This is a genomic window from Pedobacter cryoconitis, from assembly GCF_014200605.1.
Taxonomy (GTDB): Bacteria; Bacteroidota; Bacteroidia; order Sphingobacteriales; family Sphingobacteriaceae; genus Pedobacter; species Pedobacter cryoconitis_B.
This window is the reverse complement of record NZ_JACHCE010000001.1, coordinates 749,729-980,414: the sequence shown is the minus strand read 5'-3', so window position 1 is coordinate 980,414 and position 230,686 is coordinate 749,729. Positions and strand designations below refer to the sequence as shown.

197 protein-coding genes, 1 other RNA gene, 3 pseudogenes and 1 riboswitch (2 of these 202 cut by a window edge) are annotated in these 230,686 nt (G+C 38.0%); of the genes and pseudogenes, 85 read left to right on the top strand and 116 right to left on the bottom strand.

Features of this window, described 5'->3' with window-relative positions; genetic code table 11:
* Both HDE68_RS04460 and HDE68_RS04455 read left to right on the top strand, forming a co-directional pair.
* A protein-coding gene (locus HDE68_RS04460; RefSeq protein ID WP_183879314.1) for a tetratricopeptide repeat protein crosses the window boundary here: on the top strand, positions 1-1,892 show its 3' portion. The gene continues 55 nt to the left of window position 1, outside the view; 1,892 of the gene's 1,947 nt are visible here — the last part of the coding sequence; its start codon lies off the left edge, out of view; its stop codon occupies positions 1,890-1,892.
* 347 nt (positions 1,893-2,239) lie between these two features.
* Positions 2,240-4,180: an oleate hydratase gene (locus tag HDE68_RS04455; protein WP_183879312.1), complete on the top strand. Its 1,941-nt coding sequence runs from the start codon at positions 2,240-2,242 to the stop codon at positions 4,178-4,180.
* A 115-nt stretch (positions 4,181-4,295) separates the two neighbouring features.
* On the opposite strand, the gene HDE68_RS04450 is transcribed toward HDE68_RS04455, so the two are convergent.
* Positions 4,296-5,078: a tryptophan-rich sensory protein gene (locus tag HDE68_RS04450; RefSeq protein WP_183879310.1), complete on the bottom strand. Its 783-nt coding sequence runs from the start codon at positions 5,076-5,078 to the stop codon at positions 4,296-4,298.
* Between the two features lie 279 nt (positions 5,079-5,357).
* Between HDE68_RS04450 and HDE68_RS04445 the strand changes: the two genes are divergently transcribed.
* The 9 genes from HDE68_RS04445 (at position 5,358) to eptA (ending at position 17,807) form a co-directional block, all read left to right on the top strand.
* The gene (locus tag HDE68_RS04445) at positions 5,358-6,857 is read left to right on the top strand and encodes a phytoene desaturase family protein (protein ID WP_183879308.1); all 1,500 of its coding nucleotides are present in this window, start codon (positions 5,358-5,360) and stop codon (positions 6,855-6,857) included.
* A 3-nt stretch (positions 6,858-6,860) separates the two neighbouring features.
* Entirely contained in the window at positions 6,861-7,697 is an 837-nt protein-coding gene (locus HDE68_RS04440) for a phytoene/squalene synthase family protein (RefSeq protein ID WP_183879307.1), read from the top strand.
* A 42-nt stretch (positions 7,698-7,739) separates the two neighbouring features.
* The gene (locus HDE68_RS04435; RefSeq protein ID WP_183879305.1) at positions 7,740-8,201 is read left to right on the top strand and encodes a sterol desaturase family protein; all 462 of its coding nucleotides are present in this window, start codon (positions 7,740-7,742) and stop codon (positions 8,199-8,201) included.
* Between the two features lie 2 nt (positions 8,202-8,203).
* Positions 8,204-9,355: a lycopene cyclase family protein gene (locus tag HDE68_RS04430; RefSeq protein ID WP_183879302.1), complete on the top strand. Its 1,152-nt coding sequence runs from the start codon at positions 8,204-8,206 to the stop codon at positions 9,353-9,355.
* 58 nt (positions 9,356-9,413) lie between these two features.
* Positions 9,414-10,022 (top strand): MarR family winged helix-turn-helix transcriptional regulator, encoded by a 609-nt coding sequence (locus HDE68_RS04425; RefSeq protein ID WP_183879300.1) that lies wholly within the window; start codon positions 9,414-9,416, stop codon positions 10,020-10,022.
* Positions 10,023-10,697: 675 nt separating this feature from the next.
* Entirely contained in the window at positions 10,698-13,772 is a 3,075-nt protein-coding gene (locus HDE68_RS04420; RefSeq protein ID WP_183879298.1) for a SusC/RagA family TonB-linked outer membrane protein, read from the top strand.
* A 38-nt stretch (positions 13,773-13,810) separates the two neighbouring features.
* Positions 13,811-15,175 (top strand): RagB/SusD family nutrient uptake outer membrane protein, encoded by a 1,365-nt coding sequence (locus HDE68_RS04415; protein ID WP_183879296.1) that lies wholly within the window; start codon positions 13,811-13,813, stop codon positions 15,173-15,175.
* A 234-nt stretch (positions 15,176-15,409) separates the two neighbouring features.
* The gene (locus tag HDE68_RS04410) at positions 15,410-16,282 is read left to right on the top strand and encodes a phosphatase PAP2 family protein (RefSeq protein WP_183879294.1); all 873 of its coding nucleotides are present in this window, start codon (positions 15,410-15,412) and stop codon (positions 16,280-16,282) included.
* Positions 16,263-17,807, top strand: a complete 1,545-nt coding sequence (gene eptA, locus HDE68_RS04405; RefSeq protein ID WP_183879292.1) for a phosphoethanolamine--lipid A transferase EptA — start codon at positions 16,263-16,265, stop codon at positions 17,805-17,807. The genes HDE68_RS04410 and eptA overlap by 20 nt, the downstream gene beginning before the upstream one ends.
* A 125-nt stretch (positions 17,808-17,932) precedes the next feature.
* On the opposite strand, the gene HDE68_RS04400 is transcribed toward eptA, so the two are convergent.
* Entirely contained in the window at positions 17,933-18,976 is a 1,044-nt protein-coding gene (locus HDE68_RS04400; RefSeq protein WP_183879290.1) for an AI-2E family transporter, read from the bottom strand.
* 388 nt (positions 18,977-19,364) lie between these two features.
* Here HDE68_RS04400 and HDE68_RS04395 point away from each other — a divergent pair, with 388 nt between their 5' ends.
* Positions 19,365-20,294, top strand: coding sequence for a rhodanese-like domain-containing protein (locus HDE68_RS04395; protein WP_183879288.1), 930 nt, complete (start codon positions 19,365-19,367; stop codon positions 20,292-20,294).
* A gap of 2 nt (positions 20,295-20,296) precedes the next feature.
* On the opposite strand, the gene HDE68_RS04390 is transcribed toward HDE68_RS04395, so the two are convergent.
* The 12 genes and pseudogenes from HDE68_RS04390 to HDE68_RS04335 form a co-directional block, all read right to left on the bottom strand.
* The gene (locus HDE68_RS04390) at positions 20,297-21,523 is read right to left on the bottom strand and encodes a family 16 glycosylhydrolase (protein WP_183879286.1); all 1,227 of its coding nucleotides are present in this window, start codon (positions 21,521-21,523) and stop codon (positions 20,297-20,299) included.
* A gap of 65 nt (positions 21,524-21,588) precedes the next feature.
* On the bottom strand, positions 21,589-21,738 hold the full coding sequence (locus tag HDE68_RS04385) for a DUF2256 domain-containing protein (protein ID WP_183879284.1): 150 nt from the start codon (positions 21,736-21,738) through the stop codon (positions 21,589-21,591).
* A complete protein-coding gene (locus HDE68_RS04380; protein ID WP_183879282.1) occupies positions 21,735-23,231 on the bottom strand; it encodes a cryptochrome/photolyase family protein in 1,497 nt (498 codons plus the stop codon). Before HDE68_RS04380 ends, HDE68_RS04385 begins: the two co-directional genes overlap by 4 nt.
* 12 nt (positions 23,232-23,243) lie before the next feature.
* Positions 23,244-23,402, bottom strand: coding sequence for a deoxyribodipyrimidine photo-lyase (locus HDE68_RS26685; RefSeq protein WP_411267914.1), 159 nt, complete (start codon positions 23,400-23,402; stop codon positions 23,244-23,246).
* 52 nt (positions 23,403-23,454) lie between these two features.
* Positions 23,455-24,699, bottom strand: coding sequence for an NAD(P)/FAD-dependent oxidoreductase (locus tag HDE68_RS04370; RefSeq protein WP_183879278.1), 1,245 nt, complete (start codon positions 24,697-24,699; stop codon positions 23,455-23,457).
* Between the two features lie 15 nt (positions 24,700-24,714).
* Positions 24,715-25,359: a flavin reductase family protein gene (locus tag HDE68_RS04365; protein WP_183879276.1), complete on the bottom strand. Its 645-nt coding sequence runs from the start codon at positions 25,357-25,359 to the stop codon at positions 24,715-24,717.
* A 1-nt stretch (position 25,360) separates the two neighbouring features.
* On the bottom strand, positions 25,361-26,077 hold the full coding sequence (locus HDE68_RS04360) for an SDR family NAD(P)-dependent oxidoreductase (protein WP_183879274.1): 717 nt from the start codon (positions 26,075-26,077) through the stop codon (positions 25,361-25,363).
* A 58-nt stretch (positions 26,078-26,135) separates the two neighbouring features.
* Positions 26,136-26,753: a MarR family winged helix-turn-helix transcriptional regulator gene (locus tag HDE68_RS04355; protein WP_183879272.1), complete on the bottom strand. Its 618-nt coding sequence runs from the start codon at positions 26,751-26,753 to the stop codon at positions 26,136-26,138.
* Between the two features lie 262 nt (positions 26,754-27,015).
* Positions 27,016-27,534 carry a cupin domain-containing protein gene (locus HDE68_RS04350; protein ID WP_183879270.1) on the bottom strand — a complete coding sequence of 173 codons (519 nt, stop codon included), beginning with the start codon at positions 27,532-27,534 and terminating at the stop codon, positions 27,016-27,018.
* A complete protein-coding gene (locus HDE68_RS04345) occupies positions 27,531-27,923 on the bottom strand; it encodes a DUF4267 domain-containing protein (protein WP_183879268.1) in 393 nt (130 codons plus the stop codon). Before HDE68_RS04345 ends, HDE68_RS04350 begins: the two co-directional genes overlap by 4 nt.
* A 73-nt stretch (positions 27,924-27,996) precedes the next feature.
* Positions 27,997-28,422 (bottom strand): annotated as a pseudogene (locus HDE68_RS04340) (Crp/Fnr family transcriptional regulator); the annotation flags it as partial.
* A 464-nt stretch (positions 28,423-28,886) separates the two neighbouring features.
* Positions 28,887-29,798, bottom strand: coding sequence for an AraC family transcriptional regulator (locus HDE68_RS04335; protein WP_183879266.1), 912 nt, complete (start codon positions 29,796-29,798; stop codon positions 28,887-28,889).
* Between the two features lie 100 nt (positions 29,799-29,898).
* On the opposite strand from HDE68_RS04335, the gene HDE68_RS04330 reads away from it, so the two are divergent.
* From HDE68_RS04330 to HDE68_RS04305, 5 genes and pseudogenes are all read left to right on the top strand, one after another.
* On the top strand, positions 29,899-30,264 hold the full coding sequence (locus HDE68_RS04330) for a nuclear transport factor 2 family protein (RefSeq protein WP_183879264.1): 366 nt from the start codon (positions 29,899-29,901) through the stop codon (positions 30,262-30,264).
* Positions 30,265-31,108: 844 nt separating this feature from the next.
* The gene (locus HDE68_RS04325; RefSeq protein WP_183879262.1) at positions 31,109-32,071 is read left to right on the top strand and encodes a helix-turn-helix domain-containing protein; all 963 of its coding nucleotides are present in this window, start codon (positions 31,109-31,111) and stop codon (positions 32,069-32,071) included.
* 78 nt (positions 32,072-32,149) lie between these two features.
* Entirely contained in the window at positions 32,150-33,361 is a 1,212-nt protein-coding gene (locus tag HDE68_RS04320; RefSeq protein WP_183879260.1) for an MFS transporter, read from the top strand.
* 19 nt (positions 33,362-33,380) lie between these two features.
* Positions 33,381-34,392 (top strand): annotated as a pseudogene (locus HDE68_RS26490) (IS3 family transposase); the annotation flags it as partial.
* A 298-nt stretch (positions 34,393-34,690) separates the two neighbouring features.
* The gene (locus HDE68_RS04305) at positions 34,691-35,254 is read left to right on the top strand and encodes a hypothetical protein (RefSeq protein ID WP_183879254.1); all 564 of its coding nucleotides are present in this window, start codon (positions 34,691-34,693) and stop codon (positions 35,252-35,254) included.
* Between the two features lie 117 nt (positions 35,255-35,371).
* On the opposite strand, the gene HDE68_RS04300 is transcribed toward HDE68_RS04305, so the two are convergent.
* Both HDE68_RS04300 and HDE68_RS04295 read right to left on the bottom strand, forming a co-directional pair.
* On the bottom strand, positions 35,372-36,259 hold the full coding sequence (locus HDE68_RS04300) for a hypothetical protein (RefSeq protein ID WP_183879252.1): 888 nt from the start codon (positions 36,257-36,259) through the stop codon (positions 35,372-35,374).
* Between the two features lie 50 nt (positions 36,260-36,309).
* Entirely contained in the window at positions 36,310-36,651 is a 342-nt protein-coding gene (locus HDE68_RS04295) for a helix-turn-helix domain-containing protein (protein WP_183879250.1), read from the bottom strand.
* Positions 36,652-37,559: 908 nt separating this feature from the next.
* Here HDE68_RS04295 and HDE68_RS04290 point away from each other — a divergent pair.
* Together HDE68_RS04290 and HDE68_RS04285 are read left to right on the top strand one after the other, a co-directional pair.
* Positions 37,560-38,021 carry a MaoC family dehydratase gene (locus tag HDE68_RS04290; RefSeq protein ID WP_183879249.1) on the top strand — a complete coding sequence of 154 codons (462 nt, stop codon included), beginning with the start codon at positions 37,560-37,562 and terminating at the stop codon, positions 38,019-38,021.
* A gap of 361 nt (positions 38,022-38,382) precedes the next feature.
* Positions 38,383-38,574, top strand: coding sequence for a cold-shock protein (locus tag HDE68_RS04285; RefSeq protein ID WP_048905418.1), 192 nt, complete (start codon positions 38,383-38,385; stop codon positions 38,572-38,574).
* 172 nt (positions 38,575-38,746) lie between these two features.
* Here the strand turns inward: HDE68_RS04285 and HDE68_RS04280 are convergent, their stop codons facing one another.
* Together HDE68_RS04280 and HDE68_RS04275 are read right to left on the bottom strand one after the other, a co-directional pair.
* Positions 38,747-39,037 carry a hypothetical protein gene (locus tag HDE68_RS04280; RefSeq protein ID WP_183879248.1) on the bottom strand — a complete coding sequence of 97 codons (291 nt, stop codon included), beginning with the start codon at positions 39,035-39,037 and terminating at the stop codon, positions 38,747-38,749.
* Between the two features lie 58 nt (positions 39,038-39,095).
* Positions 39,096-39,536, bottom strand: coding sequence for an Hsp20/alpha crystallin family protein (locus tag HDE68_RS04275; protein WP_183879246.1), 441 nt, complete (start codon positions 39,534-39,536; stop codon positions 39,096-39,098).
* A 589-nt stretch (positions 39,537-40,125) separates the two neighbouring features.
* Here HDE68_RS04275 and HDE68_RS04270 point away from each other — a divergent pair.
* A complete protein-coding gene (locus HDE68_RS04270; RefSeq protein ID WP_183879244.1) occupies positions 40,126-40,362 on the top strand; it encodes a helix-turn-helix domain-containing protein in 237 nt (78 codons plus the stop codon).
* A 473-nt stretch (positions 40,363-40,835) separates the two neighbouring features.
* Here the strand turns inward: HDE68_RS04270 and HDE68_RS04265 are convergent, their stop codons facing one another.
* The 3 genes from HDE68_RS04265 to HDE68_RS04255 form a co-directional block, all read right to left on the bottom strand.
* Complete coding sequence (locus HDE68_RS04265) at positions 40,836-45,173, bottom strand: PAS domain S-box protein (protein ID WP_183879242.1); 4,338 nt, start codon at positions 45,171-45,173, stop codon at positions 40,836-40,838.
* A gap of 300 nt (positions 45,174-45,473) precedes the next feature.
* Positions 45,474-47,729, bottom strand: coding sequence for a response regulator (locus HDE68_RS04260; protein WP_183879240.1), 2,256 nt, complete (start codon positions 47,727-47,729; stop codon positions 45,474-45,476).
* Positions 47,716-48,858 carry an FIST signal transduction protein gene (locus tag HDE68_RS04255; RefSeq protein WP_183879238.1) on the bottom strand — a complete coding sequence of 381 codons (1,143 nt, stop codon included), beginning with the start codon at positions 48,856-48,858 and terminating at the stop codon, positions 47,716-47,718. Before HDE68_RS04255 ends, HDE68_RS04260 begins: the two co-directional genes overlap by 14 nt.
* 259 nt (positions 48,859-49,117) lie before the next feature.
* Here HDE68_RS04255 and HDE68_RS04250 point away from each other — a divergent pair, with 259 nt between their 5' ends.
* From HDE68_RS04250 to HDE68_RS04225, 6 genes are all read left to right on the top strand, one after another.
* On the top strand, positions 49,118-49,873 hold the full coding sequence (locus HDE68_RS04250; RefSeq protein WP_183879236.1) for a glycosyltransferase: 756 nt from the start codon (positions 49,118-49,120) through the stop codon (positions 49,871-49,873).
* Between the two features lie 52 nt (positions 49,874-49,925).
* Positions 49,926-52,949: a hypothetical protein gene (locus tag HDE68_RS04245; RefSeq protein ID WP_183879234.1), complete on the top strand. Its 3,024-nt coding sequence runs from the start codon at positions 49,926-49,928 to the stop codon at positions 52,947-52,949.
* A gap of 125 nt (positions 52,950-53,074) precedes the next feature.
* On the top strand, positions 53,075-53,761 hold the full coding sequence (locus tag HDE68_RS04240; protein ID WP_183879232.1) for a hypothetical protein: 687 nt from the start codon (positions 53,075-53,077) through the stop codon (positions 53,759-53,761).
* A 1-nt stretch (position 53,762) separates the two neighbouring features.
* Complete coding sequence (locus HDE68_RS04235; RefSeq protein ID WP_183879230.1) at positions 53,763-54,299, top strand: hypothetical protein; 537 nt, start codon at positions 53,763-53,765, stop codon at positions 54,297-54,299.
* Between the two features lie 18 nt (positions 54,300-54,317).
* A complete protein-coding gene (locus HDE68_RS04230) occupies positions 54,318-55,499 on the top strand; it encodes a glycosyltransferase (protein ID WP_183879228.1) in 1,182 nt (393 codons plus the stop codon).
* Position 55,500: 1 nt separating this feature from the next.
* Positions 55,501-55,989 (top strand): GtrA family protein, encoded by a 489-nt coding sequence (locus HDE68_RS04225; RefSeq protein WP_183879226.1) that lies wholly within the window; start codon positions 55,501-55,503, stop codon positions 55,987-55,989.
* 1 nt (position 55,990) lies between these two features.
* Here HDE68_RS04225 and HDE68_RS04220 read toward each other — a convergent pair whose 3' ends face one another.
* On the bottom strand, positions 55,991-57,610 hold the full coding sequence (locus HDE68_RS04220) for a cellulose synthase subunit BcsC-related outer membrane protein (protein WP_183879224.1): 1,620 nt from the start codon (positions 57,608-57,610) through the stop codon (positions 55,991-55,993).
* 27 nt (positions 57,611-57,637) lie between these two features.
* Between HDE68_RS04220 and HDE68_RS04215 the strand changes: the two genes are divergently transcribed.
* The gene (locus tag HDE68_RS04215) at positions 57,638-57,973 is read left to right on the top strand and encodes an STAS domain-containing protein (protein WP_183879222.1); all 336 of its coding nucleotides are present in this window, start codon (positions 57,638-57,640) and stop codon (positions 57,971-57,973) included.
* On the opposite strand, the gene HDE68_RS04210 is transcribed toward HDE68_RS04215, so the two are convergent.
* Positions 57,954-58,709, bottom strand: coding sequence for a DUF4184 family protein (locus tag HDE68_RS04210; protein WP_183879220.1), 756 nt, complete (start codon positions 58,707-58,709; stop codon positions 57,954-57,956). The genes HDE68_RS04215 and HDE68_RS04210 overlap by 20 nt on opposite strands.
* Positions 58,710-58,740: 31 nt before the next feature.
* Complete coding sequence (locus HDE68_RS04205; protein WP_183879218.1) at positions 58,741-59,115, bottom strand: response regulator transcription factor; 375 nt, start codon at positions 59,113-59,115, stop codon at positions 58,741-58,743.
* Positions 59,116-59,370: 255 nt separating this feature from the next.
* Between HDE68_RS04205 and HDE68_RS04200 the strand changes: the two genes are divergently transcribed.
* A complete protein-coding gene (locus tag HDE68_RS04200; protein ID WP_183879217.1) occupies positions 59,371-60,909 on the top strand; it encodes a glycoside hydrolase family 130 protein in 1,539 nt (512 codons plus the stop codon).
* A gap of 217 nt (positions 60,910-61,126) precedes the next feature.
* Here HDE68_RS04200 and HDE68_RS04195 read toward each other — a convergent pair whose 3' ends face one another.
* Positions 61,127-61,306: a hypothetical protein gene (locus HDE68_RS04195; RefSeq protein ID WP_183879215.1), complete on the bottom strand. Its 180-nt coding sequence runs from the start codon at positions 61,304-61,306 to the stop codon at positions 61,127-61,129.
* A gap of 290 nt (positions 61,307-61,596) precedes the next feature.
* On the opposite strand from HDE68_RS04195, the gene HDE68_RS04190 reads away from it, so the two are divergent.
* Entirely contained in the window at positions 61,597-61,899 is a 303-nt protein-coding gene (locus tag HDE68_RS04190; protein ID WP_183879213.1) for a helix-turn-helix domain-containing protein, read from the top strand.
* Positions 61,900-62,004: 105 nt separating this feature from the next.
* Here HDE68_RS04190 and HDE68_RS04185 read toward each other — a convergent pair whose 3' ends face one another.
* The 3 genes from HDE68_RS04185 to mnmE form a co-directional block, all read right to left on the bottom strand.
* Positions 62,005-63,201, bottom strand: a complete 1,197-nt coding sequence (locus HDE68_RS04185) for a site-specific integrase (protein WP_183879211.1) — start codon at positions 63,199-63,201, stop codon at positions 62,005-62,007.
* 2 nt (positions 63,202-63,203) lie between these two features.
* Positions 63,204-63,770: a helix-turn-helix domain-containing protein gene (locus tag HDE68_RS04180; RefSeq protein ID WP_183879209.1), complete on the bottom strand. Its 567-nt coding sequence runs from the start codon at positions 63,768-63,770 to the stop codon at positions 63,204-63,206.
* Between the two features lie 319 nt (positions 63,771-64,089).
* Positions 64,090-65,460 (bottom strand): tRNA uridine-5-carboxymethylaminomethyl(34) synthesis GTPase MnmE, encoded by a 1,371-nt coding sequence (mnmE, locus tag HDE68_RS04175; RefSeq protein WP_183879207.1) that lies wholly within the window; start codon positions 65,458-65,460, stop codon positions 64,090-64,092.
* Between the two features lie 96 nt (positions 65,461-65,556).
* Between mnmE and HDE68_RS04170 the strand changes: the two genes are divergently transcribed.
* On the top strand, positions 65,557-66,678 hold the full coding sequence (locus HDE68_RS04170; protein ID WP_183879205.1) for an AI-2E family transporter: 1,122 nt from the start codon (positions 65,557-65,559) through the stop codon (positions 66,676-66,678).
* A 120-nt stretch (positions 66,679-66,798) separates the two neighbouring features.
* Here the strand turns inward: HDE68_RS04170 and HDE68_RS04165 are convergent, their stop codons facing one another.
* The 5 genes from HDE68_RS04165 to rocF all read right to left on the bottom strand — a co-directional run bounded on the left by HDE68_RS04165 (position 66,799) and on the right by rocF (position 76,990).
* On the bottom strand, positions 66,799-68,142 hold the full coding sequence (locus tag HDE68_RS04165) for a deoxyguanosinetriphosphate triphosphohydrolase (RefSeq protein WP_183879203.1): 1,344 nt from the start codon (positions 68,140-68,142) through the stop codon (positions 66,799-66,801).
* 41 nt (positions 68,143-68,183) lie between these two features.
* Positions 68,184-69,065, bottom strand: coding sequence for a PorP/SprF family type IX secretion system membrane protein (locus tag HDE68_RS04160; RefSeq protein WP_183879201.1), 882 nt, complete (start codon positions 69,063-69,065; stop codon positions 68,184-68,186).
* A gap of 14 nt (positions 69,066-69,079) precedes the next feature.
* Positions 69,080-73,336, bottom strand: coding sequence for a carbohydrate-binding protein (locus HDE68_RS04155; RefSeq protein WP_183879199.1), 4,257 nt, complete (start codon positions 73,334-73,336; stop codon positions 69,080-69,082).
* A 917-nt stretch (positions 73,337-74,253) separates the two neighbouring features.
* On the bottom strand, positions 74,254-76,035 hold the full coding sequence (gene argS / locus HDE68_RS04150) for an arginine--tRNA ligase (protein ID WP_183879197.1): 1,782 nt from the start codon (positions 76,033-76,035) through the stop codon (positions 74,254-74,256).
* 4 nt (positions 76,036-76,039) lie between these two features.
* Positions 76,040-76,990, bottom strand: a complete 951-nt coding sequence (rocF, locus tag HDE68_RS04145; RefSeq protein ID WP_183879195.1) for an arginase — start codon at positions 76,988-76,990, stop codon at positions 76,040-76,042.
* 102 nt (positions 76,991-77,092) lie between these two features.
* On the opposite strand from rocF, the gene HDE68_RS04140 reads away from it, so the two are divergent.
* The gene (locus HDE68_RS04140) at positions 77,093-78,484 is read left to right on the top strand and encodes an arginine decarboxylase (protein ID WP_183865460.1); all 1,392 of its coding nucleotides are present in this window, start codon (positions 77,093-77,095) and stop codon (positions 78,482-78,484) included.
* Positions 78,485-78,560: 76 nt separating this feature from the next.
* Here the strand turns inward: HDE68_RS04140 and HDE68_RS04135 are convergent, their stop codons facing one another.
* Positions 78,561-79,184, bottom strand: a complete 624-nt coding sequence (locus HDE68_RS04135) for a WG repeat-containing protein (RefSeq protein ID WP_183879193.1) — start codon at positions 79,182-79,184, stop codon at positions 78,561-78,563.
* 85 nt (positions 79,185-79,269) lie between these two features.
* Between HDE68_RS04135 and HDE68_RS04130 the strand changes: the two genes are divergently transcribed.
* A complete protein-coding gene (locus tag HDE68_RS04130; RefSeq protein ID WP_183879191.1) occupies positions 79,270-80,436 on the top strand; it encodes an alpha/beta fold hydrolase in 1,167 nt (388 codons plus the stop codon).
* A 392-nt stretch (positions 80,437-80,828) separates the two neighbouring features.
* Here HDE68_RS04130 and HDE68_RS04125 read toward each other — a convergent pair whose 3' ends face one another.
* The gene (locus tag HDE68_RS04125; RefSeq protein WP_183879189.1) at positions 80,829-81,263 is read right to left on the bottom strand and encodes an Hsp20/alpha crystallin family protein; all 435 of its coding nucleotides are present in this window, start codon (positions 81,261-81,263) and stop codon (positions 80,829-80,831) included.
* Positions 81,264-81,340: 77 nt separating this feature from the next.
* Between HDE68_RS04125 and HDE68_RS04120 the strand changes: the two genes are divergently transcribed.
* Entirely contained in the window at positions 81,341-81,823 is a 483-nt protein-coding gene (locus tag HDE68_RS04120; RefSeq protein ID WP_183879186.1) for an acyl-CoA thioesterase, read from the top strand.
* Positions 81,824-81,854: 31 nt separating this feature from the next.
* Here the strand turns inward: HDE68_RS04120 and HDE68_RS04115 are convergent, their stop codons facing one another.
* Positions 81,855-83,264, bottom strand: coding sequence for an FAD-binding oxidoreductase (locus tag HDE68_RS04115; RefSeq protein ID WP_183879184.1), 1,410 nt, complete (start codon positions 83,262-83,264; stop codon positions 81,855-81,857).
* A gap of 6 nt (positions 83,265-83,270) precedes the next feature.
* Positions 83,271-83,639 carry a dihydroneopterin aldolase gene (locus HDE68_RS04110; RefSeq protein ID WP_183879182.1) on the bottom strand — a complete coding sequence of 123 codons (369 nt, stop codon included), beginning with the start codon at positions 83,637-83,639 and terminating at the stop codon, positions 83,271-83,273.
* 170 nt (positions 83,640-83,809) lie between these two features.
* On the opposite strand from HDE68_RS04110, the gene HDE68_RS04105 reads away from it, so the two are divergent.
* From HDE68_RS04105 to HDE68_RS04090, 4 genes are all read left to right on the top strand, one after another.
* On the top strand, positions 83,810-85,000 hold the full coding sequence (locus HDE68_RS04105; RefSeq protein WP_183879180.1) for an acyl-CoA dehydrogenase family protein: 1,191 nt from the start codon (positions 83,810-83,812) through the stop codon (positions 84,998-85,000).
* A gap of 53 nt (positions 85,001-85,053) precedes the next feature.
* Positions 85,054-85,437, top strand: a complete 384-nt coding sequence (locus HDE68_RS04100; protein WP_041884573.1) for an SRPBCC domain-containing protein — start codon at positions 85,054-85,056, stop codon at positions 85,435-85,437.
* A gap of 348 nt (positions 85,438-85,785) precedes the next feature.
* Positions 85,786-88,512, top strand: coding sequence for an outer membrane beta-barrel family protein (locus tag HDE68_RS04095; RefSeq protein ID WP_183879178.1), 2,727 nt, complete (start codon positions 85,786-85,788; stop codon positions 88,510-88,512).
* Between the two features lie 127 nt (positions 88,513-88,639).
* Positions 88,640-89,467, top strand: coding sequence for an ion transporter (locus HDE68_RS04090; RefSeq protein ID WP_183879176.1), 828 nt, complete (start codon positions 88,640-88,642; stop codon positions 89,465-89,467).
* A gap of 234 nt (positions 89,468-89,701) precedes the next feature.
* On the opposite strand, the gene HDE68_RS04085 is transcribed toward HDE68_RS04090, so the two are convergent.
* From HDE68_RS04085 to HDE68_RS04075, 3 genes are all read right to left on the bottom strand, one after another.
* Complete coding sequence (locus HDE68_RS04085) at positions 89,702-90,607, bottom strand: TolB family protein (protein WP_183879174.1); 906 nt, start codon at positions 90,605-90,607, stop codon at positions 89,702-89,704.
* A gap of 395 nt (positions 90,608-91,002) precedes the next feature.
* On the bottom strand, positions 91,003-92,160 hold the full coding sequence (gene lysA, locus HDE68_RS04080) for a diaminopimelate decarboxylase (protein WP_183879172.1): 1,158 nt from the start codon (positions 92,158-92,160) through the stop codon (positions 91,003-91,005).
* Between the two features lie 186 nt (positions 92,161-92,346).
* A complete protein-coding gene (locus HDE68_RS04075; protein ID WP_183879171.1) occupies positions 92,347-93,660 on the bottom strand; it encodes an aspartate kinase in 1,314 nt (437 codons plus the stop codon).
* Between the two features lie 268 nt (positions 93,661-93,928).
* Between HDE68_RS04075 and HDE68_RS04070 the strand changes: the two genes are divergently transcribed.
* Positions 93,929-95,662, top strand: a complete 1,734-nt coding sequence (locus tag HDE68_RS04070; RefSeq protein WP_183879169.1) for a phospho-sugar mutase — start codon at positions 93,929-93,931, stop codon at positions 95,660-95,662.
* Positions 95,663-95,749: 87 nt separating this feature from the next.
* Here HDE68_RS04070 and HDE68_RS04065 read toward each other — a convergent pair whose 3' ends face one another.
* Positions 95,750-96,763: a LacI family DNA-binding transcriptional regulator gene (locus tag HDE68_RS04065; protein ID WP_183879167.1), complete on the bottom strand. Its 1,014-nt coding sequence runs from the start codon at positions 96,761-96,763 to the stop codon at positions 95,750-95,752.
* 97 nt (positions 96,764-96,860) lie between these two features.
* The gene (locus HDE68_RS04060; protein ID WP_183879165.1) at positions 96,861-97,691 is read right to left on the bottom strand and encodes a hypothetical protein; all 831 of its coding nucleotides are present in this window, start codon (positions 97,689-97,691) and stop codon (positions 96,861-96,863) included.
* Between the two features lie 152 nt (positions 97,692-97,843).
* Here HDE68_RS04060 and HDE68_RS04055 point away from each other — a divergent pair, with 152 nt between their 5' ends.
* On the top strand, positions 97,844-98,758 hold the full coding sequence (locus HDE68_RS04055; protein WP_183879164.1) for a DnaJ C-terminal domain-containing protein: 915 nt from the start codon (positions 97,844-97,846) through the stop codon (positions 98,756-98,758).
* 19 nt (positions 98,759-98,777) lie between these two features.
* Entirely contained in the window at positions 98,778-99,071 is a 294-nt protein-coding gene (locus HDE68_RS04050; RefSeq protein ID WP_183879162.1) for a chaperone modulator CbpM, read from the top strand.
* Here the strand turns inward: HDE68_RS04050 and HDE68_RS04045 are convergent.
* The 8 genes from HDE68_RS04045 to HDE68_RS04010 all read right to left on the bottom strand — a co-directional run bounded on the left by HDE68_RS04045 (position 99,068) and on the right by HDE68_RS04010 (position 106,748).
* On the bottom strand, positions 99,068-100,045 hold the full coding sequence (locus HDE68_RS04045) for a 2-hydroxyacid dehydrogenase (protein WP_183879160.1): 978 nt from the start codon (positions 100,043-100,045) through the stop codon (positions 99,068-99,070). The two genes, HDE68_RS04050 and HDE68_RS04045, sit on opposite strands and share 4 nt — an antisense overlap.
* A 5-nt stretch (positions 100,046-100,050) precedes the next feature.
* A complete protein-coding gene (gene poxB, locus HDE68_RS04040) occupies positions 100,051-101,775 on the bottom strand; it encodes a ubiquinone-dependent pyruvate dehydrogenase (RefSeq protein ID WP_183879158.1) in 1,725 nt (574 codons plus the stop codon).
* A 54-nt stretch (positions 101,776-101,829) separates the two neighbouring features.
* A complete protein-coding gene (locus HDE68_RS04035; RefSeq protein WP_183879157.1) occupies positions 101,830-102,501 on the bottom strand; it encodes a superoxide dismutase in 672 nt (223 codons plus the stop codon).
* A 93-nt stretch (positions 102,502-102,594) separates the two neighbouring features.
* The gene (locus HDE68_RS04030) at positions 102,595-104,172 is read right to left on the bottom strand and encodes a PepSY-associated TM helix domain-containing protein (protein WP_183879155.1); all 1,578 of its coding nucleotides are present in this window, start codon (positions 104,170-104,172) and stop codon (positions 102,595-102,597) included.
* Between the two features lies 1 nt (position 104,173).
* Positions 104,174-104,788, bottom strand: a complete 615-nt coding sequence (locus HDE68_RS04025; protein WP_183879153.1) for an SCO family protein — start codon at positions 104,786-104,788, stop codon at positions 104,174-104,176.
* On the bottom strand, positions 104,788-105,222 hold the full coding sequence (locus HDE68_RS04020) for a hypothetical protein (RefSeq protein WP_183879151.1): 435 nt from the start codon (positions 105,220-105,222) through the stop codon (positions 104,788-104,790). The genes HDE68_RS04025 and HDE68_RS04020 overlap by 1 nt, the downstream gene beginning before the upstream one ends.
* A gap of 142 nt (positions 105,223-105,364) precedes the next feature.
* Entirely contained in the window at positions 105,365-105,739 is a 375-nt protein-coding gene (locus HDE68_RS04015) for a hypothetical protein (protein ID WP_183879149.1), read from the bottom strand.
* Between the two features lie 7 nt (positions 105,740-105,746).
* Positions 105,747-106,748, bottom strand: coding sequence for a beta-ketoacyl-ACP synthase III (locus HDE68_RS04010; RefSeq protein WP_183879147.1), 1,002 nt, complete (start codon positions 106,746-106,748; stop codon positions 105,747-105,749).
* Between the two features lie 100 nt (positions 106,749-106,848).
* Here HDE68_RS04010 and HDE68_RS04005 point away from each other — a divergent pair, with 100 nt between their 5' ends.
* From HDE68_RS04005 to HDE68_RS03990, 4 genes are all read left to right on the top strand, one after another.
* Positions 106,849-107,502, top strand: coding sequence for an SCO family protein (locus HDE68_RS04005; RefSeq protein ID WP_183879145.1), 654 nt, complete (start codon positions 106,849-106,851; stop codon positions 107,500-107,502).
* Positions 107,503-107,504: 2 nt separating this feature from the next.
* Positions 107,505-107,924, top strand: coding sequence for a c-type cytochrome (locus tag HDE68_RS04000; protein ID WP_183879143.1), 420 nt, complete (start codon positions 107,505-107,507; stop codon positions 107,922-107,924).
* Positions 107,925-107,947: 23 nt separating this feature from the next.
* Positions 107,948-108,339: RNase P RNA component class A (gene rnpB / locus HDE68_RS03995), an RNA gene on the top strand.
* A gap of 65 nt (positions 108,340-108,404) precedes the next feature.
* On the top strand, positions 108,405-109,814 hold the full coding sequence (locus HDE68_RS03990; protein WP_183879141.1) for a sigma-54-dependent transcriptional regulator: 1,410 nt from the start codon (positions 108,405-108,407) through the stop codon (positions 109,812-109,814).
* A gap of 86 nt (positions 109,815-109,900) precedes the next feature.
* On the opposite strand, the gene HDE68_RS03985 is transcribed toward HDE68_RS03990, so the two are convergent.
* Positions 109,901-110,383 (bottom strand): copper resistance protein NlpE, encoded by a 483-nt coding sequence (locus tag HDE68_RS03985; RefSeq protein ID WP_183879139.1) that lies wholly within the window; start codon positions 110,381-110,383, stop codon positions 109,901-109,903.
* A 112-nt stretch (positions 110,384-110,495) separates the two neighbouring features.
* On the opposite strand from HDE68_RS03985, the gene HDE68_RS03980 reads away from it, so the two are divergent.
* Positions 110,496-110,723 carry a hypothetical protein gene (locus tag HDE68_RS03980; protein ID WP_183879136.1) on the top strand — a complete coding sequence of 76 codons (228 nt, stop codon included), beginning with the start codon at positions 110,496-110,498 and terminating at the stop codon, positions 110,721-110,723.
* 146 nt (positions 110,724-110,869) lie between these two features.
* Entirely contained in the window at positions 110,870-111,550 is a 681-nt protein-coding gene (locus tag HDE68_RS03975) for a hypothetical protein (RefSeq protein WP_183879134.1), read from the top strand.
* Positions 111,551-111,639: 89 nt separating this feature from the next.
* Here the strand turns inward: HDE68_RS03975 and HDE68_RS03970 are convergent, their stop codons facing one another.
* Together HDE68_RS03970 and HDE68_RS03965 are read right to left on the bottom strand one after the other, a co-directional pair.
* Entirely contained in the window at positions 111,640-113,136 is a 1,497-nt protein-coding gene (locus HDE68_RS03970) for a gluconokinase (protein ID WP_183879132.1), read from the bottom strand.
* A gap of 91 nt (positions 113,137-113,227) precedes the next feature.
* Positions 113,228-114,460 carry an MFS transporter gene (locus HDE68_RS03965; RefSeq protein WP_183879130.1) on the bottom strand — a complete coding sequence of 411 codons (1,233 nt, stop codon included), beginning with the start codon at positions 114,458-114,460 and terminating at the stop codon, positions 113,228-113,230.
* Between the two features lie 182 nt (positions 114,461-114,642).
* Between HDE68_RS03965 and HDE68_RS26630 the strand changes: the two genes are divergently transcribed.
* The 4 genes from HDE68_RS26630 (at position 114,643) to HDE68_RS03945 (ending at position 119,657) form a co-directional block, all read left to right on the top strand.
* Complete coding sequence (locus tag HDE68_RS26630) at positions 114,643-116,376, top strand: diadenylate cyclase (protein WP_221300658.1); 1,734 nt, start codon at positions 114,643-114,645, stop codon at positions 116,374-116,376.
* A 51-nt stretch (positions 116,377-116,427) separates the two neighbouring features.
* Positions 116,428-117,219 (top strand): carbon-nitrogen hydrolase family protein, encoded by a 792-nt coding sequence (locus HDE68_RS03955; protein ID WP_221300657.1) that lies wholly within the window; start codon positions 116,428-116,430, stop codon positions 117,217-117,219.
* 132 nt (positions 117,220-117,351) lie between these two features.
* On the top strand, positions 117,352-117,744 hold the full coding sequence (locus HDE68_RS03950) for a MerC domain-containing protein (RefSeq protein WP_183879128.1): 393 nt from the start codon (positions 117,352-117,354) through the stop codon (positions 117,742-117,744).
* 23 nt (positions 117,745-117,767) lie between these two features.
* Positions 117,768-119,657 carry a CocE/NonD family hydrolase gene (locus HDE68_RS03945; RefSeq protein WP_183879126.1) on the top strand — a complete coding sequence of 630 codons (1,890 nt, stop codon included), beginning with the start codon at positions 117,768-117,770 and terminating at the stop codon, positions 119,655-119,657.
* Here the strand turns inward: HDE68_RS03945 and HDE68_RS03940 are convergent.
* From HDE68_RS03940 to HDE68_RS03925, 4 genes are all read right to left on the bottom strand, one after another.
* Entirely contained in the window at positions 119,652-120,521 is an 870-nt protein-coding gene (locus HDE68_RS03940) for an aldose 1-epimerase family protein (RefSeq protein WP_260171605.1), read from the bottom strand. The genes HDE68_RS03945 and HDE68_RS03940 overlap by 6 nt on opposite strands.
* Before the next feature lie 43 nt (positions 120,522-120,564).
* A complete protein-coding gene (locus tag HDE68_RS03935) occupies positions 120,565-120,942 on the bottom strand; it encodes a response regulator transcription factor (RefSeq protein ID WP_183879123.1) in 378 nt (125 codons plus the stop codon).
* Between the two features lie 81 nt (positions 120,943-121,023).
* Positions 121,024-123,639 (bottom strand): ABC transporter permease, encoded by a 2,616-nt coding sequence (locus HDE68_RS03930; RefSeq protein WP_260171604.1) that lies wholly within the window; start codon positions 123,637-123,639, stop codon positions 121,024-121,026.
* A complete protein-coding gene (locus HDE68_RS03925; RefSeq protein WP_183879121.1) occupies positions 123,617-124,306 on the bottom strand; it encodes an ABC transporter ATP-binding protein in 690 nt (229 codons plus the stop codon). The genes HDE68_RS03930 and HDE68_RS03925 overlap by 23 nt, the downstream gene beginning before the upstream one ends.
* 150 nt (positions 124,307-124,456) lie before the next feature.
* Here HDE68_RS03925 and HDE68_RS03920 point away from each other — a divergent pair, with 150 nt between their 5' ends.
* Entirely contained in the window at positions 124,457-125,098 is a 642-nt protein-coding gene (locus HDE68_RS03920; protein WP_260171603.1) for an arylesterase, read from the top strand.
* Positions 125,099-125,129: 31 nt separating this feature from the next.
* Positions 125,130-126,497 carry a serine hydrolase domain-containing protein gene (locus HDE68_RS03915; protein ID WP_183879119.1) on the top strand — a complete coding sequence of 456 codons (1,368 nt, stop codon included), beginning with the start codon at positions 125,130-125,132 and terminating at the stop codon, positions 126,495-126,497.
* 35 nt (positions 126,498-126,532) lie between these two features.
* On the opposite strand, the gene HDE68_RS03910 is transcribed toward HDE68_RS03915, so the two are convergent.
* Positions 126,533-127,537: a type IX secretion system membrane protein PorP/SprF gene (locus tag HDE68_RS03910; RefSeq protein WP_183879117.1), complete on the bottom strand. Its 1,005-nt coding sequence runs from the start codon at positions 127,535-127,537 to the stop codon at positions 126,533-126,535.
* A gap of 7 nt (positions 127,538-127,544) precedes the next feature.
* Positions 127,545-138,416: a gliding motility-associated C-terminal domain-containing protein gene (locus HDE68_RS03905; RefSeq protein ID WP_183879115.1), complete on the bottom strand. Its 10,872-nt coding sequence runs from the start codon at positions 138,414-138,416 to the stop codon at positions 127,545-127,547.
* A gap of 948 nt (positions 138,417-139,364) precedes the next feature.
* On the opposite strand from HDE68_RS03905, the gene HDE68_RS03900 reads away from it, so the two are divergent.
* Complete coding sequence (locus tag HDE68_RS03900) at positions 139,365-139,550, top strand: hypothetical protein (protein ID WP_183879113.1); 186 nt, start codon at positions 139,365-139,367, stop codon at positions 139,548-139,550.
* A gap of 100 nt (positions 139,551-139,650) precedes the next feature.
* On the opposite strand, the gene HDE68_RS03895 is transcribed toward HDE68_RS03900, so the two are convergent.
* Entirely contained in the window at positions 139,651-140,136 is a 486-nt protein-coding gene (locus HDE68_RS03895) for a YMGG-like glycine zipper-containing protein (protein ID WP_183879111.1), read from the bottom strand.
* Between the two features lie 120 nt (positions 140,137-140,256).
* On the bottom strand, positions 140,257-140,505 hold the full coding sequence (locus tag HDE68_RS03890; RefSeq protein WP_183879109.1) for a hypothetical protein: 249 nt from the start codon (positions 140,503-140,505) through the stop codon (positions 140,257-140,259).
* Positions 140,506-140,657: 152 nt separating this feature from the next.
* On the opposite strand from HDE68_RS03890, the gene HDE68_RS03885 reads away from it, so the two are divergent.
* The 4 genes from HDE68_RS03885 to HDE68_RS03870 all read left to right on the top strand — a co-directional run bounded on the left by HDE68_RS03885 (position 140,658) and on the right by HDE68_RS03870 (position 144,902).
* Positions 140,658-140,864, top strand: a complete 207-nt coding sequence (locus tag HDE68_RS03885) for a cold-shock protein (RefSeq protein ID WP_037438206.1) — start codon at positions 140,658-140,660, stop codon at positions 140,862-140,864.
* Positions 140,865-140,969: 105 nt separating this feature from the next.
* The gene (locus HDE68_RS03880; protein WP_183879107.1) at positions 140,970-141,803 is read left to right on the top strand and encodes an SDR family NAD(P)-dependent oxidoreductase; all 834 of its coding nucleotides are present in this window, start codon (positions 140,970-140,972) and stop codon (positions 141,801-141,803) included.
* Between the two features lie 160 nt (positions 141,804-141,963).
* Positions 141,964-143,349 carry an MBL fold metallo-hydrolase gene (locus HDE68_RS03875; protein WP_183879105.1) on the top strand — a complete coding sequence of 462 codons (1,386 nt, stop codon included), beginning with the start codon at positions 141,964-141,966 and terminating at the stop codon, positions 143,347-143,349.
* A 221-nt stretch (positions 143,350-143,570) separates the two neighbouring features.
* On the top strand, positions 143,571-144,902 hold the full coding sequence (locus HDE68_RS03870) for an OmpA family protein (protein WP_183879103.1): 1,332 nt from the start codon (positions 143,571-143,573) through the stop codon (positions 144,900-144,902).
* Between the two features lie 99 nt (positions 144,903-145,001).
* Here HDE68_RS03870 and HDE68_RS03865 read toward each other — a convergent pair whose 3' ends face one another.
* The 9 genes from HDE68_RS03865 to HDE68_RS03825 form a co-directional block, all read right to left on the bottom strand.
* Positions 145,002-145,373, bottom strand: coding sequence for a hypothetical protein (locus tag HDE68_RS03865; protein ID WP_183879101.1), 372 nt, complete (start codon positions 145,371-145,373; stop codon positions 145,002-145,004).
* A gap of 116 nt (positions 145,374-145,489) precedes the next feature.
* The gene (locus tag HDE68_RS03860) at positions 145,490-146,590 is read right to left on the bottom strand and encodes an NADH:flavin oxidoreductase (protein WP_183879099.1); all 1,101 of its coding nucleotides are present in this window, start codon (positions 146,588-146,590) and stop codon (positions 145,490-145,492) included.
* 12 nt (positions 146,591-146,602) lie between these two features.
* Positions 146,603-146,902: an ArsR/SmtB family transcription factor gene (locus HDE68_RS03855; protein ID WP_183879097.1), complete on the bottom strand. Its 300-nt coding sequence runs from the start codon at positions 146,900-146,902 to the stop codon at positions 146,603-146,605.
* A 161-nt stretch (positions 146,903-147,063) separates the two neighbouring features.
* Positions 147,064-148,002, bottom strand: coding sequence for an L-histidine N(alpha)-methyltransferase (locus tag HDE68_RS03850; protein WP_183879095.1), 939 nt, complete (start codon positions 148,000-148,002; stop codon positions 147,064-147,066).
* A gap of 4 nt (positions 148,003-148,006) precedes the next feature.
* Positions 148,007-149,155, bottom strand: a complete 1,149-nt coding sequence (gene egtB / locus HDE68_RS03845; RefSeq protein WP_183879093.1) for an ergothioneine biosynthesis protein EgtB — start codon at positions 149,153-149,155, stop codon at positions 148,007-148,009.
* Position 149,156: 1 nt separating this feature from the next.
* Positions 149,157-150,725 (bottom strand): ABC transporter permease/substrate-binding protein, encoded by a 1,569-nt coding sequence (locus tag HDE68_RS03840; protein WP_183879091.1) that lies wholly within the window; start codon positions 150,723-150,725, stop codon positions 149,157-149,159.
* Between the two features lies 1 nt (position 150,726).
* A complete protein-coding gene (locus tag HDE68_RS03835; RefSeq protein WP_183879089.1) occupies positions 150,727-151,611 on the bottom strand; it encodes an ABC transporter ATP-binding protein in 885 nt (294 codons plus the stop codon).
* Complete coding sequence (locus HDE68_RS03830) at positions 151,612-152,994, bottom strand: mercuric reductase (protein WP_183879080.1); 1,383 nt, start codon at positions 152,992-152,994, stop codon at positions 151,612-151,614. It abuts the gene before it with no gap.
* 14 nt (positions 152,995-153,008) lie between these two features.
* Entirely contained in the window at positions 153,009-154,178 is a 1,170-nt protein-coding gene (locus tag HDE68_RS03825) for an aminotransferase class V-fold PLP-dependent enzyme (protein ID WP_183879078.1), read from the bottom strand.
* 178 nt (positions 154,179-154,356) lie between these two features.
* Here HDE68_RS03825 and HDE68_RS03820 point away from each other — a divergent pair, with 178 nt between their 5' ends.
* On the top strand, positions 154,357-155,646 hold the full coding sequence (locus tag HDE68_RS03820) for an acetyl-CoA hydrolase/transferase family protein (protein ID WP_183879076.1): 1,290 nt from the start codon (positions 154,357-154,359) through the stop codon (positions 155,644-155,646).
* Positions 155,647-155,736: 90 nt separating this feature from the next.
* Here the strand turns inward: HDE68_RS03820 and HDE68_RS03815 are convergent, their stop codons facing one another.
* The 5 genes from HDE68_RS03815 to HDE68_RS03795 form a co-directional block, all read right to left on the bottom strand.
* Positions 155,737-156,282, bottom strand: coding sequence for a helix-turn-helix domain-containing protein (locus tag HDE68_RS03815; protein WP_260171602.1), 546 nt, complete (start codon positions 156,280-156,282; stop codon positions 155,737-155,739).
* Between the two features lie 22 nt (positions 156,283-156,304).
* Positions 156,305-156,517: a heavy-metal-associated domain-containing protein gene (locus HDE68_RS03810; protein WP_183879072.1), complete on the bottom strand. Its 213-nt coding sequence runs from the start codon at positions 156,515-156,517 to the stop codon at positions 156,305-156,307.
* 33 nt (positions 156,518-156,550) lie between these two features.
* Entirely contained in the window at positions 156,551-158,785 is a 2,235-nt protein-coding gene (locus HDE68_RS03805) for a heavy metal translocating P-type ATPase (protein ID WP_221300656.1), read from the bottom strand.
* Positions 158,786-158,953: 168 nt separating this feature from the next.
* Positions 158,954-159,283 (bottom strand): hypothetical protein, encoded by a 330-nt coding sequence (locus HDE68_RS03800; protein WP_183879070.1) that lies wholly within the window; start codon positions 159,281-159,283, stop codon positions 158,954-158,956.
* Positions 159,284-159,347: 64 nt separating this feature from the next.
* Positions 159,348-159,524 carry a hypothetical protein gene (locus HDE68_RS03795; protein ID WP_183879068.1) on the bottom strand — a complete coding sequence of 59 codons (177 nt, stop codon included), beginning with the start codon at positions 159,522-159,524 and terminating at the stop codon, positions 159,348-159,350.
* A gap of 850 nt (positions 159,525-160,374) precedes the next feature.
* On the opposite strand from HDE68_RS03795, the gene HDE68_RS03790 reads away from it, so the two are divergent.
* Genes HDE68_RS03790 through HDE68_RS03770 form a run of 5 tightly spaced genes read left to right on the top strand, consistent with a single transcriptional unit; the run spans position 160,375 to position 165,458 of the window.
* Entirely contained in the window at positions 160,375-161,508 is a 1,134-nt protein-coding gene (locus HDE68_RS03790) for a hypothetical protein (RefSeq protein ID WP_183879066.1), read from the top strand.
* A 43-nt stretch (positions 161,509-161,551) separates the two neighbouring features.
* A complete protein-coding gene (locus HDE68_RS03785; RefSeq protein WP_183879064.1) occupies positions 161,552-162,112 on the top strand; it encodes a DUF4833 domain-containing protein in 561 nt (186 codons plus the stop codon).
* A gap of 28 nt (positions 162,113-162,140) precedes the next feature.
* Complete coding sequence (locus HDE68_RS03780; protein ID WP_221300655.1) at positions 162,141-162,743, top strand: RNA polymerase sigma-70 factor; 603 nt, start codon at positions 162,141-162,143, stop codon at positions 162,741-162,743.
* A 1-nt stretch (position 162,744) separates the two neighbouring features.
* Positions 162,745-163,713, top strand: coding sequence for a FecR family protein (locus HDE68_RS03775; RefSeq protein WP_183879062.1), 969 nt, complete (start codon positions 162,745-162,747; stop codon positions 163,711-163,713).
* Positions 163,713-165,458 carry an STN and carboxypeptidase regulatory-like domain-containing protein gene (locus HDE68_RS03770; RefSeq protein WP_183879060.1) on the top strand — a complete coding sequence of 582 codons (1,746 nt, stop codon included), beginning with the start codon at positions 163,713-163,715 and terminating at the stop codon, positions 165,456-165,458. Before HDE68_RS03775 ends, HDE68_RS03770 begins: the two co-directional genes overlap by 1 nt.
* Positions 165,459-165,519: 61 nt before the next feature.
* Here the strand turns inward: HDE68_RS03770 and HDE68_RS03765 are convergent, their stop codons facing one another.
* From HDE68_RS03765 to HDE68_RS03745, 5 genes are all read right to left on the bottom strand, one after another.
* A complete protein-coding gene (locus HDE68_RS03765; RefSeq protein WP_183879058.1) occupies positions 165,520-166,854 on the bottom strand; it encodes a DUF5074 domain-containing protein in 1,335 nt (444 codons plus the stop codon).
* Between the two features lie 8 nt (positions 166,855-166,862).
* Positions 166,863-167,783, bottom strand: a complete 921-nt coding sequence (locus tag HDE68_RS03760; RefSeq protein ID WP_183879056.1) for a PKD domain-containing protein — start codon at positions 167,781-167,783, stop codon at positions 166,863-166,865.
* A 20-nt stretch (positions 167,784-167,803) separates the two neighbouring features.
* Entirely contained in the window at positions 167,804-168,940 is a 1,137-nt protein-coding gene (locus tag HDE68_RS03755; RefSeq protein WP_183879054.1) for a YncE family protein, read from the bottom strand.
* Positions 168,941-168,963: 23 nt separating this feature from the next.
* Complete coding sequence (locus HDE68_RS03750; RefSeq protein WP_183879052.1) at positions 168,964-171,003, bottom strand: TonB-dependent receptor plug domain-containing protein; 2,040 nt, start codon at positions 171,001-171,003, stop codon at positions 168,964-168,966.
* Between the two features lie 94 nt (positions 171,004-171,097).
* Positions 171,098-171,288, bottom strand: a riboswitch (cobalamin riboswitch).
* A gap of 61 nt (positions 171,289-171,349) precedes the next feature.
* Positions 171,350-172,231 (bottom strand): polyphosphate kinase 2 family protein, encoded by an 882-nt coding sequence (locus HDE68_RS03745; protein WP_183879050.1) that lies wholly within the window; start codon positions 172,229-172,231, stop codon positions 171,350-171,352.
* A 264-nt stretch (positions 172,232-172,495) separates the two neighbouring features.
* Here HDE68_RS03745 and HDE68_RS03740 point away from each other — a divergent pair, with 264 nt between their 5' ends.
* Both HDE68_RS03740 and HDE68_RS03735 read left to right on the top strand, forming a co-directional pair.
* Positions 172,496-173,689 carry a hypothetical protein gene (locus tag HDE68_RS03740; protein WP_183879048.1) on the top strand — a complete coding sequence of 398 codons (1,194 nt, stop codon included), beginning with the start codon at positions 172,496-172,498 and terminating at the stop codon, positions 173,687-173,689.
* A 317-nt stretch (positions 173,690-174,006) separates the two neighbouring features.
* Positions 174,007-176,478 carry a transglycosylase domain-containing protein gene (locus HDE68_RS03735; RefSeq protein ID WP_183879046.1) on the top strand — a complete coding sequence of 824 codons (2,472 nt, stop codon included), beginning with the start codon at positions 174,007-174,009 and terminating at the stop codon, positions 176,476-176,478.
* Between the two features lie 55 nt (positions 176,479-176,533).
* On the opposite strand, the gene HDE68_RS03730 is transcribed toward HDE68_RS03735, so the two are convergent.
* Both HDE68_RS03730 and HDE68_RS03725 read right to left on the bottom strand, forming a co-directional pair.
* Positions 176,534-177,010, bottom strand: a complete 477-nt coding sequence (locus HDE68_RS03730) for an ORF6N domain-containing protein (RefSeq protein WP_183879044.1) — start codon at positions 177,008-177,010, stop codon at positions 176,534-176,536.
* 38 nt (positions 177,011-177,048) lie between these two features.
* On the bottom strand, positions 177,049-177,399 hold the full coding sequence (locus HDE68_RS03725) for a GIY-YIG nuclease family protein (protein ID WP_183879042.1): 351 nt from the start codon (positions 177,397-177,399) through the stop codon (positions 177,049-177,051).
* A gap of 134 nt (positions 177,400-177,533) precedes the next feature.
* On the opposite strand from HDE68_RS03725, the gene HDE68_RS03720 reads away from it, so the two are divergent.
* The gene (locus HDE68_RS03720) at positions 177,534-178,310 is read left to right on the top strand and encodes an XRE family transcriptional regulator (RefSeq protein WP_183879040.1); all 777 of its coding nucleotides are present in this window, start codon (positions 177,534-177,536) and stop codon (positions 178,308-178,310) included.
* Between the two features lie 77 nt (positions 178,311-178,387).
* Positions 178,388-178,798, top strand: coding sequence for a hypothetical protein (locus HDE68_RS03715; protein WP_183879038.1), 411 nt, complete (start codon positions 178,388-178,390; stop codon positions 178,796-178,798).
* 82 nt (positions 178,799-178,880) lie between these two features.
* On the opposite strand, the gene rplT is transcribed toward HDE68_RS03715, so the two are convergent.
* The 14 genes from rplT to HDE68_RS03645 form a co-directional block, all read right to left on the bottom strand.
* A complete protein-coding gene (rplT, locus tag HDE68_RS03710; RefSeq protein WP_041887187.1) occupies positions 178,881-179,225 on the bottom strand; it encodes a 50S ribosomal protein L20 in 345 nt (114 codons plus the stop codon).
* Positions 179,226-179,301: 76 nt separating this feature from the next.
* Positions 179,302-179,502 (bottom strand): 50S ribosomal protein L35, encoded by a 201-nt coding sequence (rpmI, locus tag HDE68_RS03705; protein WP_041887185.1) that lies wholly within the window; start codon positions 179,500-179,502, stop codon positions 179,302-179,304.
* Between the two features lie 26 nt (positions 179,503-179,528).
* A complete protein-coding gene (gene infC / locus HDE68_RS03700) occupies positions 179,529-180,098 on the bottom strand; it encodes a translation initiation factor IF-3 (RefSeq protein WP_051759761.1) in 570 nt (189 codons plus the stop codon).
* 13 nt (positions 180,099-180,111) lie between these two features.
* Positions 180,112-182,037 carry a threonine--tRNA ligase gene (gene thrS, locus HDE68_RS03695; RefSeq protein WP_183879036.1) on the bottom strand — a complete coding sequence of 642 codons (1,926 nt, stop codon included), beginning with the start codon at positions 182,035-182,037 and terminating at the stop codon, positions 180,112-180,114.
* A 168-nt stretch (positions 182,038-182,205) separates the two neighbouring features.
* Positions 182,206-183,138: a LysR family transcriptional regulator gene (locus tag HDE68_RS03690; RefSeq protein WP_183879034.1), complete on the bottom strand. Its 933-nt coding sequence runs from the start codon at positions 183,136-183,138 to the stop codon at positions 182,206-182,208.
* Between the two features lie 102 nt (positions 183,139-183,240).
* Positions 183,241-183,789: a GNAT family N-acetyltransferase gene (locus HDE68_RS03685; RefSeq protein ID WP_183879032.1), complete on the bottom strand. Its 549-nt coding sequence runs from the start codon at positions 183,787-183,789 to the stop codon at positions 183,241-183,243.
* On the bottom strand, positions 183,776-184,471 hold the full coding sequence (gene rpiA, locus HDE68_RS03680) for a ribose-5-phosphate isomerase RpiA (protein ID WP_221300654.1): 696 nt from the start codon (positions 184,469-184,471) through the stop codon (positions 183,776-183,778). The genes HDE68_RS03685 and rpiA overlap by 14 nt, the downstream gene beginning before the upstream one ends.
* Before the next feature lie 143 nt (positions 184,472-184,614).
* A complete protein-coding gene (locus HDE68_RS03675) occupies positions 184,615-185,646 on the bottom strand; it encodes a hemin-degrading factor (protein WP_183879030.1) in 1,032 nt (343 codons plus the stop codon).
* An 11-nt stretch (positions 185,647-185,657) separates the two neighbouring features.
* Entirely contained in the window at positions 185,658-186,440 is a 783-nt protein-coding gene (locus HDE68_RS03670; protein WP_183879028.1) for a heme ABC transporter ATP-binding protein, read from the bottom strand.
* A gap of 3 nt (positions 186,441-186,443) precedes the next feature.
* Positions 186,444-187,490 carry a FecCD family ABC transporter permease gene (locus HDE68_RS03665; protein ID WP_260171601.1) on the bottom strand — a complete coding sequence of 349 codons (1,047 nt, stop codon included), beginning with the start codon at positions 187,488-187,490 and terminating at the stop codon, positions 186,444-186,446.
* Positions 187,487-188,335, bottom strand: coding sequence for a hemin ABC transporter substrate-binding protein (locus HDE68_RS03660; protein WP_183879026.1), 849 nt, complete (start codon positions 188,333-188,335; stop codon positions 187,487-187,489). The genes HDE68_RS03665 and HDE68_RS03660 overlap by 4 nt, the downstream gene beginning before the upstream one ends.
* Before the next feature lie 86 nt (positions 188,336-188,421).
* Complete coding sequence (locus HDE68_RS03655) at positions 188,422-189,474, bottom strand: HmuY family protein (protein ID WP_183879024.1); 1,053 nt, start codon at positions 189,472-189,474, stop codon at positions 188,422-188,424.
* A gap of 30 nt (positions 189,475-189,504) precedes the next feature.
* The gene (locus HDE68_RS03650; protein WP_183879022.1) at positions 189,505-191,601 is read right to left on the bottom strand and encodes a TonB-dependent receptor plug domain-containing protein; all 2,097 of its coding nucleotides are present in this window, start codon (positions 191,599-191,601) and stop codon (positions 189,505-189,507) included.
* A 144-nt stretch (positions 191,602-191,745) separates the two neighbouring features.
* Positions 191,746-192,480, bottom strand: a complete 735-nt coding sequence (locus HDE68_RS03645) for a LytR/AlgR family response regulator transcription factor (RefSeq protein WP_183879020.1) — start codon at positions 192,478-192,480, stop codon at positions 191,746-191,748.
* A gap of 271 nt (positions 192,481-192,751) precedes the next feature.
* Between HDE68_RS03645 and HDE68_RS03640 the strand changes: the two genes are divergently transcribed.
* Entirely contained in the window at positions 192,752-193,474 is a 723-nt protein-coding gene (locus tag HDE68_RS03640; protein WP_183879018.1) for an HlyD family secretion protein, read from the top strand.
* A 2-nt stretch (positions 193,475-193,476) separates the two neighbouring features.
* Here the strand turns inward: HDE68_RS03640 and HDE68_RS03635 are convergent, their stop codons facing one another.
* The 5 genes from HDE68_RS03635 to HDE68_RS03615 form a co-directional block, all read right to left on the bottom strand.
* Positions 193,477-194,121, bottom strand: coding sequence for a response regulator transcription factor (locus HDE68_RS03635; RefSeq protein ID WP_183879015.1), 645 nt, complete (start codon positions 194,119-194,121; stop codon positions 193,477-193,479).
* Positions 194,122-194,171: 50 nt separating this feature from the next.
* Positions 194,172-194,387 carry a hypothetical protein gene (locus HDE68_RS03630; protein ID WP_183879013.1) on the bottom strand — a complete coding sequence of 72 codons (216 nt, stop codon included), beginning with the start codon at positions 194,385-194,387 and terminating at the stop codon, positions 194,172-194,174.
* A 14-nt stretch (positions 194,388-194,401) separates the two neighbouring features.
* Positions 194,402-196,012 carry an ATP-binding protein gene (locus HDE68_RS03625; protein WP_183879011.1) on the bottom strand — a complete coding sequence of 537 codons (1,611 nt, stop codon included), beginning with the start codon at positions 196,010-196,012 and terminating at the stop codon, positions 194,402-194,404.
* The gene (locus HDE68_RS03620; protein ID WP_183879009.1) at positions 196,005-198,917 is read right to left on the bottom strand and encodes a CheR family methyltransferase; all 2,913 of its coding nucleotides are present in this window, start codon (positions 198,915-198,917) and stop codon (positions 196,005-196,007) included. The genes HDE68_RS03625 and HDE68_RS03620 overlap by 8 nt, the downstream gene beginning before the upstream one ends.
* A 204-nt stretch (positions 198,918-199,121) precedes the next feature.
* Positions 199,122-199,799 carry a hypothetical protein gene (locus HDE68_RS03615; RefSeq protein WP_183879007.1) on the bottom strand — a complete coding sequence of 226 codons (678 nt, stop codon included), beginning with the start codon at positions 199,797-199,799 and terminating at the stop codon, positions 199,122-199,124.
* A gap of 236 nt (positions 199,800-200,035) precedes the next feature.
* Here HDE68_RS03615 and HDE68_RS03610 point away from each other — a divergent pair, with 236 nt between their 5' ends.
* Positions 200,036-200,617 carry a YceI family protein gene (locus HDE68_RS03610; protein ID WP_183879005.1) on the top strand — a complete coding sequence of 194 codons (582 nt, stop codon included), beginning with the start codon at positions 200,036-200,038 and terminating at the stop codon, positions 200,615-200,617.
* Positions 200,618-200,708: 91 nt separating this feature from the next.
* Here HDE68_RS03610 and HDE68_RS03605 read toward each other — a convergent pair whose 3' ends face one another.
* The gene (locus tag HDE68_RS03605; protein WP_183879003.1) at positions 200,709-202,751 is read right to left on the bottom strand and encodes a M13 family metallopeptidase; all 2,043 of its coding nucleotides are present in this window, start codon (positions 202,749-202,751) and stop codon (positions 200,709-200,711) included.
* Positions 202,752-202,869: 118 nt separating this feature from the next.
* Between HDE68_RS03605 and HDE68_RS03600 the strand changes: the two are divergent.
* Positions 202,870-203,505, top strand: a pseudogene (locus HDE68_RS03600) (nucleotide sugar dehydrogenase); the annotation flags it as partial.
* Between the two features lie 15 nt (positions 203,506-203,520).
* The gene (locus HDE68_RS26625; RefSeq protein ID WP_317617687.1) at positions 203,521-203,745 is read left to right on the top strand and encodes a UDP binding domain-containing protein; all 225 of its coding nucleotides are present in this window, start codon (positions 203,521-203,523) and stop codon (positions 203,743-203,745) included.
* Positions 203,746-203,999: 254 nt separating this feature from the next.
* Here the strand turns inward: HDE68_RS26625 and HDE68_RS03595 are convergent, their stop codons facing one another.
* Positions 204,000-204,725, bottom strand: coding sequence for a hypothetical protein (locus HDE68_RS03595; RefSeq protein ID WP_183879001.1), 726 nt, complete (start codon positions 204,723-204,725; stop codon positions 204,000-204,002).
* Between the two features lie 569 nt (positions 204,726-205,294).
* Here HDE68_RS03595 and HDE68_RS03590 point away from each other — a divergent pair.
* A complete protein-coding gene (locus HDE68_RS03590; protein WP_183878999.1) occupies positions 205,295-205,642 on the top strand; it encodes a hypothetical protein in 348 nt (115 codons plus the stop codon).
* A gap of 18 nt (positions 205,643-205,660) precedes the next feature.
* On the opposite strand, the gene HDE68_RS03585 is transcribed toward HDE68_RS03590, so the two are convergent.
* Positions 205,661-206,176, bottom strand: coding sequence for a DUF892 family protein (locus HDE68_RS03585; protein ID WP_183878997.1), 516 nt, complete (start codon positions 206,174-206,176; stop codon positions 205,661-205,663).
* 119 nt (positions 206,177-206,295) lie between these two features.
* On the opposite strand from HDE68_RS03585, the gene HDE68_RS03580 reads away from it, so the two are divergent.
* Positions 206,296-206,541 (top strand): hypothetical protein, encoded by a 246-nt coding sequence (locus tag HDE68_RS03580; RefSeq protein WP_183878995.1) that lies wholly within the window; start codon positions 206,296-206,298, stop codon positions 206,539-206,541.
* A 45-nt stretch (positions 206,542-206,586) separates the two neighbouring features.
* Here HDE68_RS03580 and HDE68_RS03575 read toward each other — a convergent pair whose 3' ends face one another.
* Complete coding sequence (locus HDE68_RS03575) at positions 206,587-207,276, bottom strand: SOS response-associated peptidase (protein WP_183878993.1); 690 nt, start codon at positions 207,274-207,276, stop codon at positions 206,587-206,589.
* 24 nt (positions 207,277-207,300) lie between these two features.
* Here HDE68_RS03575 and HDE68_RS03570 point away from each other — a divergent pair, with 24 nt between their 5' ends.
* Positions 207,301-207,528, top strand: coding sequence for a hypothetical protein (locus HDE68_RS03570; protein WP_183878991.1), 228 nt, complete (start codon positions 207,301-207,303; stop codon positions 207,526-207,528).
* A gap of 6 nt (positions 207,529-207,534) precedes the next feature.
* On the opposite strand, the gene HDE68_RS03565 is transcribed toward HDE68_RS03570, so the two are convergent.
* A complete protein-coding gene (locus tag HDE68_RS03565) occupies positions 207,535-208,200 on the bottom strand; it encodes an HAD family hydrolase (RefSeq protein ID WP_183878989.1) in 666 nt (221 codons plus the stop codon).
* Positions 208,200-209,519 (bottom strand): alpha/beta fold hydrolase, encoded by a 1,320-nt coding sequence (locus tag HDE68_RS03560; protein WP_183878987.1) that lies wholly within the window; start codon positions 209,517-209,519, stop codon positions 208,200-208,202. The genes HDE68_RS03565 and HDE68_RS03560 overlap by 1 nt, the downstream gene beginning before the upstream one ends.
* A 144-nt stretch (positions 209,520-209,663) precedes the next feature.
* Here HDE68_RS03560 and dapB point away from each other — a divergent pair, with 144 nt between their 5' ends.
* From dapB to HDE68_RS03520, 8 genes are all read left to right on the top strand, one after another.
* The gene (gene dapB, locus HDE68_RS03555; RefSeq protein WP_183878985.1) at positions 209,664-210,485 is read left to right on the top strand and encodes a 4-hydroxy-tetrahydrodipicolinate reductase; all 822 of its coding nucleotides are present in this window, start codon (positions 209,664-209,666) and stop codon (positions 210,483-210,485) included.
* Between the two features lie 4 nt (positions 210,486-210,489).
* On the top strand, positions 210,490-211,311 hold the full coding sequence (blaOXA, locus tag HDE68_RS03550) for a class D beta-lactamase (protein WP_183878983.1): 822 nt from the start codon (positions 210,490-210,492) through the stop codon (positions 211,309-211,311).
* 104 nt (positions 211,312-211,415) lie between these two features.
* A complete protein-coding gene (locus tag HDE68_RS03545; protein ID WP_183878981.1) occupies positions 211,416-212,270 on the top strand; it encodes an SPFH domain-containing protein in 855 nt (284 codons plus the stop codon).
* 2 nt (positions 212,271-212,272) lie between these two features.
* Positions 212,273-212,458 carry an Arc family DNA binding domain-containing protein gene (locus HDE68_RS03540; protein WP_183878979.1) on the top strand — a complete coding sequence of 62 codons (186 nt, stop codon included), beginning with the start codon at positions 212,273-212,275 and terminating at the stop codon, positions 212,456-212,458.
* 51 nt (positions 212,459-212,509) lie between these two features.
* A complete protein-coding gene (locus HDE68_RS03535) occupies positions 212,510-212,953 on the top strand; it encodes a DinB family protein (protein ID WP_183878977.1) in 444 nt (147 codons plus the stop codon).
* 551 nt (positions 212,954-213,504) lie between these two features.
* The gene (locus HDE68_RS03530; protein WP_183878975.1) at positions 213,505-213,714 is read left to right on the top strand and encodes a hypothetical protein; all 210 of its coding nucleotides are present in this window, start codon (positions 213,505-213,507) and stop codon (positions 213,712-213,714) included.
* Between the two features lie 104 nt (positions 213,715-213,818).
* Entirely contained in the window at positions 213,819-214,226 is a 408-nt protein-coding gene (locus tag HDE68_RS03525; protein ID WP_183878973.1) for a hypothetical protein, read from the top strand.
* Positions 214,208-214,810 carry a hypothetical protein gene (locus tag HDE68_RS03520; protein WP_183878971.1) on the top strand — a complete coding sequence of 201 codons (603 nt, stop codon included), beginning with the start codon at positions 214,208-214,210 and terminating at the stop codon, positions 214,808-214,810. The genes HDE68_RS03525 and HDE68_RS03520 overlap by 19 nt, the downstream gene beginning before the upstream one ends.
* Before the next feature lie 1,529 nt (positions 214,811-216,339).
* On the opposite strand, the gene HDE68_RS03515 is transcribed toward HDE68_RS03520, so the two are convergent.
* The 3 genes from HDE68_RS03515 to HDE68_RS03505 all read right to left on the bottom strand — a co-directional run bounded on the left by HDE68_RS03515 (position 216,340) and on the right by HDE68_RS03505 (position 218,879).
* A complete protein-coding gene (locus HDE68_RS03515) occupies positions 216,340-217,215 on the bottom strand; it encodes a PfkB family carbohydrate kinase (protein ID WP_183878969.1) in 876 nt (291 codons plus the stop codon).
* An 86-nt stretch (positions 217,216-217,301) separates the two neighbouring features.
* Entirely contained in the window at positions 217,302-217,763 is a 462-nt protein-coding gene (locus HDE68_RS03510; RefSeq protein WP_183878967.1) for a DUF4268 domain-containing protein, read from the bottom strand.
* A 27-nt stretch (positions 217,764-217,790) separates the two neighbouring features.
* The gene (locus HDE68_RS03505; RefSeq protein ID WP_183878965.1) at positions 217,791-218,879 is read right to left on the bottom strand and encodes a fatty acid desaturase; all 1,089 of its coding nucleotides are present in this window, start codon (positions 218,877-218,879) and stop codon (positions 217,791-217,793) included.
* Between the two features lie 212 nt (positions 218,880-219,091).
* Here HDE68_RS03505 and HDE68_RS03500 point away from each other — a divergent pair, with 212 nt between their 5' ends.
* The gene (locus HDE68_RS03500; RefSeq protein ID WP_183878963.1) at positions 219,092-221,353 is read left to right on the top strand and encodes an NADP-dependent malic enzyme; all 2,262 of its coding nucleotides are present in this window, start codon (positions 219,092-219,094) and stop codon (positions 221,351-221,353) included.
* 69 nt (positions 221,354-221,422) lie between these two features.
* Here HDE68_RS03500 and cysM read toward each other — a convergent pair whose 3' ends face one another.
* The 5 genes from cysM to HDE68_RS03475 all read right to left on the bottom strand — a co-directional run bounded on the left by cysM (position 221,423) and on the right by HDE68_RS03475 (position 227,468).
* Positions 221,423-222,295: a cysteine synthase CysM gene (gene cysM, locus HDE68_RS03495; protein ID WP_183878961.1), complete on the bottom strand. Its 873-nt coding sequence runs from the start codon at positions 222,293-222,295 to the stop codon at positions 221,423-221,425.
* Positions 222,296-222,297: 2 nt separating this feature from the next.
* A complete protein-coding gene (gene epsC, locus HDE68_RS03490; protein WP_183878947.1) occupies positions 222,298-223,110 on the bottom strand; it encodes a serine O-acetyltransferase EpsC in 813 nt (270 codons plus the stop codon).
* 19 nt (positions 223,111-223,129) lie between these two features.
* Positions 223,130-223,954: a mechanosensitive ion channel family protein gene (locus HDE68_RS03485; RefSeq protein WP_183878944.1), complete on the bottom strand. Its 825-nt coding sequence runs from the start codon at positions 223,952-223,954 to the stop codon at positions 223,130-223,132.
* 428 nt (positions 223,955-224,382) lie between these two features.
* A complete protein-coding gene (locus tag HDE68_RS03480) occupies positions 224,383-225,084 on the bottom strand; it encodes an enhanced serine sensitivity protein SseB C-terminal domain-containing protein (protein ID WP_183878942.1) in 702 nt (233 codons plus the stop codon).
* A 473-nt stretch (positions 225,085-225,557) separates the two neighbouring features.
* Positions 225,558-227,468 (bottom strand): AAA domain-containing protein, encoded by a 1,911-nt coding sequence (locus tag HDE68_RS03475; protein ID WP_183878940.1) that lies wholly within the window; start codon positions 227,466-227,468, stop codon positions 225,558-225,560.
* A gap of 132 nt (positions 227,469-227,600) precedes the next feature.
* Between HDE68_RS03475 and HDE68_RS03470 the strand changes: the two genes are divergently transcribed.
* Entirely contained in the window at positions 227,601-228,464 is an 864-nt protein-coding gene (locus tag HDE68_RS03470) for an alpha/beta fold hydrolase (RefSeq protein WP_183878938.1), read from the top strand.
* Here HDE68_RS03470 and HDE68_RS03465 read toward each other — a convergent pair.
* Positions 228,443-229,168 (bottom strand): DUF6515 family protein, encoded by a 726-nt coding sequence (locus HDE68_RS03465; RefSeq protein WP_183878936.1) that lies wholly within the window; start codon positions 229,166-229,168, stop codon positions 228,443-228,445. The two genes, HDE68_RS03470 and HDE68_RS03465, sit on opposite strands and share 22 nt — an antisense overlap.
* A gap of 203 nt (positions 229,169-229,371) precedes the next feature.
* Between HDE68_RS03465 and HDE68_RS03460 the strand changes: the two genes are divergently transcribed.
* Positions 229,372-230,686: the 5' portion of an alpha-L-fucosidase gene (locus tag HDE68_RS03460; RefSeq protein ID WP_183878934.1), read on the top strand. 626 nt of this gene lie beyond the right edge of the window; the window shows 1,315 of its 1,941 coding nt (coding positions 1-1,315); its start codon is at positions 229,372-229,374; the stop codon falls past the right edge of the window.

Here is a 230,686-nt window from a genome sequence, read left to right as displayed (position 1 = left end):
TCCAAAAGCCTGTAAAATCAAATCCTTCTTTACCAGATATTGACGCCTACGAAAAGTTAGTCGTTCATTACCGCTATGACAAACCGGATTCTGCCCTTTTTTTTGTGAATCTTGGAATGGATCTGGCAAAAAGAACTAAGGATGAGGAAGGTGTGGCCAGAATGCTCAACCAGATGGGCATGATTGATGACAACTCAGGAGATGCAGAATCTTCGAGACAACACTATCTGGAAGCACTTGAGATCTACAAACGACTGAATAATTATAAAGGAATTATTAAAGAGAATATCCGGCTGGGGGTTGTCGAAAACAGGAAAGGTAATTCGGCAATGGCCATCCCATATTTTCTTCAGGCATTAAAAATAAGCGAACAAAATAAGGATAAAAGTGGAATTATGGAGTCATACATTACTCTTGGGGAAGTATATGCTTTCCGCCATAATTATCAACGCGCAATTTCCTATTATAAGCGAGCTGAAGCAATTGGTAATACACTTCCATTTTCCAGTCTAAAGTTAAACACCTGTCTGAATTTTGGAATTGCCTACCGAGAAACCGGTGAGCTGTCCAAAGCCATTTACTATTTTGAAAAGGGCATTAGTCAAAGTGATTATCCTGAGATGATGGGGTTAAATATTTCCCTTACCAATGGCCTAGCCCAGGCATATGCAAAATCAGGGGCAATAGCAAAAGCTATTGAACTTCAGAAGGGAGCCCTGCTAAAATCAAGAAAGATCAGTAATAGCATCAGAGAGTTTCAGAGCCTGATAGCACTTGCAGAAAGCTACAGCAATTCTAACCGGGAAATAGCACTAAACTACCTTCAGCAAGCACTGACAGTAGGGCAAACTAAAAAAGCCAATAAACAGATTCTTGAAGCCTTATCTCATATTGCTGCCCTTTATGAAAAATCAGGAGATTTTAAAGCCGCCTATCAGGCAAGAAGCAGGCAATATAGTATCGCTGATAGTTTTTACTTCAAGGATATATCTGTTAAAATATCTAATCTGCAGGCACAATACGAACTCACCAAATCTGAGGCTAAAGTTGCACAGCTGAAATTTGTGAATAGTCAACAACTGCTCGAACAAAAAATTATGTTCTGGATAATATCAGGTAGTACAGCCTTACTGCTTATCCTGGGTGCTTACTTTTTTAAGATCAGGAATTTGAACCGGCTCATGAACAAAGCCAATACAGATCTTACACAGTCAAATAATGTAAAAGACAAGCTTTTTTCAATTCTTGGACATGACCTGAAAGCTCCGCTGGCTTCAATTCTCAACCTTCTCGTATTGATAAACAGAGGCTGGTTATCTGACGAGGAAAAATCGCTCATGCTCAGTAAACTGGAATTACAATGTAATGCTACACTGGATACGCTGAATCTTATTCTGCGCTGGGGACAAATGCAATTAAAAGGGATTATGATCAATCAGAGCGATGTTAGTCCTGAAAAGAAAATTAAGCGCAATGTTTCACTGTTAAAGGAAATGGCCGCCCAGAAATCAATCTCTATTGAACAGGATATCGAACCAGATATGCGTGTTTTTTGTGATGCAGATCATCTTGATTTTCTAGTTCGAAACATTTTGTCTAATGCAATAAAATTCACCCCTGTTGGAGGGACTATTCGTATATCGGTACGGGCTTATCAGGAGAATCTGGTCATTTGCCAGTTCAGAGATAGCGGAATTGGAATAGAGCCTTCACGTTTAAAGTCTATATTCAGTGTAAATAATGTAAGTACGATGGGTACAAATAATGAAAAAGGCACCAGTCTTGGCCTGGTTATCTGTAAAGAATTTATTAGTGCTAATGATGGAAATATATGGGTAGAAAGTGTAGTTGGTGAGGGTTCTGAGTTCTTTTTCACGCTCAAGAGAAGATAACGCCAAAAGATTATAAAAATCCATTTTGAGTGGCGAAATCATTCCCATTTACTAAAGTGATATACATCATCATTTTGATTGATTCTTTACATTTAAATCCCCTGTATCCCGCTATATCTTTGATTCAAATAGTTAACCATATTAAATCAGGAAGATATACAAACGACCAATTTGGAATAAAACATATAATGAGTTAAACTGTTAACTACTATATGCAGTAAGAAAATGTGTTAGCCCTCTTCTTAAAGACATTATAAATCTATAAGAAATGAATTCCAGAACCTGCATATGAATACGTGCAGACCGGTACTATAGTCTTCTTTATTTCAATATTAAAACAAGAAACAATGAAAGCAATTACCTCTAAATTCGACAAAATTTTAAACGCTTCACCAAATAATGGAAATGTGGATCATGAACCTGATTCCAGTAAAGAGCAGCAACGTAATACACCACAAAAATCCATGCCCTTTTCAGATCAGATTGGAAATTATCAACGCAATAGAGGGATTCCTTCTAAATCATATAAGGATAGTAAAATCTTCATTATAGGAAGTGGTATTGCCGGTATGGCTACCGCCTATTATTTTATTCGTGATGGCCGGGTACCTGCGAAAAATATCCATTTTTTAGAACAATTGCATATCGACGGTGGGTCATTGGATGGCGCAGGTAATGCAAAAGAAGGTTATATTATCCGGGGCGGCCGGGAAATGGACATGACATACGAAAACCTATGGGATATATTCCAGGATATTCCAGCACTTGAAATGCCTGCTCCATATACTGTTTTAGATGAATATCGGTTAATCAATGATAATGACTCGAATTATTCAAAGGCCCGGCTTATTCATCAGAAAGGAGAAATAAAAGATTTCAGCAAATTCGGTCTGAATAAAAAAGACCAGTTGGCTATTATTAAACTTCTGCTTAAGAAAAAGGAAGAACTGGACGATCTGACAATTGAAGATTATTTCAGTGAAACTTTCTTAATCAGCGATTTCTGGACGTATTGGAGAACCATGTTTGCTTTTGAAAACTGGCACAGCTTACTGGAATTAAAACTTTATATGCATCGTTTTCTGCATGCTATTGATGGATTAAACGACTTTTCATCTTTAGTATTCCCTAAATATAATCAATATGACACCTTTGTAACGCCTCTACGCAATTACCTGAAGGATCAGGGCGTGAACATTCAGTTCAATACACTGATCAATGACCTGGATATCCATATCAATACCGAAGGAAAAGTAGTAGAAGGCATTATTACAGAACAAAATGGAAAAGAAGTTAAAATACCGGTTGGAAAAGAGGATTATGTGATTGTAACCACCGGTTCAATGACCGAAGATACTTTTTACGGTGATAATAATAAAGCTCCCGTCATAGCTATTGACAATACTACAAGCGGAAAAAGTGGCGGATGGAAATTATGGAAAAATCTCGCTGCTAAATCAGATATCTTTGGTAAACCAGAAAAATTCTGCAGCAATATTGAAAAATCAGCATGGGAATCTGTGACCTTAACCTGCAGGCCTTCTGCACTGGTCGAAAAGCTAAAGCAATATTGTGTAAATGACCCCTACTCTGGAAAAACAGCTACCGGAGGAATTATTACCATTACAGACTCTAACTGGTTAATGAGCTTTACTTGTAACAGACAGCCTCATTTCCCAGAACAACCAGATGATATCCTGGTACTTTGGGTCTATGCTTTATTCATGGACAAAACTGGAAATTACATCAAAAAAACAATGCCTGAATGTACAGGAAATGAGATCCTTGCCGAATTATGTTACCATACCGGTATTATTGACCAGCTGGATAATGTGGTAGAAAATACAATTGTACGGACTGCTTTCATGCCTTATATTACTTCGATGTTTATGCCACGGGCTAAAGGTGACCGCCCAGGGGTTGTTCCGCAAGGCTGTAAAAACCTGGGATTGATCGGACAGTTTGTAGAAACAAACAATGATGTGGTATTTACTATGGAGAGTTCTGTGAGAACAGCGAGAATAGCTGTTTATAAATTATTAAACCTGAACAAACAGGTACCTGATATTAATCCCCTGCAATATGATATCCGACATTTACTCAAAGCGGCAAAAACATTAAATGATAATAAGCCATTTTTGGGTGAAGGGATATTACGCAGTGTATTGAAAGGAACTTATTTTGAACATATTTTACCGGCAGGCCCCGAAGGAGAAGAAGAACATGAACCTTTTATATTAGAACAAGTCCACAAATTCAAAGATTGGATAAAGGGATTTAAAGACTAGTAAATATTTAGAAAAGAGAGTCCGGATGTTCATTTACATTACACATAAGCCCTTATTTACAAATAAATAAGGGCTTTTTTATGATTAAAGAATGTTGAAGCCACCTTTTTAATTCCTACATCTTTTCAAATGAACTATCTCTATTTTTCAAACCACTTATTCCAATAAAAACCAGTAAGATCACGGCAACAATATAACAGGTATATGCTACGGCAGTACTGCCATTCGTATGAGTATTGGATACAGAAATAGCTAATAATGCCCATATCCCTACTACGCCATATTCGCGAAGATTGCGTACGCTGATCATGAATATATTGATTAAACCTGCAACACAAATCATAATAATTGTCCAGGTAACATTCGAAATGCCCCATCCACTCCAATTAACTTTGGTCAGGAAAGCAGCAATATTGGCAATTAAAGCGACGGAGATCCATCCGGAATATAATGCAAAGGGCCAAAACACGAAGAGATACTTTTTAAAGGGTTGGGCATCCAATTCCATACGTGTATTAATAATAATTTTTAGTAGTGAAATCAATAGAAAAGCCATAATAAGAACTGATAGACCAGTGTAGTCATATAACCAGGCAATAACCCAAAGGGAATTGGCACAACAAGAAAGCACAAACCACCAACCAATTTTCAAAAGTATCGAATCTTCTTCTTTCTCTTTCAAAAGATTACGCCATGAATAAAATGCAAAACCCAATAAACCAAGATAAATAAGTCCCCAGATTGAAAAAGCATAACCTGCAGGTGTAAAATAATTAAAGTATTTATCAGATACAGTTTTCATGGTATTACCATTCAATATTCCTGCATTAGAGAGATAATTGATCAAAATCGTGACAATCAGAGCAATTCCATTAGCTATTGAGAGTATCTTTTTCATAGTTCTATTTGTTAAAATATATTTAAAATTTTCCTGGTCTGTTTAATAAAGCAATATAACCGGTTGAACCGGTGAGCAGTTTTTCATTTCCTTATAATTACAACTCAACAGTGGATTTAGTTTCTATAGAAATTCTGATCAATTTTTATGAGTATAAAATTAAACCACATAAGTACAAAATTAAACCACATTAGTGCAATAATAAACTTTATTAGTATATATTTGAACTAATAAATATAAATAAATGAGATTCACTATTTAAAGCAATGAACTGACTGAATGCCAAAAGAGTTGAAACAAGAAGTATTAGAAATAGCTGTTATAGGTTCTGGATTTGCAGGCATAAGTTCTGCTGCTTACCTGGCAAAACAAGGTTATAAGGTAGATGTTTATGAAAAAAATCCGGAAATTGGAGGAAGGGCACGTCAACTCATCACAGAGAATGGTTATGTATTTGATATGGGTCCAAGCTGGTACTGGATGCCTGAAGTATTTGAAAAGTTTTTCAATGACTTTGGTCACAAAGCAGAAGATTTCTATGAGTTGCAATTGCTTGACCCCGGCTTTAGTGTAGTTTTCGGTGCCAATGATGTGTTGAACATTCCAGCTAACTTCGAAGAACTATGTCAGTTATTTGAATCTATAGAAAGCGGAAGTGCAGAGAGTCTAAAGCGTTTCCTCGCCGGGGCAGAATATAAATATAAAATAGGAATGGAAAAGCTCGTTTATAAACCTGGTCTTTCCTTATTTGAATTTGCAGACAAGGATCTGATCAAAGGCTTGTTCAAATTGCAGGTATTTACCTCTTTTAGTGCCCATGTAAAAAAGCACTTCAAAGATCCCCGGCTCGTAGCTTTAATGGAGTTTCCTGTTCTTTTTCTTGGTGCTATGCCTGATGACACACCCGCATTATATAGTCTGATGAATTATGCAGGTTTAAAACTAGGCACCTGGTATCCAAAAGGTGGTTTTGGAAAAGTGATTCAGGCAATGAAAATTGTTGCAGAAAAACAAGGTGTAAAATTTCATACCAATTCAGCTGTAACTGCACTTGAGGTACAAGGAAAAAGCGTTGTAAATTTAACATCAGCGCAAGGAACTAAACCTTACGATGGCGTTATTGCTGCTGCTGACTATCATCATATTGAAGAAAAACTGCTGAATCAAACCCATAGAAATTATTCAGAAAGATATTGGGACAACAGAGTTCTTGCCCCCTCCTGCCTAATCTTTTATTTAGGGGTTAGCACTAAAGTAGCCCGTTTGAATCATCATACACTTTTCTTTGACGAAGATTTAAAACAACATGCACACGAAATTTATAAAGAAGCTCAATGGCCTTCCAAACCTTTGTTTTATGTATGTTGCCCAAGTATCACCGACTCTACGGTTGCACCAAATGAGCATGAGAATTTATTTATTTTAATGCCTCTTGCTCCGGATGTAAAAGATCCCGAAACGATTAGAGAACAATATTTCAACATCATCATGGATAGGCTTGAAACTTATACCGGAACCCCTATCCGTCAGTATCTTGATTATAAAAAAAGCTATTGCGTAAGTGATTTCATAACAGATTATAACTCATATAAGGGAAATGCTTACGGTTTGGCTAATACACTGATGCAAACAGCAAACCTGAAACCATCATTAAAGAATAAAAAAATAAACAATTTGTTTTATGCCGGGCAGCTCACTGTACCTGGCCCCGGAGTTCCCCCATCTATCATTTCAGGGAATGTTGCAGCTCACCAACTTATAAAGTACTTAAAGAAATAAATCATGAAAGAAATATTTGACAAGTTCTCTGCACAATGCAGCAAAATGGTAACTAAACGTTACAGTACAAGTTTTTCATTGGGTATTTATTTTTTGGAAGAAAGACTACGTCACCCCATTTATTCGATATACGGATTTGTAAGGCTGGCAGACGAAATCGTCGATAGCTTTCATGACTATGACAAAGTAATTTTACTTTCAAAATTTAAAAGAGATTGCTTTGAGGCCATAGATGACGGAATAAGCCTAAACCCTGTGCTCAACTCATTTCAGCAAATTGTCAACAAATACGATATCGATAAAGAGTTGATAGAATTATTTCTTCAAAGCATGGAAATGGATCTCAAACAAGAATATTATACACCTGAAAAGTATAATCAGTATATTCTTGGTTCTGCTCAGGTAGTAGGCCTCATGTGTTTATATATCTTTACCGAAGGAGACAAAATACAGTATGAAAAACTAAAAGATTCAGCGATGAAATTAGGCTCTGCATTCCAAAAGGTCAATTTCCTCAGAGATGTAAATGCAGACTATTACAACTTAAGCCGTACTTATTTTCCAAACGTAAACTTATCTGCCTTTTCTAACATTGAAAAAAAGATCATTGAGCAAGAAATAGAAGCTGACTTTGAACTGGCCTTAGCCGGAATCAGGCAATTACCTTCATCATCCAGAAATGGTGTTCATCTCGCATATATTTATTATAAGAATTTATTTAATAAAATCAAAAGCAGTACCGCTGAGAAAGTAATGTCCGGGCGGATCAGAATCTCTAATGCACATAAATTCGGATTGATGTTCGACTCCATTATCAGGTATAAAACGAACACGATATGATAATATATACTAACTTTTTATCCAATTCTAAATTGCATTAAAATGAATAGCTGGATTATTTATTTATTCATTACAACAGGCACTTTCATTTTTATGGAAGGAGTTGCCTGGTTTACACATAAATTTGTAATGCATGGTTTACTATGGGTACTGCATAAAGATCATCATCAAAAAAAACCTCATTTCTTTGAAAAGAATGACGCCTTTTTTCTAATCTTTGCAACTCCAAGCATTCTTCTTTTTTTCTTTGGGGCTAAATCAGGGTTCAATTGGATGTTTTACATAGGACTAGGTATCTTTATTTATGGCATCGCTTATTTTATTATACATGATGTGGTTATCCATCAACGCTTCAAATGGTTTTCACGAAGTAATAACAGGTACATTAAAACCATTAAACGCGCACATAAAATTCATCATAAGTATCTGGACAGGCACGACGGGGAATCATTTGGTATGTTATACGCTTCCAGAAAATACTGGCAGCAGTCTCAAAAAAAATAATTATGAAGCACTTTGACTATATTATTGCAGGTGGAGGATGTTCTGGCCGTAGCCTGGCTGTACGTATGCTGCCTTATCTCAAAGCTTCTAATAAACAACTTTTGCTTGTAGACAAGTTACCTAAAAAAGGTAATGATAAAACGTGGTGTTTCTGGGAAGAGCATGCAGATGTATTTGAACCAGTAGTATACAAAAAATGGAATCGTTTGTTGTTCTCCAGCCATTTCATCCAGCAGGAATTAAATATCTATCCTTATACATATAAAATGATCCGGGCAGCTGACTTCTATACCTATACTGACGAAAAACTATCAGGGAATCCACACATTATTACAATACAGGGAAATGTTGAAAGGCTTTATACAGAAAACCAACAGGCCTATGCAATTATAGACGGAGAAGTCTATAGTTCGGATTATACTTTCTCCAGCATTCCACGTATCCAGAATAAAAGACCGGAACGTTACCAATATTTGCTACAGCATTTCATGGGATGGGTTATAGAAACAGAAACTGCCATTTTTGACACTGAATGTGCAACCCTAATGGACTTTAAAACTCCTCAGCAAACAGGAACTTCATTCGTCTATGTGCTGCCCTTAAGTCCAAAGCTCGCTTTAGTAGAATATACAGTCTTTTCTGAACAGGAATTGGCAACTGAAGATTATACGACCGCCTTAAAACAGTATATTGAGGAACAACTGCATTGTAAAAAATACACTATTAAAGAGCAGGAATACGGTGTAATTCCAATGTCTGACCACCCTGCCCAAAGACAACAAGGCCGTATTATTTATCTCGGCACTGCCGGTGGATTTACTAAGGGATCTACAGGTTATACTTTTCGTTTTATACAGAAACATACCAGCGCCATTGCAGAGGGGTTAACAAAATCCGGAAATCCAATTATTTCATCTGTTTTTCCAAATAGATTTAAGACTTATGATGCTATCCTTTTACATTTACTCGGTAGCCGACGCCTTTCTGGTGAAGAAATTTTTTCAGAGTTGTTCGAAAAAAATAAGGCAAAACAAATTTTGAAATTTCTGGATAATGAGACCTCACTTATGGAAGAAATACAAATCTTTAGCACTTTAAATAAAAAGGAGTTTACACTTGCCTTGTTAAATCGAACGCTAAAAACAATAGCTTAATTCGATTCTTTTCAGAAACTAACCTAAATTACTAAACTTACATTAAATCCACTGAATCATGTTATACGACTTAATTAACGAACTGGTTACTCTTGTGAAAACATATGAAGAAGAGTCGGTTCACACTACACATGATCTAAATACATTCAGGCACTGGCTCGATCAGCATTCTAACCTCAATAATGATTTACCAGAACCCGAATGGGAAGGAAAAGCTAAAGGACGCTCTGCAGATAGTGTAATCAATACTTCGCTGGTACATCTTTACAGGTATGCAAAAATACATGCAAAAACCGCTATAGCAAATACTCCTTTTTCAACTCCCGATGAGTTTATTTATTTAATCAGCTTAGTTTCATTTGGAAGTATGAGTAAAACGTCCCTCATCAGACTAAATATTCACGAAAAATCTGCCGGGATACAAATTATTAACAGGCTGATTAAAAATGAGTGGGCAGAACAGCACGCTTTAGATAGTGATAAACGAAATAAAATGATTCATATCACTCCAAAAGGGGAAAAACTCCTGAATGAAAGCATGGAAAATATTAGAAAAGCATCTGCCAGGGTGACCGGACCACTTTCACACAACGAGAAAATGAACCTTATAAACATACTTTTAAAGCTTGAAAAAGTTCATCAAACCGAATCAAACGGAATGTTTTAACGTTCTCCAATTGATATTTTAATTTATAAAAACAACAATTCAACTCAGGCCCTTAAACCATACTGTGCCATTATAGGCGGTTAGTTGAGTGTCAAATTTTGCTTACCTTTCCCTACGCTCAGGTTAGGCTACTCTAACTATAACAGACATTTCTTAATCAATGCTGTTGAACCTTTAGGGGCTTGGTTTTCTGACCAGGCTTAAAATTGATCATGTCCCATTCGTATTCAATCTGGTCACTTCTTTTTATTCATATACTGATATGAAATCCCACTATTCTAATTCCAATGAATTTATAATTTTTTTTTAATTACGCTCTAACCATCCATATAAAAGAGCCATTCTATCTTCGTGCCGGATTCCAAAAATAAAATCAATTACTCACTTAAAAACAAATAGAATGGAGACAGAGCGGCCAGGTTATATCCAATTACGGTAAAACATTTATCGTGTAGTCTACCTATTACACAAAATTATTTTATTAGTAAATCAATGATAATGAGAAATACAATTCAAAGCCAGCTATTAGAAGAAAACAGTAGTACAAAGTAAATACTGATACATCTTCTATCTGATAAAATGGGTACAGATCCTCCGGGATTTATGCCAGTAAATTAAGAAATATGATACATCAAGTCAAAAGAAATACTTCATTAAAAAAATTAATCAGTGAATATGAAAACACTTCTAATTCCAACTATTATAAAATCAGTGTTCAGAAAAATCTATAAAGGAATTTTTTCTGCTCATCAATCCATAATTGCAATCGCCTGCATGATAATGTTTTTAAATCCGGCGAATGTTTTTGCCCAAACTGTACTCACAGGAACGGTAACTTCTTCAAAAGGCGAAATCCTGACAGGTGTCAACATCCATGTTATAGGAACAAAAACCGGGACAACATCAGATTCAACCGGTAATTATAAGCTTATGCTTCCTGCAAAAGAAAACATGATCAATTTCAGCTTAATAGGCTATAAAACTCAGCAACTTAAACCCGGATCTTCTCCCGTCTTCAATGTTATACTTGACCCGGCAGGACACGTGCTCACAGAAGTGGTGATCACCTCGGGGCTGGCAACCAGTATCAAAAGAAGCAATGCCGCCAATGCAATCGTTTCACTTTCCGCAGCCCGCCTTACCGGAACCACTACCCCATCAACGGTTGACGCTGCATTTAGCGGAAAAATTGTAGGCGCTACCATTACTCAAATGAGCGGTGCACCGGGTGGAGGTGTTTCCATGCAGTTGAGAGGGATTTCTTCCATTACCAGCAGCTCACAACCGCTGTTTATTATGGATGGTGTGATTCTCAACAACTCAAGTTTTGATGCAGGAAGAGGTACCAATGCATTTACTGGTGCGAATAGTATCTCCAAAGGCCAGGATAATCTAGCTAACCGCCTGGCAGATATAAATGCAGCAGATATAGAGTCTGTAGAGGTACTCAAAGGATCAAGTGCCGCTGCAATCTATGGTACATTAGCCAATGCAGGTGTGGTCATCATTACGACAAAAAAGGGATTTAACGGCCCGACAAAAATTAACTTCACCCAGGATATAGCTGCTATTTCGGCAACTAAATTACTCCCTTACGGTAGCTGGGATGAAGATAAGATTAAAGCATTTTACAGTGACCCCGCACAACAGGCATCGGAGATCGCAGCTTATCAGCAAGCGAAATCTGCGGGACAGATTTATAATTATCCCAAGGAAATCTATGGTCGTACTGCACTGGGCACCTATAGTCAGCTGGGGCTTAGCGGCGGGTCTGAAAACACCCGGTTCTATATTTCAGGAGGTTATAATCATGAAGATGGGCTTACTAAAAATACAGGGTTTAAACGGGCAACAGTGCGTGCAAATATCAATCATAATGTCAATGACAGATGGGACGTGCAATTTAACTCCAATTACATTAATAATGTGACCGACAGAGGTTGGGAAAACAATGATAACAACGGGGTTGATATTGGCACCAACTTGACTTCGCTGCCTTCTTATGCACAAATACATCGTCTTGCTGACGGTACTTATCCGGTTAACCCCTACTATGCAGAAAACCCTTTTCATGTTATCGATGCTTTCATTAACAGGGAGACAACCAATCGTTTTATTGAATCTTTCACGACCAACTATTCTATTGTAAAAAACGATCATCATCAGTTAAAAGCAAGCTTTCAGGGTGGATTAGATTATTTACTGACTGAGGCTAAACTTTATGCACCAGATGATGCGCAGTCACAGATCAATGCAATCAGTGGTTATCCGGGGGCATCCAGGTTTACAAATGACAGGAGTATTAATACCAATTTCCAACTGGCCCTGGTCAATACACTGGAAGGAAAAGATTTTACCAATAAAACATCAGCAGGTTTAGTACGTTTCAATCAGAATTTAGTAGTTAATGCCGTACAGGGAGAAGGTTTAGAAATGGGACAGATGAACCCTGTTAATGCGGCAGTACGTTCAAATTATAGCTATTCACAGCAAATAATCAACACAGGAGCATTTTTACAGCATGAGCTAAACTGGAAAGACCGCGTAATAGCTACAGCTGCTTTAAGAATTGATAAGAATACAACTAACACATCGTACAACTCCTTTTATCCATTCCCAAAAGGCGCAGTGGCCGTAAATCTGACCAAGTTTGATTTCTGGAAGACTGATGCGATCAATCAGCTTAAATTAAGAGCTGCCTATGGTCAGACAGGTGGCCCCGCAGCTTTTGGAAGTAACTTTAGCCAGCTAAACCCAACAGTTTACAATAATAATCTGGGGCTTACTGCACCTATTACTATTGGTAATGATAAAATTAAGTACGAAATAGCCAGCGAAATTGAATATGGCGCAGATATGGGCTTTTTCAACAATGCGATTACACTCGAAGTAACATTGTATGATAAAAAGGTGAAGAACTTATTGCAGCCCTTCACGCTTGCACCATCGGTAGGTTATTCGGGCATTACAGGTTACCCGATTGGTGATTTGCAAAATAAAGGACTTGAAATATCTCTTGGTGCCACACCTGTAAACCGTCCGGATTTCAGATGGAATACCATCCTCAATTACTGGTTCAACAGAAGCAAGATTACCCGGTTAATCATCCCGCCTTCTGCTGCTGGCCCTAACCTTGGCGCGCTCTATGGATTCAATGAACTTAGAGTAGGTCAGTCACCTACAGAGTTTGTCGGAACTCCGTTAAAACCTGATGGTACCCTTACAAAATACGGAGATGCACAACCTAAATTCCAAATGACAAGTTATAACAAGATAGATTTTCTGAAACATTTTGAGTTTTCATTCTTATTGCATTGGAACTTCCGCAGTTATGTAAGTAATTTCACCAGGTTTCAACTCGATCAGGGGGGACAAAGTCCAGACTGGATGGTACCAACACATCTTGACGGCTCAGGAAATATCATGCCGGGCCCTGCTATACCTACTGGTCTGGCCAGACAAATTGGCCTTAACGCAGGTTATTTTATAGAATCTGCAAGTTATCTGAAACTTAGGGAAGCAGCCCTTAATTATAGCTTTTCCAAAGAACATTTACAAAGGCTATTTGGCAATGCAGTAAAGGGATTGAAAGTAGGTGTGTCTGGAAACAACCTGTTTACAATTACTAAATATACTGGTTTAGATCCTGAGGTTTCTGCTTTTGGACAGACTTCGGTTGGCAGCAACTATGATATTGTAAGCGCACCCTATACTAAACGGTTCTTATTTCATCTTGGAGTTGAGTTCTGATAGCGGGCCAAAATTTATTCAAATTCAAAAATATAATTATGACACGTATTAACAATAAACTGTCTATAGTAGCAGGAATAGCAATTTTGTGCATCGCTTTTTCTTGTAAGAGTACCATAGATAACCCTGAAATCAACAATCCTAACGGAGCTGAATTATCGACAGTACTTAAGAATGCTACCCGTAGTCAAATCATACAATTAGCTACCGGAACATTTTCGGCCATGCGTACAGGTTACAATACCAGCCCTGGAAATGGAACCAGTAGCTATGAGTCTTATTGCAAAGTAGCAGGGACACTGGGCCGTGAGGTATATGTAATGAATCAGTCAGAAACAAGATGGGTAAATGAGCTGGCCGGCCTGAATGGTACACTTGACCCGGGAGCCTTTTACAATGGATATTATTTCTCCTTTAGCAGTGCAAGGCAAACTGCAGCTATATTGCAGCAGTCCGCAATGAATACTGGTTCCATTAATAGTCAGGAGAAATCGGGTATTCAGGGTTTTTCCAATACGATTATCGCATTCGAGATGCTTCATATTTTAAATATGCAGGGGAAAAACGGGATTCGTACAGATCTTACGAATTATTTAAAGCCAGGTCCTTTTGTTTCTTACGACGCCAGCCTTACAGCAATAAAAAACCTGCTCGATACAGCGCAGGAACAATTAAAACAAGGTGGAAACTCTTTTATGTTCAATGCGCCTCCTGGTTTTGCAGGTTTTGATACACCATTGACATTTATTCAGTTCAACCGGGCGATTGCTGCGCGCGTGGCCATTTATCAGCAAGACTGGCAAGCTGCACTGACCGACTTAAATTCTTCTTATTTTAAAATCGACGGTTCTTTATCAACAGGACCAGTATTTAACTGGGGTGTCACACCAGATGTGCTAAACCCTCTTTATCAAGCCTTGAACAATTCGGTATCTGTAGTAGCAAACAACTCGTTCATTAAGGATGCTGAGCCAGGTGATATGCGCCTGAACAAAGTAACCCAACGCAGTTCTGCATTGAACCTGGTAGGTATCACTGGTTCTTATGATGTAAGTCTCTATCCTTCCAACCGGTCTCCTGTATCAATCATCCGGAACGAAGAACTGGTATTAATCTATGCCGAATGTATGATTCAGCTGGGGCAGCTCCAAAATGCAGTACAAGCGCTTAATGTGATACGGACTCACGCAGGGAATCTTCCCGCTTACTCTGGTTTAGTAACCAAACCGGCTTTAATTGATGAGCTTTTAAAACAAAGGAGATATTCTTTGTTTTACGAAGGACATCGCTGGATTGATATGCGACGCTATAACCGTTTAAATCAATTACCGATCGATCAGACCGGACAAACCATTTTTGATGCTATGCCAGTACCATTAGCAGAAGTGAATTGGGGAAAGTAGTAACGCATCAACTTTAATCCATTCAAATACCGTTATTTGTAGTACCCGGAGAGCAAGCAGGTGATTAATTCACCTGCTTGCTCTTTTAGCACAGTACCCTGACATAGTACTATATTGTTTACGATTATAATGAACGAAAAAAATACAATAAGCAATCTTATTTAGTTGTATTTTCGGCACTTTGTTTTGCAAAATATTTCAAGAACTCAATAAGGTATAAAAGCATCAGTATTTATGTTAAATAAACATATCAGGACAAATCTATCAACAAATAACATAGTGAATACCAATGTTATTAATAACTTTTCAAAACTCAAATTATCTTTATTTGTCTTACCCGCTTTTTTATTAATCACAATCGTTTTATTTCTTTATCAACACGACTCCTTATCTGTTTATAAATACATAGAAATTCAAAAGAATTGTTTCTTTTATCTTAATTCAAAATTATCACAATACCCAAATGCACTATTTAACCTTAACCAGTTTGGAGATGAGATAGTTTTTTTATCATTCCTAAGCATTTTTGTTCTGTATGCCCCAAAAATCTGGGAGTCTTTAATATCAGCTTCGCTTGTTTCATTAATATTTGCCAGTGTACTTAAAAAAATATTTGCAGTACCGAGAGCTGCTGAGGTATTCGATAATCATAGTTTTGTTATCCTCGGAAAAGCATTGACAGGAAACAACAGTTTACCTTCCGGACACTCCATTACAGTTTTTACAATGCTCACGGTTCTGTTGTTTGGATTTATGCCCAAAAAGCTGGGATATAAAATCCTATGGTCTATTTTTATCGTGATTACAGGATTATTTTTTGCCTTTGCGAGAGTAGGTGTAGGAGCACATTATCCGCTTGATGTCATTATAGGCAGTATTATCGGATATATCTCGGGACTTTTAGGTATTTTTATCAACGAAAAATATAATGTCTGGACTTGGATCAACAATAAAAAATACTATCCAATTTTTGTCTTATTTTTTCTGATTTGTTGTATTTCATTAATCAACAAAATAATGAATGAAAATTTGATAGTATTCTACTTATCATTAACAAGTTTGTCCGTTTCACTATATAAGATTATTAATGTTTACCTTAAAAAATAATTTAAAACTAACCAATAATATAAGTCTGACTCATTTTGCTTTATTAATGAGCCTTCTTAATTTTTTATTCTTTCATCTCCCATTTTACAACTTTGTCTTCAATAAAGTTGATTATAAAAGTTTGGACGGCATTATTCTTATTGTTAGTCTGGTTGTGATCATGCTGGTCGCGAATTTTTTTGTTTTTTACCTGTTTTTTTTTCTATCACGTTTTGTTGGGAAATTTTTATTGGCCCTATTTTTTATTATCAACGCAATTGCAGTTTACTTTATTAATACTTATGGTGTTATGATAGATGAAAGCATGATAGGTAATATACTCAATACCAATTATGCAGAGTCCAGCAGCTTTTTCTCTATAAAATTGATCATATACATAATTCTACTTGGTATTATTCCTGCCATTTATATCATTAAGATCAAAATAATCAATGTAACATTGAAGAGGTTTTCAATCACATCTTCCCTTACCTTGCTATTCATGCTAATTTTAGCATATGCCAATGCGAGCAATTGGCTATGGATTGATAAAAATTCAAAAACATTAGGTGCACTTGCAATGCCCTGGTCTTATACAGTAAATACTTCTCTTTTTTACATTCATAAATACAAAAAAAATGAAAAAGAGATTTTATTGCCAAATGCTACAATAAAAGACAATAAGAAATCGGTTGTAGTCTTAGTCATAGGGGAATCTGCAAGAAGCCAAAATTTTTCTTTATATGGCTACAAGAAAAACACGAATCCATTGCTCTCCAAAACACCTAATTTATTCCATTTTAATGCGACTTCTTGTGCAACTTATACTACTGCAGGTGTAAAATGTATTTTAGAGTATGCAAATACTGATGATTTATATGAGATTTTACCCAATTATCTATATAGAAACAATGTAGAGGTTATTTGGAGAACCACAAACTGGGGAGAACCACCAGTTCACATAAAAAATTATCAAAGCAGAGAGGCTTTAATGCCAGATTGCAAAGGCGACGGATGTAATTACGATGAGATTCTTTTGACTGGCCTAAAAGAACAGATACTGGCCAGTAAAAAAAATAAAATATTGATTGTATTGCACACAAGTACTAGTCATGGACCTACATACAGTAAGAAATATCCATCTCAATTTGAGACTTTTAAACCTGTATGTAATAGTGTCGAATTAGGAAATTGTTCTTCGACAGAGCTAATCAATGCTTATGACAATACGATTGTCTATACTGATTATATTTTATCTAAAGTAATTGAAGATCTCAAACAACTAAAAGAGTATAATAGTGCCATGATTTTTGTCTCTGACCATGGAGAATCTTTAGGAGAAAAAAATCTGTTTATGCACGGAGTACCTATAAGTATCGCTCCAAAAGAACAATATGAGATTCCTTTTATAGTGTGGTTATCTGACAGTTCAAAACAACTTAAACCAAATAAGATGTTATCTCAGAACAATGTGTTTCATAGTGTTTTAAATTTTTTAAGCATACAAAGCCCTGTTTATAATGAGGACATGAACATTTTTAAATAATTGCCTTCCTCTATTAAGGGAAAAATTAAAAGGTGGATAATACCCCGTAAGACGAACAGCCTCAAATTCTTAATTTCAACAGAGTCTGATCAAAAAGTAATACTGTCCGTTTTTTTCGGGCAGTATTAGCTACGCTCTGTCCCCATTTTTTTTACATACAATTCATCAACAAGGATAATTACAATCGCCAGCAGTGGCACAGCCAGGATAATTCCCAGTGCCCCGGATAAAGTCCCCATAATAACCTGACTGATAATTGTAAGTGCGGGAGGCAGATTGATCATTCGCTTTTGAATTAACGGAGTTACGATATTACTTACTATAGTTTGAGAGATAACATAAATTAATGCCACAATAATTGCGGTATTGGTACTTACGGTGAGCGCCAGCAAAACACCCGGAATCATTGCTGCCATAGACCCAAAATTCGGAATCAGTTTTAACATCCCGGTAAACATTGCCAGTACCATTGCACCTGGAATTCCCATTATAGTCAAACCTATTGCAATCATAAATGTAATCAGCACCATAGATAACATGGTGCCTTTTAGCCAACCTTTAAGTGCAGTACTGATGCGGTCAATTGCAACTCTTGCCAGTGGCTTATTTTTAGATGGAACCAGTATAATAATCCCATCTTTATAAATGGAAGGGTTTGCAGTAAAAAAGATAGCCAGTAATATAATCACATACAGATTACCCATTACGCCAAAACTGGTACTAAAAAACTGCTGGGCAGTGGAGAATAGTTTTTCCGAGTTATCACCGGAAAGATAAGTAAGTATTTTACGGCCGGTATGGGTTTCATCCATTTTAACCTTTGCTGCTGTAATGGTATTAGGCAGTGAATCTGAAAGTACTGAAATCTGATCCTGCATTTTTGAGCCCATGAACCATAACAACGTGCCCAAAAACACAAAAGATCCTCCAACAGATATGATCATACTCCACCTTCTGTTCAGTCTTGTCTTACGCTCAATCAAATCACCAAAACCATGAAAGTAAACGGCAATCAGTGCGCCCGCTAAAATCATTAATAATACATTGAAAGCAACTCTGGCAATAAGTATTACTACAACCAGCAGGGCAACAATGGCTACAGTCTGCCAGACCTTTTGGATATAGGATAGTTCTTTATTGGTATTGCCGGATGATGGATCTATATTCATAATTTTCAATTTTATAATGTTCCGGAAAACAGGATATAATAGATACAGAAATACTGTTCAGATTATAAACCGGAGCTTTTAGGCAGAGCGTTTAAGAATAATTTCAAAAATACAAAGATAGTTAACAATAAGTTATACTTCTATTTTATCATGAAATAGCGAGTATCACTAATAAGAAACTGATAATGTATACTTTTACAGATCAGAGACTGTAAATTGAACGGTGCAGGTACTTAAAGATTAAAAGAGAAATCAGTAAATAACTCAGTATATCTGGCGCCTTAAAGAAATTACAGGGTAATGTTAAAAAGCACACTATCGTAAAATTTTAACTTTGGAAAAAAACTGATCATAGAAATCTTTAATTTAGATTCCTGTCCGCTAATCGATGAATACATTAATTGAACTGGTACAAACCTACGGGCTTTGGATAATCTTTCTTATTACACTATTCCAGAGTATTGGACTACCCCTTCCTGCATTTGCGATTCTTATTGTTACTGCAGCTGTCACTCCTGCTAAAGCAATTGATATCATTTCACTCCTCATGACTGCAACTGCCGGCTCTTTGATTGGTGACACTATCTTATATTTTGCTGGTAAAAGACTAGGCACAAGTATTCTGGGAAAATTGTGCAGGATCTCACTATCGCCTGATTCGTGCGTAAAGAGCAGTGGGGATATTTTTAACCGTTATGGTCCACCTGCTTTGACAGTTGTAAAATTCGTTCCGGGCCTTTCTACATTAGCCCCGGTAGTAGCCGGTGTTTACGCCATGCCTATATTTTCATTCATAGCCTTCTCTTTGATGGCTGCGGTTTTTTATAGCACAGCGGCCATTAGCCTGGGCGTGTTATTCCGCCATGAGATTGGTAGCTTAATTGCCACGCTAACCGAATTCGGCAAGCTTGGTGTTCTCGCTCTTATCATCTCTTTTGGTATTTACCTGCTTGTAAAATGGTTACAACGGTATCGTCTTATCAGACAATTTAGAACTGATCGGGTGACTGTCAATGACCTGTTTGAGTTGATACAGGAAAGATCAGGTCATATCATATTTGATGCGCGCCCAGAAGATCAACGGATAAGAAATGGGTTTATACCCGGCTCAATACCTATCAGTGATATTAATTTAAGTGAGATTGCAAATCTCTATTCTGAGTATGATGAGATAATCGTCTATTGTTCCTGTCCCAATGAACTCACGGCAGCTAAATATGCTGAAAAATTGCGCAGGACAGGCTTTAAAAGAATAAGACCACTACTGGGTGGACTTGATGAATGGACTAAATCAGGCGGGAGCGTATCTTTCAATTAGGGTTATTGAATGGTTAAAGTTCCCCTTGTTGCTTTGCTGGATACTCCATTTGCATCAATAAAATCCACAAAAAATTCAAGGGATGATCCTGAGGAAAGACCACCTGCCTGCAACATGGCTGAGGTGATGGTGATTTTAGAGCCTGATAATCCAAAACCTCTCAGATCATTCCCTAAGGCATACCAATGTACGGTTGTATTGGCAGGTACATTTGTCACTGTAAAGGTTTGCGATCCGCTTTTCACGATTTTTGCTGATGCAGGGGAAAGACGGGGTTGAATTGGATTTTGCACATACTGACTTTTTTTATTCAGATTGATCAAGGCATAATATCTAACATATTCTATTTCCATAATCGCTGGCATAGCAACTTTATTGATATTATTCCCAACAAAATCACCACCGACGCTTAGACAAATATTCAGATCGAAGTAATCATTGAACGGCCATCCATCATATCCATTACCATTATTGGTGAATGTACGCATCAGTGTACCATTAAAGTACCATTTGATATAATCAGGAGTCCAGTCGATTCTATATTCATTGAACTTGTTCAGTGTAACATGAGTTGGCAGCGTAACCATATTTGATGCACCATAGGATTTAGCTGAATGTACATTATAGTTTAATTCACCATCATGTTGCCCCTTAATTTCAACAATGTCAAATTCACCGCAATTGGGCCACGTCTTCAGATCATAGTCTTTGTGACGCTCGCCAAATCCAAAAATTGCTGGCCAGAGTCCAGCACCCAATGGCATTTTTGCTTTGATAATATATCTGCCATAACGTTGTTTTTTGTTGGAAACAATTTTTCCTGATGTATAATCGAAACCATTGTATGGTTCATTTAAAGCAATAATCTTCAATTTACCATCTTCCACTTTCACATTTTTTGATCTGCCAGTGAAATGCTGAAGCTCATGATTACCCCAGCCATAGTATCCATTACCGGTACTCATATTCCATTTCTTTGGATCAGGAGCACCAGTGTAATTAAATTCATCTCCCCAGGTTATTGATGGACTGAATTTATATTGGTCCCGGGCAACAGACGGATCAGGTTTATTTACGATATCTTCCCAGGCTACTACCTTTAGGTATCCTTCAGATGTTAAAGACTGCCCGGGTGCCAAACCATTAATTGGAGTAATAGCAGGCTTGTTATACGCAAAATGCTGAGTAGTTTCAGTTGCTAATCTGCTAATTTCTATATCTGCTATCATTGAGTTACCTTCTGCTTTATCTACTGTACAACTAACATCGGGAATATACAGTTATTTTCATCATTCTATCCAGGGTGTAATTTGCTGTTTCTACATCTATCACTGCAGTATTTAACTTCATCCCAGTTTTTCTCCCATTTTTTTCGCCAAATAAACGGCCTTTTGCATACTAGACAAATTTTAGAAGGCAAATTTTGTTTTTTTACATTTTTCATGAGCTTATTTTGTCATCCAATTGCTCTAAGAATTTCTCAGCGTTGGTTAAGTGAAGATGTTGTTTTTCAGCAGCCATTTTATCAAACATATTTACCAGCATCCCTAAACGTGGATTTTTTAAGAAAAAGTTTCGGTGTACGTGCATAAACCGCCAAAATAGGCCATCCCATACCGATTGCCATTCGCCCTTTTCATAGTCGCTCATTTTCATCAAATAGTTGCTGCCGCTGATATAAGGTTTTGTTACCATCAAACCACCGTCAGCAAACTGTGTCATGCCATACACATTCGGTACCATCACCCAATCGTAGGCATCTATAAACATCTCCATAAACCAGCGGTATACTTCATCAGGATCAAATTCGCACAATTGCATAAAATTGCCCAGCACCATCAATCTTTCAATATGGTGGCAATACCCGGTTTGCAAGATCTTTTTTATTGTTATATCAATTGGGGAAATACCAGTTTCACCGGTCCAAAAACTTTTGGGAATTTTTCTTTTGAATTTCCAGTAATTAGTATTGCGCTGCTTAACGCTTTCACGTTCATATACCAGGTGAACAAACTCTCTCCATCCCATTATTTGGCGTACAAATCCTTCCAGGGAATTTAAAGGAGTGTTATATTTTTTTGCAGCCGCCAATGCCGCAGTGATAATCTGCCCGGGCTGCAGCAAGCCAATATTAAGCATTGGCGTAAGAACCGAATGGTGAAGCACAGACTCCTTTGCTACGATAGCATCTTCATAAATACCGAATTTTTCAAAGCGATTCTTTAAAAAATTATCCAACCAATTTAGGGCATCCTGAAAGGTGACTACAAATAAACACCGCGTATTTATCTCACCATAGTTATTGGGAAAGTGTTTTTGCACATATACTTTTGCCTCAGTAACGTAGTTGTTTTCTTTAGGCAATTCCAATAAGGGCACTTTTTCCTTTTTAGGAAATTTTTTCCGGTTATCTTCATCAAATGACCATTTGCCACCGGTTGGTTCTTCATCCTGTTCCAGCAAAATATGATTTTTCTTTCGCTGCCAGATATAAAAATCGGTTTGAAAATAGGTTTTCCTTTTACTGAAATAATTGGCCGTATCTTGTGTAGTATTCAAGAAATTAGGACTATCGTAAACATGCAGTTTAACCTGATTTATAGAACAGGCACTTTGCATTCTTTGCATTAGCCAATTGTCGGCTACTGCTGAAATGTGTATATGCCCAATATTTTGTTTGGCAAGGCTTGCCACTAATATCCTGCAATCATTTTCCTTTACACACGTTTCTATATAATTAGCCGTATATCCATTTTGCTGTAGCCAGCCTTCATAAAATTTCATACTTGCCCTATGCAGTACTAATTTTTGCCGGTGAAAATTGTACTGTTTAAAAAAAAGCCACTCCTCAACAAGATAAATCTCACGGTCTTTTTGTAATGCCGGATGGTTTTGAAACAATTGGTGTGGAAAAATTAAGGTAACTGAATTTAACATGTTGTATTGAATTTAAGCCAAACCTGGTTTTGTTGTTTGAAAAAGATAATCATCCAGACAATAAAATGGTATAACCACATCATTTTCTGCTACCGCGTTAAACAAACATTCATTATCACGTAAACGTAAGTTAGTTTTAAACCAAACTAAAGCGATTCTTTTTTCAGGCATCATGGGCAGAATTAATCCCTTTTAGAAATTTTATTGTAGTTAAATAATTATTTCATCCCGCAGCACTGATAATGACTTCAGCTGCCAGTCTGCCACTTTTCATTGCTGCATCAATAGAGCCATTCATCAAATAATCCCCGCATACAAAACACTGGTCATTTAATCTTTGGGATTTGTGCCCGGGTTCATTTGTTACCTGATCATCATTAGGCAGGGCATAATTAATATGATAGGTTTTTAGATGTGTCCAGTTGATTGCCTCAGGAAACCAGAATCTTATTTCCGCTATCACCTTTTCCTGAAGTTGAGTTTCGTTTGCCTTTGAATGATTACCAATAAGTGATACGGATATTAAGGCCTGTCCGTTACCAGAATAATCTGACGAAATCTGGTTCATTACAGCAACATTATTAACCAGTTTTCCAGATAATGTATTTAAAGCAATCAGGGGCGCTATAAATGGCTTTTTATCAGCTTTAAAATACATATTAGTAACTGAATGATGTGATTTTACTATTTGTTGCCCATAAGGAGCGGGCATTTGAGCAGGGTTAGTGGCAATGAGAATATACTTAGCCCGGTAAATTGATTTTGAAAACGTTATCACAGTCCCTCCATCAATAAGCTCTACTTTTTCATTAAAAACAATTTCATCGGCAGAAAGGCCTTCTGCTAATTGTAGCGGAATCATTCCCATTCCTTTAGCGGGGATAGCTGCATCTCCTTCACTAAACATTTTAAATACAAATTCAAACATGCGGCTAGAAGTACTCAACTGATTTTCCAGAAAAATACCTGTCATAAAAGGCTTAAAGAATTGACTCATCATGATTTCACTGAACCCTTCCTTTTTCAGGTAATCTATAGTTGTAATTTCCTTTTCTAAAAAGATTTCTTCTATGGTTTTGCGTGTAAGTTTCAGTTTTAGCCGCAGCATCCGTAATTTATCGGCAAATGTTCCGGCAGGAGAAAACAAAGTATTGATGAGCATACCGGGTTGCCGCAGCGGATCGCCAATCTTCGAAATCCCGCTTTCATTTAAGATCAATGCCCCTGCATTAAACCTACAAATTTCTAGCGCATTATAGTCTAAAAAGCGTTTCGCTTCCGGATAGGCAGTTAATAAAACCTGGAAACCACGGTCTAACAAGAAACCCTCTACATTATCTGTGCGTATTCTGCCACCTACCGCGTCGGAAGCTTCAATAACAAGGACCGATTTCCCGGATGCCTTTAGAACCCTGGCTGCTGTTAAACCAGCTAAACCCGCACCAATAATAATCACATCTTTTTCCATATCTGATAGCAAAAATTAATAGGACTTGTTTAATTCATGAGGTTCAATCCCTGGTTTGGCATAAGCCAGACGACCAACAGCCTGCGGAAGAAAGTAGGCATCTAAGCCGGCAACTGACATTGTTTTTGCCTTGACATGATCAACAGTACCATCTGCTGCTATCATATCGTCGTTGGCAAGAATATGAACAATTTCACCAATCAGAATAGTTGTACCGTTAATCTCTAAGTCAATAATTTCCCTCAGTTCTAAACCGATACGAATGGTTGATTGCTTTACAAAGGGTGCTTTAAAATGATTCGTATATAACTTCTGAAATCCGCAGGTATCAAATTCAGATACATCTGATGGATAATAGGCACTGGTTTGATGAGCCTGCATATACCATTCTGGTAATACATTATTTAAAGTATAGTGACCTGTTGATTTAATATTGGTGAGTGTGCTGTTCTGCTCTCGTTCTGGTCGTATCACGATGCCTAAAAGCGGCGGATTAGCGCCCAGATGAAAGGCAGAACTAATGATGCACAAGTTAGTAATTCCTTCATTGCTGGCAGTTCCTAAAAGATTTAGGGATTTATAACCAACTAAGCTATTAATCAGGCTTATCCTATATTGTTTTTCTAACTGATATATCTGCTCACTACTAATATTTATCATATTAACTCGTTTTTATTTTCCCTAATCCCCCATCTATTCCAATTATTTGCCCGGTTATCCAATTGCTTTCTTCCGATAGTAAAAAAGTAATCAGCCTGCTGATATCTTCTGGTTGCCCAATCTTTCCCAGAGGATGTCTTTTAGCTGATGCTTCCCGTTTTTCGGGTGAACTTAATAGATTTTGTGCAAGTGGGGTGTTTGTAAGCGATGGGGCTACCACATTTACCCTAATCTGCTGGGCAGCAAATTCGGCTGCCAGTGATATTGCCAGGCCCTCTACCGCAGCTTTTGCAGCAGCGATACTGGCGTGGTAAGGCATTCCGATTTTAGCAGCAACAGAGCTTATTAAAACTATAGATGAAGCACCGGCATTTTTTAACTGTTTAATAGATTGCTGAATAATACGTGCTGCGCCCAAAACATTAACTTGATAGTCCTTTAAGAAGTCTTCTTCGGTTAGTCTGCCAAAAGGTTTAAGATTAATACTACCAACCGAATAGACCAATCCATGTAATTCAGCAGGTAAAAAAGCCGCTAACGAATCCAGATTCCCGGTTATATCAGCCAGGAGATATTGAACATCTTCCGGCCAGTCTTCAGATGCAGATCTTGAAACCACATATACATTTGCATTTTGCTGATGAAGCAGTTTAACCAACGATAATCCAATACCGGAACTGCCACCAATCACCAGGATGTTTTTTTGCTTGAAATCCATAATCTCATATATTTAAGAAATCCTTTTTTTTCCATTTAGCTACTATAACCTCTGATAATTAAGAGACTGTTCGTGTTTTTGATTCGTGAAAGTTTTCAAGCTTTGTAAGTATTCTAATCAAATCCATTTTTTCAAGGTATGATAACGGTTCGGTTACATCACTTGACGCCTTTTTTATGTTTTGCATACATTCATTCAGAATTTGAGTTCCTTTGGAAGTAATATCAATCATTCTGTTTCTTTTATCACTATCTAATGCTGCCTGCTCAACTAACCCATTATGAATTAATCTATTCACAATTTGCATTCCTGCAGATTTCTCGTGAACATTTAGTTTGATAAGGGCTGTTTTGCTCATACTACCAAGGGAAACGAGGCTGATTAAATAAATAAATTCATCGGGAGTAGAAAAAGATGTATTTGCTATTGCAGCCTTTGCATTGAGTTTGGCATACCTGTAAAGATGTACGAGCGAAGTATTAATCACGCTATCAGCAGAACGTCCATTTGACTTTCCATCCCACTCTGGTTCTGAAACGGGCTGATCACTATTTTTTTTATAATGTTCAGTCATCCATTGTGCAAACAAGTATCCTTCCTGACCAGGAGAACCAGATTCCTTTTCATAGCGCTTAATCAAGTCTATCACTTCACTTATCAAATCGTAGTACGCCATCTTAAATAATTATAGTACAATAGTACACCATAAAGTACATTATTGCACTATTTATTTAAAAATTATATCTTATTACTAAAGATTAGCAAAGTAACCCTTCTGCTGCAAGTCTAATAATGCCTTATTAAACCTTTCCAGGCAATTTAAGAGCATATTAGTACTTGTATTCTTGAGAATGTTTTGTCAAATGTTCCGCAAAATAATTTGGTGAGGTATCTTCATCAGCAGGTATCCAAATACTTAATTGCTCTATAAAACCGTTTTAAATCATTTTACAATACTTTTCTATCAATTCATTTAAGTGCCCTTTTTTAATAGCTGACTTAGCAAAAAAATTGAATATTGGCTCCGCTATTTTTTGAAACCCAACCATTCTAGAATTATTCAGGTAAATGAACAACACCAAGTCTGAAAAATTTTCAGGAATTCCTGCTGCGCTTACCAGGCCATCTTTAGCCAGACCTTTTAAAATAAAGAGGGAATTTTCAAAGTTCTTATCGCCAGGATTAAGGGTAGCTGTTAAAACACATTCCTTTTTAGAAACATTGTGGTAATAGTGCTTTTCATTCGGCATAATATTTACAATATCTCCCGGCTTTAACTGGTAGATCTCTTTACCTTTCCCAACCTCAAGTGTGCCGCTTAAAATTTCAAAGGTTTCTGAAAACAACGTATGATAATGCCACGGTGTTTTTTCGCCGGGAAGAATATTCAACTCCATTAAACTATCTTTATTTGTTGCTGCTGAAGTTATCAACTTGATATAGCCTTGTGTTTTCATATCGTTTTTTTTATAGGATTACTCTCCAATAAAATTATTCCGAATACGGAGCAAATGACCATAGCAATAATGTGTGGGATGGTTTGCAGAACGCCGTTGTAGCTTTTGCTGAGAACTATAATCATATCATTAACAGGCACAATTGTTCCTGTTAATAAGGTTACTCCCAAAGCACGTCTTTCATTCATCAAAACAAAAACGCACATTAACAGTCCGGAAAATACATCTCTTATGCCTTTGATATAGTGAAATGAGTAGTCTCCCTGTTCTTTAAAATGTATCCCATATCCGGCTTCGGCTACTTCTGGAGATAAAAAGAAACGGGCTCCCAGAAAAATCAAGCCCAGGCCGGTTAAAAATGCAATTGCATAAGAAATTTTTGTTATCATAATTGTCTGTTTCTAAATTATGACACAAAATTACCCTCAACGCGGCCAGCATTAATGCACTTCGGTTAATAAATCAAATTTGCATTGAAATTCTTTTTCGGATACGGCTTAATGATTGCGGTTTTACGCCAACAAATGAGGCGATATGGTATTGAGAAATCCTTTGCTGCAAGTCAGCGTGATTCTTTATAAACCTTTCATAACGAAGTTCAGGTGTTTCAGTATAGAATGAGCTTATATCCTTTAGTAGCTGAATAAAAACGGCTCCAATTGCAATCCTACCAAAACGTTCCCCTTCATGAACATCTGCATAGAATAATTGCAGGTCATCATATGAAATAACAAGAATATCACAGTCTTCTAAAGCCTGAATAACTTTAGTAGATGGCTGTTGAGGAATAAAACTTTCATAGTTACATACATAATCATTCTCCTGAGAAAAGGCATAAGTTTTTTCCTCACCATCGTGATTAATATAATATCGCATTAATCCCTTCGCAACGAACCCAACTTGTTTACAAGTTCGTCCTTCTTCTAAAAAAAATCTCCTTTCTTGTAAGTCCTTTCTTTAAATAAAGATGTGACAATGCCTATCTCACCCGGGCTTAACGTTATTAGACTTTGTATGCTACTTAGTAAGCTATTTATCATCTTAGGTGGTTACGCTCAAATTCCCGCTAAACTCTATTTTGATGAAATAGCGCTATACAAAAATAAATAAACATTCATTAGTTTCAAATACATAGGAACAAAGTAGATAAACCCCATTAAACTGATCCTTCTTTGCCAATTTTGCATTGAGCAGCCCTAATTGGTTTTAATTATTAGGTTCTATTCTGGAAATGTAAATTTTCATATCATCAAAGCCAGGAGTTATATGTTCATACTCCCTTATTGAGAGTGATGTTTTTGTATTAGTTTATAATTAGTCGATCGATAAAAGATTACAAGAGAAAAAAATTACTAAAAAAACTTACTTCTTCTATACACTGCGGGAGTCTGCCCCGTCTTTGATTTAAAGATTCGATTAAAAGCTGCTTCCGATTGATAACCTACGCTTGCTGCGATTTCTGATATATTACTGTTTTCTGTTGTCAATAGCTTTTGAGCGCGTCTAATGCGCCAATTAGTAAGATAGCTTAACGGTGTTTCATGGACCAATCTTTTAAACTGATTAAAAAAAACGGAACGTGACATGCCAATTTCTGATGCGAGAGATTCAAGCGTCCAATTCTTTTGGGGCGAGTCCTGTATCAGCTTTAATGCCTTACTAATCCTTGGGTCGTTTAATGCAGAAAGAAAACCGCCATCCGGCAATGCCTGTTCTATATATGCTCTAATGATATTAATAAACATAATTTCTGACAAACATTTCAGCATTATGTTGCTTCCCGGCCTTTCGTTATTGAGTTCTATCAACATTAGTTGCGTAACTTGCTTTAGTAACAGCTGATTTTCTGTCTTGTACTGCTTGATATGAATAATTGACGGCAAATCCTTTAAAAAAGGATGCAGGGATTGGTAATCAAATTCAAAATGGCCGGCTATGAGAGTAGTTACATCGCCACCACTATTAAAAATAGGTTTCCCTTCTCTGCGTGCCTTAACGAATTGTGGTGAAGGTATACGTAAACTTGTAGGTTTATCTGCTATCCAGTGAGCACTTCCGTGAGGCACAAATACCAGATCGCCCTCTAACAGTTCTATGATACGCCCATCAGGCGCCCCAATAGTGCAACTGCCACTCACTAACCGCCAGAACTGCGAATTTTCATCCTTAACAATATCCAGTCCCCAGGGAGCCGCAAGGGGGAATTTGCTATAAACAACACATCTTAGGCCGGTTGCCTCTAATATTGTACTTAAAGCGTCCATTTAATAAATTGATACGATTGAGCAAATATACAACACTATCTAATACTTTTAGTATCAAAACGGCAAGCTACCTTTGGATCATTAATTAATCAAGAAACAAATGACAACTCAGGAATTAGCCAATCGTTATTACGATCTCTTTCAGCAAAGACATGTAATACAAATTTATGAACAATTTTACAGTACCGACATTGTATGTACCGAACCCGAGCATGCTTTGGCAATGGGTGTGCCTACCATAACCAAAGGTATTGAAGCGGTTTTAGCAAAATCAAAAGCCAGACAAGAGCTTATAGAAGAGGTACACAGCTTTTTTTGCAGCGAACCGGTAGTTGGAGGTAACTATTTTAGCGTAGCCATGGGCAGGGACATGACTTTAAAAAATGGACAGCGGTTACAATTGTCGGAAATTGCAGTTTTTGGTGTAAAAGACGATAAGATCATAACCGAAACCTTTTTTTACTAGAAATCAGTTATTATTTTAGAACCAAGCGCAATTCAATTTCTGTTCGCGCTCCATCTTGCGGAATACGAACAGAAATTCAACGAAAATTAAAAAACCATCTGGGTGATGAAATCTACAAGTATATAAATCCCATAGACCGGATTGAATCCGAACTACTTAATTGAATAATCACTTCCCGATACAAAAAAATAAACACAAAAAAACTAAAAAAAAGTAAATTAAATACATAAAGGAACAAATAAGGAAAAGCCATTTTAGACAAACCAAAATGGTTATTTATGTGAAAAACCTGGTCCAAGTTTGTAACCCTATCTTTTTTCGAACTGGTTTAGGAGACGAGAATTCAATAGTGTATGGAAATATTATATGACTAGTTTGATAAACTTCTATAGCGTATAATTTTTTTTTAAAACTAACCCTTTTATCCCCAGACTGTTTTTACCGGCTAATGCACCGGAGCAGCATTTTGAGTACGGATGCAACAACGATGCGTCCGGTGTTTTTTTCATTGATTACCAAGACTATACCTATTGTGGCTGGAAGGCGGCTATTACGGCGTAAGTGCCAGGATTATACGATTTTCAAAAGAGAGGGTGGCTATTATCGTAATGTCCAATATGGGTAACGGGGACGTAGTCGGAAAGCCCCTTAGCACACCAAGTAGATGGAGGCAGGAAGCTACTTTGAGATAAAAAAGAAAAAGGTAATCTCTTTTCAGCCTGGAAGATCCTCCACAAATTAAGTTGCTGCAGGGTTCAATATCCAGCCCCGCCTTTGCTTCGCTTCTTTTTCCACTCTTGCATTGATACAACAATTTGTAATTTTGTAACTAAAACCTGATTATATGGACCGCCACACACAGCATATTCCCATATTTAAAACTATAGGTGAGTTCTACCGCGCTTTCCAAATAGGAGATGCACCTAACGATTTTTTTACCTTTATGAGAATGGAAGATCAGCCCCAGGGGAAGTCATTATACATGCCTTTGTTTAGGGGGAATTTTTTCAGACTGGTTTTCTGCAAGACTTCGGGAATACGGTTTTTATTGCCAGACCAGACAGTGGACACCACCATGAACAACCTTTATTTTACTTATCCCGGAAAAATTGAGAGCTGGCAGCGTATAGAAATAATTTATGGCTTTCTGTGCTGCTTTACCCCGGAATTTGCAGGTATCGACCTTTTGCGACCGTCTTTTGAAAAGGAGTTTCCGTTTCTTACGACAGAATCGGATAGCCTCATCAGTTTAACGGAAAGAGAAGCCAACACCTTATCTCAAATTGCAGAGGCTATGCTTGAGGAAATGAATACCTCCAGGCCGGACAAATTCGACATGCTGAAACACCTCCTGCATACCTATCTTATTCAGATAAGGAGGATCTACAACGAAAAGGTGTCTACCAAATCAGTTCCTCAGCTTAATCATGCTGCTATTGTACGTCGTTTTAAAAAGACCATCAACGATTATTTTATCCAATTGGCATCCGGAACTGTTAGTGAATGGCCCTCTGTTAGTACTATATCCAGTCTTATGAATCTGAATGCCAGCTACCTTAACGCCGTTGTTAAACAGCATGTGGGCCTCACGGCATCCTCCTTCATACATGAAAAAACAATTCTTGAAGCAAAAAGCTATTTAATGCATACAGACATGCAGGTAGCCGAGATATCCTACCGGCTTCAGTTCCGGGATGTCCCTTATTTTACGCGTTTCTTCAAAAAAATGACTGGCCTTACTCCGGGTACATTCAGAACCGAGGCACAAAAGAAATTCTTCCCTCCCCTCCGGAAGCACAATCTATAAAAAATGCAAGTATAGATGTCCTCTGTGCAATTGATTTACCGGTGCTTTCCCGGAATTTTGTCTTCAAAAAAATCAATCATGCCAATACAAACTATTCCACTCCCAAATATAGAAACAAAGGAAAGTTATACATATCCGCCTTTTTATCTTGTTCGCATATTATCACTTGCCACCTTCCTGGTTTGCTTCCAGGGGTTCATGGTCGCTCCTTTATTGCCACATTTGTCGGTCATTTTTCATGTATCCGTACGACACACCAGCTTTATTGAACCATCATATCTGCTTGGGTACGGATCCGTCACACTCATTTATGCTTCTGTTTCGGACAGATTTGGCCGTTTCCCTGTCATCATTTTTTCCTTATGTTGTTTTATTGCATTGACCCTTTGCACAAGCTTTGTGCATTCCGCCGATCAAATGATCCTTTTGCGGTTATTGACCGGATTAGGAGCAGGCGGTATTGCCCCCACTACCATTGGCTGGATCGGAGACCAGTTCCCTTATCAAAAGAGAGGTCACGCCCTGGGTATTTTCTTTGGCAGTATGGCCGGGGGTACAGCTTTTGGCTCGTGTGCAGGGGCTTTGCTAGAGCCTGTAACCGGATGGAAGGGACTCTTCATTTTAGTTGCAGCCCTGGGTTTTGTCATACTAATACTGATTTTATTTTACCAAAAGCATTATCGCCTGCAAAATGAAGACGCCAGGACCAACTATACCGATCTGTTCCGTACTATTAAGGACATTATGTCAATACCCCGAAACTGCAGAACGTATCTTTATGTAATGTTTAACGGTATGTTCCACTCAGGTGTATTCACCTGGCTAGGGTATCTTTTCTATAAAAGTTTTCATCTGGGGGAAACGGGAGTTGGATTGGCACTATTGGGATACGGGATACCCGGTTTTTTGCTCGGCCCTATCATTGGAAAAATGGCAGACCGTTACGGGAGAAATAAAATCATCCCAATAGGCCTGCTCTTTGGAGGCCTTTCCGCTGTACTATTGGGTTTAAACCTACCATTGTTAGCTTCAAATTTGCTGGTTGCCACGTTATCGTTAGGATTTGACATGACCCATCCGCTGTTTGCGGCTATTACGACTACTTTCAGTGCCAAAAGGGGTGCTTCTACAGGTTTGTTTGCCTTCTTTCTGTTTATGGGGTACGGGTTGGGCAGTTTGGTTTTTAGTCTGATTGTGAAATCAGGCCTCAATCAGACCTTTATACTTTTTGGCGCCGCTGCTTTGTTGGCTGCATTGTTGTCCGTTTGGGCATTTAGGAACGAAAAGTAGAGATTTAACTGACTAACTAGAGGTTTGTCGCAAAATGGGTATTCACCAGGCGACCTATTACAACTGGAAGAAGAAATTCGGTGGTCTGGGTGTCACTGAACTCAGACGTCTACGACAGCTAGAGGATGAGAATGCCAAACTCAAACAACTCGTAGCAGATTTAAGTCTGGACAAACATATGCTATAAGATGTACTTAAAAAAAAGCTTTAAGGCCAGCCCAGTTGAAGGGGCTGGCCGAAGCTTTAGTAGTCAGTTACAAAGTTTCTGTGCATAGGGCTTGTGCGGTCACTAAGTTTTGCCGCTCGATGTGGTATTATAAAAAGATAGGTCGTGATGACAAGGTAATCAGAATGCGTATGAAGGAGATTGCGGAAACTCGGGTCAGATATGGCTTGAAAGAATCTTTACATTGCTTCGCCGGGAAGGCTTTAAAGATAGTTATAACAGAGTTTACAGGCTTTATAAACTGGAAGGATTGAACCTGCGTAGTAAAAGACCTAGAAGAAACCGAGCCGGTGCGCATCACTTAGAACGCGTACCGCCCTCGCATTTACATGAGTGCTGGAGTATGGACTTTGTGTCCGATCAGCTGTTTGACGGCAGGAAATTCAGGTCCTTAACTATAGTGGATAATTATACAAGATTTTGCCTTGATATTTACCCAGAGCAAGGTATAAAAGGGGAACAGGTGGTGACTGTACTGGAAAGGTTAAAAGAGGAATGCAATGCCATTCCGAAAAAAATTAGAGTAGATAACGGAAGTGAATTTATATCCAAAGTATTGGATAAATGGGCATATGAAAATCAGCTCATACTTGATTTCTCCCGCCCGGGAAAACCTACAGATAATGCATATATTGAGTCTTTTAATGGAAGCTTCCGTGATGAATGCCTAAACACCAACTGGTTCTTGTCAATGGAAGATGCTATAGAAAAAATTGAAGCATGGAGAGCAGAATATAATACCTTTAGACCACATAGTTCCTTAGAAGGTTTAACGCCTCAGGAGATGTGGAAAAAAACCAGTTAACGCCCTGATTTTCGAATTTAGCGTGTCCTAAAATTGGGGGGAGATCATATTGGTGAAAATATAAAACTCGGACCAAAGTTTGGAGGAAGTGCTACTACGTCCAAACAAAGTTCTTATCAATTGACACAGGTATTCGGACCAACGGACTTTGGAGACGCAATTTTAAACTATAGTGATCCTATCTTCTTAACTCTTTATAATAACGATCCCGGAATTACATATTATAAGCCATACGAAATTAATTTACGAAGTGTATATTTGACTTTCGAACCAAGAACAGTATTTTAAAAACACTAAAATGAAAACATATAATTACATCTTATTCTTCTTAGCTTTTTCAACTTGTTTCACTGTTTCATGTAAAAAAGAAACAGAGGTAGACCTCAATTTGCCAATATTTGAAAAATTAGATGGTAATTATAATATCATTAGTGCAGTTTCTGACCGTCCATATGATATAAATATGGACGGTTATTCCAGTACGGATATGCTAAAAGAAATCCCCAATCTGGAGAGAAGTGATATCAATATAGTGGTTAATAAACAAAATAGATTATTTCGTCTTTCCTGGATAGAACAATATGAAAATTCAGAACTTAGCTTAAACAATGCAAGATATTCATATAATAAACAGGGTGTTTTCAATGAATTTGATACAGACAAAAACCTCAATTCGATTTCTTTAAAGCAAAATTTAAATCAGGACATACGGTTTAATGCGCCAAATTCAATTAATTGTGAAGAGTCTGGGGTTATCAAGATTGAAATCAAAAAAAACATCATCACATCGACCGGAAAACAAAGTATCCTGATAACGGCCTCCTATAAAAAAGATAAAAATTATAAAACAAGTTATAAATAGGATGTATCTGGCCAATTGGTTCATCAATGTGCTTCCATTGTTATGATACCTTGAAAGGAAATTATTGACCATTGGGGTAACAAAGATCTTATTCTATATGAAAATGCATCGCCAATTTTAGCGATCCAAATTTGGGTTATTTTTTTCTACACAATTGAGTTCCTCCAGAATTAAATCTTCCAGGTAAGCTTTAAGATATAATTCGTCGATGTTGTAGTGCCATTTAGAATGCACTGATACCTGCCGGATCATTTTTAAGGTCAATATCAGAAATTTATAACTTTCGACCGGCGTGGTAAATTTCCTGCTATAAAGTCCGACTACTTTTTTTGTGTAGTCCAATGTTGTCAACCTGTTGAAGTCTAACTTAATTAACTGTTCCCATATGGTGATTTGCCATTTTTCCTGTGGATCGGTGTTAAAGGCCTCAATTAATTTCAAAATCAGATTTTCTGCATATTCTAGGTCCTGGTAGCTACAGTACATAGTTTCTAAACTCCGGAATCCAAAAAAAAACTCCTTCAATAGACTTGACATATATTGATCCACATGGCACTCTGCCATCTTTTTCTCGAGCATGATGAACTTTAACTGTAAGCTTTCGCCATGTAAAACAGCATAATACCTGGAAGCCACCAGTTTTTCATTCAGGTAATTTTTACTCTCTGAAACTACCGATTGCAGAAGTTCTTCAATAATGCTGCATATTTTCAGGTACAATTGCTTGATAGCCGGGCTTTGCTTTTCATTATTTTTTTCATTCACAAAGGCACGATTCGAAAACCCCAGTAGGCTTTTGTGGTATTTCTTTGTCATTCTGATCAGGAAATGTACGTCATGCTGGTTCAATAAAAAATCCTGGAAGGCATTTCCCATAATTTCTTTTTCCTTATCCAAGATCCCTGGCAATTTGATAGGTTCGAGTTTGTCGATTTTAGCTTTATTTTCCAATCCATTCATAATTACTTCAATGTTGGAAACGAATCTTGGTAGTTGATTGACCATGGAAAGAAGTCTTATATCTTGAAATGTTTGAACGCCTCTGTCTTTCAGAATTAACTTAGCCATTTTAATCTGTCTTCACCCAAATTTGATGCTTTGATGCGTCCATCATTAATCATATTGTAAACAGCTTTGGTAGAACAGCCCATTAAATTAGCCACATCTTTTACTAGGAGTATATCTTTATTTAAGATTGGAGCTCTTTGTTTGGTCGTATTTACTTCCTTCAATATTTTTACTTCAGCTTCACTTCTAGCCAGTTTTGCTTTCCGCTCCTGGGCCATCTGATTCTGTTTTCTACAATGTTGACTACAGTACATAGTTACAGTTGTTTTAGCCAAAAATTCATTTCCGCAAATATGGCAGATTCTGGTTATTGTAAAATTTGAACTCATTTTCAATCAATTTAAGTAGATTTAATGTGACCTAAGATGACTTAAGGGTATTTAAGTGAAGTTATTTATCCAAAATTCTGATAAAAAACTGATGTAACCGAAAAATCATTTTTGGGTAACAAATGAGTAACAAAAATAGCCAAAACAACAATAAAAAACAATAGAGAAGAAGAGATCAAGAAAAGACAAAGCTCTTATTTACAATAAAATAAGAGCTTCTGTTAATAGATATTGATTGATTTTAAGATGGCTTATTTGCCGATGCAATAAATATAACCATTTAAAAAAACAGCACATTACAAAACAAAGGAAACAAATAAGAAACAGTCATTTTATGCTTATTAAGCTGGTCATTGATGAGGAAAACTTGGTTGTATTTTTCTTGAAAAACAGAGATATTACGAATAAAAATCCCTTTAGGCTACAAACCAATTGATAACTCATAAAGTTATACGCTCAAAATGTGGATGAAAGAATAAGGGCTTGAAACCGGTAACTTTAAAATCCGCAATAGGCAAGCAACCCTTTCATGTAATGAGATCATTATTCTGCGGATTACGTTTCGTAACGGTCATTACTATTTTTAACATTTCTATACCCAGTGTATTTGTGTGTACTGCCCTAATTATTTCAATGGATTGGTACCCTACAATCGTTTCATCTTGTAATGCTAAAAAAACTACACAAATACATTTTCTATAGTAACATTAGAATTCTATAGCAACAATCCCCCCTCTAATATTTGATTTAAATTGAGTTAAATGTGCATTTTCCTTGAAATTCTGTTTCATTTAAATAATATGTTTATTATAATTGCGCCTCGATCAAATGTGAAGATTTTTTATTAAAGAATAAAAAGTTCCGTTAACGTACAATTGAACTAATTGTTAATCCTAAAGACCCGACATATGTTAATAATTAATAGTTTCGAAGAGTATCAATCGCATTTAGGTAAAGAGTTAGGTGTTTCTAACTGGCATAAAATAAGTCAGGAACAGATTAACAGATTTGCTGATGCCACATTAGATCACCAGTGGATACATGTTGATCAGCAGAAAGCTGAAACTGAAGGTCCTTTTAAGACAACTATCGCACATGGTTATTTAACCTTATCATTAATCCCATATTTGTGGAAGCAAATTGCAGATGTCCGCAACATTAAAATGGAAATAAACTACGGCATAGAGCGATTTAAATTTGGACAGGCGGTTTTGGTTGATAGCGAGGTTCAATTAAAAGCTAAACTCAAATCTATAGCGAATTTGAGAGGAGTTACCAAAGTTGTAATTGAGGCAACCCTTGTTATTAAAGATCAGCCAAAACCAGCTTATAATGGAGATGTTGTGTTCTTATATCATTTTAATGATTAATGTATATCAATTCAGTCCATTAAAAGGCGAATTTTAATAGAGAATTATATAGTAATAAAATACTTAAAACAATTTCTTAATAAAGCGGCTTACAGATATAGATTTTGACATAAACATAGAGAAATTTACCTATGAGTATTTATTAGTATAATTTTTTTTACAATAAATTGCATATGGATAAAGATTACATTTTTTTAGAAGCAGGTGGAAGTGTTGGCCATTTATTAAGAACAAATCCCTGATAAATGTTTTAATTTTTCAAAAACAGCAAAACATAATTTCAATATTAAAATATAATTAAATATATCATTTGAAAATTAATATATTTTGACTATTTTTGAAGATAATTAAATACAATATAATGCAACAAGGAACAGTAAAATTTTTCAATGAGACAAAAGGTTTTGGATTTATCGTGCCTGCGAATGGCGATAGCGAAATCTTTGTTCATTCATCTGGTTTAATGGATAACATTCGTGAGAATGATTCAGTAAGCTACGACATCGAGCAAGGTAAAAAAGGCTTGAACGCAATTAATGTTAAGATCAGCTAATTAAATTTCCTTCATAAATTGGTAAAAGCATCTATCTTCTAAGATAGATGCTTTTTTTGTCCAAAAATTTTGATTCTAATTTTGCTACAAAATTTTATTTGTAAAACTCTCAAAGTAATTCATAGGTGTGATTAAAAAAAGCTAAATCCATCAATACGGAATTTCATATTGGTCAATTATGTTCAAGGTTCAGTTCTTTGAACATCTCTTTGGTAATCAGCTTTGTATTAAAGGCCAGATGTTCCCAGTTACAATGTAAAATAGACACAGGATAAGGAACTCCCTTATGTCTTTGGGTTAAATCCATACTGATAATAGAGTTTTCTTTTATTTCTCTATCGCCCTCAATCAAATCAAAAATTCGCCTGGCGAATTTCTCATCAGATCCTAAATAAAAACTTGCATAGGTTTCCAAACCTTTAATAGTTTTCATATTGAGCGAAATTTCAAATGAAGTTTCCATTATATATATATAAAAAGAGCTACCATTAGGTAGCTCCGGAAATAAATTTATAAGAAAATTATTTTACCTCTATTTGATGGCTTACCGCCTTCGCTTCTTCTCTCTTTGGTATATTGATCGCTAAAATACCATCATTATAAGTTGCCTGAATACCATTTTCGTCAGCACTATCTGGTAAAGTAAATGAGCGAACAAAAGAGTTATAACTAAATTCACGCTTAGCATATTTTTTCCCCTCTTGCTTACCTTCTATATGCTTCTCTGCGGAAATACTCAATACTTTCCGTTCAAGATTTAGCTTAAAATCCTCTTTTTTAAGTCCGGGAGAGGCCAATTCGACATGATAGTGATCTGCCGTTTCACTGATGTTAGCTGCCGGCACTCGCGAAAGCATACGTTCTGTAAAAAACGTGTCATTGAAGATGGAATCAAAAACATCACTAAAACCTGGCACTAATGTGTTTTTCTTGTTTTCTGGATTAAATTTAACCAATGTCATGGGTTTTTCCTCCTTAATTTGATTTAATGATTAAAACTATAATTAATTAAACTCTTTGAACTTACGTTCGATAAAATTATTACAACTGAAATGCCAAATCTATTTCTTCCTACACAGACTGAAAAAATTGCGTGATCACTGAAAAATTTTCAGATTCTGGCTGTCAAAAATTCATAAATCACCTACAATTGCAGATCCCGAAATTTTTATCTGTTTTTATGAGTTATATTTTATGGTGCGGGTAAAAATAAAGAGCAGGTAAAATTATTGACAACAATTTACTATAATTTTTTTTAATCCAAAACCATTTAGATTCTCTCTTGCTTATCGTTCTTTAACTTTGATCTTTAAATTACAGATGTTTTATCAAATTTGGTACTCGCATAATAACCTACACAAGCCATTAAATTATATCATGTAAATAAAAAATGCTTTATTCATCGATACGATGAGATATAAATGGACTTGAAATTACAGCGGTATCCCATAATAAATGCTTCTAATCTTCCACAAACGTAAAAAAAACATTTCAATTACAACATATCCGTTGTACAACATATAAGTTGTTTGCCCTTCTTTTACCCTTCCAATGGAAAAGGAAACCCTACTTAAAAATCTTGGTGCCAGGAAACGTGAAATACGTAATATGATGGGTATTTCTCAAAAACAACTTGCCCATTCCATTGGTAAAGACCAACAATCTGTGCAAAGATTAGAAACTGGCAATATAAACCCCACATATTATTATCTCTATGAAATAGCTGATGGTCTGGAAGTAGATCTTGAGGTTTTAATTAAAAGAGACGGTGCAGACTCCCATGGATAAAACCCTGGCAAGGTAAACCTATCAAATCATCTTTAGTTATTTACCCTTATTTTGATCAAATAAGCATCAATAAGTATATATAAGCATGTATAAGAGACATGCATTTCTTATGGAATTTGGCGATAACAAATAATCAATCTGAGGAACAAATGAGGTACAAAAATTGCCAAAAAGAGAGAATTTCACTAAAAAAAAGACAAAGAAATAACCGTAATCAACTATATTACAACTACTTCCAAGATCTAACAAAGTTTTATTAAGCTCTTGGAAACAACCTAATAAGTTAATGATTATCAGATAGTTACAACACCTACTTACCAATAAGAAAAATGGCGGTATATTAACTAATCGTTTTAGTTTAAATATCATCGGGTTCAACTGGGGGCCATCTGAAACCATTTCTCCTATTATTTAAGTTTAATACTATTTTATTTGTAACATACAAAGACCGCTAATTTAATGCTATTTATTGTTTAAGGCTTGTATTCCATTAAACTTAACACATATTCTATCTCAGACTCAGTGTCTTTCAATAAGGAATTTACAACGGTTTCAGAAAATGAATCTAAATGTTCAAATTTTATAGCAATTTTACTTAGAACAGTCATACCCGCCGTTGCCGCTGTACCATGCAATTTATGTCCAACACGATTTAAACCTTCAATATTTTGAGTATTAAAATTCAATTCCAGATTAGCCATAGCTTCTCTAAGTTGCTTTTTAACTAACATTAAAACTTCTTCTATATCTATTTTATCCTCGCCATAATACATTCGCAAATTTGTTCTATCAAAATGGTCAGATTGATCAATTACTGACTGGTTGATTGCATTCGAGGCAGAAAACTTCAACCATTTTTTCAAAATTAAAGCAATTGTTTCTTCAACGACGGGTTTTACTATAAAATCACTCATTCCAGCATCAATACATTTCTCCTTTTCCCCTTTCACATTTCCAGCCGTAAGGGCAATTATGGGAATCTCAGAAATCCCAGAAATTTCACGAATAGCTTCTGTAACCTCATAACCATTCATTTCAGGCATTTGAATATCCATAAATACCAGGTCTGGTAACTTATCTTTAAACAACAATATTCCCTCTAAACCATTTGTCGCTTCCAAAATTTCAGCATTAGGCAAAATGTTCCTAACAATCGTGCTGGTAAGATACATATTCACATCATTATCCTCAACGATCAAGATTTTCAAATGCTCATCAGAGGTTAATACAAAATGTGATTCTTCAGGGGTATCAATAATTTGCTCCCGAATATGTAGTCTGGATAACGCCGTATAGATATCTTCCATTCTCACCGGCTTAATAATTCTTTGACTTACAAAAAATTCATCACATAGTTTCCCAATATTGTCATCAGCAGAACTATGTAGTAAAATAATTGGTTGCTCTTCATGAGTGGAATAAAAACTATCCCTAATTTTTTTAACCGTATCTAATCCATCCATAAATGGCATGTGATAATCAATAATAATCACATCATATCTTTTCCCTTCAGATAGTAATTGAAGAGCTTCAAATCCGCTTTTTGCTTCCTGAACTTTAATATTCTTTAATTGTAAGATCTGGTTTAAAATAATTCGGTTGTTATCATTATCATCTACAATTAATACATTTTTAATGGCATCAATATTCGCCCATTCAATGGCATCCCCGATTAGAGATACTACCTTTAGATCAAAATGAAATGTACTTCCTTTTCCATAAAAACTCTCTAGTTTTAAGGTGCTGCCCATCATATTCAGCAATTTATTTGATATCGTCAGTCCAAGACCAGTACCACCATATTTTTTTGTTGTAGAAGTATCCTCCTGAGAAAACGCATCAAATATCTTACTCTGCTTCTCAGCTTTTATTCCAATTCCGGTGTCTCTTACACTAAATCGAATCGTTGATTGATCTTGTTCGGAATCAACCTGCTCTACTTTCAATTCTATTTCACCCTTCTCAGTAAACTTTGATGCATTACTTAATAAATTGATTAAGATTTGTTTCAATCTTATTCCATCTACCCATATAAACCTTGGAAGGTCAGGTGATAAATTAAGTAAAAGCTCTAATTTTTTAGATTGTATTTGATAATTTATAATACTTGTTACCTGAGTCAACATTTCATAAAGATCATACTTTTCGATATCCAGCTCAAGCTTTCCTGCCTCAATTTTAGAAAAATCCAAAATATCATTTATAATGCTGAGCAGAACATTTGCAGATTGATTAACGATGGATAAATACTGCTGTTGAGTCTGATTTAGTTTCGTTTTCAGAACAAGATCTGTGAAGCCAATGATGCCATTTAAAGGCGTACGTATTTCATGGCTCATATTGGCTAAAAACTCAGATTTAGCAATGCTACCTTGCTCCGCCAATAATTTAGCCTTTTTTAACTCCTCCCGTTGATGAATAATTTGAGAAATATCCTGTGTAAAAATCATAATACCTCCAATTTCATTTTCCTTAATATACCAAGGCCTCATTTCCCATGTTATAAATAAGTCAATATCGGAATCTGGCAAATGATAAATGTCTTCCTCTCCTTTCTCTATTGCTCCGTTAAGCACATTTCTATAACGTTGCAAATTTTGTTCAGACACTTCATGAAATAAATCCAGATGGGCAACTCCGATAATTTCCCTACCAGAGAGGTGATAATCTTCTATCCATTTATGACTAACTGCAACATATTTCATCTCCACATCAAGCATTGCAACAGCAGCGGGCGCATTTTCTACAAAAGCAGATAATCTTGCCTTCTCCTCCAGAAGCGCACTCTCTGCTTTTTTTCTCTCGGTAATATCTGTGGCTATGCCTAAGTAACCAACTACTTTATGCTCAAAGTCACGAATAGCTGTAACGACAAGTGAAACATTCAATAACGAACCTCCTTTTTTCACATAAGTCCATTCTCTTTGTTCAGAGCCATAAAGTTCTGGCTTTTCCACAAAGACTCTAAATCCCTCCACCGAGTAACCAAAGGTAGTCGTAAGCTCTACTTCCCTTTCTTCTATTTCTTCGATTTTGTGTATGAGTGCTGGCGTTTCTTTCCCAATCATTTCCTCGGCGCTATAGCCCAACATATTCTCTGCTCCCCGATTAAACACATTAATTAACCCAGAACCATCTGTTGCAATAATGCTCACTTCTGAAGCAGCATTTAATACATCATCCAATAGTTTCCTAGATCTATTGAGCTCTATTTCAGCCGCCATACGCAGGCTAATATCCTGAAATGTACCATATAATCTAATACATTTATGATCATGAAGCTCTGGATTTCCGATAGCGCGAACCCATAAATCAACTCCCTGTTCATTTACAATTTGCAATTCCAGATCCCAGGATTTACCTTTTTCTACCGCTTCCTGTATTGCAAGGGTAATCTTATCTTTACTCTCCCCTTCTCTATAAAAACTAATACCGCTGTTGATATCTGGTTGGTAATTCTTTGATACGCCATGAATTTCTTTAGTAATTTCAGACCAAGTTACCTCCTGGGTCAACAAATTATACTCCCATCCTCCTATCCTCGCTAGCCTATTCGTCCTTTCCAGCATTTCCTTGGTATGCTTAAGATCTTTTTCCAGATAATATTTTTCAGTAATATCAACTGCATTACCAATTACATATGGGTTTCCATCGGTGTCTTTCTCCAAAATATTATGAAACAACCAAATTCTGGAAACTCCTGACTTGGTAATGGTTCGCATTTCGCCTTTGACTGTTGATTTCTGCTTTATACCCTTTAAATAGTTTTTTAAAGCGACGTGGTCAATTGGAGGGACAATATCAAATAATCCCAGCTTGAGAAGTTCTTCGTTGGGATACTCAAGAATAGCTGCCCCGGCATCATTTACAGATAGAAAATGACCATTAAGATCATGAGTACACATCAATCCTTGCGAATTCTCGAAAAAGACACTTAGCTTATGTTCACTTAGAATTAATTGTTCTTTTTTTTCCGTCTCTTCAGTAACATCTCTGCCAATAGCATAAAGGTAGCCTGTGTCTTGTTCGATGGAAGCTTCCCACTGCAAAATCCTAAATTGATTTTCCGAAGTCCGAAAGCGGTGTGTGAAACCAATTGAACTTTGATTTAAATTCAGCAACTTCAATTCCTGCTTTGTATATTCCAAATCCTGAGTATCTATTAAATCGAAAAATGATACATTTTCTAAAGAAAACACATCCCACCCAAGCATATTTTTGAATGCCGGATTTATCTTTTTAAAGATTCCATTTCTATCTGTAATACAAAGTATATTATCAGAAAGCTCAAAAAGCTTTTCAAAATTCTTAAACTCCTCTCTTTTCCTTTTATCTACAATTAAAGCTATTACTTCTTCACTTAAGATTTGTAAAGCTTGTCTTTGAAATGCACTTAATGTCCTGGGTATGCGATCTATTACACATAGAGTACCTAGTGCAAAACCATGAGGATCAATTAGTGGGTAGCCTGCATAGAATCTGATATTAGGATCCCCAGTAACAAGCTTATTATTTTTAAACCGTTCATCGAGACGCGCATCTTCTACTTCCATTATTCCTTCATCCAGAATTGCGTATCTGCAAAAAGCCAAATCGCGGGGTGTCTCATGAACATCCAGTCCTGTCTTTGATTTAAACCACTGCCTATCTTTATCAATTAGCGATATTAGTGATATCGGGGTTTCACAAATCAAAGAAGCCAGTTTTGTAATTCGATCGAAATCTTTATCATTAGATGAATCCAGAATTTGATATTCATTTAATGCCTTTATACGTTCAGATTCGTTTTCTGGAACTGGATTGTTTTTCATCTGGGAACTTATTAACTTTAATTAAACAATTGATCCTGTAAGATATAATCGCTCGTTTAAGGGATACAGGAACTGATCACCAGGATAACTTTTTACTTTCTAAGGGTACATTGAATATAAGGACTAAAAACGAATCATCATATCTTTTTTAACCTTTAATTTTTTAACTTTAACAAACACACCGTCCATAATCTGATATTGTGAATTTTAATAATCCATATTTTTTTTTCAATGACGATTATATTTAGTAACGCTGCGTTAGCCCAAACTGAACTTTCAGCAGGTGATACAATTTACATATTATTTATTGAGTGCTTTAACTACCTTATCAATAACAATGTCCAGGTGATCGATTAATCCTTCTAATTTGCTAGACTTACCATATTCGATAGCTGAAGATTCAATCTCCAAAATTTCATCTTTCAAACTGACTATACCCATAGCATCAATTGAAGGTTTAATGCGATGGGCAACTTTACTTATTTTTTGATAATCTCCATCATGATAGGCAGACCTGATATCCCCGATAGCTGTTGGAGTTTGCTCTGTAAAAAGCCTTACCATTTTGTCAACAAAACCCTGGTTTCCTCTTGCAATAACATGTAATTGAGATAAATCAAAAAGTGGCAAGTTAACCTTCTCTTGGACATCACCATCCTCCCCCTTTAGTGCTTTTTTAGGCAACCATGAAGCAACAATTCTTAAGAGTTGGCTCTCGTCAAAAGGTTTTGAAAGATAGTCATTAAAACCAGCGTCTAAACACTTTTCATTGTCCCCTTTTAAGGCCAAAGCCGTCAAAGCAATAATAGGAGTTTTGTTTAAAAGCTTATTTCTTATAATCTTAACAGCCTCCATTCCATCCATTATTGGCATTTGAACATCCATAAGTACCAAATCATAACTATGTTGTTGTAATTTTTCTATTGCATCAACCCCATTTATAGCTTCTTCACAATTTACATTATAGGCTTGAAGTATAGTAGAGGCTAAAAGCCTGTTAATTTCATTATCATCCGTAACTAAAACTTTTCGACCTGAAAAAACTCGAACATCTATTTCATCTTCTGATTTATCAGGTAAAGACTCCTCAGTCCCTTTCTCTAGCTTTAAAGTGAAGGAGATTGAACTACCTACATTTTTTTTGCTTTCCACCTCTATTTCACCGGCCATAAGTCCTATCAACTCTTTACTTATGCTCATTCCAAGGCCAGTCCCACCATATTTTCTAGTTACCGTATCATCCTCTTGTGAGAACTTATCGAAAAGACGGATTTTAAACGCTTCATCCATTCCAATACCTGTATCACTAACAGTCACTTTAATCCTTTGCCATAACTGCGAATCTTCTACTACTATAAAATTAATATCTACTGTTCCTTTTTGGGTAAACTTAATTGCATTACTGACTAGATTAAGTAAAACCTGATTAATACGATGAGGATCCCCAATAAGAATTTTAGCCAAATTACTATCAATATAAGAACTGACTAGCTTAATTCCTTTTTCCTCTGCCTTATGGGTCATGACTTGTAAAACCCGGTCAACAACTGCCAATGGAACGAAACCAATATTCTCTAGTGTTAATTTGCCTGAATCAATTTTAGTAAGATCCAATATATCATTAATAATAATCAGCAAACTATCAGCAGCAGAATTAATAGTATTTAGAAAAAAAAGCTGGTTTGAAGCTAAATTTGTTTTTTTGAGCTGATTTGCCATACCTAAAATTGCGTTCATAGGAGTACGGATCTCGTGGCTCATATTTGCAAGAAACATTTCCTTAGCTAATGTTGAAGCCTCTGCTTGTTCTTTGGCACGAATTAAATCTAACTCTAGCTGCTTTTGTTGGGTAATATCAAGATGGATACCTATTGAACCAACCAAATCATTTTGATCATTATATCTTGGCGCTCCGCTTATTAACCACCATCTGCCTTCCCCCTTTTTAGAATGAACGAAAATTTCATAGGTATCAGATTTTCCGTTTCTTCTTAGTTTGTTTTTTTCTTTCAGCGTATTTTTTGAATGTTGAGGAAACGCCAATACTACTGAAGCTTTAGTTCCTAGTAATTCTTCAGGTTGATATCCGCTCATTTTACAAAAACTCTTATTCACATATTGTATAACCTCATCGTTGTCCACCTCCATTAATCCTAAATTCATGTTAGCAAGAATTCCTCGATATTTTTCTTCCTTAATTTTTAAGGCCTGTTCCGCATTCTTTCTTTTGGCGATCTCTTCATGCAAATGTTCTGCAATAATTAAAAGATCATCGCTATTATTTTTTACTTCAACGTTCTCAAAAATCCCAACTGCATCTTTAAGTTTACTAACGGACATTTTCTTAACATCCAGTTCATACTTAAGCTTTTTATTGAGTTCTTCGTACTCTTCTTCACTAATATTAAAAGCTCTTTCAGCGAGTTCATTATCTCGTTCAAAGGCACGATATGAATCATTTACTGCCTGTAAAAAATTCTCAATGGCCGGAAATTCCTGCAAATCTAAGGGCAGATATTTGTTAACCTGCTTCAAAAGTAGTTTATGATAATTCATAAAATGAGGTTATGGTCATAGTTTGATTGTGTAATTGACAACCGCCGCCATGATTAAACGGCGAAATCTCCCCGTAAGCATAGAATCCAGCCAAGGGGGTTTGATTGCCGAATACCTCACTTACGGCCTCCAGCTCTTCTTCCGTCCTAGGTCCTAGGATAAGCTTACGCCCAACACAGCTGATTAAAAGCGAGAAGTCGGGGGCTTTCTGTCCTTCTTTTAGCGTCATTATTGCCGCTGTGGCTGCCGCAGCTGTTAACCTATCAAAGTTCCCTTTCATGAACTTAACCTTTGAGCCTACCGGAACATCACCAGCAAAGGTCATGCTTTTATTTTGTTCATCAATAGAGAGGATAGTCCTTACAACCGGGTTATCCATTCCTGGAATCGTTACTGAGAGCGGAAACAACAACGAGGAGCCTGGCAGATTTTCAGCATCGTGGCCTAGATACTTTTTATAAAGATCTAAAGCGTTAACTCCATCAATCTCGAACAAAACATTCGATACAGATCTTGTGATCACCTTTTCAAGTCCAAAAGTATCCCAACCACCTTGCGAACCATGAGTAACTAATAGATTTGATCCATAAAAACCGATTACTACAATCTCTCCCTCCTTAGGCTGCTCATTTAATCCAACTAAAGTAGAAATAAAATTGGCTCCATCACCAGCAAGGCCACCAGTAATCAGCAATTGATGTTCAACTCCGTCATTAAGCCCTTTAACCAACTCACTGCCATTAACCAAACTTCCATCAGAAAAAACCATAACATACAACAGTTTCTCTTTTGATAATTTACCCATTAAACTAATTGCCGCATCGTAACTGTTGGAAAAATGTTGAATACGAACAGATGCAGTCTGAATTGAACATTCATTAAACTCGAAGGCCGCAACACAAAGAGAATTTTCATTTACCGTATTTCCAAAAATTTCACCAGCGGTACTACACATCACGATCTCTGCGTTTGGAAACCGAGCCTTTATTTTCTTGTATATCCCTTCGGACTTTAATACTTCTTTTCCGGAGAAACACAATGCAAGTTTAATATCAGACAAAACAACAGGCTTATTTAGCGGATTCGATTTCCACTGACCGCCCTCATATTGATAAAGTGAAACATTCATAATTAATCAGGTTTTTACTTAAAGTAACAATAAGGTAGATACTGGTTTGTGGACCATTATATAGGTTTTTCGACAAACGCCATAAATGGCTAAATAAATTTAATGAAAAAACAGAATATTTTTCTCTAAAAAGAAGTTTATTCCAAATGATATTGTGAAACCCAGTTTAAACAGGTAACTTCCTATTAAATATAAGACTGATCATTATAAATCACGATGAGAAAAACATCATACCCTAAAGTTAAACAACGTTTACAACATGAAAAATTACGCTATTATTGTTCCTTGCTACAATGAAGAAAAAAGGTTCCCTTATGCAGATTTTCTTGCTTTTGCTCAAGACCATCCCGAGGTTTTGCTCTGCTTTGTGAACGATGGAAGTAAAGATAAAACGTATTCAGTACTTCTAGCTATACAATATGCCTGCCCTCAAAACATATGTGTTTACAATTTGAAGCAAAATGGAGGCAAATCGGAAGCGGTTAGACAAGGAATGCTTCATATACATAAAAACTTTAAATCAGAGCTTATTGGATTTTTGGATGCAGACTTAGCTACCAAACCGGAAGAATGGCTTGACATGGCCAGATATAAAGAAAAACTCCCCCAATTTGGTGCAATTGTAGGAAGCCGGATTCAGAGACTGGGGGCAAGTATAGTGAGGGATGACAACCGTTCTCTTTTTAGCAGTTTAGTTAAAAAATTTATTCGTGTAATCCTGAAAACCCCTTTTCAGGACACACAATGCGGTGCTAAAATTTTTCAGCGTAATCTGGTTCCGTTCCTTTTTAAGGCTCCCTTCATGACTCCTTGGCTTTTCGATGTTGAAATTTTCCTTCGTCTCCAAAAAAAATTCGGCAAAACAACTCTACAAAAAGGGGTATTAGAATTCCCACTGATGAATTGGACGGAAGTAGGAGATTCACGATTAACGATGAAGCACGCCATAAGAATCCCAATCCAACTCATGAAATTATACTATCAATACCATCTGCAAGGAGATCAAAAAAAATAACCAACAAAATTTATCATTGCAGTTCCTTATCTCATAATTAAAATAAATACTGTTGGACACTTCGAATAACAACATATGGACGGATTATTTGGGGAAGAAATTCTTGCTCGTGGCCATGTCGCTGGCCCTAATTACCCATGGTGTTATAATCTACTTCACTCTTCCCAAGACCTACGACGCCTACGTTCACATTTTTTTTGCAGATCATTATTCTAGATTTTGGTTTGAGCCATGGGAATATAGATGGTATACTGGCTTTTTAACCATAAGCTACCCCCCTTTGGTACACCAAATGATCGCCTTGATCAGCAAAATATTTCCACTTAAAGTATCTTTCTGTATTTACGCCATCACCATCTTGCAAATCTTAATAGTTGGCGTCTATAGGTTTAGTAAGTTATTTTTTGATAAAGCGACTGCTGGTATAGCAGCCTTATTAGTAGTGTTGCTAAGCTCAATTGTTGAAACCTTACACGTTTTTGGTCAAATGCCAACATTGACAGGACTTGCATTTCTTTTGAACGCACTGCCATTTCTATATCAATATCTTTGTAAAGGAAAAACTATCTATCTGGTGATGGCGCTCAGCTTTTTTGCTGTAGTGATTAGTTCTCATCATGTAACTGCCATTTTTGGTGTGGCATTTTTTGTAGCCCCTACAGTCTTCATGGCCTTGTCTGATGGACTTAATGAGAGTCAGGAAAAGAAAAACCTCTTTAAATATTTGTACACTATTTTAGTTGCCGCAATAAAAAAGTACAAAAAACTCTTTATTTTTGGCGCTTTGATGATCCCTCTTGCTGTTGGATTAATCTTTCCCTACTGGTACTGGAGCAAAACGGATCCTATAACCCAGGTCTCCATACCTCACGGCTCCAGGGATAATTTCTTCTTAAAGCCTTCTTCGGGCATTGTTTTTTATATTATTCCTCTTACTCTAATTTTCGCCTTACTTCCCTCTACACTCTATTCTTTATTTAAGCAAAGACGTTTTTTGGGCTGGACCGTTTCCTTTCTTTTGTGTTTACTATTAGGAAGCGGGGGCACAACACCACTTCCTAAAATGATTCTCGGCGCAAATGCGTTCAATATTCTAACATTGGATCGATTTGGCTTCTGGGCATCTATAATAGCCATACCATTCATGGCTAAGTTTATCTATTCCTTTATTTCAGGTGGAGCCAGATCCTTCTGGATTAGTCGCTTTAGTTCAAAGAACCATTTCCTATTGTCTGGATTAACAGGGATTTCTTACTTTTTATTTCTTATTTTCATCTTCCACCTGTCTAGTTTCCGGCCACTCCAACCAAAAGAAATTGAAATTGAGCCTATCGTAAATTTCATGAACAGGGATGATCATATCAGATGGAGGTTTTTAACTTTAGGATTCGGTGACCAAATGGCCTGGCTTAGCGCAAACTCTCTTGCCGCGTCTGTAGACGGGAATTATCATTCGGCACGTAGATTACCAGAACTCACTACTCGGCCGGTAGAAAGGTTAGAAAACGCAAAATTTTCAGGAAACTACGGTTTAGCGTCACTAAGCGATTTTCTCACTGAAGCTGAAAAATACAGTTTAAAATACGTTTTTAGTAACGACAGGTATTATGATCCCTTATTATATTATACAGGCTGGAGCAGAACAATAAGATTAGAAAATGGGATTATGGTCTGGGAAAGGGGTAATGTTTCTACTATTCAACCTACCCCTCCAAAAAAACTTTCCAGATTACTAAAATATATGTGGGGTATAATTCCTTTGAGCAGTCTGGTTATAGCCTCCTTATTAACGATCCTTTATCTAAAAAAATACAAAGAGCAAGATTATCTCATCCCAGCTCTAAAAAATCAGGATTATTATCCTAAATTAATAATTTATAGCTCCTCGTTATTACCTGTAGTTTTTTTTAGCTGTTTTATGATAAAACAGATTTATGAGCTTCTTTTGGTTAGAGAACAAAAAGATCCTGTAACAGCAGTTTTAAACTATTATAACAATCTCGATTTTCAAAGGTTCGAAAATGCATTTCATTTTTTTGAGCCTTCTCCCACATATCCCCTTGATCAGTATTTACTCGAAAAATCAGTTAGTGATGGTGGTCTTCTACCCTCTTATGCCAAGCTCGATAGCATACATGTAAAAACGATCAGGACAACCAAAGATAGTGCCTTTTGTTCCATTTTCACGAGATGGAATACTTCGCTAGGATTTGAATCAAAAACTGACTCTATGAACCTTGTTCTTAGGAATAGCAAATGGTATATAATACCTCCAAAATTTAAAATTCAGATCCCTGCTGAGCAAATGAGAAGTTACAATTACGTTCTTTTCAAAAAAATGGGAAAGCGGGTAATCAGTAGCTTTCCAACTGTTAAAGATGACCGGATAAAAAAGCCATTTGCTCAGTTTATCCAAACGAATCTAATTAGAAATGGGAAGGAAAATTCTATTACCGGAGAAATATTGAATGCCGACGATATCCCGATCAATATTTCACTTAAAGTTCTGGTTCGCTATCAAAACGAGTTGGTAAAGACCTTTTATCCTCAAACTGTATTTCAATACAATTTATCTCCTAAATCCAGTACCTATTTTAATATCACTTTAGATAACACCAAAGCAATGGATTCACTTAAAGTTCAATCTATTGAACTATATGCAGAAACTGATGTAAGTGAAAGAGGCTATATCCATGGAGGCGCACCAAGCTATACAGTCAAGCTCCTTACATCTGATAAAGTCCAAATTGAAACTAAGATCTATGACGAATTAACTACTTCAATTAATATTCCTGCTATACTTATCGCGGAAAAAGACGAGTCTGGAAAAATATGGCAAAGTCAGTTGTTAATTCATAAGACTGCTATAAGAAGTGGTTTGTCAGCTACTTTTCAAAATAACGTTCAAAAAATACAGCATAGGGCTATCGCTTTAACTCAAGTTCCTTTATCTGTTTTCATAAACGGCCAAAAGCGTAGTATTCCGCCAATTCTACAAGATGAATTGGCAACAAAAAATAAAGGAATTGTCGTGTTGCCGCATTGTTTCATGTCAGAAGAATTTTATTTGCAATGAGAACCCTGTCATTATATATAGCCTTACTATTGTTCTTTTACGGTTGTAAAAGCACTACACTGGATAAGCCCGAATGGCTTGAACAAAATGACACTCTATTTGTTCCAAATTTTAACCTTGTTTTTTTGACAGATACAGACTGGAATATCACCTTACAAACCTTTATTCAGCCGATAGAACTGAAAACCAGAAAAGAAAAAGGAAAAATTATCGCTAATCTGCCACTCATAAATGGCTTGACTGAGGGACCTGGCTGGATACGACTTTCTAAAAACAAAACTTATTTTGATTATCCAGTTATTATTAAAAACAGACTACCATTAGACAAATTAAAAAAAATATACCGCTCTCCAAAAACTGTAAATCCAGACTCCAATCTCAATCAACAAAGCATTAACTATAGCACGGATCAATATAGTAATCTGTTATTAGTAAACAAAAATTATTTCTTTGAAGAACAACTTCATTTAAATTCAAAAACCGGGACATATTACGCTATAGATAAAGATGCACTGTCGACCTATTACGTACAATCAGGCACCTGCGAATACATCCCGATAAAAATGAAAGAGAGAAATAAAGATAATTATATAATTAAAATTGGCCCACTTACAGACCAATACCAGAATATCCTGGCAGATGGTACAATGATAAAGATCTTGTGCTGGGATGCCAAAAGTACATTTAGTATGCAGGCTTACTCTTTGCGAGGAATTGCCAATGTTTCTATTCCAATTTCACATTCTCGAAATTACCTTTTTATGGCACAGATTAATCGCGTCAATTCGTCTATCATTAACCTGAATCAATAATATGAGAATCCTATATGGACTTATGGTAGCCGTTATTGTGCTTTTTCTTTTTTTAAAAGGAGACCTACAGGAAAGGAAGGGTGAATTGCCTGTCTTTATGAAAACAGATGAAATTAGTCGCCTGCACCAATCAAAAATTAACATAAATATCAAAGCAACGTATCGGCCATCAAACTTCAACCTAAAAAAATTAAAAGAGGATTACAACAACCTATGGGCTCATTTAAATCATCTTTATCAGACAAATGATGTTGAAGCAGGAAAAGAATATTATACGGAAAACTGGTTTAAATTTATCTGTAATAACAGGCAAACTCCAAAATCAACAGTAAATATCAGAACGGATTCAATACACCATTTAAACATACTTAACTGGTCTAGCGATCAGTTGGTCTGCACCGCAATTGACAGTAATATTATACTTAAGTACGAAAAACCAGAGCGTCGCGAAAAAGTAACAATCGCATTTGTCCTTCTGTTCCAGGGCGATCATTGGCGTCTTGATGCACTACGTATTATAAATATTCAACCGTTTTAACCCTTAAATCATCGCTTTATGAAACTTGCATTTGTTACACCCTATCCACCTAGCCAGGTTACACTAAATGAGTATGGCTATCATCTTATCAAGAGTTTTACAGAAAAGAAGGAAATAGAAAAGATTTATGTCCTAACAAATCATCTGGAAAATGACGAAGAATATAGCCGTTACGAATTGAAAGGTATTGAAATTGTACCTTGCTGGAACTTTGACGGATGGAGTAACTTTTTGAAAATACGCAAGGCTTTAAAAAAAATAAAGCCAGACGCGGTAATTCTAAACCTCCAATTTATGACATTTGGAGGGAATAAGATACCAGCCGCATTAGGTTTGCTTACCCCCTGGATGTGTAAAATACTGCAAATCCCATCTGTTGTAATCTTACATAACATTACAGAAACAGTAAAACTAGATACCATCGGGATGGCTAATTCTAAGTGGAAAACCAAACTTTTTCTTAGAATTGGAGAACAGCTAACTAAGTTTATTCTCAAAGCAAACGTAGTTGGTGTTACCATATCGCAATATGTAGAGATTCTTCGCACAAAGTATAAGGTAAATAACATAGTTCTTCTTCCCCACGGCAATTTTGAATTACCAGTAAGAGTATATTTAAATGAGCCACTGACTTCTATTAATTTAATGGCCTTTGGCAAGTTTGGAACTTATAAAAAGGTTGAAGTCATGCTAGATGCCACCTTAATACTTGAACAAAAATATCCACAGTATAAATTTATTGCTACTGTAGCGGGCTCAGATAACCCCAATGTTACTGGATATCTTAACGGTGTTAAAGAAAAATACAAAGAGATGAAAAATGTTATTTTTAATGGATATATACCTGAAGAAGAGGTAGCAAAGATATTCCAAGACAGCACTTTTATCATATTTCCATATACCACCACCACCGGTAGTTCAGGCATACTTCATCAGGCTGGTAGTTATGCCAGGGCCTGTATTCTCCCAAAAATTGATGATTTGGAACGTGTAGTTGAGGAAGAAGGCTACGGTGGAGCCTACTTTATAACCGATGATGCCCAAAGTATGGCTGACGCTGTAGGAAAGCTATTGAATGACCCTGAGGAACGACAAAGAATTGAAGACCAGAATTATGCAGCAGCAAAGGGTCTGCCAATGAACGAGCTCGCTGAATGGTATATCTCACATATTAAATCAATGACAGCTAAATTAAACTGACATGATAAAGCAAATTATCAATTATTTTTTAAGATTATTTTATCCTCTTTTTAGAAGATTCATGCCATACATGGTTTATGCCTACCTGGCAGTAGGAGCAATAAATACACTTTTAAACATTCTTTTATATGCTTGGTTTTACCTTTTTATAATTCCCAAATCTGGCCTAGTTATCGATGGATTTACTATTGCTTCCTATACGATAAGCTTAGTACTTGCCTTTCTGATAACAGTTCCAACCGGGTTTTGGCTTGCTAAAACCTTTGCATTTGAGGAGGCTAAAAAACTTAAGGATGATTCCGCAAAGAAACTAGGAAAATACTTCCTGGTTGTTCTTCAAGGACTTGGGAGTGAATACCTTATTCTAACAGGATTAATTATATTTTTAAATCTTGATCCAACAGTCGCAAAGTTTATATCTACAGCTATAGTACTTACGTTTAACTACTTTCTGCAAAAACATTTTACATTTAAAAATGCAAGCAAGTGAGCTACCATCGCCATGCTAATCGTAAAGTATACCAGTTAAACCGATATCCTGTACCTGTACTCGAGGCTACATTGCTGGTCTGATATTTAAATGCCGTTTCAAAATGGTTTAGCCTCATCCCAATTTCCGGCTGAAATCGAAATGCACTTTCCCAGGATAGTTTTTCAATTTTTTGAAAACCTGCTCCAGCTTGCACCTGAAGATAAAACTTGGAAAGTGCAGGGAGAGGTGTCGTATAGTCTGCAAAAACTTCTGAGCTCAAATATCGATTCGGAGAAAAGTAGTATTGTATGCTATTATCCTTGTAGTGAAGAGCTGAAAAATTCAAGCCGGCTTTAAGTGTTGGTTCAGTTCGGAAAAGGTGGTACAGTGACCCAAAAAACTGATTACTCACATTGTCATCTGATAAAAAACCAATAGTGCCCTGCGAATAGAAACCATTCCTACCATTTAACATTAAGTGGGTAACGTATCCAAAACTACTACTCCTGATATTTTGTCCCAACAAAGAAGCAGTGTAATTTAAAATATCTGAACTATAAAATAATCCAACCATTTTTCGATCATTTGGTTGGTATTGAATGGTCTGCTTTCCGGTTAAGCCATAAAAGCCCTTAGTTCCTTCTGGCTGAATACGTTGTAAGTGTAAATCAGAAAGACCTGTCCAGGCTTTACTCCAGCGTTCTGAAATGGTTAGATGTATAAACTCAGCATTCGTTTTCTGATTTGGAAATGAAGTTATTGATGATACCCCTGCCCTAAGCCCAAATGTATAGACATGTCCTTCCCCCTGTTGCCACCAAATGGCATTTTCAATTCTTACATTTTTGGCAATATCTTCAAAATAAGCAAACTCTGTTCCGACTCCCTGACGCCTTATTCCTTTATATTTCTGAATAAATTCATGATATTCATTTGGAGAAAACAGTGTACTGTCTTTTTTCATAAGTTCAATTGATGCCTTAAATTGCTTCTTACCGAGAAGGACTTCAGCATATTCCTTCCTATAGAATTTATTCAAAAACTTGGTATTTAGACTATCATAATAGAGGATTCCCTTCTTGTAGTTACCTGAAGTGGTGTAAAGCCTCGCTTTAAGTACCAAGATCTGATCAGGCTTAAGAAGCTGGTTTTGCTTTTGTAAAAAATCTGAAGCTTGTTTAGTTTGTATATTCCATAACATCGCGTTAAAATAATTCACCACAGCATTAGGATTAATTTTGTCACCCTCCCATGCTATTTTAGCATAATGTAATGCCTTTGACGGATGATGGGCCATAAACAAAGCGTACGAGAGATTAATCCTGGTAATCGTCGGTTCATAATTCAAAGATAATAAAGCCTGATAAGTCGTCACTGCCTTAGAGAAAGATTTATTTTGCAGCAGGAGGTCACCTTTAAATAAAAGGGCGGCAGCATCTTTAGGCTGCCCCTGAAGAATACTGTCTAACTGCATAAGTGCCCCTGTGAAATTTTCATCTTTCCTGAGCTTTAAAGCATTTTGTATAAAAACTTCTCTTTGCTCAGCTGTAAGCGGCGCAGTTCTTAATGGTGTCTGTGTTTTCCCTACCCAGGGGAGAAAAAACAAGAGAAATATTACATAAAACTTATTGTTGTTCATAACTCTTTTATTATCTTAACAAAAAAAATGATTTCCAGCAGCACTTTCAAAATTTTGGATCAGCCTTTAGATTCCTATTGTATCTCAATTTCTGGTACACTTACTGGAGAGAACCTTAACGATCTTCGTCAGGAAGTTATAAGAAGCGTAGGTCTTCCTTATGATATTGTTTATATTGACACTAAAGATGTTCTGGATACTGATCTATCAGGAATTAATGAGCTTATCCATTCTCACTATCAACTTTCAAATGCATCCAAGCAATTGATACTGGTTTACAAGGCCAATTCAGCCATCGAAAAGTGGGCTGAAACTACCGGTTTTGATAAATTTATTACAACGGCTACTTTACCAAACTCTTAGTTGTCTGCGTTTTTATATAAAACAAGGAAACAAGACACCAAGCGTATATACCACTCCCCATACAAGCCATAAATACGTCCCAAAAACTTATATATTCTGGTAATAAAACTAATCTGATAGTTAAGATTAGCAATCCCACCAAACTTATATAAAACCAGTATTTCAAATTGCTTTGATATAAATCTTCGAAATTTTGAGGATGCTGCGGCATATCAGCAATCACACGACACATTATCCATAATCCCCAAAAACTAAAGAACACTTGTAACATCTGATACACAGGAACGTCATGATTACTAACAGAAATTTGATTGTTAAAAAAAGGGTGTTGCTGAACAAAAAAACCATCATCATGAGTAAAAGCATCCCAAATAAAATGACTAAATATACCGACTAATATAGAAGTTATTAAAACCAGCTTATTAGAAAGTGCGTAAGTATTCCATTTAAATTCTGCATATCTATTAAACCGTATTCGAAACCAATTTGGCAAATGAGCAAAAAAGGTATCTCTTAAAAGATTGTGATATACGAAGCAAATGATCAAAGCAACAGGTAAATCGAAAATAAAAATCCCCCAAAAGTGGTGACCTATATTTGGACCTGTTTTCATCTTTAAAAAAAATTCGAAATCAGGCACCATACTTCCCACAATAAGACCTGTGACCGAAATAAATCTTGTCTTATATCTACATAAAGGCATGATAATGGCCGGATGGGCGAGCGTAAATGGCATGGATATAATTTTTCGAATCCTAAATTCCTGTTCAGTTAAGAATTTCAGATAAAATTGATTCTACTTCCTTTCTGGAGATATTCTTTTTTAGCAAGAAATCGCATGAACCATGTGTAATAGACTGCATAGCAATGCTCAAATCCTCCAGGGCAGTAGTAAAAATGACTGCTGTTTCAGGAGAATTTTCTTTTATTTTCTTCAACACATCCAATCCATTCATTTCTTCCATCTGATAATCCAAAAATATAATTTCAGGTTTTTGGTGAATATTCTGAATGCAAGATTTTCCATCGGCAAACAGATCTAGATTTGTAAAACCAATTTCCATTAAAATCTGCTCCAGCATAGCAGTTAAAAAAGGATCATCGTCAACAATAAAAATTTTTTTATCAAATGCAGCGTTCATAAGGATATTAATTAGGAATGAGAAATGAGCGTTTAAACCAAATATACAAATAAGTATTCATGAGTTTCTCTAAAAGAAAAGATTAAATAAAACTTAAAAAAGTTCGACACATTTATCTTAAACGACTAAAGATTATGTTGAATATAATTAAAATTAACAACAAACCATAAATAGAATTATTTATTAATTCATTTTATATTATCAACTTAATTATCTAAATTGAATACAGAACAATATTCATCTAAATCGCTCATTATGAGAATATCTGTAGAAAGGAAACCTGTAAAACTGTATCCGGACCCAAAACGTGTAATTGCTCGCTTTTTTTTTAATGGAGATGAAAGAGCCAAAGAGGTAATAAAAAATGTCATTAGCCTATCTCACCAACAAGTTTTTGATATTATCTCCCCCATTTTACAAGAATATTCCAAAAGACATAGAAATATAACTAAAATTTTAAAACGGCACTGCAAAAAAGTAAAGCACTGTATTGAACTAGCTGGAATAAACTATGATTCATTAAATGACTACCAAGAGTTGTTAATAGGATCCTATTTTACACATGAATACTCTATTGAATCCGCTGCTTTTTTTAACCCGTCGGTTGTGGAAGATCCAGATCAAACTAACTTAGTTGAGGGGCACAAAAGACTAATTATTAGTTTTAGGGCGGTAGGCGAAGGTCATATTTCATCCGTTGTATTTAGAAGAGCATTAATAGATGATGCTGGCAATATAATTGTCGATCCCTCTGGAAATTATATCGTAGAAGCAGAAGTTGCCCGAAATACCATTTATAATAAGAAACTGTTTTTAAAAAAAGCTTCAGACGCACTTATTGATTTAACTATTCTAAATAGAGTTGGTTCGCATTTAGATGAAAAATTTGATTATGAAGCTCTAACAAAAACAGTATTAGAATTCAAGGAACAAGAACAAGATGATTCACTAAAAATAGAGTATGACAAAGTCATATGGCTTTCAGACACTTACCATGAATTCTATTTTTCCAAAGATACGGACATATCGGATCGGGTAATTTATCCAATTTCAGAGTTTGAACGTAAAGGAATTGAAGATGCTCGTTTTGTTCGTTTCGTTAAAGATGATGGTTCAATAATGTATTATGCTACTTATACTGCCTTTGACGGGCGGATGATCTTGCCGAAATTATTACAGACCGTTGATTTCTATGACTTTAAAGTGAGTCCATTGCACGGAAGTGGTGCTCAAAATAAAAACCTTGCACTCTTCCCCCGCAAAATAAATGGCAAATATGCCATGTTGTCCAGAATAGATGGTTGGAATAATTACTTGATGTATTCTGATAGACTTACAGTGTGGGATCATCCTGTAATGATACAACAACCAAAATTTCCGTGGGAATTTTGTCAGATTGGTAATTGTGGATCTCCAATAGAAACTAAGGCCGGATGGCTAATACTTACTCATGGTGTTGGTCCCATGCGAAAATACTGTATTGGTGCAACTCTATTAGATCTTGATGACCCTTCTAAAGTAATTGGTAGGCTTCCTGAACCTTTAGTTATGCCTAATAATGATGAACGTGAAGGTTATGTACCCAATGTATTGTATTCCTGTGGATCAATTATTCATAATGGAGAACTAATTATTCCATATGGGTTGTCAGACTATTGTGCCTCCTTTGCCTCAGTTAACGTTGATCTTTTACTTGAAAAACTTCATAATTCTTCCGATTCTATCAGTGAAAGTTCAACCTCTAACCTGGAAAATCAGACTTACACTACTTCAATAGCTTTTGTAAACACGTAGCCAGAATTAACGACCCTTATCATAAATATAATCATAACACTTTTTACATATTTTAATCGTTATCCCACGATAAGGAGTTCATATATTTAGGGGAGATCATGTAAGCTTGCTTGTGACTGACCTCTGACCTTCCTGACTGACCTTAACTCCCGATTCTTTAGTTTTAACTGGCTAGAACTGCACATTGGTTCCAATATTCTAAATGCATAATCCTTTTTTAAAATGTGGCTAGGTCAATTCTACCAGGTCCATAGTTAATCCAAAAACCAGCTCTTCTATTTTTACTGGGGCGTTGAGAGTCATCCTTCTTAGCGGCAGACCAATTAGAGAGACGTTGTATATCAAATTTACCATCATCTGTATGTCCGACTTCAATAATATCATTTAAATTAATCATAGTTGTTCTCACTTTGAGAAAAGTATTTACCCCCAATTTACTTTTCGGAAAACGATAAACAAGACATTAAACCATTAATTAATAGTAAGACAAAAAACATGTGTACTTTTCATTCTTTTAACTCACTGTATTCTAGTAGGACAATAATACCAAAACCAGGGTGTAGAAAGGGTATAAAAACCCCGAAATATTCTGCTTTTCTTTGATATATGACTTGATATGAAATAAACGAAAAAGCCCTCTAAACTGCACTGCCCCCAAAAAGTTAGACACTATTTGGGGGTATTTTTATGAGAAAAAACAGAATTCACACAGCTGATTTTAGGCTAAAAATCGTAAAGGAGAAGTTAAGGGGGACTTCAGCTAGAGCTTTATCATCAAAGTGGAAGCTATCCACTTCTTTAATCAGGACATGGGTTGACCATCATCAGTCATCCGGCGCATTAGGTTTATTGCCAAAAAGCCATCGTTGTTATGCAATTGAGTTCAAGAGAATTGTAGTTGAGGCTTATACTAATAAAGGGTTATCTTTACGGGATTGCTGCCGGCAATTCAATATGGTAGAAGATTATATTTCAATAAAAATGAACTAAAAAAATGGGTTGCTGCTTCCAGAAAGAAAACTGTAATCGAAATTCGGAAGGAAGCTGAGGAACGCATTAAAGTGATGGATAAACGAAGGAATTTTGTTTAAACCATTACTCATTTGTAATATATTCTTTGTTCCGATGTACAATAAACTGAAATTTCACTGGGGTAGTCATTTCCTCTTTGATGAAATCAGGTGTTTTAAGGTTGATTCTATCTGCCGCAATCCTTTTGGTCTTATCGACGATCTTCGCATAGATTTCAGTATTCTTAAACGCTTTATGACCAAGCATTTTGGAAACGGTATAAATGTCTGTTCCTAGTTCCAACTGAATGGTAGCGAAGGTATGACGGAAACTGTGGAAGGTGATGTTCTTTTTAATTCCGGCATCTCTAAGACAGTGCATGAAAAAGGTTCGTAATTTGGAGTATTTTAAGCCTAAAAAAACCAATTCATCAGGCTCTCCTTGTTCACCCATAAAAGCTACTGCTTGATCGGAGATTGGCAAAACTTCTGCGCTTTCTGTCTTTTCTTGAGAGAACTGCAAATGATACTCACCTGGCTTGCCCCTGACTTCTGACCATTTCAGGCTTTGAACATCTGAAAAGCGCAGTCCGGTAAGTCCTGAAAAGAGCGATGCTCTTTTCATCAAAGGTGAACTTGATGGTGTTTCGAAAAGCAATTGCAATTCTTCCAAGGTCAGGCGTTCACGATGAGTTTCTTTGGGGCTGATCGGTTTGACAAGAGCATGAAGATCCTGACTGATGTATCCTTTTTTATAAGCGATACGGAGAACTGCCCTAAACTTGGCATAGTAACTAACAGCAGAATTTCTTTGGATGGGTCTTCCCCACCTGCTTATCCCTGGCCCACTGAGCAAATAGTTTTTAAAGTCCTCACATAAAAAATCATTGACTTCTGGAAACTTAAGATCATGACCAGCAAAGGCGATAAAGTACCTTAAACCCATTGCCCAATGATCGGAGTTTGATTTTTGTTTTTTATGGGCTTCTGCTTTAAAGAAATCAATAAAACCTGAGTTTCTCATAGCGTCGGAAAGAAAACCGTATTTGCGGTTTTGTACGTCAAGCTGCCTTTGACTGCATATAGTACGAGCAAGGATCATAGTTTCCCTATTGTGTTCCCGTTCCCATTGATCGGCAGGGCTATCAAAGACGTAAAGTTTGAGAGCCTCAAAACGTTTTGGATTTCCGTTAATTGGGTTCTTCAGAGGCGGGTAATAGTCTAAAACCAGGCTGTGTCTGTTTTTAGTAATGATTTTTTTGCGTAGAGTGACTTTAGACATAACTAACGGTTTTGGTTAAAAATGCTGTGGAGGTCGGATTTCAGGACATAAGTATACCAGCCATCTTGAAATTTGGATAGGTTATTTCTTTTAATAAGATCGTACAGAGCCTTTTCAGAGCAATTGAATTGATCTTGTGCCTGTGCCATAGTATAGCAATATCTTGGATGAGGGTTCTTTTTGGGTTTTTCTCTTATCGGGGCTTCAAACTCTGATTGTTCAAATACTTTGTCAATTTCTGTTCTTTTAATGATGGTTTTTCTGGTACTGAGTCTCACGGCTTTGATTTTACCGCTTTGGAGGATGTTATACAAGGTTTTGGTACATAATCCTAAGAGTTGTGCAGCTTGTTTAATGGTTAAGAATTCCATTAAGACCGGATGGTTTATAACTGAGGTTATATTCTCTTTAACCTCCTTGTCAGATACTTTGATCTTTAAATCACGGATCTTTTGTTTGGCATGTCTGCCATTACATATTGTGCCACAGAACCTCGTTACGGTAGTTTTTGCCCGAAACGGTTTTCCGCAGTGTTCACAGATTCTTTGGATGTTGATGTTTGAACTCATTGCCTTGTTTTTTGTTCCTTTTCATTATCCCTGTAGGCACCTTTTTACTGCTTAAATCATCGGTAGTTATCTCGCCACTTTTTAGCCCTTTTTAGGGTAATTAAGGAGAATTAAGAGGAATTAAGGGTAATTAAGCGCAATGTTTTACCCTGTGTTTTTTTGAGGGTAAAATTTTTTGCTTGAGGTACAAATGAGGAACAAATGTGTGAAAAACTGTGGCAATTATCCAAGAATTTGGACAAAAGAAATAAACATAACTTATTAACAATAAGCTACTTACTATTCAATACTTAACATGATTATTCGTTATTATACAGGGCTACTTGCCAATACAAAACTTACTAAATATATTCTCCAGCAAATCATCCGTAGTAACCTTCCCTGTGATCTCTCCAAGGTAATAAAGTGCCTGTTTAATATCAGTCGCTAAAAAATCTGAAGTAACCGGGTTAACCAACCCTTGCGAAACGCTATCCAACGACTCCTGAGTTCTTCTCAACGCTTCCACATGTCTGATATTCGTAACCATCGTATGATTCTCCGACAACTTATCCCCTATCACAGTCTCATACAACAGTTCCTTCAGCTCATCTACATTCTGGTTTTCCTTTGCAGAAATCCCGATAAACCTAATATCAGAAGGCAAATTCAACTCCTTTACCCGATCGCTAAAAGATAAATCAATCTTATTCGCAACCGCAATAAAAGCTAAACCTGGTTTATACAATCTTGCAATATCCTCTTTAATTTCTTTAGCTGTCAGATTAAGAACATCAAATAAATAAACTAAAACAGCAGACTGACTAATCTTCAACATCGTCTTCTCAACACCGATCGCTTCTATCGTATCTGTAGCCTCCCTTATACCTGCTGTATCAATTAATCTAAAGTTGATACCATTGATATTCAGAACCTCCTCTATTGTATCCCTTGTCGTTCCTGCGATCTCGCTTACAATTGCCCTATCCTCATTCAACAAAGCATTCAGTAACGTAGATTTACCTGCATTTGGTCTGCCGGCAATAACCGTATTGATACCTTCTTTAATCACATTCCCTAATTCAAAAGAGCGGATCAGTTTATTCAATACTATTGTAATCTTATTAATCAGTTCCTGTAACTGATCTCTGTTTGCAAATTCGACATCCTCCTCAGAAAAATCAAGCTCCAGTTCTATCATAGAAGCAAAATGGATCAGTTGTTCACGCAACACATTCAGTTCTGTACTGAAACCACCTCGCAACTGGTTCATAGCCACGCTATGTGCCGCCTGAGAATCTGAAGAAATAAGATCGGCTACCGCTTCGGCCTGAGATAAATCCATAGCCCCATTTAAAAATGCCCTTAAAGTAAATTCTCCCGGTTTAGCGGCCGAAGCACCCTTTTTTATCAGCAAATTAATAATCTGCTGAATGATATAATTTGACCCGTGGCAAGAGATCTCCACCACGTTTTCTTTAGTATAAGATTTAGGCCCTACAAACAAACTTATCACCACCTCGTCGATCACGATGTCACCATCTTTAATCAGTCCAAAATGCAGTGTATGTGTAGGTTGGCTTAACAGATCCTTTCCGCTAAACACGGAATTTGCAATCGCAATAGCATCTTTCCCGGATAAACGGATAACACCGATTGCACCTGCTCCTGGTGGAGTTGATAAAGCTACTATTGTTTCATTTGTAATCATAACGGACAGAACTTAGATTTAAGATTGCGCAAAAATACCCAAACATTTCCTATCTTTTCATGTTTAACCATTGAAAATTAACATTTATATTACAATATGAAAGAATTACCTCTCACCGTAAAGCGGTCTATTGAACTTCTCGGTATACTACTTGTCGGTGCGCTGTTTGTCATTGCCAGTGATATTATCATGCCGGTGATCATGGCGTTTTTTATCAGTATCATGCTCGTGCCTATCTATCGTTTTCTGAGGAAATACAAAGTTCCCGAAATCATAGCCATCGTTTTTCCAATTCTTCTTGTTGTAGTTTTTGTTGCGCTCATCATCTGGTTTTTCTCCTCGCAGGTAGCTATTCTGGTTTCAGATTTTCCGCAGATTAAGAAAAACGTAGCCGTCCATCTGCAATCATTAAGTGAATGGATAAGCAATATCAGCCACTATTCACCAAAAGAACAACTGACCTTTATCAATAAAAAGAGCAATGATATTTTAAACATGGCTGGTGGTGTTGCAAGTGGTGCCGCAGTTACTTTAAGCTCTGTTTTCGTATTTGTTGGCTTATTGCCGATTTACATCTACCTGATGCTTTTCTATAAAGATATCCTATTGAGGTTCATTTTCATGTGGTTCAAAAAAGACGACCATCCTAAAGTTAAAGAAGCAATCTATGAAACGGAATCCATTATCAAGAACTACCTGGTAGGTTTACTGATCCAGATTACCTATATGACTGTCCTTTTAGGCGGACTACTAATGCTTTTCGGTATCCAGCACGCACTCCTGATTGGAATTATCTTCGCTATTCTCAATCTTATCCCTTATGTCGGTGCATTAATCGGAAACATTCTGGGCGTACTATTAACGCTAACAGCCTCTACCTCATTAACCCCGGTAATCACTGTTCTGGCAGTCATTGCAGCCGTTCAGTTTTTAGACAATAATATATTAATGCCAAGAATTGTAGGTTCAAAAGTTAAAATAAACGCTTTAATTGCTATATTAGGAGTAGTTGTTGGGGGTAGCATTGCAGGAGTTTCAGGAATGTTCCTTGCCATGCCAATAATCGCAGTACTTAAAGTGATTTTTGACAGAACAGAATCCTTTAAACAATGGGGTGTGCTTTTTGGCGATGAAAGACCAGCAAAGAGCCCGATGACCTTCCCGGGTTTCAGACGCAAGAGTAATGTTCAACTTACATCAGGGACACAAAAAGAATAAAAGATAGAAATTCGCTATATAAAAGATTAAAATTTTGTTGCTTAAATTTTAAATAAAGAAACCCCGGAGTGAATGCCCGGGGTTTTCTTTTATCAAATAATCTTTATAAAAAACAATCCCTTAACTCATCGTAGGAAAAGAGATTCCCTTTATTTTTCTGAACATCTCGACCGCATAAATATCAGTCATACCAGAAACGAAATCCAATACACAAAGTATCTTGGTATAATCATCAGTTTCTTTCGTTTTGAACTGATTTGGGATCAGCTCTACCAGTTTTTTATGATAGTTCGACTCATTATTCAGATAAGCAGGAATGAACTCTTCCAGCAAACCTCCCATTACTTTATAACCTGCAACCTCTATTTGTACCACAGAAGAATAGTTATAGATTTTTTTAATAGAGATACGCTCGATATACTTCATCACCGACAAGAAAGGCTCCTGAATTGCATCCATCAGACTTTTATTAAAATCTCCATTCAAAATAGCCTCCTGGTTATCATAAAATACCTGGGAACACTGCCCGATTAAAGTATTGATAGATTTTGCACGCATTAATGTAATTTTTGCATCATCATCTTCCATTTCGGCCAGACGGGCAGGTAGTTTAACATCATTACATAGTGGAAGCAATAAGCTCTCTACCTCCTCATAAGAAAGGATTTTCAAACGGTGTGCATCCTCCAGGTCAATAATATTATAGCAAATATCATCTGCAGCTTCAACCAGGTAAACCAGGGGATGACGCTTATAGATCAAGGGTTCATCCTGAACTTTGATCAGTCCCATTTCTTCAGCTATCTTTTTAAACCCACTCTGTTCGGCCTGAAAGAAACCATATTTTTTAGTATAAATATTCGTTCTGTCATGTCCCGCAATAGAAGCACAAGGATATTTTGCAATGGAAGCCAATGTCGCATAAGTCAATGCAAAACCTCCTGTACCTTTTCCTGCAAAAGAATGTGTCAATATCCGTAATGCATTAGCATTTCCTTCAAAATTGATCAGATCCTCCCATTGTGCCTCACTGACCCGGTCTTTATATATCTTTCCATCACCTGTAGTAAAATAATGTGAAATAGCAGATTCACCGGAATGTCCAAAAGCAGGGTTTCCTAAATCATGGGCAAGACAGGCCGAAGCAACAATATTACCAACTTCGACCAGCAAAGGGCAGGATTCATCTATATCCGGATTAGTCTCTTTTATTCTATTATAAAAAATAGTCCCCAATGACCTTCCTACACTTGCAACCTCCAGGCTATGTGTCAACCTGTTGTGAACAAAAACACTTCCAGGCAAAGGAAATACCTGCGTCTTATTTTGTAATCTCCTGAATGGAGAAGAAAAGATAATTCTATCATAATCACGTTGAAATTCAGATCTCGCTTCCTTTCCATTTGCAACAAAACGATCTTCATTCCCCCAGCGTTTAGAAGACAATAATTTTTTCCAATTCATAAATTGATAAAATGATTAGGCACAATAATACAGCAAATAAATTACAACTTTAAACCCAGGCCAATTTCAAAACTGCCATTTGTATTCTCTCCTATTGAAGACGTATTGACATTGTACATACCGCTAATCAGGTATTTTCTCAAATAATTCACACTTAAACCAAAGGTCGCACTCTTAGTACTGTGGTAAATACTGCTCAGATATATCTGCTTATTTGCCAAAGCTAATTGAAGACCGGCATCCCATATGTTATTCACCTCATCCATACCGCGATAGGCCAGCATAGGAGTCAGATCTGCTTCTTCCCCCGCTGTCAAACTGATGCGGTAGGCGACCGAAGTATAATATGTTTCCACGTCAGTCAGCTTGACTACATCCTTCTTAAAAAGATGCTTCAGATTGACAAAAGCAACCTGAAGCATTAATCGTTCATTGTTGTAAGCAGCACCAAAGTCACCGTCAAAATAATTCTCACGTGCATTGTACTGTCCTACCAGAGCATCATTATTATTTCCATTCAGCGCGTTCAAATCAACATGCTGACTCAGAATACCTGCAGATATCCCAAAGTGAAGAAACTGATGCGCCCCATCAAGAGGCAGATGATAAGCATAGCTGCCTACAAAACGAGTCTGACGAATTAATCCTTCCTCATCATTGTTCACATTCAAACCAACACCAGTCTTTTCAAAACCATAAACAGCAGTCAGATTTTGCGTTACAGGTGCGCCAGGTGCGGCATCCTTTTGTTTACGGAAAGCCCCATTCAAACTTAGTCCCTGAACTGCACCTGCCATCGCCGGATTGACAATATATGGATTGATATAAAACTGGCTTCCCAGTGGATTTCTTTGTGCCTGTACCTGCACAAAAATGCACAGGAACAGGATGACAAAGATAAATTTCAACTTAAAGATTTTCATTTCTCAGACTAAGCTTATTGTTCTCTGATTACCGTGATATACCCCTTTTTCTGTCCCAAACCATCACCATAAAAGAAGATATAATAATAGGTTCCTTCCGCAACAGGGCTCCCGTTAAATGTTCCATCCCAACTATTATCGTAGTTCTTTTTAACATATAACAGCCTGCCTGAACGATCAAATATTTTTACCATATTATTCGGATAATCATCGATATTTTTAACTATCCAGGTATCATTGCTACCATCTCCGTTTGGCGTAAGAATGTTTGAAGCATCAAATTTATGAGCAGCTGTATCTGTTTTTGACACCTCTTTCTGCTGTACATATGCAGAAGAGATAACTTTTTTAGCCAATGTATTATCATTAGCCGCAATTTCCAGCCAGTTAATATTAAATCCTCCACTTACTATCTTTAATCTGATAGTTTGGGTGCCTGGATTACTAAAATGAACAACTGTCGTAATGGTTGCCCAGTTTTGAAACCCTCCGGTTTTCGGAATATTTGTTGTTGATTTAACCGCACCTTCAGCAACGAAAGCAAGCTGTCCAGTAGTATAAGGACTGGCAATGCGGTATTTCACTGTATAATCTCCGGCTTTCGGAATAGTTACCGTATAATCCATCCAATCTCCATCATCCGCATAACCGACATTTAAACCGCCTTCCAGATCACTTGTAGGTTCAGTTTGAATACCAGACATCTGTGTAAAATCTTCAGCTTCAATATGTGTACTGAAACCAGTTACTTTTTTGCGGATATCCATCCAGTTAAAATTAAATGGAGCCGCAGCCGCACTGATCCGAAGTGTCTGCTGCCCTTTTGGAAGGTCAATAAAAGTACTCACGGTACTATAAGTTTGCCATGCACCAGTATTCGGTACAGCAAGACTTGCCAGTGAATGACCATTAGAAAGCACTTCTACTCTTCCTGTAGTGGCAATACTTGACAATCGCAATTTAAACTGATAAGTTCCGGCAGTAACCGCGTTAACTTTATAATCCATCCAGTCCCCGGTATCAATCCAGCCAATATCTTTACCCCCACCGGCATCATTCGTAGATTCTATTTGTACACCACTCATTTGTGTGTAATTTTCTGCCTCAATAAATGCAGGCAGCTGAACTACTGAAGAAGGAACTGAATCTTTAACAGCACTTCCGCAAACCTCAAGTTCATAAATAGAATAGCCATAAGGTGTATTTCTTTTTCTGCCATCCATTTTTATATAACGGTAGTTTTTACCAATACTATCAATGAAATCTGTTCGCACTTCCAATGGCATATTCCTTTTCACTGCAAGTGTGTCCCAGGTCAGTGAATCTTTAGAAGCCAGCAAATTATAATCTTTCGCATTTGCCCTTTCCCACGAAATACTGATCTTGTTTACCTTCGTTAAAATCCCCAGATCTACAGTCAGATATTGAGGATCTTCAAATTTACTTTCCCAGCGCGAGCCTGGATTACCATCTATTGCAGCTTCCGGATTACCAGATGAAGCATAAGCTTTTACCGGTGAAACACTATAGCACCCGGCAGGCTGCTGACCACTTTCAGGAAGAGCCGGATAAGTAAATAACGTTTGTGCAGGAACATTAAACTTAGCTGCAACACCACCATTATTATCATAAATAACACATTCTTTTTCGCTTGATGAAGGATTATAAACTACTGCATGGCTAAACTTACCATTCTTCTCAAAAGTACTGCTGGAAGGAAAATCAGTATGATAATTAAATGAGAAATCACCCAGGTTCTGATTAGCATGCGTATAATAATAGGTTATACCAGCGATCTTCTCATCCATAATATACTTTTTATCAGTAGGGCTTAGTTTTAAATTATCTTCCATAAACCCGGCTACATACTTAGGATCAAAAAGTTGTCTGAAACCCAATGCAACATGTGCCCAGTCATCACCATACTCAGTTTCATTTTTTTCTCCATTTTCTGCATTAGCTTCTTTTAGCAAATCATTATATTCTTGATGAGCCCATGTTGTATCCCTTGCGAAATACTTAAATGCAGGATTGATAGGTAAAAACTCAATTCCATGAACATATTGTGCCTGATTACCAAAAAAGGTTGTATGACCATGCCCCTGGTTAGAAACAATCGCAGACATATTATATTTATAACCCTTTGGGAAGTTCCTTTTTTTCCAGTCAAACCAATATTCCAATGTAGCATACGATTCACTGGTATAGCCAAAAGCACCAGCGTTTCGCATCTCCTGATCATGTATCAGATCTCCAACCAGAAATAAACCGATCCATGACTGCATTGCCTCAGAAGAAGATTCCTGGTTATTTCCACTTCCAGAACTTACCCCACCGGCATAACTGTGCCCGATCCACGGATCAAAAGTCCTGAAATAAGGCAGACTTGTATCTTTTCTATCCCAGTTTGCATATTGTTTAGCCACCAGCCTGATCATCTCCTTATAGTCTTCAAGAAACTTAGGATCGGCCATTCCATAAAGTGCACAAGCCAAAGTCAGATAGCCATAATGAAAATGATTATCCGTGAATTGTGATGAGCCATAAGACTCACTGAAACCAATTAGTGCACCCCAGCGGTCATATCTTGCAAAAAACTTACTTGATTCTCCAGGAGTATAGGTAAGCCAGTTCACTAATCTCGCTTTCGTTTTGGCTTTAAGTAATTCATAGGCCTGGTGATTAGTTTCCTTAGCCATCAATGTATACCTCGCAAAGTTCACCAGGTCTTTACCTCCATAATACGTATCATCACCAAAGTCATCTCTTTTAGAAAACTTCGTAATCTGATCGAACATGACGGCAGCATCATAAGGATGTTTATCCTCTTTATTTGCATAAGGTGCCGTATAATTAGGTAATATACCGCCAAAATCATAAGTAAAAGCAAACGAATTTCCGATGGAAGTTTTCATTGTTCCATGACTGGTCAGATAGCTATAAGGAGTAAAAGAAAGGTGATGAACAGCATCTTCATACAAATGAGGTAAAAATCCCTGCATAGTATTACCTGCAATCCCCCCCTTAAGATTTACGGTCTTAACATTCCAGTTTACCCCTACTTTACCTCCAGCTATATTATAATCATAATCGAATTTGGTATCGGTTACTTTATTAAAAGCATAGGTTTCGAACTCATTCAGATCCTGAGGCGATGGAAGTGCTGAAATCACAAAATAAGAATCACCATTTCCGGTGTTTAAAACCAGCCTTTCTTTCTGATCCATATCTGAAGCCCAGCGTGTTCCGAAATTACCATCGTTTATATTACCAATGACAAAATTTCCCTGAGTTGAAGTAGCAGAAACAGGCTTTCCCTGAGAAAGAAGAAGATCTCCATCATAAACCTGCATTTCATAGATTGAATAACCAAATCCAGTACCTTTCTGAGATAAATAGATTCTGACAAACCTGCCAGAAGCAGCTAGATTAATATCATCCAGATCACCATTACCTTTAGTTTCAGTAAATACATTACTCCAGTTTAAATTGTCAGTTGAAACCTGGATCACATAACCGGAAGCATAAGCATTTTCCCAGGTCAGCTTAACCTTTGATATTTTGCTGACTTTTCCAAGATCCAGTGTTACATATTGCTGTCCCTGAACTTCTGCTTTACTTTTCCCATCAAGATGAACACCAAAATAGCGTCCGTCAGTTTGCACAACAAACGATTTGGTTATTGGGAATTGAACAGCTTCTGCGTCTTTAGTCAGGAAAGAAGCTCCTTTATCAAAAGAAAATTCAGGATTAACATGATGCGTCTCTATCCACGTAAATGGAACACCGTGGGCCATTGTGACATCTATATTTTTATCATGTAAACTATCTGGCATAGACATGACAAGCCCCCAGTCGGACCAGTCTTTAGCAATAGCTTTATCCGGAGTATATCCTGATGAACTAATCATCATACTACCCCCATATTCCATATTACAGCTTCTGTCGTCGACAATGAACTTATTCGGAAAATGAACTTTAAAACCATTATTTTCAGGGTCAATTACCATTGGTGAAGCCCAGAGTGCCCCTGCACCTTTACTATTTACAATCAGATCTGTCCACCAGTCATTAGTAGGGATAGCCTGCCCTTTTTTCTGTTCAGCGACATAAATAGGCTTGGTGTAAATAAAATTTTTCAGATCTGCATTAACTACAGCAGACGGGGGGAAAGAAGCATAGCTTCCGGCACCTGCATTAACGGGTACCTGAGCTTTTAAATTGAGTGAGATGATCGCCAGAGCGGCAGCTAATAAATAACTCTTTTTCATTTGTCTATTAATTTATGTGGAGGTTTGTTATAGGCAAAAAAAAACACCAGATAAAAAATAGTCCGTTCTGTTACCGGAACAGGCCCGGTAACTAGAAATGACTATAGATATTTGGTGTGTTGTATGTTTTACAGCAAGAAGTATTTTTCTGTTTTTAACAGAAAATGCGGTATTATATTTCCTTATAATAGAATTCAATCATAAAGAACATTTTTAAAGATACAGCGTGCTAAGCAGTGGAAATGATTTAATAGCTTTTCATTAAAGAAACTAAAAGGTATTAGCATAAACAGATAATTTAATCATTTTTAAAACATATCTAAACGCAATAGCTGATCAGGTCACAACTAGTTAATTTATTAACTCAGAACATCAATTAATAAAATAAACATTGACTGATATATCAAATATTTCGTTACAAATCTAACATATGGATTCAAAAACATAAATTATTTCATAATAAATTATAAAAATAAATTTAAATAACCAATAAATAAAATAAATACTTAATTAAAGAAAATAAATAAACCAAATGTATTTGTAACAAATGAATTACACAGTCATCTGTATTAATTTAGACAGAATAAAATTAAGATATCATTTAAAGCAAAAAAACGACATCACTTTAAATTGAATATTAACTATTTCCAATAGATTTTAGCATTATAATTAGACACAAAAAGATAAATTACGCCTTTATTTACCCTTATAAATAAAGGACAGGACTTATAGTAAAACAATTATAAAAGTCTATCTGGCAGCAGTATAAAAAATCCAGTTAACTCTTCTATCCAGACTAAGGATAAAAGACAGAATAACGTTAGAAAAGCTTTAAACAAAAAAAAGAGATACCCTTAGTCAGGGTATCTCTTTGATTCAATCTTTTATAAAAATTGAATAATCATTTATAAAGCTGCTTACATTCTTTCAGGAACTTCAATTCCTAAAATACGCATCCCCGATTTAATAATATTTGAAGTCACCCAGCTCAGATTCAATCTGTGTTGTTTAATTGCTTCATCTTCTTCCTTCACAATTGGCGGAATCTCATGATAAAACTTATTAAACATCTTAGCTACCTCATAAATATAGTTCGCCAGTGTAGCCGGACTAAACGCTTTAGCAGCAGAGGCAATCTCAGCAGGATATCTTGATAATAAAATGATCATTTCCAGTTCTGTAGCTGACAAGGCTATATCGCTAGCCACATGCTGACCATTTTTATAATTTGCTTTGCTTAACAGCGATTTAATTCTTGCATGTGTATACTGGATAAACGGGCCTGTATTTCCCTGGAAATCGATAGACTCAGCAGGATCAAACAATAAACGTTTTTTAGGCTCAACCTTTAGCAGGAAATACTTCAAGGCACCCATTCCAATTTTATAGTAAAGACTTTCTTTCTCTTCCTCACTAAAATGGTCCACTTTACCCAAAGCTTCAGTTTTCTGTTTAGCAGTAGCGATCATTTCCGCGATCAGATCATCTGCGTCAACTACAGTACCTTCACGGGATTTCATTTTGCCACTTGGCAGATCTACCATTCCATAAGATAAATGATATAATCCTTTTGCCCAGCTCTTTCCTAACTTATCTAAAATCAGGAACAGAACTTTAAAATGATAATCCTGCTCATTCCCTACCACATAAATAGATTCATCCATTTTGAAATCATCATATTTCATTTGTGCAGTACCCAGATCCTGAGTGATATAAACAGAAGTTCCATCAGCGCGCAGCACCAGTTTTTGATCCAGTCCGTCCTCAGTCAGATCAATCCATACAGAACCATCAGGTTTCTTAAAGAAAACCCCTTTAGCCAGACCTTCTTCCACAGTATCTTTTCCTAATAAGTATGTATTACTTTCATAATAATACTGATCAAAATCAACACCCAGGTTTTTATAGCTAACGGCAAAGCCATCATAAACCCATCCATTCATCTTCTTCCACAGCGAGATTACTTCTTCATCACCAGCTTCCCAGGCTAATAACATCGCCTGTGCTTCTTTGATTAAAGGCGCATTCTTTTTAGCTTCATCCTCAGTCTGACCAGTTTCCTTAAGAGCTTCGATTTCCTTTTTATATTCTTTATCGAAGATCACATAATACTTGCCCACCAGGTGATCTCCTTTTAGACCAGAACTTTCAGGTGTTTCTCCATTACCCCATTTTAACCAGGCCAGCATAGACTTACAGATATGTATGCCTCTGTCATTAACCAGGTTAACTTTAAACACTTCTGATCCATTCGCTTTCAACAGCTCAGAAACAGAATAACCTAATAAATTGTTACGAACATGTCCTAAGTGAAGTGGTTTATTGGTGTTTGGCGAAGAATATTCGACCATTACTTTTTTACCATTCGAAGGAATAGTACCAAATTCTTCCTTAAGCAAATCTGTTTGAAAAAGATCAATCCAGTAAGAGCTCACAATGCTCAGGTTTAAGAAACCTTTAACTACATTAAATGCAGTTACTTCTTCAATATGCTCCTTAAGATATTCCCCAAGGTCATTTGCTGTTGCTTCAGGTGATTTTTTAGAAAAACGGACTACAGGAAACACAACAATAGTAATTTCTCCTTCAAATTCGCTGCGCGTGTCCTGAAGGTTAACTTGTGTTTCAGGCAAATCCTGATTGTATAGTTCTTTGACTGCATTCACAGTCGCAGTAATAATATGTTGTTGGATATTCATAATTCTATTCGTTTCTAAAGGCATTCGTTGCCTTAATTAAAATCTCAAATGCGTGTTCAGCCATTTGATTTTCCCGGTCAAGGGTTGGGTTAACTTCTACTATTTCAAAACAACATACTTTTTGATAAGCAAGAAATCTGGACATCAGGCCACCGGCTTCACGTTCAGTAAGCCCTTGAGCTACCGGAGTTCCAGTGCCTCTTGAAGCCGTAGGATCCATAGAATCCACATCAAAGGATACATAAATCAAATCGCACTGATCCAGATATTGCATGGTTTCAATAACAATTCTCTCTACTCCTCTTTTCCGGACTTCAGCAGTGCTGTACATCCTTACTTTATTTTTCTTCAGTAAATTTTCCTCCGGTTTCTCCATATCCCGCGCAGAAATCAGCACAAGATCGCTATAACTAATCTTCGGTGCAATTTTACCTACATTTTTTAACTGATACCAGTAATTTAGTGTCTCCTGATCAAGGTCATTAACTTTAGCGTCCAGATTATCCTCATCAAGCACCATTGCAAGCGGCATTCCATGCATATTTCCCGAGGGAGTAGTATATGGAGAGTGCAAATCTGAGTGTGCATCGATCCAAATTACACCTAATTTCGATTTAGGGAAAGCTTTTTTTATTCCTGCGATTGTTCCGGCAGCCGTACTGTGGTCACCGGCAAGAACAATTGGAAACTCATTTCTGCTTAAGGTTTCAGTCACCTCGTCGGCTACTCTTTCGACCATAGTCAAAATACCAGAAATCCGCTTAGCGAATGGACTACCTGTGTTTTCAAGTAATAAATGGTTCTCATTAGGAACCTCAACTGACTTATGTTTTTTAAAAAATCTACTACCAAAATCAAGGGCGGCAATCTTTATCGCGTCAACGCCCAGGCTAGCACCACGTGTGCCTGCGCCTAACTCCGACTTAACTTCTATAATCTTTAAGCTCTTCGTCATAAAATAAAATTACCAGTGTATTTTAAAGTGTTTATCTTTGGCACCAAAATTAACTCATTTTAATTTGTCAACCCTTTAAATAATTGTTCAAAAATATAAAAAATGCAGAGTTACTCCGAATTTCTTGATCTAAGTGTAGGTTTTCCTCAAGAAGGATACAGTGTCATCGATGACGAACTATACTTTCAGGATCTGAATTTAATGGAAATGATTGAGACTTATGGTACGCCATTACGTTTCACTTATCTTCCGATGATCACTAAAAAAATCCAGCAGGCGAAACTGTTGTTTCAAACTGCGATCATCAAGAACAATTACCGTGGAGATTACAAGTATTGCTATTGCACAAAAAGCTCCCACTTCAGACACATCGTCGAAGAGGCTTTAAAAAATGGCATTCACTTAGAGACATCGTCCGCGTTCGATATGCCGATGATTGAGGCCCTTGAGAAAAAAGGCGCCCTTACAAAGGACATTACCGTCATTTGCAATGGTTTTAAAACGTATCAGTACAAACAATATATCATTGATATGTTGCACGACGGATATAAAAACATCATTCCGGTATTAGACAACAAAGAGGAATTTAACCTTTTTGATGACGAAGTGGAATTAGAAACACCTTGTAATCTAGGTATTCGTATTGCAGCGGAAGAGCAGCCAGACTCACAATTCTATACCTCCCGTTTAGGTGTGCGTATGGAAGACGTAATTGACTTCTACAATAACAAAATCTCGACTAACCCTAACTTCAGGGTTAAATTACTGCATTTCTTCATCAACTCTGGTATTACAGATTCTCCGTATTACTGGAATGAGCTTGAGAAATACGTAACCTTATACTGTAAATTCAAAAAAATCAATCCTGAGCTGGATACTTTAGACATTGGTGGTGGTATGCCATTCAAAGATTCTTTGGTATTTGATTTTGATTATGAATACATGGTTAACGAAATCGTTAAACGTATCAAAGAAATTTGTGCTGAACACGATGTTGTAGAACCAGATATCATTACTGAATTCGGTAAATACACAGTAGCAGAAGCTTCTGGTATCCTTTACAAAGTACTGGGACGTAAACAACAGAATGACCGTGAAAAATGGTTAATGCTGGATGGATCTTTCATTACTAACCTTCCGGATGTATGGGCTTTAAACCAAAAATACATCTTACTTCCTATCAACAACTGGGATGCTGAATACGAAAGGGTTAACCTTGGGGGTATCACTTGTGATGGTCAGGATTATTACAATCAGGAAGCACATATGAACTCGGTATTTATGCCGAAGACACGTAAAGTACAGTACCTTGGATTCTTCAATACAGGTGCTTATCAGGAAGTATTGAGCGGATATGGTGGAATCCATCACTGTCTGTTACCAAGTCCGAAACATGTGATTATCCGTCGCAACCGTGATGAGACTTTCAACTTTGAGGTATTTGGAGAAGAGCAAAACAGTAAACAAGTATTAAAGATCCTGGGTTATACCTAGTCCCTGATCAATATAGAAATACCAATCCCGTTCGCAAGAGCGGGATTTTTTTGTTACTGACAATTAATAATTATCCTTACTTCACAAAAACCTTCACTATTTTCCCTTTCTTGTCCAGCAAAACATGCTGTCCCTTATTCGTCCAGGCTTCCCGTACCCCTGCCTTAAGTTCATGAACCTTTTTAAAACGCTCATTAAACCTATTGATATATCCATTCTCGTATCCTTCAGACCAATACCAATGCTCGCCATCCATTATTTTATGGCCACCTAAGGTATACTTAGCAACACCATTTTTAAAAGGCTCCACAAAATCAAAAACAGCGGGAATAACTTTCTTCCAGTTCTCATCAGCGAAACCTATCTTACTATTTTCGACAAAACGAAAAAAGCCTTCCTGCATATAATCTGGTCCATTATCATAGATAAACGGTATCAGAATTACTTTTCCTGTTCTGTCAATGCCTTGCAGTCCCGCTTTAGGCTTGACAACAAAAGTCCGCTCATAAAGCGTATCATTACCAAAATCCGGAATAAATTGCGCGGGAATAACAATTTTCCCTGCACGGGTCTTATACCCCATTAATTCATTCCCTTTTGACTTAATAGTATAAGAAACTAAAAAATCGGTTCTCTTCTGCTGTGCGAACCCGGCTGCACCTAACATTAATATTTGTATAGTCAAAAACAGCCTGATCATTCCTTTTAATTAATTTATATAAATTTTAAATTACCAATATGCAACTTTTATCTCAAAATCGCGCCTTATCATAAAAACCAAATCCATGAAACGAGCCACAATCCTATTCTTTTTATTCGTACTTACAGGTATGAAACTATTCGCACAGAATAAATTTCTTGCTGACAAAACATATCTCGATCATAATCAGAGAGCCATAAGATACAAAGACCAGAAGCAATACTTACAATCAGGCCTATCCTACGACTCATTATTTAAAGCTCATCAAGGCAATGGGGTAACCAGAGATAAATATATAGCTGCATGCTCATGGGCTTTAGCCAACAATTCAGACAAAGCCTTCTACTACCTAACTCAGTACATCAACGAAACACAGACCTTCCTGCTCGACTTCCTTTACGAGGATCAGGACCTTAAAAGTCTTCATCAGGACCGGCGCTGGGAGCCATTAACCAGCCTGAGCAAACTAAATATCCAAAAGGCAAAAGAAAAATACAAACCACAAGACACCCTTGTTGACGTCGGCACCCATAAGCTCTTCTTTAACATCATCAAAGGGTCATCAACAGTCATCTTATTTGAAACCGGCGGAATGGATAACTCAACCGTATGGTCAGAGCTCTTAATCCCAATATATGACGCCACTGGTGCAACCTTAATCACCTACGACAGGGCCGGCTATGGTAAAAGCACCCGTGACTCGGTCAATTCGGACATTACAAATGAAATCAAAGGCCTTGAACTAGCCCTTTCAAAACTAGGCTATGCCAGTGCTAACAAAATCCTTGTATGTCACTCCTTAGGAGGTTTCTATGCTGATATCTATTCTTCAAGAAACCCGTCAAAAGTAAAGGCGGCAGTATTCATTGATGCAAGCCTTGGTAGCTTCTACACAGACCAGGCTATCAAAAGAGTACTTACAGATCCAAACGGCCCTCTTGAACAAATAAGAAAGGACAACATCAGTATCTACTACATCGCAGTAGACCTTCATCAAAACGCAGCGACCGTCAGAGCTACGCCTTTCCCTGCACATATACCAATTACAGACATATACGCAGAGACCCCACCCTGGGAGCATGAAATAGATAACAAAGGTTGGAAAGACGGTCACAAAAACTTCATTAAAGCCCGTCCAAACAGTAAAATAATTCTGGCAGAAGGCTGTACCCATTACGTAGCCGTAGATAATCCGCAACTCGTTCTCAATGAAATAATCAAATCATATCAAACAGTTGTAAAAGCTCAGTGATAGCAATCCTAATAGTAATCCAACAGCAATCCAACAGCAAATCTTAATAACAATCCAACAGCAATCCTAATAGCAATCCAACAGTAAATCTTAATAACAATTCAACAGTAAATCTTAATAACAATCCAACAGCAAACCTAATAGCCATCCAATAGTAAATCTTAATAGCCACCCAGCAGACCAATGTAGAAAGTTTCTCAATTTTTTACATCTTCTGAGGGAGGGCTTTCCTTAGGAAAAATAAACCGGCATTGATAGTTTTCGAACATTGGCCATTCTTCATGGGCGCGGTTCGTAAAACTATCAATGCCGGTTTATTTTCTTTTCTTTTCCCTCAGAAACAAAAAAGGGGTAAATCTTTCGAAATACCCCTTATAAAAAACCAAACTCAATTACAAAACTTTAATCTCTTTACTATCTTCCTTCACTTCAACCCTTTTCCCAATCGCAATTGTCAATATCCCATTCACATATTCTGCAGAAATTTTCTCTGCATCAACACTTTCAGGTAAAGTAAATGATCTTGCGAAAGACAAATAATCAAATTCTTTCCTGCTATAGTTTTTCTTTACTTCTCCATCGGCCTCTTTTTTCTCAGCCCAAACAGAAAGCGTATCTTTCTTCAAATTAATTTGAAAATCACTTTTCTCCAAACCTGGTGCTGCCAGCTCGATAGTGTAATTTATTTCCGATTCTAAAATATTTACTCCAGGAACTTTATTTATAGTATAATTTTTATTTAGCGCTTCACTGAACAAAGAATCAAAAACATTGTTAAAGTAAGGTGCGTGGCTTCTTGTACGGTTGTTAAATTTTACTAATGTCATAGCTATATTCTCCTTTATTTTTTTTTATTTTTAAATATATAACCACCTGTTCAACTCCCATACCAAACCCATAATCTATGACATTTAAGACATTTTGGCATTCAAAACCAAAACAAACAGACAAAAAGTCAGTTAACCCAGGTAGTTTAGACAGCTTCAAGTATAAAACAGCAATAGAAACCCGTTTTGCTGACTTTGATATGCTTGGCCATGTGAATAATGCAGTATACTTCACCTATTTGGAGATTGCGCGTACAAAGTATTGGAACAATGCAATCTCATGGAACTGGAAAGAAACAGGTGTTGTTATTGCACAGGCGTCAATAGACTATATCAGTCCAATATTTATAGAAGATAAAGTAAGTATATATGTACGCACTTCCAGAATTGGAAATACGAGTTTCGATCTGGACTACATGATCGTCAAACATATCCATGGTAAAGAAGAAATCTGTACCAAAGGAAAAACTATTTGTGTAGCCTTCTCCCATTCCGGTAAAAAAGCCATTCCTATTCCGGAAACAGAAAAAGAGAAAATGATAGCTTTTGAACAACTTTAGAAAGCTGTTCAGAAGCCATCAATCTTTAAACTTAAAATATCTTTCCAGGATTCAAAATTCCATTCGGATCAAAAACCCTTTTAATCCCTCTCATTAGATTAAGATTGATTTCGCTATACTTAATAGACATAAATTCTTTTTGCACAAGCCCAATTCCATGTTCTCCTGAAATCGTTCCGCCCAGGCTGGTTGTTAACCTGAACAATTCAACAATACCATCTTTTAATTTATTCTTCCAGTCCTCATCGCTCATTCCCGCTTTGATAATATTGATATGCAGGTTACCATCGCCTGCATGCCCGTAACACACACTTTCAAAACCATATCTCGAACCAATTTCTTTAATTCCGTTGATTAATGCTGGAAGTGCAGCTCTTGGCACCACCGTATCCTCTTCCTTATAAACAGAATTTGACTTCACCGATTCGGCCATTGTTCTTCGCATACGCCATAAATCCTCCTTCTGTCCGGCAGTATCAGCAAAAAGCACTTCTGAGCAGTTAAACTCTTCCAATACCGTATTTACCTTTTCACAATCCTTAAAGATTGCATCCATATCATCTCCATCAAATTCTATCATCAGATAAGCATTTACACCATCTTTGATATCAAATTTAATATCATCATACTTTACCACCCATTCTACCCCCTTACGCTCCATAAACTCTAAAGCAGAGGGAATAATACCAGCTCTGAAAATTGCAGATACCGCAGCACAAGCTTGTTCATTATGAGAAAAAGATCCCAGCATCAGCACACTATTCTGCACTTTAGGAATCAGTTTAGTAACGATTTTAGTCACCACGCCCAATGTCCCTTCAGAACCAATCATTAACTGGGTCAGATTATAGCCGGAAGCATACTTCAGTGTATTTGCTCCTGTCCAGATAACTTCGCCGGTAGGTAAAACAACCTCCAGGTTCAATATGTACTCTCTGATAGTTCCATATTTCACCACCCTTGGCCCACCCGAACCGTGTGCTACATTTCCGCCTATAAAGCAAGAACCCTTACTTGACGGATCAACAGGATATAACAATCCGTGTTCAGCAACCGCATTCATAAATTCTTCAGTAATCACCCCTGGTTCAACTGTAGCCTGCAGATTTTCAGTATCAATAGAAATAATAGCTTTAAAGCGTTCCATAGATAACAATACACCACCAAACACGGGTAAGGCCCCACCGCTCAGTCCTGTTCCACCACCTCTTGGCGTAACCGGAACATGATGTTCATTACAAAGTTTCAACAGGGCCGATACAGCAGTTGTATCTACAGGTTTTACAACTACCTCGGGTTGAAACTGAAGATCTTCAGTTTCATCGTGGCTATAATCTACTAATGAAACATCGTCAGTAAAAACATTCTCTGCACCCAAAATGGAAACAAGCCGGGTCAGAAAATCAGGATCTATCTTTTTATAATCAGGGAAGTCGGACATATATATTTAATATTTCTTTTCGGATGTATAGGATAATTGAACAAATGAATTGTCAATCTCACCTGGCATCGGCGGATGCACTTTCTTGATTCCGGCTACAGCAGTTAAAACAAAAGGAAAAGTAGAAATTGTTCTGTCCAGAATAAGCTTAACCACAGACTCTAACATCTTTTTGGTATTCCTCATCTCTTCGAGAATAATTGTATTCAGCACTTCATAATTAACGGTTCGCTGTAAGTCTTCAGTATCGCCCGAAGGGATAAAAGTAACTTCAACGCTAACCAGAAACTCAGTTCCTGTAAGTTGCTCTTCCGGATAAAATCCATGCAGGGCAAAACATTTGACATCATTTAAAGCGACAGTTTGTAAATACATAATGATCTGATTTGTGCAACAAAATTAAATTTTTGATCGGTTTTAGCCAGCCATTACACGAAATTATTACCTTTGAAAACAAGCTTCGGATAATAGTTATATAATATTACGAAAAGATTTGTATAATGTTACCAGGCAGAAAGCCAGTTCAACCAAATATAGCGTAAACCATGAACAAATCAGGAAAGAAAGACCTTTATGAAGCACCGGATTACTATCTGTTAGACGAACTTTTGTCTGAAGAACATAAACTGATAAGGTCAACGGCTCGTGACTGGGTCAAGAATGAGATTAGTCCGGTCATAGAGGATTACGCACAAAAAGCGGAATTCCCTAAACACCTGATCAGGGGTTTAGGTGAGATTGGTGCCTTTGGCCCTACTATTCCAGTAGAATATGGAGGTGCAGGCCTGGATTACATCTCATATGGCATAATCATGCAGGAACTGGAACGTGGAGACTCAGGTATCCGTTCTACAGCTTCTGTACAAGGTTCTTTAGTGATGTATCCTATTTATGCTTATGGTTCTGAAGAACAGCGCCTTAAATATTTACCAAAACTGGCTACGGGAGAAATGATGGGTTGTTTTGGTTTAACGGAACCGGATCACGGATCAAATCCTGGTGGTATGGTGACTAACATCAAAGACAAAGGCGACCACTATTTGTTAAATGGTGCTAAAATGTGGATTTCCAATGCCCCTTTTGCTGATATTGCTGTAGTTTGGGCGAAGGATGAAGCAGGAAAAATCAGAGGAATGGTGGTTGAACGTGGGATGGAAGGTTTTTCAACTCCCGAAACGCACAATAAATGGAGCCTTCGTGCTTCTGCAACCGGCGAATTGGTTTTCGACAATGTGAAAGTCCCTAAGGAAAACATATTCCCGGAAATTTCTGGTCTTAAAGGCCCTTTGGGTTGTTTGAACCAGGCCAGATATGGCATTGCATGGGGGGCTTTGGGTGCAGCGATGGATTGTTACGATACTGCTTTACGTTATTCTAAAGAGCGTATTCAGTTTGGAAAACCTATTGGTGGTTTCCAGTTACAGCAAAAGAAATTAGCTGAAATGATTACCGAAATCACTAAAGGTCAATTATTAGTCTGGAGACTGGGCGTATTGAAAAGTGAGAACAGAGCGACGGCCGAACAAATTTCAATGGCCAAAAGAAATAGTGTTGAAATTGCACTGGATATTGCCAGAAATGCGAGACAAATGCTTGGAGGAATGGGGATCACGGGCGAATATTCAATTATGCGCCATATGATGAACCTGGAATCGGTGGTCACCTATGAGGGTACGCACGATATTCATTTGCTGATTACAGGAATGGATGTCACAGGCATAAATGCTTTTAAATAAGAAAAAGGCTATGATTGTTTCATAGCCGTTATATAACAAACAATAGATTACGAATGAAGACCTTTAAAAAATACTATTATCTTCCTGCTCCGCCTGAGGAAGTTTATCTGGCAATGACAAAAGCACAAAGCATACAGTTATGGACTGGTGCTGAAGTGGAATTTACGGATCAGCCGGATACCGAATTTTCTTTATGGGAAGGAGATATCATTGGAAAAAACCTGGAGTTCGATTATGGTAAAAAAATTGTACAGCAGTGGTATTTTGGGGAAGAGAATGAGCCTTCTATTGTAACAATTAAACTTCACGCCGATAAAAAAGGGACTTCTCTGGAATTTGTACAGACGAATATTCCTGATGAGGATTATGAAGATTTTACGACAGGACTGAATGAATATTACATAGGGGGATTGCAGGATTTCTTCGAAGAAGAATAGTTTCATTTAGGATTGGGATTTTAAAAAAAGCGCTTTGCAATTTCTGACTGACGTTCCCTCTTTGAGGGCCCTGATGTCAGAAATTGCAAAGCGCTTTTTTTAAAATTTGTAATCTTCATTCCACGTTTGATAAGCTGGTGTGTTTAGAGGATAGTTATTAGTTGACACTTTTGATAAAATTTAACAACAATCAGGAACCATCGTTTAATCTTTCAGGTGACATTTTTAAATATTGAATACTCATTTTATATCATTGAATTACAAACACTTGAAAATGATTTATTAAAATATTTTTCTGTAATGGGGTAAAAGAAATAGTTTGCAGCTAATAGGCTTGAAAACAACATTATGAAAAGATTTTACTTTTGTCTCAGCCTATTATTATGCCATTACTCTTTGAGTTATGGTTTTAGAAAAGAAACATCATTATTCCAATCCATCCCTCTTACTGCGACAGTACCTCTGGCAGAGGCATTGAAGGATTTAGGTAAATTATATAAAGTAAACTTCCTATATGAGCAGACAACTGTTAACCAAAAGAAAGTTGTCTTGAATAAAACAGAACTTAAAGGAAAAAAAATCGAAGAGATTTTAACCGGATTATTAACCCCGTTGAAATTAGGATGGTATAAGATAGACGAGAAAAACTACTCCGTTTATCCCCTGGACAAATCTCAAAAATCTAATAGCTCAAATACTGAACATAATAATTCCATTTCAAATCAGCCAGCTATAGATACGCTGACTAATGCCCGGATAATAGGCCGCGTGATGGATGAGTTCAAAAAGCCATTAGAATATGTCACATTAACCCTGAGAAGAACAGTCGATTCCTCATTCGTCATGAATGCGCTGAGTGATTCAGCCGGGAGATACCAGTTTGCTGGAATTAAAATGGGTGACTACAAGATTAAAGCATCTGTCTTAGGCTATATTCAGTTAACGACAGCCTCGTTCAATTTGAATTCGAAAGATCGGTTAACCATCCCTGCCATAGCGCTAAAACCTCTTTCAGAGACTTTGAGTGAGGTCAGGATAACTGCCAGCCGTCCCTTGGTGGAAACAAAGAGTGACCGTCTGATCATGAATATAGAGAATAGTGCGATGGCCACGGGAAATTCATTGCAATTACTTAAGTCAGCACCTTTTGTCCGGATTTCCGCAGACAATAACATTACCCTGCAGGGTAAAAGAACAATGATCTTAATCGATAACAAACCAGTTCCGGATGCATCTTTACAGGACATTTTACAAACCCTGCCATCCGGGAATATTTCAAAAGTGGAGTTAATTACACAGCCATCGGCCAAATATGATGCGACCTATGGTGCTGTTATTAATATAACTACTAAAAAAAGTACAATAGAAGGAGTAACAGGAAATGTCCATGCTGAAGGCTCTATGGGACTTTATGGTAAGGCTGACTTAAACAGCTCCCTAACATTTAAACGTAAAAACCTAACCTTGTTCGGAACTGCTGGTATCAATAAAAGTGATAACTTGTTTAGAGTTAACACAGAAAGGATTCTTGGAAACGGAGACTCTCCGGATATATTAACGAGCGACCTGAACAGGTTAGCAGATACAAAGCTTTATAATTTCCAAACCGGTGCTGACCTGGCGATTGATAAAAATCAAACCATAGGTTTATTAATCAATGGCAATAGTCTTCGGGCTAACGGGCCCTGGACCACAACTGATAAGTTTAGTAAACAAGGAGCAGGAATTGATTCTATCCTGAATACCAATACTAATTTCAACCTCAAACTATCAACCTATACTTATAACTTAAACTATCATTTAACTACAGATTCTGGTAAAAACGAACTATCCGTTCTGGCCACCTTTACCCCTTTCAGGCGTAATTTATTTCAGTATTTCCCTTCCGAGTTATTAAATTCTTCTGGAGAAGTGATCAGGACCCCTCCGGTATATCAAACGGTTAACACTTCACACATTAATGTTTATATCGCTCAGATTGACTACAAGCGTAATCTAAACCAACAGTGGACACTGGAGACTGGCCTTAAATATCAAAAGACAGACTCAAAAAGCACTGTAGACTATGAAATCAATAAAAATAATCAATTTGAAAATGATCCCGCCTATTCGAATAACAGCCGGCTCAGTGAAATTATTGCAGGTGCATACGGTATTTTATCAAAAGATTGGAAGAATGATAAGCTGCAATTAGGATTCAGAGTAGAAAACACCAGGGCAGTATTTAAAGGTTTCTTTAATCAAAACTACTTCAATGCTTTTCCTTCTTTTCTCTATCAGCACACTTTCAACGAAAATTACAACCTCTCCTTTTCTTTCAAAAGAGCAATAGCGAGGGCGCCTTATTACGACCTTGTTCCCTACACCGTTTTTGTTAACAAGTATACCATTGAACAAGGAAATCCTTCGTTAAAACCAGAATACGATAACATCTATACCATAAGTACAAACATCCACAAACTGAATATGTCTCTTAGTTATACCTCAGCAAAGGATATGATCGCTATGCTTCCCAATAGTCAGGATTATGCTACTAAAATCACTTATTTTTCGCGTCAAAATCTTAGTAAATCATCTGACCTATCTTTCAATCTCTTTTATCCCTTACGCATAAATTCCTGGTGGGAGACTCAAAACAGCGGCAATATCTTAGGCTACACTAAAGTACAGGGACAGGTATTAGGGAGTTCTTATTTACTCTCGTCCGTCCATTCAGATTTCAGGTCGGCCCAAATATTTAAACTGTCCCAAAACATCAAACTTCAGGTAGACGCCTATTTCTGGACCAGATATACCCAGGACTTATCAAAATATAGTGGATACAAAAATATAGATGCCTCCCTTCTGCTCGACATCATGTCCGGCAAGGGCCAGGTCAGGCTGAGTGGAAATGAAATCATCTTCAAAAGAAATGATTATTATCAGAATAATGATTTCGGTATGTATCGTTCACATAACATATACAACTCTGATAGCCGAAGGGTAAATATTGGCTTCACTTACAAATTTGGTAAAAACAAATTCAGTTCCCCAGAGAAAAAAGCAGGTAACGAAGATGCACTGAAAAGACTCTAGAAATGTGTAATTTAAGAGAACATTCAACCTGCAAAACTAAAGCAGAACAATCCGGATTTGCAGGCTGAAACTCAAATAGCGCAAAATTAATTTCTGTAAAGGGTAGAATTAGAGTAATCTTGCATACATGGCCATTAGAAATAACGACATCTTCAGAAAGAAACTTCATACAATCATCTTCGAATCGGACACCAAAGCAGGTAAATTATTTGATCTGATTTTGCTATGGGTTATTTTGTTAAGCATTCTATCTGTCTTTCTCGAAAGCGTAGCTAGTTTCAGAGCTCAATATCTGATTTACATCCGCATTGTAGAATGGATTTTCACTATATTTTTTACGCTGGAGTATGCCCTTCGGATTTATAGCAGCGATAAACCATCCAGGTATATATTCAGCTTTTATGGGCTTATAGATATCATTGCATTTTTACCTACTTATCTGAGCCTATTCCTTGCAGGAGCCCATTATCTGGTTGTTATACGTGCATTTAGATTATTACGGGTATTTAGAATCTTAAAACTGAGCCGTTTTACGAGCGAAGGAAATATATTGAGAAATGCCCTTAAAAACAGTTTATATAAAATCACTGTATTTTTGGCCAGCGTAGTTACACTGGTAACCATTATAGGTACACTGATGTACATTATTGAAGGTGATGCAAGTGGTTTCACCAGTATCCCTGTTTCTATTTATTGGGCGATAGTTACAATCACTACTGTGGGTTACGGTGATATTTCGCCACAAAGTCCTTTGGGTCAGCTTCTGGCAAGCATACTTATGATTATCGGTTACGGTATCATTGCAGTTCCAACCGGTATCGTATCTGTAGAAATGGCCAGAGCTACAGACGAAGCCAAAGAGAAGTGTCCTGTATGTTATGCTCCAATTTATCCTGCAAACGCAAGATTTTGTTCCAGGTGTGGAAAAGAATTAAAAGAGCAGGAGAAGTCATAATTTATTCCGGATAAGCACAATCACTATGCGAATATGACCGACACATCAGAGATACGTCAGTCATAAGTAAGAGTTCGTAGTTGGAAGGGTGTTGGAAGGGTACCGTACCCTTCCAACACCCTTCCAACTACGACGTCAATACGACAAAAAATAGTTCCTGATATTTAGCCCTGTATCAGCAATATAAATTCTGAAATTAACAGCTATACAGATCCTGATTAATCAAAAAAGCTATTAATTAGCAGATGGGTTATTTCCTTTATCAACAACAACTTTAATATCCCTACCCTCTAAATCAGTCGCATATATTTTAGAAGTCGTAAATGGCTTTTCCATGCCGCTATAAACGATCTTATCATTTGCAGTAACAAAAAGAGACGGAACAGTTACCCCATCAGGAGAAATTCTTTTCACCTTTTTAGTTGCCATATCAAGAACATAAACTGCTTCAGCCGGACCAGTTAAACCAGCTAAAATATCCTGATTACCTGCATTAAAGATTAATTTCTTTCCGTCCTTACTATAAAAGAAAGTATTGCTGCTGGCAATTGAAAAATTCTTTCCGATCAGATCTACAATATTTACAGCCCCTACTATTTTCCCTGTCAAATCAAATGTGTAAAGTTTTTGAAGATCCTGAGCAATAAGCTGATTTTCATTCTTCCATGCCGGTGCATAAAAGTTAAGCACCGAGGTACTATCCAGCATAACATAACCTGAATTATCTACTTTGATTACTCCTACTTTCCAAACTGATTTCTTATTAAAAATGCTAAAAGCAACCCTATCCCCCGAAGGAGACCACATCGCCCTATAATAATTCTTATTCTTCACGTTCAATTTTGTCTGGCTTTTACTAAGCATATCGGCGATCCAGACAGACCGGTTACCCAAACTATCGCTAACCGTATAGGCTAATTTATTCCCATCCGGAGAGACTGATGGATCAGTGGCCCCACCAAAAGAAATCTGTTTCGAAGTATCAGCATTAGCCGCTACTATTTTGTCGTCAAGCTGATAGGCCAGCGCATATTTATTATCAACCACCTTAGGTGTTTCGGTATGATCAGGCTTATTATTAGTATGACAGGCAACAACTAAAAGTGATAGTGCAGGGATTAAAAACTTAAAAGATTTCATGCGTATTTAATATAATTTTATAGTATATAGTATTAAATTCAATTTAACAGCTATTCAACGATAGCATCAGCTAAAAACGGTCAGTCTTTAACCTGATTACAATGCTATTCGTATCCAGATTCAAAGATTAAGAATAATCTAGTTATACATGTAATAGGAAAAGCATTTTTCGTCTAAAAAACAATAACCCACCTTACCTCCTAACCACCAACCAACCCCATCACAACTAAATCTGTATAAAATATCAGAGTTGCTTTTAACGCGGTGTAAAAAAACACCCTGCAACCCCACAAAGAAAAAAAAACGCCATACTATCTGCTGACATCTTTCATAATTCATGAAAGCCGTCAGCAGATAGCATGGCATTTTTTTTATTGTTGGTGGAGAAAATAAAATTACGGCACTTCGTTAAAAGCAACCCTTACATTTTCCCTCAGATTATAGTGTGAACTCATTACCTCCCCATAAGCACCTGTACTCCTTATCCCTATTAAATCTCCTCTTTTCGTTTCCTGTAACAGCACCTCTTTTCCAAAACAGTCAGTACTCTCACAAATCGGTCCTACCACATCATACTTAACAGTTGCTTCACCATCCTGCTTACTTAAATTCTCAATCTGGTGATAAGCCTGATAAAGTGCTGGCCTCATCAATTCCGTCATTCCGGCATCAAGAACAATAAAATTCTTATTCTTACCATTTTTCACATAAAGTACCCTGCTGATTAGCGAAGAACACTGACCTACGATCGCTCTTCCAAGTTCAAAATGAACCTCCTGATTAGATCTTCTCTCTAAAAAATCATTAAAGATCTTAAAGTAAGCCGTAAAATCAGGTATTTGCTGTTCAGGATTCTGGTAATCAATACCTAATCCTCCGCCAACGTTCAACACCCTTACCATGAACCCGCGTTCCTCAAACCATTTTGCAAATTCATTGATCCTTACACAAAGATTCTTGTAAACATCAAGATTTGTAATCTGAGAGCCGATATGGAAATGTATCCCCATAAACTCCAGATTAGGTGAAGCTTTTAAGGCATCTGCACAATCAGGAAGATCCCATGAATTTACCCCGAACTTATTCTCATCCAGGCCAGTTGTAATATTATGATGCGTATGTGCATCCACATTAGGATTAATGCGAATTGCAACCTTTGCCACCTTACCTTTTTTACCAGCAAGCTCATTGATCACTTCCAGCTCCTGAACAGACTCTACATTAAAGCAGAAAATATCCAGGTCCAGTGCCTCATTGATTTCCTTGTCTGATTTTCCAACACCAGCAAAAACGACCTGTTTCTTATCGAAACCTATCTCAATAGCCTTTTTTACCTCGTTACCACTTACACAATCTGCTCCCAGACCGGCTTCCTTAATTCTTTTAAGCAGTGTATCATTAAAATTGGCCTTCATGGCATAATGCACATGAAAATCATAAACTTTAGCTGCATCAGCACAGGCATTTAAGCTGCGTTGTAATAAACTAAGGTCATAATAATAGAAAGGTGTTTCTAAATCTGCAAACTGTGCTATATCTTTGTTAGAAAACATAATGTTTAAATATCTTATTGTATTTTGTTTAATTGGAATGATGTTGATTTACATGGGCAACTATTTCGATCTTCAGCGTCAGAAAATCAGCAAAAAAGAATACGACAGAAGAACAAGGCTCTTTATCGCACTCTTATTTCTTATTATAGCTGTCCTCACTTACCTCAAAAAGAGATAATCCGTATTTTATTCAAAAATACGGTTATGTAAACTTCTCAACACTTCCGTTTTATCTTCCGTATTTATTAATAGAGAAATATTATAATTACTACCGCCATAAGAGATCATTCTGATCGGAATATGTTTAATAGAATCCAGTACCCTTGATGCAAAACCATGTTTACTCGCACCAAAGTCCCCTACCACACAAACAATCGTTTGTTCCTTATCCAGTTCTACCGTACCAAAAGCATGCAGTTCTTCTACAATCTTGTCAATATTGTCAGTAAAATCTATTGTTAAAGAAACAGCTACCTCCGAAGTTGTAATCATATCAATAGGCGTTTTATAACGCTCAAAGATTTCAAATATTCTCCTCAGGAAACCATAGGCCAAAAGCATTCTGCTCGACTGAATTTTAACCGCTATAATACCATCTTTCGCAGCAATAGATTTAATCTTACCTTTTTCGCTTTCCGAAGAAATCAATGTACCTGCAGCCGAAGGCTCCATGGTATTTAATAACCGTACAGGGATTTTATACTTCTGCGCAGGAAATACCGATTGGGGGTGAAGAATTTTAGCTCCGAAATAAGCAAGTTCCGCAGCCTCATCAAAAGAAAGATGAGAAATTGGCTTTGTTCCCTTTACAATCCTGGGATCATTATTATGCATCCCATCGATATCCGTCCAGATCTGCACTTCTTCTGCTAAAATCGCAGCACCAATCAGAGAAGCTGTATAATCACTACCACCACGGCGCAGGTTATCTACTTCACCGAAGCTATTTCTGCAAATAAAACCCTGCGTGATAAATAACTTATTCCCTTTATGTTTCTCCAGCAAAGGTTTAAGGTTTGCTGTTGCATAAGGGATATCCGGTTCATTGTCCTCATCGATTTTCATAAAATCAAGTGCAGCCAGTAATACAGAAGGTACACCTATAGACTTCAGGTAAACATGATAAAGCGTAGTGGACAATAATTCACCTTGTGCCAGAACTACTTTCTCTTCGACAGGCGTAAAAATATCATTCGCCAGTGAAGCTAAAAATTGAAAATGATAATCGACAATTTCCTGTCCCTGCTGACGGAATTTGCCTTCAGGAAGAAGCTCAATTACAAATTCATTATATTTTTGATTTAGGGCGTTAATTAAAATTAACGCCCCCTGTTTATCTTCCTTTAAAAGTTTGCCTGAAATTTCTACTAAACTATTGGTTGTACCAGACACTGCTGATAAAACTACAATTTGCTCTTCAGCCGGATTAATGATATCCAGCAATTTCGTCATCCGCTCAGGGCTTCCGACAGAAGTTCCGCCAAACTTTAATATCTTCATTTTTCTAAATTGGGTTAATAATTAAAAGAAATTACCGCCACAGTTAATTTTATTTGGGGCAGATATTTTTAATTCAATTAATTTGGTATATAATTGCATTGGGGCGTGAAATTAACAAAACGCACTTAATAATCATTATATATACAGAATTAAATTTGGAGAGTGGATTTTTTAATATTAGAACAGCCTTTTTAATTTGGTTTAATAAAAACATCCAGGCTCATTTTTTTGTTTATAGACCAGAATAATTCAAATATTAACGGAGAACATGCAATTAGAAGCAGCAATACAAAACACCATTAACGAGTGGCTTAATGGCAATTATGACCAACAAACAAAAGAAGAAATCCAAAAACTAATAGACAGTGAAGCCTCCACAGAATTAGTAGATGCTTTTTACAGAAGTCTTGAATTTGGTACAGGTGGACTCCGTGGAATTATGGGAGCTGGTTCTAACAGAATAAACAAGTACACAATTGGCACAGCCACACAAGGTCTGAGTAATTATCTGTTAAAGAAATATCCTGGAGAAAAAATCAAAGTCGCTATCGCACATGATAGCAGAAACAAATCTGACTTCTTTGCTAAAATTACTGCGGACGTATTCTCTGCCAATGGAATTCATGTTTATTTCTTTAAAGAACTGCGCCCTACCCCCGAACTTTCATTTGCAATCAGACATTTGGGATGTCGTAGTGGAGTGATGCTTACTGCTTCACATAACCCAAAAGAATATAACGGCTATAAGGCCTATGGTGCGGACGGAGGACAATTTACTTCTCCTGATGATACTATGGTTATGGACGAAGTGGCAAACATCAAAAGTATTGATGAAGTTAAATTTGAACGCAATGAGCAGCTTGTTGAGCTGATCGGCGAAGAAATTGATACTTTATACCTTGATCAGATTACTGAGCTTTCTGTTTCTCCCGAAGCCATAGCAAGACAGAAAGACCTTAAAATAGTTTATTCTCCTATTCACGGTACAGGTATTACTTTAGTTCCTAAAGCACTGGCACAATTTGGGTTCACCAATTTAACACTGGTTAAAGAACAGAGTACACCAGATGGAAACTTCCCTACGGTAGTTTATCCTAATCCGGAAGAAAAAGAAGCCATGACACTTGCTTTAAATAAAGCAAAAGAAATTGATGCAGACCTGGTTCTGGCAACAGACCCTGATGCAGACAGAGTAGGTATTGCTGTTAAAAATAATGATGGTGAGTTTGTCTTGCTTAATGGAAACCAGACCGGAAGTTTGTTGATTAACTACCTGCTCACCGCGTGGCAGGAAAAAGGTAAACTGGATGGTAATCAGTATATCGTTAAAACTGTTGTTACAACTAATCTTGTAGAAGAAATTGCTAAAGCTAAAAATGTGGAGTGCTATAACACTTTAACAGGCTTTAAACATATTGGTCATCTGATTACCAGCCTGCAAGGTAAAAAAACCTTTATTGGCGGTGGCGAAGAAAGCTATGGTTACCTGATTGGTGAACTGGTAAGAGATAAAGATGCCATTATTTCCTGTGCTTTTATAGCTGAGATGACAGCTTTCTACAAAGATAAAGGCAGCAGTTTATATGATGCAATGCTGGACATGTTTGTTGAGTATGGCTTATATAAAGAAGAATTGGTTTCCCTGACTAAAAAAGGAAAAAGTGGTGCCGAAGAGATCAAAGCGATGATGGAGAAATTCAGAAATAATCCGCCATTGGTTCTTGGAGGTTCTAAAGTAAAAACTTTAAAGGATTACGAACTGGGTATAGAAACTGATTTGGATACCAAAGAGAAAACCAAACTTGATTTCCCTAAGTCTGACGTATTACAATTTATCACGGAAGACGGAAGTATTGTTTCGGCCCGTCCATCTGGCACAGAGCCTAAAATCAAGTTCTATTGCAGTGTAAATGCACCGCTTGCAGACAAAACTGAATTCAAAACAGTTGATGCTGCACTGGGAGAGAAAATAAAATCCCTGATGAGCGATTTACAGGCTTAAACGAGTCTTGTTAACCAGTATAAAAAAACCGGAAGATCTTTTGATCATCCGGTTTTTTTATAGCTATTCTGATACAGGAAGCTTCTGCTATCTTTCGATCAGTCTTGATGCCAGTACCACGTTATTCAATTCCTTTTTTTCAAAAGATCCGGCAACTGCCAGCTCTTTTAATACAAAATTAATCACGTTTTCTGCGATTTCCTCTATCGGCTGATCTACAGCACTGATAGTTGGAGAATGCAGTTTAAAAATATCATGGTCATCATAAGCAATTACTTTAAATTCTGCATTCAATTGCTTGTTCATTTCTCTAAAGCTGAACAATCCTCTTACTGCGAGGTAATTTGTTGCAAAAAGCACCGCATCAATTTCTGGATTTTCAGTAAAGAACTTAGTGAGCTCTGCTGTTGTTTCATCCGCAGTATTGCTAAATGAGATGAGCTTGCAAAGCTTTTTATTAATTTTAATTTTATTTGCTTTCAGCGCCTGCTCATAGCCTTTATAACGGTCTTTGATCTGCTCGACATCAACATCAACGGTCACAAATGCAATATTCTTCATTCCTTTATGGATTAAAGAATCAGTAGCCATATAAGTACCTTTAATATTATCTACTAAAACACTGCTAACTTCAAGTCCGGGTAAATGGCGGTCAAATACGACTACCGGTGTACGGTCAGACAGCAATTCACGAATATCTTCTTCCATTCCTACCATTGGGGCAATGATATAACCATCTACCTGTCTTGACTTAAACATCTTGATCAGACCTTTCGCCTTTTCCAGATTATTTTCTGTGCTGGAATAAATAATCTTATAACCATGTTTGTAAGCTTTATCTTCAATCAGTCTTGCTATGGCAGCAAAAAACGGATTTGAAATATCCTCTACAATCAATCCGATTGTATTGGTATTTCCTGTGCGCAGACTTCTTGCAACCTGGTTGGGTTTGAAGCCTACTTCTTTAATAATGGCCTCGACCTTTGCAATCATGTCCTGGCTGATCCGCATTTTCTCTGCTTTACCATTCAATATGAAAGAGACAGTAGTAATAGATACATTAGCCTTCTTTGCGATATCCTTTATAGAGAGGGGTTTCATTTTATTTCTTATGTTTAGATGACCAAGCTAGAAAAATAAAAACTATTAATGAAACAGTCTCAACAGTCTCCCCGATATTTTATTTCATTGCATCAAGTTAAAACTTGACGCTTATGTTGTATACCGTGCTTTTATCACGATAAAATATGTTGAAATGGTCTGTACTCACTCCAACCAGTCTGAACTGATTGAAATCTGTTAATCCTTCCAGTTCTCCTTCAATTGTAATAATCCCGTTATCATTACGAATATTAGCGATAAAAAAATTCTTAGTCAGTTCTTTTAAGCTATAGTCACTGGAACTGCCGCCCAGTCTGTACTCATTTATAGTAGCAAAATCAGTACGTCCATTCACCAGTTTTTTAAAATCAGCCAAAGAAGGAACAACATTACTATAAGAAACACCAGTAAGGTTTGTTTCTGCAGTTGAACCAGCCTGAAAATAACCACCTGCTTTATTTCCTTCTGTACGTTGATTAGTCAGGTAAACGATATTCGCACCCATCATTGCCGCTTGTATTTTAAGTTTACGGTAAGCACGGTCTTTTACGCGCTCCTGGTTAGAAAATCCTGTTGTTCCTTTAGCTTTAGAACTTACATCACCAATCTTATAAAGTCCTTTGACTTCACTTTCAACAGCAGTAACCGTTACGTTATCAAACTCGCGGACATCAGTTACAGCTTTAAAGGAAGAAGCTTCTGTAAAAACCTGTACACGGCCACTTTTAAAAACTATTTTTTGTACACTATTCTTGTATACCGAATTAACCAGATCTTCATTAGGATGACTGAATTTAACCCCCTCTTCTGTCACTTCTTTAACGCTACAAGCTATTTTTTGATTATTAGAATAGATCGTATCCATTTGAGCAAATGAATTTAAGGAATACACAAATAAAGTGCAACATAATAATAGAATTTTTTTCATATAAATATTGATTTAAGTAATTTTAAAGCAATTTATGAATAATTATCGAGCTGTTAAAACTGGTAACATGATTTATGATAAATGTTATTCAAAATCAATTCCGCATTATTAGCTATATAAACCTTAAATTTGTCTATTGATATCTTTTTATTATGGCATACATTGATTACTACAAAGTCCTTGGCGTGGATAAGAAGGCAACGCAGGAAGAGATAAAGAAAGCATACAGGAAACTTGCACGTAAATATCATCCCGATTTAAATCCTAAAGACAAGGAAGCGAATAAACTGTTTCAGCAAATCAATGAAGCGAACGAAGCTTTGAGTGATCCTGACAAACGCAAAAAATACGATGAATACGGTGAAAACTGGAAACATGCAGATCAGGCACAACAGCAAGGAGGAAATCCTTTTGGCGGTGGCCGAAGAGGCAGTTCGGGTGGTTTCGGCGGAGGATTTGGTGGAGGCGCAGCTGATTTTGGGGGAGGAGATTTCTCTGATTTCTTTGAATCTATGTTCGGTGGCGGCGGCAGACAGCAAAGAAGCAACGCCAGATTTAAAGGTCAGGATTTACAGGCTGAATTAAAAATCTCTTTCAGAGAAGCTGCAGAAACACATAAACCAACCATAACTGTTAATGGCAAAAATCTGAGGATAACAATTCCTGCAGGTATTTCAAACGGCCAGGTAATTAAACTTAAAGGACAAGGCAGTGAGGGTGTAAATGGCGGTCCGGCCGGAGATCTTTTTATCACCATTACGATTGCAGATGATGCAGTATTTAAAAGAATCGGTGACGATCTTTACCTGATTAAGGAAATAGACCTTTATACAGCTATTCTTGGCGGAGAAGCTATGATAGATACCTTAAATGGTAAAGTAAAACTGAAAGTACCTGCCGGCACACAAAATGGAACAAAAATAAGATTGAAAGGCAAAGGTTTTCCTGTTTACAAGAAAGATGGAGAATCTGGAAATCTTTTTATAACTTATACCGTTAATATACCTGTAAACCTTACTGAGAAGCAAACAGAGCTTTTCAAACAACTACAGGAACTATCCATGTAATAGACTAATTCATTATCCTATGGAAACCGAATTAATAACTATAAGAGATTACTGTATTAATTATGCTATAGACCCTTCTTTTATTCATGAACTTGAAGAGTCGGGATTACTTACGTTAACCATAATTGACGGAGACAAATTCATACATTTTGAACAATTAATGGAAATGGATCGTTTTATCCATTTCCACTATGATCTGGAGATCAATGTCGCTGGCATTGAAGCAATTGTTAATCTCTTGCAAAAAGTCCGGCATATGCAGCATGAAATTGAGATTTTAAGAACTCATATCCATGTACATGAAGGCCATTAAAGCCCTATGTAAACTTCAGGATTAACTAAAAATGGTGGCTTCTCTCCTTTTAAAACTGCAATAATATTTTCTGCAGCCAGTCTTGCCATTGCATTTCTTGTACCTTCTGTAGCAGACCCAATATGAGGTAAGACCGCTACATTAGGCATCATTAATAATTTGTTATCAGCCTGCATAGGCTCAGGATTTGTAACATCCAGACCGGCTCCCCAAATGATTTTACTTTCAAGTGCCTCAATCAGATCATGCTCATTATGTATCGGTCCCCTCGCTGTATTGATGAAAATCGAACCTGATTTCATCTGTTTAAATACACCGAGGTCGAACTTTCCTTCGGTCTGAGGGGTTAAAGCAGTATGTACTGTAAGAACATCACTCTGTTTCAGCAAATCTTCAAAAGAAACATAGGTTGCATCCAGCAAGTTCTCCGCCTCTTCGTTTCTACTGCGGTTATGGTAAATGATCTTCATGCCAAAAGCACCAGCACAGCGTTTAGCCATTTCAGTCCCTATTTTACCCAATCCAAAAACGCCGAGTGTACAGCCATTTAATTCTTTACCTAAATTAGCTGTCGGCTCAAAAAAGCCCCATTCCCCGTTAATAATGGTCCGGTGCATATGAAAAGCATTCCTGGCCGCTGCCATCATCAGCAAGAAAGCAGTATCAGCAGTAGCCCCGCTCAATACCCCAGGCGTGTTACCTACTGGAATTTTAAGCCGGGTTGCTGTTTCAATATCCACATTATCATAGCCTACAGAATGCAGCGCAATCACTTTTAAATGACTGCTCGCTTCTAAAAACTCCCGGTCTAATTGCTGACCAGCACTAAGCAGCGCATCTGCACCAGAGCATTCTGCAATCAACTCTTCCCTGGTCATTTTTCTTTTTTGCGACCACTGCTTAACTTGCAGCCCCGCCTCTTCAAGTAAACGCAAACCTGATTCGGGAATTATTCTGGTTATAAATACATTCATGGGCGCTATTTACTCAAAAAATTTGAACTGATGGTATCCCAGACTTCTTTTCCATCTCCTTTTAAAGTTTGTTTCAGCATATAGATACCAAATCCTTTAGCCTGTTCAAAGTCTATTTTAGGTGGCATTGACAGTTCTGCCTGATTAACTACAACATCTACCAATACTGGTCCGGGATGCGCTAAGGCAGCCGCAATTGCAGCTTCTACCCCATCTGATTCTTCTACCCTGATCCCTCTTATCCCAATAGCCTGTGCCATTTTCGCAAAATCAGGGTTCTTAAGGTCTGTTCCAAAAGGAGGCATTCCAATCACCTTCATTTCCATAGCTACAAACCCCAGTGAACTGTTATTGTATACAATAATTTTTACGGGCAGATTATACTGAAAGATTGTTAAAATATCACCCATCAGCATCGCAAAACCACCATCCCCGGATAGCGAGATAACCTGCTTTTCAGGGAAAGCAAATTGCGCCCCTATCGCCTGTGGCATTGCACTGGCCATAGAGCCATGATTAAAAGAACCAATTAACTTTCTGCCCTTTTTCATATCTACATAACGTGCTGCCCATACAGTAGGCGTACCTACATCGGCGGTAAATATAGCATCATCTGCAGCTTGTTCACTTAATATTCTGGTCAGATATTCAGGATGTATAGGTTTACCGGAAACTGGCTGTGCATGACCAAGCAGGTTTTTCCTGTTGTCCTGATAACGTTCCTGACATTTTTCTAAGAATGAAGCATCCTGAACTTCCTCCAGGAAAGGAAGCAGCGATTTCACAGTTTCCTTCACATCGCCTGTTAAACCAAGATTTAGTTTACATCTGCGCCCTAATCTTTCTGGTCTGATATCTATCTGTACAATTTTAGCCTTGGAAGGATACCACTCTTTATAAGGGAAATCAGTTCCCAGCATCACCAGTAAATCACTTTCTTCTACGGCATGATAACCAGAAGAAAGACCAATCAGCCCGGTCATTCCCACATCAAATGGATTGTCATACTGCACATGTTCTTTACCTCTCAGCGCATGAACTATTGGCGATTTGATTTTGCCGGCAAGGGCCAGCAACTCATCATGTGCGTCTCTGCAGCCCGCACCGCATAACAGTGTAATTTTTTTAGCTTCATTTACCAATTGCGCCAGTTTCTGTAATTCCCCATCAGAAGGACGGATAGCAGGACGGCTGACAAACAATGGATGTTCCAGTTCCTCATTCTCCATTTTTTCCATGGCAACATCACCGGATAAACTGATAACCGCTACCCCATTCTGACCTATGGCATGCTGCATAGCAATTTGCAATACCCTGGGCATTTGTCTTGCAGAAGCTATCGTTTCGCAATAATAACTGCATTCACGGAATAAAGATTCAGGACGGGTCTCCTGGAAATACGAGGTACCTACCTGTTCACTTGGAATATGCGCTGCAATAGCCAGAACAGGCGCATTACTTTTATGTGCATCATACAATCCATTGATTAAATGCATATTACCAGGCCCGCAACTACCTGCGCACACAGCTAATCTGCCTGTTAGCTGCGCCTCAGCGCCCGCAGCAAATGCAGCAGCCTCTTCGTGCCTGTAATGGATCCATTTTATTTCTTTAGAATTACGTATTTCATCTACAATTCCGTTCAGCGAATCGCCTACTAAACCATGTACATGTTTAACTCCTGCCTGAATCAGTATTTCTACCAATTTCGCTGCTACTGTTTTTGCCATAATATTCTTGGATAAAATAAAAGCCATCCCCGGGGGACAGCTTTGATCAGGTGATTATTTTTTTACAACTTCGTCATATCTGCGTTCAACTTCAGGCCAGTTCACGACTGTCCACCACGCGGTGATATAATCTGCACGTTTATTTTGATATTTCAAATAATAGGCATGTTCCCAAACGTCAAGGGCTAAAATTGGACGGCCCTTTTCTACTGCAATATCCATTAATGGATTATCCTGGTTTGCAGTAGTTGTAATTTTGAGTTTACCATTCTGTACAATTAACCATGCCCAGCCAGATCCGAAACGTTTAGCTGCGCTATCTGCAAAAGCAGCCTTAAATTTCTCCATCGAACCAAAGTTTGCATCAATTTCTTTTAAAAAAGCAGGAGAAGCAGGTTTTGGTTTTGGAGCCATAATCTGCCAGAATAAGGAATGGTTATAATGTCCACCGGCATTGTTACGGATAGCAGCAGGATAAGTTGAAGCTACAGCAAGAATCTGTGCAAGACTTTTGCCTTCTGCTGTTGTACCCTTTACGGCTGCATTTAAATTAGTGACATAACCCTGGTGATGTTTAGTATAATGAATTTCCATAGTCTGCTTGTCTATAGCAGGCTCAAGTGCATTGTATGCATATGGTAAAGGCGCAAGCTTAAATTGCGCGCTAAGCGTCTGTGTTCCTGCCAATAGCAGAACAATAGGGAAAAAGCTCTTAAATAATTTCATCTTAATCAATTGGGTTATTTGAAAAGCTGTTTAAACTTATATAAGTTTAAACAGCTACCCATTTAAAACGATTATTAAATTAATTTGTTTTCTCTATTTCGATTTAATGAAGATAATTAATCCTAATACACTCACCACCAGGACACCAAAAGCAGAAAAAGCAGTCAAAAAATCCCGAAAGTTTTTACCTGCAAAATCTACCAGTAAAAACTTGTGAAATACAGCAAAACTCAACCCTTCTCTTCTGTCCGAATCCTGAACTTTGGCACCAAGCCTGCCTGTTGCTGTTTCTACATAATAGGTAAGATGCTGTGGTGTACTTAATGCTATTTTCACTACCGGTAAACGCTTGTTGACAAAACCGTAATCATTGTCAAATTTAGTGATATAGCCTGAGGAAGAAATAATCAGCGGGGCAGACTCATCAGCTGCTGCGTTAGCCATCATTTCACAACATGCAGCTTCACCATCAGCAACTCCCTGAGCTACAAAATGTTTAACCAGGCTATAACTATGTTCCATAATTCCGTCCGGAAGGAGCTGACCATTAGCTGCATCATAATAAGCTACATTAGGTTTTTCCTTTTTATCTTTTTCACCAAACATAGTCTCGGCCTTTGCTACCTGCTGTTTTTTCCAGCTATCATTGTCTTTTTTGACCAGACAGACCTGATAATACGTTTTATCATTAAACCTTGCTAATGCTATATTACTCACCTGATCCCATTGAACGGGCAGAGTTGTAGAAGCTATAACCAGATCACGAGACTTGATTTCTGGTTCAAAAACATAGTTAATCCTATCATCGGGTGTAAATTTATGGGTCGCGTGGTAAGCTCCGGACCCCATAAAAGTAAGGGTAACGATAGAAGTCAGCAATCCGATACTCCGGTGATACTTTCTTAGAAAGCCAACTTTCTGTCCTGCGACCGGCTTCTTGAATTTCTTCCATAAAAAGCCATAAATTAATAAACCGCTTAAAGTAGAAAAGATGACAATAGAGGCCAGTATCAATACCAGTGTATATCTTGCTGTATTATTGGTAATCTTTGCAATGAATTCGTAACTATGAAAATTACTGAATACCCAAAGAAAGACTTTCCTGTTGGTATCGTTATAGTTCGCCAGTCTGCTTTGTGAAGTTTCTACATAGACATCCATCTGATCTTTTCTATCAAAACTCACTTTCCATACTGGCAGCAAACGATTGATATATTTGTATTCATCAGTAAAACTGTTTACAGGTGTTATTGAACTCACTTTAGAAGTACTGTCGCCTAAAAAATAACGACTTAAATACACTGCGTATAAACGGTCTCCATCAGGCAGTTTCACGCCATCAGCAGCAGAGAAGTACTGCATCTCATTTTTCCTGTCTTTTATCTGATAAAAGGTCTTTCCCTGGAAATTTATGATTCTGAAATTCCTCAATAAGTTAATCCCGTTTTTACTTAAAACTTCGTTCACAGACAACTTTACCTGCTCCTTATTGACTGGAGCAGGTTTAATATATTCATGTGCAATCTGCAATTTGAACCAATGTGCAATAATAGGATGACTTAAACCTGAACATGTCCAGAATATTACTGGAATAATAGTCATAATCCCAAGGATACGGTGCCAGGAATACATATTCCTTTTTACCGTCCGGCTAAGATTTTCGGTATCCATATTAACGCTTGTATTCTGCCAGTAATGTATCCATATCTTTCATCAGCTGCTCCACCTGCGCATCTACAGTTCCATCATAAGCACCTCTGATCCGTTTTTCCTTATCTACCAGGACAAGATAGCCCTGATGGATAAATCCACCGGGTGCTGCTTTATCCTGCCCTACTGAGACCAGGTAATTTCGTTCTGCCAGTGCATAAGTCTGTTCTTTTGTTCCCCATAAAAATTCCCACTGTGTTCCTTTAATCCCTAATTTGGTCGCATAGGCTTTCATTCTTGAAGGTGTATCATATTTCACATCTATAGTGTGTGAAGCCAGTTTTACTTCCGGATTGTTCAGATACTTCTGGTATACCTTTAACAAATTACGGTGCATAGTCGGGCAGATTGTAGGGCACGAGGTAAAGAAAAAATCTGCTACATAAATTGCACCGTCAAAATCTTTATTGGTCACTACTGCACTATCCTGATTTAAAAATTTAAAGGCTGGAATAGTTCTGTAGGTAGTATCAGTCCCGGATATATCCTGCTGTAAAAAGGGCAGTCTTTTTGGCTTGTCTTTACATCCTGTGAATACTGCCAGCAGCACGAACAGGTAAATAAGTCGTTTTCCCATTATTTTTTAAACTGTTTAAGGTAAGCATCAGATGACTGGATTTCAGCTTTATACAAGCTATCGATCTTTCCAATTTTAATCCTTTCGGCTTTAAAATATTTGACAGCGTCTTCATTGGATTTACCAGTTACATCCGGTTCAAATTTATGCATCCAGTCATTCATCAGTTCTTCAGCACTATTTAACCTGTCCAGTGTCGCTTTCATGACTACTTTTTCTTTTAATGTATCCGTAGATGGAAACCTGGTTTTCAGTGCTGGCATACCTTTCAGCATAGAATCCAGTTTCATCTGATTATTCACCAGTATACCATGATCTTCCATTACTGTATCGTGGAATTTCATGACTTCATCTCTTTCTGTCTTATAATTTTGAGTTTGTGTACAGGCAACTGCTCCTGTAACCAATACGATTGCGGCTAAAAATAACTTCATACTATTATTGTTTAAATAGGTGTATACACCGATTAGAGCCCATTTGATCTAAGGGCCCATTAGAAAATTGAATAAAAAAAAGGGTAATACTCAATGCTTTATCCGGCTTGAAAGCCAGCTGTAAAAGCAGGTAAGTACCAGATTAGCAGCTGAGCTGCGGAGGGTGAAAAATAGAAGTCAGCTGCGCTACTGGTTTTCCTGTGGTAAACGGAACACGCAGACTGATAGCATTAACAGCGTATTGTTTAAATTCAAAAGGGGCATAAACGACAGGTTCCTGCAGCTGGATCTTCTGGAATTGATGATCCTGTTTCTGCTCCTTCTCTTCTGCCTGTTTGAGTTTTTTCATCAGGTAACACTTGCCATTGCAATGCAATTGTGGCTTATCTTTGTTTACACAAAGCTCTTTAGCAATATACCCCTCGTTCATTTCGAAACCTGCAAAGACAAAAAGTCCCGACAGGCTTACTGAAACCGAACACATTAAAAGTAATATAGCTGTAAAGCGTGTCAGCATTGATTTGTTACCCCCTTAACTTACCCCATTTTAAATAAGTTGCACCCCAGGAGAATCCTGCACCAAAAGCGGTGAGCAACAGGTTATCATTTTCTTTGAAATCTTCTTTAAATTCCCACATACATAATGGGATTGTTGCAGCAGTTGTATTACCGTAAAGCTGGATATTAACTTTTACCTGATCTGGTGTTAAACCTAATTTATCACCTACTGCCTGAATAATTCTCAGGTTAGCCTGATGCGGGATCAGCCAGTTGATATCTTTAGTCTCCAGGCTGTTTCTTTCCATGATCTCCGTACAGGTCTGCGTCATTCCTTCGATTGCAGCCTTAAAAACTATCCTTCCATTTTGAGAAATGTAATTCAGTTTTTTATCTAAAGTATCAGATGACGATGGATTCAACGAACCACCTGCAGTAACAATCAGATGTTCTTTACCCACACCATCAGTTCTGAATACATTATCTACCAGACCTATTTCTGATTCTGTCTGCTCAAGCAGAACCGCTCCGGCACCATCACCAAAAAGAATACAGGTATTCCTGTCTTCGTAATTTACAATAGAGCTGTTTGCATCAGCACCAACGACAATCACGTTTTTATAACGATTGCTTTCAATTAAACTTGCACCCAGTGTCAGGGCGTAAAGAAAGCCGCTGCAAGCTGCGTTAGAATCAACACCCCATGCATTTTTTAAGCCTGCTTTTTCGCATACTATACTTGCGGTAGATACCATAATATAATCCGGAGTAGCCGTAGCTACAATTACGCATTCAATTTCGTCAGGGTTGATGTTACCATCTTCTAGTAACCTTTTCACTGCCATGGTAGCTAAATCGGAGGTTGCAAGTGAAGCATCATTAATAATTCTTCTCTCATGGATACCAGTTCTTGAAATAATCCAGTCACTATTCGTATCCACCATTTTTTCCAGATCGTGATTGGTTAAAATGGTTTCCGGTACATATCCTCCCAAAGCTGTTATGGCAGCATTATATCTCTTTCTCATTAAGCATTACAATTCTTGGCGCAAAACTAATAAATATTTACAGCTACATTACACTTTATTTTTACAGTAGCGTACCTTTGCCCGAACAATAAATTTTATTATGAGACCTCAATCCACCCTTATCTGCGCTATTTTACTGGCTGTCATGCTGTTCGCTTCTTCTTGTCAGCAAGAAAGAAAACTTCCGATTTACGGCTTAAGAGACACTAAAACCGTTAAAAACAGTGACGGTACAGCAGGTGTTGACACAATATATCAAACTATCCCGGCCTTTAAATTCCTGAATCAGGATAGCGTATATATTACAAATGAGCACTTTAAAGATAAAGTTTATATTGCAGACTTCTTTTTCACTTCTTGCACTAGTATCTGCCCTATTATGCACAGGAACCTGAAAATGGTGTCAGAAAAGTTCAAAGATAATCCTGATGTCATGTTTTTATCACATACGATAGATTTTAAATATGATACCCCTTCAGTGCTTAAAAAGTATGCTCAGAAGCTGGGTGTGGATGGCCCGAAATGGCAATTTGTATATGGCCCTAAAGATAGTGTATATACATTGGCTGAGAAAAGTTACCTGGTTGCTGTCAATGTGGATAGTACAAACAGAGATGGTTACGTGCACCAGGGATATTTAGTATTAATTGATAAAGACAGAAGAATCCGCGGCGCTTATGATGGAACAAATCCTGAACAGGTAGCACAGCTGGAAAAAGATATTCCGGTTTTATTAGCTGAGGGTAAAAAATAGAGATGAGGAAATTTATATTAATCAGCCTGGTTTCGCTGACGCTGATCAGCATGTTTTATTCTTGCCAAACTGCCGAAACAGTACAAAAGGATGCCTATTATGTTAATGGCAGAGACCTTTACATCAAACATTGTCAGAATTGCCACGGTGCTAAAGGAGAAGGACTTGGTGCTTTGACCCCTCCCCTTACTGATAGTGTTTTCATGAAAGCCAATAAGGAAAAACTTGCCTGCATCATTAAGAATGGACTTTCTGCACCCGTTACCGTACATGGACAGGTCTATGAAGGTAAAATGCCAGAATTTAACCTGGCCAACATCGATCTTGCCCAGGTAATCGTTTATATTACCAATGCTTTTGGACATCAACAGGGAATGTACACGAATCAGCAGGTAGAAAATGATCTTAAGAACTGTAAGTAACATTTTTTTGTATCTTTGCGCAAAATGCAAGCTGTTCTATCGCTGTAAGTAATGCTTTTAGCATCTTAAAGAGGAAAGTCCGGGCAACACAGAGCATCTCGCTTCCTAACGGGAAGAGGTTTGGGATTGAAGACCTGAATTATGGAAAGTGCCGCAGAAAATATACCGCCGATGGCCTGTAAAGGGCACAGGTAAGGTTGAAATCGCGAGGTAAGAGCTCACGAATTTTCCAGGTGACTGGAAAGGCTGGTAAACCCCGGGAGTTGAAAGACCAAATAGGCTGACGCATGTAGGGCTGCTCGTCCGATGTCAGTGGGTAGGTCGTTAGAGATAAATGGCAACGTTTATAGTAGATTAATGGTAGAAGCCCTGATTTATCAGGGTACAGAACCCGGCTTACAGGCTTGCATTTTTTTATTTAATCTGCATTTTTTCATAATTAGTAAATATATTCGTATCCGATAAAGACTAACATACCCTATGGCTAAATTATTAATAATTGATGATGAACGTGCGATAAGAAGCACATTACGTGAGATCTTAGAGTATGAGAATTACGAGGTTGAAGATATTGATAATGGAGTTGATGGATTAGATCTGATTAAAAAAAAGAAATACGATCTGGTTCTGTGTGATATAAAAATGAATAAGATGGATGGTATGGAAGTGCTTGAGCAAGCATTGGCCTACAGTCCTGATTTACCATTTATTATGATCTCAGGTCATGGTACAGTAGAGACAGCAATTGAAGCGAGCAAAAAAGGAGCTTTTGATTTCATCTCTAAGCCACCTGATTTAAACCGTTTACTAATTACTGTCAGAAATGCACTGGACAGAGGCAATCTGGTTACTGAAACTAAAGTATTAAAACGCAGGGTTAGTAAAACAAGAGATATTCTGGGCAGTTCAGAGAATATCAATAAAATTAAAGAAACTATTGAGCGCGTTGCCCCTACTGAAGCCCGTGTATTGATTACAGGTGCAAATGGAAGTGGTAAAGAATTGGTAGCCCGTTGGTTACATGAAAAATCAAACCGTTCTGAAAGCCCTTTAATTGAAGTTAACTGTGCAGCAATTCCATCAGAATTGATAGAAAGTGAACTTTTCGGTCACGAAAAAGGATCATTTACTTCGGCTGTAAAACAACGCATTGGTAAATTTGAACTGGCTAATGGTGGTACTTTATTCCTGGATGAAATCGGGGATATGAGTCTGTCAGCCCAGGCAAAAGTACTTCGTGCATTGCAGGAACATAAAATCACACGTGTTGGCGGTGAGAAAGAATTAGAAGTTAATGTTCGTGTACTTGCTGCAACGAACAAAGACCTGATGAAAGAAATTGAAGATGGTAATTTCAGAATGGATTTATACCACCGTCTGAATGTAATCAATATCCATGTACCTCATTTAACTGAACGCAGAGAAGATATTCCTGAGATCGCTATGAGCTTTTTAGAGGACATCTGTAAAGATTACGGCATGCCTGTTAAAAAGATAAGTGAAGCTGGAATGGTTGCTTTACAAAACTTACCGTGGACAGGAAACGTACGTGAGTTACATAATATGATTGAACGTCTGATTATTTTAAGTGATAAAGTAATTTCAGAACATGAAGTAACCGCATTTGCTAATCCGGGTGGTGGAACAAATATTGGCGCAGCTAACCATGGTCATAATGGAAGCGTTAACGGTTCTTCATCCGGGACAACCAATTATGATAAATTCACTAATTTCCAGGATTATAAAGATCATGCAGAAAGAGAATTTATCAAGTTTAAACTGGAAAAAAACAACTGGAACGTCTCTAAAACTGCAGACGATATCGATATTCAACGCAGTCACCTGTATAGCAAAATCGAGAAATTCGGTTTAAAAAGAGTAACAGAATAACAGCATTTTTTATTATTTAAAACGCTATTAGCGTAAAAAGGGATTAGCATATGCTAATCCCTTTTTACATTTCGGAAAGTTTTACTCTATTTTTTCAAAACATAGTGATCTGCAAGTTTTCCTGTAATCTCTTTACCTTCCATATCCAATTGTATGATCTTGTTCTCTCCTACAAAATATTTGTTTGGGCCGTCTTTGATATCATTTAATGTAATGATCTGACCGGATTTATCCCAGCTGAATTTTCCTTTCTCTTCAAAAACCTTAGCATCACTTTTACCCAGATACTTGGTTTTAATGCTATATGTAAGCTCTTTACCTAATACTATTGTAGTTTCAATGCCTTCACAGTCTGCACAAGGAACAATCCCTTTATAGATACCATCCCAGTCTACGGAGTTCATAGAATTGTGCTGATCACCCATTTTTGTGGTATCAGTTTTTACGCCACCCATAGTTAAGCTGTCTTTACTCAGACTGTCTGCATTTAATTTCTCAGAAGTTTTTGAATTGCTGCATCCCCATAAGGTGCAGGCTGTAATTACAATTGCTAAAAGTTGTTTCGTCATGGTACGTTATTTGTATGTAAACCAGTAAGAAGCAAGAAACAAGCCAATAATAATTCAGTATGAAATATGAGAAATGTTTTATAGCTTCATGTAAATTTAAAGAAACCACAATATGAAAAAACTAATTGTTATGATGCTGTTGGCTGTAATGGCTTTTACAACCACGCAAACATTCGCTCAGACAAAAAAAGATGGTTCAAAGGACATGCGTTATAAAAAGAACAAGCAGCCATTGAAAAAAGATGGAACGCCAGATAAACGTTTCAAAACAAACAAAACAGCGCCTGCAAAAAAGACAACAACAAGTAAAATGACTACACCTGCAAAAAAAGCAGCTTAGGTCTTAGAAACTGTTTAAAATTAAATAGCTTCTTAAAGAATAAATCATTCAAATGCCCTGAAATTATTCAGGGCATTTTATATATCTGAACTACCTATGACAACAAATAGTAAATAATTTACGTTATTTGGGTATAAATAAATTAGATGAAACTAATAAAATATATGAGTACCCTGGTACTCTTTTCTCTGCTGGCACTTGCCGCCTCAGCACAGGATGCTGTAGTGATTGATACTGGCAATTTCGTCAGGGGGACAATACAGGGAACTGATTTTCTTACTGTGGGTCTTAAAAAAGATGATGGAACAGTTGAGAAATACAGTGCAAAGGATATTAAAGAATTTTTGTGGAATGGAGATACCTTTGTCAGCAAACCTTTTGTAGCAAATAAGAAAACTGGTTACCGTTTTTTCAAATTGGTAGAAACAGGAAAACTTAATTTGTATTCCATGGGAGGAAATGTAGGTCCTGTTGAAAAACCAAAACGCCGTGTGCGCTTCTCTCCATCTATAGGCCTTGGTATTGGAACAGGTGGTTACAGTGGTGTTGGAATTGGTGGTGGTGTAAGTTTTGGTGGCAGGGGTGATGATGATGACAGACCAAGAAGAGAACGCCGTGCATTATATTATATAGAAGGACCTGGGGCTGGCGAAATGATGGAAATTACTCCGGACAACTCAGATACCAATACCCAGTATATTAAAAACATTTTAATGGAGAAGATGTCTGACGATAAAGATCTGACAGAACGGATTAAAGGAATAGAATATTTTGATGTAAAATCTATAGCTGCATTGGTAAAGAATTACAATTCAGTTCATCAATAGGCTTAAATCATATGATAAAAAAGCTGTTAATCTTATCCTAAGATTAACAGCTTTTTTATTTTAAGACAGGTCCATTTTTATCTGTTTGACTAATCCTTGTTTTGAAAATCATGCATTTCGTGCATCACCCCTTTTAACTGCTGATATATCTTTTGATAAAAATTAAAATAGGTTTTATAAATAGTGTGATTTTTTTGATCAGGCTCAATATAAGTGATATGCTGCTGATCGGGCAAAGGATAACCTGCTGAAAGACCCGTTGATTTAAAAGCAAGATAAGCAGCTCCTACTGCCGAAGCATCCTCCACACTATATAACAATAGTTTTTTACCGGTAATATCAGCCATGATCTGTAGCCAGATAGTTGAAGTAACAAAACCCCCACTTACATTCAATTGCTTTATTTCTTGTCCCGAATTGGCTAAGGATAATAAAACATCATTTAACGCAAAGCATATTCCCTCAATCAATGCGCGGGTAAAATGAGGCGTCTGATGATTCAGGTGCATTCCAAAAAATGTGCCGCAGCTTTTAGAGTCCCATATCGGAGCCCGCTCTCCTTGCAGATAAGGCAGAAAAATCAACCCTTCAGCTCCCGGGTCAATAGCCTCAGTTTTGCTGAGTGTCTCACTATAATCACTTGCATTAAGCTCTGTCTTTTGAAGAATATTTTTTAAATGCCATTTCAAAGCTATTCCACCGTTATTTACCGGCCCTCCATTGATGAATATTTCCTCATCCAGACGGTAACTAAAATTCATTGCTTTTTCATTGACTACAGCAGAACTTCCTGCTACTCTTAATGCCCCGCTTGTACCTATCGTTAAAGCTGCTATTCCAGGTTTTATAGCACCTGTTCCCAGATTTGCCAGACAGCCATCTGTTGCCCCAATGACAAAGGGTGTTCCTTTTGCTAAAAATGGCAATGTTTTAACAGGATCAAAATCTCTTCTTAAATAACCAGTACTTACCAAAACTGAAAGTTGTTCTGCTTTGATTCCCGCAACGCTTAAAGCCTCCGGATACCAGGTCAGTTTTTTTATATCCATCAACCCCGTACAGGAAGCTACAGAATGATCTATTTCAAAGGTATTGAACAGACGATACCAGATATACTCTTTAATCGATATGAATTTATAAACCGTACTAAAAAGTTGAGGCTGATTTTCTCTGATCCAGCTGATTTTGCATAATGGAGACATAGAGTGAACAGGTGTTCCGGTTGCTTTATATAATTCAGCACCCAAAGCGGAAGCTAATAAAGCATCTGCGACTCCTGTACTTCTGCTATCTGCCCAGGTCATCATTGGTGCCAGTGCCTGACAGTTCTCATCCACTGCAATCACGCTATGCATTGCACAGCTTAAACTGATTGCTGCAGGACTGGATTTCAATTTTGAAACCATCGTCTCAATACTTTGCTGAAAAGCCTGCCAGATTAATTCAGGGTCTTGTTCGCTGTAACCGGGCTGCGCCACATTAGTTGGATAAAAATATTGACTGCTATCGAAAGCTTTATGATCTGTCCCTACCGCTACAGCTTTAGTACTTCCGGTCCCAATGTCTATTCCTAAAATGTATTGCATAATTATTGATTAAGCTGCAATTTAGACTTTAACCTTTCTGATGCAAAATTTTATTCCAAAAGATGAATTTAGTATGTCATCAGCAAAATCTTTAAAACTCTTCTACATAATCCAGGTCCTTGGAAAAGGTTTCTTTCATCCTGCTTAAGGCATAGAATGCAACAGCAAGACTAATGATGGCTACTGTGATCCCCGAATGGATGATATTTCCACCATAAACACCTTTTAATAATTGGAAAAGAAGCGTGAGCGGCACAACAGCACCACGTACAAAATTTGGAACTGTAGTGGTTACTGTAGCTCTTATATTTGTACCAAACTGTTCTGTAGCAATAGTCATAAAAATGACCCAATAGCCTACTGTTAAACCAATTCCACCACATAACCAGTAAAAATGCTGTAAAGTAAGGTCATAAAGTGTGAAATAGGCAATAATCCCAAGGGTAGCCATCGCAAGAAAAATATAAACGACTTTAATTCTGCTTTTTAACCATTGACTGATTAGCCCGCCCGCAATATCACCGATTACAATCCCCCCGTAACACCAGGCTACAGCAGCTCCTGCGCTAACTTCGCCCTGCACACGTAATACTTTACCAAATTCGGGAGATAAGGTAATAAGCACCCCGACAACAAACCACAAGGGGATACCAATCATGATACATCTGATATATTTGACAAACTGCGTTTTATTCCGGAACAGCGCAAAAAAATCACCTCTGTTGCTTGCCTCTTTAGACTCACTGAACATGCCTGATTCTGCCACGCCAATTCTTAGTAAAAGCAATAAAAGCCCTAAACCTCCACCAATAAAAAATGAAGTACGCCAGTCAAAAATCTGTGCAATGAAATAGGCAACTACTGCACCACTCACACCCACTGAGGCAACAATTGTTGTTGCATACCCTCTTTTCTCTTTAGGCATTAGTTCTGCAACCAGTGTAATTCCTGCACCCAGTTCTCCTGCAAGTCCCAGACCTGCAATAAAACGCCAGAACGCATAAGCGTTTACAGAATGTACCAGACCATTGGCTATATTAGCCATTGAGTAAAGGAATATAGATCCGAACAGCACGGATAAACGGCCTTTTCGATCTCCAAGCATCCCCCATAATATACCCCCGATCAGCATTCCAATCATTTGAGTATTTAATAACATGATGCCGGTATCTGTTAATTGAGTGCCACTAAGTCCCAGTGATTTTAAACTGGGGATACGGACGATACTGAATAATAAAAGATCGTAAATGTCTACGAAATAGCCTAAGGACGCTACAAGAATAGCTGCACTTAAGGCAGTGTTAGAGGCTTTATATGGTTGCATTAGGTTGATTGATATTTTGTATAACTAATGTAGTGATTTATGCATCACCTAATTAACTTTCTTTAACAATTGAGATGGGAAATTTCAAATATATTTGCTGTTAATCATTCATTAATCATTTTAAACCCAATCTATTATAGCCAGAACGCTACTTTAATAATCCGATACTAAGTATGACAGGCGTGAATAATACAATTTGGGAGCATCAGCAGCATTGCCAGATCTCTTTACAGTTAGCTGCAGAAGAACTCTTCAATTCTTTAGATGACAGACTTTCGCCCAAAGTCTTCCTGATTGGCGTATTGCTAAAACCGGATATGCATCTTCCTTTTGTGAGTCTGGAATGTCCGGATTGCGAGTATTATATGAAAGATTTTGTTTCTCTTAAAGCCCTTAGCATCCAGCATAGCCTGCTGGTCAAACAAGAAAATGAGGAGGAAAAAGAGAACCATACCGGGCTTCTGAATACAGCATATACCACAGAAATACAACGCATTTTAAGGTCACATGTCAATGGCAAAAACAATGTAAACTTCATTTCTGAACCAGTTTATGTCAATGGTTACCTGGTTTATGCAGTTCTGGAACTGAGCAGACAGATATTAAGTACATTTTATTATCTGACAAAAAACACTCTTCCCTGTGGCCAGTGTATAAGCAGGTCCTTTTTAGAAAGTATTATCAAAGTATATCTGGATGCAGGTGCAAATGCACTGAAGACAAAACCTCAATCAGATTTTAATGTGCTGGCCAAAAGCCGTGATGAGCTGGTCAGTAAAGCCGGGCATGATTTCCTGACCACGGTTTCACTTGCCGGACAAAACCCAGGCGGCCTGCATGTTTTGTTTGATGCCTGTAACACGATCTCTTCTTTAAAATATGAAGGAGAAGAAGGTTTTGGAAAAATGGTTATTGCCCGTCAGCAGCATCCCAATGTTAAGGTGACGATGTTACTGGAAAACCCTATTCATATCAAGGATTTCAGGAAGATGAGAAAATTTCTGGAACTGGCCGATAACAAACAAATGATGCTCTCGGATTCGGTATGGATTTATGGTTTAGGCCAATTAACCGGAAAGTATAATTTTCACGAAGAGTCTTTATTCATTATCCATTTTACTAAACATTTCCATTGGGAAGTTCTGCATAATGATCACATTATGATGTCTGTTTCCTTTAGGATGCCGGCATTACATAATGAAAAAATCAATAGGGAGAAATTCTATTCCAGTTTAAAAAGAGTGTTTCAGGGAATTGAGAAATCAAAATTAAACGCACTCTGGGAGATCACCATGGAGGCAACAAAACAGAAACATGGAACTATATTAGCGATCTCTTCTGAAGCAGACCGTGAGGCAGTCAGGTTAAGCAGCCAGTGTTTCAAGATTAAACCTATGCGGATCAATAAAGATATTATCCATCAGATTACTTCTATTGATGGGGCTGTACTTATTGATATTGATTGTACCTGTCATGCCATAGGCGTTATTTTAGATGGCATAGCCTCTGCCAACGGTGATTCATCCAGAGGTGCCAGATACAATTCGGCAGTCAGATATTATGAGCATATGATCAATAAAGCACAAACGGTACTGGTTGTGATTTCCGAAGATGGTTTGATTGATCTGATTCCGGACCTCAAAGCACAGGTCAAACATTCTACAATTGTAGCACATATCAGAGAGTTAACAAAACTCAGTCAGACGGATAAATATCTGCAAAAGAATTTCAACAGGCTGATGGAGTTCTTTCAGGAACATGATTTTTATCTTTCTCCAAAAGAATGCGGAACTGTTAACAGACTCCGCAGAACGATTGAATTTAAATATAAAGACAGCGATGATGGCGTAAGAATGATCTGGAATAATTTAGTACCAAATGCAGATATGAATATCGGCTATTATATTAAAGAATAATGTTATTGATGTACTAGCAAATTAAAACCGTTTTAATCATATTTGCTTCATATGATCAGAATAGCTTTAGCATCCCCTCCATTTCCAAAGTCGATCTGCGATGGTCTTTACTGGCTTGAAAAACTGGTAAAAGAAGCAGCTCAGAAAAAAGCTGAAATCATTTGCTTTCCAGAATCATATCTTCCAGGTTACCCCGGAATGGGATATGCTCCTGAAGACCGTTCACCCGAAAAACTACAAGAGGCACTGCTTAAAGCAGCTAAAATTGCTGCAGAAAATACTATTGCCATTATCTTGCCAATGGACTGGCACCACACCGGCGGAATTTTAAATTTAGCCTATGTGCTGTCGGCTAGCGGAGAAATATTAGGCTATCAGACCAAAAATCAATTAGACCCCTCTGAGGATAACTTATGGATTCCAGGTACAGAACGTAAGCTTTTTGAGGTAAATGGGTTGAAGTTTGGAATTACGATTTGTCACGAAGGATTCCGCTATCCGGAATCTGTAAGATGGGCAGCACAGCATGACGCTAAAATAGTATTTCATCCACATTTTACAGGAAGCAACACAGACGGCATAAGGCTGACAGAATGGGGTGCAAAAAATAATCCCTATTACGAAAAAGCGGTCATGATGAGGGCTATGGAAAATACAATATACATGGCAAGTTCGAATTTCGCTTCTCTTTACGCTGAATCGGCAAGTTCAATCATAGGACCTGACGGAAACTGTATTCAACACCAGGCTTATGGAAAAGCAGGCATCATAACCGAAGATATTGATCCTGAGCTGGCTACAGGCTTACTGGCCAAAAGATTCAAAAACTCTCTCTATTCTTAAATTGTAACCGATTAAATCTGCTCTAAGGTTCATTCCAATAACATTAGCTAAAAAATGACATACGTCACACTTAATGCAATAAAGTTGCTTCTATATTTGTAGCTCTTTATATCATCATTAATTTTTACGTATATGGCTTTATCAAAAACATCACAGCACCTTGATCATCTTGGAATGACTGCTTCTGCTTTATGTGCTATTCATTGTGCTTTAGTTCCTATATTTTTAACCGCCCTGCCCCTTCTTGGTCTTGAATTTTTAAGTAACGAATGGGTAGAAATTACGATGATTATCATTTCTGTTTTTTTAGGCACGCTTTCATTAAGTATGTCTTACCGCAAACAGCATCATAAATTACTTCCATTTTTTGTGTTATTTACTGGTTTTGCCCTTATTGGCATTGGCCATTTTTCAGGTATAACAAGTCTGGAACCCATCCTGATTCCTTTAGGTGGATTTACAGTTGCAGCAGCTCACCTGATCAATTGGAAATTAAACAGATCTTGTTCACATGACCATAAATAGTAGAATTTGATTATTTTGCCATTATGAAATCTTTAGCTAAGAAAACCTATATTTTATCAGCTGCAATCTCTATGTTATCTTTTGGTGCTTCTGCTCAAAAAACGACTGCCAACGTTGATAATGAAATTTATATTACCACTCATTATACAAAAATTGAGAAACAGATCGCTATGCGGGATGGCATAAAGCTGTTTACTATAATTTATGTCCCAAAGGATAAGACAAAGAAATATCCGGTTATGTATAACCGTACACCTTATAGTGCGGGTCCTTATGGCCCAGAGGTATATAAACCAAGTTTAGGCCCCTCTATGGTTTTCGCAAGAGACGGATATATTTTTGTATATCAGGATGTAAGAGGCAGATATATGTCTGAAGGAGATTTTGTGGCTACCCGTCCTTATATTCCAAATAAGAAGAAAAAGACAGATATAGATGAAACCACGGACAGTTATGATACCATAGACTGGCTGATTAAAAATGTACCGGGAAATAATGGAAAAGTTGGGACCTGGGGAATTTCTGCGCCTGGTTTCTACGCAACAATGACAACCATTGACGCCCATCCTGCACTAAAGGCAGTATCTCCTCAAGCCCCTGTGACAGATTGGTTTATGGGAGATGACCGCCATCATAATGGGGCATTTTTCTTAATGGGGACTTTCTCTTTTTTATCTTATTACGGGGCTCCCAGACCACAGCCAACACCAGATCATGCAGATAAATTCACTGCATACGGCACTCCTGATGCTTATGAGTTTTATAAAAACCTGGGGCCTCTGAAAAATGTAAATGAGAGATATTTCAAAAGAAAAAACCTGATCTGGAATGAAATGGTTGATAATGAAACCTATGATAGTTTTTGGGCTTCACGTACGCCAGTTCCTTATCTTAAAAATATTAAACCAGCGGTAATGACTGTTGGCGGATGGTTTGATCAGGAGGATTTATATGGACCGCTAAAAACTTTTGCTGGTATTGAAAAGAATAAACCAGCTGAACCAAACTATCTTGTTATGGGGCCCTGGACACATGGAAGCTGGATAAGAGGCAATAATGATTACTTAGGAAATGTAAGGTTTTATTCAGAAACTGGTCCTTATTACAGAGAACAAATTGAACTTGCCTTTTTCAACCATTATCTGAAAGGGACCACTGATCCTGATCTGCCAAAAGCCACCATATTTGAAACAGGCTCTAATCAATGGAAAAAATATACAGCCTGGCCACCAGCTGAAGCAAAAGAAAAACGCCTTTATTTTCATGCTAACGGAAAACTTTCTTTTGAACAGCCTATAGAAAACACCAAAGAATATGACGAATTTATCAGCGACCCTGACAAACCGGTTCCTTATACAAATGAAATAAGGATTGACAGAGGCAGTGATTTTATGTATGAAGATCAACGTTTCGCTGCTTCCAGACCTGATGTACTGGTTTATCAAACAGGAATACTTGAAAACGACGTCGTCATCTCAGGCCACCTTTTTGCCGATTTATTCGTTTCTACAACTGGTACTGATGCCGACTTTATTGTAAAACTGATTGATGTATATCCTGGCGATGCGCCAGATGACAGTCCAAATCCTCATACCAAAATGGGTAGCTTCCAACAATTAGTACGTGGTGAGGTTATGCGGTCTAAATTTAGAAATAGTTTCGCAAATCCAGAGCCTATGGTTCCTGGTGAAGTAACTGAAGTCAAATTCGATATGCAGGATGCAGCGCACTGCTTTAAAAAGGGACATAAAATTATGGTTCAGGTTCAAAGCTCCTGGTTCCCGCTGGTAGATCGTAACCCTCAAAAATTTGTTAATATTTATAAAGCCACGGAGGCTGACTTTCAAAAAGCAACCCACCGTGTATATTTCAAAAAGGATAAGGCATCCAGTATTAAAGTCAGTGTGTTATAAAACCTCGACTTCCCAGCTCCGTTTCCAGTCAAGACCTGGCGATAAAGATTGTATACCTTCTTTATCGCTGAGTTGCTGGTTATGATGAATACCATCGGCAATTCCGCACCAGGGTTCCAGACAAACAAAATCAGCATCTTTAGCAGCCCAGATACCAAAAAAAGGAAAATCTATAAAACGGAAATTAAGTCCGTGCTGGTTTTTGGTATTCCTTATTTTAATAGAAGTGCTTTTCAGATCTTTCATTACTAATGCATCATTATAAAATAACTCATGCTGCAGGCTTAGTTTTCGATCATTTAATTGCAGAATCAGGACCTCGTCACTGATCAGGTTATCTTCTATCTGATGAATATTCAGAGATTCATCCTGTGAGAAATCCAGATAGTAATCTTCATATAATGTATCTGCCGTTAAAGGAACAGCGAAAGCCGGATGTCCCCCAACAGAAAATAAAAGATCTGTTTCTCCAGGATTATTTACTTCATAAGTACAGGAAACTGATGCACCTGAAAGTTTATACCGTAAACTGAATTTAAATTCAAAAGGATAAATCTTCAGCGTTTCTTCATTATTAACCAATGTAAATACAGCCTCTGTTTTACTGATCTGCTCAGCTTCAAATTCAAGATCTCTGGCAAAGCCATGACGGGGAAGCTGATAAGATTGATTTCCGACACGATAAGTATTGTTTTTTAATCCACCTACAATGGGGAAAAGAACAGGACTGAATTTCCCCCAGTAAGCTGAATCACCTTTCCATAAATATTCCAGGCCAGTCAGCTTACTCTGGATACTTTGTAACTCTGCACCTTTTGCCGCAACAGCTACTTTGATATTTTCATTTTCAAGTAAAATCATCATTTGATAAAATTAGACAAAAGGCGCTTAAAATTTAATTGATCAGCTAAATTAGTTTAGCTGTTTTAGCTAATAATGTTTCTATTCTTTTAACCACATAATCCAGGTCAAACGGTTTACTGATATAAGCATCAGCACTTGCAGCAACACTTTTTTCTTTACTTTCCGGATTAGCTGACATCACAATAACAGGAATATGTTTAGTAAAAATATCAGTTTTCAAATCATCACAAATTTCAATTCCATTTCCATCAGGCAACATCACATCTATAATAAACAAATCAGGAAGGGCATCATTAAGTTTACTTTTCAGTTCAGCAAAACTTGATGATAATTGTAATTCATAGCCTTCATCTTTTAACAAAAATTCAATAATGTACCTGATATCCTGATCATCTTCCAGCACGTGTATTCTTTTCTTCATAATTGTTTTTGGTGTGTTAATTTAAATTTCCCACAATATGCAAACATTGTTCCGATTTGTTCAGTTCAATCATATTTTATTCTAACTATCTTTTCTTAAGACTTCTAAAGGTGGATATTTTAACACTCCCCTGCTGCTTAGCATTCCAGTAATTACTACAATCAGGGTTATTGAACTAAATAAGAGCAGCACCGGAAAAAGCTGGGGAGTAAAACTGGTATTAAAAATATACGCAGCCAGCGCCCAGCTTCCGGCCATTGCAATGATCACTCCGGCAAGGGAAGCCAGCAAACCTAAAAACAAATATTCAATAGCCGTAATAGCAAGAATCTGTATGCTTTTTGCCCCAATCGTCCTTAACAATACAATTTCACGAAGCCTTTGATTTTTGCTGCTCCGGACAGCAGAAATTAAAACGATCCAACCTGTAATAATACTGAATGAGGCCATAAAGCGAATCACAAAGCTGATTTTGCCTAATAAAGTATCCAGCACCTGTAAAACCAGCCCCAGATCAATTACAGAAATATTAGGGAATTTCCTGACTACGGCAGCCTGAAATTTAGCCGAAATTTTAGTATCAGGTGTTTTAGTCATCAGTACATGAAATTGTGGCGCATCTTCCAATACTCCGGCTGGAAATATAACACGAAAATTAGTCTGTATCCTACCCCATTCCACACTCCTTAAACTTCCTATAATTGCAGGAATCATCATCCCCTGAACATTGAAAAGCATTTTATCTCCTATTTTCACACCGATTCGTTCTGCGTAACGTTCGTCCAAAGAAATATAGACCTGATCACCAGGAGATTTTACCCGCCCGATCCATGTTCCACTGGTAATCTTTTCTGCACTGGTCAGTTTGGTTTGATAACTCGCTCTGATTTCATTTTTAAAAGCAGAGGCAGAATTCTCCCTTTTCACTTTGCCATTGTCAGCATCTTTTTCATGTTTCAAACTATCAGCCAATGCGAGTTGTGAAGCTGTTTTGCCATTAATTTCCTCCAGGCGCATAGTTACCACAGGAACCTGGTTCATTAGTGGCAGATGATATTGTCTGGCCAAAGTATTTACGGATTTAACCTGGTCACCCTGAATGTCAAAAAGCGCCATATTAGGTTGAACTTTTCCAGAGGATAATGTCACCTTATTCACAAGAATTCCCTGAACAAAATACAAGGTAGTGATTAATGTAGTAGATAAACCAATCGCTATAATCAGCATAAGGGTCATATTATTGGGGCGATATAAATTGGAGAATCCCTGACGCCATATATACGCTATTCCCGGAGGAAGTGCTTTTTTCACCAGCATTAATAACAGGACTGATAATCCATAAAATATCAATATAGTAATCAAAAGACTTAATGAGAAGACCATAGCCTGAAACCAGTTGCTCATCTGCAGATAACTGAAGCCAAGTATAAATAAAAAGATAACCAGGTAAACTATCATTTTTAAAGGGTCAATGCGTTCCTTAGCCTGCTCAAATGATAGTCTTATTGCATTTAGCGGAGATACTTTACGTACAGCAATTAAAGAAGGAAGTGCGAAAAGTATGGCAATGAATACGCCTGTGACAATTCCCTGTAAAATTGCCGCCCATGAGATATGCATCGTAAAGTCTACAGGCAGAAAATCTTTGAGTACATAGGGCAATAGGAATTGTAGCCCGGTGCCAATTGCAGCACCTGAAATTGCACCCGCAAACCCGATAAAGGTAAGCTGAATCAAATAGATAAAAAATGCCTCCCGGGCACTCATACCCAGGCAACGTAAAGTAGCTATTGCACCTAATTTTTCGCTAATATAAACATGAATAGCGCTTCCTACTCCAATACACCCTAATAACAGGGCGATAAACCCTGCCAGAGAAAGAAACTGATTAAGATCTTGAAATGCACGACCTGTATTTTGCTTTTTAGACTCCACTGTTTCGTGGTCTAACCCTTCCTTATCCAGAACAGGCTGAATCTTTTTCAACAGTATTGGAATATCAGCTTGCCGCTCAAACTTATAATAATAAGAATAATGAATCCGGCTGCCAAATTGGGCAAGGCCTGTTTGAGGAAGATAATTAAAAGGGATATAAACTACCGGCGAAATTGAAGCCATAACTCCAATCTGTCCGGGAGCCTGATCCAGATAACCTGCAATAGCAAAATTAAGTTTCCCCACCTGGATAGAATCACCTGGTTTAGCATTAAACTGCAGCATCACGGTCTTGTCAACCAGTGCATTTCTACCCTGATACCATCGCTTAGCCGCTGCTGCTGGTGTAGTTTCTATAGCTCCGTAAAAAGGATATTTTCCTTTTAAGGCTTTGATCTGAACCAATCGGCTTCCCTGCCCTTTGATAAAATAAAGCATAGAAGGAAAACTCTGCTCCTTTGCCCTTTGATCCCCCAGGCTATCTAACATAGCCATTACAGGCTCGCTAATAGCTTTACGACTGTCAATGATTAGGTCTGCACCAGTTAAGGCCTTAGCCTGTTCATCAATATCCCGCTGCAAATTATCCCCAAAAGAATAAACTGCGACAAGAGCTGCAATACCTAAAATTATGGAGGAGGTGAAAAGGAACAGTCTTGACCGGTTTTTACGGCTATCCCGCCATGCCATTTTAAATAACCAGGAAACAGAAACGGTTTTTCGGAAAACGGGTTGTTGATCAGGCATATGTCTTTTGTTCATCAGCTATTATTACTCCGCTTTTTAACTTAATAATCCTGTCGGTACGGGATGCCAGTTCTAAATCATGGGTTACAATAACCAATGTGGTTCCAGCCTCTTTATTTAAATCAAAAAGGAGACGGATTACTTTTTCACTGGTTTCGCCATCAAGGTTTCCTGTTGGCTCATCAGCAAATAAAATAGCAGGTGTATTGGAAAAGGCTCTTGCTAAGGAAATCCGTTGTTGTTCTCCTCCTGAAAGTTGCACGGGATAGTGATTGGCCCGGTCCGTTAACCCGACTTTATCTAATAATTCCATAGCCCTTGGACGGATATTCTTTTCTCCTCTCAGTTCAAGCGGAACCATAATATTTTCTATAGCAGTTAACGTAGGTAATAATTGAAAGTTCTGGAAAATAAAACCTACATAATGATTACGCACAGCTGCACGTTCATCTTCCGAAAGTGTATCCAATAAAACATGGTTTAACTCTACACTCCCCTGACTTGCCCGGTCTAAACCGGCACATAAGCCTAATAATGTAGTTTTACCACTACCTGAAGGGCCTGTAATAGCCACAGTAGACCCTTTTTGAATAGAGAAATTAATATGATCAAGTATAGTTAGTGAAGATGCTGCGGTGTTATATTGTTTACTGACTTCTTTTATGTTGAGTATGGTTTCCAAAGAAATAAAGTTAAATGATGATATTTATTGATATTTGATTTAAAAACTGATATTTTGTTACTTACTAAATATATCAAAAAACAATCCCTTTGTATGATGAAGAGCAATAAGTTACGTTATGATTACATCATTTTAATAATCTGTCTCTGTATGCTAAGTAGTTGCGGTGATATGGAGCGTAAAGCACCAGAAAATACAATTAAAGATTCTGCCAGAACAACCGCTCCTGAAAAATCAGAAAAGGTTAAACATATTTTATTTTTCGGGACCAGTCTGACTGCCGGGTTGGGTGTAAATCCTGAACAAGCTTTCCCAGCTTTGATTCAACATAAAATTGATTCTTTACACCTCCCTTATAAAGTTGTCAATGCCGGTTTAAGTGGAGAAACTTCGGCCGCAGGAAAAAACCGTATCGGATGGATATTGAAGCAACCAGTAGATATCTTCGTTTTAGAATTAGGCTCTAATGATGGTCTTAGAGGTATTCCTGTAAAAGAAACAGCAGCGAATCTGCAGGCTGTGATTGATCAGGTAAAAAAGAAATATCCAGAAGCCAGGCTTTTACTTGCAGGGATGCAAATGCCCCCTAGTATGGGAGAAAAATACACGAGCAGCTTTGCTGCTATTTTTCCTGTATTAGCAAAGAAAAACAAGATGGACTTCCTTCCTTTTCTGTTAAAAGATGTGGGTGGTATCCCTCGTCTAAACCAAAAAGACGGGATACATCCAAACCCTGAAGGACACAAAATTGTAGCAGAAAATGTATGGTTAAAATTACACTCTGAACTGTAATCACTCCTAAAAAACGATCTATCTTTAAAATATGGATTCCAACTTAGCAGTTAGTCAGCTGATATCTTATTATAATAATGATCAGTTCTCTAAAATATATACCTTACTTACTCCCGAATTTCAGCAGGTTTTTAATGAAAAATCTGTTGTTAATTTTTATAAGCATTATTTAAAAAGTATCCTCGGAAAGATTGTTCACTGGAAATACGTCGCTGAGAATAATGAGATGGCAGAATACCTGGTAGACTTTAGAGCGGGAGAGTTATTATTAAAAATAAGTATAACCCCGGACAATCTTATCGAGTATCATGAATGGGAACCCGTTCATCAGGAAGAAATAATTTTGAATCCCAGAGATCCGCTGACAATCTTATCCAATAATCCAAAACAAACCAGGCTGCATCATTTTATAGATGAGATGGCTATTAAATATCTTAGAGATCCTGATAACAGGGGCTTAAGTATTGGTGTAGTGAATGGAATTGATACTGAAACTTTCTTTTACGGAGAAACACAGGGAGGAAATAACATTTTACCCGATGAACACTCACTTTATGAGATAGGGTCGATTTCCAAAACATTTACTGCCTTGATGATTGCTCATGCGGTAAATGGGAATAAAATAAAATTAAAGGATGACATCAGAAAGTATCTGCCCGGCAATTATCCTAATCTGCAATTTGAGGGTACGCCAATAAAAATCGTAGATCTGTGCAATCATACTTCAGGGTTACCAGGTATTCCTGAGGATTTTGAAGACCACCCTGATTATGAGGAAGACAATCCATATCAGAATTATTCAAAAGAAATGATTTATGATTATCTTAAGAATTTCGTCCCTGATGAACTTCCCGGTTTAAGAGCTGAATATTCAAATCTTGGCTTTGCAATCCTGGGGATAATCCTTGAAAACATTTATCAGACTCCTCTTGAAACCCTTCTTCAGGAGATGATTACTTTTCCCCTGAAAATGACCGATACGAATTATGAAGTCAAAAAAAAGCATCAGGATTTTCTGACGATTGGTTATGATGATGAAAAAAGCAAAGACGCTTTTTATTGGGATATGGGGTCTTTCAAAGCTGCCGGCGGCTTAAAATCGAATGTCAATGATATGATTACTTACCTCCGTGCAAACATGGAGGACCGTAATAAAGACATCTCATTATCTCATCAGGAAACTGATCTTCAACCTGGATTTGGCAGAGGCCTTGCCTGGATCGTACAGTTTTTAAATGATGACGTTGTAATCTGGCATAACGGAGGGACAGCTGGGTTCAGAAGTTTCAGTGGCTTCACCAAAGAGAAACAATGTGGTATAGTTGTATTAAGTAATTCAAGCAAAGATGTAGACAGCCTGGCACTTGAAATCCTCTTACACCTCATTCAGAACAAATAATAATTTATTGAATTGAAACTGGTCTGAAATAAGCTTTAAAATACTCTTGGACAGATAGATGATTTAGGTGCTTTTCCAAAGGCAATACCTACGGTAATTTCATGTGTCCCGGACTGGTATCCATTGAGTTTAGATAGCGCATAATCATAAGAATATCCTATTCGGAAACGCTCATTCACATAAAACTGAGCAATGCCTATCAATGCAGCCTGATTAGTTACATCTGTATTCTGATATTCTTTTTTAAATGCTTTAATACTTGTGCGGTATCCTCCGCCAAGCCATAGTTTATCATTAAATATCGCCATGATATTAAAATCTGCATTGGTCGGCCCCTTGAAATCTTCTCTGATCATCATACTTGGTCTGATCCTCAAATCTGTAGAAACATTAACCAATCCTCCTGCAATAAAATAGACATGCCTGCTGCGTGTAATGTTATCCGGAAGTCCGGCACTTCTTCTATAATCATCTACTGATTTACTATTATTCAAAAGATTCAATGCTGAAATACCAGTGTACCAGTATGGGGTAGTATAAAAAATTCCTGCCCGGAAGTCTGGGGCGAGCTTACTTGAACCCCCTGTTGGTATCGTTCCGTCTCCCCCGTCTACCGAGGTAAGCGCACTTCCATTTAAACTGTATTGTGCTGCTCCTACTCCCAGCCCAAAACTTAAACGACGGGTATCGGCACCATCCAGCTGAATACGAAATGCGTAATTCAGTGTAATTGAATTTGAAGACTGCGGACCTAATTTATCAGAAGTAATCTGTAAGCCTACACCATGTTTGGTTGTCTGAGGATCAAGAATCCCATCAATAGAAATCTGCCCGGTTTTAGGTGCGCCCTGTATACCTACCCATTGATTACGTAAAGCCATCTGAGCAAACCATTCTTCTTTGTATCCTGCATATGCAGGGTTAACGCTTAAAGTATTGAATATATATTGTGAAAACTGGATATTTTGCTGCGCAGTGGCCTGACCGGAAAATAAACCGATTGAGCAGATGAACAGAAATATTTTGTACAGTTGTTTCATTATCAGTTTATCTTTTTATAAGTATCCAGCCATTTTTAGTCACCTTGCTGCCGGCTTTTTTCAACGTGATGATATAGTAATATGTTCCCTCTGTTAATCCAGATCCATCCCAATCATCCAGATAATTGTTATTCTTGTAAACCTCATTACCCCAACGATTGAAAACTATCAATTCAATACCATCAAAACTTTCTCTTCCAATGATTTTGAACGTATCATTTTTACCATCTCCATTTGGGGTAATGGTATTTGGGATGAAGAGTTCAATTGGGGTAACTGTAATATTTACATATGCTTTGTTACTTTTATTCGGAGTTCCAGCTTTAGAATCATATATATAATAGGTGAATTCATCTTTTCCTGAATAACCTCTATCTGGTGTGTAAGTGACAGTTCCGTCACTATGAACATCTATCCTTCCATTTGATGGACGACTGTTAATTTCTACGCTGGCTTTGTTCAGGCCATGGTGTGAAGGGAAATCGTTACCAGCAATATTAATGGTAACAACCTGATTAATCTGAACTTGTGCCTTGTCGTCTATCGCCTGTGGTGCATCTACTATAATGTGAACTGTTGGATCATCATTATTTGCTTGTGTACCTGAAATATCAGAAACCGGATCTCCGGATGGTGTAGTTGCGTTAACAGTAGCTGTATTAACTACTCTTCCATCCCTTTTCTCTTCATCTGATACTTTATAGGTAGCGGTAACTGTGATGGAAGCCCCTGCTGCAATTTCATTTACAGGTAATTCTATTTTCCCTCCTATCCTTGTATCTATCAGATTCAGGTTATAGAGTTTCACCCTTCCTGTATTGGTTATTTTGAAAGTATAAACAATAGTAGAAAAATCACTGCTGATAACTCCGGTTTTAACCAGAACAATTGATCCATTAGTCACAATATCTACCATTGAAACAGCTGTTAAAGGGGCTGGAGCTTCCGCTGTATTTACAGTTGCCGTATTAATGATTTTACCTGATCTGACAGTAGGTTTTCCATTATCATCAATATCTGTCTGGGTAACACGATAAGTTCCGGTATATACCCATGATTCATTAGCCTCAAGAATTCCGTTTCCATTATCTCCATAAGCAGGCCCGGTTAACCGGCCACCCAGAAATGGATCTGTTACCTCCACATGAGTATGATTGGCTGTACCGGTATTTTTGACGGTGATTGTATATTGTATCTGGTCTCCAGCCGCAGAAACAACATTAACATTTGCAGTTTTTGTGATGGCCAGACCATTGCAAACCGGTACGTTAACAGTAACTGTAAAAGTATTTCCCGGGCAACCGCCTGAAACTGATGTTGGCGTAATGCTATAAATGACTTGCTGAATGATATGGCTTGTATTATTTAAAGTAGCGTTAATTATATTTCCCGAACCACTACGCTGACCTTTTACATTATTATTAGGGGCAACTGTCCAGGTAAATTGAGAAGGAATTGAATTTCCGCCGCTTGCAGTATTATTTACATTGTCCTGCAAATTATATTGAATACTATTGTTTGTACAGGTCAGACCACTGATTACATCATTAAAACCAACCGGACTTGGGGTAACAGTTATTGTTCCATTTAATTGCTGTGCCTGACATAATCCGCTGGCACGAACAATATAGTTGAATACTCCTGATATCCCTGGATTTCCATTGATCGTGACTTGCTCATTGGTATAGGTCCATAATATTCCTGATGGCAAACCAGTCACAGTGACTTCAGTAGCATTTGTAGTTTTATAGGTGATTGTTTGAAGGTTATTACTGTTTACACATAAGGTTTGGTTTGTTGTTGACAATGCAGAAGTTAATTGTAAACTGGTATTAGGATTTACCTTAATCACACCATTCAGCGTTACTGAAGCACAACCTCCTGTAGTTGTTATGGTATAAGGGAAAGTTCCTGCCAAAGCTGGATTTCCAATAATCGTAAATTCTTTAGTTGCCGGATTATAACTTCCTGTTATTCCTGCAGGTAAAGAGGATGTTGTTACACCTGTAGCATTAGTTATTTTATAAACTATCGGTGTTAGCGGGGTATTGATACATAAAACAGGTTGATCACTTCCTACCGGAGAAATAAGATCCATGGTTGCATTCGGATATACATCAATCTGTCCCTGAAGTTGCTTGGAATCACAATCTCCTGTTATTGTTACAGTGTAAAGAAATGTACCTGGCTGCGAAGGAGTTCCACTAATGGTTAACAATCCGCTTGAATAGTTCTGGATTAAACCGGTAGGAAGATTAGTTGCAATTGCCGTTCCGTTGTTGATCGTGTATACAATGCCTGTAATTGGCGTATTGATACAGGCAGATTGATTGTTACTGCCAGAGGTTAATGAAATTTCGACATTGGGTTTAACTTTGATCGTACCAGTAGTTGTCACTGATTGACAGTCACCGGTTGCAGTAATTGTATACGTAATCAGACCAGCGGTTTTTGGCGTTCCACTGATGGTGAATTTGCCTGTTGCAGCATCATAGTTGCCGGTAAGTTCTATTGGTAAACCGGTAACCGTTGCATTCTTCCCATTGGTTATCAGGTACTGAATCTGCGTAATCGCGTGGTTAACGCATAATGTCTGTTGATCTGTGTTCACAGCCGAGCTCAGTGCGATGTTCACATCTGGCTTAACTTGTATCGTGCCGGTAATTGTCGCTGGCTGGCAGTCACCGGTTGCCGTAATTGTATAAGTAATCAAACCTGCGGTTTTTGGCGTTCCACTGATGGTGAATTTGCCTGTTGCAGCATCATAGTTGCCGGTAAGTTCTATTGGTAAACCGGTAACCGTTGCATTCTTCCCATTGGTTATCAGGTACTCGATTTGCGTAATCGTGTGGTTAATACATAGTATCTGCTGATCTGTGTTCACAACTGAGCTAAGCGCAATCGTTACATCTGGTTTAACTTGTATCGTGCCGGTGATTGTCGCTGGCCCGCAGTCACCGGTTGCAGTAATTGTATAGGTAATCAGACCTGCGGTTTTTGGCGTTCCACTGATGGTGAATTTGCCTGTTGCAGCATCATAGTTGGATGTCAGTTCTATTGGTAAGCCTGTAACATTCGCATTCTTTCCATTGGTCACCAGGTACTGAATCTGCGTAATCGCGTGGTTAACACAAAGTGTCTGTTGATCAGTTAAAGCAGCAGAGCTCAGCGCGATGGTCACATCTGGTTTAACTTGTATCGTGCCCGTAATTGTCGATGGCTCACAGTCACCAGTCGCATTAATTGTATACGTAATCAAACCAGCAGTTTTTGGAGTACCAATGATCGTAAACTTACCCGTTGCAGCATCGTAATTACCTGTCAGTTCTATTGGTAAACCGGTAACCGTTGCATTCTTTCCATTGGTCACCAGGTATTGAATCTGCGTAATCGCGTGGTTAACACAAAGTGTCTGTTGATCAGTTAAAGCAGCTGAGCTCAACGCAATCGTTACATCTGGTTTAACTTGTATTGTGCCAGTGATTATCGCTGGTTCGCAGTCACCAGTCGCAGTAATTGTATACGTAATCAGGCCTGCCGTTTTTGGCGTTCCACTGATGGTAAACTTACCCGTTGCAGCATCGTAGTTGGATGTCAATTCTACTGGTAGACCTGTAACCGTTGCATTCTTCCCATTGGTCACCAGGTACTGAATCTGAGTAATCGCGTGGTTAACACAAAGTGTCTGTTGATCCGTATTCACAGCCGAGCTCAGTGCGATGGTCACGTCTGGTTTAACTTGTATCGTGCCCGTAATTGTCGCTGGTTCACAGTCACCTGTCGCAGTAATTGTATAGGTAATCAGACCAGCAGTTTTTGGAGTACCAATGATCATAAACTTACCCGTTGCAGCATCGTAATTGCCTGTCAGTTCTATTGGTAAACCGGTAATCGTTGCGCTCTTACCATTGGTTACCAAATACTGAATCTGCGTAATCGCGTGGTTAACACATAGTGTCTGTTGATCAGTTAAAGCAGCAGAGCTCAACGCAATCGTTACATCTGGTTTAACTTGTATCGTACCCGTAATTGTCGCTGGTTCGCAGTCACCAGTCGAAGTAATTGTATACGTAATCAGGCCTGTCGTTTTTGGCGTTCCACTGATCGTAAATTTACCTGTTGCAGCATCGTAGTTGCCGGTAAGTTCTATTGGTAAACCGGTAATGGTTGCATTTCTGCCATTAGTTACTAAATACTGAATCTGCGTAATCGCGTGGTTAACACAAAGTGTCTGTTGATCAGTTAAAGCAGCTGAGCTCAACGCAATCGTTACATCTGGTTTAACTTGTATCGTGCCAGTGATTGTAGCTGGTTCACAGTCACCTGTCGCAGTAATTGTATACGTAATCAAACCAGCAGTTTTTGGAGTACCACTGATCGTAAACTTACCCGTTGCAGCATCGTAGTTGGATGTCAATTCTACTGGTAGACCGGTAACCGTTGCATTTCTGCCATTGGTTACCAGGTACTGAATCTGCGTAATCGCATGGTTAACACAAAGTGTCTGTTGATCAGTTAAAGCAGCTGAACTCAATACGATGGTCACATCTGGTTTTACCTGGATTGTGCCCGTAATTGTCGCTGGTTCACAGTCACCTGTCGCAGTAATTGTATACGTAATCAGGCCTGCCGTTTTTGGCGTTCCACTGATCGTAAATTTACCTGTTGCAGCATCGTAGTTGCCGGTAAGTTCTATTGGTAAACCGGTAATGGTTGCATTCTTACCATTGGTTACCAAATACTGAATCTGCGTAATCGCATGATTAACACATAATGTCTGCTGATCAGTTAAAACAGCTGAGCTCAGCGCAATCGTTACATCTGGTTTAACTTGTATCGTGCCCGTAATTGTCGCTGGCCCGCAGTCACCAGTCGCAGTAATTGTATACATAATCAGACCTGCGGTTTTTGGCGTTCCACTGATGGCAAATTTACCTGTCGCAGCATCGTAATTGCCTGTCAATTCTATTGGTAAACCGGTAATGGTTGCATTCTTTCCATTGGTCACCAGGTACTGAATCTGCGTAATCGCGTGGTTAACACAAAGTGTCTGTTGATCAGTTAAAGCAGCTGAGCTCAACGCAATCGTTACATCTGGTTTAACTTGTATCGTGCCAGTGATTATCGCTGGTTCACAGTCACCAGTCGCAGTAATTGTATACGTAATCAGGCCTGCCGTTTTTGGCGTTCCACTGATCGTAAATTTACCCGTTGCAGCATCGTAGTTGCCGGTAAGTTCTATTGGTAAACCGGTAATGGTTGCATTCTTTCCATTGGTCACCAGGTACTGAATCTGCGTAATCGCATGATTAACACATAATGTCTGCTGATCAGTTAAAACAGCTGAGCTCAGCGCAATCGTTACATCTGGTTTAACTTGTATCGTGCCCGTAATTGTCGCTGGCCCGCAGTCACCAGTCGCAGTAATTGTATACGTAATCAAACCAGCAGTTTTTGGAGTACCACTGATCGTAAACTTACCCGTTGCAGCATCGTAGTTGGATGTCAATTCTACTGGTAGACCTGTAACCGTTGCATTTCTGCCATTGGTTACCAGGTACTGAATCTGCGTAATCGCGTGGTTAACACAAAGTGTCTGTTGATCAGTTAAAGCAGCAGAACTCAATACGATGGTCACATCTGGTTTAACTTGTATCGTGCCCGTAATTGTCGCTGGTTCGCAGTCACCAGTCGCAGTAATTGTATAGGTAATCAGGCCTGCCGTTTTTGGCGTTCCACTGATGGTAAATTTACCCGTTGCAGCATCGTAGTTGGATGTCAATTCTACTGGTAGACCGGTAACCGTTACATTCTTCCCATTGGTTACCAGGTACTGAATCTGCGTAATCGCGTGGTTAACACATAGTGTCTGTTGATCTGTGTTCACAGCTGAACTCAGCGCGATGGTCACGTCTGGTTTTACCTGGATCGTGCCCGTAATTGTCGCTGGCCCGCAGTCACCAGTCGCAGTAATTGTATACGTAATCAAACCAGCAGTTTTTGGAGTACCACTGATCGTAAACTTACCCGTTGCAGCATCGTAGTTGGATGTCAATTCTACTGGTAGACCTGTAACCGTTGCATTTCTGCCATTGGTTACCAGGTACTGAATCTGCGTAATCGCGTGGTTAACACATAATGTCTGTTGATCAGTTAAAGCAGCAGAACTCAACGCGATGGTCACGTCTGGTTTAACCTGGATTGTACCCGTAATTGTCGCTGGCCCGCAATCACCTGTCGAAGTAATTGTATAAGTAATCAAACCTGCCGTTTTTGGCGTTCCACTGATCGTAAATTTACCCGTTGCAGCATCGTAATTGGATGTCAATTCTACTGGTAATCCCGTAACCGTTGCGCTCTTACCATTGGTTACCAAATACTGAATCTGCGTAATCGCGTGGTTAACGCATAGTGTCTGCTGATCCGTATTCACAGCCGAGCTCAGTGCGATGGTCACATCTGGTTTAACTTGTATCGTGCCCGTAATTGTCGCTGGCCCGCAGTCACCAGTTGCAGTAATTGTATAGGTAATCAGACCAGCAGTTTTCGGGGTACCACTGATTGTAAACTTACCCGTTGCAGCATCGTAATTGCCTGTAAGTTCTACTGGTAAACCGGTAATTGTTGCATTTCTGCCATTGGTTACCAAATACTGAATCTGCGTAATCGCATGATTAATACATAATGTCTGCTGATCAGTTAAAGCAGCTGAGCTCAGCGCAATCGTTACATCTGGTTTAACCTGGATCGTGCCAGTGATTGTCGCTGGCCCGCAGTCACCAGTCGCAGTAATTGTATACGTAATCAGGCCTGCCGTTTTTGGCGTTCCACTGATTGTAAACTTACCCGTTGCAGCATCGTAATTGCCTGTAAGTTCTATTGGTAAACCGGTAATCGTTGCATTTCTGCCATTGGTTACCAGGTACTGAATCTGCGTAATCGCGTGGTTAACACATAATGTCTGCTGATCAGTTAAAGCAGCTGAGCTCAGTGCGATGGTCACATCTGGTTTTACCTGGATCGTGCCCGTAATTGTAGCTGGTTCACAGTCACCTGTCGCAGTAATTGTATAGGTAATCAGACCTGCGGTTTTTGGAGTACCAATGATCGTGAATTTACCCGTTGCAGCATCGTAATTGCCTGTAAGTTCTATTGGTAAACCGGTAATCGTTGCATTTCTGCCATTGGTTACCAGGTACTGAATCTGCGTAATCGCGTGGTTAACACATAATGTCTGCTGATCAGTTAAAACAGCTGAGCTCAGTGCGATGGTCACATCTGGTTTAACCTGGATCGTGCCAGTGATTGTCGCTGGTTCACAGTCACCAGTCGCAGTAATTGTATACGTAATCAAACCAGCAGTTTTTGGAGTACCACTGATCGTAAACTTACCCGTTGCAGCATCGTAGTTGCCTGTAAGTTCTATTGGTAAACCGGTAATCGTTGCATTTCTGCCATTGGTTACCAAATACTGAATCTGCGTAATCGCGTGATTAACACATAATGTCTGTTGATCAGTTAAAGCAGCTGAGCTCAGTGCGATGGTCACATCTGGTTTAACTTGTATCGTGCCCGTAATTGTAGCTGGTTCGCAGTCACCAGTCGCAGTAATTGTATACGTAATCAAACCAGCAGTTTTTGGAGTACCACTGATCGTAAACTTACCCGTTGCAGCATCGTAGTTGGATGTAAGTTCTACTGGTAAACCGATAATCGTTGCATTTCTGCCATTGGTTACCAGGTACTGAATCTGCGTAATCGCGTGATTAACACATAATGTCTGCTGATCAGTTAAAGCAGCTGAGCTCAGTGCGATGGTCACATCTGGTTTAACCTGGATCGTGCCCGTAATTGTCGCTGGCCCGCAGTCACCAGTTGCAGTAATTGTATAGGTAATCAAACCAGCAGTTTTAGGCGTACCACTAATCGTGAACTTACCCGTTGCAGCATCGTAGTTGGATGTCAATTCTACTGGTAATCCCGTAACCGTTGCGCTCTTACCATTGGTTACCAAATACTGAATCTGCGTAATCGCGTGATTAACACAAAGTGTCTGCTGATCAGTTAAAGCAGCTGAGCTCAGTGCGATGGTCACATCTGGTTTTACCTGGATTGTGCCCGTAATTGTTGCTGGTTCACAGTCACCTGTCGCAGTAATTGTATAGGTAATCAAACCAGCAGTTTTAGGCGTACCACTAATCGTGAACTTACCTGTTGCAGCATCGTAGTTGGATGTCAATTCTACTGGTAATCCCGTAACCGTTGCGCTCTTACCATTGGTTACCAAATACTGAATCTGCGTAATCGCGTGATTAACACATAATGTCTGCTGATCAGTTAAAGCAGCTGAGCTCAACGCGATGGTCACATCTGGTTTAACCTGGATCGTGCCCGTAATTGTCGCTGGTTCACAGTCACCTGTCGCAGTAATTGTATAGGTAATCAAACCAGCAGTTTTAGGCGTACCATTAATCGTGAACTTACCTGTCACAGCATCATAGCCGGACGTCAGCTCTACCGGTAAACCCGTAACAGTCGCATTCTTCCCATTGGTCACCAGGTACTCAATCGGCGTAATCGAATGGTTAATACATAATGCCTGTTGATCAGTTAAAACAGCAGAACTTAAAGCAATTGCTGTATTTGGTAAGACATTGATCTCTCCTGTGGTGGTCGCTGTACCGCAACCTCCTAATGTATTCACAGTAAACGAAAATTTTCCTACTGCAGAGGAAGTTCCGCTAATGATAATTTGTTTTTTTACCGGATCATAAACACCTGTTATATCAGGATTAAGTTTATCAAAATTTATACTTGCTATACCAGCATTCTGAACCTGGTATACAATTGTTTTTATGGCCTTACCTACACAGACACTCTGAATAGCTGTACCAGACGCAGGAACCAATCCAATTGAAGCCTTAGGTGTTACAGTAATCGCACTCTGTTGAAATTGTGCATTACTACAGGTTGAATTGGAAACATTGAGAATTGTATAAGTAAATGTTCCCGGTATAGTAGTTGGTTGATTTATCGTAATTGAATTACTGGAGCTTAAGGTAGTTATCGTCTTAACAGCACTCGTAGTCGTTCCATCACTAACCGTATAAGAAAAAGTATAAGGCCCGGTGCCGTTAGATCCTGTAAAAATAACCGGAACGTCAGCCCCTCCTTCACATATATTTATACCTAATGGCGAGATTTGCGCCGTAGGCAACTGATTAACTGTTAATTTTACAACATCAGAAGTAATATTACATCCGCCAGGAGAATTCACCCTAACCCTATATTGATTACTATTATAGGTGGCCGGTACTCTGCTAATGGTTAACGTATTTGTTTTTGCCCCTAATGATCCATCGGGGTCAGGTAAACTGCTCCAGCCGCTGGTCGGATTAAATGATTCCCACTGATAAGAAAGATTCGGGCCTGTAGCTATAACCGTAGAAGTAAAATTAGAGTTCTCACAAATGGTAGCACCTTTAGGCTGCGTGGTAATTATAGGAGAATTAATGTTAAAGGTAGCCGTTCCTACTGATGATTTGGCCCCGTAAATATCCATAAAAGTGAATGTAATTGACGCAGAACTGCCAGTAAAAGCCGGATCAGGAGTATATATAAGTTTTTTAGTATTGGCCAGATCAAATTGAAAAGTCCCTGCAGGCGTAGTAATTTTCTGATCAATTTCTGGAGTTGAAGGATCAAGATCTACATTAGCCGGGTTTGGATCACCTCCTGCATTTGGTTTTGTAGCCCCGGTCAATATATCAAGGCTCCCTGAAGCACCCTGACAAATATCAATAGAAGGACTGGGTGCCTTTGGCTGATCAAGTACACTTTTATCAACGCTCAGAGACAATCCCCTGATTTCATGATAATTGTTACTCCCACCAGTAGAAGAAGCAATCCCATATTTTAAGCCGGATGCAGGAACAGCTACATTATAAGGATAATTAACAATGACAGGAGTAACGATGTTACCATGCTGAATACTAACATTAATCAGCAGTCCGACACCTGGCTTAATAGGTTTTAAGCTAATAAATACTTTACGATATGCGGGGTCACCCGGCATAGCACCTCTTTTTCCACCAGCAATAGTAAATGCATCACTACCAGTATTTGTTAATTTAGAAGTGAGGTATTCATAATTACTTGTTGTGGTCGAATAACCATCTCCGGCCCCCCTTATTACAACATAATCAGGAAATAACGAGGATGTTGCATTCTTTGGCGGTGTGAGCCCACCGACCCTGTCTTCTAATGAGTTTGCAAAATTACCATATTCATCAAGTCCAATACCAAGATAACCTTTGGTGACACCTGGCAAATTAATCTTATTTACACCTTCATAATAACTTTTTTGCGAATAACCAAGAGAACCTCCAAATGCACCTATATTAAATGTCGGAACAGTAGCATCAAACAAGAAAAAGCATATACCATCTGCACCAGTTCCACCATAAGTATAGTATTCAAACTCTATATTCAGTCCATAAGTACCCAGAAAGATATTATTTGAATAAACATATCCTTTTTGATTGTTGTCAATATTAGTCAATCTCAAATATCCCTGACCCGCGGCATCAAGCGGCGCACCTCCTTTTGGCGGCACATTACCTGCTGTTAAAAATGCAGTTAGGTCACCTCCGAATACTACATCCGGCTTATTGGTGGTTGCATTTCTAAACGTTTCATCATAAGGGAACTGTGCTAAACTAAAAAATGGATTTAGTAAAAATAGAAAAAGGAAGACTGCCCCTCCCCATGTTAAGAATCCTTTTCTTGCCGAAACCCCTCCACTACTCATAAGCTCTCTTAATGAGCATATCAGCGAAGTAAACTTTGTTAAGAGTTTAAAACGACGAGGTGTTTTCATAGATAGCGTTAGCGTAGACCAATTACAGCAAACTGCTTATCTCCCAATGCAAAAAACTATTTCAAAATTTATAATTGACATTGAATAAATCTGATAGTTAAAAACCCCAATCATCTCGGAATCAATATTTCACATTAGTTAATAGTTCAATTTACATCTACAAAATAGGGACAATTAATAGTATTATCCAAATTTTAAGCCTCTAAAATTTTCTTTTAATAATTCTTGTGCCAAAAAAATTAACAATATCAGATAAACAACTAAATAAACACTCCAAATAGTTGTGTGATCATCAAACGACACAAATAAAACGTATTAAACGCAAAACAAAGACATAATCAAAAAATCACTAAATACATATTTAATATCAAAAAGAGAAAAACACAAAGTTAAATAATTAACAAAATAAATATTATTGAGTAATAATTCCCCACATTGTGCAATCTATTGCACAATATACTAATAAGAACAAAAAACAGAAAAAAACAAGGTTTATAGCTTGAAAAAGCAACAATCAAAGAATATAAGCACCAAAAATATCAAATAAAATATACTTAAAATTAAGTAAATAAACATAAAAATAAATAAAAAGCCTAAAATAGAAAACAAGCCCCGGCAGACCCCATTTATAACATCATAAGCCAATTATAGGTACAGATCAATCCATGGTATATTTACTACTTATATAAATACATATTCGGCTCTTCGCTTTTGTAAATAAATTAATTTGTGTACATTTGCGTAAGAACGGAGTATAAACACAAACTCTCTTAATACTTACTTGCTAATCAACATTTGATTAGATTCAATTTCTCCTGGCTCCCCTACCGTTGTTGCCCGGGAATTTAAGTTTTATTCGGGCTAGATCGATCCAGCAATACATTATTTTGGAACGCCTTAACAAGTAACAGCAGAGAAGAGTTATTTTTTAACTAAATACGGAAATTTATGGCTAAGTCTCAGGCGACCTTCATGAAGAAGCAACTAGAAAAAAACAGGCAGAAGAAAAAAGAAGATAAAGAGCAACGCAAAGAAGAACGCAAACAAAATTCAACAGGCGGCGATTTGGAAAGTATGATGGCATACGTGAATGAATTCGGTGAAATTGTATCTACACCTCCTGAAAAGAAATAAATAAAAAAGCCTGATTCATATGAATCAGGCTTTTTTATTTATATAGCCTATATTGAATCAGATCCAACACAGGGTGATTAATTACATCATGAAATTCAACCTAGTTTTTTGGCTGAACTCTACCAGATTTTCTATCCTCTCCACGACCAATCAGATATCCTGCACCAGCACCGGCAACCCCACCAATCAATGCACCCCTGCCTTTCTTTTTATCAATCAGCGCACCACCTAAACCACCTGCACCAGCACCAATCACAGCTCCTAAAGCCGCACTACTCCAGCCTTTCTTTTTCTTTGTAACTGTAGTACTGGTCTGATGATCTGTTGAGTGATGACTCGGAGAAGCCATAGTTGCAGCAGGAGCATTTTCAGCAGCTTTGGCAGAAGCCAGCATCAATACCCTTTTTTCTTCCTGTGCTTTAGCAGCCTGCAGCTTTTCTGCAGCATCTACTTTTTTAAAGCTATCCAATCTCATACTGTCTTTTACAGCCTTAATTGTAGCTATCTTAATTGCTTCTTCTTTTTTAGCATTAGAACATGCCGTAAAAGCAAGAGCTATACCTAATACTGCGAATATCTTTTTCATTTTTTGTGTGTTTTATTTAATAGATACTAAAGTTTTGTTGATAGATATTAATCCTGATATACCATAGACCAAAATGATGCCAAGATTAATATTTCTGTTACAAAAAATCTAAAAAGCCTTCTATTTATCCATTAAAGGCGAATATCCTGGACTTTCCCTTGTATCATGGTTATCATCTTCTCCATCAGGATTATGAGAGATCCGATCATTATCATTGTTATAATTTCTTCTTCCAGAGTTCACAGACGAACCATCTGCATCCAGCCCCAAATTATCTGTTTCAACATATCCGTTAAATTTTCTCTTCTGATCAAACGCACTGGCTGTATTTACCTCATCTTTTTTAATAGTGTTTACTTTTGACTTCATAATATCACAAATTGATCTTTAATATTTTCTAACAACAAAAATATGCGCTGCTGGTTTTGCCCGATTCATGTAAAATGAATACAATAAGCAATTAAGATTTTGGATATTAGTATTCAATTGATTATTTTCACAGCGAAATTTATAACATTAATATGCGTACAACAGGAAAAGTTAAATGGTTTAATTCTGCAAAAGGGTTTGGTTTTATAACTCCAGAAGATGGAGGAAAAGATATTTTCGTACATTTTTCTGCAATTGCAGGAGATTCATTCAGAGAATTGAATGAAGGTGACAATGTAGAATTCGAATTGAATGACGGTAAAAAAGGCCCTGAGGCTTCTAATGTAACTGTTCTTTAGAAATTCGTTAAAATTTAAAAAAGGGGTGATGCAATGCATCACCCCTTTTTTAATATAAACCTATATCCATCCAAAACAAATCCCATACCTCACAAATAATTAATAATGATCCCTTTAAATAAAAAAATCAGCATATTAGGCTGTGGATGGTACGGGCTGGAACTTGCCAGGGAATTGATAAAAAACAATTATACGGTCAAAGGTTCAACCACTACTCCAGAAAAGCTGGATAATTTGCAAAAAGCAGGTATTATCCCCTATCTTATAAATTTCAGTGAGGAAAAAGATCATTTTGATATTGAGTTTTTCAATTGCGATATATTAATTATCAGTATCCCACCAAAAAGAAGTTCAGCAGAACAACATTTCTTCTTATCAAAAATTGAGAAAACAGCAAAGCTGGCAGCAGATGGGCGCATTCCAAATATTATTTTTATCAGCGCTACCTCTGTTTACGCAGATGACAACAAAGAAGTTAATGAGCTTACAGCTCCAAATCCGCAGACACCATCTGGCCAGGCAATTCTATCGGCCGAATCCCTATTAAAAAACATTCCCGATTTTACGACAACAATACTCAGATTTGGTGGATTAATAGGTCCTGGCAGAGATCCTGGAAAATTCTTCGCTGGAAAACAACAAATACCTAATGGAAAAGCACCTGTAAATCTAATCCATTTATCAGACTGCATTGGTTTAACATTGCGCATCATTAACAAACAGGCATTTGGCTATACCTTTAATGCCTGTGCTGAAGATCATCCAACCCGATCTGTTTTCTATACTGCTGTTTCACTAAAATCCGGATTTGATAAACCACAGTTCAATGATGAACTGCTCAGCTGGAAATCAGTAAATAGTATATATATAGCTGAGAAACTGGACTATAAGTTTAAGGTTACATTGAATTCTATAATATTGCCATTCCTTAGCGTTTAATTGATATATTGCATATCTTTTTATTCTTTTCAAACTAAAAGAATTTTGAATTCAGAACATAAAAGATATAAGAGCTTGTCAGAATTATAAGGTAATTTATCTATCTTTTATCAGGCAGATTTTAAACAGGCTCCAGAATTGCAGGAAAATATATACAGACATGAAATTAACGATTTGGGGAGCAGCGAAACAGGTGACGGGAAGTATGCATCTGCTTCAATCGCACAATTATAGTATACTGATTGATTGCGGACTCGATTATGAAAAAGAAACCTATCAGGAAGAAAATCAATATTTCCCATTTGATCCGGCCACTATAGATGTCGTTATTTTAACACATGCTCATATCGACCACTCCGGAAATCTACCCACTCTTTTAAGAATGGGCTTTAATGGTCAGATTTTATGCACACCACCAACAGCAGATCTTACAGAACTGCTCTTAATGGATTCTGTAAATGTATTTTTAAGCAAACAAAATAAACGTACAAGAGGTAAACGTGCATCATCTGGTCCAAAACCACTTTATCTGTATAAACATGTAATGGATACTGTAGATCGTTTTGTCACCATTGCTTTCGATAAAGATTTCACTATTAAAGAAGGTATTACCCTTCGTTTTATTCCAGTGGGCCATTTATTGGGTGCTGCAGCTGTTGTACTAAGCATTAAGGAAGACGGGCAGGAAAAGAGAATTGCATTTACAGGTGATATTGGCCGTAAAAATTATCCGGTACTGGTAGACCCGCAGCCAATTCCTGAGGTCGATTACCTGGTATCTGAATCAACTTACGGAGGCCGTCTTCATAGTAAAGACACCACAATTGAGCAGAAACTGGTAGAAACGATCAATGAAACCTGTATTAAATTTCCCGGCCGTTTAATCATTCCCGCCTTTAGTATAGGCAGAACTCAGGCTCTGGTTTATTCTCTCAATAAGATATTCAGTGAAGGCTTATTACCACCTGTAAAAATATTCGTAGACAGCCCTCTTGCAAGTTTCGCAACAGACGTATACCGTAAGCATCATCACTTACTTAATGAAGAGTCGCAGGATTTTTATAACCGTAAAGGCGATGAATTTGAATTTGAAGAACTTTCTTATGTACAGGATAAGAGAGAAAGTATTTCTATATCCAATTACCACGAACCCTGTATCATCATTTCTTCGGCAGGGATGCTTGAAGGGGGCAGAATTCAGGATCACCTATACCACAATATTCAGAATTATTATTGTACTATCCTATTTATCGGCTATTGCGCCAAAGGTACTTTAGGCAACAGACTACTTAGAGGAGATCCTATAGTCCGTTTACGCCATCGTGACCTGATGGTTTTTGCTACAATTAAACAAACTGATTTACTAAGCGGACATGGCGATCATGACGACCTTTTAAATACGGTCAAACAGCAACAACCTCAAACATTAAAAAAAGTATTTCTTGTTCACGGTGAAAGCAAAAGTCTGGAGAGCCTTTCAGCAGCAATTACAGCGTCCGGATACTCAGTATGTATCCCGGAAAAAGGTGAAGTATTTGAACTATAAATTTAGTAAAAAAGCTTTTTTGTAGTAAATACTATACAGTCCATTGAACTTTGGCAGAGAATAGTCAGTTTTAAAATTAACATCAATCACCCCTATAAAGCACTCATTATCAGTTATTTTTATTTTTTAATCCTTCAAAACCCACCAATTGGCAGGATTATTACGTGTTGGCTAATCATTCAGTAGAGAACTGAAGGTTTAATATCTAACTATAAATAAAGATGAACTCAAGAATTACAAAATCAGTGTTGGTACTTTCCTTGGTAGGACTATCAACCTCGTTGTTTGCTCAGGATGTTACCCCTGATACAACAAAACGCTTCGACAAGAAAAATTTCCGTACGTGGTCAATAGGATTAAATGGTGGTATGTTAACTCACTACACTCCTTTCAATAACAGATCTAATGGTGATTTTAGTACTCCTCAGGAGAGCTGGGGTTACGGAGGTTACATCAAGAAACAAATTCTTCCAGGATTTGGTATCCAGGCTGACTTCCTTGCTGGTAAAGTAAAAGGTCTGAGAGCTAATGTTGATGGTAATACACAACAAAATACAAGTTTCGAAACCCGTATTGACTGGTCAGCAGCTGTTAGTGGTAACTTTACCATCGCTAACATGAGCTTAAACCACAAACGTACTGTACTTTCACCTTATTTAACAGCTGGTGCTGGTTACATGTCTTCAAGTGCAAATACAAATGCAGTTGGATCAGCTGCTACTCCTGCTGGAAGCACAGGTTATGGAGAGCACTGGTTTATCCCGGTTGGAGCAGGTTTCAAAGTTGGATTATCAAAAGGTGTTAACCTTGATTTAGGTTATACAGTTAACTTCATGAAAACTAACAACTTTGACGGTGTACAAAGTGCAGCTAATGACAAATTCACTTATGCACATGCTGGTGTTGAGATCGCTCTTGGTAAAAGAGGAACTTCTCAATTACAAAACTTCAGTGCAATCGCAGCAGTTCGTGAAGAAAGTGCAGCTGAAAGTGCTGAGTTAAGAAGAGCATTATCTACTTCTGAGCAAAACAGATTGAGAGATCAGGAGCAATATGCTAAAGATATGGGTGATGAAGATGGAGATGGTGTAGCTAACAAATTTGACAAATGTCCTGGAACTCCACCGAATACAGTTGTTGATGGTTCTGGTTGTCCTTTAAAAACACCAAAACAAATTATCAAAGAAAAAGTAATTGTTACTGCTGAAGATCGTAAAGTTGTTGATGAAGCAATCAGAAACTTAGAGTTTGACTTAGGTAAATCTACTATCCGTGCTACTTCTTACAACACTTTAAACAGAGTTGCTGCTTTATTAGTAGAGAAAAACTTTAGCTTGAAATTAGCTGGTCACACAGATAACACTGGTTCAATGGCTATCAACTTACGTCTTTCTAAAGACAGAGCTGAAGCGATCAAAACTTATTTAGTTTCACAAGGTGCTAATGCATCACGTATCGAAGCTACTGGTTACGGTCCAAACCAACCAATTGCATCTAACAAAACTGCAGCTGGACGTCAGAAAAACAGAAGAGTTGAATTCTCTTTATTTTAATCTGAATAAAGCTTAATCAATAAAAAAAGAAGGTGTCTCAAAAGGACACCTTCTTTTTTTATACCACGATTTTAGGCTTAGCTATAGATTATTATCAATTTAATCCGGATCCCGTTCCGGCCAGTACTCCCCTTTTATCTCCAATTCTTTTGTCTTCTGATCAATCAGCATTGTTAGCGTCATCTTTTCCAGCTGCAAAGTATCTATTGCACTGCAAACACTAAATTCTTCCAATGCATACTGAATTTTTAAAGTGATCACTTCAGGAATATTTAAATGAATACTATCGGCGATAACCTGTATACTGCTTACCTTTTCCCGGGGATGATAAGCCAGCAGCATATAGGCAAGCTGATCTGAATATACATTAATCAATTGAATAAGTCTCTCTTTTAAAGCATCTGATGAATTATTTAAGCCTGATAAAATACCGGATACCAATGAGCCATTTACCTTGATTGATGATTGCATACGCTAATTTATGGAATAAAAAAATACCCCCAAATAGTGTCTAACTTTTTGGGGGCAGTGCATTTTGGGGGCAGTGCATTTTGGGGGCATTTTTAAGTGTTTTCTTAACAAACCTTTTATACCAGTTCAGCTAAAGCCGCGCTAGTAAACCCTTGTAATTCATCAACACGACCAGCATGAATTTTCTGTACCCAGGCCGGATCAGCTAAAAGAGGTCTTCCTACTGCTACAAGATCAAAATCGCCTCTATCCATTCTTCTCACCAGTTCATCCAGAGAACTTGGTTGTGAAGCTTCACCACGGAAAGCCGCCGTAAAGTCTCCATTCAAGCCTACCGAACCTACTGTTATGGTTGCAGCGCCAGTTATTTTCTTAGCCCATCCTGCAAAGTTTAAATCTGAACCTTCAAACTCAGGTTCCCAGAAACGACGTTGTGAACAATGTAAAATATCTACACCTGCGTCTACTATAGGATTTAACCAGCTATCCATTTCCGCAGGATTGGCTGCAAGTTTAAAATTATAATCCTGAGGTTTCCATTGTGATAAACGCAGGATAACAGCAAAATCATCACCTACCTGTCTGCGTACTTCTTTTACAACTTCTACAGCAAAACGGCTGCGTTCTGCCAGGGTTTTACCGCCATAATTATCAGTACGGTGGTTTACCTGATCCCAGAAAAACTGATCTATCAGATATCCATGCGCTCCATGTATTTCTACCGTATCAAATCCCAGTTTTTTAGCATCTGACGCCGCACGGCCATAAGATAAAATAGCATCTGCAATATCGCTTTCGGTCATTGCTTTTCCTTTTGACTCTCCCGGATTAACAAACCCCGACGGTCCTTCAAATTCTGCAGAAGGTAGCCAGCCAGATCTATGATCAGCCTGTATGCCCTGATGCCAGATTTGCGGCCCCATTTGTCCCCCTGCAGTGTGAACATCCTGAATCACTCTATTCCAGCCAGCCAGTGCTTTTTCTCCATAGAAATGAGGGATATTAGGGTCATTTGATGAAGAAGGACGGTCAATCACAGTACCTTCTGATAAAATCAACCCTACATCACCAGCAGCTCTTTTACGGTAATAATCAGCAACATCGGCTGTCGGTATGCCATCAGGTGAAAATGACCTTGTCATTGGTGCCATAACGAACCTGTTTTTCATGTTCAATGTTTTCAGCTTAAAGGGCTGGAACAAACTGTTTGTATTCATAGCTATTTAATTTTATATTGAAATTTCTATTAATTGTTTGAGCTCAAGACAGGCTGCCTCGTTTCTTTTGTAATAGGTCCACTGGCCTATCCGGGTTGCTTCTATCAAACCAGTTCTCTGGAGAATAGATAAGTATTCAGAAACTGTTGATTGTGTCAGCTGCGCCTTAAGATGTATTTGCCCTACACAAACACCAACCTCTTTAATATCTCTGTCTTGTGGAGGAAAATGTAATTCGGGCTCTTTCAGCCACTGCAAAATCATTAATCTCGTCTTATTTGACAACGCTTTAAAAACTTCTACCTGATCCATAGGACAAAGATATATCGACTTTTCCCGATATACCTATTAAACAGAAGAAATTGACAATAATTTGATTCCCGGACAAATGACTGACAATAAAAAAGGCCTAACCACTCTATAAGGAGTAATTAAGCCTTTAGCAATAAATCGGAACCCGATTTACAAACTGATTATATACATTGCCAAACTGTATCGACAAACCATTTCTTATGATCAAAGAAGTGTTTCACCGTTTTAAATCCTGATATTTTAGCAATATTTTCTGTCTCTTCTACACTGTATTTTTGAGAAATCTCCATATAAATGACTTCATTCTGCCTAAACTGAAATGTATGATCAGCGATATTGACCCTTTGTTCAGTTTTACTGACCAGGTAACTCTTACAGGCACCGGTTATCGGGTCATAATTTGGATAATGTTCAAACTGAGAAATATCAAAATCACCGCCCAGTTCATCATTTATCCTATACAGCAAATTCAGATTAAAATCACGGGTAAAACCAGCTGCATCATTATAGGCGGCAAGAATAGTATGCGGATTCTTTTTCAGGTCAAAACCTATCAATACCAAATCCCCTTCCTGTAAAGAAGCCCTTAGTTTACGGCAAAATTCAATTGCATTTTCGGGAGTTTCGTTACCAATATTCCCGCCAAGCATTAAAACAACCTTTTTCCTCGAAGAAATCCGGTTTGCTTTTTCGAGCATATCAAAATACTCACCATTGAGCCCCTGTACTTTAAGACCTTCAATTTTCTCAGGCAATGACTTTTCTAAATGCGCAATCATAGTCGAAGAAATATCAATAGGCATATAAGTAAAATCTACATTTGTATCTACTAATTCTTTCAGCAGATAACTGGATTTAGTTGCATCACCAGCACCCATTTCTACCAGGTCAAAATTATTAAAACCATTTTTAAGGGTTATGGCCAGATCTTTAAACCTTTCTCTAAAAATCTCCTTTTCACAATTAGTGGGATAATATTCAGGGCAATTCATGATTTCCTGAAAAAGTTTATCTCCTTTACCATCGTAAAAATACTTTGGGTTTAAAGTCTTTTGTGGTTGACTAAGGTCTTGTAGAACCTCTTTTAGAAATTGATCCATATGATTATTTTGCAAGCCTGATTCCGCTAAACATCCAGCGCATATCAGGGTGAAAGAAATTTCTGTAAGTATTTCTGCTGTGATTTAAAGGTGTAGCTACAGAGGCCCCACGCAGCACTTTCTGATTAACCATGAATTTACCGTTATATTCTCCCAGGGCACCCGCAGCTTTAGAAAAACCCGGATAAGGCAGATAAGCACTTTCAGTCCATTCCCATAGTTTACCCCATTCAAATGATGCTGATGCGACTTCCCACTCAAATTCAGTAGGCAGACGCATTCCTCTCCATTGCGCATAGGCAGATGCCTCATAATAGCTGATATTGGAAACTGGTGAATTCATTTTCAAAGGTTCAAGCCCGGATAAACTATAGCGATGCCATTGTCCATGTATTTCGTACCAGTACAAAGGGGCAGTAATATGTTTTTCATTAAGCCAGTCCCATCCCTGGGCATGCCAAAGGCTAAAATCCTGATACCCTCCAGCCTGTATAAATTCCAGGTATTCCTGATTACTAACTAACCGGGTGGATATACTGAAGTTCTGTACATATACTTTATGTCTGCCTAATTCATTATCGAAATGAAAAGAATCGCCCTGATGACCTATCTCCTGTACACCTTCTTTAAAAGCAGCCCATCCCTGTTCAGAAAGGGTAAGCCCTTTTTCTATATTATCTATAGCATAGGCCGGGAAAAGTGGATTATGGCCTAATATATATTTGATATCATACCATAATAGCTCCTGATGCTGTTGTTCATGGTTTAAACCCAAAATCAAGAGTTCTTCTACCTCTTTACTGACACCACATCGCAGGAACTTTTCCATCGCCTCATCTACGTAAGCCCGGTAATGAAAAATATCATCTACAGTTGGACGACTCAGATTCCCCCTGTCCGTACGGATTACCCTTGCTCCTATACTTTCATAATAACTATTGAAAACATAGTTATAATCAGCATTAAACAATTGATAGGCGACGGCATGTGGAATTAAAATAAAGGTTTCAAAAAACCAGGTGGTATGGCCAAGATGCCACTTTGGCGGACTAACTTCTTCCGTCGGTTGTACCACATAGTCTTCTTTTTGCAGTTGGTCACATATCAATACGCTATGCGACCTCACTACGGAGTATTGCTCCCAAAGTGACATATTAATTTTGATTTAGATGGTTGGTTAAGTCTGTTATAGTTTCAATCTGCAAACTTTGTGCCTGTTCTCTCCGCATCATCAAAGCATAGGCATTATTAAAACCTATAGGTTTAAGCCACTTGATATTAAACTGCTGTTTAAATCCATCACTCACATAACTATATACACCTTTAACATCACCTGCTAATCTGTTTATAGTTTTCCTGTCTGGTTTTAACAGCACCAAAAACCCTGTTCCTGTATACTCAGGATAGAAATCTATCTGATTATTAGTCAGTGCATCAAAACATATTTTTGTGCCCCCCAGTCCGGTTTTGGTAATCACATCTAAATCCGTATTTCCTCTGATCAATATTTTATATAACTGGGCAAGAATATATTGTTCACCAAATATCTTAGAACCTATCCTTATTGTCCCTTTTCCCGGAACCCTTGCTGGTTTATAAAAATGATGGGCTTTGGCAAAATCCAGAGCTACTTTCTCTGGAGTTTCTTTCAGCTGATCTACTTTATAATTCAGCGCAGTCATAGTTGAATCATTAATAAAACCCGATAACAGGTTTAATACCCCCTCCAATTCAGGATGCTGATCCAGCACTTCCTGCCTGACCACGGGAGCCGCATAATAAGGAGGAAAAATATGTTTATCGTCTTTTAGAATGACTAAATCATAGGCTTTCAGTCTTCCGTCAGTACTATAACCACTAATTACGTCCAGTTTTTTCTCAAAAGCAGCTTTATACATAACGGCATCGCTGATCACGACTGTTTCAATACCTAGTTTATATGTTTTTTTCAAACCCAGATAACCATCTTCCCTCCCCATAAATTCGGGTGTAAAACCACCTAACATTTTCCCGCCAATCTGCGTAGGCAGCAAATAAAAAGAGCTCAGGGTAATGAAGATAAAAGGAAGTACTAAATAAGAAATACGGATACTTTTTAAATTGAGCTTTTGAACCAGCGATAATAAAAAATCCAGTAAAATAGCCAGTAAAGCAGCAGGAATAGCACCTGCAAGGATCATATTGGAATTATTTAAAGCGATACCGCCGAAGATAAACTCACCTAAACCACCCGCAGCAATATAAGCTGCCAAAGTCGCCACACCTACATTAATTACTGTGGCTGTGCGGATACCAGCCATCAAAACCGGAAATGCAAGCGGCAATTCTACCTTCATCAGAATTTGCCATCTGCTCATGCCCATCCCTTTGGCAGCGTCCACTACTGCGGGATTAACCTCCATAATACCCGTGTAGGTATTTCTGATAATCGGTAAAAGCGCATAAAGAAAAAGTGCCAGGATTGCTGGCTTAGGTCCAATGCCTAAAAAAGGGATCAAAACTCCAAGCAAAGCGATACTTGGGATAGTCTGTAATATCCCTGCAAAACCTAAAACAATACCCGATAATTTTTGCTTTCTCGTGATTAAAATCCCAACAGGGACCGCAATCAGAATAGCGATAACCAAAGAAATCAGGGTAAGCCCAATATGTGCCCAGGTCTGACTCCATAATTTATCAGATTGCTGTATTACAAATTGCCAGAAACTTTGAGTCTGATCCATATTATTGTTTTTTATAAGCTGAAAAAGCACTCATCAGGTCTTCTATAGCAGAACCCTCAGGGACATCCCGCTGAAGCAATTGCTCCATTCTTTCCCAGACACTAACCGTCCGGTCTGAATATTCAGGCAATAGTTCGCAAACCAATACAGATTTCAATTCCAGTTGTAACCGCTGCTCTTTAAAAAAGTCAGCGACAAAATCATTTGCAGGATAAAAAAGTAATTCTTCTGGTGTGCCAATCTGTTTAATTTGCCCCTGATCCATCAAACAAATCCGGTCCCCCATTTCAAAAGCCTCCTGCACATCGTGTGTAACCATGATTACTGTCTTTTTAACCAGTTCATCCAGCGCTTTGAATTCCTTACGGATGCTGATTCTTGTCAAATTATCAAGTGCCCCAAAAGGCTCATCCATCAACAAAACAGGTGGGTTAACCATCAGCGATCTCGCCAGACCAACCCGTTGCTGTTGCCCGCCGCTAAGTGCTGCAGGATATTTATCCGCCAGTACCGGATCGAGATTAAGTTTATGAAAAAGCTCATCTGCCCTTTTACGGATATCCGTAGGCTGCCATTTTAATAATCTGGGTACAATAGCGATATTCTCAGCTACTGTATAATGCGGAAAAAGGCCATGATTTTGCAATACATATCCTATTCCACGTCTTAATTCTTCGGGCTGACGGGTCCGCACATCGACACCATCTATAAAAACAGTTCCCGAATCAGGTTCTATTAATCTGTTAATCATCCTTAGGGTAGTCGTTTTACCACATCCGCTGGTACCTAATAAAATCAGGTTTTCGCCCTCTTTTACTTCAAAACTAATATCATTTACTGCTACTAAAGAGCCAAATTTCCTGATCAGGTTTTCTGCTTTTATCATTTAAGCGATTGACATAAATAAATTATTGAGTGATTCAGCATATAAAGGATGTGCAAAAATCGCAAATCTGATCTCTTCATAGGTGATTTTGCCCATCATTGCCATTTGCAGTACAGACATAATTTCGCCCCCCTGTTCGCCAATAATTGTTGCTCCCAGAATCTGTTTACTTTTTTTATCCACTACAGCCTTCATAAAACCTCTGGTTTCTGCAGTTTCAATTGCACGGGCCACATTCTTCATTGGAATTTTAGCTACCAGGTAATCTATCCCTTTTTCTTTGGCCTGAGTTTCAGTCATACCTATCCTGCCCAATTGAGGATCGGTAAACATGCAATAAGGTATCATACGATCTTTAATACTCATTTTACTGCCTTCGAGAATATTTTTAGTGACTACAATATAGTCATTATACGAGATATGTGTAAAAGCAGGGCCACCTTTTACATCTCCTAATGCATAAACATGAGAAGCTTTGGTTTCCAGAAATTCATTAACTTCAATAAATCCATGGGAATCACATTCTACAGCGGTATTTTCCAATCCTAAAGCAGCTGTTTGCGGGTTTCTGCCTGATGCAATTAACACATGACTGCAAGTAACAGTAGTGCTTTTGCCTTTTAAATCTATAGTAACTTTGATTTTATCATTAGCGAGCGTCTCAAATTTCAGGACCTTCGCATCAGTTAACACATCGATTCCGTCTTCTTTAAAAATCCTACTCATCACTTCACAAACGTCATTATCCTCTTTAGGCATTAATTGAGAGGATTGTTCCAGAATTGTAATTCCAGAGCCAAAACGCCTGAACATCTGTCCAAATTCAAGACCGATATATCCTCCTCCTACGATCAGCAGATGTTCAGGAACTTCTTTAAGCCCGAGGATTGTCGTAGAAGTCAGATATTTGATTGCTTTTATACCTTCTATATCAGGGATCCGGGGACTGGCACCTGTATTGATAAAAATATGTTTGGCTGTATAATTTTCAAATGTGCCGTCATTTGCATTTACATATACCGTATGATCATCCTGAAATTTAGCTTCTCCGTAAATCAGGGTCAGGTTCTTTGTCTTTTCAATACCGGCTAAAGAACCTTCACGAAACTGTGTAACAATAGCAGATTTACGAGCCATAACAACTTTAAAGTTGACTTCATAGGCCGGAATATCAATTCCCAAAACCTTACTGTTAGCAGCCAGATAAGCCATTCTTGCGGAAGCTACCATTGCTTTGGTTGGCGTACAACCATCATTGATGCAAGTACCGCCAACCAATCTTTTCTCTATTAATGCAGTTCTCCAGCCTGCGTCAGCCAATTTCTTGGCAAGGGGCACGCCAGCCTGGCCTGCACCGATTACAATTGCGTCAAATTCCTTCATTAGGAGAACAACAATTAAAAATCCAAAATGGTGACAACTTTTTCTAATTCTTCAGGAGTATTGAAATAATGGGGAGAAAGACGCACCGCGCTCTCTATGTTTTTCTTAGGAAAATCAATCCTTGCAGAGCACAAAGAAGTAATTGAAAAATAAACATGATGTTCACGAAGTTGCTGTGCAATTTCTTCAGTCGTATGCTGATCCATGGTAAAGGTCAGAATATTACTCAACTGCGTTCCTCTATCCTGTAAATTGAGTCCTTTAACCTGTTTCAGCTGATTCCTGAACTGAGCCATCAAACCAGCGTTATATTCCTGAATATTTGCCATTCCAACATGATTAGCATATTTAACCGCCTCTTTAAGTGCTAAACGGCCTGCAATTGAAGACTCCCAGAACTCAAACCGCTTTGCAGTAGGTTCCAGTTTATAATCATCGGCCGAAGTCCATTCTGCACCGATCATATCAATAATTAATGGGGCAAGTCCTGCCTCCAGTGCACGATCAGATACATATAAAAAGCCGGTACCACGAGGTCCGCGCAAGAATTTCCTACCCGTTGCCGCAAGAAAATCACATCCTATTTTCTGGACATCCACAACCAGTTGTCCTACAGACTGACAGGCATCTACCAAATACCAGGTATTATATTTCCTGCAAATTGCACCTACTTCTTCTGCTGCCTGTACCAATCCGGAACTTGTTGGAATATGTGTGAGGGCTACTAATTTAGGCTGATGTTCTTTAACCAGTTCTTCAAAAGCAACCAGATCCAGATCCCCATCAGACCGGGTAACCGCTCTGATAATTTTAATTCCGAACCGTTTCTTTAAAGAAAGAAAGGAGATCTGATTAGAAACATAATCATCGTCTGTAGTCAGGATAACATCTCCTGTTTTAAACTCAATAGATGAAATAGCTTTTGCATAAGCATCTGTGGCACTGGTTTGAAAAGCTATATTCTCCAGCCTACAGTTCAGCAGTTTAGCTGTTTCAGCATAAAAATCATCTATCCCTTCCTGGTTTAGAGATGCCAGCGCATATCCTCCGATCCGGGCCTCTTCGGTCAGGCTGTTCATCATGATATCAAATACTGTATCGGTCACCAGCGAGGAGCCCGCACTATTAAGAAAAATTTTATCTGTACAACCTCTTGTCTCTTTTCTGATTGTGTTTATATCCATTTTTTTAAAGAATTTATTCTATCTGTTCAACAATAATACCGGCTCTGTTTTTTAACCCCGGAACCATGCGTAAAAGGTAATCAAAAAGCCTTAAATCTGTTCTATATCATCACAATTTTTGATCCGGATCACACATATTTCAAGTTGAATTGTCTTAATTGCAGTTTAAATAACAATTATGAGCCAACCCAAATATAGCAGTGCAGAAGATGCCGTAAAACATATTCAATCGGGCCAGCGCGTATTCCTTCATGGCAGCGCAGCAACCCCTGTATTATTGATTAAAGCCCTGCAGCAAAGGCATGCTGAGCTTAAAAAAGTAGAACTGGTTAGTATTTCTACCCTTGGAGATGTCGATTTCAACAACCCTGAATGGCGTGAAAGTTTCTTTTTCAATTCTTTATTTACTTCTGCCAATACCCGTGCAGTTGTCAATAGTGCAAATGGCGATTATGTGCCAGTTTTTTTAAGTCAGATCCCCAAACTATTCCGGGAAGGTTTTTTACCTATTGATGTAGCGGTCATCCAGGTATCCCCACCAGACGTTCATGGCTATTGCTCTTTAGGAACTTCAGTAGATATCGCCAGGGCAGCCGTAGATACCGCAAAACATGTCATTGCCCAGGTAAACCCTAATATGCCACGTACACATGGTGATGGCTATATTCACAGCAGTAAAATCAACGTCTTTGTATGGCATGAATCCGCATTGCCTGAGGTTGATTATTCGGCTAAAGTGAGTGATGCAATGGTCACAATCGGTCAGCATATTGCCTCTTTAGTAGAAGACGGTGCGACGCTGCAATTGGGAATAGGGGGTATCCCCGATCAGGTTTTGAAGAATCTTGGCAACCATAAAAACCTGGGGATCCATACCGAAATGTTATCAGACGGTGTAATTCCACTGATTCAAAATGGGGTCATCAACAACAGTATGAACAAGATTAACCGGGGTAAATCTATCACTTCATTTATGATTGGAACACGTAAACTTTATGATTTTGTGAATGATAATCCAAGCATCAGAGTCATGGATATTTCTTATGCAAATGACACCAGTGTGATCCGTCAGAACCCAAAAGTTACCGCCATAAACTCGGCCATAGAACTCGACTTAACAGGACAGATTTGTGCAGATTCTATGGGGACTTTTCAGTATTCAGGCATCGGGGGACAGATGGATTTTATTCATGGAGCTTCACTTTCAGCGGGTGGAAAACCGATCATAGCTTTACCTTCAATTACCTCTAAAGGAATCTCCAGAATTGTACCGTTTTTAAAAGAAGGGGCAGGTGTAGTAACCACCCGTGGACATGTACATTGGGTGGTTACAGAGTATGGAAAAATCAATCTTTTTGGAAAGAGCCTGAAGCAGCGTGCGAAGGCATTAATTGAACTCGCACATCCCGATCACCGTGAAAATCTGGAAAGGAAATGCTTCGAAAGGTTCGAAACTAATTTCGAATAAAATTTCCAAAAAATACATAATAATCTAATATTCAGAATAATTATAAACACCAGCTAATCTAAAAGGTAATAACAAAAATAAACCTCTGGATCAACTGATACGATCCAGAGGTTTACGGTCACCAACAGGCTGCGCCTTATATTTACTTGGTGTAACACCGGTCACAGCTTTGAATTGTGTAGACAAATGTGCACTGCTGCTATACCCCATCCGGTAAGCAATTTCATTCAGATTCAGCTCTCCGTATTCCAGCAATTCTTTTACTTTTGTCACCTTCTGCTGGATGATATATTTCTCAATAGTGATCCCCTCCACATCCGAAAACAACCTGCTGAGATAAACATATTCTTTGTTTAATTTATCAGCGATCACACTCATCAGACTTTGCTTAAGTTCAAACAAATTTGAATAATGGACCAGTTCAATAACCTGGGTTTTCACCTGCTCCACCAGCTGGTCTTTATCTTTATCGATCAGCTCAAAACCCAGCACCTGAAATGCCGAAGAAATGTCCTGAAGTTTTGCCGGATCAGGGTCGGGCGAAACCGTTACCTTACCTAAAGAAATCTCCCCCACAGTAAGCCCAAGATTCTCCAGTTGCTGCCTCACAATAAGGATGCATCTGTCGCAGACCATATTTTTAACGTGCAGCTGCATATCAGATTAATTCGGCCTGGAAGCCGGCCTTTTTTACAGTCTCCAGAATTTCGTCTTTCAGGTTTTCAGCATCACCCGTTACGGTCAGAACTTTATCAGCTACATCAGTATCTACTTTCCATTCTTCCAGGCCAGTCATTGCGTTTAAGTGAGGAGTTACCGTAGCAATACATCCACCACATTTAATATTCGTTTTAAATTTCAGCGTTTCCATAATATCTATTTTAAGAGATCTTGTTTAATAAAATTAGTTTAATTTAATCAGTTTTAACCTGAGGCTGTTCCCTACTACCGAGACTGAGCTTAATGCCATTGCTGCTCCTGCAATCATTGGATTGAGCAAAAAGCCATTCAAAGGATATAATATGCCGGCGGCTAAAGGTATACCAATCAGGTTGTATATAAAGGCCCAGAATAAATTCTGTCGTATCGTTCTCACTGTTGCCTGAGAAAGTTTCAATGCTTTAGAAACCTGTCTCAGGTCTGAAGAAATCAGGGTAAGCTTGGCTACATCAATAGCAATATCAGATCCTTTGCCCATTGCAATGGAAAGATCTGCCTGTGCAAGTGCCTGGCTATCATTGATCCCGTCCCCTATCATAGCTACAATTTTACCCTCTTGCTGCAGACTTTTCACGAACTCTGCTTTCTCCGCAGGAAGCACGTCTGCCTTATAGTTCAGAATCCCCGCCTGTTTCGCAATTGCAGCCGCTGTAAAGACATTATCTCCCGTAACCATATAAACTGTTATCCCTTGAGCCTGCAACTCCTCTACGGCTTGTTTTGAGCCCGGCTTAATCTGATCAGCAATTGCAACAACAGCAAGTACCTGTTTACTGCTGGTAAAATAAATCACTGTTTTAGCGCTCTGCTGAAATTCATGAACCACCGCTTTTATATTTTCGGGAAGTTCTCCATGTGCCTGAGTCAGTATTTTATGACTTCCTGCAAAATAAGTTTCTCCATTAAAAACAGCTTCTACCCCTTTCCCGGTTAGACTTTTAAAATCAGTAATTGCAGCCGTCCTGATATCCATAGTCTTGATATAACTCACTACAGCCTCGGCAAGCGGATGTTCAGACTGTTGCTCCATTGCCAGAAATACACCAAGCAGTTGTTCATCACTGGCATGCTCACGATTAACCCATTCTATACCGGTCACCAGCGGCTTACCTTCGGTAATTGTCCCTGTTTTATCCAGAATCACGGTATTTACTTTATATCCGGATTCTAAAGCTTCGGCATCCTTAATCAGCATTCCATGTTCAGCACCTTTACCAATTCCGACCATGATTGCCGTAGGCGTAGCAAGCCCCAAAGCACATGGACAAGCGATCACAAGTACCGTCACCATGGCCATCAATCCCTGGCTGAGTTTATAATCTCCGCCAAATAAAAGCCAGACTCCTAAAGTACAAACCGCAATAAAGAGCACGATTGGAACAAATATACCGGCTATCTTATCTACCAGTTTTTGAACCGGAGCTTTAGATCCCTGTGCGTCCTGCACCAGTTTAATAATCTGTGCCAGTAAAGTTTCAGAGCCAACCTTCTCAGCAATGAACTTGAAACTGCCCTTCTGATTGATTGTACCAGCAAAAACTTTATCTCCTGATTCTTTCAAAACTGCTACAGGCTCACCGCTGATCATACTCTCATCCACATAAGAGCGGCCTTCATCAAGCATACCGTCAACTGGAATTTTGTCTCCCGGTTTAACAAGTAGCCTGTCACCAGCTTTTACAGCCGATACGGCTATTTCCTGTTCTCCGGTTTCGGTAATCAGCATCACTGTTTTTGGCTGGAGTCCAATTAATTTCTTAATTGCCGAAGAAGTATTTGATTTTGCATTCTCCTCCAATAGTTTACCCAGCATAATAAAAACAATCACTACAGCTGCTGCCTCATAATACACGTGGGGATGAATGCCTTTACTGTGCCAAAACTCAGGAAAAAAAGTATTAAAGACACTAAACAGGTAAGAAATACCTGTACTGAGTGCAACAAGGCTATCCATATTTGCCCTGCCATGCTGTGCCTGTTTATAAGCATTGATAAAGAAATTCTTGCCAAAGACAAATAAAACCGGGGTGGTTAGGGCAAGCATATAATAATTTGCATAAGGAATATCCATCAGCAACATCCCTATGATCACTACTGGTAAAGTAAGTATCCCTGCAAGAATAGTCCGGGTTTTTAAGGCGCTATAATTTTGTTGCTGTACCTCTTCCTGTTTCTCTTTACCGTTCAATTCATCCAGAATAAGATCATATCCTACCGATTGCACCGCAGCCTGAATCTGTTCAGGAGTAATTTTCCCAGGCTCATAACTTACTTTCACTTGTTGAGTGGCATAGTTAACCTCGGCGCTCTGTACCCCTTGCTGAGCTTCAATCATAGACTGTACACTAGAGGCACAGCCTGCACAGGTCATACCTAATACCGGGAGAGAAATAGTCTGGAGCTTTGTTAAATCTGACATCTTGTTTAATTATAAAACAAAGATAGGCCCTGCCCGTTCCAAACACTTACATCATTTTGTTATAATTTTATAGAATAATGCATGCCTCATCAAACTACCCGCTGTGACATGGATAAGCTGCGTGTAGCTTATCCCCCACCCTTTCGCTTAAAAAAATATGGGCATTATCTATTTTGTACTCACAAAATAGTCCTTTGCAATCGTGCCAAAAAGCACAAACACAAATCTGAACTTATATGACTTCACACCAAACTGCACTAAAAAATCCACCAGATAGGGTTCTATCGTTTGTAAAAAAGCATTGCAATAATTTGCTGGCTGGCTGACAATCTTCTTAGTCTTATAATCCTCACTGAGTTTATTCAAATTCACCTTCACAGAACTATCTTCATCAACATTAAAAAAGTTCCCTTCAATAGCCGACCAGCCTGATGATTGACTATTCTGTACCCATTGATTCAGATGGTCGTTAAGTTGTCTGTTAAATTCCTTTTCCATATACCGGCAATATTATACTAATATTCTTAGTAAAACAACATCTGTTGAAAAATAATACTAATTATTATTTCCCTTTCCTTTTAAAACCAATTTCCTCCCCTGGCTTACCTTCCTTTTCAAGGAATTTACTCAGGTAAGTAAACAGCACCTCTATTTTCTCATCTTGTTTCAATAATTTCCTTTCCACCTGTTCAACCAGCAGCAAAACAGAAGGGCATATAACGCGTTCCTCCGCCACCATCGTTTGAGGTCACAAATTGTGACGTCCATATCCGATCTACTCATCAAAAAATATTACCCCTAAATAAGGTCCTTAAACTTCGCCACAAAGTTTCGCCAACAACCAAACCATCAAGCTTCGTCATCAACCAAACCATCAAGCTTCGCCAACAACCAAACCATCAAGCTTCGCCAACAACCAAACCATCAAGCTTCGTCATCAACCAAACCACAAAGTTTCGCCATCAACCAAACCATCAAGTTTCGCCATCAACCAAACCATCAAGTTTCGCCAACAACCAAACCATCAGGCTTCGTCATCAACCAAACCATCAAGTTTCGCCAACAACCAAACCATCAGGCTTCGCCAACAACCAAACCATCAAGCTTCGTCATCAACCAAACCATCAAGCTTCGCCAACAACCAAACCATCAAGCTTCGCCAACAACCAAACCATCAAGCTTCGCCAACAACCAAACCATCAAGCTTCGTCATCAACCAAACCACAAAGTTTCGCCATCAACCAAACCATCAAGTTTCGCCAACAACCAAACCATCAAGTTTCGCCAACAACCAAACCATCAGGCTTCGTCATCAACCAAACCATCAGGCTTCGCCAACAACCATAACATCTTCACCTCCTTGCCCAACTCTTCCTCAAGCTTTCCCCTTACCTATTTGAAATCCTCATACAGGTTAGAGATTTTTAAAAAGTTCATATCTGTTTTCGGGCATTGTTCATCCCTTCAGATGAACGCGGTCCGTAAAACAGGTATGACTTTTTAAAAATCCCCTTCCACTCCTAAATAAATTTCAAATCCACGTAAGGGTAAACCTCCCTCTTGTTGTCCCTTAGCTAAACAACAACAAAATGAACAGCAAACTCTACACAACAAACCTCCTGAAAACAGCCATAATAACCCTGTTAACAACCACAACCCTATACGCACAAAACAAGCCATCAAGAACTCATATCGGGTTAATATATCCTTTAAGCAGTAATGGCAGGCATGCCCCTCTTGACAGCAACACCTTTTCTTTTAACCTTCTTGCAGGCGTATCAGCTGCAGAAGACGGTTTTACCCTTGCAGGTCTAACCAATATCATCCATCATACTTCAAAAGGTGTACAAATCGCAGGACTTTCAAACCATATAAGTCAAAATGCAGAAGGCCTAAGAATAGCTGGCTTAATGAATCTCACCGGAGAGAGTCGCGGCCTCTCCGTTGCCGGCTTACTCAACAAATCGAATGATATGAAAGGAGCTCAGGCAGCAGGTTTTATGAACCTAGCACAAAACTCAACAGGTTTTCAAGTGGCTGGCTTTCTGAACAAATCAAAAAACATCTCTTCACAAATTGCGGGTTTTGCGAACATTGCGGACAGCGTTAAAAACGTACAAGTGGCTGGCTTCTTCAACAAATCAAGAAACACCACCTCACAAATCGCCGGTTTCATGAACATTGCTAAAAAGGTCAAAGGCGTACAGATAGCCGCTTTCATGAACATAGCCGATAGCTCAGACTACCCTATTGGTCTGATCAACCTAATTAAAAACGGAGAAAAAAGTATAGCCATAACCGTTGACGACAACCTGACTACTATGTTAACCTTCAGATCGGGAGGAAGAATCCTTTATGGAATTATCGGGGCAGGTTATAATTTTAAAAACGACAAAGAAGTATATGCTTTTGAAGCTGGGTTTGGTGCACATGTTTACACCTCACAAGCCTTTCGTTTAAATCTTGAATTAACAGCCGCTTCCCTGTCAAAAAACTTTAAAAATGGAGAATATTTCAAATCCTCCTTCAAAATCCTTCCTGCTTTTAGAGTCAACCAGCATCTTGAAGTCTTTGGCGGCCCGACTTTCAATTATGTAAATACAAATACAGCCGAAGGAAGAAAACTGACAGAGAAATTTATCTCCAAATGGGATAATAAGGACAACAACAGGCTTCAGGGAATTTATGCAGGCTATACCGCCGGTGTACAGTATATATTCTAACCAACGACCATACCCGAATTTACCAACATCAATATTTTAGCTTATGATCCCGTTCAAAAAAGCACATCAAACTCTTCAAATTGTATTCCTGGTGCTTTTGACTATAGGAAACCCTTTAAGCGCACAGCCCTTCACAACCAAAGACCCCCCGGCTGTGCGCATAGAGAACCTCTTATTCTTTATTCAGAAAAGTCCTGATGCCAATACTGTAGTCTATGAACTTAACCTTAACGAAGATGGAACACTCTGCACACAGGCCCCCGTTAAAGTATCCTGGATCAGATACGCAGAAGATGGAAAACGGGAAGAGCTAACAAGTATAGAAAGAAAACACGTTTATGGGGTTCAAAGTCAGGATTTAGGGAATGACGAATATGAAATCCACCTGATGGCCTATACTAAATTGCCCTTATACCTCAGGCGTTCTCAAACCGATAACAAGTATAAAATCTATATTAAAGATGAAGGCCTGCCCTATTTATTGAAAAGGGCCTTTATCAAATTAGACAGATGTTCTTTCTGGTATCCTAAAGTGAGGTACATCGATCTGGTTGCGGTGGACACCGCCAACGGAAAAGAGATTTTACGAAGAATTAATATTTGAGACAACCTAAGAAGCAGAATTAATATATTTGGAGAAGACATACCACGTGGAATTAACCGGAACTGTGATACAAACTGCAGCTATTCAATACGACGATACCGCTTTCGAACACTTGTTTAAAGCGCACTATAAAGCCTTGCATATCTATGTAAACACGATGATCCGTGATCAAGAGATAGCAGAAGAGATTGTGCAGAACAGATTTATGAAATTCTGGGAGAACAGGGCATTGCTGAATATTGAAACTTCAGTTAAAGCCTACCTGTATAAATGCGTCTATCATGACACCATGAATTTCCTGAAACATGAAAAAGTCAAAGCGCGTTATCAGAACTATACCATTCATACTTCTCAGGCAAGCGAACCTGCTTCGCACAGAATAGAATTAAACGAATTAGAATCCCGGTTACATGGGGCAATGGAAGATTTACCTGAACAATGCCGGCTTATATTTCATATGAGCAGGTTTGAAGAATTAAAATATAGAGAAATTGCAGAACAGCTGGGACTTTCTATTAAAACAGTAGAAGGCCAGATGGGCAAAGCCTTAAGAATATTACGCTTAAAGCTGGTCGATTTTTTAGCTCTTATTTTACTGGGAATAATGTTTTACAAGGATTTTTTGAAATAAGATGGGCGATAGAGATGAACTTTTAATAAAGTATTTATTAAGCGAAACAAGTACAGAAGAAAATTCCGAAATACAAAGATGGCTGGCTGAAGATTCAGCCAATCAGACTTACTACAACCATTTCAAGCAGATTTGGGAAACAAGTAAAAAACTGGAACCTCTGAGTACAATAGACGAAGAACAGGCATGGAAAAAATTTAAAGCCAGAGTTTCCCAACCCACTGAAAAGGAAGTTAAAGTTGTTCCGCTGCGTTATAAATACGGCTGGCTTAAAATTGCCGCTATATTCCTGGTTGCTGCAGGGATATGGAGTACTTACCGTCATTTTATAGCTACAGATTATATAGCTGTTGGCGCAGGAAAAGAAGTTGTTGTCAAAACACTTCCTGACGGATCTGTTTTGACATTAAATAAAAATTCATTAATGAGTTTTGCCAATAACTTTACGGACCATAGGGCAATCCGTTTACAAAAAGGAGAAGTCTTCTTTAAAGTTACTCCAAACAAAGAGAAACCTTTCATTATTGACGCAGACAAGGTAACCATAAGGGTTGTAGGTACTTCTTTCAATGTTAAACATGTCAATGAAGAAACAGAGGTTATTGTTGAAACTGGTATCGTAAAAGTCAGTGTTGGCAGCACTTTCGTAGAATTACGCCGGGGAGAAAAGGTACTGATAAAAAATGGGTCAACTACACTAAAAAAAGAAACCAATACCGATCAGCTATACAACTATTACCGTAGCAAAGCTTTTATCCTGAATAACACACAGCTTTCAAAATTTATAACAACCCTGAATGAAGCCTATCAGGTAAATATTGTCATTGAAGATCCACGCATCAAAAATCTAACACTCACAACTACTTTTACAGAGGATTCACTAAATCATATTTTACAAACTATCTGTCAGACCCTGGATATTAAACAGGTACACAGTGAAGGGAAAATCCTTTTGGTAAACAAATTATAATGAACAAGATACTACTTGTATGCTGCCTTTTATTTTTTACTGTCTGCAAACTACATGCCCAGCAAAACAATCTGTCAGAAAACTTATCCAAAAGAGTTACTATAAAGGTGAAAAACCAAAAAATTGCAGAAGTACTCAGTCAAATCAGTACTTCCGGCAGTTTTTACTTTTCTTACCCTGGAAATTTATTCAATACTGATAGTCTGGTTACCCTTTCTCTCCGAAATACCCCTATAAGAGATGTTCTTGATCAGTTATTCAGAGGAAAAGTAGATTATAAAGAAAATGCAGAGCATGTAATTCTCCGTCTGGCTAACTTACACCTCACCATAGATCCCGAAAACATTACTACCGCCGACCATTTATACCTGATCAGTGGTTATGTGATCGATACTAAAACAGGGCTGAAAATCAAACAAGCCAGTGTTTACGAAAAAAGGCTGCTTCAATCGACCTTAACCAATAACGACGGCTATTTTAAACTCCGCTTCAAAGGTGATTATAACGAAGTGATACTCACAGCCAGTAAAGAAGCTTACCGCGATACCACATTAATTTTCCTCTCCAATATCAACATCAAACCCGAAGGATATGAAGACTCTACCTCAGGACGCAAAACCAGAGCAAGTAACCTGGTAGAAAATCTGGGGATCGGAAGATTTTTTGTCTCCTCCAAACAGAGATTTCAGAGTTTAAACATATCCGGTTTTCTGGCCAATAATCCGTTCCAGGCTTCTCTTACACCAGGCCTGAGTTCACATGGGATGATGAGTTCACAAATCGTCAATAAAGCTTCTTATAATCTGTTAGGTGGATATTCCGCAGGACTGAATGGTATAGAAATGGGCGGCCTGTTCAATATGGACAAAACTGATGTGCGTTTTCTACAGATAGCAGGACTGTTTAATATTGTGGGCGGTTCTGTACAAGGCATCCAAATGGCAGGAGCTGTAAATTCTGTCATTGGAAATATTGACGCCATGCAGATCGGCGGCTTGTCCAATCATGTTCGCGGCAATGCCGATGGTCTGCAAATGGCCGGAGCTATCAATATAGTGAAAGGAGAAATGAGTGGTTTTCAGGCTGCCGGCTTATACAATCGCGTCCGTAAAAATTTTAAAGGATTACAAATAGCCGCTCTGGCTAATATGGCAGGAGGCACTATGACAGGAATTCAGATTGCCGGACTATTTAATCATGCCAAAACAGTGAAGGGTTTACAATTAGGGTTGGTGAATGTAGCAGATAGCTCCTCAGGTTATAGTATCGGCCTGCTTAATCTGATCAAAAAAAATGGGTATCATAAACTCAGTTTGTCCAGTAATGAGCTCATTAATTCCAATTTAAGCATTAAAACAGGTACTCAAAAGCTCTATACAATTCTTACAGCCGGACAAAATTTCTCAGATCATGACAAAATTGAAGCTATTGGCTTTGGTTTGGGACATGAAGCTCAGCTTGGCAGTAAACTATCCCTAACTTTTGAATATACTGCACAGCTGGTCTCAACAGGCAACTGGAGTAAGGCATCCGGACTAAATAAATTACAGACAAATCTGCAGTTCAAAATATGCAATGGGGTGGCTATTTCCACAGGCCCGTCCTATTCAGTCTACCATACAAATCAGCCGGAAGGTTCTGGTATAAAAGGTTATAAACAGCAGGTAGAACCTGGTTACGCACATGCATTCAGTAAAAACACTAAAGGCTGGCTGGGCTGGAGTGCCGGAATCATCTTATTTTAAAAAACCCCCTTGTGCCATTACGGCAAAGGGGGTTAACAACACACACACTAGGTTTTTATAATTAATTATGGGCTACTATAACCGAAGGGAAATAATAACCGTCATAAGAAACTGTCTTTTTAACTGCAGCCGTTACCGGATCATAGAAATATAAGTTGTTCACTTTAAAGTTCTCTCCGAAACCAGACTGTACAGTACTTACCAATAACTGATCCAATTTTGCATTGTAGCTTAAACCAGCTCCATAAAAAATCTTACCGGCAGGTAATTTCAGGAATGCAGCCTGCAGGGAAGCATCATTTCCGGGAATATATTTATAAATTTCTGAGCCTCCGCTAAAAGATCCATTCTTAGCAAAAAACACCGCATTTTCTCTTGTCGAAGCCGTGATAGATCCCGGATGCCATGCGCCCCATGAACCAAAAAGGTTAAAAGGTACTGTAATCGTTTCTACATCCAGTGTCGCATTGATTTTAAATAATTTAGTTCCTCCTGCTGCCCATACATTACCGTCAATCGTTTTGGTAAAACCAATGGTAGCACCAGCAATTTTCTTCACCACTGTATTATCAGCAGCATTTAAAATCACAACCCCGTCAGTTGCTGAGAGTACAAAAATATAGTCACCCTGTTTGATCATATCACCAACCTGTCCGGTAACATTAGTAATTTTTTGTCCGATAGCCAAAGTATTTAAGTTCAGTGGATATACGCCACTACCACCACTGATCAGACCTTTACTTTCATTAATACCTACAAAAGAGCGCCAGTCATTACCTCCCTGACTTGGGATACGGGCAATTTCTTTCATCGTATATTCGTCCGTAACGACCATTGGGCCATTTACTTTTGAAACCAGGTAGAACTTTTTATTAAAGATCACACCAGATTGAAGCGTAGATGATTTAGGTTCCAGATCTTTCAATGGATTTTCTTTCACAAAAATACTGTCTTCCATTTTTCCGGTATTGTAACGGTAAAAACTTACTGTTCCGGTTCCATGACCAAACCAGCCTTCGTTAACAATATAAAAACCATTCTCATATTTATCCCATACGTGAATCTGATAGTCTAAACTCACTTCACCACCGTTTGTAGCTGCCTTAAAATTGATTTTAAAATCACCTTTAGTAGCCGCATTAAAAGTAAAAACAGAATCAGATCCTGTACGTGCACCGTTTACTGTCCAGCTGTAAATCGCATTTTTAGTGTTTTTTAATTTAGGATGCAGGATTAATGTCTCATTCATTGTGATCGAGTCTTTCCCTCCATTAGCCAATTGTTCAGCTACATCCGGCTTAACTAAAAGCTCTTTTTCATTATCCTTTTTACAAGATGCGATCGCTAGCATAGCTAAACCGGCAAACACATACGGCATTGATTTTTTAAAATTCATTGTATTGATTAGTTGTTAATATTTAAATCTGCGGCACCTCTGACTTCGGTAGAAATTTCACCTAACATCGTATTGCCTTTTTCATTCTGACCGGTATAAACCTTCACAAAGTCAATTGTCGCAAGATTAGCAGGCTGACCGGCACTGTTTAATGCCCATGAAATATCAAAGGAGTTATACATATTATCAGCATAATTATCACCGGTTGACCAGCTGTCTGTATAGCCATAACTAAATGCACGGTTCACAGAAATATCACCCTCGGTACCCCAGGTAGACTTCAACAATGTCCCGCTGAATGTAAGAGTCTCCTGATTTGGCGCAAAAAGCGGATAATAGTTATGCTTGTGAAACTGATTAATTTCTACCTGCCCCGATCTTCCCTGATTATCAATCCAGTTTACATTTGCTGTTGCTTTAGGATTAGTATAGGTTATCTGGTAGTTTTTAATCGTACCCGCAGCATTATATTCACTTCCTGCAAGCTCATACCATTGATCATCCGGCAAACCGTTACCATTAGTATCCTGACTTACCATAACAATTCCCGGCTCTGACCATTGTAAAACAGGGCCTAATGGATTGCCATAAATTGCCAGATCGTAACCTTGTCTGTTGGTAATAGAATGATCAAATCCAAAAACGATATAGCCACCATAACCGCCTAAAGAGACCATTCCTGTTTGACTAACGTCACCTATAATCCGCTGTGCGCCAGCAAGACTCCCCAGACTTTCATTGATAAATTGTCCCGGAGCTGGCAGATATTCAAATACTTTAGAAATAAATTTACTGCTTCCTGCAGTTACCTCTCTTACCGGAGCACCGGTCTTAATGTCATTATTTGCGTCTTTTTTACACCCTGTGAATGCAATAGCTGTAATAAGTGCAATTGCAAGGGGCTTTAAATTAGTTTGCAGATGTTTCATTATATAATGGTTTAGGTTGATTAATAAACGAAGGCAAAATGGGCAGGGATATCACCTGTGGTTACTTCAAATTTCTTTATACCCGAAGGGCTAAAGCAATATAAAGTACCAGGGGAAACATAATCCTTCGCATCTGTTACAAATACATCTTTAGTAATTGGATTAACCGCAATTCCATAAGGAACCGTTATTTGTTCATTTGTACCATCAGTAATGAAACTTTTGCTCAATGGAGTCTCTGTTTTCACATCAATCATTCCATAAGTAATCGTATTTTTTTCCGTTATTTTACTATATTCAGTACTGTAATAATAAGCGAGATCGCCATCTATTACAATTTCACTAATTCCCAGATCAAATGTCTTTTTCACCTTTTCAGTCTGAGAATCGATGACGAAAAGTTTAGAAGGTATATTGATGTAATCCCCTCTTGAACTCACATATATGTCACCATACTGATCAGCTTTCAGGCGATGAAGATTAACAGCTACACCTATATTATTAGTTACCTGAAAGCTATTCAGATCAATCACTGAAACAGTTCTTTCATAGTTTTTAGGGCTGTATCCACCAGAGTTAGCAACAAATAATTTTCCTCTGACAACCGCTAGTTCTTCTGGCTGCCGGCCAACCTGAACTCTTCTTTTTTCAGTAAGTGTTGCCGTATCTATTTCAATAACAACACCATTACCAGCTGTAGGGTCACCCAGCGTACCCAGGTAAGCACTTGCATAGGCTTTCCCCTTATAAAAAGTGATATACCTGCTATTCGCAAGCGGAATCTGACCGAGCTTTTTACCTGTTTTAGCATTCAAAACCTCTATTTTATTCGAGAGATTTACGACTACATATACTTTAGAGCCATAAACACCAATATCATTACCTACATCACCCAGGCCTTTAACGATTTCAGGATTGGCCTGATTATAAATATTCCGGCGATAGACACCAGTTGCTAAATCCAGATAATCCAGAGAAGCTTTATTCATATTCATGTTGCCCTCGTTCAACAGGTAAAGGCCTTTTACAGGGCCCGACGGTGTTGGTTCTAATATTTCTACTTGTTCAGGCGCTGGTTGAGGATCCTTCCTGCAGGAAAACAGGGATGCAGATACCATAACAACCAGTAATAAACGATAAAGGAGATCTTTTTTCATATTTGATTATTTAAGGTTATATTTTAATAAGAATAGGCTAAGGTGAAACGGTAAGAACGGCCAGGCATTGGGAAATTAGCTATTACATCATAATACTGATTGAGCAAGTTGTTGACCTCTGCGGAAAAACGAATATTATCATGCTTCAATACTTTGGTATAATGAAAGGCAATATCATGTGTATACCAGGCGGGCACATAATTATATACATTATTAGCACCCTGATTAAACCGCTGACCAACATAGATATAACTATAATTCATGGCCAGATTTTTCCAGTCAGCGCCCAAAATAAACGAGCCACTGTTTACTGGTGTATATACAATCTGATTTCTATAGTTCAGTTTCTTATCGGTTACGTTCAGTGCCTGCTGATAAGTATAAGTTAATCCGGTAGTCAATGAAAGATCTGTTACAATATTCCAGGCTGTTTGTATGTTCACATCTAAACCTTTAATTTCTACTCTGCCTAAGTTTTGCATGCTCCAGCCAGCCAGATTAGCACTTGGCACAGCAACAATTTTGTCTTTTACCTTATTGTAATAAGCGTCAGTCTGAATTGATATTTGCTGCAATTTCTGCCCTTTAAAAGCCCTGATGTAGGTTAACCCTAAATCATATTGCTTAGTATATTCTGGCCTAAGCGATGTACTTCCAATAAATGTATAGTACAAATCGTTAAAAGTAGGCATACGAAAAATGCTCTTGTAAAAACTGCGCACCCTGAATTCCTTCAGGTTGTCAAATGGCTGCAAAGAAACCATTACTGTAGGGGTAAGTTCATTTTTGTTACCTGGAGAAAGAAACTGCTTTACTTTATCATTCACATAAGTGCTAAGTAAATTCGCCTGTACATCAACTCTTTCAAAATGAATTTGAGTAGCTAATGCCGTCAAAAAGGTATTTCTTGTAGGATAAGCAAAATAGTCAAGATTTGCATCCAAAGTGTTATACTGATAATCACCAGATAAAACTACATCCCAGAATGAATTGATCTTATACCTATTGGTCAGTGATAAATAAAGTTCCCGCTGCTTGAATTTGTTATCCAGGAATCCATCGTCTTTGACAAAATCAGGATTCAGATACCGCATATAATCACTTCCGTATTTTGCTGATGCCATCAGATTATATCGTCCAGCTTCTTTTTTATAACTGGATTGTACAAAAAAGTTCTCATTCCATAAGCGTTGTGTAAAGTCATATCTATTACTCACAATTGCACCGGGCAATCCCTGGTGGTCTTTATAGTAATAAATCTTAGCTTTCCAGACACTGCTATCCTGTAATTTACCATTCAATCCTGCCTCAATACGCATGGTTTCTATATCTGCGTTCTTTCTTACCAGGGTAGTATCATAAACACCATTGGTATACCTGAACTTATAACGGCCATTAGCATTTTTATATTCTGTATTAAAAGAGGCTGAAACTGCATCACTGATTTTATGCTGCCACAACACACTTGGATTAATCAATCCAAATGAACCTCCTTTAACAGAAGCTTTAAAGTGATCAGTCTGTCCATTTTCAAATACAGGCTGTTTGGTATTCAGGTATAGAGAACTTCCAGAGGCGAAACCTCTTGCAGACTGGAAAATGGTACTCTTTTGCCCATTATAAAGTTCTATTTCTTCAATATTGTCTAAGGAGAATTTTCCCAGATCAACTTGTCCGTTTTGCGCATTTCCTAACTGTACACCATCATAAAATACAGCAGTATGGTTAGTACCCATGCTTCTGACATTAATCGTCTTTAAACCTCCTATTCCTCCATAATCCTTCAATTGCACTCCAGAGAAAAACCGGATGGCATCCGCAACTGATAAGCTGTTTAATCTCTCGAGATCTTTGCCGGATAAAATTTGTAAAGGAGAAGCGGAAAGCTGACGTTTGCCCAGTTTAATCGCACGAATAGAAACTTCTTTAAGTTCGTCTGCTTTTTTAACAGAGTCGGTTTGTGCCGAAGAATTATAAGGCACGAATACCCCTAGCCATATTATAGCAGAAAAACCGAAAAAAGAATTACAGATGCCATTAAAGGCAAATTTTCTTTTAGTCATTTTGTTGTGAGTGTTACCCACAGCAAACAGCAGATCAAGGAAATGATTACGTTAATAATAAGTGCTCACTCCTAGCTTCAATCCACGAAAGCTATGAAATTATATGGCTATAGGCAGGTCTTCTGACTTACTCCTGGATATTCATGCCTTCCCCATAAATTTATATGAGTGGCCGGATAAGAATTCCATTAAGGAGCTTACAGCTGCGGGACAGTTATGGATTCACACCATATTCCCTTTTAATCCTGATTAGCAAAATCAGAAACCAAAAGCTACGCAAAGTTATTAAAATAAGCGATATAGATCCAATGGATATTGAAATTTATCTTCTAATTCAATATCCTGCTTAATCTTCTCCCATTAATTTTTTCTTATACTCCTCAAGTTTAGCCATTTCCTCATCTGGTAATACAGGATATTTAAGCTTCATTTTCTTAAACGTTTCTTCCAGAATCTGACTGATCGTTAAACGGGCAAACCATTTTTTATCGGCAGGAATAATATACCACGGTGCATTTTCTGTTGAGGTTTCTGTAATTGCCTCCTCATAGGCAGTCATATAATCTTTCCATAACTGTCTTTCGGCAATATCGCTGGAGGAGAACTTCCAGTTTTTTGAAGGATCATTGATTCTATCCAGGAAACGTACCTTTTGCTCCTCTTCAGAAACATACAGAAAGAATTTAAGGATGATAGTTCCGTTTTCAGTTAGCTGCTGCTCAAAATTACGAATACTTTCATAACGTGCTTTCCAGAAGTTTTTATCTATTTTCTTCACCTCATCATAAGCAGGAATCCTTTCATTAAGAACATATTCCGGATGAACTTTACAAACCAGTACATTTTCATAATGTGACCTGTTATGAATACCTATTCGTCCTCTTTGAGGCAGGGCGATATAATGTCTCCATAAAAAATCATGTGCGTACTCATTCGCATTCGGTGTTTTAAAACTAAAAACCTGGCAGCCCTGCGGATTTAAACCAGACATCACATGCGAAATTGCGCTATCTTTTCCTGCTGCATCCATTGCCTGGAAAATGATCAGTACTGAATGTGAGTTTTCAGCATATAAGGTTTCCTGATAGTCACTTAGCTTTTCTTTAATTGCAGCAAGCGTTGCCTTCCCAACTTTTTTACTTGTATCACTTTTATAATGGGTAGTATAATCCTTCAATTTTATCTTTTGTCCTGCTGGCGCTAAAAAGCGGTCGGTTTCTTTACTCATGGATATTTTATAAAAAATAATGTTTAGCTGATAAAGGTATGAAGCACAATTAATGCCAATTAATAATTAAAACGTGTATCAATTATTTATTCACAATTGCTTTTTGGTATTCAAACTTATCACTTCAGCATTACAAGTTACTGAATATTCAATATATCATTCGTAACAGAATAAAATTCCGAGCTTTTTATTGCGGGTAAAAAATCCATATAGGTTTGTATATCTGACAAATAACTAATTAAAAACAATTTAAAAGCTCTCAAAATGAAAAAGAAAATTCTATTAATTGCATTCAGCCTATTTACTGCATTTAGCGTAAAAGCACAATTAGGTTTCAAATTAAAACCTGGTGCATCAAGTATCACGGAAAATGTAACCCAAAAAATCAAAATTGATCAAATCAAAGATCTAAAAAACAATGTGGAATTATCTGATGAAGCCTTCCTGTATCAAATTAAACAGCAAGACCCAAACAAATTTATAATAACCCTTAAAGACATAAATTCAGATAGCACTAAGAAGGAAGACGTTTATGAAACACTTGACATCATCCAGTATAATTACAAAACCACGATCAAGAAACAAAAGAATGAAGCCAGGAATAACATCCTCCACGACTTGTATACGAATTCACGTCAATCCAATAAAAAACTCTTATTCCCGGACAGCCTTATCAAACGTAAATCTGATAGTGTTATATTACTCGGTAAACAAATAGTTAAACTTCAGGTGACAACTGATAGTCTATATTATTTATATGTAAAAGATCTGATGAGCTTCAAAAGCACGAATTTTGGATTTGGGTCACTACGCTCCAGAGCGTTTTTCGATCTGATTTATGGTAATGATGGCAAAAGATTCAATGCCTTAGGCAATGCCGGTGTAAACTTTGGCAACAATACCGGATCCGTATATTCTGAGATTGTCAATGGTAACCTAGGCTTATTCAGGGTAAGTCTGGGAACCATGATTTCCAACACTGGTAAAGAGACTGATGCAGATGCTAAAAAAGAAGAAGCATACCAGAGACTAGTGACTTCAGGAGGAAATACCGTTTTAAATTTCGAATACCCCCTTGCTTATTTACACTCAAAAAACAACCAATACAATCTTATTTCAAGATTAATTACCAGGGGCACTGCAGACTTTCCTGAATTTGGTACAAAAACAGAAAAATGGGCGGGCAGCGGCTCATTTGGTTTAGATCTGTATGCAGATGCCACTACAAGCAATAATAACCTGCGGTTCTTTTGTAATTTTAACGCCAGTAAAATATATGGGACCGACGTATTTAAAGACAACCTGGGAATTAACAAATCAAATTTCACCTTTGGACAGCTGTCATTAGGACTGGTATTTCTGCAGAATTTCAAAATTTCATTTATTGTTGCCACATTCAGTTCTGAAAAGGGTCTGCAAAACAGACATATTATAGCTGGCGGGCAGGTTCTGAGATAAATTCAATTCTCTGATCCGCTTTTCAGATAAGCTATTACCCGGATTTATTCTTAACAAAAGGCTTGCTTAATACATTAAAAATCAGGTATGATAGGCCGGGTATAGCTTATTAAGCGCAACGTATTTTATAATGTCAAAAATTTTAGTGATTTATTTACGTTAATTTGCACATAATGTTCTCTGATTTTTTTTGATTTTACAAGGTAAAGAAGGTTATCGCTTATATTTGGGCGTTAAATATCCTTACCTTATAAACTCAAATGGATTCTTAACATGATTTAATTTAAACTGTTTTATTAATTTTTTGACCATATCGTATGTTTAAAGAGATCCATAATAAATACCTGCGTTATTTCTCCGTATTTATTTTCTGTATCATCATTTTCTTTTGCGCACTTCAATTAAATTTCCTGTGGCTTTTTGGCTACTCTCCTTCTTACAGGGATATTAAACTGCCCACACAAAGTGTCGGCTCAGAATTATATACTTCGGATGGAAAGCTAATTGGAAGATATTACAAAGAAAACCGTACTCCTGTTATTTTTAAACAAATATCACCAAGTGTAATCAATGCACTGGTCGCTACAGAGGATGTTCGTTTCTACAAACATATGGGCATTGATTTCAGATCTTTATTGTCCAGTGGAATTTCAACAGCCACAGGTGATAAAAGAGGCGCAAGCACCATTACCCAGCAGCTGGCAAAAAATATGTACCGCACCAGGTACAACAAATCGCAGGGTTTTATTAAACATATCCCGGTCATCAGAACTATTGTTTCTAAACTCAAAGAATGGATGACCGCAGTAAAACTGGAGTCCAACTATTCTAAAAATGATATTATCACCATGTATCTGAATACCGTTTCGTTCGGTAACAATACTTATGGAATAAAAACTGCGGCAAGAGTATATTTTGACAAACAAACAGATTCACTGAGTGTACCGGAATCTGCGATGTTAGTTGGTATGCTGAAAGGAACGACTACTTATAATCCTGTACGTTACCCTGCAAGGGCATTGGAAAGAAGAAATGTTTCTTTGTCACAAATGAATAAATACGGTTATATCACCGCTGCTGAACTTACCCGGTATAAGAACACACCGATCAAACTTAAAGAAGGCAGAGAAGATGAGGGCAGTGACGGTGACTCTTACCTGAGAGCTGCAGTAGCTAAATACCTGGAGAACTGGTGTAATAAAAATGGTTACGATCTGTACGAAGACGGACTGAAAATCTATACCACCATTGACTCTAAACTGCAAAAATATGCAGAGGAAGCTGTAGCTGAACAGATGAAAGTAGTTCAGAAAAGATTCTATACTGCATGGGGAAAAGAAGATCCATGGCAGGATTCTGAGAAAAACAAAGTTGATTATCCTGGCCGTGCCATGAAAAATCTTCCGATCTATGCCATGCTGGAGAAAAAATACCCGAACAACCCGGATTCGGTAACTGCTTACTTTAATAAAAAGAAGAAGATGAAAATCTTCACTTACAAAGGTGACCGTGATACGTTGTTTTCTACGCTGGATTCTATCCGTTACTACGGCAAAATTATGAATACAGGTATGATGACCTTAGATCCCTTTAACGGTAAAATTAAAGTTTGGGTTGGTGGTTTAGATCATAAATTCTTTAAATACGATCACGTCAATCAATCTAAGCGTCAGGCAGGATCAACTTTTAAACCATTTGCTTACCTGGCTGCGTTTGAAAGCGGTATGAGCCCTTGTGATACTTTTATTGATAAACCTGTTAAAATCAAATACGAAGAAAAAGGTAAAACAGAATATTGGGAGCCCAGAAATGCGAATTGGCAGAATAGCTACAGAGAAACATCTCTGCGTGCTGCAATGGGCCGTTCAATTAATACCATAACAGCTCAGGTAACAGAGAAAGTAGGTTGGGAAAATGTCGTTAAATGGGCACATGAATGTGGTATTGACAGTCATCTGGAGTCTGTACCTTCTGTAAGTTTAGGTCCGAATGATGTTTCAGTATTTGAAATGGTAAGGGCTTATGGGACCTTCTTAAACAAAGGCGTAAGAACTGATCCTATTTTAGTTGAAAAGATCACAGATCAGGATGGCAATGTACTGGAAGATTTTGTTGCTAAAACTAAAAAGATCCTTTCGGAAGAGATCGCCTGGTTAATGCTTTATATGTTCAGAGGTGGAATGGATGAACCTGGCGGCACATCAAGGGCATTATGGGAATGGGATCTTTGGAAAGACAATAACCAGATTGGTGGTAAAACAGGAACCTCATCAGATTATGTGGATGCCTGGTATATGGGAATCACCAAAGACCTGGTAACTGGTGTTTGGGTAGGTTGTGATGAACGTTCAGCTCACTTTAAAAATGGTGAAACTGGTGAAGGATCACGTACTGCTTTACCAATTTTTGCTAAGTTCATGGAAAAAGTATACCATGATAAAAGTACTGGTTATACTTATGGGCCATTTCCAAAAGCTACAGTTCCTATTACAAGAAACTATAACTGCCCTACCCCTGTTTATTCGGTAGATACGACTAAAACGGATAGCGTAGCTACAGATTCACTGCATATTGCCCCTGTTGTGGACGGCGATAAACCTGCAGAAAAACAGGAAGAGGTAAAAACTGAAGTTCAAAAGACCCCTGATCCTGCTATTAAACAACTTGGACCTGTAGTACCACTGACAAGAAAAGAAGAAAGGGAGCAGAGAAGAAAAAAACGTCAGGAAGAAAAAGACAGAAAAAAAGAAGAAGAAGAGAAGAAAAAGACTGAAGGTAAAAGTAAATAACCTCCATAAATCCATATTAAAAAGGTCAGCCGGATATTCTTCCTGCTGACCTTTTTTAATGATCAGAGCTTAACAAGCTATTTTTAAATTGCTCCATCTCTCTATATAGTTCTGGAAAATCAGGAAGAATTTGTCTGATCAGACTAAAGATGCGTATGATCCTGATATTTACTGCGATGGCCTGTTTGCTTTTTAGCAGGCCCGACAACATGGAAAGTCCCTGCTCAGTAAAAGCAATTGGCGAAGCTCTTCTCCTTGATTTATGTTTGAGTTCACTGTCCTGACGAATCAGAGAAAGCTCATCTTCACTATTCAAACTGAACATAAAATCATCGGGAAAACGTCCTGAATTCTTTTTAAGGATTGTCCTGATTTTATGGTCTCCGATTAGATAAAGCCGGGCAAGATCAGTATCGATCATTACTTTCTGTCCTCTGAGTACGTAGATACGATTCATGATCATCTCATCAGTTACCCTATCTTCTTGTATTTCTTTATTCTCCATAACTTTAACAAAGTTCTGTTCATTCATAAACACAGATTTTTATTAAAAAGCAATGCGCTTTATTGCTAAGACATAATACCCAAAGGAATTTTCACCTGCGTGGATAAGGGTCTGCTCATCGTGATATGCTCAAAGTCAAGTCCGATAGTCAGATCGACCCAGTCGGGATTACAAGAACGCACCAGACGTTCCTTCTGCATTCTGGTAAATCTGCTGATCAGTTTAAACCGGCTAAGCGCCTGCGGTTCCGTTTTAAACTCTTCAAAATAAACTAATCGGGTAAGCTGCTGGCCGCTGTCAAAAAACAGGCTTGGCATTTGTTTATAAAAATCAAGCGTCTTAATTAAATCAGCGCTCATTCCAACATGTAAACTGGTACGGTTTCTATCGGTCACGATGTAGACAAATTTTCTCATTGCTTGTAGTTTAAAAGATTACCACTAATTAAATTAGTATATATATTTGGAGAGCGAATAAATATTACTAACTTTATTGGTACAATAATACTAACAATTTTAGTAAAAACAAATTATATTTAATCTTTTATTTTATGTCGAATATTTCCGTAAATCTCAAATACTTAAGAAAGAAAAAAGGCCATACACAACAGCAATTTGCTGATTTAATGGGCATTAAAAGATCATTGGTTGGAGCTTACGAAGAAGACCGTGCAGAACCAAAATACGATTTACTAAAAAAAATAGCAGAACACTACGAATTAACCATGGATGAATTTATTAATGAAATCATCAATGATAACTGGAAACCTAAATTAAAAAGCCAGGGTTCAAACCTGCGTATCCTCAGTATTTCAGTTGACCAGACCGATAATGAAAATATAGAAATGGTCCCTGTAAAAGCCAGTGCGGGATACCTGAATGGATTTTCTGATCCTGAATACATCAAAGACCTGCCAAAATTCCAATTGCCTCTACCAGCCTTAAAACATGGTACTTTCAGAGCTTTCGAAATTGTTGGGGATTCCATGCTGCCTATTCAGCCAGGAAGTATAATTATTGGTGAATACATGGACAACTGGAATGATGTTAAAACAGGAGAAACCTACGTGATCGTCAGCAAAAATGAAGGTGTAGTTTATAAACGTGCGGGAAATCGTTTTAAAGAGAACAAAGAATTGAAACTGGTCTCTGATAATAAGCTATATGACCCTTATACTGTTCCTGCTGATGATATACTTGAGATCTGGAAAGCAAAGGCTTATATCAGTTCCACCCTCCCTGATGCGGCACCAGAACCGTCTATGGAAACATTAACCAATATGATGTCTCAAATGCAGAAATCAATTTCTCAGATGACCAAAAACTAAGTGCTTACAGAAGAAAAGTTAAACTGATTTTAAACCCTTTGGTTATTTTTTACTCTATGCTTTAAAAGAACATACAAATGAAAAGAATCGTTTTAACATTAGCTATAGCAATAATCGGATTGACTTCCGCTTTTGCGCAAACTACAGGTCAGCAAAAATTGACTGCAGAACAAAGAGCAGAGAAAAGTACTGCTAAACTAGACAAAATGCTAACACTGACTGCCGATCAGAAACAAAAGATTTATGCAGTAGAGCTTGACAAGTACAAGCAAAGTGAGGCCTGGCACAAACAAAGCACTGCAGACAGAAAAGCAAAAAAAGATCAGCATGCAACTGCCAGGAAAGAAACAGATGTGAAAATAGATCAGATTTTAACTGCTGACCAAAAGAAAAAAATGGAAGACCTGCATAATGCAAAGAAAGCCAGGAAACATCAGAAAAAAGACAACCAGAAAACACCAGCTGCAACTGAGACAGCAGAAGGATAAAAACGGGGGCTCAGCCCCCAAAAAATTAAGACAAAAAAAAGGGGAGCAATTTGCTCCCCTTTTTCGTTGATGTTATATATTTCTATTTAACTGTATCAATTACCGCTTTGAAAGCTTCTGGGTGATTCATAGCTAAGTCAGCTAAAACCTTACGGTTTAATCCAACGTTTTTAGCCGCTAATTTACCAATGAATTGAGAGTAAGAAATTCCATATTGACGCGCACCAGCGTTAATACGTTGAATCCACAAACCGCGGAATTCTCTTTTCTTAACTTTACGGTCACGGTATGCATATTGCAAACCTTTCTCAACCGTATTTTTTGCTACAGTGAATACTTTACTTCTTGATCCCCAATAGCCTTTGGCCATATTAAGGACTTTTTTCCGTCTTCTTCTCGAAGCTACTGCGTTTACCGAACGTGGCATAGTGTTGTTGTTTTTTGATAAACGGTGTTGCGTATTTCAGCAAACTTACTACCGGGTACCTGGTTAAAAAATTTAATTATTTACCGATAGCAAGCATACGCTTAACGTTGCCCATATCAGCAGCTGACACCATTGAGGTGTGACCCAAATTACGCTTACGTTTAGTAGACATTTTTGTTAAAATGTGACTTTTGTATGCGTTTTTTCTAGCGATTTTACCGGTTCCAGTAAGCGAAAAACGCTTTTTAGCACTGGAATTGGTTTTCATTTTTGGCATAACCTGTTCTTATTTATGTAATTTATTTATTTTTTTGCAACTTTTGGAGCAAGGGTTAAAAACATACGTTTACCTTCTAACTTAGGTAAAAGTTCAACCTTTCCTATGTCTTCCAAAGCCTGTGCGAACTTAAGCAATAAGATCTCTCCCTGCTCTTTGTAAACAATCGCTCTACCTTTGAAATGCACATATGCTCTTACTTTCTCTCCATTTTCAAGGAAACTAACTGCATGTTTCAGTTTGAACTGAAAATCATGATCATTAGTATTAGGTCCGAAACGGATCTCCTTAATGATGGTTTGTTTAGCATTCGCCTTAATCTCTTTCTGCTTTTTCTTTTGTTCGTAAACAAACTTGCTGTAATCGATTATTCTACAAACCGGTGGAACTGCGTTTGGTGATATTTCTACCAGATCCAACTCCAGTTCATCGGCAAGGGCTAAAGCTTTTGCCAAAGGATAAATCCCCGGTTCAACATTATCGCCAGCTAATCTAACCTCCTGGGCTCTGATAAACTGATTAATATTATGTTCTGCTTCTTTTTTCTTAAAAGGAGGACGTGGTCCCCTATTAAATCCTGGTCTGCCTAATGCCAAATTTATATACTATTTAAACTGTTATTTCTTTAATTAATAATTCACTGAACGCCTGGATGGTCATTTCTCCTAAATCTCCTTCTCCGTGCTTCCTTACTGATACCTTGCCTTCTGCCATTTCCTTTTCCCCGATAATCAGCATATAAGGAGTTTTTTTCACCTCAGCGTCCCTGATTTTCCTTCCGATTTTCTCATCACGAAAGTCAATCAAACCGCGAATATCGGAATTATTTAGTTCATCTGAAACTTTTTTAGCATAATCTTCATACTTTTCTGAAATTGGAAGGATTATAAATTGCTCAGGAGAAAGCCATAATGGGAAATTTCCAGCACAATGTTCGATTAAAACAGCGATAAAACGCTCCAGAGAACCGAATGGGGCACGATGGATCATAACCGGTCTGTGTTTCTGGTTATCGCTTCCAGTATATTCCAATTCGAATCTTTCCGGTAAATTATAATCTACCTGAATAGTTCCCAACTGCCATTTTCTACCTAAAGCATCTTTCACCATGAAATCCAGTTTCGGGCCATAAAATGCAGCTTCACCATATTCTGTTACTGTGTTCAAACCTTTTTCTGCAGCAGCTTCTACAATTGCATCTTCAGCCAGTTTCCAGTTTTCGTCAGTACCAATATATTTAGTTTTGTTATCAGGATCTCTTAATGAAATCTGAGCAGTGTAACTCTCAAATCCTAAAGATTTAAAAACATACAATACCAGATCAATTACTTTCATAAATTCATCTTTCACCTGATCAGGGCGGCAGAATAAATGCGCATCATCCTGAGTAAACCCACGAACCCTTGTTAAACCGTGTAACTCACCACTTTGCTCGTAACGGTAAACAGTACCGAATTCTGCTAAACGCAAAGGAAGATCTTTATAAGACCTTGGTTTAACTTTATATATTTCACAGTGATGAGGGCAGTTCATTGGTTTTAACATGAACTCCTCCCCTTCCTGAGGTGTTTTTATACCTTGAAAAGAGTCTGCACCATATTTATCCCAGTGACCAGAAGTTACATAAAGATTTTTATGGCCGATATGAGGTGTAATAACTTGCTCGTATCCTGATTTTGCCTGCGCTTTAGTTAAAAAGTTCACCAGACGCTCACGTAAAGCAGTTCCTTTAGGCAACCATAATGGTAAACCCATCCCTACTTTTTCAGAGAAAGCAAACAGTTCCAGTTCTTTTCCTAATTTTCTGTGGTCACGTCTTTTAGCTTCTTCGATCATCAACAGGTATTCTGTCAATTCACTTGCTTTAGGGAAAGTAACCCCATAAATACGGGTTAATTGTTTTTTGGTTTCATCACCTCTCCAGTATGCACCTGCAACATTCATCAGCTTTACAGCTTTGATAAATCCTGTATTCGGAAGATGCGGGCCACGACATAAATCAGTAAACGCACCTTGTTTGTAAAAAGTGATTTTACCATCTTCAAGTCCCTGAATAAGATCTAGTTTATATTCATCGTCCTTCTCTGTGAAATACGCAATGGCATCTGCTTTAGAAACACTCTCCCTTACAAAAACTTCTTTTTGCTTGGCAAGCTCCATAAATTTGGTTTCTATAGCTTTAAAGTGATCAGATGAAAATTCCTGATCTCCAAAATCAACATCATAATAGAACCCTGTTTCAATAGCAGGGCCGATACCAAATTTAGTACCAGGATATAAAGCTTCCAGTGCTTCGGCCATAATGTGGGCAGAAGAGTGCCAGAAAGTAGCTTTACCAGCTGTATCATTCCAGGTCAATAATTTAACTGCTGAATCTTTTTCAATAGGTCTGGAAGAATCCCAGACTTCGCCGTTAACTTCGGCTGCTAAAACGTTACGGGCAAGACCTTCAGATATTGATAATGCAATCTGGTGAGCATTGGTCCCCTTTTCATATGGACGTACTGAGCCATCCGGAAGTGTAATGTTAATCATCTACAACTATGATTTATATGTGAATTTAATGAATTTTAGTATCGAATCACTTACAAGGTGATTTCCTGGATACAAAGGTAAGTTTTTATGCTGCATTCAGGGAAATAAATTGAAAAATGGGGTAAATGTCCCTATTGATTTTCCAGATTTAAGGCCCTGAAAGGCTGATCAGGCAACAAGGGTTCCCGTTTCATTTTCAAGGGGCACCATCTCTTTTTCAAAGATTTCCTGTATAGTTTTTATTTCCTCAGCATAGATTGTTTTTTTTCGCATGGCGAAGTGAAGCGTATTTTCCATTACTTTAGTGCCTTCCCAAACTAGTTTTACACTGCCATCCTGTACTTCGTTCCGGCATAAAAAATCAGGTAATACTGCAAAACCTTCCATTCCTTTAATACACCTTACAATAGAGCTCATATTGGGAACGATATAATTAGGTTTAAGATCCAGTCTCCGGTTAAAATTAAAATGCCAGAACCTCATCAGATGTTCCATATCACCCGACGTGCCATACCAGATCTGATGCTTCAGCCACTCCTGCATCCCTTTCAAATCTCCATCCTGACGCATCAGTTCAAATGCTGCAGTATCATGTTTTGATCCTGCTACCAGGACAATTCTTTCCTTTGAATAAGGCTTATAGGCAATATTTTTCATGGTACTGTCCATATGAGGCGTAATAACCAGATCCAGAATCCCATTATCCAGATCATTCAGCATTTGCGGATAATCCCCGAATTTTACAATGACATTAAATGATAAACCTGACAAATAGGGTTCCAGCATCAGTTGGAATGTTTCAAAGCACATTCCTAAACTCAATGTTGGTTTCTCTTTTTCAGTACTCCGGTGGAAATGTTTTTCTGCCTCCTCCAGTTTAAGCAAAGCTTCCAGTACAAAATTATACATGACTTTACCACGTTCTGTAGGAACCATTTTTCTGGATGTCCTGTCAAAAAGCTTATAACCTACATAAGATTCCAAAGAGCTTAAATGTAAACTTACACCAGGCTGAGAAACAAAGAGCGCTTCTGCTGCCCCTGTGAGAGTGCCGGTTTCATAAATAGCTTTAAAAGTCCTGTACCATTCCAGATTTACCATAGCATCATAATTATGATACAAATATACGATTTATATCATAATTATACTAAACCAGGAGAGTCTGTTTATCCTTTCCTGAAAGGACTTCAAATAAGAAAAGATTTATCGGTTAATCAGTGAATAAACAACCGAATCAAGAAACCGCCCTTCAAAGAAGCCGTTTTCTTTAAAATGCCCTTCTTTCACAAATTTACGTTTGATCAGCACTTTTTCAGAGGCGTGATTATCCGGATCAATTACCGCTTCCAGAGAATGAAATTTCAACACATTAAATGCGTAGTCAATCACAGTTCCTAATGCTTCATTAATAATTCCCTGACCGTGATAATCAGGATGAAGGAGATAACCAGTTTCAGATCTGAAATTTTCCGGCTGCATCCTGATCAGGCAGATCGTTCCCAATAACTTTGGATCATCTTTAAAGGAGATCCCCCAATTGATAAAGTTGTTTTCTTCAACACCTTTATCAAAAACTTTTATCAAATCCAGCGCGTCCTGCCTGGTTTTTGCCAGCGGCCTGGGGATATATTTCATAATTTCAGGATCAGAACGCATTGCAAATACTTCATCCGCATCAGCAGGGGTCATCCTCCTTAAGACTAAACGATCCGATTCCAATATTGGAAAAGGATCAAAATTAATTTCCAGCATATATTATAGTTTCTGTTCCTTTTCCCATAATTATCTTCGAGGTAAGATTTACAAATAGTCCATGTGCTAAAATACCTTCTATGCGGTTTAAACGTTCAGCGAGGCCAGCTACATCGCCAATCAATCCGAAATCAGCATCCACTATGATATTATGGTTATCGGTAATAAACGGTGTATTATCTTTCATTCTGACTTTTCCTGTCCCCTTTAATTCAGCCAGTTGCTGTAATACATAGTTAAGCGCCAGAGGCACTACTTCTACTGGTACTTTGAATTTACCCAGCTGCGTCACCAGTTTTCCTGAATCTGCAATAATGATTTCATTTTTAGTCAGTGAGGCTATGATTTTCTCTCTGAATAGTGCACCTCCACCACCTTTAATCAGGTTTAATTGTGCATCAAATTCATCGGCACCATCAATCGTGATATCAATAGTCCTGACCTGATCCATTGGCAATAGTTCAATTCCTAAAGAAACAGCCAGTGCCGCAGTATGCTCAGAAGTGGGCACCCCTTTGATTTTTAAACCATTTTTAACTAATAAAGCTATTTCCTGAATGGCAAAAAATGCTGTTGAACCAGTACCTAATCCAACAATGTCATTGTTCTGAATAAATTTAACAGCTCCTTTAGCTGCGTTTTGTTTTTCAAGATCCCTTTTATCAATTGATTGCTCGTCCAAAGTATAATGATTAAAATATAATGATCAGCGCTATATGCTGCTAAAATTAGTCAAAAAAACAGAAGGCCACAAATCAGAAAAGCCCGGCCATAACGGCCGGGCTTCCTGCTAAAAACTCAATTATAGCAACAAAAAAGAGAGTCTTACGAAGCAATAATGGCTATTTCATTCACCATTAATCTCCAGTGTTCATTTTCAGGAATCCCTGGTTTACGTTTACCAAAAAACTGCACAATGATATAACCATGTTTATCAAATACTTCAATACTGGTTACAATACCATCCGTTGTCGGTTTTTTAACCAACCAGACCGAAGCAATTGCATCTTCACGCAAATGCATATTGAAATCCGGGTCTAATACATTAAACCACGGGCCTGTTTGTAATAACTTTTTAACCGGGCCGGTATGGATCTGAATACACCCCGCACTTCCGGTAAAGACCATAATTTCCAAATCAGTTTCAGAAGCTTTTTCCAGTATCGATTTTAAAGACTCTTTAGTAATACTTACCGCGTGGCCTTCGGGTGCAAGACGTAATCCCTGAGTCCTGGTCACGCCAAATTTCCTCAGCATCCCATGAAAATCATGCGTATCCTTCAAGGTTAACCAGGTCTCTTTAAAACCCGCAGCATCAATTTCTGCATCCGGTTTCTCTTCTATGACCTTTTTACTCCTGTTAATGACTAAAACTGCATGCTGATCATGTGCGGTGAATGCATTCACCAATGCATCATAAGCCTGCACATCACTTGTTTCCACAAGGTAAATCTTATGAATAGCCTCTCCGTCTTTACCAAAAAACTGCAGGCTCTTTCTATTATTCTCATCTACCGCAAAAGCAGAAGACCATTGCATCATAAATAACCTTAAATCAATATCCGGATTTACCGCAAGCCCCATAGGGCCAGAAAATGTTACATTCTTATAAACTCCTTTGCGTTCATGCACGCAATAATCATTACGTGTTAAAGCCATCACTTTACCTAATGCCCCAACTCCTTTCAAAATATCCTGAAAATCATTAGTCAGACGGATAACTGTCTCACCAACAGCAGTAGCCAGTAATTCTGCCTCTGTAGTATCTAATTGTTTAGCTGCGTCTCTTATTCTAACTTTAGGGTTTTCCGTTTTAAAAGCCTCCCACTGACTTTTCAATTCTATTACTTTTTCCATTGATCCTGAATTTATGTTTGTATAGTTGCTGGAATTACCAGCGGACAATTATATCCTTCACATGCCATTAACTTAACGTTAATACTGAAGGTTTCATGTATATTTTCACAATTAATTACTTCTAATGGTGTTCCCATCGCTACTTTCTGCCCATCTTTCAGCATTAGTATTTTATCTGCAAAACGAGAGGCAAAATTAATGTCGTGCAAAATGCAGATAACACAATACCCACGATCTGCAAGACTGCGTGCAAGCTCCATAACCTGCTGCTGATAAAGCAGGTCCAGACCATTTGTAGGCTCATCCAGAAACAGACAGGCATCCGGACAATCATATATCTGAGCCAGTACACGTGCCAGCTGCACACGTTGCTGCTCCCCGCCCGAAAGGGTATTATAATCTCTGCCGGATAGATGTGTAATCCCAGTTTCTTCCATCACTTTTTTAACCACTTCCGCATCATGCAGACCTGGCTGATGTTCAAAATGAGGATATCTGCCCATCATCACCAGTTCATTAACTATAAAAGAAATAGAAATGGTATTTTGCTGGGCCAGGACAGCACGCTGTCTGGCCAGTTCAGGCAGTTTATATTGTTTGAGTTCTTGTCCGCGCAATAGAATATTACCATAGACCGGTGATATTTCTCTGCATAATAACTTCATCAGCGTACTTTTACCTGCTCCGTTAGCCCCAAGCACCGCCAGTAATTCACCCGATTTCGCTTCAAAACTCAAATCTTTTACCAGCTGTTTTTTCCCTATTTGATAAGTGATATTTTCTACCTGGATCATAACTTATAATTTATTTTTATTCCTTTCGGTAACGATGATATACATAAATACAGGTGTCCCTATTAAGGCCGTCAGAATACCTATAGGCAATTCTGCAGGAGCAACCATTGTTCTGGCTGCCAGATCTGCTGCTGTTAATAAAGCTGCACCCAAAATAGCTGATCCCGGAATAACCAGCCTGTTATCTGAGGTAAAGGTCATCCTTAAAATATGAGGAATGATGAGCCCTATAAATCCGATGATTCCAGCCACTGCAACTGAGGCTCCAACAGCCATTGTGGCCAATATGATGATGATCCTTTTTATAGTCACCACATTAACACCCATATGAAGAGCCTGTGCATCGCCCAATGCCAGAGCATTCAAGGATTTTGCCAGAAATGGCAGGATAACAACTGGTATACTAACAAATGGTAAAAGTCCGCTTACTGTTTCCCAGCTTGCCCCTCCAAGACTCCCAAGGCTCCAGAAAGTAATTGCCGGCAGTTGCTCATTGGTAGCCATATAGGTTAATAAACCTACAAAACCTGCCGCTAAAGAATTGATTGCAATACCAGATAACAATAAAGTGGTGATTTCGGTTTTCCCGTGACGTGAAGACATCCGGTAAACGATAAATGTAGTCAGACAGGCTCCGGTAAAAGCAGCAAGAGAAATGGCATAAAAACCGATCACTCCATTTAATTTAGAGAAAATTCCCACTTCCAATACAATCACCATGACAGCAAATAAGGTTGCACCTGCCGATATCCCAATCAACCCTGGTTCTGCCAGTGGGTTTCTGAATAATCCTTGTATAGCTGCGCCCGAAATACCAAGTCCCGCGCCAATTAACACCCCTAAAACCACCCTTGGCAATCTTATATTCATTAGTACTGCTGCCTGCTGTGGTTTAAAGTTCATCACCTCCGAAAGCCCTGTTTTATAAGCGACGATTGATAAAAACTCAGGTACAGTAATCCTGACCGCCCCTATACAGGAGGACAAGATCGCCACTGCCAGCAATAAAACCAGCAGCAGCAATAAAATCAGTTTTGTTTTTTTACTCAATTTATTTTAGCAGCTAGTTCTTGAATAGCAATTCCCAGACGCGGACCAAAACTGCCTAGCAGCTCTCCATCCATGCTGATGATCTTTTTATTTTTACCAGCATTGGTTTCTTTGATACCCTGGATTTTAGCTACCCCATCCGGCCCGCCTAAACTTTGTAAACCTGAATCAAAAAACAGGATCACATCCGGATTGGCTTTCACTAAAGCTTCGGCAGTTAAAGGTTTATAATCAGGAAATTCAGTTACTGCATTCTGACCTCCTGCTAATTTAATTGCACTTTCTACCTGCGTACCTGTACCCCCAACCATGATTGTTCCGGCACCACGCGCATAAATAAATAATACTTTAGGTTTCTTAGCAGCCATTTTAACTTTGGCAAGGTCTGCATCCAATACCTTAATCAGGGAATCACCTTTAGGTTTGACATGCAGGCTATCAGTCAAAGTGCTAATCAAGTGTTTAGTTCCATGTATAGAAAATTCCTGATCAACTAATAAAAGTTTCACCCCTGCTGTTTTGAATTGTGCAGCGAGTGCAGGGCTTATATCTTTTTTTATTCCGATTACCAGGTCGGGCTGTAATGCCATTATCCCTTCGGCATTGATATTCTTATTATGTCCAACCTTTGGTTTAGCTTTCAGACTTTCTGGATAATTACTTGTAATATCTGTACCAACTATATTTTTTTCTAAACCTGTACCGGCCAGCACTTCACTGATTGCCCCACTTAGGGATACAATTTTAGTGCTGTCTGCAAGACCTTCAGCTTTGGTTTCTTTTTTTGTATTACAGGCGCCAAGACTAAGAACCGTCAGTGCTGCTGCTAATAAAGTAAGTTTCATAATTTCTTTTTTTGTAATGAATTAAATAACCAAAGGCCGCTTTCATATCCATGAAAGCCGGCCTTCGCAACCTAAACTAACCAAGTTTATGCCTTTTTAACCAGTTTGTATTCGATAACCGGTTTACCGCGAACCCCACCATCATTAGGATGGAAACTCACGAAATTCAATTTATAGATATTACCTGCACCATCTTTAACCAGGTAAAAACGATCTGTTTTAACGCCCACAGGTGTACCGGAAGTGATTCTCCAGTTACCAGCAATTACTTCTCTGGTTCCAACAAATTTTATTGGCGCCAGGTTCGCCTCTGTAAAATCAGCAAAACTCACTTTACTATCTGCTATGATGACTTCAGCAGCAGTTACCCCGCCCACAAAATTGATCAGTACAAAATCAGAGAAAGTGTAAGGTATCGTTGCATTTGCTTTATAAGTTGCCAATGTCCACTCGATATCCCAGTTTGCTTTAGCTGGTTCCACATCAGCTGCACCAGTTTTAAAGGATACATATTTAAAGTTAAAAGCTGCATCTTTAGCAACAGTCAGACTTTTAAAAGTAGGGTCAGTGATTTTAGCATATTGTAAAGTATAACCTGTACCTGCACGGATTACACGGATTTTTTGCCATCCTGTTGTACCGCCACGGTTAACGATATAGACTTTATTTTCTGCATCAGTAGCAGAAATAGTTTTAATGACTGTACCTGCTAAATAGGTGGAAGCATCTCCATCAACCGGATCTATATAAGTGAAGGCACCTTCACCCTGACCCAAACTTAAAGTCCCTGCTTTTGCGAGTGCAATAGTATCGGCCTCTGTAACTTTAGTTAAATCTGTCTGGTTTAATGCAATGGCAGTTGCACCAACCGTATTGTTCAGGATTACTTTAAAGTCAGCACCAGAATAGAATCCCAGGTCCCATGAAGTACGGGCTACAGAAGTTTGTTTGTCGGCACTGAAATCTACAAAAACACTGTTTCCTGCAACAGTTCCAGCTTCTGAACCAATAAGTCCGTTCAGGGTAATCTTACTGCCTGTTGAAGCAGGGGTTTCAATAATTGGATCACTATCCTTTTTGCAGGCCGTGAATGCCGTGGCAAAACATAATAAGGTGATAAGTTGAGTAAATTTGTTCATTCTGTGTATGATTTAGTTAATTTATTTAGTTTAGTCTTTTGACCAGTTGAAGCTTAAGCCCACTACATATGAACGGCCGTAACCCATCGGCACAGGCGCCCCTGTTGAACTATGTGCGCCTCCGCTGCCCAGAGAAGTATTACTTAGGGTAGTGACATTCAACAAATTATTTACACCTGCATTCAGGGTAAGTGTTTTAAAGATCTTCTTACTCAGCATCAGATCTAACAGCGTAAATGAGCCTACTTTTGCCAGCCTGACCTTCTCCAGGTTATCCACCTTGTCTATATAACTTTCATAGTTTCTTCTGGTTCCGTTAAATTTTGCGGACAGATTTGCTGTTGCACCAAGCTCCGGGAAATAATAAGATAGATTTGTGTTGATTTCTGGTGACCATACAAATTGAGGTGTTTCCCCTAATTGTGAGGAATTCTCACTAAGTACATTATAAGTGCCCAGCATAGAAAATCCTAGTGTTGCCTGCACATTTTTCCAGATCAGTGTATTTTCTAAAGTTCCGGCAGTAGTTTTAAATTTACTGACATTGACTAAAGTAGCAGCAGTGATATCTGTTGCAGAAGTTAAAAGGTCAATTCTGTTTTTGATATTGTTATAATAACCGCTCAGCACAGATTTAAAACTGAAACCCGCTGTCTCTACTCCCGAAAAAGAAAGAGAGGCCGTATAATTATTAGATTGCTCAGCTTTCAGGTTGGTATTTCCCAGAATCGTATGATTGGAATCTCTGAAATCATAGTAAAGCTCACGTAAGGCAGGTGCACGGAAACCACTGGCATAACCCAGACGCAGATCCAGCTGGTCAGTTAAACTGATTTTAGCGTTCAGGGTTGGTACTACTGGTGGCGCATCATAAACAGAGTTTTTGATAAACCTTAACCCAGGACGCAGCGTGAAACCTTTAGCCAGATTAAGTTCAGAAGAGATGAAAAATGCATAATCACTGATTGTCGGCTTACCCGCAATCCTGGCACCATTTGCACCGTCTCTGTTAATCTCTATACCTGGCTGAAAAGAGATCTGATCTGACATCTTGTACACCAATACTGTACGAAGAGCGAAGGTGTTGAATTTAGCAATATCCTGCTGCCCTTGTTCGGCAGTTAAACTATCTCTGCCTGTGGCGTAATTATGCAGTACTGTTTTGGTTGCTCTTTTCAGATTATTATAAGCAACAGAACCGCTTAGCTGAATTTTTTCATTCCAGCGGTAATCTCCCTGTAAAACATGAATATAACGGTTGGTAATATATTGCTGTCTGAGTGATTGATTTAAAGCTTTAAGATAACCGCCTCTGCTGTCAATATTTTCGTCCAGATAATCAAATCTGTAAGACATATTGAAATTATCATTTCTATAGCCCAGTTTCCCATTGCCCATCCATTTTAATTTTGGTTTCCAATAGGTAGGACTGATATTTTCGGCGATAACAGTGGGTCCTGGTACGTTAAATCCGTTAAATTCATCACGGGTAAGCCCTGCAAGAACGCTCCAGCCTTTATTTTGCCAGCTGCCACCTGCATGCTGTGAATGTTTTCCCGATTTGCCGAAAGGAGAATATTCATTTCCAGCGGTTTCTTCCTGCACCCTGGCATTGATATTTAAAGATTCTTTACCTGCTCTTTTAGTAATCACGTTAATGACTCCTACCAGTGCATCTGAACCATAAGAAACCGAAAGCGGGCCTTCTACAATTTCAATACGTTCTATGGTATTGACGTCTATCTGATCGAGACTTTCACGGGCATCCCCCCTGTCGATCATGGGTACACCATCTAAAAGGATTTTCACACTCCTGCCGGACATCCCCATCATCTGTACATCGGTTGTACCTAAAGTCAGGTCGTTAGAGAAGCGAAATCCCAGCTCTGTATTTAAAACCTGCTGGATACTGGTTGCAGCTTTTAAACGGATACGTTCTGCATTGATTACACGTGTTCTGTAAACGGAATTTTTTAATGATTGCGGCTGAAACTCACCAGTAACCACAACTTCTCTCAGATCATTGGAAACCGAATCTTTTTTCTGTTTACTAACAGCACTTTTGTTTTGCGCATTAGTTGTTGCAATGAATATAAATATTGTAATCAAAAGTAAACCAATTCTCATTAAGAAATCTATTTAGAACTATTTTAAATAACCCTGCAAGTATAAGGAGTTATTTAGAATAATTACAAATAAAATTAAAAATAATTCATAACACACTGTGAATAAACTCAGTGTGATACAAAAATCAATAAGAAGCTGTGTTTTTTATTTATTGGTTTTTAATACACTCAAACCCACATATTTAAAGAAAGAATCTTTGTAGGTATTACCTAATTGCAGAATTGTTTTATTCTTAAGAATAACCATATTTCCTTCTATATGATTGATTTTATTATGGTTCACAACAAAAGATTTATGGATACGCAGGAAACTGGATTCCGGCAATTGAGGGAGAACGTTTTTTAGCGGAATATAAGCCGTATAGCTTTCATTTTCCAGATTGAAAATCACGTGGTTATCATTTGATTCTACATAGTAGATATCATCAAACTCTATCTTAATCAACCTGCCTTTAATGCCGTGTTTGATATAGATATAAGAGATTTCAGAAGCTGCAGTCTGCGCATTGGATTTCCCCAGCATAGGCACGAAACTGATCACCTTATGTATAGCCTGCATAAATCTTTTATGAGAGACCGGTTTAAGTAAATAGTCCACTGCATTATGACTGAATGCATCAAAAGCATAGTCTCTGTAGCCACTCACAAAAACTACCTTAGTAGCGGTAGTAATCAGCTGGCAGAAATCCATTCCATCCAGCGCAGGCATATTGACATCCAGAAAAACCAGGTCCGGACCCAACCTGTTCACTTCTGTCAGGCCTTTTTCAGGATTACTATTGAACCCGATTAATTCCAGGTAAGGAACTTCGCTAATATATTCTCTTAATGTACTGATTACATGATATTCGTCATCAACAATATAGCAGGTTATGTTCATCAGGTAATTTAATTTTTCATAGTTAATATTCAAATAGATGAATGTAATGTACTATATAAACTACTAATTCGGTAATGCCCCCGGCGATTTTTTTAACCTTCCTAAAAATTCAGTTCACCTCCCTAATACCTGCTTTAACCCTAAAAATTTCAGGGAGTCAAACTATATCAATAATTTCATCATGATTTATCTTATCTACCTATGAAAAGAACAGGTCAGGAAGAGTCTAGGCTTCCTGGCTTGTTTTATTTTTCTGGACGGTTACATTGAAATGGAAAAACACCTAAAGCTGATAGAGAAAGAAAGAAATAATGTAGCCGGCAAAGCTGAAAGATGGATTTTCAGCTGGGGTATTATACTGATCTCTATTCTGCTCAGCATATGCATGCTTTTCATACTGGTTACCCCGCACAGGGATGACATTTTTTTCAATGCCAGGTTCCATACACAGCACAAAATTATTCCCGTAATCAGTCCTTATAGTGGAATTATCAAAAAAGATGTATTTGATACTAATAATGCAATAAAACCCAACACCTTTCTCTTTACCATTTTTGATTTATCAGCGCAAAAAGAGACCTCAGTATATGCCAAAGAGGCTGGCTACTATATGCCCAATAAGATTAAATTCAGAAGTAAAACTTACGTTAGTAAAAATGACACTCTGTTTTATATCATGCCTGATATTAAAAATAAAGATGAAATTTATTGTACAGCAGATGCTGATCAGTCAGCTATCGAAAAACTGAGCATTGGTGACCAGGTTTTGATCAATATAGAAAGTTACGGAGAAAATTCTGATGTTTCGGGCACGATCTCTTCTATTGCTAAAAAACCAGACCAATCCGGGAAATACCCTTTTCAGATTAGCCTGGACTATAAAGATATCAGAAACCTCTCAGAAAAGGGTATATTTTACTTTGATCAGCAAGGCAAAGCCAGGGTTAAATTTAAACCTCAAAAGTTAGCTTATAAATTGCTTAATCTTTTATAAAACTAAGTAATAATGCCCCTCAATACGGCAAATTTGATCAGTGAAGCTGTATTCTTAACCCCGGTTTTTTCAATCAGACTTTGTCTATGCCCCTCTATTGTTCTTTTACTGATAAATAGCCTGGCCGACATTTGATTATTAGTGAGCCCTTCGGCAATCAGATCGAGAATTTCGATTTCACGCATAGAAAATTCAATATCTGTATGCGCTACACTTAATGGCGCCGTATGGATCACTTTATCCAGTAAACGCATAGACAACTCTGCACAGAGGTACTTGCCTCCCCCATATACATATTTTAACGAAAATATAAGCTCATCAGCACTCACACTTTTTAGCAGATAACCTGACGCCCCTTCTAAAAAGGCCTGGGAAACATACTTCTCATTATCCAGCATAGATAACATGACTATCTGTATATCAGGATTTCTCAATTTAAGTTCTTTAATTAACGAAATCCCATCCATCTCAGGCATATTAATATCTGCAAGTACAATATCGACTTTAATCCCTTTATCTATGATATCCAATACTTCTTTGCCGTTAGTTGCTTCCCCGGCAATACTGAGTTCCTTATCGGCCTCCAGCAGCATCCGAATTCCATTACGTACAATATTATGATCCTCTGCTAATATTAAACTTAACATAAATGTTTTTACAATTAAATTTCTGAACAATCTTTTTATTTTACCCCAGACTAATCTGCAAGTTCTATCAACATCTTTTTAAGTCTGTCTATATGCACCTGAATTTCTCCGGCTTTTTCATTTCGTGCCAAATCATTGTCAGACCTGTTCGTATCTTCTGCATGCTTTATTATACTTAATAACAGATTCTTTCTTCCATCATCCTGATAGCTACCCAGAGAGATTCTTCTATTCCTTTTATGAACTTTTTCATTCTCCATATCCATTTAACCGAATATTTTCAAACTGAAAGCTCAGGAATATTATCGAATGTAATGATTACAGCCAGCCCGTTTTTGGAACTCTCAAAATTAATTTGTCCGTTTAATAAATATACCCTGTTCCTAATACCGCTTAAGCCCGATCCGCCCTTTTTTTCACTATCTGCGGGCAATCCAATACCATTATCAGCAACTTTCACAGACACTTTATTATCTCTCAAATAAACACTTACCTCCGCATGGGTAGCTCTTGCATGTTTAATACAGTTATTGATCAACTCCTGTATCATTCTAAAAATATAGAGTTGTACATCTGCATTAAGAAAATCTGCAGAACTGTCAATATAAGTATTAATGATGAAATGGACCGTACTGGTATGCTGCGCCATTTCTTTGATACCTGCTACGAAACCGAAATCTTTTAATACAGACGGCGTCAGTTCATAGGAAATTTGCCTGGTTTCTTTGGTCACCTGGTCCAGAAGGTTATTTACATTTTTGAATGCACCTCTCAGCGAATTACTTCTTTCTATACTTTCCAGGTTTAACCTGATCCCATATAGCAACTGGCAGACGCTATCATGTAAAGCACTGCTGATCACATTACGCTCCTTTTCCTGTGCGGTAAGAGTAGCCGAAAGAATCATTTTTTGCTGATCGTTTCTTAAAAGAATCGCTTCTTCTTCCAGTCTTTTACGTTCTGTAATGTCTATTAATATACCGGCAAAATAACTGCCACCTTCAGGAATCTTAACTTCGTGACCTTTTGAAGCAATATATTTTACGTAATTATCAATTCCGGCAACCCTGAATTCCAGATCTATATCTTTTAAACCGACCGTGCCTAACAAATGATCGCACACAGATTTCTGGTCATCCGGATGCATAAGACCAATAAGCCCTCCAACAGTTCCGTCAAAGGCTGAGCTGCTGATCCCCAAAATATTACAACTATGCGTATCTAAGAACACAGCACTTGACTCACAATCTACAGTCCAGGTACCTGTTTCAGAAGCTCTGAGTGTCATTTCCAGCCTGTCTTTTGTTTCTTTTAAAACCTGCTGGGCATTACGGCTTTCTGTGATATCAATAATAGCAATATAGTATTTAACTTCGGTTACAATAATATTTGATACTGCCCTGCCTTCCATACGGGTATAAATAACCTGACCATCAAGCAGTTTCAGCTTAATCTCTGCAGTTTGTTTATGATCATTATGCTGCATCCTGTGAAGAAAATTATAAAAATCTTCCCAGGACTGGGGGGAGATAAAACTCTGAAATCTCTTATTGAGAATGGTTTGCCTGGATATATTAAGCAGGTCAACCCCATTCTGGTTGGCTTCTTCAACTATTCCTAAATAATCAAGGATAAAATAACTTACCGGGGCCAGATTATACAGTCCAACAAATTTAGCCTTTTCCTGATCGAGTATTAAATAGGAATTTTTCAGTTCGTCATTCTGCCTCTCCAGCTCCAGCTGGTAAACCTGAAGTTCATTCAATAAAATATTCACATCATCTGGCGTCAGATTCTTTTTCGCAGAGAAATTCTTATGCTTAATTTTCCCCGAACGTTTGCCGGTTAATGAGGTACTATTTTCTTGTTCTGAACCCTGACCTTTATCCACTGCTTTGATTTCTAAAGGTAACCAATGAAACTAAACCTATATTTCCTTCAACCTGGTTAACCGGCTGAATTTTCACAAAAATATCTTTAAGTCCTAAACCCTGAAAGTTATGCTGTATAAACAATTCCGGAGGGCCAGCCTGCAACAACAAACTGTCCAGCTTTTTTGTTTTCCATTTATTGTGGACAATTTCCATGAAGGATTGTTCAACAATTTCTTCTTCTTTTAAACTAAATTGCTGAAGGAACAAATTATTTGCCACCAGCACCTTTCTTTCTTTATCTAAAATTATCGCAGCATCAGGAATAAGATTGATCATGCCTTTTGCATAGTCCAACAAATAGGTCAGCCTGCTTTCCATTGCTTTTACAGGGGTAATTTTTGTAAAAGTAACTACAGCACCACTAATGAAATTATCCATTGTACGGTAAGGCATAATCCGGAGATTATACCACTCGTCTTTTTTAGTGGTAACTTCCAATTCCTTTCCAGCTAATTTTTCAATCACCTCTCTGATTGAATCTTCTAACAAAGGATAATCAAAATTGGAAACAATATGTGTAATCGACCTGCCTACATCGGTTGGAATAACATTAAACAATTTAGTCACCTGTGGCGTAAAACGAACAATATTAAGCTGATTATCTAAAAATATCGTCCCGATCTCAGTATTATCCAGCAGATTTTTCATATCATTATTCAGCTGGGTTAACTCCTCAGCTTTATTTTGATACTGGAGATTAATAGTCATCAATTCTTCATTGAGTGACTGCATTTCCTCTTTCGTGGTCAGTGCCTCTTCATTGGTACTTTGCAACTCTTCATTCGTACTCTGTAACTCTTCATTTGTAGATTTGAGCTCTTCTAATGAAGTTTCCATCTGCTCAATTGTACTATGCAATTGCTGTTTAGTATAGATCAGCTCTTTTTCAAGTTCTTCTACTGCGCCTTCTCTTGATGGATCTATATTAGGGCCTTTTACAGATTTTCTTTTCTTCAAAGGTCCCAGATCATAAAAAGTAACCAGCATTAAATCCTGCAAAGGCAATTCGGTCATATAACTCACCTTAAAACGAACCAGGTAAACCCGGCCGTCTTCTTTGATCTTAATGTCAGAAACCTCTATTGTTCCCTTTTGCTCCCATACCTGATGTAAAGCATTCCCCAAGGCATATTTGAGTTCTTCTCTTGCCAGTCTGTGAATATTAAACACAGCCTCGCCAGAATTGATCTGCATGAATTTTGAAGTCCTGCCATTGATATAAAGAATATCACCTCTTTCATTTAATAATAAAGATGTAGGTGTAAAGTTTTCCAGTAATACCTTATGAAAAGTTTCTACTAAAGGATTTTTTATATTCTTAACCGGCAGCTGCATTTTTACACTTTTATTGTGCTGATTGGCAACATGGAACGGAAAATCAAGCATATTCCCTAAAGAGGCACCTTCTTTACGCCGGAAAAGTTTCCATTTCGTATCTAAACTGGTAAAGCTGTCATGAAAAGTGCCAACAGATTCTGCCGGGCCCAAAAATAACAGGCCATTAGGGTTCAGCGAATAGTGAAATACAGGAATAATTTTTTTCTGCAGTTCTGAGGTGAGATAGATCATTACATTCCGGCAGCACAACAGGTCAAGACGTGTAAATGGAGCGTCTTTAATCAGGTTATGCTGTGCAAATACAATCATTTCACGAACCTCTTTTTTCACCACATACCCTTCGTTTAATTTAATAAAAAAGCGTTCCAGTCTTTCTGGAGATACTTCTGAAGTGATGTTAGAGAAATAGTTTCCTGATCTTGCATGGTCAATGGCAATAGGGTCCAGGTCCGTTGCAAAAATCTGTAGTTTAGGTACCCTGTCTGTTTTTACCGACTCAAAAAACTCAATCAGCAGCATGGCTATAGAATAGGCTTCTTCTCCGGTAGAACAACCTGCTACCCAGACACGAATAGGGTCTCCCGTTTTTTTTGTAGCCAGATGAGCGTATAATTTGTCTTTTAAAACCTCAAAGGCACCATGATCTCTGAAAAACTTGGTTACCCCAATTAACAGCTCATTAAATAGTAAAGCGATTTCATTTGGGTTTTCTCTGAGATAATTGATATAATCTACATAATCATGTAACTGATTTATTGCTATCCGCCTTTCAATCCTTCTGATGATTGTGTTCTTTTTATATAATGTGAAATCATGCCCTGTATGTGACCGCAATAGCATCAGTATCTTTTGCAAATGCGTCTGATTGGTATTGCTCAACGCAGTTTCTTCGTCCAGTTTATCTACTGCTAAAACCGGATGATTAAGATATTGGATCAGTTTGACGGGCATATCTTCGGGAGCCAATATATAATCCACCATATTGGACTTGATACTGGCATTAGGCATACTTGGATAGTCTGCTGTTGCAGGGTCCTGCACCATAGCCATTCCTAGTTTCTCCTTGATCATTCTGACCCCTGTTTCTCCATCGGCACCCATTCCCGAAAAAATAATTGAAACTGCATTTCCCCACTGATCTTCGGCCAGACTTTGCAGGAAATAATCAATAGACATATGTGCTCCCTTATAACGTGAAGCTTCCATTAATAATAAACGCCCATTGTGTATCCCCATATCCTTCCCTGGAGGAATCACATAAATATGGTCCGGTTCAACGAGTGTACCGTCAGTTGCTTCAGCAATACTCATAGATGAAACCGGTCGTAGCATAGCAGCTACATTAATATGATGGGAATTGTCCAGGTGCATAACTATTACAAATGCCATCCCGCTTTTGACAGGCATATGCAGGAAGAATTTCTCAAAAGCATGAAATGAGCCCGCCGATCCACCCATTCCGATAATTGGAAAAGATGATTTATGCTGATCAGTGGTTTTTGATCTGGAAGTTTGTGGAATCATTATTTTTCTTTCATAAACCCTATAAAGCTAAACTAAAGTTGGTAGTTTCCAATTACAAAAATATTTTAAAAAATTAAACAATTAATCCCAATTCACCAGGTTTAACACTAAATCGTTATTACACTGTTAATTGACCAGAAGATTCGAATTACGCCTGTGAGTATAATAAATACAGCATGGCAACCGCCAAATTAAAAACTGCCTTTAATTTATCTTTGAAAACATAGTTGAAGGTTTACCATAGGAAGTCATATTAAAAAGCTTTAATTGATTACGCTTACCAGCAGTCTCCTGTTCTATTAATTTGGACATAGCAGCATAAGTATTATTCCATGATAAATTTTCAGTAAAACCGGAATTCTTGTCTGCAGATGGAAATAGGTGGACATTCGTATGAAACTTTTTGTGACCAGCATTCGCAGAATCCTCCTGTGTAAAGACCAGGTCAGCTTTCTCTAACAACTTCTTTTCTAATATACTCATTTCTTCAGGACAACGCCTGAACATAGAAACTTCATCCATACAATCAAATACGGTTAATAAAGGATTGTATTTTTTCGAGAAGGACAAGGATGAAGAAGTGTAGTACCAGAATGTCCATTTATCAAGATCTGCATTTGTAAAAAAATCATCAACCAATTGGATCATACATTTAGTAATCTGGCCTGAAGTTAATCCTGGTTTTAGATGAGGGACTAATTTCCAAAGTGTCTCAGATCTGGTTCCATAAGAGAAATAAGGTCTCTCTCTGGCATCAAAAACCGGATTTTCCATAAAATACACATTAGTATCAGTAGAAAACCGCAATAGCAATTGCTGAGGCCGCTGGAGTAAAAAATCCCAGCGCAGATGCGAGAAACAAAGCAAATTCTTTGGTGTCATACCTATAAATGATTTAATACTATTTAGAAAGAGATTGATTAACCTCAAAATTAGGAGGATTTTTTAACTTACTATGAGTATAAACACCTGAAAGGTTGGATTTAAATACCTGATTTTAAGAAAATAAGACCTTTTAATCCTTTACTATTTAAATTGCATGTTCTATTTTTCTTATCATACATCAATACAACAACAATTTAATTATACCATATTTGTCGTATAAAAAAATTACAAACATGAAAAAACTACTTGTATTATTATTTGCAGCTTCAGCTGCTCTATTTGCTTTTAAGCCTGCGGGGCCTAATACCTGGACAGCAGACAAAGCGCATTCAAAATTAGGATTTGTGGTTACCCACTTAATGATCACTGATGTTGAAGGTTCATTTAAAAACTTCGAATCAACTATTACAGCTTCTAAAGATGATTTCTCTGATGCAGTTGTTTCATTAAGTGCTGATGTAAACTCAGTAAATACAGAAGATGAGAAAAGAGACGGGCACTTGAAAACTGCTGATTTCTTTGACGCTGAAAAATTCCCTAAATTAACTTTCAAAAGTACTTCAGTTAAAAAATTAGCTGGTAACAAATTCAAAGTAGCTGGTTTATTAACTTTACACGGTGTAACTAAACCAGTAACTTTAGACGCAACTTTAAGAGGTGTGACTACTAACCCAATGTCTAAAAAAGCTACTGCAGGTTTCAAAGTAACAGGAACAATCAAAAGAGCTGATTTCGCTTTAGGTTCAAAATATCCAAATGCAATGTTAAGTGATGAGATCACATTGAATGCAAACACAGAATTCGTTAAAAACTAATTTTGTAATCAGGAACAAAACAATTTAAATAGAAAAGCCGCTGTTCCTATAGAATTGGAACAGCGGCTTTTCTATTTAAAATCTATATAGCTTACCAGATTTTCACTCTTTTATCCGGTGCCAGGTACAATGAATCACCAGGTTTCACATTAAAAGCAGTATAGAACTCAGGTATATTTCTCACTACCCCATTTACCCGGAACTTTGCAGGTGAATGCGGGTCTGTACCTACTTGTTTTCTCAATGCCTGCTCTCTTGATTTGTTTAACCAAACCTGTCCCCAGCCAATAAAAACACGCTGATCGCCATTAAAACCATCCAGAACAGGAGCAGGTTTACCTTTAAGACTGGCATGATAAGCTTTAAGCGCGATAGTCAGTCCGCCAAGATCTCCAATGTTTTCACCCAGTGTATATTCACCATTCACATTCAGGTCACTCAGCACTTTAAAGCCGCTATACTGTGCAACTAAAGCACCTGTTCTTTTTTTAAATTCACTCAGGTCATTTTTTGTCCACCAGTCACGCATTACCCCATCGCCATCAAAAGTACTGCCCTGATCATCAAATCCATGACCAATTTCGTGGCCGATCACGGCACCAATACCTCCGTAATTTACGGCATCATCTGCATTCATATCAAAAAATGGCGGCTGCAAAATAGCTGCCGGGAATACGATCTCATTCAATGGCGGATTATAGTAAGCATTTACCGTTTGCGGAGTCATTCCCCATTCTGACCGGTCAACAGGATTACCCAGTTTTTTCATCATCCGGTTATGCTCAAATGCAGTTGCGCGGGTCAGGTTTCCATAAAGGTCGTTTTTCACAATCTTAAGACTGGAATAATCTCTCCATTTATCAGGATAACCAATTTTAGGAGTAAACTTGCTGATCTTTTTCAATGCTTCCGCTTTAGTTTCTGGGCTCATCCATTCCAGGCCTTTAATACTTTCTTCGTAAGACTTTAACAGGTTACCCACCAATACAAGCATTCTGGCTTTAGCTTCTGGGGAAAAGTGTTTTTCAACATATAATTTTCCAACCATCTCTCCTAACGTGCTATTCACAATCCCTACCCCTCTTCTCCATTGCGGACGCTGTTTAGGCACACCGTTTAATATGGTACCATTGAAATTAAAATTCTCTTCATCAAGGGCAGTATTCAATGCACCGGCAGAACCATTGACCAAACTCCATTTCAGATAAGTTTTCCAGGTAGCTAAAGGTGTATCTTTAATAATAGCGGCCAGATCTTTAGTATAATTCACCTGAGAAACCACTACACTGTCAGGATTATTTGCGCCCGCTTCTTTAAGCATTCCCTGCCAGTCAAAATCAGGAATTAAGGTATTCAGTTTACCAACCGCATATTTATTATATAAACCAGCCAGATTTCTGGTTTCTTCTTTTTTCATTTGTTTGGAAGCCAGCAAAGTCTCCAAAGCCATGATTTCAGCAGCTTTAGGTTTTGCCTCTGCAATCCCGGCAAGTGTTAGCATTTTTTCAATATGAGCTACATATTTAGTCCTGATTTCTTTAGATTTAGCATTATCAGTGAAATAATATTCTCTGTCTGGCAGCCCTAATCCACCTTGCCAGGTTAGCAGCATGTATTTTTTAGGGTCTTTAAGATCCTCACTTACAGCAACACTAAAAGGCGCCATATTGCCAATTTTACTTGCATAAGCAAAATAAACTGCCAGGTCTTTCTGACTTTTAAGCGCATCAATCTTTTTAAAATCAGCTGCCAGAGGTTTAACGCCTATTACATCTCTTGCGGTCATATTCATATATGAACCATACAAATCACCGATCTTCTGCTCTTCTGAACCATCAGCAAATTTTCCGGAGGATGCTTTTTCTATAATTTCTTTAACATCTTCCTGAGCCTTATCATTGACCATTGAACCGACGCTTGCGGATGGCTTATCGGCAGGAATTTCTGTTTTTTTAATCCAGCTTCCGTTCACATATTCCATAAAATTATTTCCCGGAAGAACTTGTTTATCCATATTTTCAAGGATAATTCCCGATTTAGGGTCTCCTGTTGAATTAAAGGAATGGAATGCCGCAAAAAGCAACAGGGAACCTGCTATTAAGGGGGCACCCAAAGAGAGTTTTAAATTATTCATAAGTTATCAGTTTTTTAATCAAATCTACTAAGAAGCCGAAACAATTAATGCTAAAGATTCAGTTTTATTTGAATAAATTGCACCCTGTTTAAAAAGATCGCAGAATAGAAGATTATAGATGACAAGGATTGACAAAGACACACCTATAGCTGTTATTGGCCTTGGTTATGTTGGTTTACTGCTGGCAGTAGCTTTTGCAAGGTATTTCAAAGTAACAGGTTTCGATACTAAACAAAAACGCATAGAAGAACTAAATACAGGTTAAGATAACACGCTTGAAATAACGGAAAGTCATTTATTGGAAGTCAAATCTAATTTATCGTTCAGTAATCAGGTTAGTGATTTACAGCAGGCACGTATTTATATTATTACAGTACCTACGCCCATAGATAAATTTAATCATCCTGACCTTTGTGCATTATACAAGGCCAGCGAAACTGTTGGAAAATTCTTAAAGCAGGGCGACATCGTAATTTATGAATCAACGGTTTATCCCGGAGTTGCTGAGGCTGCCAAAGTCATAGAAAATGCACAAAGAGATATTAATATCGCCTTTGTGAATGAGCTGGCCAAGATATTTAATCTGATTGGCCTGAATACACTTGATATACTGGAAGCTGCAGGAACCAATTGGAATTTTCTGAATTTCAAACCAGGTCTGGTTGGCGGGCACTGTATTGGTGTTGACCCTTATTATCTTGCCCAAAAAGCACAGGAAGCAGGCTACCGCCCTGAAATCATTCTTGCAGGAAGACGTTTGAATGATGGTATGGGACAATATATTGCTGATGAAGTCATCAAATTAATGGTTCGTAAAAAAATACAGGTTACGGGAAGTGAAGTATTAATTCTAGGTTTCACTTTCAAAAAAAACTGTCCCGATGTACGTAATACCAGGGTCATAGATATTGTCACCCGTTTAAAAGAATACCATGTCAACGTCTGCATTCTTGACCCATGGGCTGATCCTGAACATGTTTACCAGGAATACTGAATTACCTGTCAGAATGAGGCTATTACTGACCGTATCTCTCTAAATCAGTTATGGACTACAATCAAAGAACTTCATGGTACTGATCCGGGACAAATATACGGGCCTTCCAGAACCGGAGATATCCATAACTCGCTGGCAGATATCAGCCGGATCAGAAAAGACCTCGGTTATGCCCCATTATATGATGTAAAAAAGGGGTTAGACTATACGCTGAACTGGATGAAAAATAAGGTTTAGCCCATTTCTCCTTTTATTTACTCTTCATATTTGTCTACCAATTGCCTGGTGATGATCTTTTCAATAGATCTCCAGTAAAACCGGGCCATCAGGTCTTCTGCCCTTAACATGACTTCCGGAAAGTCATAGCCGCTAATCAGATAATTATCTTTCGCAAACAACCTGAATAACAGTCTTTGTTTACGTTCATTTAACTTTCTGAGTTTTATATTAGGAATCGACTCTCTGTGCATTGCATAATTTTCTGCCAGATTTGTGGTAATTAACCCTGTTTCGGGGTCCTTGATTAAAAGAATCTCCCTTGAACTGGTTATTGCAGAGAAACAAAAACGACTGTACAAATCCGGATTCAGCCTGCTGTTATGCTTATTTAAAAACCTGGTAATTTCCATGGCCAGTTCAAAGTTACCTTCGGGAAAATTCTGAACAAAATCTTCTTTAAAGCATACAAACAAGTTTTCTGCAAGTCTTTCACTTTTGAATATGGCCAGACAAATTGCCAGTGCTGTCGTATAAGCAGCGTTTTGTGCCAATTCGCCCCATTCAAAATTACATTCATAAAAAGGCCGGAGTACGTTAGCTGTTTCTGGAAATACTTCTATCCCGTTTACCCATATCCTCCTGTTGCTTTTAACTGGTACAGAAAGATGATCAGTGACATCAATGGCTCCTTTGATATGAAAAACTTTCTCCGGTAGCTGGATATCCCACTTTAATTTCTTATTTCCTGAATAAATATTCATAAGCGCATTTTTAATTAAGGAATGGAAAAAGTATGGCGACCAGTAATATGCGTTTACCAGGAATTGGGTCACCAGCCGCACATACCATTTTCCTAATCAGTTGATTTCTGTTCAAATGGAGCTGCGAAACAAATAGCTGTGACCTGTAAAAAAAAGAGAATGGGGCCGGCTACTTGCTTGTCTACTGTAACAGAGGTTCTGGTAAACCCAAATATTTTTTTCAAAATATACCCTACAATAAACTTAAGCAAGCAACCGACCCCATATATATATGAGTTCAGGCTGCTTGACTTATCTCGTAGGGTACCATTGAAATTTACCAGATTTCTGTTACGAGGCTCGTCAAGCAGTGCTTCATGTCGAGTTGAAGAACTGCTAAATTAAAAATTTTGTTTCAATCTATATTTTTATTCCATAATAATTATTGTTGTCAAATAAACAAATATGTTGATTAATTACTCAAATCATTGCAATATTCTACATTATAAATACTAATGTCAACATAATTGTAGAATAATACTAATAAAATGTAGAAAACTTTTAAACATTATTCTTTTACCTTGTTTTTAGTGAAAAAAGGGGATTTTAAGAAACATAAAGGTGAATATCTAGACTCTGTTGTCCGCAAAACCGGGATAACTATAAAGGCGTTAACTGCATCTGCAGGATTTGACAGAACAACCTATTACCATCACATTACAGACCCTCATTTACCTTACAAAGTCATCTCAAGATATGGAGAAGTACTGAAGTTTGATTTCTCTCCGGAATATCCTGAGATCCAGCGTGCCAGGAGTGATGATCCGCAAGAAATAACCACGTTCGAAGAAATGAAGAAAGACAGAGACTACTGGCGCTCCAGATTCTTTGACTTAGCGGAGAAATTAGCAGAGAATTATAAAAAAGAAAACACGTAGCATTAATTGTTAAATCGATTATTCTGATTCTCTTTGTGCAGCCGGATTAATAAAATCAACTGCAATTTCAGTCAGATAGCTATCCGAAGCTTTCTCATCGGCCAGACATTCTTTCAGGATCAATTTAGCCTTCGGGTAATCAAGTTCTCTTAACAAAGAAATTAAACTTCCGTAACTTGCTATTTTATAATGGGCTATAAGCTGAACGGCATAGATGATTGCCGCATCGCGCAATGCTGTACCTGTTTCCACTGTTTTAACAATGGAAGCAGCTTTATCACTCAATATTTCTATGATATTACACTTCCCTTTACCAGCCTGCTGATTCATCATTTCAAAGACGTTATCCAGCATCTCAACATGCTTTCCTGCTTCTTTTGATTGAGAAATGAGTGCACGCTGCAATTCTTCTGTAAATGCCGCAATAGATAATGCTGCTGCACAATTGACTAGTTTCTTTTCTGCTATATATAGATCCTGTAGACATTGGATAAAGAAATCTAGTAAGCCCTGCTCTCTAATTTGATCCACCATGATTTAGTTTCTTTTAGAACGATCCTATAAAATTATAACAGACCTAAAACAAATAGAACTAAGAAAAGTTTATGTAAATCGCTTTTAGTTCATAGCTTTGCTAAGATTTAAAATTCATTATGGCAGTATTACATAGAAAAGAAGAGAAAATAGAAGTTGTGCTGAGTAAGCTTCCAAAAGATTATACAGATGAGCAGTTTGTTGAAACTTTCATTCAGCTTTATTCTAAGGACTGGGGAAAGATCAAAGCAAATTATATTAAACAGTCTCAGGATAAAGAACCTGGAACAATCATTAACATGCCTAAACCCGACCTGTATTTAAAAAGTGTTTTAAAAACTTACCTGGAGAATAAAAAAGGTTAGAAATAACTCAGAGAACATAGATATGATGAGTATCCATGTTCTCTATTAGTTGATTGCCTGCATTAATTCGGGTCTGTTATTGATTACACCTTTCACTACAGTGGCATTTACAGCCTTATCTACTCTATAACAATCCATCAGTTCGTCTGGATAGGCATCACACAGACTTAAAAGATCAGGGGTTCCCAGATCTTTACTTAACCAAATTGCTTCTTCTTCCCTGCTTAAGATAACCGGCATCCTGAATTTAGGGGCATGAACTTTACCTACGATTTCATTGGCTGCGGTAGTCATAATAGTGAAAGAACGGTAAACCTCTCCCGAAAACTGATCTTTCCATTGACTCCATAAACCTGCAAAGGCAAATAAATCTCTATTTTTCAGTACAAAATGATAAGGCAGGGTGTCACCTGTTTTTTTATCCCATTCATAAAAACCATCTGCCAGTACAAGGCATGTTTTCCGGTGTGTTAGCAGCGGTGCGAATGTCTTTTTTCCCATGATCTCTTCAGAGCGGGCATTCAGGGTAGAAAAATCAAGTTTCGTACTCTGTGCCCAATAAGGAACGAGCCCGAAATGCATCAGCTGCGCGGTATCAGGCTCATCAGCAGTGATAACTAAACCTTTTTGGGTAGGCGCCAGATTATAATTAGGCTGATAGTCTGTTGGTAATTTGACCTGGTAACGGACTAGTAATTCCTTTTGAGCTTTAGTGAGGGTGTATCGTGCACACATGATCTAAATTTATATCTTTGTTTAATGAGTTATAACGTAACTAAATTTGAGGTTATTTTTGAAGGAAAACCTATTGCTGTCGCTGTACATTCAGTAACAGACGGTGAAGAGACAAACCATATTGTCTCTATTGATGATCATGAAAATTTCGAGATCAGACTGACTAAAGAAAACAAATGGAAGGCTGACAATGGTACCGGAATAAACGAAGAGTTACTTGCATTGATTACAGCCCATTATCAGGCCCCTTAATTCTGATTAAATCAGATCATTTGCTATGATATAAGTTCTGGCCTGCCGAAAATCAGTAAAAACAAGATCAGCAGCACCTAGTTTAACATGGCTATCTTCATCTCCCTGGATAGCAAAGCAGGTTAATTCTGCATTTTTAGCGGCCATTAAACCATTCACAGTATCTTCAAAGACCAGGCATTCGCTTTTCTGAAAGCCTATTCCTTTGACTGCCAGATTATAGGACTCAGGGTCGGGTTTACTTTTAGTCACATCGCTTCTTGTGACCAATAACTTAAAGTATTTACCTAATCCGTTCTTTCTGAATACTTCATCTACATCAGCTCTTTTACTTGCAGTAACCAAAGCCATCGCTATTCCTTTTGTTAAAAAGAAATCAAGTGTTTCTTGCACATAAGGCATCAATTCTATAGTGCTGGTCTTTAAGCGCTCATTAGTCAGGTCTTCTTTTCTGGAAATCAACACCTCTAAAGGTGACTCAATTTCATATAGCTCTTTTAACCTTTTAGCATTTCCCGGTAAAGGAATGCCGGCAAAGTTTTTCAGAAAATCTGAATATTCAAGCTGAATATCAGATTCAGCAAGGATTTCATTCCATACGTTATAATGAAAGTGCTCTGAATCTACAAGAGTGCCATCCAGATCAAAAAGAAGTGCTTTAAATTTTACCATTATTGCTTACTTTTTATCCAGGCTACCAAATCATTAATTAATGTTTCAGATACACTTGAGGGTGTTTCATATTGACTTTGAGACCCTTTTTCGACCTGAGAACTTAATAAATGGTTCAAATCAGGATACAATTTCAAAGTTACATTGCGCTTTTTATTCAGTGCTGCATCCCAAAGTTCATAATCATGAGTTGAAACCTGGAAATCATTTCCACCCTGTATAATTAAAATACGTTGTTTATTTATCTTTTTCACTGCCTCTACCTGGTTGTATTTATTCAGATCTATCCAATAAGAAGCTGGCAATCCCAATATAGTAGAATCTGGTTTCATATTACCCAATGCAGTCACTCTGCTTTTGTTGAGTTCCAGAATCCGCTCATCAAGCTGTTTTTTCATAGCCTGAGTTGTATCTTTTGCTAAACCAAACATATATTTATTTTGTTCAACCAGAATATCTGTTAAAGTTCTTGCAGGTGCAGCAGCCAATATAATACCATTTAATTCAGGTGCTAAAGCAGCAATCCTTGGAGCAACCATCCCTCCCAGGCTATGTCCCAGTAAGTAAATCTGTTTTTTATCTATATCAGGAACCGTAGCAGCAAGAGCAACTGCTGCAACTGCGTCATCTATAGCTTCTTCTTTCACAGTGAATGCACCGCCAAACTCTCCACTATAAACCATTGTTCTCTTTACATAACGGATACTGGCAACTCCTTTGGCAGCAAAACCAGCCGCAAGATCTTTGAAGGTTTTATTCGGGCCTACAGTTTCGTCCATATCAGCCGGCCCCGAACCATGTACCAATACAACTATCGGAAAATTCTTAGCATTCTTTGGAATTGTCAGTTTTCCAACCAGGCTATGCCCCGGAGTTTTTACATAAATCTCCTTTTCTGTATACAGGGTAGTATCAGCATAGGCAGGATTCAGATAATTTGCTGCCGATCTGTTAGGTGCAACAAAAAAGCCAACCATATTTCCGGTTTTATTATAAGCCAGCAAAAAAGATTGTGTAGCATTTGCAAATTTACCATCTACAGTGACTACAAAAAAATCACCTTTGGTTTTACTCTCTACCCCACTTGCAGACTCAAATTTGCCGAGTTTTTCACTAAAAGTCTCCCACATCTTCTGCAAATCTGCAGCAGATATCTTGTCAGATACGCTTGCATCAAAATAAGCATGTGCATCAGTGAATTTCTTCTGATCCAGCAGGTCAAAAAAATCGGTTGAGCGGTTAAATAGTTTTATAATATCCTGCGAAAAAGACAATGTTGAGAACAACAATGCAAAGATGAGTAACGTGATTTTCTTCATGTAATCTATATAGTGTTTAGACCAAAGCTAACATAATTTTGATTTAAATATGAGCTCAGTGCATGAAAAAAAACATTACATTAGAGCAAATAATTTTTCTTTATTAATTAACTGATCCGTAAATAACATAAGTCTGAGATAAAGATGACAACAAATAAAAAAATACGTGTATGTGTTGCCGGTGCCACAGGCTGGGCAGGTTCTGAACTTTGCAGGGGGATTGTTTTAACAGATGACCTGGAGCTCGTTTCCGCTGTTTCAAGGACCAATGCCAATAAAGACCTGAATGCTGTTCTCAATTTATCTCATGATAAAAACATCCCCATCTTCGGAACTATAGAAGAAGCTTTGTCAGTTCCCTGTGATGTCCTTGTAGACTATACTAAACCTGATATTGCAAAACATCAGGTGCTTACTGCGATTCATCAGGGAGTTCATGTTGTAATAGGCACGTCTGGCCTTTCGGACGCAGATTATGAAGAAATAAACTCGATTGCTCAGAAGAAGAAAAAAGCTGTACTGGCTGTTGGAAATTTTGCAATTAGTGTGGTCCTGTTAAATAAATTTGCAGAAATGGCAGCTAAATACATGCCTAACTGGGAAATTATTGATTATGCAAGTGATCGTAAAATTGATTCTCCAAGCGGAAGCACTTTAGAGCTTGCCAACAGGTTATCAAAAGTCAGGGAATCTGTAAAAACAGTTGCTATTGAAGATACCAAAGGGGTTAAAGAAACCAGAGGGGCCGATATTAATGGAATGCAGGTACATGCAGTAAGGCTTCCGGGGTTTGTAATTGCTCTGGAAACGATTTTTGGCCTGGAAGATGAAAAACTGACAATTAAACATGAAGCAGGGAATAGCGCAAAACCTTACGTACAGGGTGCATTGCTGGCGATAAGGAAAGTTGGCACCTTTACGGGGCTGAAAAGAGGTTTGGATTCTGTAATGGACTTTAACGATTAAACAAATGTCAATACGTATTCAACTCCTGGCAATCATTGCGCTGACGGGTCTGTTTTCTTTCAAATCAGCTTTTCATACAAATCATCAGGACAATCTTAAAAAATTCTACGACGAATATCAGGTTCAGGGTTCTTTTGTCTTATATGATCAGAAGAATGACCATTATACTTATTACAATAAAGAGCAAACGACCATACCTTTCACCCCTGCCTCAACATTTAAAATCTGTAATTCACTGATCGCACTTGAAACGGGAGCCGTAAAGGACGAAAATGTAGTTTTTAAATGGGATAAGAAAGAACGGCCATTACCAGTCTGGAATGCTGATACAGACATGAGAAATGCATTTAAGAATTCAACGGTATGGTTCTATCAGGAACTGGCAAAACGTATCGGCGAAAAGAAAATGAAATCCTGGTTAAATAAAGCTGGTTACGGCAATGAAAATATCAATGGTGGAATAGATGGATTTTGGTTATGGGGAGGTCTGCGCATTACTCCTGTTCAGCAGATTGACTTCTTAAAGAGACTGCAAGGTGGTGAACTTCCTTTCTCCTCCCGTTCAATGGATATTGTAAAAAGTATAATGATCGTTAAAAATACAAAGGACAATGTTATCAGGGCTAAAACAGGTAATGGGAAACAAGGTGATTTATATGTATCCTGGTATATTGGATATATCACAACCAATGACAACGTCTACTATTTTTCCAATTGTATACAAAGCGAAGACAAGAAACCTGATTTTAGAAAAGCAGGTGTAGCAATTGCTATTCATATTTTGGATGATTTAAAAGTAGTTAAAAAACAAGATTGGGATAATTAGAATCAATAACAGGATAATAATTAATTAGCTGATATATTTGGTATTACACTCATTTAATAGTTAAATTTATGATATCAATTTAATATCATTTAAATACTATGCAAATGAAAACAGAAAAGATCGTCACTCCCTTTAATGGCTACCTGGTCATTTTCCTTTTAGCCGTTACTGCTGGTTTATTAGCCTATGCTATTAGCCAGCAGCAGATCATTTTAATTATAGCCTGTATCCCGGTATTTATTATTTTAGCTAAGGGTTTGATTATTGTCAGCCCGAACAGCTCAAAAGTACTTTTGCTTTTCGGAAAGTATAAAGGGAGTATCAAGCAAAATGGAATGTTCTGGATAAATCCATTATATACCAGATTTACTTATTCACTGCGTGCGAGAAACTTTGAAAGTGAAAAGATCAAAGTAAATGATAAGATGGGAAATCCCATTCTGATCAGTGTAATCTTGGTCTGGAGAGTCAGAGACACTTTTAAAGTCGCATTTGAGGTAGACAATTATACTACTTTTATCAAAATACAAACAGATTCTGCAGTAAGAAAACTTGCAGGTTCTTTTCCTTATGATCATTTTGAGGACGAAACAGCAACTATCACCTTAAGTACTAACTTTGACGATGTCAATATTGCACTCGAAAAAGAACTGGCCGAAAGATTGGATATTGCAGGTATAGAAGTCATAGAATCAAGGATCGGCTATCTGGCCTATGCTCCTGAAATTGCACATTCTATGCTTAGAAGACAACAGGCTTCAGCGGTAGTTGCTGCCCGTCATAAAATTGTTGAAGGTGCTGTTGGAATGGTAGAAAGTGCCCTTAAACTCCTGTCTGAAAAGAAAATCATCGAATTTGACGACGACAGAAAAGCAACTATGGTGAGTAATTTAATGGTTGTCCTTTGTGGTGATAGCGAAACAAAACCTGTTATCAATACCGGGACATTAAATCAATAAATATGTCAGAAAAGAAATCATTTGCGTTAAGGATAGATTCAGAAACGATGAAGGCTATAGAGAAATGGGCTGCTGATGAATTTCGTAGTGTTAATGGTCAGATTGAGTGGATGTTGAATAATAGCCTTAAAAACGCAAAAAGGATAAAAAATAAAGAAGTGCAAAAAGATACTCCAGAAGATAAATAAACTAATCAAACAGATACTTAAAAAGTCATAATCAATAATAGAATAAAATATATGACCGTACAATCAATTGAGAGACTTCAATATTTATCAGAGACTATCCCTTCACTTTTAAATGAGATTGACGATCATATATTTTCTTTAAAGCCTGCAGCTAATAAATGGAGTAAAAAAGAAATTATCGGACATCTTATCGATAGCGCTGTGGCCAATCATCAGCGTTTTGTAAGAGCTCAGTTTGAGGATACTCCAAAAATAACCTACGATCAGAATAATTATAATACTTTTAATTATTACGACCAGATTGACAATAAGCAAATCATTTCCTTCTGGACCGTTTATAACAAACAACTATTAGAATTGATCAGATTGATCCCTGCCGAATTACTAAAAAAGGAATGTTTCACTGGTGGAGATGAAAGTTTAACAATAGCTTTCCTGTTTGATGATTATGTGGAGCATTTAGAACATCATTTGAGACAGGTGGTTAATTATTAAGATAAGACTTCTTTTTAAAGCCCCCCCGCCACTACTTTAAAACGTGGTTAAAGGGCTTACAAAGAAACAGGTGACGTTTAGAAAAGATACGATATGACCATCAAACAAATAATCCGGATACTGATTATTCTCATGACATCAGGGTGGTTTACAGCGGCCATAGGTTTCTCCGGTAAAATCGAACCTCCATATCCTACTATTTTGTTTTACTCCGGGGGCGGACTAATCGCCCTTTCTTCATTTTCAATCTTCATCATCATAGTAATTAGAATAATCAGAAAACAGAAGCTGTAAACACAGAGAAAATTGACACAACAGCAGAAATCAAAAGAATTCTAATATTTAGATACCCATGTAAATCTGAATTCACATTGGTAAAACGATTGTTCACGTAATAAAATCGTACAATTTAGATAATATCACTATTATTAAGAATAACCACGGTCATTTATCCCTGTTTTAATGGGATTGATATCCGGGAATTATTTAATATTAATAACGCTCAAAAAGCAATATTAAATATAATTAACCAAGCCAAATATAGATTTATCATGGGGAATTTATCAAAAGGTATCTTAATCACAGCTATTTTAGAAATTGCGCTGCTTTTATTATCATTCTTTATCAAACTCACTGGTTCATTATCCCCTTTGACCAGCTTAGTACGTATTACAGGAGAATTGATCATGGTCATCTTAATTGGACTTATAGGCCTTTTAGTAGTCAAATCGATGAAATCAGAATTTAAGATTGACAATTAATAAATTAGTTGACAAGCCAGATATCTGGCTTAAAACAGCATATTTTATCTAAACAACGAAAGCAAAGGGTATCTTAGCCGTCTTTTAACTCTTAAAGACAAATAATGAACTCATTACCTGCTACTCTTATTAATCTGCTAAATTATAGCTATTCCATGGCAAAAGCGCTTCTGGAGCAACAAGGTGAATTCTATCCCATAGGTGTTTGTATAGATCAGGAAGGAAAAACCATGCAAAGATTAATAGGTGACAATGATAATTATCCACTCGCAAGCGTACTATTAGATCACATACAAACTGATTTCACAGCAAAACTATCATCTGGTCATATCGTTGCTTATGCGATTGTTTACCAGGCAAAGGTTACCAGCAAACAATATACTGATGCGGTAAATGTATTAATAGCTAAATTCAAAAGCATTGAGGGGGAGGCAGAAGGAGTTTATTACCTGCCTTATACAATTACTGATAAAATTGTACAGTTTCTTGAACCATGGGTGGAACAAGCATAGCTATAAATCAATATAGTTACAAGAATCTAGAAATTGAAATATTCAACGATTTTGGTTTTACGCCAGGTCCGGATAATACACATACTTATTTAGCACATTACTACGCAGAAGGACCAGAGTCATACTGTAGTTCATTTCACGGGGTTAAAATATTCGGCCGAGAAACTGAAATGAATAGCTGTCTTTTGTACGGTTCTGGTGGGTCTGCAGGTATTTATTCAAACTCATCGTTACTAGATAACAATCGGCTGGTGATCTGCTGTGGGGATAGTCTGTTCTGCCTGAATTTACCTTCACTAGAATTACAATGGAATATCCAGGCAGATATGGTAACATGTTTTGAAGTCTTTAAATATGAAAATGATTATTTAGTCTACGGTGAACTGGAAATTTCCAGAATAAATGCAGAAGGAAAGATTCAATGGTCCTTTAGTGGTGCAGATATATTTGTATCAATGGATGATGAAGTATCGTTCACAATTCAATCTGATCATATTGCGTTAGTCGATTTCCAGGGGAACAAATACCAGGTTGATTTTGATGGCAAGCTAATCTGGGATTCGATTAATTATCCTGCACATTAACTCAAACCTAAGCTTCTTATTGCTATTCCATTAATTTTATTATTATGCTGGTTCACATATAAAGCCCTGCATAACACTTTATACTGTTTAAAAAATCTGCATTTGAATAAATTAATCAATCTCAAATGAAATTTTCATTCCTTCTTATCACTATCATAGCAACTGTTTATTATATATGATCAGACAGAAAAAAAATGATGATTCTCCAAAAGGAATCCGGCTAATAAAAAGGGGGCAAGTCATAAACTTGTAGATTAGGGATTAAATTTCAATTTTTGGGTTTGATATTTTTTGAGTTCAAAGCAGATGGTTACGATTCTTTATTAAACTAATTACTTCCTGATTTTATAGTTTAATTTATCATTATTAAACGCCCTGATTACTTTGATCAGAGATCGGTCAACGCTTCAGCGGAATTCTTAGGGGGAGGAAAGATCCTGTTTTTTTCGGTTTCCATTGATTGTTTCATTGTGCCCGGTACAGAACTTTTGAGACAACCCGTACTCCAGACTGCTGCTTTAAAAATGAAATCACCCAGGATTCCCTTTGAAAATTTACCCGTTAAACTTCCCATAATAAATACCTTTCTACCAATGTAAGCTATTCGCGTTAAAGATTATCCTGATGAGTAAAAAATGTCTGCAATTGTCCGCAGCTGTCTGCAATTGTCCGCAATTGTCCATGGGTTAGTCAAAGGGAAAATTATAATTTCATTAATCTTCATCCGGTTATGGTTTGGTTGTGCCTGAATAGAGATCGGGGTGACACCACGTTGAGAACAGGTTTTAAGCATAGTAACTCTAAGTCATTTCAACTAGTTGTTTTGACTTGGACTTGCCATGCTCTTACCTTACTTTAGCATTGCTCTTACCCTAACGAGTACCCGAACAGTACCCGAACAGTACCCGGGCAGTACCCGGCCGATACAGATTGATTATTTAGCTATTTTGAATCTATTTACTAACAGCACGGCCTTGTTTCGGCTTTGAGTCATTCCCATGCAAATTGAAAGCTTTCAAAGCAACTTCCAGAACCATAAGAGCATCCCTGACAGCAAAGACTTTCTGTTTAGCGTGTCAAAATTTATGCTTAAAAACAGCCTGCTCAACAGGTTTATGACTTGATCCATAAAAAGAAAAAGTAAACAATTAGTAAGTGCCAGATAGAATCTATTTGGTATTAATCAAATTCTTAAAAAATTTACGGGATCTTAAAGAGTATATTATTCAATTTACAAAAGGCTATAAAAAAAAGAAAGGGTTGTTCCATCCAGACACATCCCTATTCTAACCAAATATAAACCTGTATGAACGGGTTTTCTCTTTAAATTTCCGGCAGTGTTGCTGTCATTTATAACGACTCATCCTTGATCCGGAAAATATTTATGACTTATTTTCTGATACAAATATATACAACTTTTATATAGTGTACAAATTACACTAACGATTATTTTAAATAAAACATTTCTATGACGAATTAACGACAAAAACAGCTCTGTTAATCAGGAAAGAGACAATAAATAATTAAGATTAGCGCTTATCAGCCACTAATAATTGAAGAATATCATTTTCAGTACCATCAAAAGGTCCATAAGATTCCATTTTTAAGCTGGCCATAGCTGCACCAAACTCTCCGGCTTGCTGAATCCCTGCTCCCTTTACCCTTTGATATAAATACCCGGCCATATAAGTATCACCACATCCGGTAGCATCTACTTCGGCAGCCGGTCTGAAAGCAGGAATATCATAAAACACTTCATCCATATAAATCACAGAACCTAAACTAGCCCTTGTAATCACGATTTCCCGGACTCCCCACTCACTTAATATCTTTACCCCTTCTGGTATCCCCTTAACACCTGTCAGGACCTCCAGTTCTGCCTCATCAGCCTTTACTGTATGTACATATTGAAGTGCTTCCATTTTCTCAGGCCAGTCTACCGCACAAACACTTTCTCCTCTTACCTCACGCAAATATCCCTGTACATCTAATGACACCTTACTTCTGCCTGCCAGATCTTTAATCAGTTCCACAGAAATATCGTTTGATAACAAAGGTCCTAAATGAAAGATTTCAGCCTGAATATTACTTAATTGTTCAACCGTAAAAGGATCAGCTTCCTGTAAAACCCTTTGGGTCCGGTGATCGAGGTTTCCGGAATAGATATTCTCAAAATAAACGGTTTTTGCACTTGGAAAGACATTAACATCCGTCCCATTTGCGCGTAATTCCAGTACAAACGGCATTTCGCTTTCTCCTACAGCTGTAACCAGACCATAATTGACATCCATTTTTCGGATAGCATTTGAGAAATAAAATGACGTCCCCCCCGCCATATGTTTTTCTGTAGTGGGGGTAACCACTCTATCCAGCGTAATATGACCTATACAACAAACCTCGTACATAAACCTTTATTAATAAGAAAAAATAAGCTAGCCTAACCGCTAACAACAGGCAAATGTATCAAATGATTTAATTTGTATGTGTAATATTATTTAAACAGTTCAAAACTGGAGGACGCATCACACCAGAATTCATCCAGAGCAGTGATCCTTGGTTTTAGAAAAGAAATCAGTTTAGGCCAGTCTTCTTCCTTAAAAATACTAACATCAGGCAAGCGTGTATAAATCCTGCTTACAGTTTTATAATTCTCGTCCAGTATCAGCGGCTCCCAGTCCCAGTCCTCATTTAAATAACCTTTCAGAATATTCCTGAATTCTTTAAACTGTTCAAATAACAGTTCCTGTACCCCGGTATCAGGGTGAGAGAGTTCAATTGCGACAAAAGCAGACTTATGATCTGCATGCAATTTAAAATGCAGGTGTTTAATACCTGTCTTATAATTTATCCAGTTAATCCTTAAACCCTCAGCAGAAAGCTGCGGGGCAATATACTGGCCAAAAGCCGTCCAGAAAGCTTGTTTCAGTTTTGAAGCCTGATCTTTAGAATACATAAAAAAATTAATCCTTTTAGCACAAAGCTAGCCTTTATCTTTTTGTAAGATCAATAATTTCTCTTCCTGTAAAAGAATAGCTTCTTCTTCCTCCTCCATAGCCACTTTATTATAATGCGTCTCCAGGAACTCAGTTTTAGAATCTCTGAAAGATTTAACAGTTCCTATAGCATACATAAAACGGATATAACACCAGGCAATATCTACCTGATGAGGCAGAAAACCTGTTCTCGCACTTTTTGGATATAAATGGTGATTATTATGCCATTCGCCGGCAACTATTCCAGGCCAAAGCTGATTGATAGACATATCTTCACGGGAGAAATCATAATTATCCCTGCGCATATCCTTTCCTTTACCATGACCTTCATAATTGAAAGTTCTTACGCCTACCGCCCAGATACCAGCAGCACCAAATACTGTACAGGCCAAACCGTGACCACCAATTAAGAATAACATCGCATACCAGAACCCCCAGTTCAAAGCCCATGCAAGAACTGTTCTGGCTGGATTAGCAATAGAACCCCAGTTTAAATATTGTGCATAAGTATTTGGCTGAACGCCAGTATGTTTCATCAGTCTGGATGCGCGGTGATAGTTTCGTTCAGATAAATCCTTTGCTATCGGCTGATGATTAACATCTGCTAAAAAGCAATATAGAAACCCTCCCGAAGCATTATAAGGATCACCGGGAGCATCAGATTTAGCATGATGAACATGGTGTGAAACCACATAGATCTCTTCAGGAATCATAGAAATAGTCAGGTTCTGGGTAAAAAACCGCCAGAACTTGTTACGGAAAGTATAAGCATTGTGCGTACAAAACCGGTGATGCCATATAGTCCCGTGGGTACCCATCACAATCATACTATATAAAAAAGCCACAGCTAGTAAGCTCCAGCTAAAGTATTCAAAGATAAAAAAGTACAGAAAAGGGATCGTTAAAACCACCTTAGTCCAGCTCATTAATGGGAGCCAGTTCTTTTTGGTTTTAAAAATATTAAGTCTTTTAAAGAATTCACTAAACAATTGCCCAGCCGTCGGCCTCGATAAATTACCATTAGCATCGGCCCAACCATACGTTGGCGGGTCCAATACTATACACAAAAATGCCATAGACTGAAATTATTTTTTCTTGTGAAAGTACGTCAGATTTTTCACAAATCAGCTACTATATAAAAAAATCTTAAACCTAACGGTCAATTCAAGGTAATTTCCCTATTATTTTCTAGTATTATTTTAAACATATACCTACTTTCGACCACTTATTAGCTTTCTGGAGTAATCTACTCCCCCAGCATAACAAAGATCAAGGATACACACACAAAATGAACAAAGCAACAAACCGTAAACAGGACGCATTAGATTATCACTCGGATGGCCGGCCAGGTAAGATTGAAGTCGTACCTTCCAAACCCACAAATTCACAACGAGATTTAGCACTTGCCTATTCACCTGGAGTAGCGGAGCCCTGCATGGAAATATACAGGAACCCGGAAGACGTATATAAATATACAGCCAAGGGTAATTTAGTAGCCGTAATCAGTAATGGGACTGCAGTATTAGGTTTAGGAAATATTGGTCCGGCAGCAAGTAAACCGGTAATGGAAGGTAAAGGTTTGTTATTCAAAATCTTTGCTGACATTGATGTTTTCGATTTAGAGATCAATGCGACCACAGCCGACGAATTTGTAAATGTAGTTAAAGCATTAGAACCAACCTTTGGAGGTGTAAACCTTGAAGATATAGCAGCGCCGATGTGTTTTGAGATCGAGCGTCGTTTAAAAGAAGAAATGAATATCCCGGTAATGCACGATGACCAGCATGGTACAGCAATCATTACCAGTGCAGCCTTATTAAATGCCTGCGAATTACAGCATAAAAAAATAGACAAAATAAAGCTTGTGGTAAGCGGGGCCGGTGCAGCGGCAGTATCCTGCATCAAACTATACCTTAAATTGGGTGTCAAAAAGGAAAACATGCTGGTATTCGACAAGGATGGCATCGTGAATGTTGACCGTACCGACCTTGATCCAATGCGTATGGACTTTGCTACACCAAGAAAAGACATCAGCACTTTAGCTGAGGCCATGAAAGGTGCAGACGTATTCCTGGGTCTTTCAGCTGCAAATGTAGTATCGGTAGAAATGGTACAGTCAATGGCTAAAAACCCAATCGTATTTGCCTTAGCTAATCCGGACCCTGAAATTGCATACGATCTTGCAATTAACAGCCGTAAAGATATCATCATGGCAACGGGGCGTTCTGATTTCCCTAACCAGGTAAATAACGTATTAGGATTCCCTTATATCTTCCGTGGTGCATTAGATGTACGTGCTACATCGATCAACGAAGAAATGAAAATCGCTGCGGTAAGAGCAATTGCTGAGCTGACTAAACTTCCGGTACCAGAAATCGTACACCTTGCCTATAAAGCTAAAAACCTGAAATTTGGAAAAGATTATATCATTCCAAAACCAATTGACTCCAGATTAATCGGTATAGTATCTACAGCTGTTGCCAAAGCGGCGATGGAATCTGGTGTTGCCCGCAAGCAGATTACAGACTGGAATGCTTACCAGGAAGAATTACAAATCAGGTTAGGTGCCGATGATAAAATACTAAGAAATCTTGCCAGCAAAGCAAAATCTGCGCCTAAACGTGTTGTATTTGCAGAAGCTGATAACTATAAAATATTAAAAGCAGCGCAGATTGTTAAGGACGAAGGTATTGCAACCCCTATTCTATTAGGAAATGTAGCTAAAATCCAGAAAATCATCCTGGAACACGGAATTGAGTTCGGTGATGTAGAAATCATTGATCCATGGCAGGGAACAGAAGAGTCTGATAAATTTGCACAGCATCTTTATGAAAGACGCCAGAGACGTGGTATCACTCTGTATGAAGCTAAAAAACTGGTACGTGACCGTAACTATTACGGTGCAAGTATGGTAGAATTCGGACAGGCAGATGCATTAATCTCAGGATTAACTAAAAACTACAAATCAACCTTAAAGCCAGCATTACAGGTTATCGGTACAAAACCAGGCGTTAAAAAAATCGCTGGGATGTACATGATGCTGACAAAAAAAGGACCTGTATTTTTAGGTGATACGACAGTCAATCCGGATCCAACAGCAGAAGATATGGTAGATATTACAGGAATGATTAATGAAACTATCAAAGGATTCAATATCACACCTCGTATTGCTTTACTATCTTATTCTAACTTCGGTTCCAATACAGGACCAGTTCCGCAAAAGATGAGAGTTGCGACGGCATTGCTGAAACAAAAATATCCTGATATGATTGTTGATGGTGAAATGCAGGCCAATTTTGCGATGAATGCAGAGTTGCTTCAAAGCAATTACCCATTCTCCAGCTTAAAAGGCATTCCGGCAAACACTTTGATCTTTCCAAACCTGGAATCAGGAAACGTTGCCTATAAATTATTGCAGGAACTAGGAAATGTAGAAGCTGTAGGCCCTATCCTTCTTGGCCTGAACAAACCAGTACATGTTTTACAAATGGACAGTTCGGTCAGAGAGATTGTGAATATGATTACAATTGCTGTAGTAGACGCACAATAAAATCTATAAATCATAAAAAAGCCTCAGCAGAAACACATCTGCTGAGGCTTTTTTTTTATCCATACTTAATTACAAGAACAGATCGCTGCTCAGATAACGGTCTCCCCTGTCGCAGGCTATAAAAACGATTACTCCCGAAGTCAATTCGGCAGCCAGCCTGAGTGAACATGCCAGCGCACCTCCACTGCTCATTCCAGCAAAGATGCCTTCCGATTTCGCCATTCTCCTGGTAAAATCAGAAGCTTCATCCTGCGAAACATCCATCACCCTGTCCACCCTTGAAGCATCAAATATCTTAGGTAAATACTCTTTTGGCCATCTTCTGATACCAGGAATTGAAGACTCTTCCGTTGGCTGACAGCCTACAATCTGAATTTCAGGATTTTGCTCCTTCAAGTACATAGAATTCCCCATAATACTCCCGGTAGTCCCCATAGAGCTCACAAAGTGCGTAATCTGATGTTCGGTATCAGCCCATATTTCCGGCCCTGTTGTTTTATAATGTGCCAGATAATTATCAGGATTTGCGAATTGGTTCAGCAGAAAATACCCTGTTGTACCCCCTTTCTCTTCCGCATAGTCCCTGCACTTCTCAATAGATTCCAGTAAAGTAACCTTTGCTCCAAAAGCCTCCATGGTTAAAGTTCGCTCTCTCGTAGAGTTTGAAGGCATGACCAATTCAATTTCAAGTCCATAGATTGAAGCAATCATTGCCAGGGCGATCCCAGTATTTCCGCTGGTCGCTTCTACCAATTTAGTATCCTTATTCACTTCACCGCGTTCCATTGCGCTGCGGATCATATTTAATGCAGCCCTGTCTTTCACGCTTCCACCAGGATTATTTCCTTCCAGTTTAGCAAAAATCCGGACAGCCGGATTAGGGTTCAGCTTGGTAATCTCTACTAATGGCGTATTTCCTATGCAATCTATTAATGTACCCATGCTTATATTTTGCTTTTTGTTTCTATAACTTTCATAGCAGACTGATGATAAACCGTTGAATTTGCCGGCACACTTTTAGTTAGCCAGACATTTCCACCAATTACACTATGCTCACCAATAAACGTATCACCGCCTAAAATTGTCGCTCCCGAATAAATAATTACATGATCACCAATAGTGGGATGTCTTTTCGTATTCGCCATAAACTTCTCCACGCTTAGAGCGCCCAGTGTTACCCCCTGATACAATTTAACGTGATCACCAATCTTTGTAGTTTCGCCGATAACCAGGCCTGTACCATGATCAATGAATAAATACTCCCCAATTTCGGCCCCCGGATGGATATCAATTCCAGTTGCCGAATGTGCATATTCTGTCAGTACCCTTGGAATTAAGGGAATACCCAGTTTCAGCAATTGATGTGCTATTCTATAAATTGATATCGCCAGAAAACCGGGATAGGTTCTGATAATTTCAAATTCACTTTGTGCAGCAGGATCACCATTTAAAGTAGCTGTAATATCCGTATTCATCCGGCGGAACAATTCAGGAAGTTCATTATAGAAAGTCTCTGCGATCACGTGATGGTTACAGGCTGTACAAGCTTTAGTCTTTTGTAGGATATTCAGTAATTCCTGTTCAGAATGACTAAAATATCCTTTAATTTCATCTAACGTATGATTAGGGTTAGTTAATCTTTCAGGATAAACAAGGTTTAACAGGCTTACTGCCCATTCTGCAATCTCAAGATTAGAGGGTATTGCTTCAATCTGGCTTTGTTTGTTGTAGATATGAAGATAAAATTCTTCGTTCATTATAGGTGGATTTTAAACGTTAAGATACGTGATTTGCCATCACATATATATCAGCTTTTTTAGATAAAATAATTTGATTCTTTTCAAGTGCCTCTTTTATTTTCTGGAAGTTGGCATAATAAACAGACCAGAAGTCTCCGTTTGCTGCCCATGCCCTGGCCAGTAGTATCACGGCATTATCTTCGAGTGATGAAACCAATACCGCTGGTTTAGGGTCCTTAAGAATTAACGCATCACTCTCTAAAACGGCCAGGATTACCTTTCGGGCGGTATCTATATTCGTATCAAAAGAAATGCTGATTTTATATTCAGCCTGTCTGATTTCATTATCTGTGGTATTATTAATTACAGCATTTGCCAGCGGGCCATTCGGTGCATAAATCGTTGTACCATTACCAGCCTTTAGAGTCGTATATAAAATATCAATCTTTAATACTGTACCAGAGACATTATTTGCAGAGCTGATAACATGTCCCACTTTAAAGGGCTTAAAAAGCAAGATCAGTACTCCACCTGCAAAATTAGAAAGACTGCCCTGCAGTGCAAGGCCAACGGCAAGGCCACCTGCTCCTAAGACTGCAACAAAAGAGCTCGTTTGTATTCCGATCATTGAGGCGCAGGAAATAATCAGCAGGATATAAAGGATGACCCTGATGATACTGATTAAAAACTCACTTAAAGAAATATCAACAGTATTGCGTTTAAACCTGCGGTGGATAAACCCCATAAACCATTTAATCAGCCATATACCTGCTAAAAGCGTAATTACAGCAAGGATGAAGTTTGGCAGGCCACTGATAATTTTCTCAGAAAAAACTTCAATATAATTTTCAATTCTATTCATTTATTTTTAATTAGTGGTTAGACTAAAAAGAGCCTGTCTAAAATTTACCAGCTAAATTCCAGACAGACTCTAAGATTTTTTAAAGATACGTATCTATTTTTTTGTTCAAAACGAAAAGGTATCATTGCTATGTCAGAACAGCCATTGGTCTGCCCGATGATACATCAGGCAGCCTTGATACAGTTACAAAACATTCAAAAGGTCCTTTATAAAGAAGCCAGGATTCCTGTAAGAGAAAACTGTCAAGAAAGCGTTTCCGCTAATAAAGGACTATCCATCAGGATGGGATTTCCGTTAACAAAGAGTTTCAATAATACAGGTTATCCATCAGGACAGGTTTTCCATCAGGAAAGATTTTTCATAAATAAGGGGGCATCAGGGTGGGTTATCCAATAAGGATAAGGCTTCCTTAAACAAGAGAATTGTATTTAAGCGTAAAACTCAACTTCGAAAGAAGTACCAGGATTAAGCACATAAAAATGTTCCTTCAGGCTGCCATCAATTGATTCTTCGATTCTTAGCCAGTCAAATTCTGCTACAGTTAAGTCGCTTGGCACTTCAGTCATGCCACTTTTATAAACCATTTCCTTACCAGAAAACAGGGGAATAAACTCCTTGCCGTCCCTTACAAAGGTTTGAAAATCAAAACCTTTACCAAGCGGGTCAAAATCCTTAAACAGAGAAGTAACTTTTGAAGTTTTGATCTTCTCAATGAAGGCCTTTTTATAACCGGGATCAAACCACTGTTTCATAACTGATATATGTAGTGGCTGTGGTTTATCCTTCACATAAAACGGAAAATTCGTTTCTTCTATAAAGCCCAGCAGCTCGGGTTGCTCCTGAGTAGAGGTATAAAACATAGGGATATCGGGTTGAAATGTTTCCTTCATAAAATAAGTCATCTTTTTCAGTCCTTCGGCTCCTCCTAAATGATCAATTGCCAAAAACAAATCATTATCATCCTTTCCCTCATCGTATAACAAACCAAAATATGCCTTTAAAACATTAGGCTTAGAAGTAAACAAACTAATCAGATTTTCTACAAACCCCATATCTGTACCCTTATAATGCCCATCCTCATGTCCGCCACCATCATTCTCGTTGGTATTTAAAAAATCAAATAGTCCCATATAAATATATTTTCAGTTCCCCGGCACATGTGTTGTAACAAGGTATTAATCACCAAACTATCCAGTCTAATATATGGAATTATAAAAGGCAATAAAAAAGAAATCCACAAAAAATCATCTTTTGCGGATACCAGTAAACAACAATAAAATCAGCCTATTCCTTCTTAGCCTAATCTGCTCCTTCTTACAAGTTTCTTCTTAAGAATCCTTCCATCAGCACCAACTACGGCCACCAACCATGAACACCAACCATGAACACCAACTACGGCCACTAACTATGACCACCAACCATGAACACTAACCATGACCACCAACCATGAACACCAACTACAGCCACTAACTATGACCACCAACCATGATCACCAACCAAGTCGTGGATAATGAAAAAAAAACACAAGCTAATGTGAGGACCTTGCGTTCCGAGCCCTTCAGCGAAGGCAATGCCGGCCGAACATAGCTTGTGTTTTTTTTCATTACCCTTCCACAAACTCCCACGCACTCTTATACCCCCCACACCCCTCAGCATACCCTATAAAATCTCCATAAAAATCAAATCTTGCCAGCGTTCCGCTATCTCCAATCACAACCAATTTCTTTTTCGCCCTTGTAATCGCTACATTCATCCTTCTCACATCAGTTAAAAACCCGATCACTCCATCACTGTTACTCCTTGTCAGGCCTATATATACTATATCTCTTTCCTGTCCCTGAAAACTATCAATTGTATTAACCGATATCTTATCCTTATAAACCTCTAACTCCGGAGAATTCAACAAAAGATCCTTCAACAAATAAACCTGTTGTTTATAAGGAGAAATAACTGCTATTGTCGGGAAATCGGCCAAAGCAACCCCACTCACCTTCACCTTATCCACCAATTGTGTCAGATGTTTAATCAAAAACACACCTTCCTCAGGATTCGTTGTACTCGTCCCTTCGGTTTTCTCCTCAAAACCACAACCTGCTGTATCAATAAATTCAACAGGCTCTTCCCCTTCCATTAAAACACGGGTCGCGACCGAATCATGTGCCCTCATTTTATCTTCATAAAACACCTTCGAAGAATACCCCATAATCTTCTCATTCATCCTGTACTGCTCCTCTAAAAGAACAACAGCTTCCGGGTACAAAGCCACACATTTCTCCAGCAAAGTAGTACTCAAACCATTTCTCGCAGCCACATTAGACTTAACTGTTGGAGATAGCTGGCAATGGTCACCTGCAAAAATCACCTTTTTAGCCTTCAATACTGGTATCCAGCAAGCCGGTTCAAGCGCCTGTCCTGCCTCATCAATCACCACCGTATGGAATTTCCTGTTTCTAACTGTATAATGATTAGATCCGACCAGAGTTGCGGTAATTACCTGGGCTTTCGCAACCAGGTCATCAATAATATATTGCTCCGTATTGCCCACCTCTTTCATAATCTTATGCGCTTCATTAAACAAAGCTTTACGTTGTTCCTGTTCAGCCTTTCCGAAATTTCGCTTATACTTATGAGCCATATTTTTGTACTCACCAGCCTGTTTCTTCAGATTTTTCATCTCCTTCATACTACTATGCGCGGACATTTTACTATCCAGTGTCAAGGCAGTCAATCTTTCAGAAACCCTTGCAGGATTACCCACACGCAATACATTCAACCCTTCATCTGCAAGTTTTTCACTTAGCAAATCAACCGCAGTATTACTCGGTGCTACCACTAAAATCTGGTGATGATCCTGTTTGATCAGCGCTTTAATCGCCTGGACCAAAGTAGTCGTTTTACCCGTGCCCGGAGGGCCATGAACAATTGCCAGATCAGTTGCAGACAAAATTTTATCCACCGCAGCCTGCTGCACAGTATTTAAAGCAGGAATTCTATAATTATAATCCGAAGGATTAAAAGACGGTGCTAAGCTACCAGTCAATATTTTGACAAGCCTGCCATCCACCTCCTTTTCAAAAGGAGCAGCAGCGGTCTTCAGTGCGTTCTGCATTTCATCATAACTATTGTTATCAAAAAGCACATCCAGCCCTAATTTACCATCACGGGACCAGTCAGGCAGCTCATCCGTACGTAAAGTAACTTTAATTTTATTGCCCGATTGATAAGAGACAACCCCTTCCACCCGGTCCGCTTTAGGGTCATGATTAGAAAACAGGACAACCGATGCACCAAACCGAAGCTGATGACTGATATCCTGATGAGAAGTTCTTTCCATCTCTACAGTCAGATAATCACCACGGCTCATTTCAGAACCTCTTATAGCGATCGGATACCAGGTTAAACCATTCGCCCTGCGATCTGCTACAGAAGAAGATTCAGTTAATTTGAGATAAGCATTTTGATCTTCTTCACGTTCAGTTTTAAGTAAATCAAGCAGTTTGTTGAAATATTCCATTACTGCAAAGGTAGCAGTTTACCTCAATTTTGACATTCACTTGAAATCACCCTGAAAGAGAAGCCCTATATTGGCGCCATTCAAGATAAACCTGATATAATCAAAGGCACTATCTGACAAAAAAGACAACAAATGAAACAGTACCGACAAATCTATCAACAAGCAAAAGACCTTAGTCAGCTGGACAAACAAGCAATCGATGATTTACTGTGGAAACTGATTTGTTATGCACCAAAAATGCCATTAAGGCTAACACAAGAAGAATTATTGAATAAAGCTGTCTCTTTTCAGCTTTCCGTTACAGACACCTATTTCACCGGAAAAGAACTCATTTTTAACGGTTTTAAATGGGGAACAGGTAACCGGAAAATTTTGCTGACTCATGGATGGAGTTCTAAAGCAGCCGATTTTTCTGCAATCATTGAAGAGCTATTAAAGTTTGAAGATGTCGAAATTATTGCTTTTGATGCCCCTGGAAACGGGAGTTCGCCAGCAGAACTGTCAAATCTGATCCTTTATATAGAATCTATCAAAGAAATTATCAATCAATACGGAAAGCCAGCTATCGTCATTGGACACTCCCTGGGTGCTATGGCCAATGTGATTGCTTTACAACAGGCAGAAGTCAAACCTGACTTATTAATCAGTATCGCCCCGGTTATCAAACTAAAAGCTTTGTTCTGCAATATGATGAATAGTGTCAATGTCCCTCAAGATTTACAGGATAACTTCTTTGAATCATTTCAGGCTACTTTCCAAAGACCTGCTTCTGATTATGATCTTGATACTTATTATAACTTTGATCAGACATTAAACCACTGGATAGCATTTGATGAGGATGACAAAGTAGTAGATTCAGTTTATCTCAGCACCTTTTTAAAAGACAGACCATGGATAAAATCAGAAAACTACAAAGGAGCAGGGCATGAAAAATTGATCAGGCACCCCCCGCTCCTAAATGATCTGATCAGAGATTATTTCCCTATCACTTTATAAGAAACCTTTCCATCGTCACCAAAAATCTGTTCATAATAAACCCCGTAATCAGAAACATAATATTTATTTCCTTTGACCATCACTTCTTTGTAGCTTTCTGGTAGCTGGGTTACGACATCGCCAATCTGAGGGCCACTATCTGCATCGTTTCCATTATCGGTATTCAGCACACCATCTTTACCGGCAACTATATAGACAGTTTTTCCGTCCGCATTTTGAGATTCACTATAATAAACTCCTTTGTACTCATAATAAGTCTGGCCATTAATCACAACCTGTTGTGCATCTGAAGGCAAAGCAGGCACTGAAGCCCCTATTGGAGGCACAACTACCTTATATTGATCATCATACTGCCTGTAGAACAATCCTCCGGAATAATAAAACTGGTCGTCTCCATAAAAAAATGGGTAATAGCCAAAAGGCAAAACACTAATTCCAAAACCCAGGTAAGGTCTGTAAAAACTGCGGTATGAATAATATGGCCTTCTAAATCCCCAACCAGCCGGACGATAATGATAACCTGCATTTACGCCGATATGCACTGAGGTTCCGCCGCCAAATGAACCTCTTGAGGGACCATGAAAAGACCTTCCGCCGCCACCGAAACCGTGGCCGCCTCTCTGAGCAAAAACACTTGTTGTAAATCCACTGAACACCAGTATAGCGGCTACAACTATTAACGATTTAAAATTTGAAGTTTTCATATCCAAATGAATCAATTTGTCTTTTTGACTCCCACTGGTTCAAAAGGATTACTCCTGACAGGCTTTTAATTAAGGCTTTAACTAAAAACTGACAAAAAAACGACAAAATAATGTTTAAACTCATTTAACCACACTGATAAATTCATAAAACAGGCCAGAGATTAAATAAAAAAAAGTATTTTACGCTATCAACCAGATATACAATGAGGCTATTAACCAGGCAAAAACTTTCTATTCTATCGGCAATATTATTCTCAACAGCTGCATATGCACAAACGGACGCACCCAAACCCTATGGTGCCATCCCTACAGAAAGACAGCTTAAATGGCACGAAACAGAAATGTATTGCCTGATTCATTTCACCCCAACCACCTTTCAAAATAAAGAATGGGGTTATGGAGATGCGGCCCCTTCCTTATTCAACCCCACCAAATTCAATGCACTCCAGATTGTTAGTGCAGCCAGGTCCGGAGGGTTTAAAGGAGTAATCTTCGTCACCAAACACCATGATGGTTTTGCACTGTGGCCAACTCAGACAGCAGCTTACAACATTAGCGAGAGTCCGTGGAAAAATGGCAAAGGAAATCTGGTCAGAGAATTCCAGCAGGCAGCAAAACAAGAAGGCATGAAATTCGGAATTTACTGTTCCCCATGGGATAGAAACAACCCCGAATATGGGACACCGGCCTATCTGACCATTTATCAAAACCAGCTCAAAGAATTATATAGCAATTACGGCGAGCTGTTTATGAGCTGGCATGACGGTGCAAATGGCGGAGATGGCTATTATGGTGGCAAAAATGAAAAAAGAAAAGTAGATCAGTCCTGTTATTACGACTGGATGAATACCTGGGCAATCACCAGGAAACTACAGCCCAATGCCAGCATTTTCAGTGATATTGGTCCTGATGTACGCTGGGTAGGCAACGAAAAAGGGATTTCGCCCGAAACAAGCTGGTCAACAATCACCATTAAAGGGAACGATGGTAAACCTGCAATGCCCGGTTTTATGGATGATGCAAATCTTGGCAGCGGAACCAGGGGCGGCAAACAATGGATTCCTTTTGAAGGAGACGTATCTTTGCGTCCGGGATGGTTTTATCATGCCGACCAGGACGGACAGGTAAAAACTGTAGCAGAATTATTCAGCATTTACTGTAAATCTGTTGGTCATGGCGGAGCGCTGGATCTTGGTCTTTCCCCTACTACCGAAGGCCTGTTACATCCTAAAGATGTCAGCACCCTGGCCGCATTCGGAAAATTACTTAAACAAGTATTTAACTATAACCTTGCCAAAGAAGCCGAAATAAGCGTCTCTAACGTAAGAAATAACCAAAAACAATCATTTGGAACAGCCAACCTTACAGATGCCAGCAGATACAGCTATTGGGCCACAGACGACGATGTTCACCAGGCCAATGTACAACTGGATTTCAAAAAGCCGGCAAACTTCAGCATTATACAGCTCAGGGAAAACATTAAACTTGGACAAAGAATAGATAGCGCAGGTATCGATA

Coding starts and splice junctions, on each gene's coding strand:
- HDE68_RS04455 (WP_183879312.1), top strand. CDS start 2,240: ATGAAAGCAATTACCTCTAAATTCGACAAAATTTTAAACGCTTCACCA.
- HDE68_RS04450 (WP_183879310.1), bottom strand. CDS start 5,078: ATGAAAAAGATACTCTCAATAGCTAATGGAATTGCTCTGATTGTCACG.
- HDE68_RS04445 (WP_183879308.1), top strand. CDS start 5,358: ATGCCAAAAGAGTTGAAACAAGAAGTATTAGAAATAGCTGTTATAGGT.
- HDE68_RS04440 (WP_183879307.1), top strand. CDS start 6,861: ATGAAAGAAATATTTGACAAGTTCTCTGCACAATGCAGCAAAATGGTA.
- HDE68_RS04435 (WP_183879305.1), top strand. CDS start 7,740: ATGAATAGCTGGATTATTTATTTATTCATTACAACAGGCACTTTCATT.
- HDE68_RS04430 (WP_183879302.1), top strand. CDS start 8,204: ATGAAGCACTTTGACTATATTATTGCAGGTGGAGGATGTTCTGGCCGT.
- HDE68_RS04425 (WP_183879300.1), top strand. CDS start 9,414: ATGTTATACGACTTAATTAACGAACTGGTTACTCTTGTGAAAACATAT.
- HDE68_RS04420 (WP_183879298.1), top strand. CDS start 10,698: ATGAAAACACTTCTAATTCCAACTATTATAAAATCAGTGTTCAGAAAA.
- HDE68_RS04415 (WP_183879296.1), top strand. CDS start 13,811: ATGACACGTATTAACAATAAACTGTCTATAGTAGCAGGAATAGCAATT.
- HDE68_RS04410 (WP_183879294.1), top strand. CDS start 15,410: ATGTTAAATAAACATATCAGGACAAATCTATCAACAAATAACATAGTG.
- eptA (WP_183879292.1), top strand. CDS start 16,263: ATGTTTACCTTAAAAAATAATTTAAAACTAACCAATAATATAAGTCTG.
- HDE68_RS04400 (WP_183879290.1), bottom strand. CDS start 18,976: ATGAATATAGATCCATCATCCGGCAATACCAATAAAGAACTATCCTAT.
- HDE68_RS04395 (WP_183879288.1), top strand. CDS start 19,365: ATGAATACATTAATTGAACTGGTACAAACCTACGGGCTTTGGATAATC.
- HDE68_RS04390 (WP_183879286.1), bottom strand. CDS start 21,523: ATGATAGCAGATATAGAAATTAGCAGATTAGCAACTGAAACTACTCAG.
- HDE68_RS04385 (WP_183879284.1), bottom strand. CDS start 21,738: ATGAAAAATGTAAAAAAACAAAATTTGCCTTCTAAAATTTGTCTAGTA.
- HDE68_RS04380 (WP_183879282.1), bottom strand. CDS start 23,231: ATGTTAAATTCAGTTACCTTAATTTTTCCACACCAATTGTTTCAAAAC.
- HDE68_RS26685 (WP_411267914.1), bottom strand. CDS start 23,402: ATGCCTGAAAAAAGAATCGCTTTAGTTTGGTTTAAAACTAACTTACGT.
- HDE68_RS04370 (WP_183879278.1), bottom strand. CDS start 24,699: ATGGAAAAAGATGTGATTATTATTGGTGCGGGTTTAGCTGGTTTAACA.
- HDE68_RS04365 (WP_183879276.1), bottom strand. CDS start 25,359: ATGATAAATATTAGTAGTGAGCAGATATATCAGTTAGAAAAACAATAT.
- HDE68_RS04360 (WP_183879274.1), bottom strand. CDS start 26,077: ATGGATTTCAAGCAAAAAAACATCCTGGTGATTGGTGGCAGTTCCGGT.
- HDE68_RS04355 (WP_183879272.1), bottom strand. CDS start 26,753: ATGGCGTACTACGATTTGATAAGTGAAGTGATAGACTTGATTAAGCGC.
- HDE68_RS04350 (WP_183879270.1), bottom strand. CDS start 27,534: ATGAAAACACAAGGCTATATCAAGTTGATAACTTCAGCAGCAACAAAT.
- HDE68_RS04345 (WP_183879268.1), bottom strand. CDS start 27,923: ATGATAACAAAAATTTCTTATGCAATTGCATTTTTAACCGGCCTGGGC.
- HDE68_RS04335 (WP_183879266.1), bottom strand. CDS start 29,798: ATGGACGCTTTAAGTACAATATTAGAGGCAACCGGCCTAAGATGTGTT.
- HDE68_RS04330 (WP_183879264.1), top strand. CDS start 29,899: ATGACAACTCAGGAATTAGCCAATCGTTATTACGATCTCTTTCAGCAA.
- HDE68_RS04325 (WP_183879262.1), top strand. CDS start 31,109: ATGGACCGCCACACACAGCATATTCCCATATTTAAAACTATAGGTGAG.
- HDE68_RS04320 (WP_183879260.1), top strand. CDS start 32,150: ATGCCAATACAAACTATTCCACTCCCAAATATAGAAACAAAGGAAAGT.
- HDE68_RS04305 (WP_183879254.1), top strand. CDS start 34,691: ATGAAAACATATAATTACATCTTATTCTTCTTAGCTTTTTCAACTTGT.
- HDE68_RS04300 (WP_183879252.1), bottom strand. CDS start 36,259: ATGGTCAATCAACTACCAAGATTCGTTTCCAACATTGAAGTAATTATG.
- HDE68_RS04295 (WP_183879250.1), bottom strand. CDS start 36,651: ATGAGTTCAAATTTTACAATAACCAGAATCTGCCATATTTGCGGAAAT.
- HDE68_RS04290 (WP_183879249.1), top strand. CDS start 37,560: ATGTTAATAATTAATAGTTTCGAAGAGTATCAATCGCATTTAGGTAAA.
- HDE68_RS04285 (WP_048905418.1), top strand. CDS start 38,383: ATGCAACAAGGAACAGTAAAATTTTTCAATGAGACAAAAGGTTTTGGA.
- HDE68_RS04280 (WP_183879248.1), bottom strand. CDS start 39,037: ATGGAAACTTCATTTGAAATTTCGCTCAATATGAAAACTATTAAAGGT.
- HDE68_RS04275 (WP_183879246.1), bottom strand. CDS start 39,536: ATGACATTGGTTAAATTTAATCCAGAAAACAAGAAAAACACATTAGTG.
- HDE68_RS04270 (WP_183879244.1), top strand. CDS start 40,126: ATGGAAAAGGAAACCCTACTTAAAAATCTTGGTGCCAGGAAACGTGAA.
- HDE68_RS04265 (WP_183879242.1), bottom strand. CDS start 45,173: ATGAAAAACAATCCAGTTCCAGAAAACGAATCTGAACGTATAAAGGCA.
- HDE68_RS04260 (WP_183879240.1), bottom strand. CDS start 47,729: ATGAATTATCATAAACTACTTTTGAAGCAGGTTAACAAATATCTGCCC.
- HDE68_RS04255 (WP_183879238.1), bottom strand. CDS start 48,858: ATGAATGTTTCACTTTATCAATATGAGGGCGGTCAGTGGAAATCGAAT.
- HDE68_RS04250 (WP_183879236.1), top strand. CDS start 49,118: ATGAAAAATTACGCTATTATTGTTCCTTGCTACAATGAAGAAAAAAGG.
- HDE68_RS04235 (WP_183879230.1), top strand. CDS start 53,763: ATGAGAATCCTATATGGACTTATGGTAGCCGTTATTGTGCTTTTTCTT.
- HDE68_RS04230 (WP_183879228.1), top strand. CDS start 54,318: ATGAAACTTGCATTTGTTACACCCTATCCACCTAGCCAGGTTACACTA.
- HDE68_RS04225 (WP_183879226.1), top strand. CDS start 55,501: ATGATAAAGCAAATTATCAATTATTTTTTAAGATTATTTTATCCTCTT.
- HDE68_RS04220 (WP_183879224.1), bottom strand. CDS start 57,610: ATGAACAACAATAAGTTTTATGTAATATTTCTCTTGTTTTTTCTCCCC.
- HDE68_RS04215 (WP_183879222.1), top strand. CDS start 57,638: ATGATTTCCAGCAGCACTTTCAAAATTTTGGATCAGCCTTTAGATTCC.
- HDE68_RS04210 (WP_183879220.1), bottom strand. CDS start 58,709: ATGCCATTTACGCTCGCCCATCCGGCCATTATCATGCCTTTATGTAGA.
- HDE68_RS04205 (WP_183879218.1), bottom strand. CDS start 59,115: ATGAACGCTGCATTTGATAAAAAAATTTTTATTGTTGACGATGATCCT.
- HDE68_RS04200 (WP_183879217.1), top strand. CDS start 59,371: ATGAGAATATCTGTAGAAAGGAAACCTGTAAAACTGTATCCGGACCCA.
- HDE68_RS04195 (WP_183879215.1), bottom strand. CDS start 61,306: ATGATTAATTTAAATGATATTATTGAAGTCGGACATACAGATGATGGT.
- HDE68_RS04190 (WP_183879213.1), top strand. CDS start 61,597: ATGAGAAAAAACAGAATTCACACAGCTGATTTTAGGCTAAAAATCGTA.
- HDE68_RS04185 (WP_183879211.1), bottom strand. CDS start 63,201: ATGTCTAAAGTCACTCTACGCAAAAAAATCATTACTAAAAACAGACAC.
- HDE68_RS04180 (WP_183879209.1), bottom strand. CDS start 63,770: ATGAGTTCAAACATCAACATCCAAAGAATCTGTGAACACTGCGGAAAA.
- mnmE (WP_183879207.1), bottom strand. CDS start 65,460: ATGATTACAAATGAAACAATAGTAGCTTTATCAACTCCACCAGGAGCA.
- HDE68_RS04170 (WP_183879205.1), top strand. CDS start 65,557: ATGAAAGAATTACCTCTCACCGTAAAGCGGTCTATTGAACTTCTCGGT.
- HDE68_RS04165 (WP_183879203.1), bottom strand. CDS start 68,142: ATGAATTGGAAAAAATTATTGTCTTCTAAACGCTGGGGGAATGAAGAT.
- HDE68_RS04160 (WP_183879201.1), bottom strand. CDS start 69,065: ATGAAAATCTTTAAGTTGAAATTTATCTTTGTCATCCTGTTCCTGTGC.
- HDE68_RS04155 (WP_183879199.1), bottom strand. CDS start 73,336: ATGAAAAAGAGTTATTTATTAGCTGCCGCTCTGGCGATCATCTCACTC.
- argS (WP_183879197.1), bottom strand. CDS start 76,035: ATGAATATCCAACAACATATTATTACTGCGACTGTGAATGCAGTCAAA.
- rocF (WP_183879195.1), bottom strand. CDS start 76,990: ATGACGAAGAGCTTAAAGATTATAGAAGTTAAGTCGGAGTTAGGCGCA.
- HDE68_RS04140 (WP_183865460.1), top strand. CDS start 77,093: ATGCAGAGTTACTCCGAATTTCTTGATCTAAGTGTAGGTTTTCCTCAA.
- HDE68_RS04135 (WP_183879193.1), bottom strand. CDS start 79,184: ATGATCAGGCTGTTTTTGACTATACAAATATTAATGTTAGGTGCAGCC.
- HDE68_RS04130 (WP_183879191.1), top strand. CDS start 79,270: ATGAAACGAGCCACAATCCTATTCTTTTTATTCGTACTTACAGGTATG.
- HDE68_RS04125 (WP_183879189.1), bottom strand. CDS start 81,263: ATGACATTAGTAAAATTTAACAACCGTACAAGAAGCCACGCACCTTAC.
- HDE68_RS04120 (WP_183879186.1), top strand. CDS start 81,341: ATGACATTTAAGACATTTTGGCATTCAAAACCAAAACAAACAGACAAA.
- HDE68_RS04115 (WP_183879184.1), bottom strand. CDS start 83,264: ATGTCCGACTTCCCTGATTATAAAAAGATAGATCCTGATTTTCTGACC.
- HDE68_RS04110 (WP_183879182.1), bottom strand. CDS start 83,639: ATGTATTTACAAACTGTCGCTTTAAATGATGTCAAATGTTTTGCCCTG.
- HDE68_RS04105 (WP_183879180.1), top strand. CDS start 83,810: ATGAACAAATCAGGAAAGAAAGACCTTTATGAAGCACCGGATTACTAT.
- HDE68_RS04100 (WP_041884573.1), top strand. CDS start 85,054: ATGAAGACCTTTAAAAAATACTATTATCTTCCTGCTCCGCCTGAGGAA.
- HDE68_RS04095 (WP_183879178.1), top strand. CDS start 85,786: ATGAAAAGATTTTACTTTTGTCTCAGCCTATTATTATGCCATTACTCT.
- HDE68_RS04090 (WP_183879176.1), top strand. CDS start 88,640: ATGGCCATTAGAAATAACGACATCTTCAGAAAGAAACTTCATACAATC.
- HDE68_RS04085 (WP_183879174.1), bottom strand. CDS start 90,607: ATGAAATCTTTTAAGTTTTTAATCCCTGCACTATCACTTTTAGTTGTT.
- lysA (WP_183879172.1), bottom strand. CDS start 92,160: ATGTTTTCTAACAAAGATATAGCACAGTTTGCAGATTTAGAAACACCT.
- HDE68_RS04075 (WP_183879171.1), bottom strand. CDS start 93,660: ATGAAGATATTAAAGTTTGGCGGAACTTCTGTCGGAAGCCCTGAGCGG.
- HDE68_RS04070 (WP_183879169.1), top strand. CDS start 93,929: ATGCAATTAGAAGCAGCAATACAAAACACCATTAACGAGTGGCTTAAT.
- HDE68_RS04065 (WP_183879167.1), bottom strand. CDS start 96,763: ATGAAACCCCTCTCTATAAAGGATATCGCAAAGAAGGCTAATGTATCT.
- HDE68_RS04060 (WP_183879165.1), bottom strand. CDS start 97,691: ATGAAAAAAATTCTATTATTATGTTGCACTTTATTTGTGTATTCCTTA.
- HDE68_RS04055 (WP_183879164.1), top strand. CDS start 97,844: ATGGCATACATTGATTACTACAAAGTCCTTGGCGTGGATAAGAAGGCA.
- HDE68_RS04050 (WP_183879162.1), top strand. CDS start 98,778: ATGGAAACCGAATTAATAACTATAAGAGATTACTGTATTAATTATGCT.
- HDE68_RS04045 (WP_183879160.1), bottom strand. CDS start 100,045: ATGAATGTATTTATAACCAGAATAATTCCCGAATCAGGTTTGCGTTTA.
- poxB (WP_183879158.1), bottom strand. CDS start 101,775: ATGGCAAAAACAGTAGCAGCGAAATTGGTAGAAATACTGATTCAGGCA.
- HDE68_RS04035 (WP_183879157.1), bottom strand. CDS start 102,501: ATGAAATTATTTAAGAGCTTTTTCCCTATTGTTCTGCTATTGGCAGGA.
- HDE68_RS04030 (WP_183879155.1), bottom strand. CDS start 104,172: ATGGATACCGAAAATCTTAGCCGGACGGTAAAAAGGAATATGTATTCC.
- HDE68_RS04025 (WP_183879153.1), bottom strand. CDS start 104,788: ATGGGAAAACGACTTATTTACCTGTTCGTGCTGCTGGCAGTATTCACA.
- HDE68_RS04020 (WP_183879151.1), bottom strand. CDS start 105,222: ATGAAGTTATTTTTAGCCGCAATCGTATTGGTTACAGGAGCAGTTGCC.
- HDE68_RS04015 (WP_183879149.1), bottom strand. CDS start 105,739: ATGCTGACACGCTTTACAGCTATATTACTTTTAATGTGTTCGGTTTCA.
- HDE68_RS04010 (WP_183879147.1), bottom strand. CDS start 106,748: ATGAGAAAGAGATATAATGCTGCCATAACAGCTTTGGGAGGATATGTA.
- HDE68_RS04005 (WP_183879145.1), top strand. CDS start 106,849: ATGAGACCTCAATCCACCCTTATCTGCGCTATTTTACTGGCTGTCATG.
- HDE68_RS04000 (WP_183879143.1), top strand. CDS start 107,505: ATGAGGAAATTTATATTAATCAGCCTGGTTTCGCTGACGCTGATCAGC.
- HDE68_RS03990 (WP_183879141.1), top strand. CDS start 108,405: ATGGCTAAATTATTAATAATTGATGATGAACGTGCGATAAGAAGCACA.
- HDE68_RS03985 (WP_183879139.1), bottom strand. CDS start 110,383: ATGACGAAACAACTTTTAGCAATTGTAATTACAGCCTGCACCTTATGG.
- HDE68_RS03980 (WP_183879136.1), top strand. CDS start 110,496: ATGAAAAAACTAATTGTTATGATGCTGTTGGCTGTAATGGCTTTTACA.
- HDE68_RS03975 (WP_183879134.1), top strand. CDS start 110,870: ATGAAACTAATAAAATATATGAGTACCCTGGTACTCTTTTCTCTGCTG.
- HDE68_RS03970 (WP_183879132.1), bottom strand. CDS start 113,136: ATGCAATACATTTTAGGAATAGACATTGGGACCGGAAGTACTAAAGCT.
- HDE68_RS03965 (WP_183879130.1), bottom strand. CDS start 114,460: ATGCAACCATATAAAGCCTCTAACACTGCCTTAAGTGCAGCTATTCTT.
- HDE68_RS03955 (WP_221300657.1), top strand. CDS start 116,428: ATGATCAGAATAGCTTTAGCATCCCCTCCATTTCCAAAGTCGATCTGC.
- HDE68_RS03950 (WP_183879128.1), top strand. CDS start 117,352: ATGGCTTTATCAAAAACATCACAGCACCTTGATCATCTTGGAATGACT.
- HDE68_RS03945 (WP_183879126.1), top strand. CDS start 117,768: ATGAAATCTTTAGCTAAGAAAACCTATATTTTATCAGCTGCAATCTCT.
- HDE68_RS03940 (WP_260171605.1), bottom strand. CDS start 120,521: ATGATGATTTTACTTGAAAATGAAAATATCAAAGTAGCTGTTGCGGCA.
- HDE68_RS03935 (WP_183879123.1), bottom strand. CDS start 120,942: ATGAAGAAAAGAATACACGTGCTGGAAGATGATCAGGATATCAGGTAC.
- HDE68_RS03930 (WP_260171604.1), bottom strand. CDS start 123,639: ATGAACAAAAGACATATGCCTGATCAACAACCCGTTTTCCGAAAAACC.
- HDE68_RS03920 (WP_260171603.1), top strand. CDS start 124,457: ATGCTAAGTAGTTGCGGTGATATGGAGCGTAAAGCACCAGAAAATACA.
- HDE68_RS03915 (WP_183879119.1), top strand. CDS start 125,130: ATGGATTCCAACTTAGCAGTTAGTCAGCTGATATCTTATTATAATAAT.
- HDE68_RS03910 (WP_183879117.1), bottom strand. CDS start 127,537: ATGAAACAACTGTACAAAATATTTCTGTTCATCTGCTCAATCGGTTTA.
- HDE68_RS03905 (WP_183879115.1), bottom strand. CDS start 138,416: ATGAAAACACCTCGTCGTTTTAAACTCTTAACAAAGTTTACTTCGCTG.
- HDE68_RS03900 (WP_183879113.1), top strand. CDS start 139,365: ATGGCTAAGTCTCAGGCGACCTTCATGAAGAAGCAACTAGAAAAAAAC.
- HDE68_RS03895 (WP_183879111.1), bottom strand. CDS start 140,136: ATGAAAAAGATATTCGCAGTATTAGGTATAGCTCTTGCTTTTACGGCA.
- HDE68_RS03890 (WP_183879109.1), bottom strand. CDS start 140,505: ATGAAGTCAAAAGTAAACACTATTAAAAAAGATGAGGTAAATACAGCC.
- HDE68_RS03885 (WP_037438206.1), top strand. CDS start 140,658: ATGCGTACAACAGGAAAAGTTAAATGGTTTAATTCTGCAAAAGGGTTT.
- HDE68_RS03880 (WP_183879107.1), top strand. CDS start 140,970: ATGATCCCTTTAAATAAAAAAATCAGCATATTAGGCTGTGGATGGTAC.
- HDE68_RS03875 (WP_183879105.1), top strand. CDS start 141,964: ATGAAATTAACGATTTGGGGAGCAGCGAAACAGGTGACGGGAAGTATG.
- HDE68_RS03870 (WP_183879103.1), top strand. CDS start 143,571: ATGAACTCAAGAATTACAAAATCAGTGTTGGTACTTTCCTTGGTAGGA.
- HDE68_RS03865 (WP_183879101.1), bottom strand. CDS start 145,373: ATGCAATCATCAATCAAGGTAAATGGCTCATTGGTATCCGGTATTTTA.
- HDE68_RS03860 (WP_183879099.1), bottom strand. CDS start 146,590: ATGAATACAAACAGTTTGTTCCAGCCCTTTAAGCTGAAAACATTGAAC.
- HDE68_RS03855 (WP_183879097.1), bottom strand. CDS start 146,902: ATGGATCAGGTAGAAGTTTTTAAAGCGTTGTCAAATAAGACGAGATTA.
- HDE68_RS03850 (WP_183879095.1), bottom strand. CDS start 148,002: ATGGATCAATTTCTAAAAGAGGTTCTACAAGACCTTAGTCAACCACAA.
- egtB (WP_183879093.1), bottom strand. CDS start 149,155: ATGTCACTTTGGGAGCAATACTCCGTAGTGAGGTCGCATAGCGTATTG.
- HDE68_RS03840 (WP_183879091.1), bottom strand. CDS start 150,725: ATGGATCAGACTCAAAGTTTCTGGCAATTTGTAATACAGCAATCTGAT.
- HDE68_RS03835 (WP_183879089.1), bottom strand. CDS start 151,611: ATGATAAAAGCAGAAAACCTGATCAGGAAATTTGGCTCTTTAGTAGCA.
- HDE68_RS03830 (WP_183879080.1), bottom strand. CDS start 152,994: ATGAAGGAATTTGACGCAATTGTAATCGGTGCAGGCCAGGCTGGCGTG.
- HDE68_RS03825 (WP_183879078.1), bottom strand. CDS start 154,178: ATGGATATAAACACAATCAGAAAAGAGACAAGAGGTTGTACAGATAAA.
- HDE68_RS03820 (WP_183879076.1), top strand. CDS start 154,357: ATGAGCCAACCCAAATATAGCAGTGCAGAAGATGCCGTAAAACATATT.
- HDE68_RS03815 (WP_260171602.1), bottom strand. CDS start 156,282: ATGGTCTGCGACAGATGCATCCTTATTGTGAGGCAGCAACTGGAGAAT.
- HDE68_RS03810 (WP_183879072.1), bottom strand. CDS start 156,517: ATGGAAACGCTGAAATTTAAAACGAATATTAAATGTGGTGGATGTATT.
- HDE68_RS03805 (WP_221300656.1), bottom strand. CDS start 158,785: ATGTCAGATTTAACAAAGCTCCAGACTATTTCTCTCCCGGTATTAGGT.
- HDE68_RS03800 (WP_183879070.1), bottom strand. CDS start 159,283: ATGGAAAAGGAATTTAACAGACAACTTAACGACCATCTGAATCAATGG.
- HDE68_RS03795 (WP_183879068.1), bottom strand. CDS start 159,524: ATGGTGGCGGAGGAACGCGTTATATGCCCTTCTGTTTTGCTGCTGGTT.
- HDE68_RS03790 (WP_183879066.1), top strand. CDS start 160,375: ATGAACAGCAAACTCTACACAACAAACCTCCTGAAAACAGCCATAATA.
- HDE68_RS03785 (WP_183879064.1), top strand. CDS start 161,552: ATGATCCCGTTCAAAAAAGCACATCAAACTCTTCAAATTGTATTCCTG.
- HDE68_RS03775 (WP_183879062.1), top strand. CDS start 162,745: ATGGGCGATAGAGATGAACTTTTAATAAAGTATTTATTAAGCGAAACA.
- HDE68_RS03770 (WP_183879060.1), top strand. CDS start 163,713: ATGAACAAGATACTACTTGTATGCTGCCTTTTATTTTTTACTGTCTGC.
- HDE68_RS03765 (WP_183879058.1), bottom strand. CDS start 166,854: ATGAATTTTAAAAAATCAATGCCGTATGTGTTTGCCGGTTTAGCTATG.
- HDE68_RS03760 (WP_183879056.1), bottom strand. CDS start 167,783: ATGAAACATCTGCAAACTAATTTAAAGCCCCTTGCAATTGCACTTATT.
- HDE68_RS03755 (WP_183879054.1), bottom strand. CDS start 168,940: ATGAAAAAAGATCTCCTTTATCGTTTATTACTGGTTGTTATGGTATCT.
- HDE68_RS03750 (WP_183879052.1), bottom strand. CDS start 171,003: ATGACTAAAAGAAAATTTGCCTTTAATGGCATCTGTAATTCTTTTTTC.
- HDE68_RS03745 (WP_183879050.1), bottom strand. CDS start 172,231: ATGAGTAAAGAAACCGACCGCTTTTTAGCGCCAGCAGGACAAAAGATA.
- HDE68_RS03740 (WP_183879048.1), top strand. CDS start 172,496: ATGAAAAAGAAAATTCTATTAATTGCATTCAGCCTATTTACTGCATTT.
- HDE68_RS03735 (WP_183879046.1), top strand. CDS start 174,007: ATGTTTAAAGAGATCCATAATAAATACCTGCGTTATTTCTCCGTATTT.
- HDE68_RS03730 (WP_183879044.1), bottom strand. CDS start 177,010: ATGAATGAACAGAACTTTGTTAAAGTTATGGAGAATAAAGAAATACAA.
- HDE68_RS03725 (WP_183879042.1), bottom strand. CDS start 177,399: ATGAGAAAATTTGTCTACATCGTGACCGATAGAAACCGTACCAGTTTA.
- HDE68_RS03720 (WP_183879040.1), top strand. CDS start 177,534: ATGTCGAATATTTCCGTAAATCTCAAATACTTAAGAAAGAAAAAAGGC.
- HDE68_RS03715 (WP_183879038.1), top strand. CDS start 178,388: ATGAAAAGAATCGTTTTAACATTAGCTATAGCAATAATCGGATTGACT.
- rplT (WP_041887187.1), bottom strand. CDS start 179,225: ATGCCACGTTCGGTAAACGCAGTAGCTTCGAGAAGAAGACGGAAAAAA.
- rpmI (WP_041887185.1), bottom strand. CDS start 179,502: ATGCCAAAAATGAAAACCAATTCCAGTGCTAAAAAGCGTTTTTCGCTT.
- thrS (WP_183879036.1), bottom strand. CDS start 182,037: ATGATTAACATTACACTTCCGGATGGCTCAGTACGTCCATATGAAAAG.
- HDE68_RS03690 (WP_183879034.1), bottom strand. CDS start 183,138: ATGGTAAATCTGGAATGGTACAGGACTTTTAAAGCTATTTATGAAACC.
- HDE68_RS03685 (WP_183879032.1), bottom strand. CDS start 183,789: ATGCTGGAAATTAATTTTGATCCTTTTCCAATATTGGAATCGGATCGT.
- HDE68_RS03675 (WP_183879030.1), bottom strand. CDS start 185,646: ATGGAAAAAGTAATAGAATTGAAAAGTCAGTGGGAGGCTTTTAAAACG.
- HDE68_RS03670 (WP_183879028.1), bottom strand. CDS start 186,440: ATGATCCAGGTAGAAAATATCACTTATCAAATAGGGAAAAAACAGCTG.
- HDE68_RS03660 (WP_183879026.1), bottom strand. CDS start 188,335: ATGAAACTTACTTTATTAGCAGCAGCACTGACGGTTCTTAGTCTTGGC.
- HDE68_RS03655 (WP_183879024.1), bottom strand. CDS start 189,474: ATGAACAAATTTACTCAACTTATCACCTTATTATGTTTTGCCACGGCA.
- HDE68_RS03650 (WP_183879022.1), bottom strand. CDS start 191,601: ATGAGAATTGGTTTACTTTTGATTACAATATTTATATTCATTGCAACA.
- HDE68_RS03645 (WP_183879020.1), bottom strand. CDS start 192,480: ATGAACATAACCTGCTATATTGTTGATGACGAATATCATGTAATCAGT.
- HDE68_RS03640 (WP_183879018.1), top strand. CDS start 192,752: ATGGAAAAACACCTAAAGCTGATAGAGAAAGAAAGAAATAATGTAGCC.
- HDE68_RS03635 (WP_183879015.1), bottom strand. CDS start 194,121: ATGTTAAGTTTAATATTAGCAGAGGATCATAATATTGTACGTAATGGA.
- HDE68_RS03630 (WP_183879013.1), bottom strand. CDS start 194,387: ATGGATATGGAGAATGAAAAAGTTCATAAAAGGAATAGAAGAATCTCT.
- HDE68_RS03620 (WP_183879009.1), bottom strand. CDS start 198,917: ATGATTCCACAAACTTCCAGATCAAAAACCACTGATCAGCATAAATCA.
- HDE68_RS03615 (WP_183879007.1), bottom strand. CDS start 199,799: ATGACACCAAAGAATTTGCTTTGTTTCTCGCATCTGCGCTGGGATTTT.
- HDE68_RS03610 (WP_183879005.1), top strand. CDS start 200,036: ATGAAAAAACTACTTGTATTATTATTTGCAGCTTCAGCTGCTCTATTT.
- HDE68_RS03605 (WP_183879003.1), bottom strand. CDS start 202,751: ATGAATAATTTAAAACTCTCTTTGGGTGCCCCCTTAATAGCAGGTTCC.
- HDE68_RS26625 (WP_317617687.1), top strand. CDS start 203,521: ATGGGACAATATATTGCTGATGAAGTCATCAAATTAATGGTTCGTAAA.
- HDE68_RS03595 (WP_183879001.1), bottom strand. CDS start 204,725: ATGAATATTTATTCAGGAAATAAGAAATTAAAGTGGGATATCCAGCTA.
- HDE68_RS03585 (WP_183878997.1), bottom strand. CDS start 206,176: ATGGTGGATCAAATTAGAGAGCAGGGCTTACTAGATTTCTTTATCCAA.
- HDE68_RS03580 (WP_183878995.1), top strand. CDS start 206,296: ATGGCAGTATTACATAGAAAAGAAGAGAAAATAGAAGTTGTGCTGAGT.
- HDE68_RS03575 (WP_183878993.1), bottom strand. CDS start 207,276: ATGTGTGCACGATACACCCTCACTAAAGCTCAAAAGGAATTACTAGTC.
- HDE68_RS03570 (WP_183878991.1), top strand. CDS start 207,301: ATGAGTTATAACGTAACTAAATTTGAGGTTATTTTTGAAGGAAAACCT.
- HDE68_RS03565 (WP_183878989.1), bottom strand. CDS start 208,200: ATGGTAAAATTTAAAGCACTTCTTTTTGATCTGGATGGCACTCTTGTA.
- HDE68_RS03560 (WP_183878987.1), bottom strand. CDS start 209,519: ATGAAGAAAATCACGTTACTCATCTTTGCATTGTTGTTCTCAACATTG.
- dapB (WP_183878985.1), top strand. CDS start 209,664: ATGACAACAAATAAAAAAATACGTGTATGTGTTGCCGGTGCCACAGGC.
- blaOXA (WP_183878983.1), top strand. CDS start 210,490: ATGTCAATACGTATTCAACTCCTGGCAATCATTGCGCTGACGGGTCTG.
- HDE68_RS03545 (WP_183878981.1), top strand. CDS start 211,416: ATGAAAACAGAAAAGATCGTCACTCCCTTTAATGGCTACCTGGTCATT.
- HDE68_RS03540 (WP_183878979.1), top strand. CDS start 212,273: ATGTCAGAAAAGAAATCATTTGCGTTAAGGATAGATTCAGAAACGATG.
- HDE68_RS03535 (WP_183878977.1), top strand. CDS start 212,510: ATGACCGTACAATCAATTGAGAGACTTCAATATTTATCAGAGACTATC.
- HDE68_RS03530 (WP_183878975.1), top strand. CDS start 213,505: ATGGGGAATTTATCAAAAGGTATCTTAATCACAGCTATTTTAGAAATT.
- HDE68_RS03525 (WP_183878973.1), top strand. CDS start 213,819: ATGAACTCATTACCTGCTACTCTTATTAATCTGCTAAATTATAGCTAT.
- HDE68_RS03520 (WP_183878971.1), top strand. CDS start 214,208: ATGGGTGGAACAAGCATAGCTATAAATCAATATAGTTACAAGAATCTA.
- HDE68_RS03515 (WP_183878969.1), bottom strand. CDS start 217,215: ATGTACGAGGTTTGTTGTATAGGTCATATTACGCTGGATAGAGTGGTT.
- HDE68_RS03510 (WP_183878967.1), bottom strand. CDS start 217,763: ATGTATTCTAAAGATCAGGCTTCAAAACTGAAACAAGCTTTCTGGACG.
- HDE68_RS03505 (WP_183878965.1), bottom strand. CDS start 218,879: ATGGCATTTTTGTGTATAGTATTGGACCCGCCAACGTATGGTTGGGCC.
- HDE68_RS03500 (WP_183878963.1), top strand. CDS start 219,092: ATGAACAAAGCAACAAACCGTAAACAGGACGCATTAGATTATCACTCG.
- cysM (WP_183878961.1), bottom strand. CDS start 222,295: ATGGGTACATTAATAGATTGCATAGGAAATACGCCATTAGTAGAGATT.
- epsC (WP_183878947.1), bottom strand. CDS start 223,110: ATGAACGAAGAATTTTATCTTCATATCTACAACAAACAAAGCCAGATT.
- HDE68_RS03485 (WP_183878944.1), bottom strand. CDS start 223,954: ATGAATAGAATTGAAAATTATATTGAAGTTTTTTCTGAGAAAATTATC.
- HDE68_RS03480 (WP_183878942.1), bottom strand. CDS start 225,084: ATGGGACTATTTGATTTTTTAAATACCAACGAGAATGATGGTGGCGGA.
- HDE68_RS03475 (WP_183878940.1), bottom strand. CDS start 227,468: ATGGAATATTTCAACAAACTGCTTGATTTACTTAAAACTGAACGTGAA.
- HDE68_RS03470 (WP_183878938.1), top strand. CDS start 227,601: ATGAAACAGTACCGACAAATCTATCAACAAGCAAAAGACCTTAGTCAG.
- HDE68_RS03465 (WP_183878936.1), bottom strand. CDS start 229,168: ATGAAAACTTCAAATTTTAAATCGTTAATAGTTGTAGCCGCTATACTG.